The organism is Spiroplasma helicoides, from assembly GCF_001715535.1.
Classification (GTDB): domain Bacteria; phylum Bacillota_I; class Bacilli_A; order Mycoplasmatales; family Mycoplasmataceae; genus Spiroplasma_A; species Spiroplasma_A helicoides.
The window spans coordinates 230,686-461,371 of record NZ_CP017015.1 but is presented as its reverse complement, the minus strand read 5'-3'; the positions used below and the strand labels follow the sequence as shown (position 1 = coordinate 461,371).

The window sequence follows — 230,686 nt, the reverse complement described above, 5'->3', positions numbered from 1 at the left end:
CTTTTAAAGTTATTTTTTTTGTAAATTTTCCGTTATTTTTGAAATCAAATGTATAGTCTCCTGTTAGGTCAAAAGTATAATTACTTTCATCAGAATTATAAATTCAGCCTTCAACATTAACTGCTTTTTCATTAGTATAGTCAATAGAATTTTCGGTTGCAACTCCATTTTTAAAAATTATATTATTTTTATTAATACTTTTTTCAGAGCTTAGTTTTAAATTTTTGATTGATTTATCTAACTGTATGTTACTTTCTTCTCCAACTTTTAGATAATTTGTATTATCTATGTTTTTATTATCAAAAACCTTAATTTGGTTTATTCTTATTAAAACCCTTGTTGCTTTTTTTATACCATCAGCACTTATTGATAAAATAACATCTGTTCTTGGTGAATAAAAATCATTAAGTGTTTCATTAGAAAATCATGCATAAGCAGATACTATACCAGTGTTTTGTTCTACTGACAAACCGCCTAAAAAATTGTATTTTTTATCTAATATTTCTATTTTTACATTTTTATAAAAGTTATAATTATTTATTTGAAAGCTAAATTGTTTTGCTCAGTTTGTATTGATGTATTTATCACTAACACTTAAAAAATCCTTATCTAATGGTTTTATATGCACTCTAATAGTGGTTCTTTCTAAATTTTCAGATCATAATATCAAATCAGATCACGCCTTATCTTCTGCATTAGCAAAACTTTTAAACTTCAAACACAGTATTCCTTTTTCTTTATTTTCTCAATAAAATCCATCATAAGCATCTTTTGTTGCATCATTTACTCACTCCGTAAATAAATTGCTAAACATATTGCTATTAGAAATAAAAAGTTTTACTGTTTCATCTCCTTGAACATATATGTCTTCTTTATCAACTAAAATTTTGTCTTGCTGATAAATTTTGTATTCTATAGCGTCTGAAATTACTTGTCCATTTGGATCAACTTTAAACTGTCCTTGAATTTTATTTATTTCTGAAATTGTTATTTTTACTTTAATATAACTTTTGTTTGTTGAAACATCTTCTAGATTACAATAAAATCCCTTATGGTCGAATACATCATAGTACTTTAAAAAAATTTCATTGTTTCAATGCATAAATGCACCTTCAGCAGAAGAAACAATAGATTCAAAACTCGTTCTGCTTAATGAGGTTGGAACACCTTTCAAAAAAATAGACATTACATCATTTACGGTTAAACTAGTTTTATTTTGTCAATCAGAACATGAAACTATTAAAAAACTGGTTTGAGCTGATAAGGAAAAGGAACTTAAAATTATTAGTAGTTTTTTCATATGCTCTCCTTTTAATTATTTTGTTGTGTATTTTTTGCATTAATGTTCACTTTTATTTCACCAATATAGTCTGTATTATTAGCAGTTACTAAAATTGTGAAAGTCATTGATTTAGTAAAGTCGTTTTTAGCTTTATCTTTAAAAAGAATTTTGTTAGTTATTTTATCAAATGAATAAGTATAATTTTCTTCCAATTCTTCTTCTGGTTTTTCTGGTTTTAAAGTTATATTATCAAATTCATAATAATTTGATATTTGTATTTCAAATTCTTTGTTTCATAGAACATCTATTTCTTTATTCTTAATATCAAAAACTTTAGTGCCTTTTTGCCTCAAAATAACTCTTATAAATGCAAGATCATATTTTTCTTCACTAGACACATAAAACAAATAACATTTATCTTGATTATATGTATTTATTTTAAATTTTACTGTAAAAACACTAGGGTCATCTTTATCTTGTTCATAACCATCATATAATTTATATTCAAATTCATCTAGTGCTTTAAATTTTATTTCCTTTAGTTCTTTGTAATTTAAAATTTTAAATTTAAAACTTGATTCATCGTTAATTTCAAAATTATAATTATCTAAAAATATTTTTTCTTTAAATCCAAGTTCTTTTTGAAAAGTATATTCTTTTTGGCTTGATACATTTTCCTCAATTTTATATTTATTTTTTGCAAAAACTATTCTTTTAATTTCTATGTTGAATTTTGCCTGTCATTGGTTTGAAGAAATAGTGTTTATTTTTAAATAAAAACCTTCTTTTTGTGGTAAATAATTTGAATCAAAAATAACGCTTGTTTCATCTTTAAATGAACTGTATATTATATAATATATTCAATATGCATCACTACTATCCTTTCCATACTTTCCGTGAATTTCATCAATCTTATCTCATATTTTTGCTTCGGTTATATTTGCTTCATTTTTTTGTTCATTTTTATCAGAGCCTTGTTCACAAGCAACCAAATACATACTTGTATTTATTGTTAAACTCGATATTGCCATTAGGCTTAATATTTTTTTCATACTCAATTACCTTACTCATTCTTTATTTTCATTATATCATAGGATAACAACACTTATAATTAATAAAAATTAAATCATTTCCAGTTCAGTATCAACTTATTCATTATCTTGCAAAAGCAGTAACATTACCTTCTATAAAATTACATATAATTTAAACTCTTTATTTTATTTCTCCATTCTTAAAAAACAACTCAATCACATAAGCTAACAACTTCTTATAAAATGTGAGAATAAATTCTTATTGTAGAACCTAACTTTTTGATTTCTTTTATAATTTTTTGAAGTAATTATTGTAAAACTAGTTCTAATAAAGAATTAGGTTCATCAAGTATTTGCTATTCTTGTTTATTTACACATCACAATTTATTGCTACTTTTTGTTTATTTCCTTTTGCTAAATCTTTAATTTTTTTATTAACATCAAGTTCAAGCAACCTAATTAGATAATTTAAAAATAATTCATCACAATTTATTTTTAAAATTTTGTACATTTTAATATATTTTTTACCTTAATGTTTTCACAAAACTTAGTTTCTCCAACTATAAATCCAACTTTTTACATAAACTTATATGATTCTTTTGGTGCATCAATTTTATTTACAAAAGCATCCCCACTATTTATTTTTAAAAACCCTTTATTTGACTTATTAAAGTTGTTTTACCCGATCTATCAGATCCTAATATCAGAAGCGTTTTTCTCTTACTTTTTTGTAAACTTATATTTTTATTTGCATAATATTCATAAAAAATTTTGTTTAAATTATTAATCTTTATCATTTTTTCATTCTTTAAAATTAGCTATTTATAAAATATTAAATCAAATAAAAAGATTAAACTATCAATAATAAAGTATTTAACTAAAAAAAACTAAGTAAATTTTTTAGAAAATGCTTTACTTAGTTTACTTATCTTTTTAAAAAAAATAGTATAAATGTATAAAAACTCTAACTTAACCTAAAATAATCATTTTTATAATCGATTGTATATTCTCCAACAAGAAATTTTGAACCTTCAATCGCTTTAACAGTTACATTATTTAATTTAACAAAAGTTGGGTATTTTTCATTAGGCTTATAATTAAATATTAATTGATAATCTACATCTATTTTTACAGCACCACTATAATATCTATATACAAAATCTGAAACATAATTTTTAAGGTCATTTTGTGTATAAAAAATATGAGATTCAGGAGTTTTATGTGGAAATCATAAATTATCTGTAGATAAATTCAACGCTTTTGTATAAAAGGTTTGTTTTATTTCCCCTTCCATATATTGTGGTGCTTTTTTTAAACTAACTTTAATTTCACTATTTTTAACAACAACACCTTCATAAAAACTTTGTTTATCAATTTCAACATTAAGATCATTTTTAAAAGTAAAATAAAATGTTGATCTTGAAAGTGATTTATCATCTTTTTGTATAGCATAAATTGCTTGATCTCGATAATGATTTAAATCAAATCCACAATCAAAATCATATCTTTTAGCTTGGCTATCAAATTTATGATAACTTGCTTTTAACAATTGACTATTTCCTTTTACATTAATATTGGGATTGATAATTTCAACTTGAAAACCTATATTTGCTTTAATATCATCATATTCATTGACTAAAGTTTTGTAATTATCTATTTTTCAGTCTTTTCCATATTGCAGTAATAATGAAGTGTTGTCATAAATAATTGATTTAATTGAGCTTTCTACTGTAAATCAACTATCTCCAGCTGTTAATTTTAAAGAACTAAAATCCATATCTAGTAAATCATATACTTTTTGATCTTCTTCTTTATTGCTAGAATCACAACTCACAACACTAGATGAAGCAGCTGTAATTAATGAAAATGCTGATAGTATTGATAAAATCTTTTTCATATAGCTTCCTCCTAAATTGAGTTATTTTTATTTGCACCATTAGCTAATTCAAACATATCAACAAAATAATCTACTGTATATTCTCCTATTAAAAATTTTGAATCAGATTTTGCTTTAATGGTTATACTTTTAAGATCATTTATATTTGGGTCATCTTCGTTAGGTACACAATTAAATAAAATTTCATAATCAATATCAATCTGTATAACATATCTATAAAAAAATAATTCTTGTTTTACAAAATTAGTTATTAATTGCCTACTATTTAAATCTTTAAAATGCTTAGATTTAAATGAAAAAAAAGGTCCTTTTTCATCTGATAAATCAATAACTTTTGTACTAAAAGTTGTATTAATTTCTCCTTCAAGATAAAGAGGATTTTTTTTAAATCTAACTGTAAAGTTAGTATTTTTTATTACTCCTTTATTTGAAATGCTATTATTATCAATCCCTATTTCTATATCACTATTTAAAAGATTTTCATTATCGATATTTCAAAGCAGTGAATTTCTTTCTCTTAAATCACTTAGAATTTTTTCTTTATATTCAGACAAAGAAAGTGAACATCAATAATCTATTTGCTTTTTTTGTGTATTTATTTTAAACAATTTAGTTTTAAGAATTTTGCTATACCCTTTAATGCTAATGTTTTCGTTAATAATTTTAATTTGAAATTCAATATTTCCTCTAATAATATCTTTGTTATCAACTAATGATGAAAAATTTGTAATATCTCAATCTTCTTGAAATTCAATGTGGTTTTTATTTGTATTATATTTAATTATAGTGTTTATGCTATTTTTTATATAATCTCATTTGTTTCCAGCAGTTAAGTTTAGTGAACTAAAATCAATGTCAAATAAATCAACTTCTTGTTCTTCTTTATTGCTATAATCACAACTAACAACACTAGATGATATAGCTGCGGTTAATGAAAATGCTGATAATAATGATAAAATCTTTTTCATAAGTATCTCCTTTAGATAATCGTTATAAAATTCTTTTTTTTGTACTTCATTTTTAATATTTAATTTATGTCCTCAGTTTGATCGATATTTACTTTTATTGGTTCACTAGTTCCTCTATAACTTAAATTATTTTCTTTTGGTTTAATTTTTATATAAATATCACTTAATATATAATTTTCATCATCACTTGAATGGTATTTTTTTAAACCTTTTAAAAAGTTTTTTAAATCTTCTTGACTTGCTTGATTATAACTTTTAAATTCTCCATCAACTTTATCACTATAATAAACTTCATTTTTTGCTAAAGCTGTAAAATCTTGATTTTGATTTTTTAAATAATAAAATAAAAACTGTTTTTCTTCTTTACTTTTTTTTAAAGATGAATAAATTTCGCTAAGTAAATTATTATTATTAAATGCATCATTATTATCATTATTATTTAAAAAATCTTTATTTAAAAATTCTGGAGTATAAATAGCAGAATTTATTTTTTGAAAATCTAATGATGATAAATCAAACTTATGATAAAAAGCATCATTTTCTAATATTTTTTGTGCACCAAAATCAACTAAATTATGAACTGATAAAAGTTGCAAATAATTTGGAATCATATTTACACTAGTTAGATATTGATCTTTTAAATAATTTTTAAAATAAGGATAATTAACACCATTTAAACCTGTAGTTTTGTCAAACATTTTGATATCATCTACCATAAACACTTCAAATATTTTTTTTCATTCAAGAGTTTCAAACATGTAATTATACATTTCTTCATCAATAACTTTTTTTAATATATTGATTGTATCTTTAGTTATTTCATTTTGAATAGTGTTTTTTGAAGAACTTAAATCAAAATTTTTCTTATTATAAGCACTTAAAAACTCTTCATCAAGTTTTTTTATCTGAGTGTTATTTAAAGAATAAGTCATTTGTATAGTTAAATGCCCATCAAGATCATATTGATCTTTATAATAATCACTTAAACGTAAGAATATAGTTAAAAATTCTTTATTTGTTTGACTAACTTCAAAACTTTTTATACCAAATTTGTTGGCTTTAGTTTTATCACTTTCATCAACAAAAAAATCTCATAAATTATTTTTATATTTTTTTATAAAATTAGTTATGCTTTCAATATTTGGGATACCAAATTCATCTAATTGATATTTAACATCACTCTCAAATAAAGCAGAATCAAAACTAAAGTCTTGGCGTTTAACATATGAGTAACATCCAACAATTTGACTAACTGGAATTGTTATTAAGCTTGTAGATAACAAAGAAATTAGTAATTTTTTCATACACCTTCTACCTTTAAAAATTTATTCTTTCTTTTATTCTTTCTTTAAACATTTTTTATAATTTGAGTATAACACATTAAAGTTGTAACTTTTTTTTAATATAGCAAATAAATAATTGAAAAAAAAGTTTATTACTAATCAGACTTATTTTCCATTGATAATTATTTATAAAAAAAGTAAAGTATTTAAAACTTTACTTTATGATATAAATTTTATTCTGTATCTGCTTCTCATTTAATTGTTATTTTTATTGGTTGTGTTTCACCTCTAAAACCTAGATTGCTTTCATTAGGCGCAACTTTTATATAAACATCACTTTTAGATTGAGATTTCAAGTTTGCTAAAAACTGAGTTATCTCTTCTTGACTTGCTTTATTATAGCTTTTAAATTCACCATCATTTGTACCACTGTATAAAACTTCATTTTTAGCTAATAAATACATATCACTAAAATATTGTAAATGCTTAAATAAAAAAAACTTGTTGTCATTCTTTTTAAAATATAAATTATCAAAAACACTTTTTAATAAAAAATTTATATCACCAGAATAGCTATCGTTATTATTTAAAAAATCTCTTTCCAATATTTCTTGAGGCTCATTAGCAATCGCTAACTTTTCATAATCTATTGATGAAAAGTTAAATTTAGTGTTGATTTTATCTTCTTCAAAAATTTCTGTGAAACCAAATTCGACTGCATTGTACAATACTTCAACAATAATAGAAGTTGGCATTCACAATTTATTGTTTTTACTATCTTGTGTTAAATAATCTTGAAACTCTGAATATTTCGAGCTTGTTAAGCCAGTAAACATATCAAAAAAAGTTACTTTATTTTTAAGTATTACTTTAAAGGTTTTTTTTCAGTCTAATTTAGTAAACATATAATCATACATTTCTTTATAAATAACTTGTTTTAATGTATCAATAACATCATTGTTCACTTGTTTTTCAAAATCATCATTTGAAATAGTATTATCAAAATCTTTTTTGTTTTTATAAAGATTTGTAAACTCATTTTTCAGTTTTGTACTTTGGTCTTTATTTAATTTATAAGATAACCTTATAATTACTCGGCCATCATTTTGCACAATATACTTTTCTTTATAATAATCACTAGGTTCTAAAAATAAGACAATATCGTGGTTATTATATTCACTAATTTCAAAATCTTTCAAAAAAAACTTATTTTGTTTGTCTCTGTCATTTTGATCATTAGAAAACTCCCATGGACTTTTTTGATGTTTTGTCAAAAAATTAGATATAGTTTGCACACTTGGTATACCAAATTCTTCCATTTGATAAGCTAATTGTGTTTTATCATTTGTGTTATCTATATCTAAAACTTGTCACATACCAAAAGATACTCTGTCTATATGAGTGTATCCACATGAAGTAATTAAACTAACTGGAGATATTGTTAAACTTGAAGCTAATAGAGTTAATAGTAGTTTTTTCATATTTTTAACCTATAAAATTTATTCTTTAAATTTCTCTTTCTTTTATCCTTTAAATTACCTAATAAAAATATCGACATACTAAGTATAACACATAGAGTGCAAAAGTAATTTTTTAGTAACTTTATATAAAAATCATTTTAAAAAAAATAGCTTATTTAAATTAAGCTAATTTCTATACTGGAATAATAGTTCAAAATTTTTAAAATTATCACAAGTAAACAAAAGCGAAAATTCTTTTTTGCTTGCAAAATAATTTTGATCAAAAGATAATTGCAAAGTTGTATAGTCTTTTATTGGATTTTGTTTTTGATATGGAATATTATAGTTTATGTTTTTTTCTTCACCATCTTCAGAATAATCTACAAATGAAATATTACTATTAGACATTCTTAATATATCTGTATCTAAATCTATATCAAATTTGCTTGCATTTGTGTTTATTATTAATTGTTGTTTTTGTTCATTAAACACTGAAGTTAAACTTTGATCACTTTGAGATTTAATTTTAAAATCACTTTCTTTTATAGTGTATTTATTTTTTGATCGATATTCATTTACTATAATATTAAAATCTGCACTAAACTTTTTAGTAATAACTTTATCATCAATTACAAAGTTTAAATCACAAGTTATAGTTGATTTATATTTTTCTTCTTTTACTTTACTTTTTATTCAAGCTGTTAATTTAAAATACTTTTCATTTGTAAAATCAACTGACTTTTGACTTTCTATTCCATTTAAAAAAATTAAATTAGTGTTACTTAAATTATTTTCAAAGTTTATTTTTAAATTTTTTATTTTTTCAGAAATTTTTAATGATTTGAGAGTGTTTGGTAATATTGAAATATTATATGAATGTATTCCTAATGGATTAAATTGTGGTATTTCAGAATCAAGTGTTGTTGAATTGTCAGAATTATTAGCACTAATTACAAAAGAAATTTTAGTTTTTTCCTTACTAAATGTATTTAAAACATCATTGTTAAATAATAAATAAAAACTAATGTTGTCATCTTCTTTTTTAAAATTTATTTTTTCTGATTGACCATTTTCATTTTGAGCTGTTATTGTAAGATTTTCATAAAAATCCATATTTTCAATATACCACTCTACTTTTTCTCCTCAATTGTTGCTATCTTGAACTTTTTTTACATGTAAGTTTTGGGTGTCTAAATAAATTAAATCAACTCTTATTTTAGTAGAACTTAAAGAATTGTCAGCAGTTAAATCAAATCACATATCTAAATTTATTTTATATTCATTTTTTTTAAATTTTAAATATAGTAAACTTGGGTCTTGATCGTCAAAATAAAATTTATCTCATAATTCTTTATTTTTATTCTCGGGATTAACAATGATTTTATTAAATAAGTTTCTATTTAATATTTTAACCTTTACAATTGGATCTTGATTTTGTGTTAAAGAATATACTTGTTTATCAGTTTGAACCAATTCATTGGTTTGACTACTTTTATAACTATAAGTTTTGTTAAATTTTTGAGGTTCATAGCTTTCGCTTTCAGATTCTGCAGCACTTGGAATTTCTTTAATGGTTAAAGCAATAGTAAAATTAAAATCATCAACTTTTTGATAATCAAATTTAATTAAAATTCCACCTTCAGCAGTAACATCATCTTCACTATAATAAATTATTGGTGACAACTTATGATTAGCATCTTCTCTGTTAGAAATGATATCTTTTGCATCATTAATTATTTTTTTATAGTTGTCAAAATAATTATTTTCAATAGACATTAAATAAGTGTCCATAAGAACTATATAGTCATTAGTTGTCAGTTTTTTGTATGACTCTGTAAATTTTGAACAAGAATAAACATAGCTACTTGTTGAAGCTGTTAAGCCCATTAATCCTAAAGTTGCAAATAATTTTTTAAACATAACTCTAACCTCCATTTAACAAATTCTTTACCTTTTATATATTATAATGGTTGCATCTTTAGCACTATCAGCACTAATCGTTACATTGATTAAATATCAATAAAACGATTCTTCATCATTCATATTTTTTAAACTAACATTAATATATGACCTATCAGTATTGTCAAAATCTATACTTTCGATATGACTATCTTTTTCTTGTCTTTCATAAAAACCAACATGAACATTGGTTAGAGATTTATAATTTAAAATGTGAATTTTTCAATTTACACTACCATCATCACTTATTTCATAATTCGAAATATTATAAATATATTTATCAACTAGTATTTCAGGTTCTACATTGTTTTTTGCTTGATATGTCTTATTTCTAGATGCTGAGTCATCAATTACATAAGAATTATTTGTACTTTCAACAATTGGTGACAAAGTAACTTTAAAATTAAAGTACTTTTCAGAATCTTTTAAAAAATCTATTTTAATATAATATCCCTCTTGATTTGGAAGAGCATTTTTATTAAAAGTAAAAGCTTTTCTATTGTTATAACGATCGATTATACGCTTTTCAACTTCTTGGTGATCATTAAATTTATTGTTTTCAATTTCTATTAAAATATAGTGATCTAATCTTTCAAACTCTTCATCAATACTTTGCACAAAATCATCTGCACTACCATATTTACTAGCAGAAAGACATGACAAAACACCCATAGTTAATGGTTGAATCATAACAATTGATGATAGTGCTAAAATTAGTTTTTTCATTTCTTTCTACCTTTTATAGTTACTCGCTTTTTCATTCATTTTTTTAATACTATTTAAAGTATAACATTTTAAAAAGACTACATTGGTTATTTTTAAAGTGTTGTTTTTGAAAATTAAAATTAAATTTATAAGATTTAGTTTGTTACCACTTGGTATAATATTTTATTTTTGGTTTAAAATACTTTGTTCATTATTAACTATGTTAAATCGACAACTTCTTAAGTTATCAAAAATTAGTTCAATTTCATCATTTTGTATTTGAAAAGAATCAATTAGCAATTCAAATTTTCCCATTTTCTTTTGAGTTAATATTAAATTTTTAAATCCCCTATCATTATTTAAAGAATTTACAGTAATTATTGCTTTTTTATAACTGTTTAAAACATAGATATTTATTTTAATTGGCTTATCTTTTTTATTATTATTTAAGTTTATATCATCTGGTTTTATTAAAATTGGTTGTTTTTTATCATAATAAATCAATGAGTCTGGATCATTTATATAGTCTAATAAATTCATTACATAGCGATGTGAATTTATGCAGTCAAAATTATTTTTAAGCAAAATTTTTTTTAATTTAAAATAATAAATTAAAGTTAAGTATCATCCAATCACAAAAGTATAGCTAAATGCTAAGTATTTTTTATACATTTTATATAAACTCATTTCTTCTTTTACTTGTTTGATAAACACTACTGTTTTTTTTATATATATTATTTGAAAGTAATGATTTGAAACCAATAGAAAAAAAGCAATTATTAGACCATTATAGTATTGAACATTACCGTTATTTACCAAAGGAATTGCAATTGATGAAGTTGTAACAACAAAAAATAGAAAAGAAAACAAAAGTGTTCTTAGTTTATGATAATTAAAAACTTGCTCACTTAAAACTTTATTTTCAACATCTCTTTTAGAATAATCAAAATTTTTTAGCAAACCTCTCATTTTGTACCTCTTTTAAATTATTATAATTCTAAAAAAGTGTTATTTTTATTAAATTAAAAAAAGTTTTTGAGTATCAAAATTAATTAACAAATAGACTCAATTCTAATATACAAAAGTACCTTTCTCATATTTAAAATAATCTGCTTATGTTTTGTTATTGCAAATGCATTTTTTGTTTTAAATATAAAATTTTTGTACAAAAAACCAGTTATATATAACTGGTTTAATTATCTTAATTTTGTAATTAAATTAGTAAAAAGATACAGAAAATAAAGTAACTCTTGATTTTGCTTCAACCCATTGTGAACTAAAAGTTGAATAATTGAAAGCATGTAAATATAACCCACTGTGAAATTTTAGTAAATCACGTTCTGATGAATCTCATTCATAACTAATTTCTCATAATGACATTGCTGCTTTATTACCCGATATATCGTCATACATAAATATTCTTGTACTTTTTGAAGAATCGACTAGTGTTTCAACTACTTCTCTATTACCATTTTGATGATAATCACCATTTATTGAGCTATTACTATTTATAAATACACTATATTTTAAATTTTTAAATGCTTTTAAAGTTAAATCTCTATTTTTTGGAAACTTTATACTAAAATCAAATTCTCATTTATTTTGTCTTATATTTCCTGATGATCCTACTGATACAAGATCTGATTTGTTATTTCTATTGTATAGTGCATTAAAATTATATCTAATTATTGCAGTACCTGTAAATTGATTATCTTCTCTATTACTAGCTGTGATTTCTGCAACACTATAATCTATATCTTGATCGCTTAGAACTATATCATTAGTATTTATTAATACACCTTTTAATTTTCAATAATTTAAAAATTCATTTTTTAAATTTTTAACATCCAAGCTTTTTACTGTTCCTAAGTAAGCTGAAAATTTATATAAATCAATTATAGTTTTCTTAGTATAACTCAATTCCACTTTATCTTTAAATTTACTTTCCCCATTTATTTCAACTGGTTCAATAATAAATTTTCCTGTAGTTGGACTTTTTATTGAAATATGTTTACTCTCTATAGAATAATTTTTTTCCAACCATTTTAAAACATCAGAAATACTTGGAATATTTGAATATAAGTTATTTAAATTTGTAATACTTACAAGATCTTTTAAACTTATTTTTAAATTAAAAGATAAATAAACTTCACCATATATTATTTGATCATTAGAAACTACTTTAGCGCTTTTTTCAGATAAAACTTTAATATCAATTTTATCATAGTATTTTTTAATTGATTCTTCGTTTTTAATATACAGTTCATTTAGAATACTTTCTTTATTATTATCATTAATATATCCCAAATTTGTTTGTTTTATAATATCTCCTATAAATTTAGGTTTTTGTTTACAATAAAATCTAACAAATAATTCCAATTCCCCTTCAAACTGAGAGTTATCATCGAGCGCCTCTATTTTTAATACAACTTGTTTTTTTGGGGAATAATCAACTTCCTCATAATTTTTTGGAATATTAGTAAATTTAAATTTATCAGGCATTCTTTTTAATTGTGCGATTAAATGTTTAATCACCTTAATATCTTCTTTTACCATATTTGTTCTTGAAAGAAGTTGTATTAAAACATATTTAACAACTTCATAATCTCCATAGAGATTACTATCTCTTAAAATAGAAAGGTCAATATCAAGAACTTCCCCATTAATAATATAAGATAAATCATCTTTGTCAAAATCATTATTTTGCACTGAATTATTTTTTATAGTTGTTATTTCATTTATATTAATATTTCTTGTGTTATTGTCATTAGCTATAATTGCAGTTGGCGTTGAAATCATAGAAAAAGCCAATAATATTTTATTTAATTTTAAAAATTTATTACTCATTTTTTTCCTCCTTTATTTTATTATATACCAAACTAATCATAATATTGGAATTTTTTTTATAAATGAAGATATTTATGGTAAAAATTACTGTTGTTAATGAAAAAAACTTTCCAAATAATTTTAAACATTGTAAGTTTTTATGGTAAAAGCTTTGAATATAATATAGTTTTTTAGTAAACATATTTATAAGTCTTATTTTAGATTGTAAAAACCTAATTTGAGTTTTTTTTACTTTTTATAAGCACAAAAAAACCTTTATATAATAACTAATTAACTAGAATATTAAAAAGTTACCTTTAAGGTTTTTTGCAATATAGTTTAATATATTTTGCTTTCAATATGTACATTTTGAAAAAATATAATGACCTAATAAGATATATTTATAGTTTTGCTAAATAGAGTTTTACATTCAACAGATTTATCTCCTTTATTTGTAACAGCTTCTACAAAAAATAGTTCAAAGCTTACCGAATCCTTATCTCCTCTAAGGGTAAAGAATCACTCCTCAGTTTCTTTTGTGTCACTATTTATTGAACTAACCGGATAAGTATTAGAATCTTTAAAAAGCAATTTTATTTTTTGTCCAATGCTATCATCAATATATGTACCTTCATGGGAATATGAAACACCATTATTTACTCTACTTAAAGTATCTTTATAATCGTCTTTTAGTTTTTTTTCTATAATAAAATCTGGTGTTAATAATTCAACAACATCAATATCACTTTTTCCTTGCATATAATATTCTTTTTGTTCTTTACATGAAATAGGTAGAATTGATAATGTTGGCAATATATTAATGCTTGATAATAAAATCAATAATTTTTTCATTGTTTTACCTCCATTTAAAATTGATCTTCATCATAAGCCTCAATCTGTTCTTCTATTGTTATAAATCCATGATGATAATTAAAAATTATTTTAACTATACCAGGTTTATTTGCAATTGAACTAGCTCGATAGCTAATATGAAATAAATTTTTATCTTGATTATCTTGTTCTATTTTAAAATTTTCTATATATTTTATACTGTTATTATAATCCACAATTCTATAGTCTAGTGTATTTTCATTATTCCCATTAATAATTCTCATATCATAAGTTAATGTGTCATAGTTATTTATATCAACTCTTGGTAGAGGATTTTTTAATTTTCCTTGTTCATTTATATCAAAACTAGCTCTAGGTAAAGGTGTTTCAAAATCTACTTTATTTCGACCAGTAGGTTTAAATAAATAACTATATTCTGATGCAATTATATCCACAGATCCATAATCACCAAATGGATCTCCAGGATAAAAACTTTCTTCATCAAGTTCATAATCTCAGTCTAATACTGCTCTATCATATTTTCTATAGGCATCTTTTATATCCTTAAATGTAGATTTATTTGGTGTGGTATTAATATGAATGATTGGTAAATCAATTCTTGGGTCATACTTATCAACCAAGATCAAAGCTCTACCCCTAATTAATTTAGAATTTTCTTTAGCCAATATTTCAACTACCCCACCAGAATCTCCTATTTCACCAGAAAACTTATACTCATAATCAACATCTTTTTTTAAACTCATTTTTTCTAATTCAAAAAGTTTTTCTAGTTTTCTTACTGTTATATCTTCAAACTCTTCTAATTTTTTATTATTATGAAATAATTGTAAATATTTACCATATCAATTTTCAGCAGTGCTAAGGTTTACTTTTTCATCATCTTTATCATTATATTTTAAATCAAAAGTAAACTCTCCAACATAAATTTCTTCCAAATCATCTTTTTTTGCAGATATTTTTAATGTTCCCATTTTTTGTTTTGTTGGTGCAATAAATGCACCTTCATTATAATCAATTTCATTATCATTTAAATCAGCACCAAATCCATATAAAAACTTTTTGGCTCCAGTGTAAAAAAACACTTCTTTTCTAGCCTCTTTAACAGCCTCAAAAAATGAGTTATTTTTTGGGTACAATGTTTTTTGCTTTATATCGTTTAAAAATATCCCTGTTAATTGTTCATTACTTATAATACATTTACCAGAACCTTTTAAGTATTTACTATTACTTGTTGCAACAACTTCTACCGAACCTTTTTTTTCTTTTGTTACTTGTTGATAATTTTGAAATATAAAATCTTCATTTTCTTTAACTTCGCTTACTGTATGCGTATTTATATTGTTAATTATCAATTTTTTTATATAATTTTCATCTACAACTTTAGGATAATAAGTTGCTTCTTCACCATTTGGACCATTAAAATTAGACAAATCATAAATATTATCATCATAAGAAGGTTGATCAAACTTACAGCTAATAACCGTAATAGTTGTAAGCGCAGTAAAATTGATTGCTAATAAAAAATTTAATAGTTTTTTCATAATTAATCACTTTCTTTCGCTACTTTTTCATTCATAATTAATAATTGCTTCTAATTAAATAATATCATATAATTTTTTAATTGTATTTGTATAAAAAAATTAAGTTAAAAAGAAGGAAAAACTATTAGTAATGGTAATAAATAAATTATGAAAATACATATTTTCTTTAAAAAGAATTATATTATTAAAGTAACTAATAATTAGCAATATGGACAATATATGATAATCGTATTAAACTTATAAATATTATGTGTTTTGTTAAATGTGTTGCTTTATTGCAAATTGTAGATTAAAAACTAATAATTAAATCAAGTATTTTTAAATTTAAAAAATAATTTAATGAACATAATAAGTATGTTTATCTTTTATTTTGATGATTTACAGAATTTCAATAGTTCTTGATACACGAAAGTTAAAAATTAGTAATAAACTACAATTCATAAAATAATAGTTTATCAATTTATATAGATTTATTAATAAAATAATTACTCTGAATAAATTTATAAAATATCAAAAAAAATATTAAATAAACAAAACAGAAAAAAGAAGTTTTAGAAGTTGCATCAATAAAATATATAATAAAGAAATGAAAAGTAGTGCGATTACAAACATGAAATAAATTTTTGATTAATTTTATTTTTAACTTATTATTAAATTTAAAAATTAAAAAAAATATTTAACTTATAAGTTAAATATTTTTTTCTTGATAATTGAATATGATAGTAAAATATGTACCTTCATCATTGCCTAAATAAAAATCAACTTTAATCGATTTAAATTCTTCTAAATATTTTTTATCATAAGATAATTTGATTGTTGAAGATTTTTGAATTATTTTAGGTTTTTTATAAGATATATCACATTTAACATTAGCTCCTGAACCTTTTGACTCAATTTTTAATTTTGAATTAGAAGCTCTAAATATATCGTTATTTAAATCTATTAAAAACTGATCTTCTTTTGTGTTTACATTTATTATAGCTTTACGATTCCCTATAGTAATTCGTTTATAGTCAAAATCTACTATGTCTTCATTCATTGTTTTAATATTGATATCATCTTTTTCTAAATCTTTTATCTGTTCTGCATCATTGATCAAAAATTCAGAATCGGTACTTATTGATTTAGTTATTTTTGTTTCTCCTAAATAAAAGTTTCAATCAAAATTTATTTTAAAATAATAAACATTTTCCAAATCATCATTGCTAGAAATTCAAGCTTCATAATTTACATATTCTTCATTGGTGAAGTCAACTGTTTTTTCATTTTGAACACCATTGTAAAATATTATATTTATATCATCAACATTTTTTTCAAATACATATTTTAAATTTGTAAAGTTTTCTTTAATTGAAAACATAGTTTCTTCAAAAACATTTGCATATTGTTTTGGAAATGCAAAATATCCAGTTGTATCCAATGGATTAACTATATCCATTGTATAATTTATTTCTTTGGGTTTTACATTTTTATCAGTACTTGATATAACTATACTTAGTTTTGTATCTTTTTCTGAAACTTTGTTGGCTTTGTCATCCTGAAATCATAAATATAAACTTGCAACATCACCATTTCATTCAACTGGTTTATATAATTTATAAAAATTAGCGTCCTTATCCAATTTTACTTGAATGTTAATTTTATTACCGTTGGTATTGTATAATTGAGAGTTTTCCACTTCAATTTGAGTTTTACTTCCTCAATCATAACTACTATAATAAGAATTATTCTTATCTATTCTTTTTGCATGTATTTGTTGTTTGTCAAAATAAATTGACTCAACTCTAAATTCTGTAGTTTTTGGACAATTATTTGCAGATAATTTAAAGTCAATATTTATATTAATTCCATAAGTATTTTTTTTAAATTTTAAAAGTAACTTACTGTTGTCATTTTTATCAAATGAATAACCTTCATATATATCTTTAAGTTGATTTATATCATCAATCATTATATTTTCAAATTGATTACGATTTAAAATTTTTACTTCTACTGTTTGATCACTATCTTGATTTAAAGTATATGTTTTTTTGTCTAATAAAATTTCTTCATCGGATTGTCCTTGTGCCAAGGTATATGTTTTTGAAAAACTTTTTAAATCTTCATCTTCCTTAGGGGTTGTTCCTTTTGCTTTTACATCTCTAACATTGACTGTTAATTCAAATAAAAATTTAGTTTTTTCTTTTTTTTCAAAAGTTACTAGTATTCCATCTCTGTTTGTTATTTCTTCTTCACTGTAATAAATTGTTTGTATATTGGTGGGAGATCCAATATCATTATGAGTCGCTGCATTATCAATTACTTTTTTTAAATTACTTATTATTTTAGTATAACTGTTTGAATAATCATTCTTATATCTTGACAGATAATTATCAACAATTATCATAACTTCAGAAGATATAACATATGGGTGAGCTTTAAAAACCGATTCATTAGCACATGAGTATGTAAAACTACTGCTAGATACAAGTAAACCCATTAAACCAGATGTTAATAATAACTTTTTAAACATATTTTTTTCTCCTTTAAATTTTATTAACTGCATCTTTATTAACAGTTCTTTTGTAAATTAATGCAACTGCAGGTTTACCATATTCACTAGTCACAGTAAATTGAACATTAAGTACATCATCTATATCTGGTAAATTTAAATTTCTAAATTTAATTATAATATATGATTTATCTGACTTATCAAAATCATAATCATCAATAAATGGGGAAGAAGGCCCGTCATTTGCATTTGAACTTATGTAATATGTGTCGTCCTTAGTATAATTTGAGATGTGTAATTTAATCATAGGATTTTTTTCCTCTAATTTTTCATCTGCAATATTATAAATGTATTTATCTAATGCTATTTGATATTTAGTATCATCACTTTTACTAATTTTAAAGTCTCTACTTAATCGTGAGCTCTCATCAATAACTGTTTCATAGTTAAAGTCATCTTCCTCGTTAACTTTTATAATATCTGTTAATGTAACTTTAAAATTATAGTTTTTCATATCATCATCTAAAAATTCAAATTTTACATAATAACCTTTTTGACTAGGTAAAAAATTCTTGTCAAATGTAAAAAACTGATTACGTGTAAAGTATTGATAAACAATCTCTTCAACTTTTTTGCGATCTTTAATACGATTATAAGAACTTATGTAACCTTCTAATGCATTTAACTCTGAGTTTTTATCTCCAATACCATAAGATCATACAGAGCTACCCCCAGAAGAACTACAAGAAACAACCCCAATAGAAGCTGATTGAATTAAGAAAATAGATGATAGTGTTAACAGTAATTTTTTCATATTATTTAACCTTTTCATTTATAAGATAATGTTTTACTTTTTTCAATTATAACATAGATAGATTAAAAGTGTTATTTTAAAACTTTAAATAACAAAAACTCCTATTTTTACTACTTGAATATTAGGAGTTTTTAAATTTTATTTAATTTTTATTATTAATACTTATAAAATGTAAAGATTTAATTTTGTACTGGTTCTCCATATTTGAAATTTATTGTACAACCAACATCTTCAGAATAATAAAATTTTACTTTAACTAATTTATTTTTAATAAAGTAGTCATTGAGAATAACGGAAGTTAAGTAGACCATTTGCAAATATAATAAATGGTCTTTTATATATTAAAATTATATTTTATTTGTTGTAAATTATTGTAAATATTTGAGAACTTCTTAAAATAATAATAAAAATTCTCCTTATTTTCAAATTTATTACCAAAAGTTTTATAAAATTTTTGTTTAATTCATCCATTTAGACTTTCGGTTGGTGCATTATGTTTAAAGCCTTTTTTAGACATAGAATGAACTATAAAATCATTTTCATTTACATAGTTAAAAATAAGCTCATTAGCAAAGGCAGAACCTCTATCAGATTGTATTATCTTTTGATTTGCTTTTTCAATGGCATAGTTATTTGTTTCTTTAAAAACAGATAATGCACTATTTGAATTTTCACTTTTATCAAAACTATAACTAACTATAGTTCTTTTTTCTCAATCATATGATATTAAACAATTAATTTTACTTCTGTTTTTTCCATTATTTAAAAATATCTTAAAGTTTGTTCCATCCATACCAATTATATTTGGTCGACTATAATTCATTTCCACCAAGTCTTCTCTAACATAGATATTATGTTTTTTTGATTCTGATTTCTTAACACTACGTTTCTTTCTACTTGGATTATTTAATATTCATGGATGATCTACTCTAATTTTTCTAATCATTTTTTCAGATACTTTTACGCCTTTATTTACATAAATTCACTTACTTATTAAATTTGCGCCGCTTGCTAAACTATTATTTTTTAGATTATAGTCTATTATTAGTTTTTTGGCTATTGTATATTTAGGACTATTAAAATTTGGTAAATCATTAAAATATAGACCATTTTTAAATATAATTATTGGGTTCTCTAAATTATTTTTTAGTTTAAACTTAGAAAATGTATTTTTATGAATTTTAAAATAACTAATTAATCTATTAGTCCCCATACCATGCTTAGCAATAAAATAATATATTTGACAGCATGCATAATGTTTATAAGCTTTTGTTGCCATTATCATTATCTTGTCCTTCTTGCTCATCTTCAACATGTTCAACATTATAGTTGCTGTGCAAGAAGGTATGGACTTTTCCAAAATTTCTTTACTTGCCATTGCTAATATCTTTTCTTCTTTTTCGAACTTTAATTGTTTTTCTAAAAGTCTAATTTTTTCTTTTAAAACTTTATTTTCTTTTTCTTTTGTTTTTAAATCCTTAGATACAAATTCTTTTTTTAATTTTTTACTCATTATTTCAACTTCTTTGCATGTTTTAATTCTACTATCATAATGAGTAAGTTTACTTTTTTTATCTCAAATTCTTATTAATTGAGAACCAGCCTTAATATTCATTTCTAAAGCGATTTTATCTAAATTTTCTCCTGACCAATACCTTTTTAAGGCATTCTTTTTTAAATCTTCACTATACTTTCTAGGCATATTTTCCTTTCTAATATAAAAACCAGTTGTATATACAACTGGTCTACTTAGCTTCCTTTTTTCTCTTTTTAGATTATATTATTATTTCAAGATTTTTAGTTTATTTACAACTTTTTTTTATTATGATTTATAATCCTATAAATTAAGTTTTATTTTTTTTCTAATGAAAAATAATTATTCTACAATTGCAATATTAAATTTAGTATTAGTCCATACTCTTTTACCATTTTCTGTTCTAATAGAATAATGCAGACCATAATCTATAAATTCCCCAACTTTTATTGGTATTACATAAATATAAAATCAACCCGTTTCTCTGCCATCTTCATCTGGAGTTGAGTCTACTAAAAAATTAGGAGCATCTTCCATATGATATTTTATATCTTCCTCGTCTAATGAATAATAAAAATACTTTACCTTAAAGAATTCCTTTGAAAAATCACCATAGAAAAAACCTCATTCTCAAGGATTTTTTACTTTAATTACAAATCTTTTAGTACCTTCTTGTAGTTTAAAACTTTGGTTTTCAATTTTTTCAAACTCTGGCTCTGTTCTAGTGGGTTTTTTAGAACAAGATAATGAAAATAAGCCTAAACTAATTGTGAAAGCTAAGCTCAAGTTTTTAATAAATTTACTCATAATTTGTCTCCTTATTTATAAAAAATTTACACACTTTTGATTATTCCATCTATATAAATAGTATGACCATAATCTAATTTTCCATTTTCATTAACAAGATAGCGATATCCAGCTTTTATATGACTTTCACCCTTAGCTGTTGCTTTAAATCTTATGGTACCCTTACCTGTTCCGTTATCTAGAAAAAAAGTTTTTGATCAAGCAGGATAATCATCTGGTAGTGCATCTTGCACTTCTTCTGGATAATCTCCTGTAATAAATATAAAATCACTTAAAATATCAGGTTTTTTTGTTACACCATCATCTTCAAGAGCCATATTGTAATGACCTACACCAAAGTAAGCTCAATCTCTAGGTTGAACTATGCTAATGTCAATATATATCATTTCTCCTACTTTAACTGTTTGACTTAAATCTTTTTGAAAAAATTCCGGATATCTTTCTCCTGTATCAGAACATGATTGTATTTTTAAAGGAGCTATAATAACTGGTAAAAAACTTAAAGTTTTAAATATTTTTTTGTACATCACTTTTAAACTTTCCTTTCATAAATATTATAACTCATAAATATTTATTTTTTATATTTGTAAAAATAGTTATAAGAGATAAAGTATTTTTATTAATTTTTTCAATAAAGGCATAATCTTTTTAGAATATCTTTATACTCGTGACTTTAACCGTTTAAAATTTTTTAATTAAATAAAAAATTGTAAAATAAAAAATAATCTTGTACCAAATTTATATATAGAATTTATTAAAACCTTTTTTATTCAAAAAATAAACTCAGTATTTTATTTTGATTTTTAAAAAATTTTATATAAAGACTTTAATGAGCATTGTAAAACTTATTCTATTAAACTACTCAATAATAAATAACAAAACGAAATATATATAATCAATCAAAATAAAAAAAATAAACTAGTTAGTTTATTTTCATTTAAATATTTAAACAACTATAGATCGCTTTGTGTTTTTCTTAAATTTAATAGTATAACCTAATATTTTGCATTCTTTTTCTACATTATAATAACGCACAACATTATAGAAAAAAGCTATAAATATAAAAAAGCAAAATCAGTATTTATGTTTTATATTCTCATTGTATAAATGTACTTTTAATTTATTAATTGAGTTATTAAAAATGAATGTTTGCTGAATAATAATACTTAGAATTGCTGGTATAAAACAATACATTGTTCATTTTAAATAACTATCTGTAGTTAGTTTAAAAAAATCAAATGCTACAAAGACAACAACAATAGTTCATGTTATATATTCGATAATGCTAAAAAATATATAGTTAAAAATTATATTTTTAACTAGTATTTTTTTATCTAAATCCTCTTGATAATAACTTAACCGAGGTCAAAACAAATATAATCACTCTAATAACTCCATTTATCTCCTTAAAAATTTATTAATTAATATAATTATATATTTATAAATTCTTATTTATAATTAATAAAAGTGAAAAAACTTATAATATTATAAACAAATAGTATGATTAAAAAAGTAATAATTTTCTGTGGTTTATTTATATTAAATAAAAAAATAAGCAACTCTAAGTATTATTTTTAATTTAAGTATACCTTTTCAAATGCAAGAAAATAGCTTATATAAATAACTTTAATTAATAAATGTAATACAACAATTTTAAATAATTAAAGTTTAAAAAAATTAATCTAAAACTTCGTTAATGTTAAAAAAAATTAATTATTATTTAATTTAAATATAAAAAAATGTATAAAAAATTTTAAAATACAATTAGAATGTTGGGTGCATTATCTTTAAAATTTATATTTTTAAAGAAAACTTATAGTTTAAAAATTTATAATTAATAGTATAAACTAATATTTATATTTAATTGTAAAAAAATAACAATATTCAATACTCAAAACTGTTAAATATATATAAATGAGTGTAGAGATTTTATCAATTAAATTAGAATGAAATAAAATTAAATGAAAATTTTACTCATTTTAAAAATTATAAAAGATAAATAAACTCAGCTTATTATTTATGCAAAATAAAGTTAAAATGCAAAAATTAACTATAATACTTCAAATCAAATTTAATAAAAAAGGAAATTTATATATCAAATAATAAAATTTTTAAATATATTTAATCTTTTAATCTAATATTCTAAATAATCTTTTAAAGCCATAAATGCAGAGAATACTGCAAATGAAGGAATAATTGATGGTACAGATCATGCAGTCGCTGATAAAGTGCCCAAAAGCACCCCTACTGCAATTGAGCTATATTTATATAAATCATATCCTGCTTTAAGATACTTTCCAAGATTAAGCTCTTTTTTAAAAATATTTTCTTTAGTATCGTATTCAACTAATAATCCGTCTATTATGCCGGTTGCTATTCCAGAAGCTACTGCAACGGCTGTTGCAGCAATAGCGTTAGGAGCAAATCCAAGTCAAGAAATTGATCAATATCCTGCTGCAGCAACTGCAGCAACTGCAGTAATTGTTGTGGTTGCTGCCTTTAAACCTTTTAGTGTTTTTACAAGTTTATAGTTCTTATCAAAAGAATTTGCTGTTATAAAATTAGAAGTTTTATTTTCTAAAAAATTCTTGTTTTTATCTTTATTGTAATAATCATTAATAGAGTCGTTATTGTAATAATCATTAAAATTTGGTAGGTCTGATTTGTTTACCTTAGTTTTAAGATCTTCTATTAAATTTTCTAATTTTATATTTCCATTCTTTAGATCATTTATCAAACTTTTTGTTTTATTTTGAAAAACAGATGCTGCTGATGTAAATTCTGCATTATTTTTAATCTTAGTGCCAAAGTTAAAATTGTTATAAAAACTCTCATTTTCCAAACTTTTACTTATATCATTAATTTTGCTTTCTAATTCATTTCAATCTAAATTTTGTTTATAATTATCTCCAACACCCTTTTTAAAAAAATTTGTGTTATTAAATATATATGTCGAACCAACTACAGAAGATGCAGTAATAGTAGTTGAACCAAGGATTGCTAATAACTTTTTCATAATATCTTCCTTTCTTTTATGATTTAATATTATCATTTTCACAAAGAAAATCAATAACTTTTTAAAAAAATTAAAAAGGTAATGTTAATTCTAAATTAATGATTTTTATTTAAATTATTTTTATAAATTAAAATAACTATTAACTTATTTAAATTCTAATAAATAAACTTTTTGAAAAAGCAATATATTATATAAAAAGTTATTATTTAACTTTTCCAAAAATAAAATATTTTTATTCTTAAGTGATATTATTAAATAATTTAATTTAATTATTTTTATTTTTTTGAAAATTTAAAGTTTTCAATATTTCAAATCAAAATATTAATTTTAGAACTTGTTTATAAAAAAATATATATAGTGTATATATTTTTTAGTTTTAAGTATTATTATATTTATTTAAACTAATTAATAGTTGTTTTCTTTTGCATATTTAAAATTAATTAATAAATATATTTTAAATTATAATATATTATTTGGTTTATTTTATATTACATAGTACTCATCTAAATAATAAATATTAAAATGTTATTTATTTAATATCAAGACTTAAAAACTTATTAATAAAAAATTTTAAATATTTAATTTTGGGCTTATAATATTTTCTTTTTAATAAACTAATTATTTAGGAAATGCATAACGTTTATATACTTTTTTAAACTTTTACCTAATATAAGCTTTTTTATTTATTTTTAAAAATGCATTTTTATTTTTGTGTAGAATTTCCTTTTTAATACTAAAAGCCAATTGTATATGTGACTAATTTACTCATATTTCTCTTTAATAATAACATAAACAATAAGATGTCAAAGTATATTTTTAATTAAAATTTAGATATAATAGTTTTTATAATAAAAGAATTGCCTAAAATAAACAAAAGAAACTTAATTAAAAAAGTTGTTATAAATATTAATGTTTTTATTATTAATAAATTTATAAACAATATGCAGACATTTTTATTATCTGAATTAACATTAATTTTATATATCAAAAAAAAGTTAAAACTTTTAATAAAATTCATTAGTATACTTATAAGGATATAAATATTTCTGTAATGTAAGTTAATGAAGAAAGATTAAAAGATTTATATAATCAGAGTAAAGAATCTACAAAATCAAAAGATTCTATGAAAAGATCAATGATTAATGAAAATTATGAGAAGTATTCAGACATAATTTTTAACTGAACAATGGAATCATAATAAAATAAAAACAACTTTTCAAAAAGTTGTTTTTATTTTATATTATTTTGCTTTAAATACTCTTTTGTATCTATTAATCTTTGATTGCTACTACCTCGATATAAAATTTCAGGATCATATAAATCTTTAATAAATCTTCCATCAACTAATGTGTCAATTTCTTTTAAAATTTCAAATCGAGCTAATGTATCTTCATTATCATTTTTTTGATCTATTAATTCTTCGATAGTAAAACCTGTGTATAGTCAAATGTTTAAATTAGTTTCTTGTTTGATTCTTTTGATTAATGCTAAAATTTCTTTTGCACTAAACATTGGATCTCCCCCACTAAATGTAACTCCATTTAATAATGGATTAGATTTTAAATCATTAATAATTTGATCTTCATACTCTTTATCAAATTCTTTTCCAACTTTAAAACTTCAACTTAATAAATTATGACATCCTGGACAAGCATGTAAGCATCCAGCTACATAAATTGAATATCTTATTCCAGGTCCATCACTAATAGTTTCTTTAAATATTTTAAGTATTTTCATTTCTATTTAACTTTATGTTTAACTCTTTCTGCTTCTTCGGATTGTTTTCCTTGATTTCACCCATCAAGATCTCCAACTAAATAACCTGTAATTCTTCTTGTTCTTGAAATATCACTATTGTTACACATTGGACATTTGAAAGGAATTAAAGAAGTATAGTGACAACTTTTACATCTATCAACTGGATGATTTAAACTTCCATAATTTGTTCCATTTACTCTCATTGCATTAATTACAGATAAAACGGCATGCAGATTTTTTTTAGCTTCTCCATCAAGTTCAATATAACTTATACTTCCCCCAAGTGTAATTGGGTGATATGCAGCTTCTTTTTTAACTTTTTCAATTGCTGAAATATTATAGTAAACTGGAACGTGATTTGAATTTGTAAAGTAATCTCTTGAAGTAACTTCATCAATTGTTCCAAAAGTTTTTCTAGTAATTTTTGCCATTCTTCCTGCAACAGATTCTGCAGGAGTTGCAATAACACCATAATTTAAATGAGTTTTTGCTTTTCAATCATTAGCAACATTATTAATTTCTTGAATAACTTGTAATCCAAATTCTTGAGCTTCATCACTTTCTCCATGATGAACACCTAAAACCGCTTTTAATGCTTCAGCCAATCCAACAAAACCAACTGTTAAAGTTCCTTGTTTAAATACTTCTTCAACAAATTCGTCTTGTTCTAGATTTGCTCCTCCACTTAAAACATTGTTTTTCATTAAAAATGGAAACTCTTTTGCAACAGCACTAACTTGATATTTATAACGATCATATAATTGATCGCATACATCTTCAGAATATTGTTTAATTTTTGTAATGAATTTTTCTTTTAATTGACTAAACTTAGCTTTTTCATAATTGATTTTTTCTTCATTTAATAAACCTTCTTCACTTAACATTTCTAATGCTATGTAAGGTAAGTTTAATGATGTAAAGCTTAAGTTTCCTCTCCCAACACTTGTTTTTTCTCCATTTATATTTTCAAACACTCTTGTTCTACATCCCATTGTTGCTGGTTCATAGTATCAAGAATTTTTATCATTGGCATTTCATTTTTCATGTTGATTGTATGGTTGATCTAAAAACATAAAGTTTGGAAATAATCTTGCACTAGTAGTTCTAATAGCATCTAAGAATAAATCAAAGTTTGGTGTTTTTCAAACTGTTTTTTCTTCAAATCATTTGTCTTGACTTATACTCATTGCTTGTTTGTAACTTTCTTCATCAAAACTAACACCAGTTTTTACTTTAAAAATAACTATTGGAAAAATTGAAGTTTCTCCATTTCCAAGACCATTTCTTAATGCTTTTAATAAAGAACGAGTTACTTGTCTTCCTGCTTTTGAAGTATCAGTTCCTAAGTTAATTGATGAAAATACTACCTGGTTTCCACCTCTTGAATGTTGAGTATTTAGATTGTAGATAAAACCTTCCATTGCTTGATCTGTTTCTCTTTCAACATTGCGAATACTCATTGATCTTATTTTTTCAAAAACCTCTTGGTTAAATTTTGAGCTATTTACATGTCTTTTTACAAGTTCAAATTCAAGGTTTTTAAAAGTAATTTCTTCATCTTTTAAAAGAGCTTTTAATTTTTGACCATCTATTTTTTCATCAATAAATTCAAAGTATTGTTCAATGTTTCTTTTTAAAGCTTTTCTAAAACTTTTATTAACACCTGGTGCTAAAAAATAATCAAATGCTGGAATTGCTTGTCCTCCATGCATTTCATTTTGACAAGTTTGAAAAATAATTGCTGCTAATTCAGCATAAACACCAATTGATTGAGGTTCTCTAATTAAACCATTTCTTGTTTTAAATCCATTTTCAAAAATCTCTTGAATATTGTATTGTACGCAAGTAGCTGATTTTGTTGGATAATAGTCTAAATCATGAATATGAATTAATGATTTTTTATGTAGATCTGAATATACTGAATTTACAAGATTTTCTAAAGCAAAGTCCTTTGCTCCAATTGAAGCAAATTTCATCATTTTACCACTTGCAGTATCTCCACTCATATTAGCATTTTCATTTTTTAAATCATTGCTTTTTGTTGAAATTACTTGACTAAACTCATTCATAATATTGTTATAATTTATTTCTTTTGCACTCATTTTGATATTGCCCTCCATAAGTTAGTGAAATAAAAACTCTCAATATTGAAAATATTGAAGTTTAGATTGATGAATTGCATTAATCGTTGAAAATCGACCTGGAATTATTTTGTTTGATATTTTTAAATCATTAGCCAACCCATCTTTTTTTTATTTCAAAATTATAAAACCACATAAAAGAGAAAAAAACAAGAATAAATTTTAGAAAATTTTATATAAAAAAAATAGTTTATAGAGTTTTTTAATTCTTTTATTAGCATTGTAAAAGCTACTAAAACATATATAAAAAAACTCACTTAGAAAGCGAGTTTTTTTATATTATTAAATTTTAGTAAGTCACTAAGCTTTTAGTATCAAATTCTTTAAATAAATCTGGTTCATGCAAGAATGATAAATCTGCTAGAAAAACAATACCACCAACTTGTGCTTTATCAGCTTGAACAAGATCAACAATTGCTTTCATTGTTCCACCAGTTGCTAAAACATCATCAACAATAACAACTTTATCTTCAGGACTTAAATCGTCTTTATGAATTTGCAGATGTCCAGTTCCGTATTCAAGTGAGTATTCACGATCGTGAACTGCTCTTGGTAATTTTCCTGGTTTTCTTACTAAAACAAATCTAATTTGTGCAGCATATGCAATAGCAGAAGCAAATAGAAAACCTCTTGCTTCAGGTGCAACAACTACTGTTGCCCCTTTTTGCTTAACATATTCTACCATTTGATCCACTGCATATTTAAATGCTTCAAAGTTATTTAATAATGGTGTTATATCTTTAAACATAACTCCTTGTACAGGAAAGTCTTTAACATCCATTATGTATTTTTTTAAATCCATAGTTTGTAGTCCTCCGATTTAATTAATCGTTAATACCTTCAATAATTTGCTCTTCATGGGCAACTTTCAAGTTATTAATAAATCTTTTTCTTGATAAGTGATTTCTAATTCTTGTTTGTTCAAAAATAACTCAAACTGGTAATGCCAAGAACAATGTTATAAAGATTGAACTTACAACTCCAATAACAATACTAATACCAAATCCTGCCAAAGGAACTAAAGACATAGATAGTAATAATGAAACTATTACGTATAAGAATCCTACTAAAATTGAGCGTTTCATTCCATATTTAAATGTTTGAACCATAACTTCTTTTAAGTAGTTATTTTTCTTAGAAACTCTGTTAATTTCAATTTTGTTTGCTTTTTTAACATTTTTAAATTCTAACACTTTTTGTTGTTTGAATTTTTTGTATTCAGCATATAATTCTTTTTTCTGTGGTTTTTCTAAATCTTGTTCTTTGATTTTGATCTTAATTTCAGATTTTTTCATAAACAATTCATTTTTTAAATCTCTTCTAGCATTTTTAATATTTACTAAGAATTCAATTTCTTGTTTAAAGTAGTTATACATACTTTTTTCATCTTTGTTAGCAATTAAACTTCTTGATTTTCCAAATACAATAAACATTGTAAAACAAGAAAATACAATTACAGCAGCGACTGCTATTAATGAACTCATACCAACTGGTAAATATAATCCAACAATTACTCCAACAGTTAATACTGGTGCTAAGAGGATTCCAATTACCATAGCAATATAGTATGTTCATTTAAATCTAATAAAGATATAAATTATTAACGCAAGCACAATTGTTAAGATTCCATATGCCATTTGAATTGACATATCAACAATTGATGATGGTTTAATACGTTTTGAAATAAATCCTCCATTAGCATTTATTTCTTGTTCTTTTGTAAATCCTCCAACCTCAGCAAAAACATTTTTAACTGTAAATGATTGAGTGTTGTCAGTAGTAATTACAGAAAGTGTTACTCATGGAACTTCATCTGCAGCTGCACTAGAAACATAATTGTAATTTGTTCCATAACTTACATAATAGTTATGATTTTGATAACTTCTTGATCCAGCTGAGTTTGTAACTGCATTTACATAATCTGGATTTGAAAATACTATGTCTAAGAATTTATAAACAATGATTGCTGTTTTTTCTCTTTTTTGAGAATCATTCAATGAGCTGTAATCTGCTTGCTCATCACTTACCATTTTTGAAACTTTATCTTTAAGTTCTTGGTTGTCGATTGATTTTGATGAGAATGATTCAATCCCATTATACATAGCTTCTAGTTTTGATCCTCACATTGTGTATTCTGTACGATTACCAAATGTTGAATCATAGTTTGGTTTAAATAATCCCCCCACTAAACCAGAAACTGCTGCAAAAATAAGCATGATGAATAAGATTATGAATGAACCAGTTTTAATTGATTTTTCATATTTTTTAACTTTAACTTTACCTTCAGTTTGTAAAATAATTTCACTTTCTTCAGTAAGAATGTCATCGGTTTTATCTTCTAAAATGTATTTATATTCATTGATTTTTAAATCAATTTTTAAAATTTTGTTTGCTTTTTTAGGATTGCTTGCTAATTTAGTTTTTAATTGTTCAAGTGCATTAATTCTTGCAAGCACTTTTTCTTGATATTTAGCATTTAATTTTGCTTGTTTAATTTCTTCTTTTTCTTCATAAAGCTTAATTTTATTTTGACAAGCTTCTAATTTAGAAATTAAATTACTTACATCAAGACCTTTTGCTTTGTTTTTTTCAATTTTATTTTCTAAGTTTCTAATTTTGTAGTTTAACAATATTTTTCCTTGATTTGCAAAATCAGTGTTTAAAGCAAATAATTTTGGTCGATTGTTAAACATATTTGAAAAGACTGCAAACTTATTCAGAATTGTTGCAAAAATTAGTGATAATACAAACGAGAAGATAACTCCCATTAAAATAATAATTGCAAATGATTGAATTGAGTTTGATGCAATTCAAAACATTGATATTGCAGGAATAACAAGAGCAACTAAAACGTCAACTGCTAATCCGATGTTTTCTTTAATTGAAATATTGTAACTTGTTTTAATACTTCGCTGCTTCAAGTAGAAGTTAAATTTCATATTCTCAAAAATCATCGAAAAGATTTCTAAGTTAATTGAAATAATAATAACTATTGCAATGATTGCTTCTACTCCAAGAGTTAGACCAAATCATGTTGTTGACATCAATGTAAGGGATGCAATCGCTAGGATAACAACAATCATAAATAGTCCTAAAATTCTGTACATAAACATTGCATAAATCAATAATCCAAGAGCAACTACTCCTAAGAAAATTAATGCAAGTGATAACATTAAGCTTGTAATTGAAGGGTTTACTTGTGAGATATTGTTAACTGTAAAAATAAATCCTTTTGTTGAAGCGTTGAAAACTGATGCTCCAATTCTTGCTGTTGATTCTGGTTGATTTGCAAAAATAATTTTTAAACTATTTGTTGTGTTATCTACATATGCATATGATGCATTTGTAACATTTCCATAAACTGTACCTGCATATAAGAAATATGCATTAAGTTTATTTGCCATTTTTTTCTCATTATTTAAAACAGTTACATATTGATTTTTTCAAAATGAACCAATTGAACCATTTAACGCTTTAAAAACATCAGCTAATTTTCCTAATTGAACTGTTGCCCCTTGTCTGTTGTATCCTTCAATTGGACTTGCATATTTTGCATCAGTTCCGTTAAAGTCTTCAGATTTTGAGTTAGGATCATAAACATATTTTGAAGTATCAGATAAGAATTCAAAATGATTTTGAATATATTCTTCAAAGTTTTCTCTGGTTACATCTGGGTTAAGTAAGTTAACAGAGATATATCTTTCATATCCCCCTGTATCAACTGATTTATATCTTCCAGCAAATAAATCGTCAAGTGCTTTTTTTTGAATATCAGTTGTGTTTGAGTCATTATATTTAATTCTTAAAGGTTCAATAATGTTTGTAAAGTAACTATCAACATTTTCTCTATTGTTATCTTTATTTACAGAAGCATAAAAGTTTCTTAAATCATTATAAAATCCATCAGCATCAATCATCAACTCCATGTTGATTGAAGTTTTTTGTTCAGTAAACATTGATGAGAATTTAGACCCATTTAATTTAAATTCAATAGCAGGGTTTTTTGCACTTGCTGTTGTAACTGTTGTTACTTGTGCTCCTGAAAAATAATCATTAATTCCTGAACGAGTAACTTTTCCATCTTTATCAATTTCTAACTGCAAATCTTCATAGTTTTCATTTAGAAGGATAGCTCCACCATTTCTTTGAATTTGATTTCTAAATTGAGTTTGACTATCATATGCATCAATTGGAGATAGAACTTTTAAATAGTTGTCTCCAGCAGTTTCAATAATTATTTGATTTGTCCCCATTGGATTAAGACGTTGTTCTAGAACACTGGCTGCATCTGCTGCTTTACCATTTGGTTGTCCATTAGCAGTTTCTTTTTCATTGGCATTATTTACAGCAACTAAAGCTGAATAATAGCCTTTAATATCACTACCTAAACGATAATTATCCAAGAAATTTTGAGAAGAGAAAAATATCCCTACAAAAAGTGAGGCCAATAATACAAATACAATAAAAACCCTTCAGATTTTTATGCTATCTTGTCTTTTTTTTGGCGATTTATCTTTCACCCTTAATCACTTATCCCTCTAATATTTGTTTTAAATCCATTTCAATTGTACTAGATTCATCTTTGATTGTTTCATAATTTAAATATTCAAATAATTTGTTGATCTTGATATTCATTATATAAAATGACGCGTCATTAACATCCCTTATCCTATTGTTTTTTAAAATAACATTACTAATGTAATTGTAGAGATTTTCAATTGTAACTTGCCTTATTTGAAGTCTAATTTCAAGAAGCTTCAATTCCAGCATTTGATAGATTACTTTTTCTAAATTTACTTCTCTCATACAATCACCGTACTAGAATATTATACAAAAAAAAACCAATAAAACTACTTTTTATTGATTTTTTTTACTTTTTTTTACAATTTTACGTGAACTTTTCTTTTGGTCTTTATTATATCTAACAATAGCAATTTGCCTGATTTTTTCAATTTCGCTTTCATCAGACTTGATTTTGCGCAAGATAATGTCACGTTCATCGTTTTGTTTAACATCATAATTAAACAATCCTTTAACAACTTTAGTTTTAATCACATTGATTTTGACTCCTGGATCAATTAAAAAGATGTCTTTTTCCATTAAGTCTCAATTCAAAATACTCATAGCAACCATTATAACTGAACGATGCAAATAGTTGTGATTGATTCTATTTGTTCCATCTCAAGTAACAATATCATTTTGATACCCTTTATCTAATAAAAGTTTATTTATTTCTTTAGGTTTATTAGTTGTTATTAAGTAAGTTCTCACTTTATATTTTGGATAAAGTGCATTAGTTGTGATTGAAGCTGCTAAAACAAGACCAATTGAAGCAAACAATGATGGACCAAAAATAAATCCAAGTTTTGCTAAAACTTTTAATCCAAGTGGTAATGTTTCTCCATAACCAATTTTACTTACATATTCACATAAATATTTATAAGCTGCATTAACATCAAATGGATATTGCTCTCCTGAAATTGTTTTTGTTTCAAAGTTTTTTAAAATTTGAGTTAATAACTCTTCTCAACGATGATCACCATAATATTGATTCATATTATCATAATTATAAATACCCATATTAGCTGCAAAGACAGAATCAAGTCGACCATTTAAAATAGCCCCTCTGTTATTTGTAAGAGCATAACGTAGCATCGATTCTAATAAACTGTAATTATCACTAGAATAATAACCATTCATTGCTTCATCTAATCCAATATTGTTTAAAATATTGTTTTTAATGTCCGCATTTATCATTTCCATAGGTAAAATTGTTGTGTTTAAAGTGATAACTATTCCTAAAATTACAAAGTTAACATTTCTATTAATACTTCCAATTGATTTGTTTTTTTTCTTTGATCAATACATAGAAATAAAATCAAATCCTCCAGTTGAAGAACCAATTTTATATACCATTGAATAACTAACACCTAGTAAAATTCCTCCAATAACTCCAAAAACAAATAATCATATTCCTGCATTTCATGAATTAGGAATTTGGTGGAGTAATTGATAATTTACAATAAAATGAAATTGAGTTGGATTAATATAAGGGATTACTTGTGCTGTTTGGTCAAAACAAATTTGAATCAAAACAAAGATAAAAGTTGTAATTGTAAATTTTTTTCCTAATTTTAAAAAACCAAAAATGAACAAAGGAATATTAATAATAAAATAATAAATAAAATAAAATGAACTTTGTAAAGCAACATTATCACTAAAAGTTAAGATCGCAAGAAATCTTGCCATTGCTCCAAGTCCAGCAGGAAACAATCCACTTCTCCCTGTCACAGAGATAAAGTAGTCAAAAGCAATTGTAATTATAAAAGCTGCTAAAACTAGTTTACCCATATCTTTTAAAAATTTTGATTTAAAGTATGATTGAACTAATAATTGTTGTTCTCTTTGAGACATTATTTTGTTTTCAAAATGACTAAAGTCTCTACTTTTAGAGGTTTTTTTTGCTGTTTTTATTTCTTCTTTTGTATAATTTTGTTCAACAGAAGACAAAGTTTGGTCTAAATCTTCTAAAAAAGCTTTTTTTTCGTTATTTTCCACTTTGCCCTCCCTATCAATATCAATAATGTATTTTTATTTTAACAAAACATATTTAAAAAAATACAAGTATTTACTTATTTAATTATTATTTATCATAATCATCGCGATTTTTTTTCACACTTGCTAAAAGTGAACCAAAAATGTTTTCAGTTTTTCTTCTTTCTCTTTGACGTTTTAAAATAAGCTCTCTTAATACATCAGAATCATATTCAGACTTTCCTTTTTTTTGAGCATTTTTGATAATTTCTTGTTCAGGTATTTCCTCTGGATCTCTTCACATAACTGATTCCAGTGTTTCAGTTTTTTGTCTTGCTTGAAAAATAATTTGTTGTAAATCTTTTTTTCCTACTTTTTCATTTTCTGACAATCCTACATAACTTTTAATTTTTTCAACCTTTTTTTTCTCTTTTTTGACTGGCTTTACCAATTCAACTTCTGCTAAATCAAGTAGTGTTTCGAAAGCTAATTCTGCAGAAATATCTGCATCAGTTGAGACTAAATCTTTATCTTTTCTACCTCTATTTCTATCATTTTTATTCATTCAATCACCTTCTAGTTGCTTTGATAATAACAAACAAAAATAAAAAAAACCACTTTTCATTGTGGTTTCTTTTATTAATTTTAATCTTCTTTTGCTTTCAAACGTACTGTAACTTTGAATGAACCAACTTTAAGTGGATCGTAGTCATTTCTAACAATATCAACAACAGTAAATTGTTTTTGTGCTCCTGCATTGTAACTATCAAATACAATTGGTGAGTTAACTTTTGATTTTGTTGTAATAAACACAGGAACTTTTACTGCTCCTAATGATGGTAATTTAACAAGAACTACAATTTTTTCAAATGGAGATTCTACCTCTGCTAATGCTTCATTTAAAAATTTAGAGAATTCCCCTGCTACTAGAGCAGCACCTTTTTGTCTATCTTCAACAAATTCATGAGTTGCATTGTTACTGATGTAGAATGTAACTGCTGAGTCACAAGCTACTAGTAAGTGTTTTTTAGCAACTGTTGCACCGTCAAATGCGTATGAAGATTTGTCTTGTGAACGATCAGCAATAACTTTAGCAATATTTTTAGCAACATCTTCGATTGTGTAATGTTTAACTGATTTTACATCGTATTTTGCTGATTTATTTCATAGTAATTCGTCTTCGTTAACGTGAACATTTTGTAAGAATAGAATTTTACGTAATCATTTTTTTGGAGCATTTTTTCACTCGTCTTCTCCTAAAATGATTTTTGAAGGACCTTCGTCTTCAATTTTTGGTTTCATAACTTCAACGATGTCTAATGCTTCAGGTTTTAAGCTTTTTTTGTCAACCATCATAATTGAAGGTCCCATTCCTGAAATCAATGACACAGCATCTTTTTTAAATCTTGAAACTCAAGCGTCATGTTCTAATTCTCATAATTCGTTAATAATTTCTAATTCATCATTTGTGTTTTTTGTAAAGTCAATGATGTATTTTGATGATAGTAAGTTGAATAATCTTCCCACTAAGTATTTTAAAGTGTTTGATGTTTCATAAATTTTGAATTTATGTAGTGGATCATTATCTCATGGTGATAATGCATTGTTGTACATAATTTTTAATGAAACAAAGTTAACTGATGATTTTTTAGCAACTTGAGCAAGTGCTCCTGCTTCTGTATCAATTACGTCAATTGTTTGTCCGTATTTGTCAACCATTTCTTTAAATTGTTTTGAATTATAAATTAACATATCAGCTGTACCAACAATACCATCTGAAACACCTAATTTAAAGTTTTTCATTTGTGTTACAAATTCATTGTTAAATGAAAATGCTTCTGGTCATGCACGATTTGTCCATATTTAATATCTTTGAAAACTGTCAAGTCAGCATCTCTGTAAATGAATTTTGTTGACATTACAGTGTCAGTTGTATCAAACTTATCATTTGTTGATAAAGCTAGGTCAATATTTAAAACTGTTTCTAGAGTTGGATATTCTTCCATTAAGTAAGTGATTGCCATAGCAGCATTTGCTTTTCCATAACCGATTGTAGCAATTATGAAAAATTTACCTTTAAACTTAACGTGTTGAATAACCATATTTCTTCATCAGTATTTTTTTACAGTTTTAATTCCGGGACGGTCTTTAACTGTAAAGTAAGCTGTCGAAATCATTCCGATCATTCTTGTGTCACCTCTTGTTTTTGCTTTCTACCCTTTACTATATGTGAGTACACACTTCATAAAGATTAAATATATTATACTAGAAAAAAATCATTTACTAAATTTTTTTTTTGACTATTTTAAGTATGATTAAAATTTGCAAAAATTAAAAGACCAAAATTTTGGTCTTTGATTTTTTTAGTCAGTTTTTAAAACTTCTAAAAATATGATTGTCTCAACTTCAGCTGTTGCTCGAAAAACTTTTCCCATGTGAATAACATATTCTTGGTCAACAGAATTTATCATTAAGCTGATTTCTCGATTTTCTATTTTTCCAAAAAAGCTTGTTACTGTTAATAATTTTTCTACTAGACTTTTTGTAAAAAATATTGGATCGGCATTTGTCAATACTCCATACTCTAATCGATTGATGTGTCCTGTTCCTGAAATTCTTCCGTCAATGATTGTATACTCACGAGTAGCATTAGTTATTCCTTCAACTATCTCTTCGCCCTTATCAAAATACAACATTAAATATTGACCTTTTTCTCTAACTTCCATTTCTCAATTCCTCTACATTTGACCTGATAAAATTTTTTGTCTTTTTTGTTCAAGCTCTCTTGCCTTTTGTTTTGCTTTTTCCAACTTTTTAGCTTTTGGACTATCAAGGTGTTTTTCTCTAAATCGTTTTTTATCTCTAACAGTATTTAAGTCTTTGATTTGTTCATCACGGTATGCAAGTTCTTCTTCTTTTAATTCTCTTAAATCTCTTAAAGTATCATTTAAAGATTTTACAACTTGTTGAGTTGCATATGGATCGTTGGGATCATAATACATAACATTATCAAAAACATCTTGCGTTTCTAAATTTGGCATAGTTCCAATTACTAGTGAGTGAAAGCGATTGTAGTTATCTTTCAAGTTTGCTATTTTTACTCTAGTGTCATCTGGAAGTGAATCCATCATAAAATCAGATATCATTAAAAGATCTGCTCTTTTAAAATCTTCACTATTCATTTTATCAATCACTTTTTCAAAAGCAGGTTTAGCATTAGTTCTTCCATAAAAAGATTTAGCTAAAAACTCAAGCATCTTTTTAATGTTAACGTGTAATCCATTAATTACAAATTCATCAACATCATTATTAGCAAAATTGAAAAAGACTAAATCTCGACTTTCTTTTAAAGCTACTTTGGCAACTGCTATTGAAAGAGCTTTGGCAATATATTCACCTGCTCCTTCCATTGAACTTGAAGTGTCAATACAAATTATAAACTTACCTTGTTCTAATGGAATGGGTGCTTCATACTCAACTTCTTCAACATCATGTTCAATGACAGTTTCTTTTGATTCAAATAAAAATGATTGTAATTGTGATTCAACATATTTTTTATAAAAGACAATTTCAAGATCATCATCAAATAGATTGGCCAACTCCATTGGCATAAGTCTTTCAATATCTTTTGAAATTGTAACTCCAACCAACTCTTCAGGGTTGATTGGTAATTTTTCTTGAGTTGGGTAAGTGACAATTTGTTCAGTAATATTTACTTCCATCAAATCATCTTCACCATTTAATCTTCCAAGTAATTCTGCAATTCTTAAGATACTTGGGTCTTTATATAAAAATTCTGCAAACCTAGAAATAGATTCAATGTTTTGATTTTTAAGTTCATCATCAACTTCTGCAATTTTTCCAAAAACATCATACATTGTTTTATAGATTTTTGCATACTTACCATAATTTTTTATTAAAGAATAAATTTCAACTAAATAGTTATATCGCAAATCTTCAACTGTTTTTAGACGAAAGTCTAAAATTCTTTTGGTTAACATAAAAGTTCAAGTTTTGAAAAAATCAGTATATCAATCTCGACCTTTAAGTTCAAAATATCCATTGTCAATTTTTCAACTCATTGTATCAATATAAGTTGCGAATGGAGAATCAAACTCCTTCAATTTATTTTTAATCAAGTCTAAGTTTTTTGCAAAATCTACTTCATCAAATTTTTCAGACACATAGTTGTAATAAACAATTTCTTTTCTGATTGGTTCAGGTAAAGTAATTTGTTTGATGGTTGATAAATTTGATGCACTATAAAAATTATTAATTTTGTCATCTAATTGTTCAGCTGCATATTCATGATTCTTTTTAAATAAAAGAAAGTCAATATTATGCTTATCTTTTTGTCTTAATTTTTCAAGCTCACGTTTAATTTCGTTAACCGGTTCGAAATCGTTAAGATCTTTTGCCATAATACTCACCTTCTTTTAAAATATTTAACCTAAGAAATCTGGAAGATCAATTGCTCCAGGTCCATTTTCTGGACTGTCATAATCATCAACTGGTTGTGCTGCTTGACCCATCATCACTGGTTGGTCAAAGTTTTGATCAACTGGTGCGTCATATTCAATTGGTGCATCAACTTCAGGTTGAGAAATAGTTGCTTTCTTTTTAGTTACTGTGTCAAATGCTTCTGCAATTTTTTCATTATAAATATCTTCAAAAAACACACAATTCATTTTTGTATATTTTTTATATTCTTTAAACATTTTGGCACTAACTTCTTTTACTTTTTGTTCAATCTCTTCAACTTGTTTTGCAACACTAACCATTTGATTGTTGAACTCTCCAGGATTGTCATTTTGAATCAAGTACTTTTTATTTTCTTTAACAAATAAAATTTGATCTGACTTGTAAGCTTTTACTTTTGTAGTTTGAGTTCCCCCATACTTGTTAATGTTAGGTCCAAAGTGAAGATCTATATCAAATGCTTCACTTGGTAAATTATTAATTTTGTTTCAATCAGCTGCAGAGATAAAACAAGTTTGATAGTTTGATCCACCATCTGTAAAGTTGATCAAGTAATATGTTCCTTTAAGTTGACCTCTAAATGGAGAATCATAAGGAGTTAATCTCAAGTACTGAGCTTCAACTTGTCCAATTTGAGCATTCATTGAATCTAATTGGTTTAATAAATTTCTTTTTTCATTTCTTCATTCTAATCCAAATTGTTCTAGAAAAGCTTTGTAAAAGATTTTTGTATATTCTTTTTCTTGTTCTTCATCATCTCAAATACAATATGGAATTACAAATAAGTCAGGGATATCAGTTTCTGCTCTACCATTGTAAAATGCACTTGTTTTAATTAACCCAGCAATTTTTTTTCATCTTCTATCAGAAATATAAGCTTCTCCATTTGTATCAAGTTGCATTTTTTTTCTAAAGTAATGAATGAAGTCTAAACAACGACGACTCATTTTGACACTTCTTGATTGTTTTTTTCATGCTTCAAGTTCTTCGATTGAAATTTGTAACTCTGGATCAATATCAACATCAAGTGATGAATCTCCATCTAGTAATTGATCAAAGTTTTTTTCATCTTTTAATCCTTCAGCAATAAATCTAATAATGAAACGGTCAAACAAGGCTTCAAGTCCTTCACCTTCAGCTGGTAATTCGTTTGATGCAGAGATTAATAACTTCAATGGAACTTTAATATCTTTTCCACCATTTCTAAAAATCTTTTCATTAATAATTGTTAGCAAAGTATTTTGAATACTTGGTCCAGCTTTTCAAATCTCATCTAAAAATCCAATGTTAGCTGATGGTAAGTATCCTTCAATAACTCTAATATATTTTCCTTCTTTTAAGTGTCTTAAATCAATTGGACCATAAATTTCTTCTGGAGTTGAGAATTTACTCATCAAGTATTCAAAGTTAGATCCATTTTTGATTGCAAATTTCATCCTACGTGAAATTAGTGATTTAGCAATTCCAGGTTTACCTAGTAAGAAAATTGATTCTTCACCAAGTAAAGCTAACATAGCTAATCTAAAAATAGTCTCTTTTTCATAAACTTGATAACTAATTGCATCAATTAGTTGTTTTATTCTTTCAGTTAGTTGCATAATGTATTACCCCTTTTTATCAACTAAATTAATTATAAACAAAAGCACTGCAAATAACAAAAAGTAAGTGTAAAAATGTCTTAAAAATGTAGTTGTTTAAAAGATATTTTACTTTATTAAAGTGCCTAATCTTTAAATCATATTTTTTACTATAATGGTATTTAAATTACTTTTAAATATTTTTTTCTTCGATTTCTTTAAGAAATCTCTTAAGTTCCTCATAACTAAGCTCATCAATTGTTTTATTTTCAGTAAGTGACATATAAATACGGCTTGATAATTCAATTTTTTTATCAGCGGTATAATAAATTTTTTTGTCACCATTCATTTTTCATTTTTTATCATATTTACCAGAATTATTTAATAGTGTTTTTTCTACATCTTCAACATCTTCAGAATATAAATTATATAAATATGAAAGAGATTCTAATTTACTATTTGAAGATCTTTCAGAAATAAGTTTTTTATAATTTTTTATTTGCTCATTAGTGTCTGGTAAAAGATTTTCAAAATTATTTTTATAGTAAATTTTTGATCATTGCTTTAATTCTAAAACCACTATATTATATTTGTTTTCGGATTTTGTAACCAGCATCAAATCAGGTCTATTTGGTCATTCATCATTACTATCATTTCAAAAAATTTCTTTTTCAAAAATTAACCAAGTATTTTTTCTAAAATTGTTGTTAGATTGGCCATAAAACAAGCTTTTCAAGGGACTAAAATTTGAAAATCATGATTGTTTTTCTTTTATTGAAGAATGAGTTAATTTAGCACAAGCAAGTAAACTTATAACTATCATTCAACCATTGTCTGAGTTGAATTCCTCTAAAGTCATCATAAACTTTGCTTTATTGTTATAACCTTTTTCAACTTTATCTACAACAAACTTCAAAATTCTTTTATGTTCCTCACTTTTTTCAAAGCGTTTTTCTAAAATAGCAAAAAATGAGCTACTTGGTTTATTTACTGTTTCATGATTATTTAAATAATTTTTTATTTCTACACTATCAGAATAAAATAACTCTTTTTTAAGATTTTCACATTGATTTACAAGTTTGCTATTTTCTATTTTTAGCTGTTCGATTTTTGATTTGAAATCGAACGTTTCTTTTTTGTTATTATTTGCTTTTATTCGTGTGTACTTTTTTTGATTAATTTCAGAAGTTATTTTGACTTTTTTATATTGCTTAAGTATCGCAATAATAATAGTTATTAAAATAAACGTAACTATAGCTAAAATGATTATGATTATATGCAGATAATTCATAAATATACTCCTTTTTTATATTATAAGCATTAAATATAAAAAAGTTTTTAAATAACAAAATAAGCTAGTAAATCAAAAAAATAATTAATTTTAAATTAATCATTAAATATTTCTTCTCTACGTTTTTTGTATTTTGCTTTTTTAATCTTTGCAATTGATTCTTTAATGTGTTTTCTTCTAATATCTTTTTTAACTTTCTCAATCTCTGCTTTTCTTTTTTTCTTATATCCTGGCTTAACTGGTTTTGCTTTGTATTTACTAATTATCTTTTTCTCTTCTAAAGCTCCAGGTGAATTAGTATTAATTACTTTAACTTTTTTCTTTTCATAAATATCTACAAGGTTGTTATCGACAAGTTTTTTATTTGAAAACTCAATTCCCAATGATTTTAAAGTATCAATTTGATGTTGATTGTTTGAGTTGAACAACACATAACTTTGACCATCATACTGATTTCGCCCAGTTCTTCCACTTCTGTGAATGTAGTAATCTAAATCTTTTGGTAAATCAACTGAGATTATGTGACTAACTCCATCAATATCAATTCCCCTTGCAGCAACATCACTTGCCACAATTCACTTAAACTCCATATTTTGGATTCTTTTTTGCATATTAGTTCTTTGTCGAGGATCTAAATCTCCATGTAATTCACCAACATTTTTAATCCCAAATTCATTTAATCAATTAATGATTTCTTTAACTTGATCTTTTTTGTTGACAAAAACTATGGCAACATATGGATTGATGGAATTTGTGATAACTTTTAAAACTTCTTTATTTTCTCTATTTCTAGTTCAAATTAAGATATGTTCAATATTTTTACTACTTGGTTTTTTATCAACATTATCAACAAAAACTGCTTGAGATAAATATTTTGTTAAAAATGGTTTTAACCCATTTTTAAAAGTAGCCGAAAATAAGCTAATTTTTGCATTTTTGTTGATTTTTGAAAGCATTAAATCAACATCTTCAATAAAACCTAAGTCAAAAATCATATCACATTCATCAATTACTACATAGTTTGATGTTGTTATTTGTAAAAAGTTTTGCTCGTATAAGGTTTTTAGCCTTGTTGGAGTACCTATAACTATCATTGGTTGCTTAATTTGTAGATTAGTTTGTTGCTTTTCAATATCATCTCCACCCACAAATAAAGCACAAGTAGCTTGTTCATTAAATTGAATTAACTCTTTGACATTGGCAAATATTTGTCTTGCAAGTTCTCTTGTTGGAGTGACCACCAATAATTGTGTTTTTTGTTGACTATAATCTAAATTATTTAAGATTGGTAATAAAAATGCATGTGTTTTTCCTGTTCCAGTATGCGATTGACAGATAACTGACTTTTGTTTTTTTAATAAAGGGATTACTTTTTCTTGGACTTTAGTTGGATTTAAAAATCCAATTTCTTCTAGCGCGTCATTTAAAAATTTTTTAAACCCAAAATCACTAAACTTCATAACTTAACCCCCTTGTCATTAATTATATAGTAAGTTTTATCAATAATTATTTTTCTAAGTAATCTTCGCCTTTTTCGACTTCAACTTTACTCAAATCAAGATAATCTCATTGTCTTAATACTTCATATGTTGCGATACCAACACTATTGGCAATATTTAAGCTTCTGCCGCTTTCAACCATTGGTATTCTAAAACATTTATCTAAGTTTTGTTTTAAAATGTTTTTATCAATTCCAGTTGATTCACGACCAAACATAATATAAATTTCATCATCAATTGCTTTAAAGTTAAAGTCAGAAATTGGTTTTTTCCCATATCTAGTCATATAAAATACATTAGCTTTTGGATTTTGAGCACAAAATTGAGCTCAATCTTCATATCTTACATATTCACAACCCTCAAAGTTATTAGCACTAGTTCTGGCAAAGTTTCTTTTATCAAAAATAAACCCAAAAGGTTCAATCAAGTGCAATTTTGCATTAGTTAAAGCACAAGTTCTCATAATAGCACCAACATTATTAGCAATTTCTGGTTCAAATAAAATAATATTAATTTTTCTCATAAATAAGTTCCATTTCTAAGCAAAATAAAAAGAATGATTGATCATTCTTTTTATTCATCTATATCAATTGTTTCTTCTCTCTTAATATAACCAATTTCATAAAGTCTTTCAACATTACCAACGTTATTTATTACATCCATTAAAGCATATGCTGTCTCTAAATCAATTTTGTCACGATGTTTTAATTGACCAGTTTCTAAATCAACCACATCTGCTTCAAAAAAAATCTTTTTATAGTTTTCAGGACCAAATTCAAAGACATCTTTTAAATACTTGTAGTATTGTTTAAAAACTACTTTTCCATTTGAAAAAGTTTCTAAATGGAAGTAAGAATCTTTATAGGTATCTTTTAAGTATTTTTTTCATCTCATATGAACAGCTCCTTAATCATTGATAATATTATACCATAAAAATATCAATTTTTAAGACCAAGATGCTTGCAAGGGTTTTTGCAAGAATTTGATTTAATTAAAATAATATACATTTTTTAATCTAATTAACCTTTTTTTAAATCTATAAAAACTAACTTACTTATTTTGTTATTTAGTTGTAATTAATTATCTCTACTCAATGCATAAAAATTATTTACTAAAACTGTTTTTAATTGTTCAATATCAATAATCTCATTATTAGAAAATATAGTAACGTCTGCATTAGAGTTAATAATTCTATCAATAAAAGTACTGTGATTTCTAATGTACTTCAAAAAAATTATGTAATTCTTGTAATTGTCTTTTTTATTATTAATATCTTTATTTAATTTTTTCTTAAGTCTATTTTGATGAAACTTAAATAAATTATTATAGGGTGACTTTTTATTGTCTTTAAGAAATAATAAGGTTTTATATTCTTGTTGCTTATTTGAAAGTGAATAATTTAATTCAATTTCTAATTTATTGTAAAATTTATATTCACTTATTTTTTTAATAGATAAACCAATATAATAAATAAATAATGCTAAACAAATTAAAAAAGCTAATGAGTATAAAGATATAAATAAAATATTGTTATTTGAATTAAAAGCAATAAGTATAAGAAATATAAAAAACATAATAATTGCTATTAAAAAGTAAATAAAATATGCAAGAAAAAATGACCATTTTTCATTTTTATATAAAATCATTTTCTCTTTATTGAATAGTAAAAAATTACCAAAAATACTTTCTAATGTTTTTACTTTAAACTTTAATGATTCTAAAAAAATTAAATAACTCCCTATAGACAAAGATAAATTAACAAAGAAATACACAAATAAAATAACTAAATCGTAAAGCATCTTTTTTTCTCCTATTTTTCATTATATTGTTTGTCTAAAAATTTTTTTCTATTTTATAAAAAAAACTACATTTTTAAAAAAATTATGATAACTTTCTTTTAAGAAAGTTTTTTATAACTTTCTTAAAAGAAAGATGGGTGATGATATGAGTAAGAAGAGCACTAGTAAAGTAACTAGTTCTAAAGTTGCTACAAAAGCTTCTGCTGCATTGAAAGATGGAAGAAGTAGCGCAAGAACTAAAAGTATTGCTGGAAGTGCTTTAGCACAAGCTAAAGGTAAAGATAAAAAATAATTTTAAAAAGAGCATATGCTCTTTTTTTATTCATAATCTTTTAAAAAGTTTTTGAGCATTTCTAAAGCTTTAAAACGATGACTTAATTGTTGTTTTTGTTCAAAGCTCATTTGAGCAACTGTTGAGTCATATCCATCAGGAATAAAAATGCGATCATAAGCAAAACCATTATCCCCAATTGGCTCATAGCCAATTTTTCCTGCAAACTGAGCACTAAAAACTTTACTGATATTATTTTTAGTGTCAACTAAAGCCAATGAGCATTGAAAGTATGCTTTTCTTTGATCATCACTATTTGCTTTTTTATCAATCATTTCAATTAACTTATGATTGACTTCATCTCAACTAGTGATCTTTTGACCAAATCAACGTTTTGAATGAATGCCTGGAAAACCATCTAAAATAGACACACAAAGTCCTGAGTCATCAGCAATAACAATACCTTCAACTCTTTTTGCTAAATATTGTGCTTTGATTAAAGCATTTTGTTCAAATGTATCTCCAGTTTCAGGGATATCAAGATTTGTGTCATAATCTTTTAAAGATTTGATAGTAAAGTTTTTTAAGTGATATTCAAATTCTTTGATTTTTTGGTCATTGTTAGTAGCTATTCAGATTGTTTTCATAATGTCTCATTTCTAATTTATTATTATTTAAATATATTTTTGTAATAAACTAAAATTATAATACTACTAAAAGATTAAAAGAGGAAATGATATATGAGTTTTAAAGGATTAACAAATCAAATTGAAGTTAGTGAAGATAAGGTTATTAAAACCTCAACAATTATTAGTGAAGCATATTTAGATAAAAAAAATGAAGCAAGTATTTTAATTGAGTTTGTAAGTTTAGATCAAGATATCATGGTAAAACCACGAACTGTTGAATTTAAAAATGATCGTTTAGTTTCAAGTTTTCGCATTTTAAAAGATTATCAAAGTTTAGAAAGTTTAGCAATTGATGAACATATTCTAGACTTAGTTGTTGAAGGAATTCAAAAAATGCATCAAATAAAAATTCACCCTTTAATTATTAAAAAATTTGATTTTGTAAATTTTTTAGAATTTTTTGTCAATAATGTTAAAAACCATTCGTTTTATTTAAGTGAGAAGATTGAGGTTGTAAAAGAATATGGAGCACATCTACAAAATGCTGAATTTGTAGTAAGCCACAATGATATGGTTCCTGGAAATATCTTAATCCATCAAAACAATGATATTAAGTTTATCGATTATGACTATGTAAAATTAAACAACCCCCTATTTGATATTGCAAGTTTCATAACCGAAACCCTTAATGACAATACAGATATGATTAAAAGTTTTGTTAAAAAAGCGATTGAAAAACAAATTATGAAACAAAGTGATATAGATGATTTAAACAAGTGCATAGCTTATCAAGATGTGTTGTGAACATTATGGGCAAACTATATGTATGAAAAAACCAATGAAGAAATATATTTACAAATTGGTCAAGAAAAGTATGAAAGAACAAAAAATAGAATTAAAATTTAATCCTATTTTTTTTATCTTCTTTTTTCTTCGCTTTTTCTCTTTGTTTTTGTTCTTTTAAATCAAGCTTTTCACTTAAACTTATTTTTTTCATTCTTTCTTTTGCTTTTTCAAGTTCATACTCTTCATCAATTTTGTGTTGTAACAATTCTGCTTTTTGATCTATTAATTTTTGTTTTTCTGCTAATTTATCTAGATATTTTTGATATTTAATTGCCCTATTAATTAATCTTTGTTCTGTTAATGTTCCTTCATTATATGCTTCTAAATTTTGCTCTAACTTCAATTTTCGTCCAAACTCTAATACTCTAAAAATATATGTTAAAAATACCCCTACTGTTATACCTATAATTCCAATAGCTAAAGCTATTACAAACTTAGCAATAATTACAGTTGTGTCATTTCTGTGAAAAATATAGCTTGTTGCAATAACTGATATTAAAATAAAGTTAAATGTTATTGAATAAGTAAAATTGTCTGCTTTATGAAATTTTGCCTTATAAAATAAATAAGTTATTAATATTGTGTAACATAAATATAAAACACAAACCAAACTAACATATCCCCCGGTTGGAGAAGGTAATTTTGTGTTCATAGTAATTAAAAAATCATCACCTAAAAGTACTCAAATAGCTATTCCAGGAATAATTGCTTCTAAAAATACAAATCCAGCACTTTTAAAAAAGTCAGTTCTTTGCTCGTTAAAATTAACCCACATTTGTTTTAGTTTATTTGAATTATTTTCCATAAGTGTATTTTCCTCAAATATATCTATAACTATATACTCTTTTAATAAAAAAAACATCATATATATGTGTTAGATAAAATTTATCTAACAATATTATATGATGTTATTCAATTCTTTTTTTAATATGGAGCGGGTGAAGGGAATCGAACCCTCACAGTCAGCTTGGAAGGCTGAAGTTCTACCATTAAACTACACCCGCAAAACAAATACATTGAGATAATATATCATTTATTTTCTCAATGCAATAGTTTTTTTTAAATTTATTAATTTTATTTACTAATTATAGTTATATTTCAGCTGTATTTTGTTGCATCATCTTTATTATTGTTTGGATATATTTGATTGTCGATAGCGTATTTAATATTTGCAAAGTCAAATACTAAATTACCTGAATAAACATCTTTTAATTTATCTACAATCATTCCACCTCTAGCAAGCAATGATATTCCATGCCCATCATTTGTTTCAAGATGCATTGCACTAAAATCAAATGTTCAACTGTAATTGTCTTGTAAGCCTGTATTTTTAATGTAATTTGCATAGCTACTCAAAGAATCATATTTTAAAGATAAAATATTATTGACCATTGATTGACTACCTTCTGCTGTATTACCATTTGAAATTTTTGGCATTTTTGTTCACATATTCTCTTTAATACCAGTTTCTGAAGCTGGGGTACCATTGAAATTAGCTAATGATTTACCATCAGCCTTAACTCTGTACTTACCACTTCAGTAACTATCGTATTGCAAGTCAGTTGTTTTAAAACCATAAACCTTGTTTCTTGCTAAAATTCCTGTTTCTAAACTATTGTATATTGTATGGAAAAGAGAACTTTGTTTAAAGAAATTTTCATTTAAACTTGACCCACTACTTGCAAGATTATATGATTCAATGTCACTTGATTCAGATTGATTATATGAAGTTAATACTTCAAAGCTAGGTAATAGTTGTTTGTAACCACCAACTTGAATAGCCAAGTTATTTAAAGTTAAGTACCCTAATCTCATACTATTTTGTAAGTTTTTATTAGTTTTTAATTTATCGATTGTATAGTCTTGATAAATTGTATCACCAAAATTTTTTGCATCGGCTTTTATTTTACTTACCTCATTTGTATAAAGATCACTAATATTTAATTTGAATGATTCTTTTGCAATATCATGTATCATATTATTTACTTTAATTACTTTGTTATTAATTGTTACATCTAAATCGTTTAAATTCTCTGGTTGACCACCCTTAAATAAGAATTCATATAATTGTTTAGATGAATAATTTTTACCTTCTAATTTAGCTTCATCTTTTCAAAGGAAACCATTTTTTTGTGTGCTAGGAGTGTATTCTTTATTGGCCTCAAACTTAGCTATGTTTTTATATTCCTCGAAAAAATAATCGCTATTGTTGTATTCAACAAATGTAAAGTTTGTGTTTTTTTCAAATACATCATTTATTTTTTTTATAATTTCATTTTTTCCTGTTTTATTTATATAATCTTCTAATTGAGTTTTGTAACTATTATCTGTATATGGTTTATTTACTTTATCTTCTGATATTTTAAACTTCTCATTGTTAAATGCAAATGTATCACCATATGTTTTATCATCTAAAACACCAGCATACCTTATTGATTTTATAACTTTGTTTACAGCCTCTTCTGTTTGCTTGTTAGAAGTTAAACCATATGTAAAATTATTTATAAAATTAAACTGACTTCTTTGATTATTTGCGTCTTTATAATAAACAACATAATTACAATCAACTTTTACTGTTGCAACTGTATTATCTGATATTTCATTATATGAAGCCATTAATGTGTCAAAATTTAAAGATAATTCAAAATTTTCATCAAAATTTTCAGAATAATTAATTACTTTATACACTTCTTTGTTATATACATCTTTTACAGCTTCTACAATACCAAGTCAATTTATTATGGTTTTTATGTCTGATAATAGTAAAATTTTTTGTTGATTGGTTAATGTGTCTATTTTTTTCATTTTACCATTTTCACTATTTCCAACAATTTTTTTCAATTCTGGTAGATTTAAAATTTTTTCTTTTAATGAAGTCTGTCCATTAACTAACTGATCCAATTTATATAAATTAGATTTTATTTTTAATAGTTGATCTTGAATTACTTTTTGCACTTCTTTTTTTAAAGCATCAACTAAAACAGAAATTGTATTGTTTGTTGTTTGTTGTTCTTCAGTTTTTTCTTCCGGTTTTTCGGCGGCATCATTTTTGTTACATGCAAATACCGCAGTTGATGCAGAAGTTGTTAGTCCAACTGCTGCTAATAAACTTAATAATTTTTTCATTTTTTTCTCTCCTTCTTTTTTAAATTATATATGTAAAATATATGAAAAAAAATTTTAAAAATCATTTTTTTAATAAATGTTCATTTTTCTAAATTTTGAGTATGATAGAAGTAAAAATAATACAGAAAGTCCTAAAAATGTATATAAATAAATGTCTGGATGTATGTAATTGTCATAACTATTCGGGACAATTGAACCATTTTCATTTATTTGTATATTGTATTGTGTATAAGATAAGAATAAATTTTGTTGATCATATAGAAGTATTTTTGAGTCACTGTAAGGTGTGAATCATATATCGTCATAAGAGTATCCAGAATGATAAGTGTAAATGCTTCACAAGCTATAAAAAGGGTTAATTTTTGAATAAATGTTAAAAGTTTTTCTTTCTGATAAATATTTATTTCATTGATCATCATTTGTTACAACGGTTTTATTTATTAGGTTTTTATAAGTTGTAATATAAGAAATAAAATAATTTTCTAATATTCTCATAGCTAGTTCTACTGGGTTATTTAGAGTACTTTTAATGAAAGTTTCAAGGTCTTTGTTTGAATTATCTATAAACACCAAATCATCAGATTTAACTAAATCATTAAAAAAGGAGTTATAAATGGAATTAAAAGCTTTTTGATTTAAACCAATGCTACAAGGCACATCACTAGAACAAAAATTTTCGTCTAAGTTTACACTACTTTTACTGCTTAAAAACGAGAAATCTCCAAAGTAATTATAAAATGATGATTGTACATCAACAAATCTACTTATTAAATAATTAGTAAAATCGAGCAAATCTTGTTTTATATTTTTTAAATTAGTGTCGTTTTCTTTCTCTATATTTTCTTTTAATTCTGCTAAATTTAAGACTTTTTTATCAAACACGACATCTAAAGTGTACTTGTATTTTGGGTTCAATTCATTTGAATCATAAACTCACGCGTTGGGTACGTTGGCATTATTTTTTAAATCCATAGATCTTATTTTCAAATTTGGAATTTTAAATTCATTGTTTAATAATCAATCTTGTGTTAACCCCATACTACTTCAGTAATTTATTCTTAATTTCTTGTTAGCGTCGTTTCCAATGTTACTTTTATCTATGTTATTATCTGGTGAATTTAAAAAATTATTTAAAGATTCTGATAAATACTTAAATTTTATTTTACCTTCCTGAACATATTTTTGAAAATCTAGCGCCTCATATATATCACTTACATTATAAATCTGATCGATGGTATCTGAATTTTTACTTTTAAATCCTATTCTTGTTATTTGTTCATTTGTAACTAAAAATTTATAAGGTAAATTTGCCACAAATGTAAATGCTAATAATATCGAAAGAATTGTCATAGAAATTTGACCATTTATATATAAAAATAAAAAGGTTACAAAATTATTAAGAATAAAAAGGATAACTATCGAGAATCAAAATAAAGTAAATATTTTTGAAAATATTACTTTTTGCATTGAAGAATCAAAATTTCCTGCTTTCAAAACTATAAAAAATGTTAAAAATGATATAAAACTCTGTATAAAAATTACTATTAAATTAATAAATAGTATCGAAAAAAAAAGATTAAATCTAGAGACATGGTTAGAGATAGTCACAAAAATAGTTCTATCTTCAATTTTTTTTATAAATAAAAATTGACAGTTTCTTATAACATTTAAAAACATTAAAACTCCTACATAAAAAAGAGCAAAAAAATCAAAGATCTTTACAAAATTATCGCCAGACTTTATAAAAATTATATATATAGAAAAAATCAAACTATAAAAAAAGGAAACAATATTAAAATATATAAATCCTTTATCAAAAAATAAATTAAAAAATAAAAACTTAGATATTTTAAAAATATTTAAGTTTGCTGCTTTTTTTATGTTATTTAAGTTCAAAATAATCACCCTTTAATAATCAATTAGTAAAATATTTATTTTTTCATTAATCTTGTATTAAATTTATACATTCATATAAACAACAACACTATAAAATTCTTCTTTGCCATTTACATAATTAATATATTTTTTTTGTAAAAAAAATCTCATAAAATCTTTTATCAACAAGTAAATATTTTTTTTGTATAATATTATTATAATACTTTTTTTTCAATTTTTACAATTATAATGAACCTTCTGGTAGGGTGTTTATTTTGATTAAAAATTTTGTAAAAAGTAATGTTTATTTTTAGTTTCTCAATCTAAACATCATCATATAAAAAATAAATAATTTAAATTCACTCAAAAAAATAATTTAATTAAATTTATTTATTTTTTACATTATTAGTAACATCTTTATTTAAGTTATCAAATTCATAACTGTTTATACTTTTGTATGCCAAGTTAGAAGTTCAATTTAAAAATACACCAATAGCTCATGCAACAACTATCAGTGAAATTAATCCAACAACAAATAAAGCCGGTCCCACATTTGTTCAATCCATCTCAGGATAAGGAAATGGATTAAATCCAGGATTTTTACCATTTGAATTACTTCTAACCCCAGGATAATATTCTAATTCAAAGAATGCTCTTATGATTGCATATGTTAGATATGGAATCAGCATTATATATACATAAAAACTATATTTTTTCATATATTCTTTTGTTTTAATAAGTGATTTTGCAAAAACATAAAAATAAATAAATGAAATAATTGGTGTTAACATATGTTCTAAAATTGATTTAATGATGTTATATCAAGTGTTGAAACCAATAAATGGCTTATCAGTGACTTTTGTATAAATTAAATCAACATTATAAACGATAAACTCAATTAAAACCAAAGCCATAATAGAAGTAAAAAAGTTTTTACCTCTAACTCATTGAGGCATTGCGTTTGGTTTAAAAAAGGCAATAATGTTTAAAATACCATATATTGAAGTAAACATTCCCACCCAAACCGATAAATATATGGTTTGACTCATAACTGCAATATCAAAATCTTGTGTTCTTGTACTAAAAGTTCCTTCATTTGGCTCAATAATTGAAAAAATTGTATCAAAAACAATACAAAATATTGGAATTATTGCAAACCAAAAGTAAAAAGTTAACTCTAATTTTTTTGGTAAATTAGGTGCCATTGTATCTTCCCTATTCTATAATCAATAGAATTATTCTAGCATACGAGTAGCAAATTAAAGTTTTTTATAAATTTATTTATTTATTTAATTTTATTTTTATGCAATTTTTGGCGTATTATCAATTTTTTCTGCGATTAATAAAAATAGAGTCAATAAAGCATGTGCTCTGTATTTATAATCACTATTTGCAGAGTAATTAATCATTATTTTATTTCACCCTTCAACATCTGGTGTTTCCGTGATGTGATTGGCAGTTGTTACTAAAAAGACATTTTTAGATATTTTTTCAAGATATTCTAATATTCTAGATAAAGTTAATGTATCTCTTCCTGTCATTAACACAAGGATCAATTGGTCTGTAAAGTCAAAGTGACGAACTATTTCTAAATTAATAGAACTATCCATAACTCTAACATCCACTCCTTGATTTATTAAGATATTTTCAAAGTGCTTCGCTACAGGCATGCTTTGGAATGAAGGTGCAATTCATAATTTTTTATCTTTATTGATTTCACTTGCTAATTTTAAAATAAAATCTGAGCACGTCATAACTCAGTTATTAATGTGTTCTAAATGCTCGGTATCGAGATTATGGTAATCAATTTCAGCATGATTGGGTTTTGCTTTCATTGCATTTTCATGCTCAATTTTCAGTCTAATTATTAGCTCTTTATAACCCTCACAAAGAGCAGCTTTAGAGAATTGTGTAATTGTTGACATAGAAACAAAGCAAGCCTCTGCAAGTTCGTTCTGTGATTTAAATATTCCTTCATTAAAATCATCTAAAATTTTTTTTGCAATTGATTTAAATGTGGTATTTCGATTATCTTTAACAAGATTTTCAATTCTTTCGTAAATAGAAGTCATATAATTACTCCATTCTATATCGTTTGTAATATTATATTATATTTTTGACATAATTTACAATCTCGTTTACGATTTGTTTATAATTAGTATAATTATGCATAAATCATTGTACATTATCGTATTGATTTTTAAATCATGTTATTTGTCTTCTTGCATATCTACGATTATTTCTTTGCATTAAAGCTATCGTTGTATCATAATCATATTCATTTTTTAAGTAACCTATAATTTCAGGCCCACCAATGCATCTTAAAGCTTGGGCTTCATGATTTTTATCATTATCTAATCAAGCCTTTTCAATTTCTTTAAATAGTCCTCTATCGGTTAATGCTAGAACTCTGTTGTTTATTTTTTCATGTAAAGCACTTCTGTCAGGGTTTATGCCAATGATAATAAGGTTATTATAGTAATATTCTTTATTGTTTAAAATTACATCACTTTTTTTGGTTTTGTATAATTCTTGTATTTCTAAAGCCCTTATTATGCGATACCGATTGTTAGGATGTATTTGCTTTGATTGTTCTGGATCTGATTTATTTAATTTTTCTCAAAGTTGAGAATTGTTTAATTGGTCAAATTGTTTCGCAAATCCTTCAATGTGATCACTTGAACCAAAATTGTATTTCATTATCAATGCACTTATATATAATCCAGTACCTCCAACAATAATTGGGGTTTTGTTTCGTTTTAAAATATCTTCAATTATTTCTCGTCCTTCTTTTTGAAATTCAGCTACTGAGTAGCTTTCATTAACTTTTTTAGTTGATAATAAGTGATGAACGATTCCTTCTTTTTCTTCTTCTGTAACTTTATTTGTGGCTATGTCTGTGCCTTGAAAAATTTGAGTTGAATCAGCATTAATACATTCCCCATTAAATTCTTGAGCTAATTTAATTGATAACTCAGTTTTACCTGAAGCTGTTGGTCCTACAATAACAATTATTTTGGGACTCATATAAACCTCCATTTTATTTATTTTTTAAATAAACTATTTGTTAATTCACTTAAAAAATGAATAAAAAAAATATTTCCACCCGCTATAAAATGCATGAGATAGGAAATACCAATTTATAGAGCGGTTTTGGACACTCACGCAAACTTAAAGAATAACATAAATATTCTTGCGTCCCGAAGGACAATATTATTATATTATATTTTTTGTTCTTTAACATTATGTTTTTGCATTTAATAAAAAAATAGTTACCCTAAATCTGGTAACTATTATGATATTACTTACTACTTAAACTTTCCATTAATTTTTTAACCATTTCATCTTTAATGATGCGATTGGCAATTTCACTTACATCTTTATTGTTTAATAATTCTAAACCATTCATATTGTCATCCGTATTAATGCTTGTTTCGTTTTTTTTCATATGTCTCTCCTATTTGACTATTCTAAGTTTATCACTAAATTTTTAGAAATAAAATCATAAATTTTAATTCTAATTTCTTCATCTGTTAACTCTTTTCCTTGGTTTATTTTTATATTATTTACACTATCTTGATAATCTTGATTTTGTTGATGTTCTTGGTTTGTAATTATTTCATGGACAAATATTTCAAATGTATCAATATCTTTAATATCACTATGTTTATTGCCATAAAAGTTCATTGAGAAGTAGTTTACATAAAATAATGTAAATAATACTGCACTTCTCTTATTTCCGTTAGATATAAAGTGACCTCTACAATATCTAAAAAGTAAATCGATTGCTTTATCTATGTGATTAATACTTTCATCTTGTCATTTATATAATAGCATTGAACTAATAGCTGATTTTTGGGCCCCGTTTAAATAATCTGGAACAAAGCTTTCTGGACCAACTTTAGTACTATAACTTGGTAAACTATTCATCATCAATGACATACCTTTGATAAATGTCTCATAAAAGGTTTCTGTTGTTAAAATTTCGCTACTTACATATAGTAAATTTATTTTAATAGTTTTGTTATTAAATTCTGATATTTCAATAGAATTCAAAAGATTATTATTGCTAATATATTTTATATTTTTAGGATTTATCTTATAAAACCTAATTGTGTTAGTTAATAATTTGTCAAATAATTCCCTATCTCTATCATTGAAAACAGAATAAGTAATTTCTAAAAAACCTTTTTTAGACATTTTAAAAACTAGCTTTTCTCCTTCTCGTGAGCATAGGAATAGATCATAATAAACATAATATACCCCTCACTTTTTAATGTATTTATTATATTGTAAAAATTGTCATTATACAAGAGTTTGAACACTAATGAGTTAATTAACTTATATCTTTTAAATGACTTATAATCTCTTTTCTAATCTCTGTTGCACAATTTTTAATATGTAATGAAATAACTTTTAAAATATCACTTTTATCAACTACATAGTTTAATTTATTTTTTTCAAGATTATAGCGATAAATAGGAAATTTGTGATTTAAGTAGAAATCTCCTGGTATCGGTACAATGGAACTTGTTGAAGTTTTTTGCATTGAATAAAAGAACTTAACATCAAAAGAAGATACTTTATCTAAAATTTTATTAGACTTTTGTGTATTTTTATTACTTAATTGAAAGTAAATATATACTTTTTTACCACCAAATTTTTTACCTTCTAAAGTAATTGTTTTTTTATTTTTAAATAAAAATTGTTGTATTCTTAGAAGTTTTTTAAATGTTTTAAACAAAAACCTTCAATCTGATGTTTCATACTCAGATAATATGGTTCTGAAATAAATAAAAAATTCGTATAAATAAAAGTTTTTTTCATAAAAATGAATATCATCTGATTCTACTCAATCAAGTAATAGTTTTTTGTAATCTCTATTTCTAACATCTTCAATCTTCAAAGTTGCTCAAATAGTAACAACAGAAGAAACAACTGCTCCAACAAGAGTTGCTATAAAACTTATGACTATATCTCCCCATGCATCCATAAAACTTAGATAAAACTCCTTTTCTTAAAATAATGTCATTTAAACATTTATGTTAATAATTTTATTCCTTATTAAAGATTTTTACAAATATACTTTAAAATATTAATGTAGAAATATATATGGAGAAAAAATGAAAGCAAGTTTAAAAGAAGAACTAATAAAAGCAAGAAATGGTAAATATGCTGTTCCTGCGTTTAACTTTGATAATTTAGAAATGATGAAAGGAATTATTGAAGCTGCAGAAGAAGAAAAATCACCAGTTATTCTGATGGTAACTGAAAGTGCTGCCAAATATATGGGGTTAGACTATGTATTTTCCTTTGCAATGACAGCAACTCAAAATGCATCTGTTCCAGTAGTATTACATTGAGATCATGGATTTGATATTGAATTAATCAAAAGAGCAGTTGATGCTGGGTTTTCGAGCGTAATGCTAGATTCATCATTAAAACCATTAGATGAAAATGTAAAAGAAACCTTAGAAATTGTAAAGTATGCAAGAAGTAAAGGTGTTGATGTTGAATCAGAAATTGGTCATGTTGGTGGAAAAGAAGACGATAGAAACTCAGCTTCAAATGGTTATACAGATATTAATGAAGCATTAGAGTTTGAAAAACAAACACAAATAGATGCATTAGCAATTGCAATTGGTACTAGTCACGGTTTATTCAAAGGTGAAATCAAATTACAATTTGATTTATTAAAAGAATTAAACGAAAAAATTAAAACCCCTCTTGTGCTTCATGGTTCAAGTCAAGTTCCTCTAGAAGATTTACAAAAAGCTATTAGTCTTGGAATAACAAAAATTAACATTGGAACAGATTTAAAAATAGCTTGTGCACAAGGTATCAAGGATTGATTTGAAAAAAACCCTGGTGGTTATGATGCAAGAAAATATGGAAGAACTGGTGTGGACTTTGTAAAGGTTGAAGCAAAGAAAAAAATCCAAGCTTTTGGTTCAAACAATAGAGCATAAAAAAATTCAGATTTAAAATCTGAATTTTTTATTATTGTTTGTTTGTTTCTACATTAGTACTTAGAGATATCAGATATTCATCATAAATTTTTTGTAATTGAACAGCTACGTGTTCTACATCTGTTCCGACAATTAGTTGTAATCCTTCGGTACCAAGACGTTTAACACCAAAGATACCTAATTTTTTAATTTCTGCATCATCAATACCAGTTTTATTATCTTTTACAGTTAATCTTAATCTAGTACTACAGTTATCAATTTTTACGATGTTATCTAGTTTTACTATATCCCCGATATTTGCAGCTAATTTAGCATATTTTTCATTTTTACTTCCTTTATCTGCTTTTTCTTTTGGACCACCTGGATGAGGACCTGGATGTCCTTCGTGTGCTTCAATTGCATCTCTACCTGGTGTTTTAATATCCATTTTTTTAATTATTATTGTAAATGTGAAGAAGTATGTTGGGAATGCAAGTCCTGCAAGTACAAACATCCACAATGGATTTGAGAATATTCCATACATTGATCCATTTGTTAATCCTTCATATTTACTCATTCCTCATGATGTTGCAAATGAGATTATGTAGTCAATAAATCCACCACTAAATCCAAATCCAATATGCATGTGCATTGCAACCGCTAAAGCTGCAAAAATGGCTGTAAATAAAGCATTTATTACCAATAGTATTGGTCCCACAAATATAAATGAGAATACTAACGGTTCATCAATACCAGTTAAAGCTGCAACTACTGCAACCCCAACTAAGAATGTTGCTGTTTCTTTTCTTCTATTTTTTTCAGCACAATAGATCATAGCAACGGCTGCTCCAGGAAGTCCTCCTCAGAACATTGGGAAGTAACCTGTTTGGAAGTTACCTGATACCATAGATTTTTGGAACGCATTTATATCCCCGAATATTGTAAATGATTGTGCTCCATTGTTAGTTCCTTTTAATAATCCTTCTGGTAATCCACCATCTCTAATATTAAAGAAGTCTCTTCAATTTGAGTCATCTATTATTTGACCACCAAAAATGTTATTAGATATACCTTGAGCAACAGTTCTACCAGTTTCTGTAAGGTTTCCAGATGCATCTAGTAATTGACTAGCAGCATCTGTTCCCATCATTTCGTTAAATAATTGTACGTGTCCATAGAAGTCTACAATATAACCTTCTATAGGCATTTGGAATCACAAGAATGTATTTATAATGTGGTGCAATCCTGTTGGTTGTACCATTCTGTTTATAAATCCATATAAGAAAGCTCCTGGAATTGCTCATGAATCTCCAGAAGATACCAATTTACCAAATGAAATTAAGGCAAATTGGAATCAAGGTCATATTATTGCAAATGCGAATGCTACTGGAATAGAAGCTACCATAATAATCATAGGTACAAATCTTCTACCCCCAAAGAATGATAAAGCCTGAGGAAGTTTTACACTTCTAAATTTATTGTATGATCAAGCTGATAAACAACCTGCAACAATACCTCCAAGCACACCTATGTTTAAGATGTATTTACCACCAATAACCCTTAACTGGCCATCAGCAAGTCCATACTATGGGACATAGAATAAACTTGAGAAGCTTCCTCCCGCTCCATCCTGTCAAATCTTTGAAGAATCTGTTTGTTCAACTTGTCCTCAAGCTGAAAATGTGTTTACTTTGCTATAGAACAATTTAGGCAATCCACCTTCATTTAGCATTGTTACTAAAATCAAGTAGAAAGCCGCTCCAACTAGCGCTGCCTCACCTCTTTGATCTTTTGATAAACCAAACGCTGTTCCTATCGCAAATAACAACGGTAAATTATCAAAAATTGTTGCACCAGGTTTACCTATTATAAACCCAATTCATCATCCTGCATTAGGTGACCCAGCTTGAACTGGGTTTAATTCCATAGCAAGAGAACCAAATCTGTTTAATAGAGCAGCAAAAGGTAACAAAGCAATTGGGTACATAAGTGATTTACCTAAACCTTGTAATTTAACAAGCAAATGACTAAAAAATTTATTTTTTGGTTTTGGATCATTACTTAAGACTTCTTTTTTTTGTTTTTTATCTTTTTTTTCTACTAAAGTCTCCATATTAATTTCCTTTCATAATTTTATTATAGAAAAAAATATGAAAATTTTTTATTTTTTTTGGAAATTTTTTGCATTTATTTGAAATAAATTGCTAAATAATGTCAAATAATGTCAAACTATTTAGTCATTTCAACAATAAACATTGATAGACAAAAAATTGATATTAATGCCAAAGTAAATACTAAAAATACTTTAAACCATTTGCTAAAAAATATAGCCATAAAGCTTTGACCTGAGTTTTTTAAATTAACTGGATTTTTAATCCCAGATTTTGATCATTTAAATAAGTAAAGTAAATATACAACTAGTAAAACTGTGCTAACTAAAAATCCTACCAATAGAGCGATAGTCAATAAGCTCATTACTAAAATTCTCCTTTATAAACTGTAAATTTTTTAACTACTCTATTTACTTCTCCTGTTGGACATGGATTATCAGGTGTGAATCCTTGTTTTTCAGATTGTCTCAAAGCAAATATTTGGAAAAACATTATGTAATGTAATGCTATATAGATATTATTCAATTCATTATTTTCTAGATTTATATATTGAACTCTGTCAAAATTTTTATTATTAGAACTATTTTCTAACACAAATAAATTGTTTACTTTATTTTCATCATATATTTCTTCAATTAAATCTTGTTCGAAATTTCTCATTCTAGATTCACTTGACATCAAAAAGAAAATTAAGGTTTTATCAGACAAGATTGATTTAGGTCCATGTCTAAATCCAAGGAATGTATCATAAAAAGTTGCATAAGTTCCTTGAGTTAATTCTAGAAGCTTTAGACGGGCTTCTTTTGTTAAACCATAAAATTCACAATCTCCTAAAAATACTAATCTATCTATATTTTTTAAATCAATTATATTTGTGAATTCTTCTGCTTTATTTAAAGTATTATTTGCTAGTTCATAAAACTTATTAAATTTATCAAAAGAATCATCTTTTACCATATATGAAAATAGTAATGAAGAAGCTAATAACATTGAGCTAAAGCTAGAAGTCATAGCAAATCCTTTATCATTAGTTTCAGGTGGCAATAAAATTGCATCCATATTTTTTAAAACATCTTTTAATTTATATAATTCCCCTTGTTCATTACAAGTAACTACAATGTGATGTGCATTTTTTGAAACTTGATTTACAAGTTCAACAGCAGCAACCGATTCAGGAGAATTGCCACTTCTAGCATAAGATACTAATAGAACTTTTTCATCTTTTTTAATATATTTTAAAGGGTTAACAACAATACTGGTTGTTGCAATACTATGTATATCCAATCCTTTTTCAATAAAGTAATTATAAATTGTGTCTCCAACAAATTGACTTGTTCCAGCTCCTGTTAAAATTATTTTATAATCTTTGTACTTAGTTGCTAAATTTTGATATTCTCCTTTGTTACTTTCAAACATTTCAAAAACTTGTTTTCACATTTCAGGTTGTTGATAAATTTCTTTTTCTGTATAACTGTTATTGTTCATTTGTTCCTCCAAAAATTACTTTTACATCTCAATTTAAATCTTTGATTATATCCTTAGTTTTATCATCTGTTACAAGATAATCTACTTGTGACATGTTACACATTAAGTTAACTCCATAACTTAAAAATTTGCTAGAATCAGCAAGTAAAACTAATTGTTTTGTTTTTGTCATAACTTCTTGCATCAAGGTTGATTCTGGTTCAAAGTCATCATATAAATTTCCTGCTTCATCAACACTAACACAAGAAAAAAATGCCTTAGAGAATTTTTTGCCTTCAATTCATTTTTTAATGTTATTACTAAAAAACACTTGAGTTTTTTCTCTAAAAAAACCACCCAATAAATATACATCTGCAATATTTTCATTTTTTCATGCTTGTAAAAAAACAGGAAATGAATTAGTGATCAATAATCTTACTCTTTTATCAATTAGTTTTACAAAGTTTTCGATTGATGTTCCTCCTGAACAAAAAATAACTTCATCTTTTTCTAATAATTCAGCAGCTTTGTGACCAATGATTTCTTTTTCAGCTTTATTTTCCCTTGTTTTTTCAACTCTTGTTTTTTCAAATTGATCATATATTTTAGAAGTTACTGAACCAAAAGAAAGAAGAACTTTATTCTCAGATTCAAGTTCTTTTAAGTCTCTTCTTGCGGTTGATTCATTTATACCCTTTGACTCTAAAAGTAATAATAAATTTCTAGTTTCAATAAAACGTTTTTCATTGACAACATCTAGTATTATTTTTTTTCTTTCATGTTTATGCATATTAAAACCTCTTGTAAATATAATAACTTAAAATAAAAAAATATTTTGAAAGTTTTTGAAATAAATTGATTATTTTAGTAAATTTTTCCATTAAAAAAGAGCTTAATCGCTCTTTGTATCACTAACCAGTTCATCAACTTCTTGATTGTTTTTTTGCTTTTTAGCTTTTATGTGATTAGCAAGTATATATCCAATAATTATTAGACTAGCAACAAGTGCGCATGCATTTGCAATATATAATTGCATTTGAGCAATTAATAAACCATAAGCAAATCACAAAACAGCGTTTAAAAATGTTAATATAAACATAATTAATGATAAAGATTTTGTATCTCTAGTTCTCATAACTTTTATAACCTGAGGTAAAAGCATTGTTAAACTAGTTGTAAATCCAAGTCAGCCGATAACGTTACCTATTATATCTAAAGTAGATTGACTCATAATTTGCCTCCTTTACAAAATGTATAATATGATTATACAAAATTCTTAACCGTCAAAGCAAATTATCAAAAGTGTACAATGTTTTTTTAAAATTATTTTGATATATAAAATACTGATTTGTCAAATTTTCCATATTTTAAAATTATTTTATTTTTATTATGGCTTAAAGCATGAATTTTAATTACATAAATTTTGCTATCTTCAAAAAATGTTGATTTTTCAATTTTTAAATCAGTTTTTTTATTGAATTTTATTTTTAGATCTATATTCTCTACTGCATTAAAAACTTTGATTATAAAAATTTCAGAATAAAAAGTAAAACTTTGTAATTGTTGAATTTCAGGTAATTTAGGCAAAGAAGTGTAATGAATATTTTCTTTATAATTATTTGGGTAATTAGTTGCTAACTTTTCAATATCTTTGTTCTTATCCATATTAGCTAATGTTGGTAATAAATACCTGTTTTTTGATTTTATTATAAAACCATGATTTCCCAAAGATTTAGCCAATTTATTATAGTATCGATAAATTATAAATATTTGAAATATCCCTATAAAATAACATCAGATACTATACTTTTTATACAATAATTCTATTTTATAAGAATTAGGAGTATTGTTAAAAAATATTTTAGTTTTGTTGATAAAGTTAATTCCAAAACCTATATTAATAATATAAAGACAAAAAGCTCAAAAACCACTTAAAAAACCTATGCTAAAATTTGTTTCGATATAACCTAATAAAACAAGCATAAATGGTATAAAATCCATAACAAAAAGAAATACTATAAGATAGTAATACACCTTAAAAGTATTAAAAATAAAATTATCAAGAATTTTATTTTTAACATCATCTAAATGATAGTTATAGTAAAAATACATATTCTTAGACTCTTTACTTTCTCTTATATATAACTCTATGGTATTATTTTTTGTACAAATAAAATAAGTTAAAAAATTTTTTATTAAAAAAAAATAAAAAAATCAGCTATTTATTTACAGCTGATTTTTGATCACTAACAAGATTTATAGTACGGTAGTAGACTTTTTCGCTCTTGTGAGCTCCAAATTTAATTGAGTTGATATCTAAATCAAATGTATAGATGTTCAACATAAATGAAGCTTCACCTTTTTTCCCATTTATTGTGGCAAAATATAGTTTTCATTTTGCATTGTAATCTTCATGTGACTGTTCTGCTTTTAAACTTTCTACATCTTCAAAAATATCATTTAAGTCATATCCTAAATAATTGAAATGTTCTTTAGAAGCAAATTGAATTAAGCTTTCATTTATTTTTGCAACATGTAATCCAGTTGCAGCAATATCATCATATGGCTTATCATAATCATCATTTAATTTATTATCTTTGATTATCAATGGTTTTCCATTTGGAAAAATATTAACTTTTTCTTTATTTGTCAATAAATCAATAACATCTTTATCGCTTTTTAAATTTTTATACTTCAATTCAACAGCTTCTTTTATAGTGGTGCATGAGTTTACAGTTGCTGATATTGATGCCATTGAAGCAACCATACTAAAAGAACTTATGATTGCAATTAACTTTTTCATATTATTTAATCTCCTATTTAGACATTAACTTATCAATACACATAAAAAAATTCCTCGCTTATGAGTGATAGTTCACACAAAATTTAAAGCAAAGAATTTATAACCTCGTATTGATTGTTATTTTAATTTTTTTTTGCAATTTTTTGTCCTGGATTAGGAACTTTTCTAATTTCTATATTAATTTTTCTAGGTTCTACAGTTGCTGATTGGAATAAAACAGTTTTTTTAGTTTTATCTAAAGCATCAGCTGGAACTTTTGTTTCTTTCATATAGTTGTAAATTTCACGTGTTTCTCTTGCTCCTGTAACAACAGCAACTCACATTTCTTGGTGTTTACGTTTAACTTTTGCGTTCATTCAATGCATAGCAACAACGTTGTTTACGTCATCATATTCACCATCTGGATCAACTAAAGTATTAACTCAACCAAATTCTGATTCTAATCCATATTCACTATTTTTCATAATAGCACCTGCAACATCTTTTCTAAAAATTGCTGGGTTAGTTGCTGAAACTGGTTCTGCTTTTTCTCAAATAAATTTTGCTTGTCCTTCTGTTAATTTAATATCTTTGTTAACAATTTTATTTGGTTTTGGGTCACTAGCTTTTTTTCTTGTTTGGATGTGTTGTGATCTTTTTGCGTTAGATGCAGCTCTTTTTACAGCTGCTTTATCTGGTCCTTTTGTAGCCATTTTTGTGCACCATCTTTCTAATGTAAAACATATTTAATTTGATTATTGATTTGGAAATTTCCATAATTACTTCCAAAGCATAGATTAATTATACACCAAAATCTTGCATAATTCTATGAAAAGTTATTATTTAACATAAATATTTAATTTAAATATTTACCAATAATATTTTATACTAAATTTTAAAATAAAAATTAACTTTATAAATTTCGAAATACACTAAGCAAATTTTCTAATTATATTTTCGTGAATATCATCCAAATTATTACCGTAGAATTTAAAACAGTCTAAGAAATAATCATATCCTGTTTTTTTAGATTGCCTTTTTATTTCTTTACAACTAATATACTCTTTTTGTTTTTTAGAAGTATTTATGAATAAAAAATCCATATCATTTAAAAAAGTAGCTAGAAAACTTACTAATGCACTATAAAATATTTTTTTTACTTGAGGATATTGATAGTTTTCAAAATTTTTTAATAGATCTAAAAATATATCAGATGGTATAAATTCATAATCGTATTTTAAAGTGCTTCTATTTAAAACTATATAATTAAATTTAATGTTACTTTCTACTATTATATTGAAAGAACATAAAACATCAATATATTGTCTTATAGCAGATTTAGAGACTGGTTCATTTCTAGAAGATGATGGTGTTATATTTTGATCTACACATTTTAACAAAAACTTTTCATTTTGGTTCTCAATTTGAATATTTGTAGATTTGTATTTGTCAGGTAATTTAGAGTAATATAAATAAAAATTATCCATGATTGAAGCAATTTTTGTACCCATTTTTCAAAAAATAAAATTATCTTTTTCTGAAAAAATATTTATAATATCTTGTATTTTATTTAATTTCATATATTTCCTCAATTAAAATATTAGATAATTTGATCGTTCTATTTTTAATAGTATCAAAAGTGAAACTTTTAGTGGTTAAAATTGTTTCTGAATTTGTGTTAAATGGTATAGTTGCTAATATTAAGTTTAGTTTTAAATATTCCTGCTTTTTTCTTTCAAACGGAAAGTTTTTTAAACCTGCATTTGCATTGTTGTCTATCAAAAGCAAATTTCCTAATTTATTAAGATTATTTTTATACAAATCCTCTGCTGCTTCGTCATACTTTTTACCACTATTAATCATCAGCTTTCAATCACTTGTTAATTCTCTTGGCATAATATGTTCAATAGAAGGTTTTCTATAGACAACTCATTGCTCACCTTTTGAATTTAAATTAAAGTAATATTTTTCAATTCTTCTTAAAAAAACTTTAATTATATTAAACTGGGAAAAACAAATTCTACAGTTTTAAATAATAGCGCCGGCAGTAGCTGGCGTTTTTCAATTCAAAATTTTTTGTATTCTTTTATTATTATATCAATCTATATATCAATCTATATGATTATAAATTTCATCAATATTCATTTTGTTTGTATTAATGTGATTTAGATACTCACCTTTTAAACAACTAAAAAAATACTCTATTTCTCTATTATCTAAGGAATTGCCAACTCTGCTCATTGAAGTTTGACAATTCATTTGTTTTACCAATTCTATAACTTCATTACTAGAGTATTGAGAGCCATGATCTGAATGTAATATAAAATTTGATTTATTAATTTTATTTAAAGTATCTATAACTAATTGCGAGTTGTTGTTTTTTGATAAACATCATGATTCAATTTTTTTAGTTTTATGACTAATAGCTGCAGATAAATAGTAATTATTTCCTTCTACCAAACCCGGAATGTAAGAAACATCAGTAGCAATTATATTGTCTATAGTAGGATTATAATTGCGCTTCACTAAATCCTTAAATTTAGTATTAATATTTTTTGATTCTGCTTGTCTTTTTTTAATTCGGGTTTTAATTATAAAACCTCATCTTTTTAGATAGTGCCTTAAAGTTCTATCGTTGATTGACATATGTTTTTCTTTTAATAAAACACTTATTTTTCTGCTACCATATATAAACTTGGACTCCTTTAATATTTCTTCAACTGTGTTTTTTAAATTATTGTATTTATATCTTCTAACTTTTGGTTTTTTGTAAAATGTTGTTCTATGCATTGATATAATTCTTGCTTTCATACTTATGTTTAGAGATTTTATTTTGCTAATCGCATTTCTTTCCTTTTTATCTCTCTGACTTTTTATTCAATCTTCAATTATTTCTCTTTTTTGCTCTTCAGTTAGATCACTAATTATTCCTGGAATATCAGAATCATCTCTTTTTTTGTATCTTCCAGAGCCTTTTTTTCTATTTAAACTTTTCATACCATAATTATCTACTAAATAAGTTTTTTGTTTTATTCTTTTTTTAATAAATTGTGAAAATTTAATCTGTTTTGCTTTAATTATACGATATTCTTGTTCTGCAATTTGAATTCCTTGTTTTTTATATATTTGAATTATTTTCATTCATTCTTCTACAGTTAGGTTTTTTGACATAAAAAATTCTACACCTCTTTCTAGTGTAGAATTTATTTTTCCCAGTTTAATATTGTCATGTTTTAATTCACTATTTTCAATAGATTCTACTATTTGACTCTTTGTTGGTAATTCAAATTCTGAAGTTATCAATAAATTTTCAATTTCTTTATTAGGTTCAATTTTTCCTGCAAACCAATTTTTCATCATCATAGGCAAATCATTTTTAAAATTTTCAAATTTTTCAAATTTTTTCAAATATTTTATAAGTCTTACAAATGTATTTTCTTTAAATGATTGCCCGGTTCCTTTTACCTGCATTAGTAAAACTAGTCATTTCTCTGCTTCAAATAAACAACTTTTTAATTTTTCCACATCGCTAAAATAAAAAGACTGTTCTGAAGGATTTCAAGCGTTACCACTATACACATCAAAGATATAAAATAATAATAAACTAAAATCCTTATGAGCTAAATTGGTTAGCTCTTCTCTAAAAGGATGATATTCGCTATTTTTTTCATTATAAGCCATTGTTAGGTAAATATTTTTATAAATACTAAAATATCGTCCTAATTCGTTACAAACACCTCTATATTCATCTATATTAATTTTTCTTCTATTATTTAATTCTTTAAATACTTTTAAAATACTTTTTTTATTTTTTTGCAATTTGCCTTTAAACAAACCACTTAACGAGTTTTTATAAGTTAAATAATTAAATAAAAATAGTTCATATTTTTTAGATTGCTCTTCTTTTTTACCTTTAAATTTAGATATATTTTCTAAGTTAAAATATTTATTAAATTCTCTAGTTATTAGTTCTGTGTTTTTATTAAAAATTCCATCTTCTACCATATTATAAACGTAATTTTTTATCATATCAAAAGTGTCTAGTTCTTTACCCTTAGAATTTAAATTTTCGAATATTTCCATTTCGTTTGTATTATCATCATCAAAAACTATACAAGAAAGTATAAAACTATTAGAATAATAACTATATATCATAGATAGTGTTTCAATATCATACAGGTTCAATTCTCTTAAAAAAAATCATAATTATCTATAACACCAGCTTTTTTAAAAATATTTAATTGTTCTTGAAAATTTTTTTTATTTTTATAACCTTTTAATACTACATATATTCCATTTTGGCCACTTTCGTTGCCAGCGGTTGAATTAATATACTTTTCTTTAATTTTTTTATCACTATATTCATTATTTTCTTTATACTCAAATAAATTTAATAACTCTAAAGGCATTTTAAAATTTTCTTGAGTTACTTCTTCTACAATTTTTTCCTTAAATAAATCATAAAAAACCTTAAATAAAATAAGAGATGTTGTTACTCTTTGTTGACCATCTATTAATCTAATTTGCTTAGTCATATTTAATTGATCTAAAATATCGTTTTTGGTGTGGTCTTCTGTTAATGAGTGATTATCAATTATTCTACAAGCAAGGGCTCCAAAATAAACTTGTTCTTGTGTTTTGTATTTTGAAATTAGCTGATTTAATAATTCTTGACATTCTTCTTCACCCCATCTATAGTCTCTTTGGTAAGAAGGAATTAAAAAATTGTTATTGTTATTCAAAATAAAATCTCCAACCGCTATTTTTTCTAAACGGATTTGATTGTTTTCATACTTATAAGCTTTTGCATCCTCTAAATATTTATGTTTATTAGCTTTTCTATAATAAATATCGTCCTTAAAATCCTCAATTTCAATATCTTCACCTTTTAAAACATTTATACAAAAATGCAAAATTTTTCTAATACACATTAAATAATTTAATTTGTTTGTAAATGTTTGAGAAGACTTTCCGTAGTCTGGGTCAATATTATCATGAACATTACTATTTCTATCTTTACTAATAAAATTTATAGATGCTCAAATAGAGGTTGGCACTTGCACATCATATTCTTCTTTAAAAAAGATTTGAAAATCATTTTTTAACTTATAAAGTGGTCTTTTAGAATCAATATCATTTATTATTTGTTTAAATAATTTTTCTAATAGTTTTGTTGCTTCAACAGGTATTGTATATTGATCATCTTTAACAATACTATCTTCCATTATGGAAAGCTTTTCATATGTCCAATCAAATTTAATTTTAGTTTCATTTTTTAAGAAATCAAAGTTATTACTTATCATAAAAATACCCTTTCATATTATTTGTTAATAAAAAAATAATAAAAATTAAAAAACACTATTTTAATCTTTATTTGATTTATTAATTTTTATTAATATAAGTCTACTTTATTATTATAACACTTATTTATTTTGTGAGTAGTTTTTTATAATTTACATTTAACTCATAACAATAAAATAAACTATTTATTTATACTAAGTATCAAAATAAATAATCCCCTGTTATTATTTAATTTTGAATTGCATAATATCCTCTACTAGTTAATGTGAAACCATCTCTTATATCATCGTATGTGTAAAAAATCAATTCTAATTTTTTTATATATTCATTTATTTCTTCAAAAGATTCTATTTCTGCAATTTTCATATCTATATTTTTTATAAAGCACAAATAAGAGTTGTCTTTGTTTTCTTCCATATGTCTATATTCATTTTCGGAAATTATAAACCCATTTTTATTTTCATTCCTTATTGTAGATTTAACTTCAAAAAAATAGTTATCTATTTTAAAATCAAATGGGCTAAATTTATTTTGATTACTTTCTCAAAAAATATTTTTAAATGGCACATTTGATATATCTTGCCCTTTAATATTTGATTCAAAAAGGTTTTTGTGCTTAGCAAAGTGCTCAAATATAGATTCGCCGACTATACCAATTGTTTCATTGTCGTACTCTTTTATCTTATTATTTATGTTTGCATAATCTATTCTCAGATTTGAATCCTCAAATAACAACTTTACAAAACCTAATATTTTAAAGTTTATTTTATAATATTGGTGCCAACTTATTACACTAGAGCTTTCTCTTTGTTTATGCAACTCTAAAAAACTTTCTAAGTTATTTTTTTCATCAGACAAAATATCTTCATATTGAAGATAAAAAATATATAAATTAAATAAAATTTTGTACAAATCCTGAAATAAAAATGTTTTTTTGAATTTATTACAAATGATTTTAAAATTTTCTAATAATTTATTTTTATAAACAATTAAAAATGATATTACACTCTCATTTTTAATAAAATCTTCCTTGAATTTTAGTTGTATTTTTGAGTTATACCATTCTTTCAACAAACTAAGTTTGCTAGTAAAATTAAAATCCTCATTAATTTCTATAGCGTTTAATATTATACCTATACTTATATATTGTCCGATAGTATTTAAAGCTTTCGGATTTTTAATTTTTGTCAATTTAATCTTTTCAATTTTTTCAAAATCTACCTTATTTCAATTTTTATCTATACTAAAATTATTATCATCCATAGTTTTAAACATACTTAGTATATAAATAAAACTTGTGTCTACATTTCATCATTTATAATCTCCTGGACAACATAAATCATTTTTTATTAATCAATTTTCAAAATTTTTAATAACTTTTTCATTATTCATTATTTCACATCCTTCAACATATCAAAAATAGCAACTAAAACATTAACAACAATAGAATTTCCAGCTTGTCTATATAGAATTTCTTTTTTTATAATATCATTTTTTAAAGTTTTATCAAAATCATCATCATCAAAACCCATTAATAAAAAGGTTTCTCTTGGAGTAAGAAATCTATAATTTGCTTTACCGCTTAACTTTTCACTTTCCAATGATGTGCCTTTTAAGTCAATGACTCCAGCATTAGGGTGTCTATCTTGTTTAGTTGTTACGGTTCTAGAGTTAGATAAATAAAATCCGTTTTCATACTCCTCATATTTTCTGTTCTTATATTTAAGGACTTCAGATTTTCTTTTTGTAAACAAAACAGGATTTCCGTTATACATACGTTTTCTACTAGGGGTTTTGTTTGGTCTAGCTTCTATGGCTTCCATTCTTTCTAGTTTATCATCATAATTAACTTTTAAAACGTCTTTAATCGTCTTATTAATACCATATTTAGTAGATACATCTTTTGGAATATTACATTTTTCTATTATTGATTTAGTATCTATAAATGTATCTCTAAAATCCTTAGCATTCAAAACACTCAAGGCATAAACTCTTTCTCTAGATTGTGGAATCCCATAATTTAATGAGTTTAATAAATAAGTTTGTGTGTTATATCCTATTGAATGTAAAAAATTTAATCAATCAATATAATCTTCTTTATGCCTTTCGGATATCATATTTTTGACATTTTCTAGAAGCAAAAATTTTGGTAATTTATTTAATTTGTGTAATCCTTTTAATATTCTTTCAATTTCTCAAAGCAAACCACTTCTTGTTCCGCTACCTTTCTTCATGCCTTGATTAAATCCGTGAAAACTGCCTGCAACCGATAGATCTTGACACGGAAATGAATAAGTTAGTATATCAAAATCACCAATGTTTTTTAATAAGTCTTTTGCTTTTATTTCAACTATACTACCTTGGTTGTTTGAATTTTTCATTGATAACTCTAAGTTTTGTAATAGCTTAAATTCCTTATTTTTGAAACTATTAAATGATATGGGTTTTTTAGAGTCCATCGAATGAGTAAACTTACCTAAAAAATCTAATGTATCTTCTAAATCATTGTTTAGATTTGCTAGTTTTTTATTCTCATTATGAATCTTGTCATAGCTTATGTTAGCTCAGACGTCTCATTCACTTGTTCCCGAAACTTCAAAATCAAAACTACCCTTATTATTTTTTTTTATTATAGACAATGCTTTATGTTGTGCCCCAATTCCCGCAAATGTCTCAAAAACTTTTAACTTTTTCATAATACCTCTTTTAAATCTATAATTTTATTAATACTATTAAAATAAATAATCGATAATTAAATAATTAAAATTTTAGTTTACTTTTCAAATCTCTTCTATTTTACATTTTTATAAATTTAATTCTATTATTTTTAAAAGTTTATTTTATTTTTTAATAAAAATGTCACAAACTTTTAAATTTGTGACATTTTTTAATTGAGATTTATTTTCTAATTCCTAGTTTTTCAATAACTGATTTATAACGATTAACATCTTTTTTAAGTAAGAAGTTTAATAAGTGTCTTCTTTGAGCAACTTTTTTAAGTAAGCTTCTTCTTGATGTAATATCTTTTTTATGTTTGTCTAAATGTGATGTTAAGTTTTTAATATCACTTGTTAATAAAGCAATTTGAACTTCTGCTTTACCAGTGTCATTTGGATTATCACCAAATTGTTTAATAATTTCAGTTTTTGTTGATTTTAAAACCATTTGTTTTCTCCCTTTATATAAGTCTTCTTTTTTTGATTGAAAGTGTTTTAACAAAGCATAAAACTTAAAGGGTTAAGATCTAAGCAACGTAAAAACATCAATACATATAGAGTATATATATATCATTGATATGTGTCAATAGAGTTTGGTTATTTCTAAATTTTTATTTAATGAACATATTAAGTTTCAACTTCTTCATTATCAAGCATTTTTATTTTTTCAGCTTTTGTGTCTAAATGTTTTGTTTTTTTTCTGTAATAAAAATAAATTACTAATAAACCAAAAGTTGGTATTTGAGATCAAATCAATCATTTAATGTTAACTTTATTTTTATCATTTAAAAATACATTAGAAAAAGCAATAATTTTTGCTGAAACTAGAGGGTTTAAATAAAAGTAAAGAGGAACCAATAAAGTATTTGCTATAAAATTTGAGCTAAATCTAAACTTATTGTTATCTTCATCTAAAATAATACAAAATGCGATAACTTCAACAAAAATTATTATTAGGGTTGCAGATAATACAACAATTGATGAAATACTTGAGTTGCTTTTTCCATAATATTTTTCACCATTATAGTATTTATCTAATTTTTCTTGATCTTCAAAGTTTTCTTTTTGTAAACTATTTAAATACTTTAAACATAGTAAGTTTAAAAATATTGGTAATACAAATAATGTGTTAACAAAAACATTTGTATAAAAAATAATTTTTGCTTGTTCCAATGAAGATGTTCTTCTTCAAATTTTCAAACTTTCTAAAGTTTGAGTATTTATAGAGCATAAAAAATAATATGCACCAATTAAAAGACCAGCCAAGTAAAATGAAGCATATTTGTCTTGATAATATTGATTTTTTTGAACATAACTATAACTACCATACAATCTACCTTTAATGATACAAATTACCATGGTAGCAATTCCAATTCCTGCTAAAAGTGCTGCATACATTAGAATTAATGTTTTGTAAAGTTTGCAATTTTTAGGCTCTTTTTTGTTAATTGTTATATTTTTATTTTTTTCCATTTTTTTACCTTTTAATCAATTTTCTATTTTTTTATTCATTAATTATTTACTTTATCTAATAAGTTAAATGTATAGTAACCACTATTTATATTTGAATCAAATTCAATATAAATAGTGTTATTTTGAATTTTTGCGTTATAGTTTTTTTTATCAATTTCTAGCAAATATCAACCATCCATTATACTTACAAAACTATCAATTATTTTATATTCATTTTTATCAATTTTTACAACTTGTAACTCATAATTGTGACCCATTTTTTCATTTAACTCTTTTATTTTACCTTGCATAAGTAAATTTTTTAATTGTGTTGATGAATATTCTTGAACTCTTTCAAAAACAAATACATTTTCTTGACCAAATGCTTTTGTTAAGTCTTGAACATTACCTTCACCTTTGAAACCAAAATTAAAGTCACTTCCAACTACCACTTTTGCTACATTTAAATTAGTTTTTAAATAACTTATAAACTCATTTTTGTTAATATGAATGGTATCATTGTTAACTTGAATTTCAAATAAAAAGTCTGGATTATAAACATCTTCAAAAAACTTGTACTTTAAATTTTTTGCTTGTAAATTATTAGGTTTATTTTCTAAAAAATTATTTATTTTTTCTGAAAAAGTTATTATTGATCAACTTAATTTTGATAGCTCAGCTATTTGTTTTGTTTTTTCAATAACTTTTTGGTGCAATTTATGAACCCCATCAAAAAAACCAATACATACTACATTTTTATTATTTATACTAAAAGCTTCATTTTTATCTATAAAGATATTTTTTTTAAGCATAGTTTATACTTCCCTTTCAAAATTAAGCCAAGTTTCACATAATTTATTATACATATTATTAGGGATTGAAAAGCACTTTTACAAGATAAAGAAAAAATGCTTAATTTTAAGCATTTTCAAACTCTTATTAATCAATAAAACCTTGAGGGTTGTTTTGGTTGTTTGGAGTATTTTGATTATTTTGTTGGTTTGGACTTGTTGGTGCATGATAATCTTTTTCATTATTTGTTAACACCAAGATTCCTGCAACAATTCCAAAAATTGATGTAAATAGTAATTGACAAACCCCTAAACCTGTTGCTTTTCTATAATCTGTAATCAATTTTTTTGTTGATAAAGTCATTGGTATTAATCAAGCTAATGGTATTAGCAAGAAAAAGGCTCCAATAATACAACTAATAATCATAAATACATAGGCAACTTGCATGTTGCTGTTTATTTTTCCACCGTTATTCATATTTATCTCCTTTTATTTATATATACAATACTCATATATTTTAGCAAAATTATACACTTTTAGTATATATATATTTATAATTCTCTTTCTGCTTCACTCAAACCTTCAGCTCAATCTTCATCCCAAAGACCTCTTTGACAAGCATATAATTCCTTTGCAACTCATCGATAAACTGCTGTAACATTTTTTTTATCATCTACTAAAAAAATAATCGGTTCTGATCTTCCAATAACTGTGATGGTTTTTCCTTGCATAATATCTTTAATTTTGTGATACTCAATTAAAGTTTGTTTATTTTGCATTAAAGCATCATACATTGATAATAAATCTTTTTCTTCTAAATCTTCTATGTTTTTAGCTTGAGTTAAATCAAATTCTCCTGATTTAGTTCTTTCTAATTTAGAAACAGTAGCTATTGTTCCTAAATCTTTTGCAAAATCGTTTACAAAACTTCTTACATAAGTTCCTTTGCTACATGACATTATAAATGAGATAGTTCCTTGTTTTGTATTAATATCTAATATTTCACAACTACTGATTGTGACAGTTTTTGGAGTTATTTCAACATCCTGATTTTTTCTAGCATATTCATATAACTTTTTACCATTAACTTTAATTGCAGAATAAATTGGTGGGTATTGATCATACATATAACCATTATATTTTTTTGCAACTTCTAAAACTTCTTTTTTTGAAATTTTGCGAAATTCTTCAATTTCAATTTCATTACCAGATATGTCACCACTATCGGTTCTAACAAATAATTGCATTTCAACTTTATAAGTTTTATCAGCATTTAACAAGTAGTTTGAGACTTTTGTTGCTTGATTAACTAAAACAACCATTAGACCAGTTGCTAATGGATCCAATGTTCCTGCATGACCTATTTTTTTTATATTAAATTTAGTCTTAATTTTTTGAATTAAATCATTTGAAGTTATATCTTGGGGTTTATTTACTAGAAAAATACCTGATTTTTTCATTATTAAAAACTCCTTTTTAACAAATATTATTTTAATATATATATAAGAATTATATATATAAATAAGCAAATTTTTTTCAATATTTATATCCATTGACTTATTTGCAAAAAGACCCCATTTTATGCTATAATTAAGTTAATTATTATCTAAATAATTTTTTTGCTAAAAAAGAGGTGTTTAAATGCGTATTAAATCAGATTTTTATAAAGAAATTGAGGCAGAATTTAAAATAATAACCGAGAGAGAACACCTAAATGGTGGAGGAAATCCTGTAAGTAATCTAAGTACAAAAATGTTTTACATTTCAAAACATCAATTTAACTCATTTGATGATTTTGATCAAGCGATTGTGACTGAAATAGCTAATACTCTTCAATCACTAGAAGATATAATAGTGAAAAAAGCACTGCGATTTCAAGAGTTAGCTAGAGAAGCATATGGAAAAAATGTTGATCCTCAAAAATGAGTTGATTATGCCCAAAAAGAAGCTCAAGCACTGAGTTATGAAATGTATGATGATAAAGAAATAAAATATTTAAGACATTTTCATATTGTTTGATTGACATGAGTTTATTGTGATGAGGAATTAAAAAAACTAAGAGTAAAAGCTAGTCGTGATATGTATCATGATTTAGGTAAAGTTGAAAAAGATTACATCAAAAAACGTTCTGAAATATTAAGAAGCAGAGATCATGATGATGATAACTAAAAATCACTAGTTTATAAACTAGTGATTTTTTTAATTAAAGTTTTGATATATTTTTTCTAATGTATAAATTTTAATCCCCTTTTCAACTTTATGATAATAAAATGATTTAATATAATAATCACTTTGTTTGTAATAATTTATTGATCCAATATAGTTGAATTTATCATCAATTTCATTTGTAGTTACAATAGATCCTGTAATAATTGTACAATAAGCTTTATATTTATAAGGATAGACATCTGAATTGTTTTGACGAACTTGTAAACTATAAATTTGATTTTTATCATTTTTATCTTTTCCAGAAGCCGTTACGATAATGTTTTTATTATTATCCATAACTATTTGATCAATTGAACTTGAATAACTCAAACTTGTATTTACAAAAATTTCAGTTGCAAAAAAGTTTTTGATTTCAAATATATATAGTCCTCAATTATTTAATAATATCGAGTTTTTGGTAAATATATAAACATTATCTTGAGTCATGAAAAACTTAAATTTTTCATTAGCAACAAAGTTAGGGTTTTTAATTTTTATTTCTATAACTAAAGCTGCATTTTCATAAGAAGCATAATAAACTGAATTGTCACTATTTGAAAACACCATTCCATAATCTGAAGCCTGAAAGTTTTGCACAAATTTATTTGATTTTGAAATTGTTCTTATGTATAAATTTGTTTCGTTATCAAATAAATATAATACTCCAGCATTGTTAATAACCAATCTTCTTTCAAATAATCCTAATTGAGCATCTGTTATATTTTTAAAACTTGATGGTGCTTTGGCTTCGCCAAAAGATATTGGTACAAAGGTACTTATTGCTCCATTTGTATCAAAATCTACTTTATATAAACCAGATGATGATGCTACCAAAACTTGATTTTCTTTAAGTTTTAAAACTTTATACAAAGTTGCATCCTGAATATTTAAATCTTTTTTAAAATCTACTTCTTTTTGTTGATTATTATTAACATTAAATCAACTATACTTTTTATCAGAACCCTCACTATACTCAATTAGATAACTCATATTAGCTAGATCAAGTCCGATTGTCTGAGATATATCTTGATTTTCAAAGTTATATGTATATGATTTTTGCTCAAATGCTTTTCCATGATCATCACTTGTTAAAGTAAAAGTAAATTCAGATTGTCCAACAACATAATTTTCTTTATTATTTCTATTGACGGCGTCAAAATCTATCAAAATTTTTCCAGATTCTAAAGCTGGAACATTTCCATTGATAACACTTAGTTTACATAATGAAAAATCATAATTGTTAAGTTCAGAAATAACATTACTTAGAGCAGCTTCATTATATGTATTACCCCTCATAACATAAGATTTAGGTAAAATTCCTAGGTATTTTGTATTTATAACTTTATTTACATCCTGAGGACCAGTTAATATACCTTCTGCTGAGTTTTTAAATTTTCTTAAAAAGTCGCTTTGATTTTTAGGTTTAATGCTATATCTTTGTAAAGATTCATCAATTTCAATATTCAATTCATCGTCTATAACATTATTTGTTACAGAAAATTTTTTAGAAATTAAACTAATTATTTGTTCTTTTCAAACTTTTGCATTATCACCAATTATTCCATTATCGTTATGAATAGTTTGATTGTTGATTTGATTTAAATCATATTTTTGATTTTTACTTACATTTACTACTTTATAGCTTCCATAAAATCTAATGTATGATATTTCTAAGCTGTCAGTTGATCTATCATATTCTATTCGAAAATTGTCACTATTTATATTATATTTGTCATATGTTATTTTATAATTTTCTTTTTGACTATAATAACTAAAAATTTCACTTGTAGTAACATCATAACCAACATTATTAAGATCGCTATCAACTAACATATCAATGGTTCTATCTGGAACAAAGCTAAATTTAGCAACTCCATAAAATTTACAAAAATACTTATTTTTAAAATACTTTTGTTGATTCACTGGAGAGTCAAAAAATTTGTCGAAGTTTAAATTCAATCCAATTGGATAATTATAATCATTGTTGGAAATAACTTCTTTGCTAAACCAATCTTCAAACACATCTTTTGATAAATTGTATTTATCATTTAATGTTCTTAATAAATTTTTAATATCATAAAAATCAATCGCTCCTAAATCAGAGTAATTCTCGCTAAATTTTTTTAAGTAACTATCAACATCTTCTGAAATATTGACAAAAAAATTACATTCTAGCTTTTCACCTGTTGCATTTGTTAGAAAAACTATATTAACTTTCTTTGTATATTCATTTAATGTGACTTCTGGTTCTTTAACAAATTTAACATCATAATTTTTTATTACATCATCAACAAATTGGTTAACTGCATCTTTATCAAAACTTTTTAAGTAGATTGTTTGATTATCAAACAATCTAAAAACTTCATAAACAGGAAAATATTCTTCTGGAACTCAACTATATCTAGAATTTGTGTTACCACATGAAACTAATGGGGTTGATAAAGTTGCTGTTAAACCAACCGCAGATAATACAATCAACAATTTTTTCATATCTTTCACCTTCACAAATATTTTATCAAATATAAGTTTTAAAAAATATTTTATTTAACTATATAGTCATTTAAAATTTTAATTAATAGTTGTGAAATATATTCTTTGTTTTTACTTTCTGGATCTAATTCTTTTTCTTTATCAAACACTCACTTTTCAATTTCTTCAACAACTTGTTTACCCTTTTCAGTTAAATATAGCTCATTTTCATTTGCACGTGGTGAAGTTTGTTTAATTACATATTCGTTATCAAGTAATTCTTTAACATTTCTCACCATTGTTGATTTATTAGTTCCTGTAAATTCACATAATTCCATTTGACTTATACCATCAACATGTTTAATAAACATTAGGTGAATAAAAGCATTACTATAGATATCTTTATATTCATTTTCCATTTTCGCTCTTAATTCTTTTGTTAAATTTTCAATAATTACATAGCCTTTTACCAAATTTGCTAAATTTTCAAAATTAAATGCTCTTTTCATTGACAATACTCCTTTTTTGTCTTATACTAAAGTTGTTTTAAATGAAACAAGTTATTTTATTTAAAACTATATACATATAGTAGCATAAAACCTATTATTTTGTAAATAGAAAGAGGGAGAATTATGGTCAATCAAGAATTTAAAATTAAAGGCCCAAGGTTTTTACTAGGTCATACCTTAAAAGCCTTGAAGCGAAAAAAAATAACTTCAATAATAATGATAGCTATAAACTTGGTAATAGCTTTATTATTAATTATCAACATCAAAATTATTGAAGATGTTACAGCTTTATTGGTATCTAAAAGCATATTAGATGCTGGAGCAGATACTAACAAGATTGAAGAAATTCTAAAAAGCATTGGAAAATCACAGCAAGAAATAGATATGTTTATGCAAGCGTTGGGAACAGTTGATCGAGATCAATTGTTAATGGCTATAATAAATGAGTTTTTTTATGATTTTGTGCACTATAGCGATGGTGGACTATATATTGAAGTTCTAGGAATGCAATACAATTTGTTTAGCTTTGCCTTTACTATGATTGGTGACTTAATGATTGTTATTTTACTTTCATATATTGTTTTTGTAATGTCTGGGTGAATTGCTCAAAGTTATGAAACATATATTAGAAGACAAGTCATTAATAAATTAATTGATCAAGACTTACATTATTTTAGTGAAAATAAGACAAATGAGTTAGTAAGCACACTTGTAAAAGATACACGTGTTTTAGCAAGTTTTATTAAAGAAGCACCAGCAACATACATTAGATCAATTTCAACAATTATTGCTTCAGCTGCTGTTATGTTTAGCATTGATTGAAAATTAGCAGCATGTGTGTTTGGATTATTAGTTGTTTGTTTAACTGGGGTTATGGTTTCTGCAAAAATCAGTGCAAGATCTACAAGAAATATTCAAAAATTAACTCAAAGTGCTGAAAATGAAATGAGTGAAAAAGTTTATAGTATTAGATTAATTAAGTCTAGTGGTACTTTTGAAAAAGAAAAAGATTACTTTCAAGATTTAAATAAAGTTGTTGATAAAAAAAATAAGGTAAAGTTATTTATTTCTGAAGTATCATCAGCCTTAATTATTGGGGGTATTGGGAGTTTTTCAATGGCATCAGTTATTTTTGGGGTATTTTTATATCATGACCAATCTCAAACTTTAATTAGTATTATTACCTCTTTCTCTAGTGGTGTTATTGTTATGACTCTACCACTAATTCAATCTAGACAAACTATATCAGAGGCACCAAATGCTAAAATATCTGGAGAAAATATAGTGAAGTTGTTAACAAGTGAAATTTATATTGATAAACATCAAAAACAAGTATTTGACCAAAAAGTTGATTGTATAAATTTCAAAAAAGTCTCATTTAGTTATCCTGATAGTGATAAAAAAATAATAAAAAATCTAAATATTAAATTAGAAAGAGGAAAAAAATATGCTTTTGTTGGTCCAACTGGTAGTGGTAAATCAACAATAGCAAAACTACTTTTAAGATTTTACGACACAACAGAAGGTAGTTTAATAATTAATAACAATATTAATATAAAAGACTTAAATTTAAAATCATGACTTGATAAAGTCGGGTATGTTGATCAAGAACCACAAATTTTAAGTGGTACTATATTCGAAAATATAAAATACGGACTTGAAAATATTAGTGAAGAACAAGTTATAGATGCTGCCAAAAAAGCTAAACTGCATGATTTAATAATGACTTGAGAAGAAGGATATAATACAGTTTTATTTGAAAGGGGTTCTCAACTTTCTGGAGGACAAAAACAAAGACTTGTTATTGCAAGACTTATTTTAAAAAATCCAGAAGTCTTAATTCTAGATGAAGCAACAAGTGCACTAGATAATATTGTAGAAAAAGAAATTCAAGAAGAACTAGAAAAATTAATGGTTGGAAGAACAACTGTTTCAATTGCACATAGACTTTCAACAATAAAAACATTTGATGAAATATTTGTAATAGAGCCAAATGTTGGAGTTGTTCAGTCAGGCAGTTACGAAAAACTTATTAATGAGCAAGGATTATTTAAAGTTCTGTATGAAATATCCAAATAAAAAAAGGTTTATTAATAACCTTTTTTTATATCTAACCTTTTGATTTTGGTTTATATGTGTAAGTTAGTGTTACATTACCTGTATAATGTATTGATGTTGATTTTGCAACTAAAACACATCCTGTTTTTTTATTACTTCCTTCTCATGAAAATTCAGTATAATTTTTTAAGAAATCATATTTTGGATATAATTCATTCAATCTGTTAACAACATCTTTTAACATTGGATTTGGGGTTGTGTATGCTCCATTAACAACACCTAAATTTTTATTTGTAACTACCTTTGAAAGATTGATTTTATCTGGAGCTTTAGAATAATTAATAGTTTCAGTTCCTTCAAATCTTCCTAAACCTTCAATTACTGCTTTTGATTCATTTGCACTTATAAGATTAAAACTTTTTTGTGCAAACACTGGAGATTGACTTGAAGATTTTGAGTTAAGACCTATAATTAGTTCTTCTTTTGTTGGAATTGTAGTTTTCATTGGAATTGGCCCAAGTTCATATGTATCACCCTTGAATAAATCGCTCAGTTTTGTAGTTGATTTAAAGACTGTGAAGTCAGCATTTCCTTTTAACAATTCACTACGTGGGTTTGCACTAACTTTTGCCCATCCATTTTTATAACTACCATCTTCTAAATTATGTTCGTCATAATTTGGTCTAACCTTATCAGAATCAATTTTAAAATCGGTTGTTTCTTTTGCTTCGCTTGATAAAGAGCTTATAATGTTTACAATTAATTGCTTAACATTTTCATCCTCACTTGAATTTTTTGCTTTAATATTAAGTTGATCTTCTTTAAGACTAGATAAATCAAATCGTGATTCAGGTTTAACTGTTAAATTTACATTGACCTGATCTTCACTTTTGCTATTCTCTCCATAAGTAAATCTAATATTTGCAGACCCTTCTGCTTTACCTACACATGTAACAATAAATTTATCTTTATTATTTGGGTCCATTTTAATTTCAGGTAGGTTTATTTTATCACTACCATTTGTAATTTCTACTGAAGGTATAGTAACACCATTAGCATTTTTGACGGTTAATTCAAAATACATACTATTGTCAATAAATGCTGTATAAGTATCCTCGATTTTTTCCATTTCTGCTTTTTCTCTAAAAACCAAACTAAATGAAACATTACCAACAATTTTTTCACTACTACTTGAGGCAATAATTTTTATCGATCCATTTTTTCCTTCTTCAACAGGTAAATTCAAACTTGATTTATCAACACTAAAGTCTTCACCTACTTTAGCATAAATTCCAAGTCTTTCTTTTATTTTTGCTGTTATAACTTCTACTGACCCATTTTCTGAGTTAAACAATGGTTTTATGTAAAAATTAGTCCCTGTAATCGCGCTTAAATCAGTTTTGATAACATTTATATTTATTGTTTTAGAAAAGTTTTTATATTTAATTACAATTTTAGCCAAACCTGCTTTCAAAGCAGTATATCTAACAATAAATTTATTATGATTTGAATTTGTATTATCAACAGTTAAATCCTCAATTATTTTTGAACTATCATCTGCAACCGTTGCTTCTAACTGACTTTTACCATCACCTTCCTGAGTAAGAGATACTGCAAAACTATTGTTAGTTCCGGTTCATCCTGATCTAGATTCATTTTTTATTAAAGATTGAGTTATTACATATTGATATTCAAAAGTAGCTTTTCCTAGAAGTTTATTTGTAGAGCTTTTTGCTTTAATAACTAAGCTACCTTTTTTAAAGTGTGTTGCTTGATTAAACTCTACACTAAAGTCAGTATCTTTTACTACATCGGCGTTATATTTATCATAAAGAGTATCGATGGCTGCCTGTTCAACATCTTCTTGACTATTTGAATCTGGATTTAAAACTAAATCATTTGCAGATATTGCACTTAAATCAAATGTTTGATCTTCATCACTTGAACTATTTTTAGAAGGACAAGCTATAACTGTTGATGCTGAAGTTGCTGTAAGACCTATTGCTCCTAATAATCCTAAAAGTTTTTTCATATATTATCTAGCTCCTCTAATCATTTTTCATTGAAATTGAAGATATGTAACTTTTATCTCCATCATTTCCTAATTTAATGCTAAATTGTAGTTTTTTATCATTAAACGAAACTGTGTATAAAAATTCGCTATCAGAAACAACAACGTATTCAACTTTTATATCTTGTGCCAATTCACCTGCAATTAATTTTAGTTTTGCAAGATCATCATTTAAATCTTGTAAATATGAGTTTATGAAGTTCAGTACTCCAAGTAGCAATGCTCTGTTTTCTTTTAATATTTGTTCAAAGTAGTACATTGGAGAGTCTTTAACAGTTGTGCCGTCAACTTTTAACCCTAAACCACTAAATAAGGAGTTTTTATTGGATCAAGCTATTGCTAAATTATATTTTTTATCTGCATATAATGCTTTAAATAGTGAACTTAGAGTGTCAAAATTTAGTGGTCTCACATCTTTTCCAGATAAGCTATTATCTAAATCTGTTACAATATTTGCTAATGACTTACTTTTTAAGAAAGCCTCAAAATATGAAACAGGTTCATCAAATTTTCCTGATTTATCTTCTTTATTTTGAACATCACTAGATTTAGTTCCTGTTAGTGAACTTCCCAAACCAGATATCATATCCATTAATTCTCCGATAGGTTTATTCATAATTCCTTTAACGCTAAATCCTATTAAGCTTTTTTTATCGTTTCATAGGTACCCAATTCAATCACTTACAAATGAATTTCATTCAGTTCCCCCAGATTCATTTTTTACTCCATTTAATTTATTTATTAAGTCTCCTAAAAATTTAGGCAAAGTATCTGTATAAGATGGAATTAACTCAAGTAGAACTTTAATATCTACAATCAAAATCGATATTTCTATTGATCCCCCACTATTGTATCCAATTCCATAGTTTAGTAATGTTTTTATCAAATTAGCAATATATATTTTGATGTTATTACCTTGAGCATTCATTTCGATAAACTCTTGACCCATCATTTTAATCAGAACATCACCAATTATACGACCATAAATCTCATTTTCATTTTTATATGTACCTTCGCTACCGTCCGTGTTTTTAGCCCCATAAAATGCTGTTTCAGCTTGAGCTCCAACAGTGTCATGAGTACTAAATAAAATATTGATAATATTTTTAAAGATGTTTAGACCTTTTTGATCTTCATCTTTTGACATGATTTTAAGTATTCTTAATCATTTTTGTAAGTCAAAAGAGTTTACTTTTTTACCATCTTTTTCTTCGATTTTTGCTTGCTTAATTTTCAAAACATCATCAACCGTTAATGTTGTGTTTGTAACAGCACTTTCATCAAATTGATCTAAATATAATAAAAGAACTCTAACAAATTTTATTATTCCAGGTAAGTATTTTATAACACTCATATCTAGACTAAATTTGATAGAACCATCCATTAAACCGCCTATATTTTCAGCAATGGCAGTTGATGCGGTATCAAAGTTAGTAATACTTGATACATCTTTACCTGCAATTCCGTTAAAAGATTTTGAAAGACTGATAATGCTATCTTGAATAGCTTTAGAATATGTTGCAGTATTTGCTTCAACTTTAAAAGTAAAGGCATCTTCAAAGTCTTTTAACACTTGACTATCATTATCAGTTAATGACTTTATTATTGGTTCTAAAGTATTTGAAAAACTAGATAGTGAAGACTGTAAACCAACTAATAAAGACAATAGACTTGCTATTCCACTACCATCAGGATTTACAAGATTTTGTGCCAATATTGGTAAAAAAGTATTTACAGTACCAATAAAATCAGGCATTGCCTTTTCGCTATTGATTACCCCACCTTTATATATTGAGTCATCAATAGTTGTATTATCATTTAATAAATTATTATTAAAATACTCACTATATGCAGATTCCATTTTTTCTTCACTTAAATTAGTAAAGTTAGCATCTATACTAGATGAAAAATTTAAATCTTTAATTTGACGTTTTTTAATATTACTAAAGTACTCACTCGGACTATAGTGATAATTATCTATAGTGCTACCATTACCAATATTTAAATCATTTAATGAATATTGATTTAAAAATAATGCCTTTGAGTATTGACTCATTATTTCTGCTTTTGCATTACTTGCAATTGGTGCAAGAGTTTGTGATTCATTTGCATTTTCATTTGTATCGATTTTGTCTTTTGCACATGCTATTGCATATCCTGAACTTGAAGCCACGATGCTAATAGTTGCTAAAAAACTTAAAAGTTTTTTCATTTTCTGCCTCCTTAGTGCTACAAATAAATTTATACTAAAAAAATACGCTTGAAAAGGTTTGCATATTTTGTATTATCTTTTTTAAGGGCATAAAATGGGTGCTTTAAAAAATAAAAATAATTTTATATTTTTAAACTGGGAAAAACAAATTCTACAGTTTTAAATAATAGCGCCGGCAGTAGCTGGCGTTTTTCAATTCAAAATTTTTTGTATTCTTTTATTATTATATCAATCTATATATCAATCTATATGATTATAAATTTCATCAATATTCATTTTGTTTGTATTAATGTGATTTAGATACTCACCTTTTAAACAACTAAAAAAATACTCTATTTCTCTATTATCTAAGGAATTGCCAACTCTGCTCATTGAAGTTTGACAATTCATTTGTTTTACCAATTCTATAACTTCATTACTAGAGTATTGAGAGCCATGATCTGAATGTAATATAAAATTTGATTTATTAATTTTATTTAAAGTATCTATAACTAATTGCGAGTTGTTGTTTTTTGATAAACATCATGATTCAATTTTTTTAGTTTTATGACTAATAGCTGCAGATAAATAGTAATTATTTCCTTCTACCAAACCCGGAATGTAAGAAACATCAGTAGCAATTATATTGTCTATAGTAGGATTATAATTGCGCTTCACTAAATCCTTAAATTTAGTATTAATATTTTTTGATTCTGCTTGTCTTTTTTTAATTCGGGTTTTAATTATAAAACCTCATCTTTTTAGATAGTGCCTTAAAGTTCTATCGTTGATTGACATATGTTTTTCTTTTAATAAAACACTTATTTTTCTGCTACCATATATAAACTTGGACTCCTTTAATATTTCTTCAACTGTGTTTTTTAAATTATTGTATTTATATCTTCTAACTTTTGGTTTTTTGTAAAATGTTGTTCTATGCATTGATATAATTCTTGCTTTCATACTTATGTTTAGAGATTTTATTTTGCTAATCGCATTTCTTTCCTTTTTATCTCTCTGACTTTTTATTCAATCTTCAATTATTTCTCTTTTTTGCTCTTCAGTTAGATCACTAATTATTCCTGGAATATCAGAATCATCTCTTTTTTTGTATCTTCAAGAGCCTTTTTTTCTATTTAAACTTTTCATACCATAATTATCTACTAAATAAGTTTTTTGTTTTATTCTTTTTTTAATAAATTGTGAAAATTTAATCTGTTTTGCTTTAATTATACGATATTCTTGTTCTGCAATTTGAATTCCTTGTTTTTTATATATTTGAATTATTTTCATTCATTCTTCTACAGTTAGGTTTTTTGACATAAAAAATTCTACACCTCTTTCTAGTGTATAATTTATTTTTCCCAGTTTATTTTAAAATAAATATTTTTCAATCATATACTATAAAATGCTTAATTATCATTTTCCAAAAGTCAATCACTTTGTTTTGTTTTATCAACCATCGTTGTAATCATTCTTATTAACACTTTTAAGTCTCTTTCTTTTATTAATGGGTATTTTTTATCAAAATAAGGTTGTAAATACTTTAACTTAGCATAATAGCTTGAAATTCAATTGTGACCGGTCATATTTAAAAATTCCATTGACTCTCTTTGTCGTAAACTGTTCAAATCTTTTTTGATTTCTACAGGAAGAGTTTTAAAAAGACTATTAGATGTAAGAACGTATCACTTCTTAAACATTGCATAATTAAAAGGACCCGAAATTATAAATGGGCTTACAAAATATCTTTTATCTTCATCTCTGGCTTTACTTCAAGCTTTTTTTGAATAACCATACTCTTCTCCACCCATTTCCTGAATCAATCTAACATCTTGATAATTTCTAAGATCAAAAACTTTTATATGCGAAAAGTATGAAAGAGGTAGTTTAAAAAAAGTATTTGTGTTTACAGAATATCTTGTAATACCTTCAAATAATTCTAATGGCTCAAATGAAAGTTCAGGATAATAGTATGTGTTAGTCTCTCCAATTTTAGTAAATATAAAGTAATAGAGATTATTTATATCGATATTATACTTAAATCATTTTTTTAAGTTTTTTATTTTTGTAAAGTTAACAAAATCAAGCTCTTTTTCTTTTTTGTTATATTTATTGTCTAAATATTTATTCAAACTTCTAGAAAAAAACTCGTAAAATCAAGTTATCAGAATAGCATCACAACCATAATTATATTTAAACTGGTCTTTTAAAACATAATTTAATAAACTTTTGACTTTATATAAAGTTCCATTACTAATTTTATTTGCTAAAGAAAAAGATTTTGTTAATTCAAGTGCATAATCTTCTTGCCAAATTCCGTTTCTATTGTAATAATCACAGTATCCTGTTTTAGTTTTTTTTCTTACTAGAAATATAAATCTATAATTAATAATTTTACTTGAAGTTTCTTGGCTAATAGCTATATATCCATCATTTTGTTCTTTTCTTATTTTATAGCCATAAGGTAGATTTTTTAATGTATCTAAAATTTTTTCTAAAAATTCTTTATATTTTACATCTTTTTTGGGGAAGTATTTTACTATTGCCAAATCTAAGTCTATATTTTTGTGTTTTGAATAATAACTTGAGTATTTAAAATCACACAGTTTTTCTAGCTCTAAACCAAATTCATCAAACAGTTTTTTAAAAATTTTGAAAGACATATCTATAATTTCTTTAATATTTTTTTCTATAATTATATTTTGATTTATTGCTGTATTTAGCTCGCTAATTAAATCAGGCTTTTTCATTTACATGCTCCTTATATTAATCTGTTATTGAAAAAATAAAATACTTAAGAAATACCACAAATATTCCAATATCTTTATCACTGGGATAAACTGTTTTTGAAATAATTTTTTCTTCTAAATCATCAAATAATTTCTTATCTTTTTTCATTGTAAAGTTTGAGTCCCCTGATGAGTTTTTTATATAGGGGTTTGTATCATACCAAAATACTATTTCATCTTTTTTGTGTTTTTGTTCTTTAATTCAAACTTCACAGTTATCTAAAAAGTTATCCAAAAAATCTTTTGTTTTAGGATACGTTTTATGAAAAACTCAATGTAAATTTTTTAGTTTTAGAGATGAATAACATTTTGCAAAAAGTTTATGTTTTTTATAATAAAGATTATTAGACTGAAATAATTCATCAATTATTTTTTTATTTGGAAATAAGTAATGAAAAACCGTTGTTGCTCATTCTTGAAAAAACTTATTTCTTGTTAACTGTTCTTGCAATTCACTCATAACCATTATTTTCATCATTAATCTTTGTTCTTTAGTGTACTTTAGTCTGAAGTTTATTCTTATATAAAAAAATAGTATTTCAAGTTTTCTTACAGTCAAATTGTTTAAAGTCTTAAATGTTTTGACATAATCTAGTGCATTGGTTTTGTGATAACTATTTTTCATACATAAAATAGGAGGAAATAAATTATGTGTTAATCCAGTTCTAATTATAATTGAAAATCCTAAAATGTTGTTTTTATAAAAATCCATTTTTATAGAATCGGTGTGCAAATAAAAATCATCACTAAATTTATCATAAAAGTATTTTTTTGTATTTCATTCTACTTTAATTTCGGGATCAAAGCTATACTTTTTTCTAAGTCTTATTAAAATTTCTTCATTAACTTCACAAATTCAACAATCTGAAAAATGTTCCTTACTATCAATTTCATTTTCGTAAGTTTTATACATTTCTCTATTAATGTACTTTAAAGCCAATAAATCAACAACAGGTTCTTCTTCTATTGAATATAGTCCATTAATTGCGAAACTACCAATTTTTCTTATATCCACCAAATCACTCAATAAGCTTTTAAGGTAAATAATAGTTTTTTTGATATAATTTTTTAAGTTTTTATCTAACTCCACAGCTTTCAATTGCTCATTAATTAGCTGAATATCACTAGTCAAAACTTTTGATTCGTTCTTCAAAAACACTTTTATCACCTCTTACTAATGATTATAACATTTTCAAGTTGCTAATTTTTTTCATACATTATTGCACTAATTAAAAATAAACTTGCCGTTTCTGCTCTCAAAATATTTGAGCCAAGGCTAATACATTTATATCCTATACTTTCTAAAAAATCTACTTCTTTTTTTTCTAGACCACCTTCAGGACCAATAACAATATTTACAGATTTATATTCTTTTTGCAAAAAACTTTTTAAATTATTTTCGCAATTTTCTTCTCAAGCTACTAAGTTTAAATCTGCTTTTATATTTTTTAAATCTTCAATATTTTTAATTATGTCTAAAACCTGAGGAATGACAGTTCTTTTAGATTGTTTTGATGCTGTTTCACAAATTTCTTGTCATCTTTTTTTCTTGATTTCTCTTTTTTTATCTTCGATTACAACAACATTTCTTTTAAACTGAACTGGAATAATTTTAGTAACCCCCAATTCGGTTGCTTTTTGCAAAATGTAATCTCACTTTTGTTCTCTTATGATTCCAGCAATCAAATTTATTTCAATAAGACTTTTATTTGCTTCTGTTTTATTTAAAATTTTAGCAGAGCATACTTGATCTAAAAACTCTTTAATTTCACAATTATATTTTTCATTTTCATATATACAATATATTTTTTCCCCGACACTTAACTTGATCACATTTTTTATATGATGTAAATCTTTGTCCTCAATTAAAAAATTATCATCAATTTTTTTACTTACAAAAAAACTATGCATACTTTCCTCTTTTCTCAAATTATTATATAATGAAATAGTCAAGTTATAATTAATTGAATTCCAAACTGTTTTATTATAGATTGGAGAAAAAGCGTGAAAAAGACTGATAAAGAATCTAAATTAAATGTGGTTATAAGCCAAAAAGTTTTAAATGCTTATGACGAACTTGACAACATTGATTTAGATTACGAAATCAGCAAACTATCTAAAACAAACAGACATGCAAGATTTAAGAGCGAAACACTTAATATAACCCTTGTCAGTTTGTTACTAAGTATGTCTACAGCTGTTAGCTTAATAAATGTGGTAATTCCTCTTGGAATTACTGGAATAAACGTTGGTTTTAGTCTAAAATACTTTATTATCGCTATAAGCTTTCAAGTAGTCGGTTTATACTGGGGTATGATTATAGGTTTGTTAGATGGATTATTACAATTTATTATCTATGGACTTAGTCCATTATTTAGATTTACATCATCACTTGGTTTAGTTTTGTGAGTATTTCTATTTTGATTTTTATTTAAAAAGTTATTTAATATATATGAAAAGGAAAGTATAAAAACAAGATCATTTTTATCGTTTGTAGCGGGGGTTATTATATTGATAATTCAGCCGTTTGTATCTTCACTAATGGGTTATTTTAGAACTCTAATTGAATTTGGTGGCGATAAAAGTTATAGTTTTGTTAAATTTATGCAATCATGAATTAGTCTTATGATATTTGACTTATTCGCAATAGTTTTATTTTGTATATTAACATATAGGATTCAATTAATTATTTCAAAAATAAGACACTAAAAAAGTAGCCAGCAGGCTACTTTTTTTATTTTATATCTTTTAAAATTTTTTCAATATTGTTTGCGTTTTCAAGTGAATTGTCATATTCAAATTTAAGCTCAGGTACACTTTTCATTTCTACTTTGCTTGCTAAAATTTTTCTAATTTCTTTAAGATATTCTTCCACTTCTTCTTTAATATCATCAACTGGTGCATCACTATCAAGTGAAGAGTAAAAGACTTTTGCATGACTTAAATCTTTTGAAAGTCTTACTTCTCTAACAGTAAGTGAATTTATATAATCAGTATCTGGAAATTCTCTTTGCAAAATCAAGTTCAACTCTCTTAGAATTGTTGATTGATGACGTTCAAGTTTTATTTCATTTCCCATATTACTTCACCTCTTCTACTTTATACGCCTCTATTATATCATTTTCTTTGATATCATTAAAGTTCTTGATGGTGATTCCACATTCTGCACCTTCTCTAGCTTCTTTTATGTCATCTTTTTTATTTTTCAAAGAAGACATTTCACCTGAATAAATAACTATTCCATCTCTTAAAATATGTACTTTTGAACCTCTTGGAATAACACCAGAAACAATTCTACATCCAGCAATAGTTCCAACCTGAGAGTGTCTAAATATTTGCCTAACTTCTGCTTCGCCAAGACTTTTTTCTTCAAATACAGGGTCAAGCATTCCTGTTGCAGCTTCTGCAATTTCTTCTATTAATTTGTAGATAATATTATGAAGTCTTATGTCAACACCATCTTCTTCTGCTTTTTGTCTAACTTGTGAATTTGGTCTTACATTAAATCCATAAATAAGTGCATTTGAGGCAAGTGCAAGCGAAACATCAGAAATCGATATTGCACCAACAGTTGCACGAATTACGTTAATCTTTACTCCTTCAATACTTATTTTAAGCATTGAGTTACGAACAGCTTCAACTGTTCCTTGAGTATCGGCTTTTAATATTATATTAATTGATTTAAGTTCTCCAGCCTCAATTTGGTTTTTGATTGAATCAAGTGTAAAACTTTGATTTTTTTGTCTTGCTTCGTTAGCTTGTTTTATTGCTTGTGCCTCAGCAATTTCTCTTGCCATTTTTTCTTCAGCAATTACCATAAATTTATCTCCGGCTTTAGGTACTTCATTAAGACCTACAATTACAGCTGGTTGACCTGGAACTACTTTTTTTATTTTTGCTTTATTTTCATTTTCTATGTCTTTAACTGCTCCAAAAGTTCCACCAGCAACAACTATATCTCTAAGATTTAGTGTTCCGTTTTGAACTAAAACAGTAGCAATTGGTCCTCTAGCTTTGTCTAAGTGTGCCTCAATTACAGTTCCTCTAGCAAATTTGTTTGGATTTGCTTTTAAATCTCGCATTTCTGCAATAAACAGTAAGGTTTCTAATAGTGTATCTAGACCAATTTTATTTTTAGCACTTCCCTCAATAAAAGGAACATCCCCTGCATACTCTTCTGCAACAATTCCAAAATTCATTAACTCTAATTTTATTTTGTTGGGATCAGCATTTTCTTTATCTATTTTATTTATAAAAACAACTATTGGAACATCTGCGGCTTTTGCGTGGTCAATTGCTTCTTCTGTTTGAGGCATAACCCCATCATCAGCTGCTACAACCAAAATAACAATATCTGTTACCTCACTACCTCTAGCTCTCATTTCAGTGAATGCTTCATGGCCGGGAGTATCAATAAATGTTAGCTTTTTATTATCTAAATGAACTTGATATGCTCCAATGTGTTGAGTTATTCCTCCGAATTCACCCTCAGTTACGCGAGTGTCGCGAATTGAATCTAGAAGAGTTGTTTTCCCGTGGTCTACATGACCCATAATTGTTACAACGGGTGGTCTAACTTTTAGATCGTCAGGATGATCTACATCATCAAATGTTTCGAAAATATTTTCTTTAGTTATAGAAGTTTCTTTTTTAAAATCATATCCGAACTCTAAGCAAAGTTCTCCCATTTGCTCTTCAGTCAGAATTTGATTTTGAGTTACCATACTTCCATTTGTAAAAAATCATTTTACAATTTCAGCAGGACCTTTATTAAGTTTTTTTGCAAAATCACCTATTGATAATGGTTCGGTATATACAAAAACACCATCTACTAAACCTGTTTGTTTTGTTTCTTTTAGTTTATTTTTTATATTAGCTGTATGAGCTTTGGATTTGGTTTTGGCTTGTTGCTTTTTGTCGTTGATATTTTTTGAATTATTTTGTTTTGCCATTTTATACCACTCCCCTATCTATTTTACTCAATATTAATTTTACAAAATTTGAATCTTCTATTCCAATTGCTTTAATATTTTCTTTTCCTATGGCTTGGTTTAGTTCCTCTGTATCAAATAAACCATTATGTATTTGTATTTTATAAAAAGTGCATTTATCATTGATTTTTTTTAATTGACTAGAACCCATATCACTCACAGTAAAAACTAATTTGACTTGATTTGTTTTGATCTTCTTAAATAAGGTATCTCCAGAAAAAATCTTGCCTGCAGATGATACTAGTCCAAGAACTTGTAATAAGTCTTTCACTAATCTCAGTTTTTTTCTATTTCTTCAATTAATAATTGATATATTTCATCCGCTACCTTAGTTTTCAATCCACGTTCTAATGCTTTATTTTTTTGCACTTTATTAACAGCCTCAATAGTTGGTCTAAGATAAACCCCTCTACCATTGGCTTTTCTTGTTTTATCAATAAAAATCTCTCCATCTTTATTTTTAACAACTCTAATAAGTTCAAGTTTTGGATACATTTTGTTTGAAGAAACATCTTTTCTTAGAACAATGTGTTTATTATTATCCATTTAATTTACCATTATTCTTTGTAATATGCATCATATTCTTCAATATCTATCGTTTCTTCTGGTTCATCTACTGCAATACTACCAAAAGTTTCAGAATATGATTGTATATCTTCAATTGAAGTGTCATTCAAAAAGATAGATTCATCAACTTCTTCGACTGTTTTTTCTTCTTTACTACTTTTTGGAGCTTCAAAGTTTTTTTGAAAGTCTTTTTGTCATGACATAGAGTTATTTTTTCTTTTGTTAGTATTTGAAATAAAGTCTGGACTTAATAATTCTTCTTGAGTTATATTTCCATTTCAAAGATTTTCCACACCTTTTAAATTAGCGTTATCTAATGATAAAATATTAATTTTTGTATTTACTAAGTTTGCAACTAATCTAGCTGCCATTCCTTTTTTACCAATCGCCAATGATAACTGTTCGTTTGGAACTATTATGAAACACTCGTTATTTTCTTCGTTAAAGTCAATACTTATAACTTTAACTGGTGTTAAAGAGTTCATTATAAAAGTTTTTTTATCTGGGTTTCATAAAACAATGTCGATTTTTTCTTCATTTAAAATTCTTGAAACTTCTTTTATTCTACTTCCAGCAGCACCTACACAAGCACCAATTGGATCTATATTTTCATCATGAGATAAAACAGCAATTTTTGCTCTTTTACCTGGTTCTCTTGAAACAGATTTTATTTCTATTACACCATCTCTAATTTCAGGAATGTTCATTTCCATCAATTTCATTAAAAAGTTAGGATGGATTCTTGTTGCCAATACTTGTGAATGCTTATTTTCTTTTGAAACATCTTCAATATAGAAACTAATTATGTCTCCTTCTTCAAAACGTTCACCAGGTATCATTTTTTTATTTCAAATAGAAACAATTGAACCATCAACATCGACTAAATAGGCTGTTTCAGTTATATCTCTAATTGTTCCTCCTACAATTTCATTGTTTTTTGGTAGGAATTCTTCATATAATTTATTTTTTTCTCCTTCACGAATTTTTTGCTTAATGATTTGACCAACTTGCATAACTGCCAATTTAGAAAATTCTTGGTTATAAGCAACTGGTTCATAAACACTATCTCCAATAGTGATATTATCACCATATTTCTCTTTAGCTTCATTAAGACCTATTTCTAACCATTCATCATCTACATGTTGAACTACTTTTAGTTCTTTAAAAACATTAATTTGACCTGTTTGTTGATCTATATCAACTCTAACTATTGCTTCTAAATCAAAAAACTTTTCATATGCTTTTTTAAAACCCTCTGTAATTCCTTCAAAAATAATTTCTTTATCTATTCTTTTTTCATCGACAATTTCGCTTATTGCTTCTAATAATCTTGCACCATCAATCATGGCATTAAAGTCCTCCTTAGTATTTAATCAAACATCAAAATAGTTATTTATACAAAAGGAAAAGAAGACCAAGGCCTCCTTTCCAGATATATATGAAACTTTGACATATATATTTTAATACAAAATTATAATTAATTACAAAAGAATTTAAAAAACTATTTTACTAATTCTTCTAATATTTTTGCTTTAAATCCATGTTTGATAGCATCTTTGTAGGTTGCATCTACACAATATTCGCTAACTAAACCGCAAATTTCTACACTATCTACATTTCTTGCTTTTAATCATTCTTCAAGAGGTTCAACATTAGCTATTTGCTTATTAAAACCAGAATAACTATCTCAATCTTTTTCTACACCTTTTTTTACAATAAAATCTGCAAGATTTTTATCAATAAGTAGTTCTGCTCCTTTTGTATTTTGCACACAGTGTGCTGGCCATTGCGAAAAACTACAATGGTTATTAGGGTGTCAATCCATTGTAAAAACTACTAGAAATTTATTTTTTTTGTATTCTAAAACTTTATTTAAAATACCATCTTTTAATGTTTCTCCACCTTTTCAATATAAACTTCCCTTAGGATTTGCAAAATCATACTGATAATCTACTACTATTAATGCTTTCATAATAATATTATAAATTATTTAAAAAGAAAAAATGTCAGTATAAAAATATATTTCTTTTAAACGATTTTATAATTGAAAGGGGTGATTATATGGCAAAAGATTTCAATACAAATATTTCATTTACAAAAGGAAATGAAATAGAAAAAATAATTAAGGCATTAGATGAAGGTAAAACAATAATTTGAGCCGTAGAATATGGAGAAAAAGTTAGAGATAGTTTAGCAAAAGGAAAAATCGAGTTTTTAGGTAATGCAAATTGTGAACTCAAAGAGCTTAAAGAAGATTGCGGTACTTGTGGATGTGGAAAGCCTGCTAATGCATTAATTTATGTTTGAAGATAAATAAAAATCTTAGAATTAAAAATTCTAAGATTTTTATTTATTCATTCAAAACTAGAGATTGTTGTATTTCTAACATTTGTTCTGTAGATGTAAAGTGATCTACAATTTGTAATCCGAAGTGTAATGCTCCTCCAATTGAACAACCTGTTATAATATTGCCATCTGCAATCGCACGATAGTGTGGCTTTTTGACTGCTTTATCCAGAAATTCATCTGATCCTGGGTAATGAGTGACTTCCACGTTATCAACTAACCCCAGTTTTCCTAATATTTGGGGTGCTGCACAAATAGCTGCCATAACTTTGTCTTTACTTGCTTGCTCTTTTAAGTTTTTCATTAAAACTTCACTCTCCATTAAATTCGGAACTCCCGGAACACCTCCTGGTAAGATGAAACAATCATAATTATCAAAGTTTATTTCAGAAATTGTTTTGTCTGCATTAATTGTTATATTATGTCCTCCGATTACTTGTATTTTATCTGTAATAGAAACTAAATCTACAATAGGAAAAGAACCTTTAAATTTACTTTCCGCTCTTCTTATAACATCAACAGTTGCAACCATTTCAGTTTCTTCAAATCCATTAGCTAAAAATACTGCTACATTTGCCATAAATTACCTCATTTCTCTAATAATTATACTATAATTGTGTTTATAATATTTTTAGGTGATAAAAAAATGGGGTTATTTAAAACATTAAAAAATACTATCGGTTTTCTTTCAAGCAGTAAAGCAAATAAAAATCTTAGAAATGATAAAGACCGTGTTTATCAATTGGTTTTAAACAATCAAATTTTAGATATAAATATCAGAAATGTTAAAACATTTGCTCAAAAACTTAATTCAATTATTTTTAAAGAAAAGATCAATCATGATACTGGTTTTAGGTTTATAAATGCAAAAGCCTTTAATTCATTTGGTTTAAGAGAAAATGTTGATCTAATTTTTTGCAATAGAAGGCATGAAGTTATTGAAACTTATTCAAACTTTCCTCCAAATAAGGCAACAGAACACCACGAAAATGGATCTGTTTTGTTTTTATTGGCAAAAAATACTAATAAATATTTAAAAATTAAATTAAAAGATATTATGAAAATTACAAAATAAAAACTGCTTACGCAGTTTTTTTTATAATGTTGATTTAGTATTACCCATTGATGACATTGCTTCTTGTTTAACTTTATCTCAAAAGTTAACTGCTAAGAACTTATCAACAACACGGCATGAAACGTGTAAACCTTCAAAGTAAAAATGTAAATTATTGTGGGCTATCATTATATGTCCAATTACAAATGCAAGAAAATCATACCCATCATATAAAAGTTCTTGACCTGTTTTATTTTCAAGTTCAGTGAATCCATATTTTTCATACATTAAAACTCTAACTTCTTCAAGTCCTTTTTCTGGTCAACTTTTTAACAGATATTGTCTCAATTGTTCTATTTTTTGATTACCTTCAGGACCTTCTTTTTGTCATTTATTGATTACATGTTCTTCAATTACTACTGCCATGGCTTTTATACCTTTTTCAAGAGAAGGATAAAATAATTGAACTGGTTTTGATTCTTCATCATTTTCTAAATCTATGTGAATTAAAAACCAAGGTTCATCAAAACTAACTACACCAATTTGATCATAAGTTAGCTGATATACTTTTTCACCCATATAATCATTCTCCTTTATACATTTATTATATTATAACATAAAAATAAGCCTTTTTTTAACAAAACCACTATGTGGTTGACTATTGTAATAACTTTATTATATTGATATGTAGTTAATTGAAACCGTGATAGCTACAACAATACCTATAAAACTTATCGGTAATAAGAATCATAGTATTCAAGTTTTTGATTTTCACTTACTTGCATATCCAGTTTTAATTTTTTTATCTGGTTTAACTTTTTTGGGCGGAACTATTTTAATGGGTACTTCTTTTTCTTTATTGCTCAAAGGAGCTCTATTCCATAAGTCATGAGCCTTCATTGGTTCTTTTTCTTCTTTATGTTTTTTTTGACGAACATGTGGCGGTTTTTCTTTTGATTTTTCTAAATTTTCATCTATTAATTGTGGTTTTTCATTTTCTGCCAATAATGGGTCATCAGAGTCTGGTAGAATTTCAATCTCACCATCAGTTTCACCTCTAAGAGTATCTATAAAATGTTTTGCAACATCCGCGTTTGGAGTTGCAAAAGTTATCCCATTACCAAAACTATCGTTTTGCAACGAAACATAGTTCATTCCAGCACTAGTTTTTGCTAATTGAAGTTGAATTTTTTGTATACCGTATTTATCAAATGGCAAATATCCTATTTGATGACTCCCATCAATATCGTCCCCTTCTACAGTAAAAGTTCTTTTGTTTGTTATAAAAACAATCCCTACTTTGGGGCTATCAAATCTTTTAAAACTAGCCCATAAAGCTGACTTTACTTCCTCATTTTCATCAAAGTATGTCTCCATATTAGCTCAAATTCTTTCTAAAATATTTTTATAGTTTGGAAGTCAACTATAACCATTTTTAGCTAAATCATTTTTAATGTCTGTGCTAGTTTTCATCTTTTAAACCTCTAACTTTAATTTTATATTTTTTTCTTGGTAAATCTTTCAAAAATTTCTTTTAATTTCTTCTCATATGCAGAGTGAGGATTAAAATGAAAATATACTTTATCTTTTATTTGATCTGGAAGGTACTGTTGATCAATTCAACCATTATTATAGTCATGTGGGTAAATATATCCCTCTACTCCTAATTTTTTTGCACTTAGGTAATGATTGTCTTTTAAATAATTTGGCATATCGGGTTGAATTCCAGATTTAACATCTTCTATAGCAGAACTAATTGCCAAATAAGAAGAATTGGATTTTTCACTAAGAGCCATTTCTATTACAGCCATCCCAAGAATTTTTATTCCTTCAGGCATACCTATTTCTCTAAATGATTGACAAGCTAATATAACTCTTTGTGCAATCGCTGGATTTGCAAGTCCAATATCTTCATAAGCTATAACCTGCATTCTTCTCATTATGATTTCATAATCACCTATTGCCATTAGTCTTGCCCAATAATGTAAAGAAGCATTTACGTCACTACCTCTAATAGATTTTTGAAAAGCACTTTTTAAGTTATGAAATTCATCACCATCTCCAGTACCCTTAAAATAAGTTTGATTATAAATGTTTTTCACAATATCATCTGTGATTAGATTATCGCTATATAAATTTATTAAAATTTCTAGACCATTTAAAGCAACTCTTAAGTCCCCATTTGAAAATCTGCACATCATTTCTAAGGCATTATTGTCAAACTTTATTTTAAAATTATTTTTTTTGATTATATTTATTATTCCACTTTTCATTTCTTCAACACTTATTTCTTTTAATTGCAAAAGTGTGCATCTACTTCTTATTGCTGGATTTATCACAAAATATGGATTTTCTGTTGTCGTAATAAAAATTATTATTTCTCGCTTTTCTAAAAATTCAAGTAAATAGTCTTGTATATTTCTGTTCATTCTATGTATTTCGTCAATAATTAAAATACATTTTTCTTTTTTATTTTTAATAATTTCGGTAAGCATTTCTTTTTTATCTTTTGAAGCATTAAATTGAAAATACTCTAATTCAAATTCATTTGCAATTGCTATTGCCAAAGATGTCTTTCCAATTCCTGGGGGTCCATAAAATATTAAATTAGCTAAAAATTTTTTTTCTATCATTTTTTGTAATATACCATTATTTGATAATAAGTGTTCTTGCCCCACAATATCACATATTTTTTTAGGTCTAAGCAAAAAACTTAGTGAATCATTCATATTTAATCCCCTGTTCCAATATTATTTTTTATATTATCACTTATCTAATTAAATTATATTTATACTGCTTTTACGTAAATCTCTGCTGTCCCAGATTCTTCGAATAAAGTTGAACTCGCAGAAACATTAATTCATATTTTTACCTCTTTACCATCATTATTGGGCATTATTGAATTTTTACTTAACTGAAAATCTATATTTAACTTAGCATAAGGTTCATGCTTTTGAACAGCAACTTCAATAGATTGTGAAACGCGATTTGCATCATTTTATCCTTTTTGTACTGTTACATGTTTATCTGAACCAATTAACATACTTAGACTTCTTAATTTATGTTTGATTTTGAAAGTGCTTTTACCAACAAAATATTACTATTTGAGGTTGCGTTAACATAAATACTTTCATCGTCACTTGTAGCTGGAATGTAATTTGCAAATACAAAAATCCTTACCCTCTACAGCTTCTTGCTCTATATTATTTTTTATAAATTCAGAACATATTTTTTTATATCACTTTCTACATTTAAAGGAGGTGTAATCAATTCATTTTTTATTTCTTCAGACAAATTTTTTTTCTTATAAATTTCACCATGGTAATTTATAGTAAATGTTGCATCACCTTTTGTTTTTAAGCTATTAGAATATGCACTAACTTTTATTGAACCTTTATTACCAAATTTATTAGGTTTATTATAATCAGTAAATTTTATATCTTGAAGTTCTTTTAGATCAATTAATAAAACTTTTTTAATTTGAGTAAAAACAGCATTTTTAGCTTCTTGTATAGCTATAGCTTTATCTTTTTCAAAAACAGTTAAATTCTCTTTCTTTATATCGTTTAAATTCTTCACACTAAATTCTTCCTGTTTATAATTATAATACACGTTTGTCCTTCCTAAATAATTATTTGATAATTCTTTTGCTTGGATTGTTGCTGAAACTAAGGATGGAGCATCAATAAAATCAACATCATCAATTGTTAGGTTATAATCATCATTCAAATCGTTGATTTTCGCGATAGCTCTCTCAATTATTGGCAATTCTTCAATTTCAGTAATTTCACCTAAATCTTTATTTTTTATATTCATTAAATATTTTTTTTGTTTTTCAATCACCTTAACAGTTTTAAATATAATGCTACCTTTAATTTTGGTACTTTTATCTAGTGAGATAATAGAAATTTGTCCAAACTGATCGTCTAAACCATTTGTAAATTGAAACTCTTCTTTATAGTCTTTCAATTTTATAATATATATATTAAAAAGGTCTTTAATTTTTTTAACAGCCTCTCTTTCTGCTGCTGTTTTTGTATTAATTTCAGGTGTTAAAATTCTATCTTCTTCTCCTATTGTTGATAAATCTGCTTTTTCACTACCATTCATAAAACAAAAAACAAGCACACCTGTATTAAAGGTGGCTAACGAAGTTATCGATAAATATATAAGCAATTTTTTCATTATTCCCTCCTTTAACTCTCTTAATAATTTTATAATATTGAGGAAATAATTTCTTGTAATAATAAAAAAATCTAACTATTATTAGTTAGATTTAGAATTAATGACTAGCAGATTTAGATTTAGGTGTTCCAGTAGATGCTGAACTTGTTGCAATAGGTAGCTCGGTTGTAAATGCTTTTGGTTTTGTTCCAAAAACTTCTTGATACACTTGTTCATATCTTTCAACAGGCACTATTTTTAATTCTTTTCTCACTTCTTCTGGAATGTCTTCGATATCTTTTTGGTTTTTAAATGGAATTATTATTTTACTTAAACCACTTCTACTTGCTGAAATAGACTTTTCTCTTAATCCCCCAATTGGGAAAACTAAACCTCTCAAAGTTATTTCGCCAGTCATACCAATATCCTTAGGTACAGGTTTGTTTGTCAAAGCCGAAATAATTGCGGTTGTGATTGTAACTCCGGCACTTGGACCATCCTTAGGTACCGCTCCTTCTGGAACGTGAATGTGAATATCGTTTTCACTAAACACTTCTTTTGGTATATTAAATGATTTATAGTTTGATTTTACAAAGTCATATGCAATTGTTGCAGATTCTTTCATAACATCTCCCAATTTACCAGTTAGAACCAATCCCCCTTTTCCTGGGAAGTGATTCACCTCAATCGGTAGAATATCTCCACCATATTGTGTGTATGCAAGTCCTGTTACAACACCTACCTGAGCTTCTTTTTCTTTTTCTGTATGTTCAAAAATACGTTTTTTCAAGAATTCATTTACAATTTCAGGTGTAACTGTTAATGAATCCAACTCTTTGTTTAGCATTTTAACTACGAATTTTCTTGTTACTGAAGCTATTCAACGTTCCAATTGTCTAACACCAGCTTCTCTAGTGTAGTGCTTAATTATTTCATTTAAACTTTCAGTTGTGAAAATTAGTTTTTCACTTGAAACTGCATGATCTTCTAATACTTTTGGAACTAAGTATTCTTTTGCAATTTTTAATTTTTCAATTTCTGTATAACTTGAAAGTTCTATAATTTCCATTCTGTCATATAATGCTTCTGGAATATTATCTGGATAGTTTGCTGTTGCAATAAATACAACTTCACTTAAGTCATACTCTTCTTCTAAATAATGATCTGAAAATTTTGAGTTTTGTTCTGGATCTAGAACTTCAAGCATTGCTGAAGCTGGATCTCCTCTATAATCACTTGCCATTTTATCAATTTCATCAAGTAAGAATACAGGGTTTTTAACTCCGGCTTTTTTCATACCTTGAATAATTCTTCCTGGCATAGCACCTATATAAGTTTTTCTATGACCTCTAATTTCAGACTCATCTTTAATTCCACCAAGTGAAATTTTTACAAACTTTCTTCCCATTGATTCAGCGATTGATTTTGCTAAACTGGTTTTTCCTACACCCGGAGGACCAACTAATGTTATTATTTGACCTTTTACCTTATTAGTATTCTGTTTAACAGCCAAATACTCAACTATTCTTTCTTTAACTTTTTCTAAACCATAATGATGTTTATCTAAAATCTTTCTAGCAAATTTCAAATCAGTTTTTTCTTCTGATTTTTGCCATCATGGGGTTTGCATCATTCAATCAATGTAAGTTCTAATTATATTAGCCTCACTTGAAGATGAAGGAAGTCCTTCAAATCGTTCAATTTCCTGAAATATTCTTTTTTTAATGTGTTCTGGGAATGGTTCAGTTTCAAGACGTTTTTTGTATTTCTTAATATCATCGCCTTCTCCATCCATGTCACCAAGTTCTTCTTTAATTGCTTTTAGTTTTTCTCTTAAATAGAACTCTCTTTGTTGTTCGTCAACTCTAGACTTAATTTTTTTACTAATTGAAGTCTCAATATCAGCTGATTGTCTTTTTTCATCTAAGAAATCATTAATTATTGCAATTCTTTTAACAGGATCAATTTCTTCTAAAATTGCTTGTTTCTTTTCGATAGGCATAAAAGGCATTAAGTGTGCCGCACTATCTACTAGATAACTTGCGTCAAGATTAGGTGTTGTATCCTTAATCAACTCTTCCATTTCTGATGGAAATTCGTCTTGACTAGCTATCATGTTACGTACCATTTTTGTTATTTTTTCTACATCTTCTTTGTTATTGCTGTTATTTAGTAATTTTTCTTCATAATCAGCTGAGTAAAAACCGTTTAATTCAATCGCACTAATTGATGCTCTTGAAATAGATTTTATATTAACAGTTAAAGTACCATCTTTTCATTCTTTTTTAATGTTAACTTTCGCTAATACCCCAAAATTAAATAAATCTGTTGGGTTAGGATCATCTTCTAATGGTTTTTTTTGTGAAACAATTAATATCATTCCATCGTTTTTTTCCACTGACTCTTTTACAGCTAAAGTTGTTTTGTCTCGACCTATTTCCAAAACTTGCTCAAATGAAGGATATACATAGCTTCCTCTTGTAACAAGTAAAGGTAGTCTTTTTTGTTTATTCATAAAATTCCTCCTAATTTTGGTACAAATTTATAATATCATATTTTTTAGCACTGTCAAGTGGTAAGTGCTAAAAAATAAAAAAATATGATTTAAATCATATTTTTACTATCCATTATTAGTATACAAGAAATCAACTATCATTTCTCTAACTAATTCTTCTTTTACTTGTGCTTCTGGTAAAATAGATTTTTTTAGATAATCTGCCTCTATACCAAACTGAGCTGATAAACTTTGATATTTTTCTTCCACTTGTTCAGCAGATGGGCTGAATTTTTCATTTTCCCTAACCTTATCAGTTATTAAATAGCTACAAATTTTTCTTTTAGCATCTAGGAACAACTCAGCTCTTATTGATTCATCTGTTAAACCAGTTTTTTTCTTATATTCTTTCATAGTTAACTTTTGACCTGCAACTCTTGCTTCAAACTCTTTATATAAATTATCTATTTCTCTATTTATTGCAGATTTAGGTAGCTCTATTTTAGAATTTTTAATTATTAAGTCAATAACTTTATTTACAAATAGGTTTTTTGAGTTTTGAGTTTTTTGATCTAATATTTGTTTTTTTACAGATGCTTCCAACTCTTTATATGTTTTAATATTTGGTAAATTCAAATCTTTAACAAGTTCATCATCTTTAGCGGGAAGAATACGCTCTTTAATTTCTTTGATATTTACAACAAATTCAGCTTCTTTATTAGAAAGTTCTGGAGTATAGTCTTTTGGAAAAGTTACTTTTATTTTAGATTCTCCTAATTTTTTGCCCACTAAACCATCTTCAAAACCCGGAATCATGTTGCCTGAACCAATTACTAATCTAAAATCTAAACCTTTTCCACCGGGAAATGCTACACCATCAACAAAACCTTCAAAGTCAAATATAACTACATCACCTTTTGCTACAACTTTATTTTCTTTTTCTTTTTCCAAAGCAAATCTTTCTCTATATTGATCGATTGCTTTTTCGATTTCATCTTTTTCTACTTTAATTTCTTCTTTTTTAAGATCTTTATCTTTTATACCTTTGTAATCACTTATTTCTATTTCAGGTTTTAAATCAAAAACAAATTCTAATTCACATGACTTTTCAGAAATTTTTGTAGGTGTTGGTACAGGTGCTGTATAAGGAACTACATCGCTTTTTTGCTCTTTTGCAAATTCGAATGCTTTTTGAACAACAGATTGAACAGCAGCATTTAAATATTTTGCTGGAGTTACATATTGTTCAACCTTTTCTTTTGGTGCTTTTCCAGGTCTAAATCCTGGTATTTGAACATTTTGAGCTACTTTTGCTTTTCCTTTTTTAACAGCTTCTTCTCATTCGTTGCCATCAATTATTACAGTTCAAACACCTTGACCTCTTTCTGCTATTTTTTTAGAACTAAATTTCATACTGTATTGCCTCCTAATGTTTTTATCTTACATACAATTTTTATTATATCAAATTACTAGTATTATTCACCAATTTTATTGTCTAAGTTGTTTTCTAAATTGTTTAAAATTTTTTCAATATCAATAAATTTTTGTTTAATAGAATTCAAAAAAGCTTTATTTTCATCACTATATGATATTGTTTTAAATAACTCGACCATATTATAAATTGATTTATTAATACTTTCACATAGTTCAAACATAGTCAAAAATGTTGATTTAGAAGTATAATTTCTATCCAAGCCTATAACTAAATTTGACATTTCTATATATATTTCTCATTCCTTCAATAAACATCTTATTTTTAAACCAAGTTCCAATTCCATATCATAGGCTAATATTTGAATTTCTTTTTCACCATCTAGTAGTTTTGAGTAATTTTTTAATTTGAGTTTTTCGAATTCTATTGAATTTAGTTCTATATCTTTAAGTTGTTTTTTTAAAACTTTTTTTAAAACTTTTAAGTGTTTATTCTTATTTAAAATGTTATCAATATCTTTTGTCAATGTTTTATAAATCTGACCTTTTAATTCATCATTTTCTCATTTGCTATAAGCACAACATCAACAGCAGACAAAACCAAAACACTCAGACTCATATATTAAACAAGTACAGTTTTCAATATATATAGATTTACATTTACAGCACATTTTAGCTCCTTTAAACATTTTTAATAAAAAAACAACAAATTAATGTTGTTATTATACAAAAAAATTCTTTTCAATTTCATCTTGAACTTTATAGATGTTTTCTATTTCATTTTTTGGTAAATAGTTTTTTAGATCTTCTATTGCTTCTTGAAGACTTTTATTTAAAGGTATATTATAAACTTTAGAAAACTTATAAACCATTTCTCTTAAAAACATTTTTTTAATGTAATACTCAGGTTGTAGCTCTTTAAATAAGTCATCTTTAGACTGATAATCTAAAATCCAGTTCTTACCTTTTAGAGATATTTCCTCATTCATTTCATTTATTATTGAATTATATAGTTCGTTAGTTTCTTTTGCAACCCTTTCAAAAGAACCCTTTATATAATGATATAAATTTTTCTTTGTATTTATTTTGAATTTATCATATTGAGTAGGTTTTAACTCAAGTAAAATTGCATTAGGGATTATATAAAGTGTTAAATAATTTGACAATATTGATCTTAATCCATGTATAAATTTAAAATAATATTTATAGAAAAAGTATTCTGGAGAAGCTGTTTTTTCATTGATAGACTTAGATAATTGTTTAAAAATAGTTTTATATTTTTTTCATCATATATTTTCTAAACAATTGTTATATTTTGTTATTTTATTAATTATTTTGTTCACTTCACTTAGTTCAAAACTATTTTCTAACAAAAGTTTTTTTGTTTTAACAAATTTTGAATTAAAAAACCCTTCTGAAAAATTCTCATAATAATTAAATATAGCTATTTTAAAATCATAATCTTGAGCCTTAAGTCATATCTTTTCTAAGGCTCCATCCTTAGAAACTCATCAGTTTTTATTTTTATTATTTTCATCAATAAAATATGTCTCAACAAAATCAGTATTTGTTTTTTTACTTTTGTTAATTTTTAAAATTATTACATAACTAACAATAGTTATAAGAGATGCAATAAAAATTATTGCAAATAAAGTCACTAAAGAATAGATTGTTGTTGTAGACATAAATTCAGCTCTTTTCTAGTCTTTTAGAGTATTTTTAAATTAATCTTCTGTTGTTTCAATACTGTTGTTGTTTGCTTCTTTTTGACTTGATGGTTTTTGTTTTTGATTAAATTTCATACTGGTTTTATTAACTCTTTTTTCTGCTTTTAAACGTTTTTTAAATATTCATCAGTTAAAGAAATTTGATTTATCTTTTAATCATACAGAAACATTAGAGACTCTATATTTAGTTTTTATACCATTTCAAAACACATACATTTTATTTTTAGGGTCTGTAAGTTCACCTATCGGATAAACTTTTCCATATAAACGAAAATCACTTAGTTGTTCATAACTTATTGAAGGCGTTTTATCAACATTTTTTGGACTTGAAGAAAATGAAGAAGTGGCAGGTCTTTTAGTAGATTCTGTAGCAGTTCTAGATTTACCGTATAATTCTTTTCATAATTTTTCTTTTTCTGCTTGTTCTTTTTCGTAATTGCGTGAAGTTTGAACAGGAGCTTTAACTTCTTCCTTGGTAGTCGTACTTTTTGCTTTTGAACTTACTTGTTTTTCTTTATTAACTGATTTTAAAGATTTTTCCTTAGCTGCTTTTTCTTTAGCAGCTTTTTCTCTTGCTAATTTAGCTTGTATTTTTGCTTCTTCTTTTGCTTTTTTTTCTCTTTCAAGTTCTTCTGCTTTTTCCTTAGCTAATTTTGCTTCTAATTCTTTTTTAGCTTTAGCTTCTGCCTCTAGTCTATCTTCTCTTAACTGAGCTTCTCTTAGCATTTTTTGAAGTTTATTTTCTTTCTCAATTACTACTTCTTTTGCTTTTTTAGCTTCTTTTTTCTCTTCCATTTTTTTTATTTTTGCCTCCTTCTCCATTTGTTTTTGTTCTTTTGCAATTAGAGTCTCTTTTTCTTTTTGTTCTTTAGCAGCTTGTTTTGCCAATTCTTTTTGCTTGTCTTTTACTAGACCTTTTTCGCGTCTTAATTGTTCTGCAAGAGCTTCTTGTTCTCTAATTTGTGCTTCTCTAAGAATTGAATCCATTTTAGAAACTTTTTTTGAAGGTTTTGGTTTTGATGGTAGTTTAGTTTTCAATGAGCTTGCGTTTGCTTCAAATTCCTCAATCGCTTTATTAAGTTCTTTTTGTTTTAAAGTTGGTTCTTCATTTTTAGCAATTTTTGATGCTCTAAGTTGATATGAAGGTTGTTCAGGTAACTCTGGTCTTTTAATTTGTATACCATTTTTTTGTGAGTTCTTTTTAGCTATTGTTCCAATATTGACATTTTTTTTACTTTCCTGAGGTATGTCATAGAACATATTTCTTTCAGGTGGTGTTCATTTTAAAGCCTCTTGTATTTTTTTAATATTTGATTGTTTCTCCATAAAATCAACTTTACGTTTTTCAATTGATAATGAATCTCTGTCATCAATATTTTTATTTTCTACTTCTAAAATTATCTCTTCTTCTTTTTCCAATAGAAAAACAATAAAATCAATTATTTCAGATCTTATTTTAGGTTCATAAGTTTCATATTCTTGTGCAAATAATGCAATTGTTTGTGCAGTTAGTCTTTTTTCAATAAGACCTCTAATTCTTGCTTTTGTTTTCTCCGAAATTATTATAAAGTCTTTTTCTGATTCTTTTCGAACAACTTTTGCCATGTCACACCTCTAATTTTGTATAGCTACACTTTCATCATTTAAAACTTAGTATATTTAATTTTTATAAAAAAACGGGAGAGTAAATTTAAATTGACTCGCCCATTATACTACTTGATATTTTTATTGAATTTTCTACTGATTTTTTCAATTCTATCTTTTCGTTTTCTTTCTTCAAGTTCTTGCATTTGGTCTGCTTTTCTTTCAAGTGCTACAAATTTACTAATTTTTTTTGCAACTCTTAGTGAATCGTCAAATAATTGATCATCATGAACTTTTGTAAAGTAGGCTTTCATTTTTAGTTCTGTACGTTTTATTAATTCTTGCTCATGTCTAATTTGTGAGTCTATAGAAGCTATTTCTGATCTATACTTAGCATCTCTTTCAAGACGTTTTTCTCTCTCAAGTCTTAGAACTGTTGCAACACGTTTTTCTTCAGATCTTTTTAATTGTCTTTCCTTCATTAGTTCAATTAATTTTTGACGTTCTTGAAGTCTTCTCATTCTATCAGCTTTTTCAATAGCTTTTAGATTGATTTCCTCACGTTTTTTTAATCGTTTTAGTTCACGTGCTTCAGCCATTCTTCTTGATCTAGCAACAATATAACTGTTTGCACGTTCAAGTTTCATCATATTAATTCTATGACGACGTTCATTACGTAAATCTCTTAAGAACTCAATTTTTTGAGTCATTTCATCAAGAGCTTTTTCTTCTCTTTGATTGCTTTCTAAAAGATCTTGCATTGAAGGACGTTTTCTATAATCATAAACTATACCATAATTTCCTATTGGTTTAATTTCGTGATATGGTTTTGCATACTCACCAGTTTCAACATCGACATTTGGTTTTATAATTGTTTTTGCATCATCTGATTGCTGGAAAATTTCAAAACCTTCTTTTGATAAAACATTTCTTTTTTCAGGTTTAATTAACTCATCAGCACTTGTGTATACAATTGGTTCTTCTCCCTCGATAACACCATCTACAAGACCATGTCTACCCAATTGTTGTTGAAAAAACTCTGTTCCTAATTCCAACACCGCTAATGCTTGATCATCCTGAGGAGGCGCAAACTCTGCTTGAATATTATTAATTTCATTAAATTGCTCTCTTGACATATACTCATTCCCAATATATGTTCTTGATTGCTGATTTGATAATTCATTTGATGTATTTGTGGTCATTGATTCATTCACGGTTGTTGTATTTGAAGTTGAAATATTAACAGTTGTTGTATTTGAAGTTGAAGTATTATTTGATAAATTACTTTCACTTGAATCAAAAGCAGAAACACCTGAACCAGTAACAAATTCTAATAAATTTGGATCTGGTTTTACTTCCCTTGTCATTAATTCAGTCTCATCATCAAAAGCATTGTTAATATGAGTTGTTTCTTCTTCACTCATCAATCCTTCAGAAGCTCCAGCAGTTCCAAATAAATTAGAGTTATTATTTGATAAAATGCTATCAGGTCTTTGAACTACTTCTGGTGCTTCAGGCATGTCTAATAAACTTTCAATTTCAGCAAGATTTTTACCAGTTCTAGGTTCTGCTGTAAAAGTAAATTGTTCTTGTGTTGGTGTACCTGATTGATAACCAGCTCTTTGAAGAATTTCTTCTTTTGCATTTTTAGTACTAGATGTACCAACACTAAGTCTTGAAAGTAGGTCTTTTCTTTTTGCATCTGGAGTATTAGCAACTTGCTTGATATCTAATCTGTCTTTTCATCCAGAAATACCTGATTCACTTTTTTTAGTTCCTAAAGTATAATTTTCTCAAAAATGTTTAAATAATCTGTTAAACTCTGTTTCTCATAACTCAATTAAATTCGGTCTTCTAGGATCATCTTCAGGCAATGAGTCAATTCTTTCATAAGATGAAATTAATTTTTTATAATTATCATCAGTTTGTAAACTATATTTGTTTATTAAAGCTAGTGATTTTGTACCAAAATTTTGTCATACATATTGTGTACCAGAATTAGCATCTTGTTTTTCATTGCTTCTTGATTTTCCAGATGATTTTTTTTCTGCGGCCATATTACTTCCTCCTAAATTTTACCTATAAGTTAAACTAATTATACACTATTTTTTCCCATTTTTAAAGTGCCTATTACATAAACTACTAAATTGAGATTATACCAAATTATTTAAAAAACATTGCAAATTATTATACTTTAGTATAAGCAAATGCAATATTTTTGGGTTTTATTAAAATTGTACGACTCATTAGTTCATTAATTATATTGGTAAGTCTAACTTCATCAACTGATAAACTTTCTTTATTTTCAAGTTCCATTTTTAAAATAATAAAAAGGGTTTTTTCGTGATGCATGCTAATTGAGGCTGTAACATTTTTTAAACCTTGTGTATTATTTTTAACACTAAGTTCGATTATCTTGTTTAGAACTTTTTCTTCGATTTCTAGATGACCTCTTGTATTTCGTTCAATTGAGATGTACATAGATAACCCCTCTTTTCTATAATGTTTAAATTAGCTCGCTCTTCCAGCGTATTTACCATCAGTTGTGTTGATAACTACTTTTTCGCCTTCTTTTATAAATAATGGAACTTGTATTTCAAGACCAGTTTCTACCTTAGCTTTCTTTTGAGCACCACTTGATGTGTCACCTTTAACAGCTGCTTCTGCTTCTACAACTGTTAATTCCATTTTTTCAGGAATTGTTACACCAAGAATTTCTCCTTCATATTCGGTCATTTTAACCATAGTTCCTTCAACTAAAAACTTCAACTCTCACTCTAATTTTGAAGATTCAATTTCAACTTGATCATATGTTTCGGTATTCATAAGCATGCAATTAGTTCCATCATTATATAAATATTGCATATCTTTTTTTTCAACCATAGCTTTATCTACTTTATCTCCACCAGTAAAAGTCAACTCAACCCTTGCACCACTTCTTAAATTTTTAACTTTAACCGTTACTTTACCTTGTTGTCTTCCTGATTTTGAAAATGAGTAGTCTAAAACTACAAATATATTCCCATCATATAAAAAGGTTGTACCTGGCCTTAAATCATTAACTAACATATTTTTCTCCTTTAAAATAATTTTTAACATATTAATTATATACAAAAAAAATAAATTTTTAAATACCTATCATCCTATATAATGTGTATTTAACTACCTTTTTTTAAGCCAAAAAATGCCCCTGTAAAAAATGGTGAGTTTGGAAAATTAAAAGCTCCAGCACTTACCATTTTTTTACCTTCTCTTTGTAACTCAAGTATCTTTAGTATACCTTGACCACATTGAACTATAATACCTTCTTTATCTAAATTTATAATTTCTCCTGGTTGAAAAATTTTTAAAACCATAATAAAGTTTTCATCTTCTTTAATCAATCTTGCTTTTTTAATTTTTATTCTTTCATTATCTAAAAAAGTAAATGCTATTGGTGAAGGTGATAATGCCCTAATAAAATTTATTATTTCAACATTAGATTTTGTTCAATCAATTTCTTCTTGTTCATTTGATAAATTGTAGGCAAAAGTTACCTTTGTTTCATCCTGTTGTTGACCTTTTATTTTCTCATCAAGTATATTTTTTAAATGTTTAACTATCATATTTTTTCCTAAAGTAGCCATTTTTTCAAATAGAGTTCCAGAATCATCTTCATCCGATATTTCAATTTCTTCTATGACATATACTTCACCAGCATCCATTTTTTTGATCATTTTCATTAAAGAAATTCCTGTTTTTGTATCCCCATTTAAAATCGAGTACTGTATAGGACTTCCTCCTCTATATTTAGGCAAAATTGAGCCATGCACATTTATGGCGTTCTTAAATAAATTTAAAATTGAATCAGGTATGAATTGACCAAAAGCACAAGTAACTAAAAAATCAGCCTTTAAAGATTGTATTTCTTCAAATGCATCTTTTATTTTTACAGGTTGAATAACTTTGTAATTTTTAGTGAGTGCATATTCTTTTACCGGAGAATAAGTGAGCACTTGTTTTCTACCCACCAATTTATCTGGTTGTGTTATTACACCAACTATTTCAACATCTATTTGCTCTAAACCCTTAAGTATTTCTAATGCAATATTAGGTGTTCCACAAAAAATAACTTTATGTTTCATATATTAAACCCTACTTATTTCAGCTTTCTATAACTTCTCTATAATCTGGTTTTACATCTTTGATATATTTAATAACAACTTGTAAAACAACAACCATAGCCAATGTATCTCTATTACAATACAAAAGCATATCATTTTTAAAAATATTATCTCATTGTTCTTGATCGAAAGCTCCATCAACAAAATTTCTAAAAACAGAACTTGCTTGGTCACCTTTTCTAATTCTAAGGTCATTATATGTTAAACTATCATCTAATGCTGGCTGCGTTTTTTTGATCGATGCTGAGCCTTTAAATTTTGGATGATAAATCAATCAATTGTCCTTTGGTAATGTAAAAAAATCCATTAGGTCAATTGTGTTTTGTCATATATATTTTAAAGGTTTTGCAAATTCAGGAAAAGCTATCATCAAATGCTTTATAACCATTCTTTCAAATCCTCGATTATAAGCAACATAAACTCCTGGACCGTGAGAAAAACTATCTTGCAAAAATTTTTTTAAAAACTCTGGTCTTGGATCACTTCTATCACTAGCAATAAAACTATAGTGATCCATAGTTTCTTCAGATTTTTTAAAATCAAATTTATCATCTTTAATTATGTGAATAGAATATTGAAAGGGTATTTGTTGATAACTTTTTGACCTATTAAAGTTTGGAACTGCCCAGTAAGAGGTTTCAAAATCGTACATGTATATTGGATATTTAATATAATCTTTCAAAACATGCAGCAATGATGGTAGTCTTGTTGTATCTACAACACTATTAGAGGAAATGTTCCCATTATTATTATAATATTCATTAGTAACATTTATTAAACGCATTTTAATATCATCAAGATAAGGTTCATCTTTTTCATTCAAAATATCATACTTATCTTTAATTTCTTCAAAATATATTTCGCCTGAATTTCAATGAACTTCTGCTGCTTTTTGTTTGAAGCGAGGCAAATCAAAAAGATTAGGTTCATTTTTGTCAAAATAATAAACTACATGTTGACAGTATGTTTCTTTTTTCTTTATAGTTGCATTTTTGTAATCAAACTTATATGAACCACAAAATTTATTTCTTAAAATTTTATCAGTATCAAAACTTTCTGATATTTCTTCTAAGATTTTTTCAATATTTAATTGCTGACAAATATTTTCAAAAAAAGTAATAAAAGAATTGCTTAGTTTAGCTGAGTGGTAATCATATTGTATTTTAAACAGTGATTCATAATCAATGTCATCTGGTTCACCAGTAGACTTTACTTCTATACCTTTTTCTAAAATAGGTCTTATTTCTGTTTCATAATCTATTTTTTCTTCTAAGTCAGCCAACAGTCTTTCTGTATCGGGTATTACATCATAACCTCTATAGTAATTTTCATTTATAAGACATAAACCTATTCTGTCAATTGTATAACCAAGTCTTTCTAATGTATATCACTGATAAAATAAGTCATAAAAATGTTCTTTTTTTTGACGTGTTGAAGCTTTAACTTCAATTATTTCGATATGTCTATTCCCTTTATTTATTAAAATATCACATCTAACCCTTAACTTTTTATTGTGTGATTCAAATGAAGGTTCAAATAAAACTTTATATTCATCATTTTGTAAAAGTTCTTGTGTTTTTTGAATTGCCTCATCATAACCATAAATACTAAAATCAAAATACTTATAGTTGGTTTTATTTTTTCTGTTTTCTTTATAAAGATCGAAAATGAAATATTCTTTTGAAGCATCTGAAATTGAGTTTCCATCTACAATTGAAGAAGAACTTAAAGGTGATAATTGGAGTCCTTCTATGCTTTCTAATTCTTTTTGTAAAATATCTCTCTGTTTTTGCTCTTCTTCAGTTAAGTCTTCTCCGTTTAACAAGTGTTCATATATATCTAACGGGTCAAAACCAGTTGATGTATCAAATTCTGTTTCATCATTCAATTCCATATTTATAAAAAACTCATATAGCTTTTCTTTTTTGAATTTTATAGATTTTTTAAAATTTACTAGGTCATGAAAAATTCACGCTTGCTTTTGACAAACTGCAAAATACTTTTTAAAATCTTCTTTTTTTACTACATTTTTTAAAGCCACTTTTTTCACCTTCTTCTAAATAAAATTTTATATAAAAATTTGCTGTTTGTAAAAATAAAATAAGTCTCTAACTGTGAGACTTATCAATCAATTATTTATTTCTTTTAGGTACAAATTTAACAGCTGTTGATTTAATAGTTTCATCGATTCTCGCTGATTCAATTGTTTTACCCATGCTTTTTTGTTGAGCTTTTTGTTCTTTAAGTTTTTGTTGTTCTTGTTTTAATTTATCTCTTTGTTCCTTAGCTTTTGTAACTTCTTCAATCTTCAAAACTTTTCTTTCATCTTTGCTTAGCTTAATTTTTTTCTCAGCTATTGCAATTCTTTTTTTAGTTTCATCTAAATCAAGTTCGCCATTAACTTGTCATGCAGTTGTATATGTTTTTTTATCTGCTCTTGTAGTAATACCTTCAACTTCATATGCTGATGTTTGAATCAAATCGTTAGTTTTTGGTTCAAAAATTTGTACAATTACATCAAAAACATCACGATATTTGTATTCTGGACCTTTTCTTGCATATACTTTTTCATACTCAATTTTTATATTTTTTAATTTTTTTTCTGCTGCTAAATACATTTTAATCTCTTCTTTAACAACTTTTTTTCTTTTTGCTTGTTCTTTTTTTTGTGCTTTTTTACTTGTTATCGATGATACAACAATAAATACAATAATTACTAAAACAATAACACCAATTATTACACCAGATGTTGCTCCACCACCAAATAAACTACCTAGACCACCGTCTGCTAAAAACATATTATTCACTCCTTGTACATTAAATAAATTTTAAACTATTTTATAATCATATACCACTATTTTATAACTTTATCAATTACACCGCCACCCAAGCATACTTTATTTAAATAAAGAACAGCCTGTTGTCCTTCTGTAACAGCTCTAATTTGATCGTTATACTCTATTTCAACTAGACTGTTATCCAATAATTTTACATTGACTTTTACATCGGGTTGACGGTATCTAAACTTTGCAGTACAACTGAACTCATTTGAATCAAAATATTTTTTTATATCAGCTATGAAATTGAACTCTTTAACTAAACACTTTGTTGATTCTAAATAGCTTGTATCTGTTAGTTTTGATACATAAAGTATTTTTTTATCTATGTCTTTTTTTGCTACATAATATGGTTCTGGTTGTCCACCAAGATTTAAACCTTTTCTTTGTCCGATTGTATAATACATAACTCCAATATGTTCACCTAAAACTTTTTGTGTAGAGATATCAATTATTTTACCGGGTTGATTCGGAATATAGTTTTGTAAAAACTTTGTAAAATCTCTTTCACCTATAAAACAAATGCCGGTTGAGTCTTTTTTGTTTGCTGTTATAAATCCATACTTAGCTGCGATATCTCTAATTTCACTTTTTTTATATGATTGAAGAGGAAATAATGTTTTTGATAGTTGATATTGATTTAATTGACATAAAAAATATGTTTGATCTTTACTTTCATCAACAGCCCTAATTAACTCAAACTCGTTTATCTCATTATTATATTTTACTCCTGCATAGTGGCCCATAGCAATATAATCCGCACCTAACTTGCTTAGCGCATAATTTAAAAATTTATCAAATTTAATAAACTTATTGCATAAAATATCAGGATTGGGAGTTCTTCCCTTTTTGTATTCTAATACAAAATATTCAAATACATAATCTCAATATTCTTTTATAAAATCAATTCTATGTAATTTAACATTTAATTTTTTCGCAACCTCAACAGCATCCATATAATCTTGCTCCTGAGGACAAATATCTTCTAGTTTATTGCCCAAAAAATCATTGTTAAGATTACTATCTCAATTTCTCATAAATAGACATTCTACTTCATAACCTTGTTCAATTAATAAAGCAGCGGCAACTGATGAATCTACCCCACCACTCAAACCAACTATAACTTTTTTATTTTTCATTTGTTCTACCTTTTGTTTTTACATTTTTTAACATTCTTTTTTTCTCTTTTTTAGCAACTTTCGCCAACTTAGACATTTGTTTTGAATTATTAAACCATGTTTCAAAATCATCGAATTTAGGAACTTGAGCTGTTATTTTTTTAAGTTTTTTTGCTTTAATTGCAATATTTTCAACTAGCTCAGTTGTTTCTCCTGTATGGTTTTCTTTAAAGATATCATCTTTTATGTCTGTTTTTTTACTACTTTCAACTTCACTAATAACTCTATCAAAATCACTTGTTTGATCGCCCAAGGTATAATCCATTGTATTAATGGCAATTGGTATAGAATATTCGTTTGGACTTATTGGTTCTTTTTTAATAGAATCAATTTCTTGATTTGCATCTATTTCATCAGGTATTGTAAAAGAATGAGTGGCATCAAAAACAGATTGCTTTGTTTTAATTTTTTGACTTTGTTCTGTATCCTCTATAGGATCTAAAGTCGGAACCTGTTCATCTTCAATGCTTACCTCTTTTTTTTGCAAATCATTCAATGCCTCTTTTTTTTGAAGATCCAAAACTTCCTGGGGTAAATCAATAATGCCTTTTCTTGTCTTGTTATTGAAATCATTTTCATCAAATTTAAAATCTGTTTGATTTAAAATCTTATCAATAGCTTGATTATTAATAGAATTGAAACCAAAGTTTTCATCAGCTAATTCTTCTGAAAACTTAGTTTCGTTCTGGTCTTTTTCGTTTGTTAATGTATTGTTAAAATCATCTTTTTTTAATGCTACAACATTTTCATCAACTGTTTTTTCAGAAAACTCAATAGTTTCTTTTTCATTTACATTTTCTTTTGTTAATTTATCATTTTCCTCAATGAATGACTTTGGAGATTCAACATTGTTATCAACATTTGGTACTGTTATTGTTCTTTCGGTATTGTAAACCTCACTATCCTCTTCCATATCCAAATCTCAAAAACTTTCTTCGCCAAAAGAACCAATAGTGTTTTTTTTCAAATTTTCTTTGTTTTGAGAATTATTTGATTTGTTTTTAATGTGGTTTTCTATAAAGTTAGCTTTTTCTTTTGTTGTTTCCAAATTTCTTGGTGTGATATATTCTTCTCTTGTCTTCAAATTGTTGATTGGACTTTTTTTAAGTTCTTCAATAGTTCTTCTATCTGCTTCATTGTTTCTTCTATAGAAATCAATTTGTTGATCATTTACTAAACGATAATTTTTAAAGTTATCTCTAAATTTTAAGTTAATATTTAATTTATCAAGCATTTCTTCTTTTAGTTTTTGTTCTTTTAAGTATGTTGATTCTCTCAGCTTTAAAATTTCAGGTGGTAACTGAGATGGTCTCTTTGCAAATCTTCTATCAACTATATTAAGAGACTCAAACTGATTGTTACCAATATCATTTTTTTTAAAGGATATGTCACTTTCATTTTCTGGTCTAAAAAAATGTGAGTTTGCATTTTGAATTAAAGATATTTTAGTATCTCCTTTTCTTTTTACATTAAATGTTTTATCTAGTTCAACAGATACATTAGTTTCACTTGTGTGATCAAATCATACATCCTCAATGGGGTCAAAATTCTTTATATCATTTTCAATTTTAAGGTCATCATTTTTTTTTCTTTGTATTTGTAATACTTTTACTTTATCAGCCATAATTATTTCCCCCATTATTTTATTATACAATAAAACACAATTAAAAAAATAGCCCATAGGCTATTCCTTATAATCATTTTCTACTTTGAAAGTTGTTTCTTTTTGTAATTCTAGTAATTTTTCTTTTTCTTTATTACTTATTTTTGTAGGTAATACAATATTTACTTCTAACAATAAGTCTCCACGATGTGAAGATTTAACACCTTCATACAATCCATGATTTTTCACTTTAATGATATCACCATTTTTTACATCGTTAGGAATGTCGACCTTTACTGTACCATCAAGTGTTTCGACTGAAACTTCTTTTTTAAGTAAAGCATCAATATATGATAAATTTAAAGTTCCTTTTATGTTATATTTGTCAAATATTTGTATTTGACTTTTAGAACTTAGATAAATATCTGCATATATGTGTCCTTTTGAACCACCATTAGTACTATAATTACCAGAATTTTTCAACATAACTCTTTGACCAGGTGTTAAACCTTTTGGTATAGGTATAGTTACTTTTTCTCTTTTATTTACGCAACCATTTCCAGAACATGATTTACATGGATTTTGAATTGACTTACCGCTACCTTTACATTTAGGACATGCTTGTTGTGTTTGAAATTTTGCAATTCCTAAATCTTGAACTACTTGAACTGACCCTATTCCATTACATACATCACAAGTAATTATATCAGATTCACTTTTTGCACCAATTCCATCACAGTCTTCACATTTAGCAATTAAATCTAACTCAACATCTTTGTCAACACCAAATAATAATTCTTTCAATGAAAGTTCTACTTCTAAGACAATATCTTTACCTCTTGAGTTTCCTTGAAATCCTTTATTTCTTGAACCTGATGTTTGACCACCAAAGAAGCTAGAAAAAACATCCGAAAAGAAATCTCCTGCTCCACCCATTCCAGAAAAGAAGTCTCCTCCACCTGAGCCCATGTTACTAAAGAAGTCACTAAAGTCTCCAAATCCACCAAAATTAGATCCCATACCTTGTAAACCATCATGACCATATTGGTCATAAATTTTTCTTTTTTTAGCATCTAACAATATTTCGGCAGCTTCTGTTGCTTCTTTAAATTTTTCTTCTGCGTCATGATTCTTGTTTACATCAGGGTGAAATTGTTTAGCCATTTTTCTATATGCTTTTTTTATTTCATCTTCTGTAGCGGTTTTGCTTACTCCAAGAACTTCATAATAATCTCTTTTCTTAGCCATAAGAAACCTCGCTCTCCACAATAAAACTGATCAAACTATAAATTAATTTATTATTTTTTACCGTCTTTTGAATCATCTTTTTTATCTTCTTCAGGTTTTGCGTCAGCTTGAGATTGTTGCGCTGCCATTTCAGAAGCCATTTTCATAGCTTGTTCTAGTTCAGTCATTTTTTGTTCCAAAGCTTCATAATCTTCTTTTGCAATTAGTTCACGAATAGATTTTGATAATTCCTCAGATTGTTTTTTTTGTTCTGGACTTACTTTATCACCAGATTCTTTCAATGATTCTTCAATAATATTTATATATGATTCAGCTTTATTTTTTAATTCTATATTTTTACGTTTTTTAGTATCAGCTTCAGCATTTTCTTCTGCTTCTCTAACCATTCTTTGAATTTCTTCTTCACTCAAACTTCCTGAATTTGAAATTGTAATTGTTTTTTCTTCATTTGTTTGTTTATCTTTGGCTGTAACAGAAACTATACCATTAACATCAATTTTAAATGTAACTTCAATTTGAGGTACACCTCTTGGTGCAGGTTTAATTCCTGTAAGTTGGAACTGACCTAGCGATTTATTATCAGCTGCCATTGGTCTTTCACCTTGCAGAACATTAATGTCAACTGCTGGTTGGTTATCAGCTGCAGTTGAAAATATTTGTGATTTTTCTGTAGGAATTGTTGTGTTTCTAGTTATTAAAGGAGTCATAACTCCACCCATTGTTTCGATACCCAAAGTCAATGGTGTAACGTCTAGTAGTAAAACATCTGTAACATCTCCAGCTAAAACTCCACCTTGGATAGCCGCTCCCATAGCAACAACCTCATCAGGGTTGATTGTTCTGTTTGGTTCTTTACCTAAAAGTGATTTAACTAATGCTTGAACAGCTGGTATTCTTGTTGAACCCCCAACCAATAAAACTTCATGTATATCAGTTGCTTTAAGTTTAGATTCTTTTAAAGCATCTTCTACAGGTTTTCTAGTTCTTTCTACCAAGTCTTTTGTCATTTTTTCAAATTCACTTCTTGCTAACTTAGAACTGAAGTTAACTGGTCCATTTTCATTCATCGCAATAAATGGTAGATTAATTTCAGTTTCTAGCTGACTTGATAAGTTAATTTTAGCTTTTTCAGCTTCATCTTTAAATCTTTGTAAAGCCATTTTGTCTTTTGATAGATCTAAATTAAATTCTTGTTTAATTTTTTCTCCAATTCAATCCATAATTCTTTGGTCGAAGTCATCTCCACCAAGTTTATTATCTCCTGAAGTAGCAAGAACATCATATGTACCATCAGCTAATTCTAAAACTGAAACGTCAAATGTCCCTCCTCCTAAGTCATAAACTAAAACTTTTAATTCTTTATCTTGTTTATCAATACCATAAGCTAATGCAGCAGCAGTTGGTTCATTAATAATACGTTCAACTTCTAAACCTGCAATAGTACCTGCATCTTTAGTTGCTTTACGTTGAGCATCGTTAAAGTATGCTGGAACTGTAATAACTGCTTTTTTAATTTTTGTTCCTAATTTATCTTCTGCATATTTTTTTAAGTATCTTAAAATTTCAGCAGAGATTTGCTCAGGAGTATAATCTTTTCCTTCTAGATTTGTTTTATGATTTGTACCCATTTCACGTTTGATAGAAATAGCTGTATTTGGATTTGTTACAGCTTGTCTTTTTGCAGCTCCTCCAACAATGATATCGCTATTTTTAAATGCAACTACAGATGCTGTAGTTCTTTGACCCTCAGGGTTTTCAAGAACGATTGGTTGTCCACCTTCTATTACCGCAACAACAGAGTTTGTTGTACCTAAATCTATACCTATAATTTTTTCTTTTGCCATAATAATTACCTACCTTTACTATTAAATTTTTTTTAACTAATAATTATTCGTCGTCTTTTAATATTGACTTCATAACAGCATCATTGATGTGTTCATCCATATTTTTAACAATAGTTTTAACTGCATCTTCTATGTTTTCGTCAATATTATTTACTAAAACATTATTTCCAATTTTTACATTTACAACTTTCTTTTTTTTATCTTCACTTTTCATATCATTATCCTCTAAAACATTACTTTGCAACTTTTACTGCAACGTGTTTTATAACTCTGTCATGAAGTCTATAACCATTTGAAACAACTTCAGCTATTTTTCCACTTTTTAAATGACTATCTTCCACTTGCTCAATTGCATTATGTAATTCAGGATTTAATTCATCTCCAATTTTAGTTTGAATCATAGAAATTCCTGCATTTGAGAGAGCTTGATCAATTTGATTTATTATCATTTGAAATCCCATTAAATAGTTTTTAATTTCTGGGTTATCCGGAGTGGATGCAACAACTGACTTAAACATATCAATTGCAGGGAGTATTTCTGATGCTAGCTTTTCGCCTCCATATTTTTTTACTCTAGAAGTTTCTTCTTGAAATCTTCTAACAGTATTTTGATTATCAGCTATAGCCATTAATTTTGATTCTTCTAATTTTTGAATTTTATCAATTAATGCAACTATCTCCAATTCTAGCTTGTCAATGTTAATTTCCTGAACTTCAGAGTTTTTTTCATTTTTATCAGAATTTTCTTTTTTGAATTTGTTGATTCGCTCACTATGTTTTTTGTCATCATTAGAATCGTTTTCTTTATTATCTTTTTGATTTTGAATGTCTTCTTTTATTTGATCGGCCATATCAGCCAATTCTTTTTTATCAAGATCTAAGCTATTTAAGTTATTTTGATTATCTTCTTTTTTAACAGACTTCAAATCTTCTTTAACTTTATCTAAAATTTCTAAAATTTTTTTTGTGTCTTCTTTATTCATTTTTACTCTCCTCTATTGTATTTTTCCTCGATTTTTTGACCTATTCATTCTAATAAATCTGACACTTTGTCATATTGAATTCTTTTTGGACCTACCAATGCAAGAGTCCCCTGCCCCCCACTTTCTGTGGGGAAGTTAGTACCAACAATTGCTATATCATCATTACCAACTCCTGTTTCAATTCCAATTGCAACAGCTGCTTTATTTTTATTATTCATTTGCGATTTAAATCATGCAAACGGTGATGATGACTCTATAAATTCAACAATACTTTTAATTTTATTAGGATCATTAAATTCAGGATTTTCTAATAAATACTTCATACCACTAGTTTTAGCTTGAGAAGAACCTGTATGTAGAAGTGCACTGACAAATGTTTGTAGTATGAATTCATATTTTTTTACTTGTGATTTTAAAATTGGTAAAATTGCTTTCGATTTAAATTCAATTTCTGATAGTTTTGAATTTACAAGTCGATCATTGAACAAATCAATTGATATTTGTAATTCTTCAATAGGTACAGTTTCTAAATTAATCATTTTATTTTCAACCACACCATTTGATAAAACGAATATAACTATTGCATTTTTTCCAGATAAAGATACAAGTTCAACTTTATTTAGTTCAACTTCTTCAAAACCATCATTAGTTGCAACAACTGTGGCTAGTTTTGTCATCTCACTTAATATTTTAGATGTCTCTTCTAATATTTGATCAATTGTTGCTCCTCTTCTTTTAAAGATTTCTTCAATCTGTGATTTAACATCTTCAATATCATTTGATTTCATTAAATAATCGACATAATATCTATAACCTTTTGTTGAAGGAACTCTACCAGATGAGGTATGAGCTTTTTCTAAAAAACCTTGTTCTTCTAAAAAGGCTGATTCATTTCTTATTGTTGCAGAAGATATTTCAATTGAAATAACTTCTTGTATTCTTTTTGAACCTACAGGAGATGCTGTTTTTATGTATTCTTCTATAATAGTTTTAAGAATTAATTCTTGTCGCTTTTTTAACATAAAAACCTCCTTTAACAATTCTTTTTTAGTTTATCATTTAGCACAATTTATAGTCAAGTGCTAATTTAATTTCTTAGAGGTTGATATGGTGAATCTATCATCAACAACATCAATTACATAATTTCTTCTTGGTTCAATTTCATTTGCAACAATGGCTCTAGCTATAATAGTTTCAAGATTTTTTTCGATATATCTTTTAATTGGTCTTGCACCAAATTCTCTATCATAACCCTCTTTCATAATTTTTTGTACTACTTCACTTGAGAAGTTTATTATATACTCCCCATTTTCCAAAATTCTTTCTTTTAATTCTTGTAGAATTTTTTCAATTATTTCATGAATTACTTCTTTTGATAAAGCATTGAATCGGATTATATTGTCTATTCTATTTAAAAACTCTGGTCTAAAGAATTTTTTTAGGTTTTCCATAATAACTTTTTCATCAACCAATTCAGGTTGTGTTTCCATTAAATAATCAGCTGCAATATTTGAAGTCATGATTATAATTGTATTTTTAAAGTCTATTGTTTTACCAAGAGAATCTGTTATTCTACCATCATCAAGTATTTGTAAAAGTACATTAAATACATCTGGGTGCGCTTTTTCAACTTCGTCAAATAATACAATTGAATATGGATTTCTTCTTACTGCTTCTGTTAATCGTCCACCTTCTTCATAACCAACATAACCTGGGGGAGAACCAATTAATTTAGAAACTGATTGTTTTTCCATATATTCACTCATATCAAGTCTAATCATTTTCTTCTCACTGCTAAAAAGTTGCTTTGCCAGACTTCTAGCCACTTCAGTTTTACCTACTCCGGTTGGTCCTAAAAATAAGAAGCTACCAATTGGTTTTGCAGGATCTTTTATTCCACTTCTACTTCTTAAAATTGCATCAGCTACAATTTTTATAGCTTCGTTTTGACCTTTGACCATTTTTCTTAATGCTGTTTCTAAACTTAATAATCTTTGTTTTTCTGACTCCATTAAGTTTTCCATTGGAATACCAGTTCATCTACCAATAATAGCAGCTATTTCTTTTTCGGTAACTTCTTCTGACATCAAACTATCTTTATCTACATTAATAGCTTTTTGCAATTGTTTATCAATTGCTGGTAATAATGAATATTGAATTTCCCCAGCTCTTTCAAATTTACCTTCTGTTTGTGATTGCTCTAATTCAGTTTTTAATTGATCCATTGTAGAGCGCAGTTTATTAATTTTTTCATGTGCTTTTTTTTCTGTTTCTCATTTTTCATTTAATTGATGTTGTGTTGCTTTAAGTTTTAGCAATTCTTTCTCATTTATAACTAATCTTTCTTTAGACTTTTCATCAGTCTCTTTACTTAAAGCTGCTCTTTCAATTTCTAATTGCATAACTTTTCTATCAATCTGATATAACTCTGTTGGCACAGATGCTAATTCAGTTTTAATAGTTGCACTAGCTTCATCCACTAAATCTATTGCTTTATCTGGCAAAAATCTATCAGAGATATATCTATCACTCAATTGAGCAGCAGCAACTAATGCATTATCATGAATTCTTACTCCATGATAAGTCTCAAATTTTTCTTTTAGACCCCTTAAAATTGATATTGTTTCGTCAACTGTTGGTTCAGAAACATATACTTTTTGGAATCTTCTTTCTAATGCAGCGTCTTTTTCAATGTATTCTCTATACTCTTTAAGAGTTGTAGCTCCGATTGCTTTTAGGCCACCTCTAGCAAGTGCTGGTTTAAGTAGATTAGAAACATCCATTCCTCCACCATTACCAGTTTTACCAGCTCCAACTATTAAATGTAATTCATCAATAAATAAAATGATTTCTCCATTTTCTTTTTGAATTGCATTTACAATACCTTTTATTCTTGCTTCATAATCTCCTAAAAAGCTAGCTCCAGCCATTACGCTACCCATATCAAGTTCAAGAATTCTTTTGTTTTTTAAGACACTCGGAACATCACCTTTGTTAATTCTTTGAGCCAAACCTTCTGCGATAGCTGTTTTACCAACTCCTGGTTCCCCAATTAAAACAGGATTATTTTTAGTTTTTCTACTTAATATTCTAATAACCCTCATTATTTCATCATCTCTACCGATGATTGGATCTATTTTTCCTTCTTTTGCGTCCAATGTTAAATCCCTAGTATATTTTTCAAGTATATTTGGGTCATTCAATGGATCAGTTCTTTGCGTAAAGTCCATATATTTACCTCCTGTTTAGCACTCTTACCTTACATTTGCTAAACATTAATATAATACCTTTTGTTTTAGCAATGTCAAGTACTAAGTGCTAATTTTTTTACTAATTTTAATAAAAAAACTCCTTCCGGAGTCAACATCAATTATTAAACTTATAAGTATTTGTCTAAATTTATTTTTATAAAAATGACAATCATTTGTAAGATTGTTGATAATACAAGCTTGTTAAATTCTTTTAGACTACTTTTTTTTAATTCTACTTTAATAATTTCTTTATTTAAACAAAACATTTTTAGGGGTAAATAATTATTTGTATAAATACCTAGTTTTTGCTCTACTATTTCAGAATCATCATCCAAGTTCAAACTTTCCAAATTTTTAATAATTTTTAATTGATCTAAGTTAATATCGAAAATTGTATTTTTAGTAATTTCATAGTCAATTATCATTGATGGCAAACTTATTATACTTGTCATAACAAAGTTGCTTTTTTCTCTCATAGAATCACTTATAGTGAATCACAAATTAGGGTCAAATCTTATAAAACCGATAAACAACTCGATTAAAAAATTGACTTTACTAATCCTTGCATAAATTTCATGTTTATTAGACTTAATGTAGGATATTAAAATTGCTTCTTTTTTAATTTCATTTAATATAATTTGAAGATATTTAAAATCTTTAAAGTCTTTTAAAATGTGTTTTTCAACATCATCAAACTCTAAAGTTCATATACTGTTTTTTAAAATTTGATAATATTTTTTTAAGATTTTGTAATTAAAAACTTCTCATAAGTTACTTTGTTTCTTAATTAGGTGTTTATTACTAATTAAATTATTTGCAGTATCTTGATTAGTCTCAACCTTTTTTAAAAGTTCTTTACTTATATCAAACATTTTCAGTTACCTCCATTAAATTAATCGATAAAAAAAACAAACTCTTGTACATTTTTATAAAAAATCTACAAGAATTTCGTTCATGATATTAAATCCTTTTTTAGTACACCTTAAAAAGTTATCTACAACTTCTAAAAGTTCTTGATCTATTTTTTTATCAATAATATTTCGATAAAAATTATAAACTGTTTTATTTTTTGTCTTATTCAAGTCAATACCTTTAACCATTCTCAAGCCCATCATTATAACTTGAAAATAATAATCTTCAGTTGAAAGTTTCTCATAGTTTTTTTTGTATGAAGCATAATTACCTTTATTAACAGTTAAAAAATATTGTCCGTCAATTTGCTCAAAACCACTAGCACCTACACCAACACCAGCAAATAAAGAATTATTTCAATATGTTACATTATGGCGCGAATATTTATTGTTTAAACAATAATTTGATACCTCATATCAATCATAGCCTAGTTTTTTGAGACCTTTACTAACAACCTCGTCAAAAAGCTCATCATTACCCGGTAGTTTCAAATTTTTTTTACCTCAAACCGAGTCTTCTTTCATTATTAATGAATATCATGAAATATGGTCTGGTTTTAGTTTTTTAATATGCTCTAAATCAACTTTTATATTGTCTAGTTTTTGATCAAACAAGTTATACATTAAATCAATAGAAATATTTGAAAAACCTACTTCTCTAGCTAACTGATATTTTTCAATAGCAGTTGAGTTATCGTGTATTCTTCCAATTTTTTTCAAGAGATTATTATCAAATGTTTGAACTCCAATACTTAGCCTATTTATCCCAAACTGTTTGTATATTTCAAGTTTTTCTTTTGTTATGGATTCTGGATTTAATTCAATAGAATATTCAAAATCAATAGATTCTTTTTTATAAGAAGAAAGAATTTCACACATTCTAATTGTTTCATTTATTTCTAAGCAACTTGGAGTTCCTCCTCCAATATATATTGATTTGATATCATCAAATTTATTACCATAACTTGCAAGTTCGTCTTGGAGATTATTTAAGTACTTATTAATTGAATTAACATCCTTTGGTTTAATAATTTTTACAAAATCACAATAAAAGCAAATATGTTCACAAAATGGAATGTGAACATATAAGCTTTTAATTTTTCTGTCTACGATGCTACTCTTCTTCATGGGTTAAGTGACTTACCTTTTTTCTTTCTGATAATCAATCAAGGAATAATTATTAAAAATAGTATCAAACAAACTACAACTATAAAAATAATTAAACAACGTTTATTTGCTTTCTTTTTAATTGCAATTATTTCTGTTTGAGGTAATATTTCAAATCCATAGTAACCAATTATGTTATTTTTTCTATTTCTAGAGCTTACGATATTTAGGATATGACCTCCTAAAGTTACAAATAATACTATTATGTTAATTGTTATATCAGTTTGGAATGATTTCATTTTACCAATTTCTCAAAAGAAGAACATAATTTTTTCATCTTTGTGATTATTATAAATAGATTGAAAACCATAAAGAATTCCCAAACTTATTGAACCAACTATATAAGTTGAAAATGCTATTCAATTTATATATATACTTCTAGCTAATAGCGAACGATAATTTCTTGTTATGAAGTACGGGACTTGTTCTTGGCCATTAACAAGACTAATAATATATTTTTTAACATTGGAAACTAATAGCGAGTAATCTGTTATACTTATAAATCAAAAGAATGATGAAATTAGTAAAAAGAATATTGAGAAAAATGGATATAAAACTTGATTTCTCTTAACCCCCATAAATGCTTGATCTTCACTAGAAGTTTTATAATAAATCACTAACATCAATGAAGTTGTAATTATTCCTACAAGACCAAATAGAAACATAATCGCATTTCTTAGTTTTTCTGATCTAATTTCTCTTGCAATTTCTACAGGAATTAAATCTGCTCTTTGTAATCTCTTAGAATATGGTTCTCTTGCATAATTATCATAATTGTTTGCTGTTCCTAAAAAATTGTTTTGACTATTTTGGTTTTGATAACCTTGTCCGAAAAACTGATTATTATCTGAATATTGATCATAACCATAATTAATCATGTTATTTTGATTTATATAATTTTCGTAGCCAAAATTTGTTTGTTGATAATTATTCATTGATTGAGAATAATTGTCTCTATTATATTGGTTCATTTGTTGTTGATTTCAATGATTTTGTTGAGAAGCTCATTGGTTTTGTGGTTGTTGCACTTCATAGTTATAGTTTCCATAATCTATAGCATCAATTCTGTCAAAATCCAAAGCAGGTTGCTCATACATATTGTCATTATAATATTGATTTGGTTTTCTTTGTCTTCTTGGATACACTCTCATTTCTGGTGATTGATAACCTTGTGGATTATAGTTTGGATTTACATAAGGAATTTCATATCCTGCTTGAGATTGCACTCTTTGATTCATTTGAGGTTGATAATTATTATTCATCATTGGTTGAGAATAGTTCATATTATTCACTTGTGGATTATTGTAGTTATTAAAATTTTGATTTTGGTTGTAATTATTTGTTCCCTGGTAGTTTTGATTCATCGGAGAAGAATAACCTTGAGACATATCTTTTTTGCTAATGATATCATTTTGATATTTTGCAACACTATCTTCAAAGCCTAAATTATTGACTGATTGATAATTGATTTGATCATTTTGTTGATTATAATTGATTTGGTTCATATTATTTTGATTAAAATTATCATTATAAATATTTGCATTTTGGGTATTAATTTGGTTTTGAGGATTTATTTGGTTTTGAGAGTTAACGTCAAAAATTTCAGCTTGTTGTGGCTGCTTTTGATTTATTCCAAATATATTTTTTGCGATGTTTTTAATACCACTCATATAAATGCCCCTTTATAATATGAGTAAGATAAATTACTTTTTAGAGTTTCTCATTATTTTTTTGACCTGAGCTATTTCCATTTCAAAATTATTTCTATGTTCTTCGAATTTATCTAATCTTTTAAACTCTTCTTCAGAAACTTCTTCTTTTTCAAAAACAAACTTACGATTTTTTCTAAAAAGTATGAAAAAGTATATTGATAATGTAATCAAACCAACAAGAATAAAAATTACTATTATACCTCATAATGGTAACTGAAAGTTTTTCAATATTTTTAATTCTGGTCAATTTATCAACATGTAAATCACCTTATTTATCTTAATTTAACCCATAATTGCAAATACCCTATCTACAATCATATAAATAATAACATAATTTTTTGCTAATATTTTGAATTATTTTACAAAAAAACAACTTAAATAAGTTGTTTTTTTTACTCTCAACTTGCAACTAATGCATCAATAATATCGTTTTTTCATTCTTCAGTATCTAAATCATTTACAAAAAAGTCAATAAATTGGTCTTTAAATGTAACTATTAGATTTGCTGAAAAATCGCTCACTTCAATTTCAAGTTTTTTTAGTTCATCTAGTAATTCTTGAGGATAACTTGGATTAAAAGCTATGGATTGAACACAATCTTCAGCAAAATTAGATGCATCATCTTCTTCAGTAAGTGCTCCCATTAAAGAACTATATATTTCTTCTTCTCCAATTGCTACTTGTTTAATTAATTGGGCTTTTTCTTCAGTTGTTTTTGATTCATTTTCAGGATCTTCAAAAACCTTTTCTATTTCTTCACCAAATACCCAGATGGCGAAAAATAAACTCATTCCTGCTATTAACTCTTCAAAGATCTTATCAGCTGTTTCATCATCTAATTGATCTATGTAAGCACTTATTTGATCTGCTTGATTTTGTGTCATTATTATTTCTCCTTGTTTTTTTTATTATCTATCAAAATATTGATTTAGTCAAAGAAATAAAATACTTTTTTACAATACTCTTTATATAACTGAAATTTCATTACTTTTTGGTTTTTTATTATTAACTAAAAAGTAAATTAACAATATAATTGGGCCTAATACGGGAATTTGACCAATAATTATTCATTGTTTCTAACTAAATTATTATCATCTAAATAAACATTTGAGCCAATCAATAAATATCATGAAAGTGCGGTTGAGTCAGAAAACAATATTAATATCATAAACAACAAAGAAGATAAGTTTTTTTTGTAATATATTTCAAGGCTATCTCCGTTTGTTAGTCCTCTAATTATTGTAAAAATGAAAAATGCTAAATAAACCAAGGATATAATTGATAATCAAAAAAGTCCCTTTTTGTTTCACAAAACACTTTCAATATGTCTTTTTTTAAGCTCTCGATTTTCTTCATCAGATTTATAAAGTTCTTTTTCATTAAAATGTTTAATTATAAAATAGACACTCAGAATATGGATTACAGATAAACAATAGATAAAAATCATTGTCATATAAATTACCTTTAATTGATAAAATCTATAAACTCTATTCACTCTTTTTTTTATGCAAAGTGACAATGTTTCCAATACCTAAGGCTATCATTAATAGGCCATAAGCTATTAGGAATTGTGGTCATCGTTCGATTTTTAAAAAGACATCCTCTTGATTCACTTGCTCATATAATTTCCCACAAACTATTGCAACAATTATTACCAAAACACCTGCAACCAATCCTAGAATTGAGATATATGTAGCAATAGTTTTATTATTAATTTTACTAGTATTAATTGGTTGATTATTAGTTGAGTCGAGTTTTTCTGAATTATTATTCATAAAAGTCTTCTTTCTATTTTATTATTTTACATTTTTATATCCCAAATGTTAAATGCTATAAAGTATAATAAAATTTTGATAAAAATAAAAAAATTCCTAGGAATTTTTTTATTTTTTATTCGGTTTTGGAGCACTTGATCTTTTATGTTCTGATATTTTATGAAGATAATCAACTCTTTTTTTAACATCTTCTGGCACTGATTTACCAGATATGTAATCATCAATTAAATCATAACTAAAACCAATTTCAGCTTCGTCTGTCTGATTTTCTCACAAACTTGCTGTGGGTGCACGATTTATAATTGAATCTGGCACTCCCAAAATTCTTGCAGCCTCTCTGACTTCTCTTTTTAACAAATGAACTATTGGTAACAAATCAACCCCACCGTCACCAAATTTTGTAAAATATCCTATGTGTCATTCATCTGCATTATCTGTCCCAAGCACAAGATATGAATGTGTTTGTGCCATTGAATATAATGTTGTCATTCTTAATCTTGCCTTTGAATTTGCTAATGCTAAATCAGACTGCTTGATTCCAGAGTTTTCTAAAGATAATTTAAGTGATTCAAAAACTGGTTTTAAATCTACAGAAACATTTTTTAAATTAAAAGTCTTTACTAAGTCTTGTCTACATTTTTCATCCAAATCACTTGATCCACATGGCATTCATACTGCTAAATAATCATTGGGAAATGCTTTTTGAGCAAGTGCTGCAACAACAGCGGAATCAATTCCTCCGCTTATTCCAATAATTACACCTTTTTGATTTGTTTTTTTAACTTCTTCTTTCATTCATTCAACTAAGTAATCTAAATATTCTTTTAGTTCCATAATATTAGTCCATCCATTCTAGCTCAAGGTCAAATATTTTAACTATATCTCCCCTCTTAGCACCTTTTTCTCTTAATATATCATAAGCACCTAAGTTTTTTATTTTTTCATTAAACAATAATAAGTTGTCATGTGTTGTAATTGGAGTTTTTTGATAAACCTTTAAAACATCTTTACCTTCAATGCTTCATCTACCATTACCTAAATTGTTTACTTTTACATCTTTAATATCAGTTTCAAATGTATATAACTTGAAGTCTTTGTCTTCTTCGATGTTGTTATATCACAAAGGTTCATCTTTAACTGTTTCTAATTTATCACCAATCATTAATAATAGTTGATCTATATTTATTTTAGATAAACCCGATACTTCAATTATAGTTTTATCGGGATAGTTTTCTTTAAAATATAAAATATTTATTTTCGCTTCTTCTGTGTCAATTTTATTAGCAACTATAATTTCTGTTCTTTTTTCAAGATTCAAGTTATATTCTAAAAGTTCTTTTCTAATAAGTTCATAATTTTTTGCTACATCTTCAGTACCATAATTTCCTGACATATCAATTACATGACAAATTATTTTACATCTTTCAATATGCCTTAAAAACTCATGCCCTAAACCTTTACCCAAGCTTGCACCTTCAATCAATCCTGGCAGATCAGCAACTGTGAATGTTCTTCCTTTTTTGTCTCTTGATACACCAAGTTGTGGGTTAATAGTTGTAAATGGGTAGTCAGCTACCTCTGGTTTTGAATTTGATATAGCTCTTAGTAAAGTTGATTTACCAGCATTAGGTAATCCAACAAATCCAACATCTGCTAAAACTTTTAATTCCGCTCTTATATTCAAGTTGATACCTGGATCTCCAGCTTCAAAAATTGTTGGCGCTTTATTACGTGAGTTTGCAAATCTAGCATTACCTCTACCACCTTTACCACCAACAGCAATAACTTCTTGTTGCTCATTTTTGGTAAAATCTGCCAAAAGTTCATTGGTTTCATCATTATATAGAATAGTTCCGACAGGCACTTTGATAATTCTGTCTTTACCATTTCTTCCGTGCATATTTTTTATATCACCTTTGTGTCCATCTTCTGCACTATAAAATTTTTGTAATTTTAAATCTAATAATGATGACTTTCCTTCATCAGCAACGAATATAACATCGCCACCTTTTCCTCCATCACCACCATTAGGACCTCCATTAGCTACATATAATTCATGACGAAAAGAGACAGCTCCATCGCCACCTTTTCCTGATTTGATATTAAAAAATGCTAAATCTACAAACTTCATTTTATCTCCTATTATTCTTCGCTATCAATATCTGAAATTTGTATTTCTCCAGCTATTAATTGGTGGTAGCAACTTGCACACACAAATGTTGGCATACCGATCGAAGCATTATAATCATCAACCTCTTGTCAAGCTTGCAATGGTTGTTCTATGATTTTATCTAACTCATCATCAGTTAAATCAGCATTTTCAGCTAATGAGTCACTTGCTATATCACCAATTGGTTTTGGAGCATTTTGTGCAACATAAGTAATTTCATCAATTCCACAAACACTACAACTAATTTCAAATAAGAATTTCATTATATTTTTTTTATCTTCAAATCTTTTGAAGTCTTCTGGACTAAAATTTGTTTTTTTCATAGTTTCCTCCTAAAGAATTTTTTCAAATCTATTTAATAGTTTATCAACATTTCTCTTATTAAACTCAATTTTTTCGCTTATTTGGTCTCAATTAACCTCTAAACCCAATGCTTTTTGTGAATAAACAAGTATGCAAGTTACAATATCATTAATGGTATTTGTTTCAAAATCAAAGTCAGGAAAAGCATTGTAGTAATAACTACTTGTAACATTTTTGCAAATAGTGTATAGACTTGGATCTTTGTCATAAATTAAATTTTCTAACTTTAATTCAATTTCTTTTAATACATTTTGAGAAGCAAATAAATCAAATTTACATGGATTTATATAATATTTAGAATCGAATTTTACAACTTCAAATTCTTCATCTATTTTTTGCTCCATTAGTACAAAAAACATAAAAGTTTTAAACTCATTTTTTATCTCAGGATTTGCCAAATATTGTTTAATATGAGGAATAATTTTTCTAACATTTAGATTTCTTAGAGCATCGATTGCTATCAATTGAGTTTCTAAATTTAAATTATTTTTCATTATTTCTGTGACTTTATCTAAATTTCAATTAATGTTTTTTACAAAATCATTTTGCATTTTACTGCTACTTTCAATAGCTAATTTTTGAAGCTTTTCTTCAAAATCCATTGGAACATAAGGAGCACTTAACTCTTGGTTGATAATTATGTATGCTTCTTCATATTTCTCTTCATCAATCAATTGGTGAATTTTTTTTAAAGTTATATCATAATAATTGTCATTCATATAATCGCTCCTTATACTCTTTGCTATTAATCTAATTTTACATTTAAACAACTATATAATGATAATCTAAATTAATTAATTTTTGAAAAAATTAATAATAAAAAATGATAGCAAAACTGCTATCATAATAAATTATTCTTTTTCTGCTTTTGGTTCAGCTGCTGGTTTAGGAGCTGCTTTTTTGGCGCTTGCTGCTGGTTTTTTGACAGCTGCTTTTTTAGTTGCAAGTTCTTTAGTTTTGCTATTAACAACTTCTTTAATACGTGCTGCTTTACCTGATAATTTTCTAATGTAGTAAATTCTTGCTCTTCTTACACGTCCACGTTTAATTACTTGAATAGAATCAATAATTGGTGAATGAATTGGAAATGTTCTTTCAACAAAAATTCCGTTTGAGTTTTTTCTAACACAAACTGAATAAGAAATACCACTTCCTTGAGTTTTAATAACTACTCCTTCAAAAGCCTGAATACGGTATTTATCTCCCTCTTTAATTTTTACATTAACCTTAATGGTATCTCCTGATGTAAAATGTGGAATATTATTATTCAATTGTTCATCAATTAATGACTTTGTTTTCTTTGTTAACATATTCATAGTTTTACTTTTCCTTCCTATTTTTTATCTCTTCTAAATATTTTAAATCTTTTTCACTTAAATTACTATGTTCTAATAAGTCTGGTCTCTTTGTATAAGTATTTTTAAGTCTACCTTCTTGTCGAAACTTATCTATATTAGCGTGATGTCCACTTAGCAATACTTCAGGAACTTTACTTCCTCTAAAATCAACGGGTTTTGTATATACTGGATGATCCAATAAACTATTTTCAAAGCTATCATTCAAATGAGATTCCTTAGCAATAACACCTTCAATTAGTCTTGTCATTGAATCAAGAATAATCAAACTTGCTATTTCTCCACCGGTTAATACATAGTCGCCAACTGAAATTTCAACATCTACATAGTCTAATATGCGTTCGTCAAACCCTTCATAATGGCCACAAATAATAATCAAATGTTTATACTCTTTTAAATAACTTTTTACATTATGCTGATTTCATGTTTTACCTTGGGGGCTAGTCAATAAAACTAAAGATTCTTCTGTTTTGCAACTTTCGATTGCGTTAACGACTGGTTCTACCATAAGAACCATTCCTTTACCCCCACCAAATTGATAATCATCAACTTGATTGTGTGTGTAATTTGTAAAGTTTCGCAAATCTAAAGTTTCCACTTCAATTTTATTTTTTTCAATAGCTCGCTTAATGATTGATTCTGATATGTATGTATTTATCAAGTTTGGAAATAAAGTTATTATTGAGAATTTCATTTAAAATAATCCTTCGATATTTTGAACAAAGATTTTTTTGTTGTCATCATCATATTCAACTACATACCGATCTACGCATGGAATTCAAAATTCAGTTTTCTCTTCTTTAAGTACCTTAACCAAATCATGTGCCCCGTTAAATAATTCTTCTACAACTTTTCCGATAATATTATTTTCATAAACAACATCATAATTCATCAAAGAGATTTCTTCTTCAACTAAATTGTCGTCTATTTTGAAATAAACATCCATACCAACAAACTTTTCTGCCTGATTGATATCATCAATGTCTTTTAACTTTAAGATTCTTTTGCCCGATATCATTGCCAATCTTTCAACAACTTTAACATCTATATTATTTTTAGAGTCTTTCAAAAAAATTTTTTTATTAGCGAGCTCTTCAACTAAGTGGTAATTTTCTTGCATTCAAAATTTAAACTCACCTTTAATGCCATGGGTTGTCTTTAAACTACCTACTTTTATTAATTGTTTATCTAAATTCATCATACACTTCCACCTCGATTGTTACTTTCTTTTTATATTTTGAAATATCTAAGTTAAATACATCTAATATAGTTGTAACTAAGAGATTTTTTTTAAAAAACTTTAGTTTGCTTAAATCCTCATCAATCAATAATAAGAATTTATACTCAGTATCAAGTTCTCTTTCTTTTTGAAAAACATAGTGTGATTGTTGAGGTAAAACATCTTCTAGAAGTTTTGACAACTCACTATACAATTGATCAAACATTATTCTTCGCTTTTTTCAGCTGCTTTTTTAGGTGCAGCTTTTGAAGCTGTAGATTTAGCTGCAGCGGGTTTTTTAGCTGCAGCGGGTTTTTTAACACTTTTTTCTTTTTTTGGTGCAGCTTTTGAAGCATCTAATTTTGCATTATGCAAATCAGTCATTACACCATTGCTTGATAAAATACTTCTAACAGTATCAGTTGGCTGAGCACCTTGTTGTAATCACTTTAATGCTACTTCTTTTTTAAGGTTGATTTCACCGTTAAGTGGGTTGTATGTTCCAATCAACTCAATATATTGACCATCACGTTTGATACGAGAATCAGCTGCTACTATTCTATAGAATGCAGCTCTTTTTTTACCAGCTCTTTTTAGTCTTAATTTAACCATTTGTTTCCTCCTTTTAATCTATTTTTTGTAACAATTTAATATTATAGAAATAAAAAAGTTTGTCAAGTATTTTAACTTAACAAACTTAACAATTATATAAAAAAACAACCAATAAGGTTGTAATTATCATAAGATGGCGCCCACGAGAAGATTCGAACTTCTGACCCTACGCTTAGAAGGCGCATGCTCTATCCTACTGAGCTACGTGGGCAATGCAAGACAAAAATATAATAGCAAAAAGCATTGTGCTTTTCTAGAATATTTTAATCTTTTTTTTAATTTAATAGTTTTGACGGTAATTCAAGATACTCTTGCATATCTTCATACTCTTTTTTATCATTTACTGAGTTTTTTATTTCATCATAAAGTCTTATAAACTTTTCAAATTTTGTATATAAGTGTTCTATATCATCCGCAACTTGAATGGTTGTTGCGATTGGGTGCGGTCCAAAAACCACAACACAGTACTTGAACAACTCTTTTAAGCAATATTCCATTGATCTTGCTGTGTAATTTTTTAAAGCTAGTCCAAATGACATTATTTTCCCCATAGTTTTAAAGAATTTTTTTGATTTGAATTCTTCAACAGTGTTAAGATCACACTTCAAAACTTCTTCTATTTCATCTGAACCAATAAAGAACAGTTCTTCAGCAAAGTTTTCAAAATCAATTTTACGTCTAAATTTATTTTCTTTAACTTCTTCAAAAATATTTAATAAGTCACAATAAACTTTTTTTTGAATTGCGATTTGGAAATCAACTACTTGTGGTAAATATTCATGAGTTAATAGTAATGTTCTAACTTTTGAAAATACCTTCAAGTAGATATTTGTCACTAATTCTAGCTTTTTTGGATCACATTTAACATGTAAATCACCTTTGGACTCAATATAAGCCAAAAGAATGTCCAAGTTAACGTTTCTTTGAGAAAATGGTGAAAGTATTTTTATTTCAGTATCTTCTTCATTATTTAATAAGTTACCTTTATCATCAACATAACGATCATAATCTATGTAAATTGTTAAATAGTCTTTTAACATATCATAAACTTCTGAACCATCAGAAAGCATTGTAACAGCAGTTATCTCATCTTTCATCAAAATTGTTGTTATTTTTGTTAATTGAAATAAAGCCTTAAATCTTTCTTCAATGTCAAAATTCTCTCATTTTGAAATTGAAAAATTACTCAAAAACATACTTCACTCTTCATCGTTTTTTAAAAGTTCTAAACTTTCTTGAAGATATTCAACTTCTTTTTCTCTTCACTCACGACCTGATTCATATTTTTTAATCAACTTATCTTTTTGATAATTTCTTAAAACCCTGTCATATAGGCCATTTTTATCAAATACTTTGACAAGATTTAGTGTGAATAAAAATGGGTATAATACACTTGTTTTCACTTTTCCATCATCAGATTCATGATTTATATCATATTCATAGTTAATTAATGATTCTCTAATGTAAGCACTATTCAAAGCAAATACTTTTTCTAATTTTTTAAAAGCATATTTATTAATAAATGGTATTAATAGACCTGATATTATGTCTATTGCTAATTCTTCAATTTCAGGGTCTTTTATATTTATTTTTTTAGTTTTTTCTTTTACAAAACGATTTTTTACTTTATATAAAACATCTAGATTTTCAATAATATATTCAACATATTCATTTGTTTCAACTAGTGGAATCTCATCTATCGAGATACCACGATATAAAGTATATTGAATTACTCCAAAGTAAACCAAAGGATATAAATTAGAAATTAACTCTTTTTGAGTAGTAATCCTATATTTTAATTCAGGATTATCCTTTGCTATAATATGGAGTCCATATCAAATAAGACTTTCTTTTTCTACTTGTTTCATTTTAGACCTCTACAACTTTTAAATTGTAGTCTTTTTAAAATTATTTTGCAACAAAACTAAGTAATTTAGTAAATATATTATTAATAAACTTTGTAAAAAACTAAATGTTTATGTATTTTTTCTAAAATGTAAAAATAAAAAAATGCTAATGAAATAGCATTTTTTATAAGCGTATTTATTTTTTTGAATGATCTTTATCACTTTTACAATAGCCACATTCCATGCAATTATCTGTTAATGTGCATGAACAATTACAGTCTTTACAGTTTAATTTGCATTCGCTCATATAATCACTTCCTTTATTGGTGTTATTTTACAATAACTTAATAAAGTTTTCCATTGATTTAAGCGCTGCTTGGCTATAAAGAAATTTTTTTTCATCTTTTTTAACTTTTTTATTTAACTCTATATTATCAACAATACTTCAGTTTGCTTTCATTGGTTGAAAATTTTTGGAACTAGTGCTAATTATATAGTTTTGCAAACCTCCCATAACTGTATTTGTAGGAAATTTTAGCATAGGTTCATTACTTAAATATCTAGCCATATTAATAGCACTAATAATGCCACTACTTGTTGACTCAACATAACCTTCTACCCCAGTTATTTGGCCTGCAAAAAATATATTTGGCTGCAATTTTACTTGGTTGTATGAGTTAAGTAAACTTGGTGAATTTATAAATTTATTTAAATGCATAACACCATATCTAACAAAATCAGCTTGTTCCATCCCTGGAATCAATCTAAAAACACGTTTTTGCTCAGATCAAGTCAAATTGGTTTGAAATCCTACCATGTTATAAAGCTCATCAGAGGCATTATCTTGTCTTAATTGCACAACTGCAAAGTTATTTGTTCCATCTAAATTTCTAAGTCCTGCAGGCTTTAATGGACCATAGGTTAATGTATCAAAACCTCTCTTAGCCATTATTTCAACAGGCATACATCCTTCAAAAACTTTCAACTCTTTTTCTTTATCTAAGTGAGCTTCTGCTGTTTTTGCATTAATTAGTTCATTATAGAATAATGAGTACTGTTCTTTATTCATTGGACAATTTATATAATCTTCAGTATCTCCTTTTTCATATCTATTTTTTCTAAAAGTTTTTGTTGTGTCAATAGAGCTTTTTGTAACAATCGGGGCAACTGCATCATAAAAATAAAAATATTCTTGTCCTATCAAAGATATTATTTGTTTTTGTAAATTTTCACTTGTTAGTGGTCCTGATGCAATAATCGTAGGTGAATCTGGGTTTATAAAGTCAACATCTTTTTCAATAACGGTTATATTTTTATCATTTTTAATTAAATCGGTTATATAATGAGAAAACTTTTCTCTATCAACAGCTAAACTTCCCCCAGCTGGAATTTGCGCATATTCTGCTGCTTTTATAATTAAAGAATCAAACATTCTCATTTCTTCTTTTAAACATCCAACAGCATTTCTTAAGTCAGTTGACCTTAAAGTGTTAGAACAAACTAGTTCTGCAAACGTATTTAGACTTTGCACCTCATTTCGTTTAATTGTTTTTTTTTCGTATAAATTAACTTTGATATTTCTCTTAGAGAGTTGGTAAGCGGCCTCACAACCAGCTAATCCTGCTCCTATTATATTTACTGTCTTTTCCATTGTTTTATTATATCAAAAATATTTTATTCCATAAGTCCAGCTTCAAACAATCTTCTAAAATGACCTGGTTGTTTTTTAAGCTCTTCATACGTACCAACTTGAACTACCCCTTGTTCTCTTCCCAAAACAATTATTTGATCACAGTTAATAATTGTTGATAGTCTATGCGCAATTGAAACTGTTGTTCTGCCCTTCATAAGCTTATCGAGCTCTGCTTGAATTTCTTTTTCAACTATATTATCGAGAGCACTTGTTGCTTCATCTAAAATTAATAGTTGTGGATCTTTTAAAAACATTCTTGCAATTACTAATCTTTGTTTTTGTCCTCCAGATAACATAAATCCTCTTTCCCCTAAAATTGTTTTGTAGTTATCAGGTCAAGTCATTACCAAATCGTGCAAATTTGCTTTTTTTGCTGCATCAATTATTTGTTCCTCTGTTGCGTCACCATTACCATATTTTATATTATCAAAAATGTCTCCATATAAAACTTGTGGTTCTTGTTCTACATATCCAACTTTATCTAAATAACTAGATAAATGAATATCTTTTAGATTTATATTTTCGTTAATAAGAATTATACCTTTTGTTGGATCATAAAATCTTAAAAGAAGTTTAGAAATAGTTGACTTACCAGCACCAGTTTCACCAACAAAAGCATAGCTTTTTCCTTTTTTAAAGGTAAAAGAAAACTTAGGTAGCACTAATTTTGTTGGTTTTTCAGGATATCTAAATTCAACATCCTTAAAAATAATATCTCCTTCTATTTTATCAATATATATCCCTTGATTATCTTTATAGTGAGTATCTATTAAAGGCTTGGCGTTTATAATTTTCATTATTCGTTGAGAACATGAGGATGCTTGAACCAATCCTCCAATTACTTTTGACATTTGCATTAAAGGCCCTGCCATTGTTCCTACACCACTTATAAAAGCTGATAAAGTTACTGCAAGATAAGTTGGGTCATTTTTATAAAAAATAGCTGCGAATATTACTATTACCATTTGAATTGAACTAAGCCCTGCAACCATTACAGTAATTATAATTGATTGAAAAGTAATTAAAGAGATTGATTTTTTATAGTAATCTTTGTGAACACCTATAAAACGTTTAGTTTCAAATTTCTCTGTTCCTGAAGCTTTTATCAATCTTACGGTTGCTATTCTGTCTGTTACATCTCCATTTATATTTGTTAGTGATTTTCTAACACGATTAACTAATTTTTTGATAAATCAAAAAGTACATAATAGCAAAGTTCAAATGAAAATCATCAAAACAACAACAACACCTGTAAGTTTCAAATCAATAGATAATAAAATACCTAATGAACCAAAAAAAGTAAAAATAGATGACAAAATTGTTACTGGAACTTGTTGAGATTGTTCACCAATAATTTGTGTGTCAGATACAAGTTTTGTAAGTAATTCCCCTATTTTTTTGTCAGAGTAATAACTCATATCTTGTTTAACTAATTTTTCTAAGGATTTGTTTCTTAGATCTATTTCTATATTTTTACCCATAGTTCCAGCTACAAGGTTGCTGGTAAAAGAAGTTCCAGCCAAAATACCAAATAAACAAATTTGTAAATAAATTCATTCATGTCAACCCATTTTTAAAGAAAAAAATGTTGTATAGTAATTTGATGAGTCACTTATATATGCTAGTCCTGAAGCACCTGTTAGTATAGTTTCGTTATCTCCCTTTAAAAAAGACCAGCCCTTTAAAAAATAGTTTATTTCTTTAATTGTCATCTCTTGATTGCTAGAATTTTTGAAATAATTGATAGTTTTTGAAGGGGATAAAATATTATTCATTATATTTTGAATTATTTTTGGACTAGAAATAGATGCCATTGCTGAAATTATACTTATAAAAATCAAAAGCATAGCTGACCATTTATGTTTTTTTCAATACTTAAGTACTATTCCAAAAAAAGTTCCTTTTCTTCTTTTTTCTTTAAAAAGGGTTTCGTTTTTCTCTTCTGTGGCATTTATATTTTCTTGTTGCTTTTCATTCATAACATCATCTCACTTAAATTAGTTAACATAATGATAACATAACTGCTTTTAAATATTTATTTTCTAATTTACAAAATAAAAAATTAGACTTTTAATAGTCTAATTTTTCATAAGATTTAAACTAGTTTTATATCTCATTCACAATGTCTTTAACGTTTTCAGCTAATTTAGCTCCCATTTTAATCAACTTATTTGTTTCATTCAAAGATTTAGTTATACAAGGTATAGCAAAAATTTCTTTACCCTCATTTATTGCATAATTAACCAAAGTTGAAAATGCATCTGAAGCTCCATATTGAGTAAATAAAATTCCTTTTGAAAGTCCACATAGCAATCTATTTTTATAAAGCGAATACTTTTGCTCTATGTTTTTATCTTTGTTATAAACTTCACTAAGAACTAAAGCGTTTTTTGAAATTTTACTGTTGATTGTTTTTTCAGCATATTCTCTCATGGTCTCTGTTAAAACTAAAATATGCTCATAGCTTTCATTTTTACATTTACTAATAATTTCTTCATTTAAACCTGAGTTTTGATATGTTACTATAACTCTATTTTCAGCTGCTAAATCTTCTACCATTTTAATAGTTTTTTTCAAACCATAATCATCAAATTTATTTCCACCAACCATTGTAATAGTTCTGTTATATTTAGATAATATTTCAATGTCTCCCTTGTAAAAAATAACAAATGGTGGTTTATGACTTGATTTTAAATAATTTGGATAAAGTGGGCTAATAATAGAAATGTATTCGCAATCTAAGTTTTTAGCAACATTTTCTAAGTCTTCTTGTGAAATTTTTTCTTTGTTATCTAAAGCATTGTAAATTTTGTCTCAATCACCATTATATTTTAATGAGAAGTATAATAAGACTTTTTCCATGTTTTTCCTAGTTAAGTTGAACTATTTTACTTGCAACTAGTTCATTTCCATATGTTGAAGAATCACTTAATCCAAATGAAACCAGTTTTCCTTCAACTCCAACAAAAGATTGATCAAAGTATTCATACTCATCTCCAAGTACATTATTTCAAACTTTGACATTTATGTAATCCTCTGATACTTGTCCATCTTTTGTTTTGTATGAACGTGGTACTTTTAAAACAAACTTGTAAAGTTTTTTATCTCCGTTTTTTGAGTTGTAAATTAATTGAGGTAATTCCTCAATTTGTCCGATAATTGTCACATTATTCATAATTATTTTCCTCCCAATATTAATATCGAGTTAAATAATCAAAAAATGACAATTATTTTAATTTTTTATATTTGAACTTTTTTGTTCTAATAACATCTTTTGAAATTTTTCTTTTGTTTCAGATACATTTTTTTTATAGTTCGATTTAATTAAATCTATTTCATTTTGTAAAACCTTTTTTTGCTCTTGTTTTTGTTCTCTGGATATTTCTTTTGCAAAAATTAAAGTTGATAGCTGTTTATCTTTTACTTTAAGCAATTCTTCTTTTTCCGTTTTTTGTTGATTCAATGTTAATAATCTTTTTTGTTTTATAATACCAACCTGAGTTAGTAAGGGTGAACCATCCTCAATTTGACCTTCAGTTCTTGCCACAATCGTTGCAACCCCTACTCCAGCTAAAACATTAGCTCCTGTTCTTCCCATATCAAATAAACCATCAAGAGGAGCTATAATGTTTAATACAGATTGTGTAAATGCACCAAATCCAAGACCACCAACTACACCAACTGTCACAACAGTTGCTGTTCCTGGAATTCCTGCAATTCCAAGTGAAGAGATAACAGTAACTAACATTCCTAAGAAGAAAAACTGAATAAATCCCATTTGATGCACAACACTATCAGAACCTGTTCCTGTTCATAGAATACTCAAAGCTAAACCTGATTGAATACCTGCACAAGCAATTAGTCCCATATATGTTGAAAGGGGTCCTAAAATACCCGCTACAGTTTCTGAGACTTTAAAATCATTTTTTAAAGTATCCATTGTAGTTGGCAATGTTGCATTAGAGGATTGAGTTGAAAAACCTGATAACAATGGTCTTCAAGCAAATTTTCATCACTTTGAAGTTTTTATTCCTGATAAGAATATTAATAAAGTTACTCAAGCTATTGCAATAAATATTCCTAAGTAACCAACTCCAATAACTTTACCTATAATTGCTAACTGACCAATTGGTCTTGTAATTATTGAATAAGTTATCATTGACATAACTGCTAAAGGCATCAGTTTCATAAAAGTCATTAATATTGACATAGTAATGTCTCAACCTGTTGTCATCGATTTTCTAATAGCGTCCATTTCCACAGATTTTCTTTTTGAAAGAATTCTAACTGATCCTCCAGCAAGTGCTCCTAAAATCATAACAGGAATTACTGAGGTACCTGCCAATGTAGAGAAAAAGTTAGATGGCATAAATCCAGAAATAAGATTGGGTAGTGCAACAGAATTATATCTATCATTAGTTGTACCATCATCTGTAAGCGATTGACCGTCTACTTGGCCTACGTTAAAAAAGTATCCCAAGAAAAAAGTAACTGTGAATGCAAATGCAACATTTATCAGTAGCATTGCAGCACCTTTAAGTGTAATTCTTGTAACATTATTATTTTTTTGAGTTGCTGTAATTTTAAACATTGCTATAAATACTACAGGAATCATTAGTAATGTAACTCCATTAATAAATATTCTTTTGAAAAATTCTACTCATATTGATAGTTGGTAAACTCAATGGTTTTTAACATCTACATTTTTATATCCTTCAAAAGCTTCTTTTTGGGGAAAACCAATAATTGATTGAACAATAATACCAAAAATTAGTCCCACAATTAATCCTGAAATTATTCTATACATGAATTTGATTTTGTACTTTTTAAGCACAAATCAAAAACCTATTTCTACACTAATAAAAATTAATATAGCTACAAAAGATTGTCATGAACTCATAGCTAAAAAATTTTCTAAAACATTCGTATTACTATTACTAGCTAAAATCATAAATACCTCTATTCTATTTTAAAAATTTTGATAATGCTATATGTAAAATATCTGTTGTTTTTGAATATGGAGGTGCGTAAACAAGATCAATTTGTTCTAGTGCTTCATCCACATTTATTTTTGATCATATGATGGTTGCTAAAGTATTTGCTCTCAACATTGCTGAGTTTTGTGCGCAGAGTTGTGAGCCGATAATAGTGTTTGTTTCAGTATCTAAAATTAATTTTAAGTAAATATCTTTTTGTCCTTTTAGATAATGAGTGTGGTCCTTATCTTTAATAAAAACTATTTTAATTTTAAATAAATCTTGTGCTTCTTCTTCAGTAAAGCCAGATCTTGCAAAACCTATATCAAAACATCGAAAGATAGCACTTCTTAAAGAACCTACAAAAACTTTATTTTTTCCACAAAGATTATCAGCTATAACTTTTGCAAACTTATTTGCAACTGTTGCTAATGGTGAATAAATATTTTTTTGTGTCAAAAATTCTTTTGAAGTTGCACAATCTCCCGCTGAATAAACATCTTCTATATTTGTTTTCCCTTGATTATCAACAATAATTGCACCATTTTCAAAAAGTTCCAACTTTGTGTTTGTAAAAATTTCTGTATTTGGTTTAAAACCAATAGAAAAAATTATTGCATCAACTTCTAACTTTTCTGAGTTTGAAAAAATCAATTGCTTTGCTAAGCCATCAACTTCAACAATTTCTTTAAGTTCCGTACTAGTTTTGACAATAATATTGTGTTCTTCTAATTTTGTTGTTATCAATTCACTAAATTCTTTATCAAATGCTTTTTTTGAAACTCTATCTTCTTTTTCAATTAAATAGACTTCTTTATTAATTTCTGTTAGAGCTTCTGTCATTTCTAATCCAATAAATCCAGCTCCTATTACAGCAACTTTTTTTATATTTGGATTTTTATTCATTTCTTCTTTTAATTTAATTCCGTCCTCTAATGTTGTAATAGTAAAACTATTTTTTAAATTCTTTCAACTAGTATTTGGAATAATTGGTTTGGCTCCAATTGCTATTACTAATTTTTCATAAGTGTCTTGCTTGTCATTAAAATAAACAGTCTTACTATCAAAATCAATTGATGAAACTCTTGAGTTAGTTTTAACAACAATTCCTGACTGCTCAAATTGTTCTTTTGTTCTTGCAATTAACATTTCTTTATTGTCAAAGTTATTTGAAACAAAGTAAGGTAGTCCACAAGCTCCTAAAGATACATAGTCTTTATCTTGATAAACAATAACTTCTGCATTTGGATCATTTCTTTTTAATTTTGCAGCAACACCCATCCCTGTAGCACTACCACCAACAATAATAACTTTCATTACATACCTCCAAAAATTTATTAAATTTCTAAAAAATCTTTCAAGCTATTTTTAAGTGACTCGCATTTTGTTTTAGCTTCCTCTTCATCTGTAGCAACTACCACAAAATAAATTTTAACTTTTGGTTCAGTTCCTGATGGTCTTATAGCTATTCAACTACCTTCACTAAAATAAAATTTCATTAAATTTTGACCTGGCATATTAAACAAACCATCAATATAGTCTTCAGCAAACTTTAATTCAAGACCACCCAAACTATCAAAACCTTCTTTTCTCAATTTCTTCATTATTGGTTCAACTTTTGATTTAATTTCTTCAGGTTTAAAGTTTAAATTTTCAGTATAAGTATAGTAATACCCATATTTTTCAAATAACTCATTTAATACATCGATTAAAGTTTTTCCTTGTTTTTTATAATATCAAGCTGCCTCAACTAACATGGTTGCTGCTTGAATTCCATCTTTATCTCTTGTTGAAGAATCAATTACATATCCATAACTTTCTTCATATGCAAAAACAAAATTTAAGTTTCTAGCAGGTTCTTTTAAAATTTCTGAACCCATTCATTTAAAACCAGTTAGTGTTTTTATAACTTTAACTCCATATGTTTCACTTGCTATTCTATCTCCTAAGTCACTAGTAACAAAACTTGAATACATAGCTGGATTTTTTGGCATTTTATTTGCAAGTTTTAATTGACTTAACTTTCATTCAATCAATAGTGGCCCTGTTTGATTTCCATCAATTCTAACTCATTCACCATTGTGATTAATTGCACATCCAATTCTATCAGCGTCTGGATCTTGAATAATCATAATTGAAGCATCTTTATGTTTTTGTCCATATTGCATTGGAATTTCTCAGGCTTTATCAAACTCTGGATTTGGATTACCTACATTTTTAAATGTTTCATCCTCAAAAGAATGTTCCTCAACTTCAATTACTTTATATCCAAAATCTCTAAGTAAAGGTGGCGTAAATTCTGTACCTGTTCCATTAACAGCAGAATATATTAAAGAGAAGTCATCTCTAGGTTGATTTTTGTAAAACTGCAAGTTTGCAATCATATCCTTATATTGAATAATAATTTTTTCATCAACTGTTTCTAGTAAATCATTATCAGTCTTATATGTTCAATCAAGAATATCGTTAATCTCTTCCATATAATTTGCAATGATTTTTGTATCATCATCAATTAATTGACAGCCAAACTCATCATAAATTTTATACCCATTATATATTGCAGGATTATGACTAGCTGTTATAACAATTCCTCCAATTGCATTTAAAGCTTTTGTAGCAAACGAAACAACTGGTGTTGGCTTCATTTCATTATTTTTAAATAGATATGCTTTTATACCAAAACTTGTTAGTATTTCTGCTGCTATTTGAGCAAACTTTTTAGAATTATGTCTATTGTCATGTCCAATAACAACACCTCTTGCTAAATCATTTGGATATTTAGATTGCAAAAGTTTTGCGTAGCTAATTGTCACAAGTTTAATAGTATAAATATTAAATCTTCCAGGACCAGCACCTAAAACCCCTCTAATACCAGCTGTACCAAATTCCAACTTTATACCAAAAGCGGCACTTAATTCTTCATCGTTATAATTATTTAGGATTTCTTTTAATTCTAAATCTAAACTTTTATTATTAATTCATTCTTGGTAAATATTATTCGTTTTTTCAAACATTATTTGATTTCTCCTTAATTTTTGCTATTGGTTTATAACTCATTCTATGTATATCTAGTATCCCCAGAGTTTCAACTCTTTTAATATGGTCCTTAGTACAATAACCTTTGTGACTTGTAAAATTATAACCTTCATATTTTGAGTCATAGTCAATCATAATTCTGTCTCGATATACTTTTGCCAAAATACTTGCAGCCGCTATTGACTGACTTAAATTATCCCCTTTTATAATTTTTAAAAAACTATAGTCATCTAAAAAGACATTTTCTCCATCAATTAAACATAACTCAGGCTTTAACTTTAAATCCTGAATAGTTTCAGTCATTCCAATAATACTTGTTTTTTTGGGATTCAATTTGTCAACAATTTTAGAGTCATAACTTTTTATACTATAACATATGCAGTTGTTGATAATTTCATCATACAAACTTTCTCTTTGCGGTTCACTTAATTTTTTTGAATCTTTAATTAAAGGGTTAAAGTAGTTTTCTTTTAATACGACACTTGCAACAACAATAGGACCAGCCATAGCACCCCTACCAACTTCATCACTACCTGAAATCAACTTAACTTGATATTGCTGTTTTATATTTTTATCAAATATAAATCTACTTTCATCTATCATTCTACTGTTAAGTCACTTTCTACTAGTGTATCTAAATCTCTATCATCAACAGAAGCTTTACTTGTTTGATCAACTTCAATTGGTTTTTCAAAAGAGATTTTGCCAAATTTATTTTGAATTAAATCATTTATAAACAATTGGATGGCTTTTTCAATGTCTATCATATCTTCTAAAATTACATATTTTTTTCTTTTTGCAATTTCTTCAAATAATTTGAACGTATCCTCGTAGTTGATGGGTCTCAACACTTTTTTGTTAATATCATAAATATTTTCAATAAGTGAAGGATAAGTGTTGTAAATGTACTGCATTAGTTTTGTTGCAAATCTTTCTTTAGGTACAACATCGATTCTTATTGAATTTGTTGCTGCACAATTACATGCTATTGTTTCATTTTCAAACTTTGCAGGTAAAATTCCAGGTGTATCAATCAAAGTGATATTATTTGTCATAGAAATTCTTTGCATTCCCCTTGTAACTCCGGGTTTGTTACCTATTTTTAAATGTTTTCCTTTTACTAATCTAGAAATAATTGAAGATTTACCAACATTAGGAATACCTACAACCAAAACATTTATTTGTGAGTTTTCAATTCCTTTTTTCTTATCTTTAAGTTGTTTTTCTTGAGTCATAAAATTTATAGATTTTAAAACTTCTTTATAAATGTCCACATTTTTATCTTTTACTAAAATAGTTTGATCCTTATTTGTTTTGAAATAATCTTGTCAAAGTGTTGTTACTTCATCATCTGCCAAATCACCTTTTGATAAGATAATTAATTTAGGTCTTTTAGACAAAATCTTTCTAAATAATGGATTTTGTGTTGAAAATGGGGCTCTTGCATCTACTATTTCCATAACCAAATCAACAATTTTGATTTTTTCTTCAATTTCTTTAATACTTTTATTCATATGTCCAGGAAATCAGTTAAAATTTGCTTTTGTCATAGCAGGACACCTCTTTTCAATTTAATTGTAATCATTTAATTTAATAAAGCAATTTTTTTAGTATATTTGAAAAATTTTTTATTTATGATAAGGTTCATTTTTTATGATTTTGATTGATCGATAAATTTGTTCTAATAGAATTATTCTGACCAAATTATATGGTAATGTTATTTTTCCAAAACTTAATTTATTATTGTATTTTTGTCTAAATTCTTGACTAAATCCATCACTAGGCCCGATTATAAATGCAATTTTGGCTCCTTTGAAATCCTTATTATTTTCAATCATTTTTGCAAAATCTTCTGAGCTAGATTGACTAGCGCTTATTTCTAGCAAAATATGTTCATAGTCTTTTAAATTATTAAGTTTTTTTGAAATAGCTTCTTCATTTTTATTTTGGATTAATTTTAAATCCCCATTTACAGCTTCATCAATTTCAATAAGTTCCAAAATAACATTATTTTTTAGCTTGTTTAAAAAATAGTTATAAATTTCTTTATATTCTTTGTGCAATTTGTTATAGCACAAAATTTTTATATTCATAACCAATACCTCTACTTTTACAAACTAATCATAAACCATTTTAGTGATAAATTAGCAAAATTATATGGTAAAATATTGTTATCTAAGATTTTGGAGGAATTACAATATGGCAGAAAACAAGCAATTTCAATCTGTATTAGATTTTAGACCCCAGTTTGAAAACATCATGGATGCACTAGTCCCTGATATACAATTTTCTTATTCAGCAATTATGAACAATGCAACAATCCAAACATACTTTAATATGATTTGTATGGAATACTATGGGTATGAATATTTCCAATTATTAAGACTTAATAAATTAGAGTTAAAATTAAGTGAAAGAACATTAAACTTAACAATTCTTGAAATTGTTTACAATATTGTCACTCAAATTGTTGCTAGAAAATGAAGATATTCTGAGTATATTGCATACGATATGTATATTTTACCTTTACGTATCAAAAAATACATTAATGCAATGAACTACAAATTTATTGAAGCAGATATCGCTAATAATAAAAGGGTTTTAAAATTAGTTAGTCAACCTACAAGAATTATTACAGAAGAAATTATTGATGTATATCATGATGACAAAATAAACAACATTATTTATCAATTTAGATCATCTGCAAAAGAAGATTTAGAAAAAAAATTAGCATTATTTAAAAACTTAACTTTATTTGTTCGTGATGCAGAACCTTTAATCAATCAAAAATTAGGTATAGAATTTGGAAAAGCATTTATAAAAGATTTAGATACACTTGATAAATACAATCCAAGTACATTAAATGAAAAAGAAAAAAAACATATTATGAAAGTAATAGATGATTTATTCAATATTAATCTTATAGTTCTATTATATATGTCAGATTCGATGAAAGCTGGAGCATGAGTTAAAATAAGAGAAGCAGAAAACCGTAGACTTGAACTTCAATTGACACAAAAAACAATTGAAGAAGCAAACAGAAGATTGCAAGCTATCAAAAAAGAATCAGAGGAAATCAAAAAAATTGCAACTAGTGCTGCTAATATCAAAAGTAAAAGTAGTTCAAAACCTGCTGCAAAAAGAAAATAATAAGTATAAAACAATATAATTCTCTAGTTTATACAATTAGTATAAAGTAGAGAATTTTTTATATAAAAATGACTTTTTAAAAAAGACTTTTAATTTATATCGCTTGTTTTGTTGATGATAACACAATTTCTTTTAAAGAAACATTTTGTGGTAGTGAGTACGCGTAAAAAATAACGTCTGATACTTCTTTAGCTGTTAAACCTCCTTCTAAAGCACTTTTTCACTCATGATATTTTTCAAGAACATCAGGATTTACTGTTGTAGATAATAATTCTGTATCAACAAGAGCAGGAGCGATAGTCAGAACTCTTACATTAAAAGGTGCTAATTCTTTTCTCGCAGATTCACTAATTGCATGAACAGCAAACTTTGTCCCATTATAAACTACTCTATTTTCACTTGTGTATCTTCCAGCGACACTACTTACGTTTATAATTGTTCCAAAGTTATTTTCTTTCATTTTTGATAAAACAATATTCATTCCATTTAAAACACCTTTTACATTAATATCTACCATATCATGTTGCGTTTTTAAATCCAAATTGTAAATTTTATCAAGTGGCATAATACCTGCATTATTAATTAGACAATCTACATCTCCATATTCTTTTTGTGCTTGATTAACAGCTGTTTGAAATGCATCAAAATCTCTCACATCAACTGATTTACAAATTACATTCGGTAGTTTTAACTCTTCAATTAAATTTACTCTTCTAGCTAAAAGTAATAATGGGTATCCTTCGCCTGAAAACTTGATTGCCAATTCTTTTCCAATACCAGATGAAGCACCTGTAATAACTATTAGTTTTTTCATCACTATCACCTATCTAAAATTCATTCCACCAAAGTTTGGCATTCTTCCTTGTTTAAATTGTTTTGCCATGTCTAAAACTTGCTTTTTCCCTTTGTCAAATTGATTTAATAAATCATTATACTCTTTTTCAGTTCTTCCCGAACCTTTTAAAATTCTTTGTTTTCTTGTAATGGCTTTTAAAATTCTTGGATCTCTTCTTTCTTTTAAAGTCATTGAGTTCATTAAAATTTCAGCCACATAAAGTCTCTGTTGTGCTTGCTCGATTTGTTGCTCTGAGATTCTTCCGTTCATTCCAGGAACTAACTTCATAATCCCACCAAGATTACCCATTTTTGCTAACTGTCCCAGTTGATTTCTTAAATCTTCTAAGTCAAATTGACCAGCAAACATTCTTTTCATTGTTTTTTCCATTGTTCTTTGGTCAACAACATCCGCTGCTTTTTCAAACAATGTATCAACATCACCCATACCAAGAATTCTATCAGCCATTCTTTTTGGGTGAAATTCTGCAAGGGCACTAATACCTTCACCTTCACCAATAAATTTAATTGGTAATCTAGTAATATCAGTAATTGAAAGAGTTGCTCCCCCTCTTGCATCACCATCAAGTTTTGTGACAATTACTCCACTCAATTTAAGTAAGTTATTAAATTCTTGACTAACATTAATAATATCTTGACCTGTCATTCCATCAACTGTCAAAATAATTTCTTGAGGTGAGACTTCTTTTCTAATATTATTTAATTCATCCATTAATTGTTCATCGATTTGTAAACGTCCAGCAGTATCTAAAATAATAACATCATATCCATTTTCTTGTGCAAAATCAACAGCATCTTTTGCTGTTTGAACTGGATTTTGTTTACCTTTTTCAAAAGAGTTTAGACCATTTTTTTGCCCTAATTCCACTAATTGATCAATAGCACCAGGTCTATAGATATCTAATCCTACCATCAGAACTTTTTTCTTATGTTTTTTTTGAATTAAGTGCGCTAGCTTACCTACAGTTGTTGTTTTACCAGCCCCTTGTAACCCAACCATCATTATTATCGAAGGTTTTTTATTGATTTCTAAAGGTGTATTTACTTTCCCTAATATTTCAACAAGTTCATCATGAACTATTTTAACCATTTTTTGATCGGCTCTAACTCCCGATTCAATAAATGTTCCAACTGCTTTTTCTTCAACTTTTTTAATAAATTTTTTAACTACATCAACGTTAACGTCGGCTTCTAATAGTGCTAATCTAATTTCTCTTAAGACATCTTTTATATTATCCTCAGTTAATGTTGTTTTTTTAAGATTTTTTTCAATACTTTTTTTCATTCTACCTGCTAAAAAATCTCCAAATCCCATATTGACATCTCCCATCTCTAAATTCTTTATTTATTATAGCATAATAAAAAAATTGATATTAAAGTTGAGAATTGAAACTAATTTATAAAATTACCATATTCATATTTACCAGTAGATTGCTTGTCAAAAATCACTTTTAAAACTTCTATTGATTTAGTCCCTTTAAATTTTGAAATGGTAAATTTTTTTCCATCAGGAAACTCTAATTCCAAAATTGTTTTATCTAAATAAATTGAAAAATTTTTAGCATTTTTGACATCATAATCGACATCAAATGTTCTTGTTTTATAAAATTCTTCGTTTTTATTAACAAAATAATCTTCAACAGATCTATTAATAATAGCTTGTTTTTTCTCAAAGTCTAAATTAATTTTTATTTTGTAATAATTATCCCCAATTTCAAATACTATGCTGTTATTTTTTAAATTATTTAAATTAATACTAAATTTTTCAAAAGCATTTTTTATAATAATTTCCTTTTGATTAATAAAATCATCACTTTTAATATTTGCGTTTTTTTCAATAAAATCAGTATCTAAAGCTAAAATTTTGTTAGAGCTGCTTGACTTTCTTCTCAATTTTAAAATTCTTGCTAAAGACATATTTCCAACTCTACCATCATTTGGTTGGTAATTCAAATAATTTCAATTACCAATCCATCCCCCACATATCAATTCTTTTAAATTAGTGTTTGAAAAACTTTTTTTAAAATAATTAGCCGCATAAAAATCAGGACCATAATCTAATCTGACAATAGGTTGATCAACATCTTTTTTAAATGTAAAATTTTCATCAATTTCTCCGATAGTATAATATGTTCCACTGGATAAGTCATCTTTATCTACTCCTCAACCACCATTTCCACCATAAAGTAAAACTCACTTTTTAGTTTCTTCACCTTCAACTTTAAGTTGATATAAATTTGGACACTCAAGCATTGGATGACTTGCTTTATAATTTCCTTTTTTTACATACCCTTCGGTAGGATAATCAGATACTCAAACACCAAAAAATTCGTTCTGAGCTATATACATAATATACTTGCCATCTTTTACAAAAAAGAATGGGTCTCTGAAATCACCTCCGTTAACTTCTTGATGAACACTTATTATTGGGGTTTGCTGTATAGGTAAAAAATTATATCCCCCATCAGTTGAATAGTAACCTAAAATGTTTTGCTCGTTTTTTGCAAACGATGAAGCCATTACTATTATTGTGTTTTCTCCATAACCAAAATAATTATTTCTATCTTCATAAACTGTTCCTGATGAAATATCATCATAACTTGTTAGATTATTGTTTAAAGCTACACCAATATAATTAAAATTGACTCAATCCTGTGTTGTTATGTGATATAAAACGGTACCATATTTGTCAAATTGCATACCAAAATGATTATTTGAATATTTAGAGTTATATAGAATATACAGATGCCAAATTCCATCTCTATAAAATCCTCCTTGAATGTCATTCATCAATCCTTTGGTTGGCGTTTGTAAATGAAATGAATTTGTATATCTATCTTCAAACCGGTTTTTATAATTTATAGATTTTATAATTGTTGACCAAAAACAAAATCAAATACTAAAAAAAGAAATTATACATAAAAGTTTTTTCATAATAAACCTTTCTAAATACTTATAAAAAAATCTAACTTGCGTTAGATTTATTATAATTGATAATATTTTAGAATATTACTTGATTGATTTTTAGTTTCTAAGTACATATCTTCAGTATTATCACCGCTTACAAACTTAAGCATTGTGTAAACTTTTCCATCTGGAAGTTTTAACTCCAATATTGTTTTATCTAAATAAATTTCAATATTTAGTTTTTTTGATATTCTTTCTAAATCCAGTTTAAAAGTTCTTGTTTTTTTAAATTCTTCATCACCATTTACAAAAAAATAATCAATAGATCTATTTACAGTTGTAACCTCATTTTCAAAATCTAATTTAACTTCCACTTTGTAATTACTATCACCGATTACAAGATTTATAGGACCTAGTTTTTCATCATTTAATCCCATTTCAAAAACTGCTTTATAATATGTACCATTCAAATGTAAATCTTTAACTAATTTTTGCCCGGATAAATATTTATTATTAAGGGTTTCGTTTTTATTTCCAAAACCTTGGTATGTTGTTATAAATTCATAGTTTGGTTTTTTTGCGTCTCCAAAATTTTTCAATTTTATTTCTCTGACTAGAGACATATTACCAAGTCTCCCATCATTAGGAATTGCAAAGTTGTATGCTCAATTGCTTACTCATGCCGATGTATAAAGAGATTCTAAGTCTGTATTTTTATAACTTTTATTCATAAATTTTGCAGCATAATAATCAGGTCCAAAATCAATTCTTTTTGATTTTTGGTTTTTATCTGGTGTAAAAACGAAATTTTCATCTAACTCGCCGACCTGATAATAGCTTCCAGTAGATAAATCATCTTTATCTACTCCTCAACCCCCATTTCCACCGTAAAGTAAAACTCATTTTTTAGTTTCTTCACCTTCAACTTTAAGTTGGTATAAATTTGGACATTCAAGCATTGGATGACTTGCTTTATAATTTCCGGTTTTTTTGTATCCACTTGTTGGCTTGTCTGAAACTCAAACCCCAAAACTATCATCTTCTGCAATGTATAAAATAAATTTATTATCTTTTACAAAAAAATATGGATCTCTAAAATTTTCATTTTCATTAGCATGTGGATTTCACAAGATTGGTTCAGGTATTATATCTTGAAATTTGTAACCTCCATCAACCGAATAAAACATCATTATGTTTTGCCCTTGATCGCTATATGACGTAGTTATTGCTATAATAGCGTCGCTTCCATATCCAAAATAGTTTTCTTTATCTTCATAAAAAGTCCCTGATGCTTGATCTCCATATGGTGTTGTGTATTTAGGAACAGCAGGACCTTCATAGCTTCAATTAATTCAATCTGTTGTTGTAACATGATATCAAACAGAACCAAATTTTCCGTGATTGTAACCATATTTATCAAATATTCCATCCGCATTTTGTAAAAAATAGACATGTCATTTTCCATCTCTATAAAATCCGCCTTGAATGTCATTCATCATACCAGTAGTAGGGTTCTGTGCATGAAATTTGTTACTGTATTTAATATTATCTATTTCTGGTAATTTATAACGATCCTCTTTCAATGGAGTTGTGCACGAACTTACACTTATAGCTGTAATAGAAGATAAATTTATTGCTAGTAAAAATTTTAATATTTTTTTCATAAACTACTCCTTTTTATAATTGATAGTAATCATATTCCAAACTAATATCAGTTGAAGATTCTAATTTTACTTTTTCAGCTTCTTTTTCACTTGGGAATTTAACCATTGATATAGTAGTTCCATCTGGCATTATTGCTTCGATTGTAGTTTTATCAACTATAAATTGAATTTTTGCACTATCTAAATTATTTAAATTTGCTTGATACTTTCTTAATTGCGTAAACCCACCATTATTTTTAAGAGGTTCAAAAATTGTAGATCTTTGTGTAGAAATAGTATTATTTGCATAATTTATTTGTAACTTGTTCATAAATGAATCATCACCAAAACTTATATTACTAATATTATTTTTAATATTTTTAAAGTTTAAATCTATTTTGTAACTTCCACCTTTTAAATGATTATTTTTTAAATCCTTTTCACTACCTGATGAAGTTTTTTGTAAATTATCTAATCCTAAAAATTGTGACTGAATATAATATTTATCTTCAGTTTCAACAAGTTTTATTTCTCTAGCTAAAGACATATTACCTCATTTGCCTTCATTTGGTACCATTCTATTGTAATCTCAACTACTCATTCAGCCAGTCCCTATTAAATGATCATTTATATCATCTTTGCTACTTTTGTCTTGCCAAAATTTAGCAGCATAAAAATCAGCACCAAAATCAAGTCTTTTAGCTTCCTGTTCTTCTACAAAAACACCTTTATCATCAAGGTGACCAATACTGTAGTATGTACCTGTTCCTAGTTTATCTACTTTATTGGGTTGGTCATTTTCATTGTTTCCATTACCACCATAAATAAAAACTCATTTTTGATTATTTTTATCACCATTAACATTTAATTTATAAAGTAATGGACATTCTACCATTCCATGTAATGGTTTATATTCTCCAATTTTTTTATAATTTCCTAATGGTGTTTCAGATTCATATACACCAAATTTATCTGTTTCTGAAATATACAAATAAAACTTCCCATCTTTTTTCAAGAAAAATGGATCTCTAAAATCTGGATATGTTCCTTCTTCTTTACCATTTTTTAAAATTGGTTCTTTTTGTATCAAATCAAAATCAAAACCATAGTTTTCAGGTTTAGAATAGAACGCCATGATGTTTTGACCTTTTTCTCCACCATATGCGGTTGCAAATGCAACAAAACCGCCTTTTTGATTTTCTCCTTTTAAATTAGAGGGAACTACTGCACCAAAATCTCCATCTACATCTTCATACAAAGTTCCTGCAGCTGCATCTCCTCAGTCATGCCATTTTTTGACAGCTACTCCTTTATATTCTCAATTTATTCAATCTTTTGTCATAACATGATATCACTCAGTACCATTACCACCGACTTGTTCACCTTGTTCATTGTATCTAGCTTCTCAATTATACAAGAAATATACATGTCAATAACCATCTTTAAAATAAGCACCTGATATATCATTTATCATTCCACCTTTGTCTTTTGGTGTTTGAACATGAAATTTATTGCTGAACTTTTCACTAGCAGCAGTCCAATCATTATCATCGATTATGTCTAATTGCTTGGTAACTTCAAAAACTTCTTGTGTTTCAGTTGGTTTTTGACATGATGTTACGGAAGTTAGAGTCGATAAAAACAAGGTAAAACTACCTAACATATTTAATAATTTTTTCATATTTTATTCTCCTATTGTTCAATTGACCATAAAAAAAATATGACCCAAAATTGCAACAAGGTCATTATATATTATTTTTAATAATTAATAAATAAAAATAAAACCTTAAAATTAATATTTTTAAATATACTTTGTCAAGTATACAAAATGTTTTTTATAAGAATGTTTCAACATAGTTTGAAACATTCTTTTTATTTTGTGTCAGATTTAAATAAACATAGGCTGGTGGTGTTTTATGTTTTATCATTATTCTTTCATAATTATAAAATTCTATGTAATTATCAATTGATTTTTCTAAATTTACAAAGTTATTTTGTTTTAGTTTTTGTTTTCATTCTTCTTTTAATGATGAAAAGAAAGTTTCACACATCGCATTATCTATAGAATTACCTGGTCTAGATAACGAAATTATAATATTATTTCTTTTAGCATATCTTTTTGCAAATATAGAAGTATATTGATTGCCATTGTCAGAATGAATTATAAGCTTTTTAGATAAATCTTTTCTGTAAAAAGAAGCCTTTTCAAGCGTTTTTCTATATAGTTCAATATCATTTTTAAGTGATAATTTATGACCAACAATAAAACCAGTATTAGCATCTTTAATAATGCTTAAATAAGCGTACTTTTTATTCAAAGGTATATAAGAAACATCAGTTACTCAACATTCGTTTTTTAAAAATATTGATCAGTTTCTATTGACGTAATTTGGACCATGTGTAATTATTTTAATTTCTTTTGGCTTTCTATACATTTTTTTTACCCTTATAATTGAATATAATTTGAATATTTTCATAATTCTGGCTACTTTGGTTTGACTTACCTCCAAACCTTGATTATTTAGAACAATTCTAATTCTGGGTGACCCATATATTCCATTATTATTTGTAAAAATATTTTTAACTTTAAGAGCTAGATTCATATCAATTTTTAAATCATATTCTGGTTTACCTTTACAGCATCATCTATAATAACTTGCTCTTGTAATTTTAAATAGTTCACATAATGATAAAACAGTGTACTTATTTTTATATTTCTCTATGGTTTTATAGTAATTTATTACTCTTTTTCTGAATCCTCCATTAGTTCATTGAACTTTTTTAAAACTTCATTCTCCATTTCTAGCCATTTTAATTTTTTATTTAATTCTGCTATTTTTTTATCTTTTGGATCTTTTGAATTGATCTTAATTTTACCATTGTGCTTGTTGTGCTTTCCGGTTTTAGAAATAAGTGCAGCTTCTCCATAAATTTCTCAATCTATACACATCCTTCTAGCCGCTGAATAAGAAATATTATATATCACTGATAATTCTTTGTAAGAGATATGCTCATTGAAATGTTTATTCACCAGCTCTTTTTTGGTATTTAAGTCTAAAATTGTTGATTTGTTGCCTTTATGATTTGCCATATAAAAAATTCTCCTTGTATAATTTTATGTTTTTTTTAACATAATGTATACTTAGAGAATTATATTTAAAATTAATATTTTAAGGTTTTATAATTCATCAATTCAAAAACAATCGTATTCATCAAAAAAGCATTTACAATCACAAAGTCCGTTACCGCAAACTCACTTATTACATTCATGGCATTTTTCTGGAATATTTATTAATGGTTTAAAATTTAAATCAATTAGTTTTGCAAAACCTTCATATATTTGGATAAAAAACATATCATTTTTTATTTCTTTATTAACTCCCAATATTTCATTTTTGCAATCATAGCACTTCACAATATTGTTTCCGCCTAATAATTTTTCACTTGAAAAAGAGCGCTTAATTTCAGTTTCTATGCAATTTGGCAAATTAGCTCAGTTTTTACTAATATATTTTTGTGCTTGATATACTTTATTACTTTCCAGAGATGAAATAACTAACTGCAAGTCTTTTTGGTATTCATCTCATACATCCCTTCTCATAAACAAAAGCATCACTTCCTTTATTATTTATATTATATCATAAATCATATTATTATACACTATAAGAGTGCAAAATAAACAAAAAAAATTAAAATTTACTAAATTATACATTTGATAATATATTTGTTATCATAAACCTAGGTATAATAATTATTTAAATTTAATAAATAATTTATTTGATTGATACTTTATTAAAATAGAAAAACTTTTTTAACTAAAAAATTATTTAGTGGCTAAATTTTGTAAAATATAACTACTTAGAAAGAGAAAAAATAAATATGAGCAAAGTAGCAATAATTATTGATTCCGCCTCAGGAGTTAAAGATCTATCAAAATATAAAGATACTTACTTAGTGCCTTTACTAATCGTCAAAGAAAATGGTTCTTCAATTGATGATGATGAAAATTTTGGAGCAGAACAATTTGAACCTTTATTTGAAGAACAAATACTAAAAACTTCACAGTGCATAACTGGTGTTATGCTAGAAAAATGAGATAACTTGTTAAAAGAGTATGATCATATTATTTGTTTATTAATCTCAAAAGGATTATCCGGACAATATAGCACATTCAAGGTTATTTCGCAAAGTGATGAATATGGTTATAAAGGTAGAGTTCATGTGGTTGATACAAATGGTGTAAGTATGATTCTTGAAAGACAAGTGATGTTGGCTCAAAAACTATTAGGAATGGGAAAAACAGTTGAAGAAACTTGTCAAATAATTGAAGATAAATATGCAAATATAAAAGGATATATAATTCCAAGAAAATTAGATCAGTTAGTAAGAGGTGGTCGAATTTCAAAGGCTGCTGCAAAAATGGCTAAGATGCTTAAAATTACACCAATTCTTTCTTATACAGGAGAAATTGATAAAGAAGGAAAAACAAGAACTTTTAAAAAAGCTGTTGCAACGGCTTTAGATAAAGTTTTAACACATTTACCCAAAAACTATGTTTTGGATGTTACATATTCAAAATGTGATTCTGAGCTATTAAATGATGTTATAAAACTTATTGAAGAAAGAAATATTAAAATAGGATTGGCTGTGCCAATGCCTTATACAATTGTGTGTCACACTGGGTATGAAACATTTGGTTTTTTACCAGATGAAGTATATGAAGAAGACTAAAATTTTGTTTTTATAAATAATAAAAAAAGACTAAGTAAAAATGATGTATTTTACTTAGTCTTTTTTAAATTTTTATAGACTCTCTTCTTTCTCTAATTAGAGTTATATAAATATCACCAGGTGTTTTATTTATTTCTCTAATCTTTTCTTTAATTAAGTAAGTCATATTTTTAAGTTGACTATCTTCAATTATATCAGGGTTAACAATAACTCTTATTTGTCTTCCTGATTGGAATACATAAGCCTTTAAAACACCCTCAAATTTTAAGCAAGCTTCTTCAACATCTTTTAATCTTTCAAAAAATTCATCAGCACTATTATTTCTAGCACCAAATCGCGCAGCACTAATTGTATCTGCTATTGCAGTTATTTCAGCATACACTGATTTTTTTTCAACATCTCCATGATGCGCTTCTATACAATTAACTAAAGTTTCATTCATTTTTAAACGTTTCAATAAGTTGGCTCCAAGTTCAACATGACTACCTTCTTGTTCAAAATCCATAGCCTTTCCAATATCATGTAACAAACCCGCTCTTAATGCAATATCTTCATTTAATTCTAGTGAGTGAGCAATAGATTTTGCGATTTTTGCAACTTCTATTGAGTGTTGCAAAACACTTTGCCCATAACTAAAACGATATTTCAACTTACCTATATTTCTAATAATTTCTTCATCAAAATCAAAAATATTTAAATCTTTAGTGACTTCATAACCTGTTTTTAAAAATGTTTCTTCAATTTTTTGCTCTTCTATAATCAAAGTTTCTTCAATTGCAGCTGGTTGTACTCTACCACTTTTTACTAAAGTATCTAAAGTATTATAAGCAATTTCTCTTCGCAATGGATTAAATGAGGATATAACTATTCTTTTGGATACATCATCAACAACTATATCAACACCACCATATTGCTGAAAAGTTTTTATATTTCTGCCATCTCTACCGATTATTCTTCCTTTTCAAGAATCATCCTCTATTTCAAAAATAGTTGTATTTTTTTCCGTTGCTATTTTAACATGAGATTTTTCCATAGCATCCATTAAAATATTTAAAACTATTTCTTTAGATTGTAATCTGGCTTTTTCTTCTTTTTCTTTAATTTCTTTATAAATATCATCTAGGTACGTATTTTCAACAAAAAGCAATAGCTTTTCTTTTGCTTCTTGAGTACTCATCTGCGATATTTTTTCTAAAACATTGACAACATTATCCACATCCACCAACAACTTATTTTTTATCTTGTTATTTTCAAGTTGTTGTTCTGCAACTCTTCTCTCTCTGATTATTAGGTTTTCAAGATCTTCTTGGTACTTTTCTCTTTTTTGATCAAGTATTTTATTTTCAGATTCTATTTCTATTTTCTTTAAAGAGATAGACTCTTCCATTTCTGTCTTTAAATTTGACACTTCTATTTTAGCTTCAGCTAAAACTTTCATTTTTATTTTTTTTGCTTCGTCTTTTGCTTTTTTCAAAACATGACCACGACGCTTGCTTAACAATAAATACCCACTTAAAATCACCAAAGCAATTAAAAGAACTACTAATATTGTTAATATTATAGGCCATGTGCTATTTTCTATACTATTTGTCATTTAAGTTCCTACCTTCAAGTAGGCTATGGTTGTTGATTTATCAACATAGTTATTATATACCTTTGTTAAGTTGCTTACAAGAATAAAAAAACTAAGTCTAGCCTAGTTTTGAGTAATTATCATGTTTTAATTTTATAAAAGCTAAAACTGTGTAGCTTATTAAATTTACAAAAGGAATTGCAATAGTTGCTTTTGCAACTTTACGTACCTTTTGGTCTACTTGTTGGTTTGAGCTTGGTCTATTTAGATAGTTTGATTTATTGTAAAGTATATAAATTGTTAATAAATGGAACAATATTGCATATAGATAAATTAGCATATTATCATAACTATTTAACATTCCAACAAATATTATTTTCATGCTTACCAAAATACCCAAAGCTAGAAATCCTCCAACCAAAGTAATGAAAATAAATGAATGCAATAGTATAGAAATACTAAAACCTTTACTTGATCTTCCGCATATCATATCAATTAAATTTACTCTATCAAATCTAACTGGCTTGTCAACTGTAATTAAACCTTTTTGAATAGATTTTTTCTTTGAGTAATAAAGCAAGAATCAAATTGGTATGTTTAGTAATGGTAATCAAAACAATGAATAACAACTTACTAAAATAGCTTTATCTTTTTTAACATCTTGCGTTTTAACTTTGAAAAAACTTATAATTCTTAAATTATTTGATGTAGTAGAATAAACAAACATCAATCCTCAAACTACCGCTCATGAGTAAGTGAAAAAATCACTACTCCCAGCTGTTTGACCATTATAAAATAAATAACTTAAAAGAAAAACTAAAAAGAATACTCCTGCAATCATTTGATAAACAAGATATTGTTTATACATAAAATTAAATTCAGGAGGAAAATACTTATTATCAGGATTTGGATTTATATCTCTATTAAAACTATTCATTATTACTCCTTTTATATGTAGATTATACCCTTTCTAATTTTAAAAATAATAAAAAAATCAGTTTGCAACTGATTTAATTATTTTAATAATTCTTGTAACTTATTTTGTATTTCTTTAGCTTTATCTGGGTTTTTTTGCATTCAATCTCTCACAGATTCTTTTCCTTGGCCAATTTTTTCTTCATTATATGAATACCAAACCCCTGCTCTTGTTAATACATTGTATAGTGTTGCTAATTCAATGATTTCAAGGTCTTTTTCAATACCTTTGTTATAAGCAATTGTAATTTGGCAACTTTTGAAAGGTGCCGAAACTTTATTTTTTACAACTTTTAATTTAACTCTTGATGCACTAACTTCTCCATTTGTAGTTATATTTTCACCTTTTCTAACTTCAATTCTAAGTGAAGAGTAGAATCTTAATGCTCTACCTCCAGGAGTGGTTTCAGGATTTCCAAAAATAACTCCTACTTTTTCTCTTAACTGATTTATAAATATAACTGTAGTATTGGTTTTAGAAATTATCCCATTTAATTTTCTTAATGCTTTTGACATCAAACGTGCTTGTAATCCGATTTGTTGATCTGACATCTCACCTTCAAGTTCACTTTTTGGAACTAAAGCAGCAACTGAATCAACAACAACAATTTCCATAGTTCCAGATTTAACAAGCATTTCTAATATATCTAAAGCTTGTTCTCCAGAATCTGGTTGTGCTACAATTAAATTTTCGATGTCCACTCCTAAGTTTTTAGCATATCTTGGATCTAATGCATGTTCAGCATCAATAAATGCAGCTCTACCATTTGCTTTTTGTGCTTCTGCAATAGCATGTAGAGAAAGTGTTGTTTTACCACTTGACTCTGGTCCAAAAATTTCTATAATTCTTCCTTTAGGATAACCACCAATTCCAATAGCTCTATCCAATAAAAAACTTCCTGTAGAAATACAATCGACTATTCCATCAATTTTATCTCCAAGTCTCATGATTGAACCTTTTCCAAAAGTTTTTTCTATATCTTTTAGAACAGCTTTAAATGATGGGTCGTCATAAATATTATTATCCATATTTAAAATCGCTCCTTCATTAATGTTTTTTTCCTCTTTTTTTATCATAATTATTTTCCTCCCATTTATAAAATCGTACAAAGAAAATAATTTTGGTCATTTTTTTTAAATTTCTTTAAATTTATTTAATAAAAAATCAATTGCTTTTATTTTGTATTGCTCTCTTGAAATATCTTCTTTAATAACAAATTCGTAACTATATTGTTTATCTTTTATTGCAAAACCAACATAACTAAGTCCAGTTCTAGGATTACTTTTATCTATTGGAGTTGCAAATCCAGTAAAAGCAAAACAAACATCTGTTTTTAAGATATCCTGAGTATTGTTAAGCATCGCTACTAATGTTTCTAATGAAACTTCACTATGATTTTTAATTATTTGTTCATTGATATTCAACTGCTCAATTTTAAATTCATTTGAATAACAAACATAACCACCCTTAAAGTAATTGCTTGCTCCAGAAATATTTGTAAATGAGTGTGCAAATAATCCGCCTGTAAAAGATTCACAACTAGATAGTGTGTAGTTGTTTTTCTTCAAATAATCTAATAAATAATTCATTATAACAAATCCTTAAAAATCATAGTGAAAAATATTTTTATCATAACCCACGTTCTGTTCGCATAAGCGTATCAACCATCTATCTATCACCAAAAAGGTGATCCAAAAGACTAGTTCGTTTCCCAGCCTCTTAGTTCCTCTACCATAATTTGAGTTTCTTGCTTGTGGAGTTTACCCGTTCCATTTCACTATTTCTAGCTAATCGTCTCTGTGGCACTTTAAAGATGTCGCCATATGAAAAATCACTTAGGCTTCATACAAGTCATCACCATAAAATGGTGCCTAGAGTTATTTTATTCCTCTAGCACAATCACTACATTCATCACAGAATGTGCAAGCGTGGAGTTTCCTCTGTATTATTTTGCAAATACAGCGATTGATTCAAAAAATACTTTCACTTACTTATTGTACACTATTATTTATCAAAATTCTTTTTTTCCAGGTTTGATATTCTTTGGAGAATTTGAGCACTGCTCAATCCTTCTCTAGATAAAGCTTCTTGTTGTTCTTTTGTAAGTTTTAAAACACCTCTAGTTTTTGCAAGTTCTTCTTCTAAAACTTCGTTTCTTTTTAATAAAGCAGCTTTTTCTTCTTCAAAATTTTTTTTCATTTCTTCAAATACTTTGTAATCTTCTAAAATAACATCTAAAAAAGCATCAACTTCTTCAACTTTATAGCCCTTGTATTCAATGTCAAAATCTTTGTTTAAAATGTCATTATTTGTCAATTTTATGTAATTTGCCATAATTGAGCCCCCTTAGTTTTAATTATAATGAATAATCATCAAAATACAAACTCATAATTTGTTTAAAATTTTTGACAATAAACTAATTTAGTAAACGATTTTATAATTGAGGTGATTTTATGATTATTAAAAATAAAGGAATGTTTTTAGAAACAATATTGAATAACTCTGTTGATTACTTACTTGAAAGAAAACTCCTTATACAAAAAATACCTATAAACAACTCTTTAATTAGTGTTGAAAACAATGTCATTAAAGCAAAATTAGATAAAAATAATTTTTGTGATTACATCGGTATTTACAAAGGTTCTTACTTAGAGTTTGAAGCTAAAGAAACAAGTTTAGATCACTTTAGTTTTTCAAATATAAAACAAAACCAAATTGATAAGCTAAATCAGATTAAAGAACTTATGGGTATTAGTTTTTTAATCATATATTTTCATAAATATAATGAGTTTTTTGGTATTTCATTAGAAGAGGTTAAAAATTATAAGAGTAAAAAAATACCCTATTCTTGGTTTAAAGAATTTGGGTATAAATTAGAATTTGATAAAATACATTTAAATATTGTTCCTTATATTAATCATTTAATCAGTTGTATCTAGTTAATTTTAAAGTTTTTGTTTTTGCCAGATAATTATCTAATTCTTTTACTAATCCTGTAAAATCTTTAATTTTTTTCTCAGTTATTAATGAAACCATTTTAGTTTTTGAAAGTCCTTTTTTAACATAATCTTCTATTATTGCCACTTCTTCAGCAGACAATTTTATTGACATAAGTTGTTCAACAAAGACAAATTTCTTATCATGACTGAAACTTGCTGATTCTTCTTCTAGTTTAAAAATTAATTTATTGAAAAGTGGTAAAAGATCTAATTGAGTTTTTTTACCAACTTGCTCAATACTAATTAAACCATCAACAAGTAATTTACTAATTTCTTGTTCTATTAAATCTTTTTCTATAGACATATATTTAGCTATCTCTGATGGAGTAAAGTTTTTTTGTTCATCATTTGATAATTCCATTATTATTAATATTATTGCTAATTGATTTTCGTTTATTGAAAGTTTTGAGTAGTTTAAGATTAAAAGAGTTCTTTTGCTAATAATTCCTGCTTTGAATAAATGAAACATTTATTTCTATCAATTTTCCAAAATAAAAGTTGCTCCTGCAACTTTTTATATAAATGTAACTAAATTATTTAGCTACTGCTTCTTTAAGTTGTTTTGCAACTTTAAATTTAGCAACTTTTGTTGCAGGAATTTGAATTTTTGCACCAGTAGATGGATTAACACCTTCACGTGCTGCTCTCTCAGCTGAAACAAATTTTCCAAAACCGGCAATAGCCACTTCTTCTTGTTTAACTAAGCTTTGAGTAATAGTGTCAAATATAAATCCAACCATTTTTTCTGCATCACTTTTTGATGTGTTGAACTCTGATGATAATTTTTCAGATAATTCTTTTTTAGTCATGTTATATCTACCCCTTTAATCTATACTACCTTTGCATTCTTAAAAATATCATTAATAAGTATGCTAGGCTTAGACTTATTATATAGTATTCTATACATTATTTCAAATAAAGGGCAAGAAATTTTATGTTTTTTGATTATTTTATAGGCTATTTCACAAGTTTTGACACCCTCAACTGTATTTTTATGGAACCTAAGAACAGAATTTGCATCATCATTTTCTGCTATTTGAACTCCTAATGAGAAATTTCTTGATTTTATTGAGCTAGCTGTTAGAATTAAATCTCCTAATGTTGCAAAATTCATAAATGTTTCTATTTTTGCACCAAACTCTTTTGCTATAACGAACATTTCTTGATGACCAATTGTGATCAATGAAGCTTTCGCATTATCAGCGGCACTAAATCCAAATAAAATACCACTTGCAATAGCTACGGTGTTTTTTAAAGCGGCCGCAACTTCACAACCAACCACATCAGATGTAGCTCTTACAACAAAATAATCATTTGAAAATAATTCTGCTATATATTTAGCAATTTCAATATCTTCATTACAGCTCATTATGCATGTTGGTTTTCTTAAAAGTACCTCAGAAGCAACTGATGGACCATAAATAGCACCATAGCTTTTCATAACCCCTGAATCTTTAAGTCTATTTTTTATTCTTTCACTTAATAAACCTAGATTTTCAGCGTCTAATCCTTTTGCAACATTGATTATGTGCATCTCTCTTTTACCATATTTGATTATATTATCAATTGCATCATCAATAGCGAAAGTTGGAGTAGATAATATTACAATTTCAGCATTTTCCATAGCTTCACTAAAATCCATGGTCGCTTTGATTGATTCATTTATTAAAAGGTCATGAAAAAACCTCGTATTTAGGTGGTTATTATTAATATCTTTAACTTGCATTTCATCAATTCCAAACATCAAAACATCATGTCCATTGTCTGATAAAACATTTGCTAGAACAGTACCATATGCTCCAGTACCTATTATAGCTATTTTTGCTTTCTTCATATTTAAATCTATTTCCTTTCTCGAAATATAATAGATATTGGAACACCACTAAAATCAAACTGAGCTCTAATTTGGTTTTCTAAAAATCTCTTATAAGAAAAGTGAACATAACTCGGGTTATTTACAAAAAGCACAAAAGTTGGTAAATAAGCTTCTACTTGAGATGCATAATATATTTTCAGCCTACCTCCATTGTGGTTTGGGGCTGGGTTTATTAATTGTGCTCTATTGAAAATTTCATTTAAAATACTTGTTCTAATGCGCTTCTTAATATTAGTTTTAACAAGTTCTACTAGGTCAAAAATTTTATTTATTCTTTTCTTTTCTTTTGCAGAAATAAAAATAATGCTTGCATAACTTAAATACTTAAAGTATGCTTTTATTTCTTCTTCTTTTTTCTTTATCGTATTTGAATCTTTGCTCACAAGATCTCACTTGTTGCCTACTATTATTATAGGTTTATTTTCTTCAAATGCAAACCCACCAATATTTGTATCTTGATCACTTATTGAAACACTTGCATCAAGCATTAACAATACAATATCTGCTTTGTTGATTGAAGTCATTGATCTCAAATAACTATACTTTTCAACAGTTTCATAAATTCTACCTTTTTTTCTCATTCCAGCAGTATCTATTATTACATAGTTTTTTCCATCAACTTTGATCTTGGTATCTACACTGTCAATTGTTGTTCCAGCAATATCAGAAACTATCATTCTTTCTTCATTTACAAGTGCATTTACAAGACTAGATTTACCAACGTTGGGACGACCTACGATTGCAAGTTTAGTCTCTTCATCTAAATTGTTTTCTGCAAACTTTGGAAGTTGCTCTAAGATTTTGTCTAGCAAATCACCAATACCAATTCCATGAGATGATGAAATTAAAAATGGTTCTCCAAATCCTAAAGACATAAAAGCATATGATTCATCAAACTTTTCTTTTTTATCATATTTATTTGCAACCAAAATAACTGGCTTATTAGTTTTATAAAGTATTTTGGCAACCGCCTCATCTTCAATTGTGATACCCTCACGAAAATCAAGTGTAAAAATGATAACATCAGCTTCTTGCATAGCTATCTCAGCTTGCATTCTAATTTGAGCTGAGAATTCAGTGTCTTGAATAGTGATACCTCCTGTATCAACTATTATAAAATTTCTGGTTAGTCACTCAGCTTTACCATACATTCTATCTCGAGTTACACCCGGTTTATCTTCAACAATAGCTTTTTTTTCTTTTATTATTCTGTTAAAAAGAGTAGATTTACCAACGTTTGGCCGTCCTACAATTGCAACAACACCTTTTCTTGCCATAAATTCTACTCCTTTTTATAAATAATTGTTTATTTTATTTTCAATGCTATTGATAACTTCTTCTAGTGTCATATTACTTGTGTCAATAACAATTGCATCTTTAGCAATTTTTAAAGCACCAACAGATCTGCCTTTGTCTGCTAAATCTCTTTTTATAACACCATCTAGAATATCTTCATAAACATTTGGTTCAATATTATTTTTTTGATTTTGCAAAAATCTTCTTTTGGCTCTTACTTCTGGTGAACAGTCAAAATAAAGTTTTATATCTGCTTCAGGTAAAACCACAGTTGTTATATCTCTACCAACCATAATAACTCCACCACATAATGCCATTTGCTTTTGCATTTCGACCATTTTTTCCCTTACTTTTGGAACAACTGAAATATAAGAAATATTTTTAGTGACATCATAATCTGATAGATAAGCTGTGTAATCTTTATTTCGCACAAAAATTTTTTCATCGTCTTTATAAATACAATCAAACTCTTCAAGTTTTTTTAGTATATCATTTGTATTTAAAAAATCAATCTTTTCATTTATACAAAATTTTGTAAATGCTCTATACATTAAACCTGTATCTATAAATTTAAAACCCAGGTTTTTTGCTACTATATTCATAACTGAGCTTTTCCCACTACTAGCAGTACCATCAACAGCTACATTAATTTTTTTGTTCATTTTTATACTCCTCTATATAGCAAAAGGTATTGAAATAGATAAAATCATTAAAATAAACATTGAGAAAAATACTCAAGTTATATTTTTAAATTTCTTTTTTCTATTATAAATTTGTCATCTTTTCAATACTTCTTTTTGACTTTTTTCCATATTTAAGTCTGCTTCACGTATCATTTGAAAAGTATTTCTTTTATCTTTATTTCTAACTTGTTGAATAGTTGTCATTGAAATATCATGTGTTGGATTTTTTCGATTTTGTTGTTTTGATTGAAGCCTTTTAATATTTTCAACAAAAACCTTTTCGTTTTTTACTAAATTATTATAGTATGTAATATACTTTTGACTTTTCAACTCATATTCTTCATTTTCTTTAGTTTCTTTTGAATTTCTCTCTACAACTTTTGGTTTAATTTTTTTTAATTCTTCTATTTCTCTTCTAATATCGTATTTGATATCCTCAGATAATAAACTATTTGATCTATCTTTATCTAAATAAGGTGTATCTAATTCATGTTTTTGATCAAACACTTCAAGTTTTCTTTTAAAAAAGTCAGCATCAATAACTTTTAATCTTTCAAATATTGAAAATATAAGTCTTTTTTCATCTAGGGTTTGCTTTTTATTTGCTATTTCTTCTCTGACTTTATTGTGAAGGTTTTTATTCTTTTCAGTTCTAGTCATTGATTTCATGTTTTCGCCCCTATCAACTTTATTATTATAAATTATTATATATAGAAAATAGAATATTTGTTATCATTATATTGTTAGGAGATAATATAATGAAAAAAACTTGAATAGATAAATCAATGTGCATAGGTTGTGAAGCATGTGTTAGCATTGATGAAGATGATATATTATTTATGGACGAAGATGGATTGGCAGAAGCTAAGGAAAATGATAAAGAATTAATTAATTGCCAAATGGTTTGTCCTACTGGCGCTGTTAAAATTGGAGAAGATAAATAATTGAGAGTTTGTTTAAGCTCTTTTTTTGTTTTAAATAAAAAACCTTTATTAAAAGGTTTAAAATTCTTTGTTACTTTTTTGTTTAAATGATTCTTCTCTTAATTGGTCATAGATATTTTGTTCAAATTTTTTAGTACCATTTATAACTGCCAATAAAGGTTGATCTCCTATTTTTGTTGGTAATTGCATTGTATCTCCAAAGTATTTATCAATACCTTTAATTAATGCTGTACCTCCACATAATGTAATACCATTTCTAAAGATATCTCCGGCTAGTTCAGGAGGAGTTTCTTCTAATACTCTAACAGTTAAATCAATTATTTTTGCTATAGAGATTTTTAAAACTTCTCTTATTTCTTGAGGAGAAATCTCTACTTCACGAGGTAAGCCAGAAACCACATCTCTACCATATATTTTCATAGATCTTTCATCAGGATATTTTGCCAATGAGCCCATTTTCACTTTAACTGTTTCAGCGGTTTTGATTCCAATTTCCATTCCTCTTTGTGATCTTACAAATTTCAAAATTTCTTCATTTAATACATTTCCAGCAATTTTAATTGATTTTGAAATAACAATATCACCAGATGCAATGACAGCAACGTCAGTTGTTCCTCCTCCCATATCAATTATTAATTGTCCAGAAGGTGAATTTATATTAACTCCCCCTCCAAGGGCTGCCATTTTTACTTCTTCTTCAATATAAACTTTTGAAGCCCCTAAACTATAAGCTATTTTTTCTAATGCTTTTTTTTCAAGATCAGTTATTAATGATGGACAAGCCAAAAGCATAACACTTCCTTTTAACAATTGTTGAATTCTTAGTTTTGCAAATATATGGTTTAGTTGTGCTTGTGTAGCTTTTACATCAGTTATTACTCCGTCAACCATTGGTCTAACTATTCTTAAGTTTTTATTTGCTTTACCAATCATTTTATAAGCATCTTCACCGACTGCTACTATTTTATTTTCTTTTATCTTATATGCCACAATTGATGGTTCATTATATACAATACCTTGTTTTGAAACATAAATTAATGTATATGCTGTTCCTAAATCTAATGAGACAAATAATGGTTTTTTTGCCATACTTGATACCCCCTAATTATACGTAATTAAAAAATATGTCATAACTACAAACTCATTTTATCAAAAAAAAGTTCATTCTAATAAGAAAAGATAAATTCTTATTAGAAAAAACTTTTTATCTATATCTATGGTTTAATTTTTTGATTTGTGGTTCAATAATTGCAAAAAATACATAGCACAGTGAAAATCTTAAAATTTCAAAACCAAATATTATTGCTGTTGAAGAAACATAGTGACTTTTAAAATTATCTCAAATATCTTCTGCACCTTCTTCGTGTTCATGAAAGAATATTCCTTTAAGATGAGTTACAAGGTGTTCTACTTCTTCGTGATCTTCTTCTCCATAAACATCGGTTACATAGATTATTAAAACTGTAAATATAGTGTAGAAAATTACAACTATCGGTATGAAAAACACTATTGGCATTCATCTTTTGAATAAATCTTTTTTTCTGTTTGGATCTTTATGAATGTATGAATTTCTAAATACTACGTAATATGAAAATCACATAACTCATACAACTAACAAATAACCAAATGAATCAATAAGCATAGCCATTGCAGTGTGGTCTGAATCCATTAATAAATGAAATCAAGGAATAACTACAGCTAGCAAGCTTGAAAATAGCGGTCCTAAACTACCAATTGACAAACAAATAATCAAAATATCAAAATATCTTATTGATAGATTTACATCATTTATCGGTAATCTAAAAAATTTTTCACCTAACATATCAAAAGCACTACCACAGCTTGCTAATGCTAAAAATACCCCCGTTAATGATATTCTAAATATTAAATTACGCTTACTTGTATAAATACTATTAATGATATCAAAGTCTGAGTCTTTAATATCATCATGATTCCCTTTTGAGTCAATGTGATGCTTGTCATGATAATGATCACCTATTTGATCATTTTCTTTATGATCTGGAACATCGTGGTTGTGACTATCATCTTCAGGAGATTTGAATTTATCGTCTAATTCTTTAATCATTTTATTTTTTCCAATCTATAAAAATTATAATTACTTTATGAGTATACATAATGCATTATAAAAAAACAATACTATTTTATAATTATTATAAATTAATTTAAACTAGTATTTTTTGATATATACTTAACAACATCATAAATACTTATAAACAGCAAGAAGTTTACAGTATATTTCAAAACATTGAAACCCATAAGAATTCCCGCATATCACAAATTTTTATATTCTACATACCCATTAAAACCTGTGTAAGATGCGTATCAATCTAAAATAAATGTAAAGTTATATGCAATATTTATCAAACCCGCAAATACTATTGTTATAAATGCAGATGAGCAATATTTAATGTAAAAGCTTTTTTTTCCTTTAATATGCGCTTTTGTGTTTAATAAAAATGAAATTAATATAAAAACACCTAAAACCGACATATCGCTAATATTCATAACTGTAGAACCAACTGGTTCTGGATTCATTCCTAAATACCTAATTCAAGTACCAGGAGTTACTAGTAATAAAGCATAAAATCCGTTAATCATTTTTCAACAAATTAAATAACTTAAAAAATTCAGCTCCACTCTTAAAAAACCAATAATCGAAAGTGGAGTTAACGCTGCATAACTAATTCAAGATAATAAGTAGTTCATAGCTAAAATCATAGACAAAACCGCAACTCTGTAAGGGTTTAATTTAAAATAACTCTTATAGTTTTTTATTTTATATTTTGAAAGCTCTATTTCTATATCATCATTACTTATTATTTCTGACCCATTATTTGAACTTTCTTCTAAGTTTTTTTCAGGTAAATCAGAATTTCTATTTGTTGTCATATTGATCTCCTTTTTTACTTTTTTTCAAATATAGATTGATTTTACTATAAAATTTAAGTGATAAGGAGATTAGTTAAATTATGAAAAATAATGTAATTGAAATGATAGTTGAAATCCCCAAAGGAAGTTCAAATAAATATGAATACGATATGATTAATGGAACAATTAGTTTAGATAGAGTTCTTTATGGAGCTAATTTTTATCCAGGAGAATATGGTTTCATAGATAATACTCTTGATTGAGATGGTGATCCTCTTGACGTTATAAGTCTTGTGACATACCCAACTATGCCAGGAGTTAGAGTTAAAGTGAGAATACTTGGTACAATTAGAATGATTGATGCTGGGGAAATAGATACAAAATTATTTGGTGTATTTAATGATGACCCAAGATTTAACACATATGAAAAGTTAGAAGATGTTCCTCAACATTTAAAAGACGAAATAGAAAACTTCTTTTTACAATACAAAGCTTTGCAAAAAAAAGAAGTTAGAATCGATGGGTGAGGCGATGCAAAAGAGGCTGAAAAAGAAATCAAAGAGTGCAAAGAAAGATTTGAAGAATACAAAGATAGATACTTGCAACCAGATGGTAAAGAAAAAATTATGGCAGAATGAAAAGAAAAAGGTCTTGGCCAAGCATAATAAAAAACATTCTTATAAAGAATGTTTTTTATTACTTAAATTATTTTTCATACTTTTTGAATTTTTTGAAAGTAAAGCTAAGAATAATATTTTAAAATAATCAATTACAATATATTGTAATAAACAAACAATAAATACAAACACAGCTAAAAAAACCATATAAATATTTACTAAGAAAATATTTATATCAGAAATATCTAATCCTATTAAATCTGAAATAAATTGTATTATATAATTCATTGATAAATATATCCCTAATGTGTATTTAGAAATATAATTTATAATTTCACTTTTCAAATTCAAATTATAAAAAATTGTGAATAAAAAAACATGAAGAATCATAGCGATTATATTATTTTCTTTAAAAAAAAACCTATATCCATTATGTCTTTTGAGCTTAATTTTACAAAAAATATAAAAATATCATTGAATAAAATTAAAGTGATCAGTAGTAAACAGCTCACTCGAAGAAAGTTTTTACTTATGATAACTTTAGATAAATAAGTTTTTGAAAAAGATCCGAATAAAGCCATCAAAAGTATCCAAAAAGTATTATAAGGTATATAAATAATGTCGTTAAAAGAGATTATAATAAGAATTAATGTCAGTACCAAAATATATATTTGTCATTTCACATTGACAAGATATTTTGAAATAAATATGTATATAAAATAAACAAATATCATTCCAAAAGCATATCACCAGGTTTATATTACATCGTGGTTAATATAACCAAAATTATCTACTTTATAATAAAAATGATCAATTAAATATACCATCAATAAAATAAAAAGATAGTAAAAAATTATATTCAACAAATATTTTGTAAATTTTTTTACGCAAGAATATATTTCTTTTCCGACCATAAAAAAACCGGTTATAAAGGCAAAAGTTGAAATGTGCATGATACTGACAGGCAATAAACCTGAGAACACATAGAAAATATTAGTATCATGATTATAGCCTCAAACATGGTTTAAAATAACAAAATAACACAGAATTATTCTTAATAGTTCTAATGATGAATTACGCTTATTCATATTTCTCCTTTATATAATCATTTTAAAATAATTATATAAAGGAAATAAAAATTTATCAAAGTTAAATTTATAAATTTGTAAAAGGTCCTAAAAATTTTAAGTTACTTGTTTTGGAATTAATTTTAAAAAGACTAAAATAAAGTTTCGTGATCTGTAAAGCAAAGATTCTGGCTGTTGCTAAATCACTTTTATAACCAGCCAATTCTTCATCTACAAATTTAATAAGTTTTCTTTCATACATTGATTCTAAATTTAGTTTACTTTTGGCTGCTAAAAATTGAAAACTTATATAAAATAAAAATGCAAATATATCTATTACATCAAGTATATGATAGCTTCAAATCAAATATAAATATGAGCTAGATATGTCTTCTTCTTTTAAAATAAATTCTAAAGTAAAAAACAAACAAAAATTCAAAACTATTACTAACAGGTAAATAAACATAAACATAATTTGCAATTTATATGCTGCTAAATTATATTTTTTTATAAAACTTTCTTTTTTATAAAGACAAGCATTATATCAAATACTTCCTAATAAATAGTCTAATTCATAACCAACACTAGGCATGACTCACTTTGGAATTTCGATAATTTTTTTTCTTGCATTTAGCATATTGCCAACATTGCAATAACTTTCAGTTTCTCCATATTTAATTTGAAGGTCTTCAATATCTAAATATTTTTTGAATTTTTCAATAATTTCACTAATTTTCCCAGTAGATATGTTTATGTCGGCTGAGTTTATTTGTACTATTTTTATATTTGAATAACTAATAATATTAAAAATTTTAATTGTTACTAGTGAGACCAATGTTAAAATACTACCTAAAAAAACAATATTAAACATGTTTTCTCCCCTTTAATTTCTATTATTATATCAAATTATATAGTTCATTATCTTTTGTATTTATCAAAAAGAAACTTAATTTCAGGCTTTAATTCATTCACTTTTTTAACATCATAAACGCTTTGTACATTTCTAACTATGCAATGACTAGACATAAATGCACTCACAAAAAACTTACCATCTTTGTAATTAATCGGCTTTAAAGAACCACCAGCTGTAATTCCAGCTGCAAAAAATCTCGTTCTATTATCTGCCACTAAATCTATATCTTCTAAAATAGTCTCAAAATCAATTTTATGCTTATCAACTCAGGCTTTTTCTTTTTGAAATCTTTGACTAGTTTCTGCTTCATTGGGTCAAATATCTTTATAAGGAACTAATCTACATTGCATTTTACAGCCAGAAGATATGGCAAGTGATGCCATTAAACAACCTTCTGGTGCACCACCTATTCCATACACAAAGTCTGCTTCGCCATTTACAACATCAATTGCTGCTAAAACATCACCGTCTTGTATTGTTCTGACTATTACGCCTAATTCAATAAGATCTTGTATAACTTTTTGGTGTCTTGGTTTGTCAAGGATTATTCCTTTTAGGTCTTTTTTGTTAGCCCAGGTTTGCATAGATTTTATATTTTCTAGTATACCAAGTTTTAAATCTATACAGTTCAAGAAGCTATCGCTAACAAAAAACTTTTCCATGTACATTTCTGGAATTTGTAACATGGTATTTTGCTTAGAAATACTAATAGCCGATACACTACCAGCAAAATTATAAGCCGAAGGGTATGTACCCTCAACAGGGTCTACTGATGCATCGAATGTTGGTGCATCAGGATTATTTGTATCACCTAAGATTTGTCCGACAAATAACATTGGTGCATTGTCGAGTTCTCCTTCACCATTAACAACTCTTAGTTTAAAACCTTTTTCATTTTTTAACATTATTTCAATCGCTTCTACAGCAGCTTGATCTATTTCGTTTTTATCTTTTTTTCCAATATATTTATATGTTGCAATCGCTGCAACCTCAACAGCTCTTAACAATACAGTATCTTTATTCATCTAGTTATCTCCAATATAAAAATTTTATAACAAACAAAAAAAATATGTCTTAATAAACTGGGAAAAATAAATTCTACACTAGAAAGAGGTGTAGAATTTTTTATGTCAAAAAACCTAACTGTAGAAGAATGAATGAAAATAATTCAAATATATAAAAAACAAGGAATTCAAATTGCAGAACAAGAATATCGTATAATTAAAGCAAAACAGATTAAATTTTCACAATTTATTAAAAAAAGAATAAAACAAAAAACTTATTTAGTAGATAATTATGGTATGAAAAGTTTAAATAGAAAAAAAGGCTCTGGAAGATACAAAAAAAGAGATGATTCTGATATTCCAGGAATAATTAGTGATCTAACTGAAGAGCAAAAAAGAGAAATAATTGAAGATTGAATAAAAAGTCAGAGAGATAAAAAGGAAAGAAATGCGATTAGCAAAATAAAATCTCTAAACATAAGTATGAAAGCAAGAATTATATCAATGCATAGAACAACATTTTACAAAAAACCAAAAGTTAGAAGATATAAATACAATAATTTAAAAAACACAGTTGAAGAAATATTAAAGGAGTCCAAGTTTATATATGGTAGCAGAAAAATAAGTGTTTTATTAAAAGAAAAACATATGTCAATCAACGATAGAACTTTAAGGCACTATCTAAAAAGATGAGGTTTTATAATTAAAACCCGAATTAAAAAAAGACAAGCAGAATCAAAAAATATTAATACTAAATTTAAGGATTTAGTGAAGCGCAATTATAATCCTACTATAGACAATATAATTGCTACTGATGTTTCTTACATTCCGGGTTTGGTAGAAGGAAATAATTACTATTTATCTGCAGCTATTAGTCATAAAACTAAAAAAATTGAATCATGATGTTTATCAAAAAACAACAACTCGCAATTAGTTATAGATACTTTAAATAAAATTAATAAATCAAATTTTATATTACATTCAGATCATGGCTCTCAATACTCTAGTAATGAAGTTATAGAATTGGTAAAACAAATGAATTGTCAAACTTCAATGAGCAGAGTTGGCAATTCCTTAGATAATAGAGAAATAGAGTATTTTTTTAGTTGTTTAAAAGGTGAGTATCTAAATCACATTAATACAAACAAAATGAATATTGATGAAATTTATAATCATATAGATTGATATATAGATTGATATAATAATAAAAGAATACAAAAAATTTTGAATTGAAAAACGCCAGCTACTGCCGGCGCTATTATTTAAAACTGTAGAATTTGTTTTTCCCAGTTTATAAAGACATAATGTTTTTAAAAAAAAAATTAAACTACATTATGATAAACGTTTTGAACATCTTCTAATTCATTTAGTTTATCAATTAATTTTTCAAATTTTGCTTTTGCTTCTTCATCAGTTATTTGAATATCTTCATCAGCCAACATTGTTGTTTCAGCCATACTGTAATCTTTTATTCCAGAATTATCAAGTGCTTGCTTAACTTTATTGAATTCATTAAATGGAGCATATACCGTTGTTAAACCTTCTTCTTCAACAACATCGCTTACTTCACAGTCTGTTTCCATTAGTAATTCTAATACTTCTTCGACGCTTTTATCCTCAAAAGCAAACACACTTGTTGCCTGAAATGAGTGAGAAACTGCTCCTGCATTTGCTATTTTTCCACCATTTTTATTAAAGGCATCTCTAATTTCTGCAATTGCTCTATTCACATTAGTTGTTAGAGAATCAACAATTATCATTGAATTTCCAGGACCATAACCTTCATATCTATTAGATACAAAACTTTCAGCATCTCCACCTTCAGCTCTTTTTATAGCTCTTTGTATTACATCTGCAGGAACTTGCTTAGATTTTGCCTTGTCCATTGCGCTTCTTAAAGCTAAATTTGAATCTGGATCTGTACTTCCGTTTTTTGCTGCCATATAGATTTCTTTGGCAGCTCTACCATATATAGCAGACTTCATTGCTGCTGTCTTTGCCATACTTTGTTTTCTGACTTCGTGTGCTCTTCCCATATTAACCTCTTTTTTTATTCTTTAAAATTTTACAACATTATTTTATTTAAGCAAAATAAAAATTTAATTATATTTATTTTTTTAAACTTGGATTCATAGAATAAATTTTGTTCATTATTATTTCCATTTTTTTATTTAAGTCATCATGTTCTGCATCAATAACTAAAAAATTGAACATACTTTTTCGTTTTTCATAGTAATCATCATATCTATTATTAAGAACTTCTCAATATTCTCTTGGTGTTTCTAATTCTTGAACCCTTCCTCTTTCTCGAATTCTCTCTATTGCTTTATCAGTAGATAATTTTAAGTAAATAACTAAATCAAATTCAGATCTATTTCCTAAATTGGGTATAATAACATTTTCATAAAAATCATTATATGTTTTGTAATCTATGTCGCTCATTGTTTTTAAATCATGATTAACAGCTACAAAAATTGGGTCTTCTAATATTGTTCTATCAAAAATTACATTTTCTAATTTTTTTGCTTCTAACAATTGTTTACTTCTTGCAGTAAGCATGAATATTTGCATCTTAAATACATTAGCTTCCATATCTTTGTAATAATCATCAAAATAAGGATTATTATCAATAGGTTCTGGAAAAATTCGATATTTTAATATTTTTGATATCTCTTCACTAATTGTTGATTTTCCCGCTCCAACTGTACCAAATAATGCAATTCTCATAACATTAAATCCCTTTCTTTTTTGGTCCTGATGAGTATAGTCCATAAAATTGCTTAACTTCATGAAACTTCAATGGTCTAAATTTTCCAATTTCTACATCTTTTATTTCTAAAAACTCAATTTGTGTTCTTTTTAATTTTTTTAAATATATATCTGCAGCTATGAGCATTTTTTTTACATGATGCTTTTTACCTTCAGCAATTGTTAACTCTATTATAGATTCATCAAACTTAGGATCATATTTTATTAAATTAGCATATAAAGCCTTAGTTTTATAACTATCATCAATAATAACTCCATTTATTAAATTTTTTATTTGCACTTTAGAGACATTACCTTTACATAAAGCTTGATATGTTTTTCTAAATTCATATCTTGGGTGCATTACAAAGTTTGCAAATTCGCCATCATTTGTCATTAATAACGCTCCACTAACATCATAATCTAATCTCCCAACTGGGAAAAGTCTTATTTTTGAATCTTTAAAGTAGTCGGCCACTGTTGGTCTACCTTTAGGGTCACTCATAGTTGTTAAAACCAATCTTGGTTTATTAAATAGGTAATATACTTTTTCTTCAACTTTTTTAAGTTCCTTATTATTAATTTGAATTTCAACATTAGGATCAAAACTAGACCCCAATTCTTTTATGACTTCTCCATTAACTTTTACTCTTCCTTGAGTAATTAAATTTTCTGCTTGTCTTCTTGAGCAAAATCCTCTAGAAGCGATGATTTTTTGTAATCTTTCCATTTTTTATTCCCGTCCAAAGATGTCTTTATCTTGTTCAAAACTATCTTGTAGTTTTGGCAGATCATCCAAACTATTTAAGTTAAAATACTTTAAAAAGTCTTCTGTTACTTTATATAGTGTTGGCTTTCCTACTTCTTCACTTTTTCCAGCATCAGTGATTAAATTTCTTAATTTCAATTTATAGAATATAGCATCACAACCTACCCCACGAATTGTTTCAACGGCTGCTTTTGTGATTGGTCCTTTATAAGCTATTATCGACAGTGTCTCGATGCTTGCTGTAGATAGCTTCGTTTCTGTTTTCACGTTTGTTAGTCTTGCATAAAAGTCAGCATTTTGTTTTTTTGTTGTCATTCTATATTTTGATTTTGCAAACTTTTGAATATCTAGACCTGATGATTTATCTTTTTCATATTTAGCTATCAAGTCTTCAATAACTTTTTCAACATCATCATCATTTTCTAATTCTAATATAAATTTCAAATCCTCTAAAGAGGTACCTTCATCACCATTGACAAAAAGTAAACCTTCTGCAATGGCCATTTTCTTATCAAAATCCATACTACTTATTCTCCTTTTTCAAGATATTTAACCATAACATCATCATTTTCTTGATATACACTAATAAATTTTTTTGATGCAAGTTCCAATACTGCTAAAAATGTTGCAACCAACATTCTAAGAGAGTAATCTTTTTGTTGTATAAGTTCTTCAAGTTTTATAATTTCAATTTTTCTTAAAGATAAAAATTCTTTAATGTCTTTTGCAATTTCTTCTGGAGATACTTCTTCAGTAGTTAGAATATTTGTCTCAATATTATTAAACTTGGCTTTTTCAATTGCTTTTAGAAAAATTTTAGAAAACTTGTCAATATCAATTGTATTTGGCGCTAAAGGAAGTTTATCGTCGTCTACTTTTGTAATTTTTATAACAGTTTTTGGTTTACTATATACTTTCAAACCCTCAAGTTGTTGAATTTTGAAGAACTCAGTAACTTCTTTTATTTTATGATATTCTATAAGTCTTGTTAGCAATTCTTCTCTTTGTTCAGCTTCATAATTAGAGTCAATTTCGACTTCTTCTTTTGGGATTAGCGTTCTTGACTTAATTTCTAATAAAGTTGTTGCCATTACCAGATATTCACTTGCAATTTCTATGTCATCTTCTACAACTTGTTTTATGTAATCCAAATATTGGTTAGATAAATCAATTAAATTAACTTCCATTATACTTACTTGTTTTTCTTTAATCATATGCAACAACAAGTCTAATGGTCCTGTAAAATTATCAAGTTGAACTTCCCTTCATCTTTCCTTCAAAATGGTTACTCCTTATTTTCTAAACTACCTTCTTTTTTCAAGTCTTTCAAGTTCTTCTCTAATTTCAAGCTCATTTTTTAATGTACTGCTTAATGCTAACATAATTCTACCAATAATTATAAATAACAATTCAATCGAGAAAGTTATATTATATTTTTCAATTGGATCTGTAAAATCATGCTCTAGTGTATTTCTTAATTTTCTAATATAGTGTCATGCTTTCGAATAAGTTATATTTTCAATAACATCACATAATTTTTGAAAATGCGCTACATCTTTTGTTAAAAAAGATATATCCTTAGTAAAATCAGTAAAAAACTTCAATGAAAGTTCACTTACATCTACTTTTTTATGCTTAAGATATTTTTCATTTAAATGTCTTGCTATATATGTAAATTTATCAAAAACTGTATATAAGTACTTAAAAGTTTCATTTTGTTGATGAAATTCAATTGAATTAATACCATACATTGATTGATAATTAGTTAAACTATCATATTTATAACTTTTTTCTAAAAAATATCTAACAATGCTTTTGATTTCAACAAAAATAGAAAAATTAAACATTTCTGGATCACTATATAAGGCTTTTTCTAAAGCTCTTTTGCAATTAGACATATAATCATGCATATTCTTTTTTGTTAAATCTTTTAGAGGTTTATCAACTGTAATATCAATAAATCTATATGACTCTTCACAATAGTGAACTAGTCTTTCAACAATAATATCTTGGCTAAAAAAAGTATCGTCAATGTATTCACCGATAACTTCAAGATAGGTTTGGAGCTCTTTAATTGAGTTATAACCTTTTGTTGCTAATATTTTGTTGATGCCCACAACGTCTTTCAATGTAATCTTTTCAGCCACAAAATCACCCCTACTTTTTTATTATAACTTAAAACCATTATATTTAAAGATTTTAAATCTTATTCAAAATAATTCTAAAAAAACTTTTTCATAGTATTTTACTAATTACTTTTATAGATTTTTATATGTTAATATTGATTATATTAAATATAGTTTATGAGGTAGTAGGAATGGTTCATAGAAAAAAAACAAAAACAGTTTTTGTTGGAAATGTTCAAGTTGGAGGAAACGATAAAGTAGTTATACAATCTATGACAACAACAAAAACCCACAATATAGAAGAAACTCTAAAACAAATTAATCAATTGTATCAAGAGGGTTGTGAAATAGTAAGGGTAGCTGTTTTAGGAATAAATGATGCACAAGCATTAAGTGAAATAGTTGAAAAAAGTCCAATTCCAGTTGTCGCAGATATTCATTTTAATTACAAATTTGCCTTAATAGCTGCAGATGCGGGCTGTGCAAAGATTAGAATCAATCCTGGTAATATTGGTATAGAGGAAAACACTATATCAGTTGTGGAAAAGTGTAAAGAAAAAAAGGTACCTATCAGAATAGGTATTAATTCAGGTAGTTTGCCTAAAAAATTAGTTGAAAAATATGGTTGAACATCAAAATGCATGGTGGAAGCATTGAGAGAACATATAGATATTTTAGAAAAACATAATTTTTACAACATAATATACTCACTAAAATCAACAGACCCACTAATGGCGATACAAGCATACGAAATGGCAAGTGAAATATGAGATTATCCTGCTCACATAGGTATAACTGAGGCTGGTAGCCTTCTAAATGGTGCTATTAAATCTAGTTTTGGACTAGGGTATTTATTGTATAAAGGAATTGGTTCAACTATTAGAATAAGTCTTAGTGAAGATCCAATAATGGAAATAAAAGTTGCAAAAAGACTTTTAAATTCAATGGACTTGTTCGAAAACATGGTTGAAGTAATTGCTTGCCCAACATGTGGTAGATTAGAATTTGGACTAAGTGAAGTAGTAAAAGAAATAGAGGACTTTGTAGAAACTCTTCATTTTCCTCTAAAAGTTGCAATATTGGGATGTGTTGTTAATGGTCCTGGAGAGGCAAGCCAAGCAGATATAGGTATAGCAGGTGGTAGAAATGGTGGAATAATATTTAAAAAAGGAAAAATTTTCAAAACTGTTCAGCAAGAACAGTTAGTACCCGAATTAAAAGAGCTTATAATGGAATACTATGAAATATGAAAACAACAGCAATAGCTGTTGTTTTTAAGCAATTTTACCATTTGAAACATCCACTTTGGTTTTTGCTTTTAACATAATTTGTTTTTTTAGAATTGTTTTTAAATTTTGAGTTGCCAATCTATAATCTGTGAAGTCGGCCATTAATTTTGCATTTGTGTAGAAATAAATTAAAGTTGCAAATAATACTATCACTGAGCAACAAGCAAAAATTATTGTCACTGTGTTTCCGTATGTTTGATCTAACTCATTTAAGTTCAAATTTTCATTATAAGAATCACTTAAATTGGGCATTTTTCCATATAAGGACTTATTTTGTGAAACTAACGGTTGCTCAATAACTTCTACTATGAATTTACCCAAATAAAGTGAACTCCCATAAAAACCCGTTACAGGATTTTTTGGTGCACGATAATTTCAAAACATACATAGAGAAAATAAACTATACATAAGTTGATTAAAACTTATGCCTATAAAAATATTTAAAATAATAAATACATAAGGATTTTTTACAAATGCTAAGATAGTGTATGCAAAGAACAGTAAAAATAGATTTATCATAAATAAATACTTTTGACCAAAATATTTCATCAAATATTTATATATAAAATATGAAACTAAAAGTGACGGTATTACAGTTGCATAACCTGAGATTCTAACTCACAAATTTGCAGCCTCAGAATTTTTATATATTTCCCAAAGTTTTAATGATAAAAAATCTGTAATCAAAATTGAGTTTGCTAATGAATATGATAGTGATAGCAAGAGAACTATTGTGTAAATGGCTAAAAAGTTTCAATTGCTTTTTTTAGGCAATTGATCTATCACATCCGAATCAAACACCCCTGCTAAGTTTTTATTTTCTTTATTTATAACCGAAAAAACCAACAAAATAATACCTACAACTATTGCAAGTGAATTAAAAATAGTAAAATTAAAATTTTTAAATATGACAGTCTGGATATCTCCAAAATATACTCCCAAAATACTGCCAACTCCGATGAATGTATAACAAATTCATGTAACTGGCAATGTGTTAATTCTATAGTAAAATTGCTCATTTAAAAGTAAATTATGAATTGTTGAAGTTGATAAAAGTAGTGAATACAATATTGACAAAATTGTAAATGTATATAAATCAATTTTAACTGTTAATAATATTATAGATGTTAGTATTAATCCCGAATAAGATAAACAAGTTCAGAACTTTCTCATTCTTATGACACCTGTGTAAAACGTTGCTAATGGTTTTAAAAAAATTGTAAATATACTTGAACTTAATAAAATCAATAATATATATGTTGTTGGAGATAAATCAGATGCCATATAATTTAAGCCCTTAGATAATTGATAACCAACAAGACTTGCAAATATTCAAAATACTAAAATACCCAATAAAAAAAATCCTGCGCTATGTTTGATTTTTTCTTTGTATATTACAAAGCCTATAACCGCAAAGCAAGTAATAAATAATATAGGTAGAAGTACCACTATATCTCAATTCTGCATATTTTCTCCTATTTTTCTAAACTTTATTTTATTACAAATAATAAAATTCCACAACTAATGTGGAATATTTATAGACTCTATTTTCTTATCGTTAATACTTGCTTTTTCTGATTTATTTTTTAAAATTTTTATTTCTTTTCTGATTTTTTTAATGTCATTATGAACTTTTAAAAGATATAAGCTAGATTCATTATTATAGTCTTGTATTTGATCCATAACAACTAAATTTTTACCAACTTGATAGTTATAATGAGCTAGTCCCTTATATTGTCTATCATTAACAATCACAATGTATGTAATACAATATATGCTAAAAGTTAAAAATATAACTGGTGATATAAAAACTAATAATATGTCAATTGCAAATAAAATATTTGCATTATTAAGTCCTGATTCTTCAAATAAGTAAATTTTTAAAATTTTTGTGATTTTTTCATTGCCACTTAAATTATTAAAACTATTTTCATTAAATAGAACCACCGATTTTGTAACGAAAGATATCAAAGGTATTAATAAAGATAAAACAAAAAGTATTATTAAAGAAATGGTCATTTTTTTAAATTTTCTATAAACCTTAGAATCTTTTAACTTACTTTGATCAAACCTATTATTTTCTTCAAAGATTGTCATTGTATTTTGGTCTTCATTATCATAATATTTAAAATTTTCTGCAAAATTTTCACTAATTTTTTGTTGTTTATTGTAGTTATCAATCAATTTTTTAGTATTTAAAGCATCATCTTCATTAAGATTTGCATTATTTTCTATCGCTTTATCTGCTCTTTTAGTTAATCCAACTACAACTTTTTGATTGGCGTCTAAAATAAAATCTTTTTCAGCCTTATTTTGAAAATTATTGTTTGAATAAGTTTTTTCAAAATTGATGAATTGAGGGTTTTTGACAAAAGATTTTGAAAGTTTTTCTTGTAATTCTTGTTTTTCCATTAGATGGTCGGCCATTGTCAATTGACCCATATTTTCTTCAGCTATATCTACCTTTTGTTCCTCTTTTTCTACATTTATGTATAATTGGTTTTTATTTTCATCAAATTTATTTTCAATTGTAGGTTCATTATTTGAGTCACTTTTTATATCCTGATTACGTTGAATACTTGTATAATCTTTGTCTACTTTATTTTGGATTTCTTCAAAAGTGCTTTTTAAATTAAATGTTTTTTCATCTTTGTCAAAATTTTTATTTAAAGTTTCTTCAAAAGTTTTGGGGTTATCAAAAGGCTTTGCATTTGTATCTTTATCAATGTCAAAAATTGAGTGATGTGTTTTTTCATCACTAATGTTTTCTTTTTGATCATCTAAAAATATCTCTTCTTTAATATCTTTATTAAAACTAGTGTTTAATGTTTCAGTAGTATTTTGATGTATATTAGTATTTTCCAATATGCTGTTATTAGTTTTTTCAGAATTATCTAAATTATTAGTTTGTATTTCAACATTTTGAGTATTTTCATTATGATTTGTTTCATAATCATATGCGTCTTTTGTGTTAGTTTGATCATCTTTTTCGATAAATTGAGCTTTGTCTAAATTTTCTATTGGCCTTGGTTTAATTATAGTCTTATTGTCAATTGTTTCTTCTTGAAAAATATTAGTTTCGTTCTTTGCCTCTAAATTTTCGTTAAAAATATTAGTATTTTCATCAGGTATTTGAGTTTTTATCTCCCCAATCGGGTTTATATCACTTAATGTTTCATCAACGCGATTATTTACATCATCATACCCAGAAATAAAGTTTCTTCTAGAAGTATAATGAACTTGATGTTCGGGAATTTGAAAGTTTTCAACTATATTTTTGTATACATTTTCTTTTTTAATCAAAACTCTATCATCCTTTGAGCCTATTTCATCTTCATCTATTTTTTCTAATTCAATGTCAATGTCTCTAAAATTTGTTTCTTCAGTTCCCAAACCAAAAAAATTCTCGGTGTCATCATCATCCAAATCATTAAATAATGCATTTATGTATTGTGTATCTTCTAAACTTTCAAGTTCTGCTTCTTTCTCAGCTACTCTTCTTGGTTTAACTTCAACTTCTTTAACTTCACTTGCATTTATATTTATAATTTCTGAAGTTAAAATATTTTTTATTTTAAGAAAAGTCAAATGCCCATTTGAAATTTCTTTTTCTTGCATGTCTATAATTACTCAATTTTCACCATTATAAGACACCAAAACGCCCAATTTAAAACCCATATTAGCACCTCTTATCATTAGTATAAACTAAACAGATATTATTTCAATACCTTTCTTTTTAGCAAAAAAAGCATAAAAAAAGTGGTACCCACTTTTTTATATTTTCATAAGATCTTTTTCTTTTTCTTTTGTTGAATCATCCAACTTAGATATGTATTTATCTGTTAATTTTTGAATTTCAGTTTCTCCATATCCTTTGTCATCTTCTGTCAAATCAGACTTTTTAATTTTTTCGTTAGCATCTCTTCTTAAGTTTCTAACTCTAACTTTATATGTTTCTAATTCTTTGTGAACTTTTTTTACTAAATCTTTTCTGATATCCTCAGTTAGTGCCGGTATTTTAATTCTTATTAAGTCTCCTTCACTAACAGGATTGATACCCAAATCCGCTTTATTAATTCCTGCAACAACGCTTGCTATTTGACTTCTGTCATATGGTTTAACAACCAGTTGTTGTGGTTCGGGTGAAGATATTTGCCCAGTTTGTTCAATTGGTGTTGGTGTACCATAAAAATCTACCATAACACCTTTTAGCATACTTGCATTTGCTCTACCTGTTCTTACTTTTGATAAATATAAACTATATGAATCAATAACCTCAGTCATTTCTAATTCGGTATTTTCTAAAATATTTTTTAACATTATATAATCCCCTTTTTTTATTTAATGTATGTTGCTTCTAGATCACCATGAGCAATTTTTTTTATATTATCTTTTCCATTCATATCAAAAACAACTATTTCTAATTTTCCATCTCTAGCTAAACTAGCAGCTGTTGAATCCATAACTTGCAGTCTTTTTACAACTAAATCATGAAAAGTTAATGATTCTAAAAATTTAGCATCTTTATTTGTATTTGGATCTGAATCATATACACCTTTTGTACCATTTTTGGCCATAAGTAGTGCATCCGCTTGTATTTCTATGCCTCTTATGCAAGCACCAGTATCGGTTGTAAAGTAACTAAATCCTGTACCACCAGCGAATATTACTATATAACCTTCTTCTAGTTTTTCTCTTGCATGTCTATAATTATATGAACTAGTTACTGTTCTAATTTCTAATGATGAATAAACTTTAACTTTTTCAAACCCCATTTTCTTAATTGTTGCTTCAAAAGCTAAAGCATTCATTATTGTCGCAAACATTCCCATATAGTCTGCGTCAATTCTTTGTAATTCAAGAGTTCCTGCAAGTTTACCTCTTCAAATATTTCCTCCACCAACAACTACACCAATTTGTAAACCTTCTCTAGAAAGTTCTATTACTTGTCTTGCCGTGTTTTCTAATTTTTCTTTATCATATATTTCATCGCTATTTCCCTTTAATGCTTCTCCAGAGATTTTTAATAATACTCTTTTAAAATTTAATGCCATATGTACCTCACTAAAAAGATTATAGCAAAATGTTTTTTTATAATACAAAAAAAGTTTATTAAAAGACAAATTTTATTTAGATAAAATAAAAAATAGTTTAAATTTTGCTAAAAATTAAACTATTTCTAAAATAGAAAAAATATTTATTATTAAAAATTTATTATTTAAACTATTTAATAATATTGATATAAGTTTTGTAAAAATTTTATTATCAATAACTAACTTTGAAGTAAGTATAAAACTTAACTATTAATTACTACAATAGTGATTAAAAACGAAATAGGTGCTTAATGATTTTTTTACGCTTTTAAATTTTTATTTATAAATGTTTTTTTACCTTTTTATACTTTATTGCTTTCACTAGTTGAATTTATCTCTTTTTCAACTTCCAATACTACTTCTTCATTTTTTTCTGTGTTTTTGTCAAAATATCTTTCTTTAATAAATTCTAACCCTTTACAAATTGGTGGCACTATTATTTGTAAAGTCACAAAATCTGTAATAGTGTTAAATGAATTATATATTGCAGAATAACCTCACATTCCTTCTCATATAAAAGAGTATCATGGTTCTTCCCCTAATGCTGATGGGTTTAATCAATAAATTACACCTGCTATAATACGAGATATATATAAAATGAATATTGGTGCGCTTACAAATATTACCCAACTAAATATTTCGTAATATTTATTTTTAACTTTTGTGTTTGGTTTAAAGAACCCAGCTACAAAAAAGCTTGTTGTAGGTAGTCAATAATCAAAAAAGTATTGTGGAAATGTATTGATAGCAGTTCCTGGCATAATTACTGTTAAGCTCGCAGCCAAAATGCATAATGTTAGCGAACCTAAAATAGGTAACGAAAATGCTCCAAAAAACAATACAATGTATTTTAAGGAAATGGTGATTCAAAATGGTAGTGTTGGAACTAAACCCGATATAAAATCAATAAGTAAAAATAATGCTAATAATAATCCTATAGCAGTAATGTCAAACACAGTTCAACCTTTTGGTTTATATCCATTAATATTTTTTACATACCAACCTTCTTTTAAACCCAATATAATGGCATAAATGATTCCCTCAGGGCTTAATGATAAAAATGAAAAAGCTAGCAATTTTATTTTATTTTCAGAGTCAAAAATAAAAAATAAAAAAAATGATGCAGTAATTAATAGTAATGCTAAACTTGAAGCTATAAAGGCAAAATAAACAAAACTCTTTTGTGTAACTGACAGCGGAATGATTGAACCATCATCATCATATTGATTTGCATTTAGAACTACTGTCATCAAATAAATAACGCCAGCAACAAAACAAATTATTCTAATCAATGAAATAGAAATGAATGTAATGTTACTATTTAATTTGTTTTTTTTCATGAATTTAACCTCCACGAAAAAAGCAGAATGATCTTTTTAAGGACTTCCTACGCTAGTATTAACTAGATCAGGTTCAAAGAGTATTTCTCAAGCATAAAACGCTACCTCTGCCTTTTTCATATTTATTTTACATTTAAAATTGATAATTTAATATAAAAAAATGCTTTTATTGTTAAAAGCATTTTATATTTATTTATCTTCTTTATTATTCTCAGTTTCTGTTTTTTTATTTACGGGTTTTTCTGCATTATCAGAAACCTTTTTACTTTCAGCTTCAACCGTTTTTTTAGCTTCAGTTCTTTTGATTATGTTTTCTTGAACTTCCAATTTAATCTTTTTGTTCTCTTCTATCAAATAATCTTTTTCATTTCCTTCTTCTACTTGATAGTTCAATTCAGATGCATTTTTTAAAATAAATTCACCCATCAATGTACCTAACTGATAAGAGTATTTTTTAAGTGAACTTCTTCCTTCAATAAAGTTTATATAAATTTTATTTACAGATTTATCAACAATAAATTTTTTTACTTTTAATCTTTTTATTGATCCACCATAAAATAAAATTTGTTCTTCTTCAAAAGATGCTCAAACATGTGGTTGCATATAAATGCTTAAAGCATACCATACTGCTATTAATGCAAAACATATACCTATTAATGTTCAAGCATATGTATTGGCTTGGTCTGGATCATCAAAAATGTTTTCTCCAAAGTATATAACCAATCCGACTGAGCTAAGTATTAAGGATATAATAGGAAGAACTCATAAAATAGAGAAGTTTAACTTATTGACAAGTTTTTTTCCAGGACTTTTTTTATAATTAAATACTAAAAGTACTCCATAAGCAACAGGAATAAATACAATTACTAATTGGACAACAGCAATTAATAACATATTTGTTTGGTCTAAATGACCGCTAGTTCAAGATGCTAATAACATATTAATTCACTAACCTTTCAATTGTGCTGCAACTTCTGAAGCGAAGTCTGTTACAACTTTTTCAATTCCTTCTCCTACTTCGAATCTAAACATTTGTTTCAAAGTAGCTTTTTTAGAAGCAATAAATTTTCCAACAGTTTGTTTTTCATCTTTAACAAAAGGTTGATCTAATAATGTTACCTCAGCAAGTTTTTTATTTAACTTCCCTTGTAATATCCCCTGAGCTATATTTTCAGGTTTTCCAGTTAAATCGGTTGTTTCTTTTATTATATGCATTTCTTGATCTTTAAAATCCTGAGAAATTTCATCACTTGACAAGTATTTTGGCCCCATGGCAGCAACGTGCATACATACATCATATGCGTCCTCGCTTGATATGTCTCCTTCAAATTGTAGTAAAACTGCAATTCTTTTGTTGGCATGATTATATATTGCAATTGTGCCACCTTCGACTGAAGCAACTCTTCTTAATTCAATTTTTTCACCAATGGTTGCTGTAGCACTAATACATGCTTCTTTGATAGAAGAACCTGATGCAAGTTTTAAATCTAATGCACCCTCTAAATCACTAACATTACTGTTTAATAATGCTTCTGATATTTCATCTATTAAAGCCATAAATTTTTCATTTTTTGATACAAAGTCAGTTTCTGAGTTAACTTCAAAAACGATACCTCTTTTACCATTTGTTTTAGCAAAAGACACTCCTTCAGCTGCTACTCTATCAGCTTTTTTAGCTGCTTTTACTAATCCATTTTCTCTTAATCAAACAACTGCTTCTTCAATGTTTCCGTTTGTAGCTTCCAAAGCTTTTTTACAGTCCATCATTCCAGCTGATGTCATTTCTCTTAATTCTTTTATTAATTGTGGTGTTACTGCCATTATTATTTTTCCCCCTAATTATTTGCTTTCTTCACTTGAAGAAGCTGCTGAAGATTTTGCATCAGCATTTTCTTTCTTACTTGATACATCAGCTATTGGTGCTGATTTTGATGAGTCAGCTCTATCAGCTGATCTATTATCTGAATATCTTCCTTCAGCATTTCTTGAATAATTTTGGTTCGGTCTAACTTCATCTTTTTTCTGTGCAACAACTTTTAAATTACTTGGTTGCATTTTGATTCCTGCTGCATCAGCATAAACATCAACTACAAAGTTAACAATAATATTTATTGATTCTTGAATATCATCATTTGCAGGTATAACATAGTCAACCATGTCTGGATCAACATTTGTGTCACAGATTGCAATGACTGGTATTCTTAATTTTCTTGCTTCTTTAACTGCTATTTCATCAGTTTTTGGATCAACTACAAACATTGCTGCAGGTAATTTATGCATTTGTTTAATTCCACCTAAAGTTTTTTCTAATTTAGCTTTTTCTTTTCTTATTAGAATTTGTTCTTTCTTTGGTCTCAAATTAATTTTTCCTGTTTTTTCTTCATTTTCAATATCTCATAGAGCTTTAATTCTTAATGAAATTGTTTTCATATTAGTTAAAGTTCCACCTAATCATCTTGAGTTTACGAAGAAATTACCACTTCTTAATGCAGCTTCTTTTACTGCACTTTTAGCTGATCTTTTTGTACCTACAAAAATAATTTTTTCTTTTTTTTGTCCAATTGAAGTTACTAATTTTTTTACATCTTCTAATCTTCAAATAGTTTGTTGTAAATCAATAACATGATTTTTATTTTTTTCACCATATATATATGGTTTCATTTTTGGATTTCAACGTTTTGTTTGGTGTCCAAATTGAGCTCCAGCTTCTCACAGCTGTTCTCTTGTTAAGTCTTTTGCCATTCTTTTTCCTCTTTCTGTTAAAATTTGTTATTCTTCCAAATGGTTCTAACATTTACCACCTATATGATTAAAATAATAGGCACTGGGTAAATGAATTCCCAAATGTGATTGCATACCCTAAAAAAGTTATATACAACAATATGAGTATAATTAAAAAATAGAACAATATCAAGTAATAACATAATTCAAAAAAAAATTACTTTTTGTTAATTTAGACTAAAATAATAATGAATAGAGGTGCTAAATGAAAAAAATATTAATGGTTGGAACAGGTCATATGGGGGAAGCTATTTTAAAGGTTTGGGCCAAAGAATTGGATAAACTTGAATACAAGTTGATTATATTAAACAGAAATATAGAAAAATCAAAAAAATTGGCTAAAACATATGATTGTAATTATATTGAAAGTATAGAAGATATAAACAAAGTAAATCCCAATATTATAGTTCTTGGATTTAGACCATCAGATGGTCATAATTTTTTATCTTCACTAAATTTAATAAATCAAAAAGATAAACTAATCATTTCTATGTTGAATGCTTTTGAAATAGAAAAAATAAGTAACTATTTTAGTCAAGATATTAACATAATAAGAATAATGCCAAATATGAATGCGGCGCTTAAAAAGTCTACTACCGCTTACATAAAAAAAGGAAAAAATATAAATTTAATAAATTTTGGTATTTGGTTAATATCTCTTTTTGGAAAAGTATACGAGTTAGAAGAAGATAATTTTCCAAGTTTTGTATCATTGACTGGCTCAGCTCCTGCATTTATTTACGAATTTATAAAAGGATTTAAGGAATTTGCTTTAAAAAGCAATTATGATGAAAAAATCTCAAATGATTTTATAAAAGAAACAATTATAGCTTCCACTGAACAAGCACTAAATAATGGTATTCCTTTAGATAAACTAATTGGTGAAATAATTGTTCCTGGTGGTCCAACTGAAGCCGGTCATAATGTGTTAAAAGAAAAAAAATTTAAAGATATTCTTGTAAATTGTTTACAAGAAGCTAAAAAAAGAGGTTAAAAAAATATAAAAAAAATATAATATATATTAATAAATTATATTTTTTATTTATGTGGTGCAAACGGATCTACAACAGCTAATGTGTCAGGGTTTTCGCGTTTCGCCATTTTTTTATCAATTTCATAATGATTTGAATTAGACATATTAATTCAATCTATCAAGTCATGTGTTTCAGAAATTTCTTCATAGAAATCTATTACAAATCACTCATAAAATTTCAAAGTTGTGAAATCTTTAAGTTCTTTTGCATTTAAAGAAAATTCATCAGTCATTTTAGCAAAATGTTTACGGTGTTCAACATATGTTTTCAACACATCGATAATGCTGTTACATTTTACTTCATCTACTTTAATAGACGGTATTTCATAACTTTCATTTCTGTCTAACAAATAGTTCATTATTCTTCTTTGATGCACAAATTCATCTTGTGCTTGTACTTGAAAGAAATGAGTAAAGCCAGGATAACCTAATTCATTACATTTTTTACTTAAACCATAACAAATAAATTGCATTTTTGCGTGTTCTTCAATGTACTTGTTCAAATCAGTTAATATTTGTTTTTCCATATTTATTTACCTCCCAACTACATTCTACTCAATAAAAACAAATAGTCAATTTAAATATTACTTTATAAATTTATTTACTCATTATTATTTTATTTTAGTTAGTTTTACAAGCGATTTTGCATATATTTCCATCATTTTTTTAAGATCTTCAATTTTAACATACTCATTGTATGCGTGCATTGTTGATTCTTCTAGGTCAAATTCTGCACCAAATGCAATCATGTTTGGCATAGACTTTGCAAATGTGCCCCCACCAATTGCAATGGGTTGTGAATCAAAATCTCCAGTTACTTCTTGATAAACTGACATAATATTTTTCACAATATCACCGTCTTTTGAAAAATAAACTCTATCCTCTATTTTTTTTACTGTTAATTCTATATTATATTGTTTTAAAAAATCTTTTAATTTTTGATTTACTTCTTTATCATAGTCTCTTGTACAAGGAATTCTAAAATTAAAAGTGTATAAAAATTTTTCTTTATTTAAGTCGATAATTCCATTACAAGCAGTTAGTCCTCCAGTTTCATCTGTTAAATCGCCAAAAATTTCTTTCATTTCAAAATTATCATGAGAGTATTTAGCAACAAATTGCACTAATGGATGTGTAAAACCAATTTTATTCAAAACATATAATAAAGAGCTAGAGGCGGCAACTCCTTTAAAAGGTAAACTACCATGCGAACTTATTCCTTTAACCCATAAAAGTCCATCTTTTTCAAAAAAATCTATGTTCAATTTTTTTAATTCTACTTTGATTTCTTCTGTTTTTGGTCCTTTATAGCTAACCAAATCATTAACAGCATTATAAACTTCTCCACCTTTAATTTCAAAATCACAGTTGAAATTTCCTGTTAAATCCACATCACTAATTCACTTCTCAGCATACACAACTGGAAAATGTCCATCTGGAACATATCCTAAGTCACATAATCTTTCGTTTTTTACATATGCTTCCATGCACTCTCACGTTGTTTCTTCACTTGTACCAAAAATAAATCTTATTGTATAATCTGGTTCAAAACCATTATCAATTAAATATTTAAATGCAAATAAATTCATCATTGTTGGACCTTTATCATCAAAAGTTCCTCTCCCAAATAATTTTCCATCAATTACTTTGGGTTGAAATGGAGGGTTATGCCACTCACTTATATTTCCAGGTGGAACAACATCTAAATGACAAATAATTCCAAATAGTTTATCTTTTTTTCCATAATCTGCATAACCATATTTATAATCATCAGATATAAAAGTTTCAAAACCTCAGCTTTTACACAATTCAATGCAATGCGAAAGAACCTTTCTTGTATCTTTGTGAACAGGACTTCCAACCGCCAATTCTCTTCTATAAGATGGAATTGAAACTATTTTTTTTGTTTCCTCTACAGCTTCATCAAAATATTGATTCAGCAAAATATCTTTATTAACTTTCATTCTTTTCTCCTTGTCGCTTTATAAAATTATACTTTTTTACAAATAAAAAAGCTCCTATAATGGAACTTTTTTTATTTAGAAATTTCTTGTGGTACAACAATAGCTCTTGTTCTGTTTTTACCAAATCTTTCAAACTTAACAATACCTGAAACTAATGCAAATAAAGTGTCATCTCCACCTCTACCAACATTATTACCAGGATGAATTTTTGTTCCTCTTTGTCTGAAAATTATTGATCCCGCTTTAGCAAATTGACCATCAGCTTTTTTAGCACCTAAACGTTTTGATTCAGAATCTCTTCCGTTTTTAGTTGATCCCACTCCTTTTTTAGAAGCAAAATACTGTAAACCTAATAAAAATCTCATTTAGAACACCTCCTCTATTTTAAAATTTTTTGGATACTGAACTTCTATTGTCTTTAGTTGTATTAACAAAAAACTTATAACATTTTTTACATATTCAGTACTTTTTTTTATTTCAATAGTTACTAAATTTTCTAAAACATTTAGTTCTACTTCATTTTTAAAGATTTGGTCGAAACCATTCAGTGCACCATTAACTATGGCTGTTATACCGGCACAAACTAGATCATTACCATATTTTGCAAAATTAGCATGACCATTAATCTCTATTTTATTAATAGTTTGATCTTTAAAATAAATTTTTGCAAAAACCATTATTTTTCCTCTGGTTTTTTAGGTGTAGCTTTTGGTTTTGGAGCGGCTGTTTTTGGTTCAGCAGGTTTTGCTGCTGGTTTTGGAGCGGCTGTTTTTGGTTCAGCAGGTTTTGCTGCGGCTGTTTTTGTTGATATTGCACCTGCAGAGAAATCATCAATTTTAACTTTTGTATAAGGTTGTCTATGCCCATATACTTTGTTAACATTTTTCTTTGGATGATATCTTACTACACGAAGTTTTTCTTCTTTACCATGCTTAACAACTGTACCTGTTATAACAACACCTTGTACGTATGGTGTTCCTACAACTGATTCTGTAGCCAAAACTTCTTCAAAAGTAACTTTTTGACCTTCTTCAGCAGTCAACTTTTCAATATATATCTCATCTCCAGGTTTAACCATAAGTTGCTTACCACCTGTTTTTATTATTGCGAACATTTTTATTCCTCCAGTCTGGACTCGCCTTGTATGTGAGTTCTTACTTCTTAAAACATACAAAAGAGCGGTTGAAACTGTCAACCTAAATTATTTTACATTAATTTTTCAAATATTTACTAAAAATATTAAAATATCTATAAGATTTATATAAATATGATTATGATAAAACCGGTGGTTCAATATTAACTACATGATTTGAAGTTGCATATGCTATTTCTTTATCCAATTTATTTGTTTGACTATTATCTACTTTGAAACTAAATGAACCTAAATGCATCTCGAATTTATCAGATTTTCTAATAAAATCCTCATTTTTAAATAAATAAACAATACCTGCTATATTAGTTATGGCATTTTCGATAAATGTAAAACCTGATTTTATAATAGATCCTACCTCTTTCAAAGCTGCTGCTGTTATTCCTTGAGTAGCTGCACCACCTATAATTTTGTGTTTTTCCTTTGAACTTAATTCTCTCATAAAAAACCTCCTTCAATAATATAGTCGTATCTTTTTGTAAAAAAATGACATTTATTTATTTTTTATGAAAAAAATCATAAAGTTCATTTTTATTGATACCTAGAGCGGTGGCTATTGTTTTAATAGCTTCTTTTTTCGAAACGCCCTTTTTAATAAGCTCATTTATTTTTATCATAGCTGATTCAATATTTACTTTAACTTCATTTAAACAAGCTTTATTGTCAATAACAACAACAAATTCACCTTTTAGGATGAATTCATCAGAAGAAATAAAATCATTAACCTCAACAATATTACCTATTACTATTTCTTCATTTACCTTAGTTATTTCCCTGGCAACAGCAATTTTTGCGTTTGAATCCAAAATTGTTTTTAGTATACTAATTGTACTTTTAATTCTATGAACAGATTCATAAAACACTACTATTGTTTCTTTGTTATTACTAATTGTACTTTTTATATCTTCTTTTATTTTTTCCACTTTTTTTTCTAAAAAACCTAAAAAAATATGTTTTTGGCTAAAAAATCTGCTCATTATAATTGCATGAACATAAGCCGGACCACAGTTTACAGGACATACAGAAAAATTTATTTCTTTTTCTGATAAAAGACTCAAAAACTTAGCTCCTGGATCAGAAATGCAAGGAACACCAGCATCACTTATTAAAGCAATTTTATTTCTGCTCATTAATTTATTAGCCACTTCATCTACTTTGCTTATCTCATTATATTTATGCAAAGAGATTAAATTGTTTTTAATATTATATTGTTTTAACAATGCCTGGCTTGTTCTTGTATCTTCACAATATATTTCATCTACATTATTTAGCGTATCGATTGCTCTATAAGAGAAGTCACTAAGATTACCTATGGGGGTGCCAACAACATAAATTATAGGACTATCATTTTTAAAAGTTTTTTGTATTTTAATCATTTGTTTTTCTCTAACTCTATTCATTAATAAATATTAAAATCCTACTGTAACGTCATCTCTATCTCAATCTGCGATTTCAAAAAATGCAATATTTTTACATTTTAATGCTGCAGCTGCTTGGTTATTTGGGTATGTGTTAATTTTTTGATTGAATAAACTAACAGATTGATTGTATTCTGTTCTGGTAAATGCGATTGAACTTTCAATTTCTTCTGTGGTTTGCATCAAACCTCTTATAAGTTCATTTGTTTTTAAATTTGGGTAGTTTTCAATCTGTACATTTATATTTTTTTGTAAGCTATTAAGAAAACTTGCATTTTTCATACTTTGTTCAATTCCAGCTCCAGTTCTCATAGCTGTTATTGTAGTTAAAGTTTCTTTTTCAAATTTTATGCTACCTTTAACTTCTTCTATTAATTTAAGCATTGTATCTCTTCTTCTCATTAATTGAGTGTCGATATTTGCTTCTGACTCACTAATTTTTATTTTTAATTTTTTAATTGAGTTGATATTGGCAATGTGTACAAATAAAGGTATTAATATTAAAAAACCTAAATATCAAACCAATATACCCAAAAAATTTCTTTTGGGTTTTTTGCCAGCATCACTATTTATACTTACAGAATCTTGTTTTGGTGCAATCATAATTTTTACTCCTTATATAACTAATTATAAACCAACTAAATAGAACTTATTTAAATTGTTTAGAAATAAAAAAACCTTTGATTTATTAAAGGTTTTCTTTTATAAAGTTAAAGCTCTGTAAAAATATTGCAAAATCTTCAACTAATTTCTGAGCTAATAATAATTTAATTTTTTTTATACTAAACACTCTTTTTTTAAACATTGATGCTACACCCATGATACATTTGGCATAATTATTTGTTGTATAAACATTTTCGGCATAAATACCATTTTTATAACCAATAATACCTATTTTTTTATAATCCAGTTTTATTAATGAATCTACATATTTTGGGTTTAAGAACTTAGGAGCTCTTAAATCAGTGGATTTTAAATTTATATAAAAATGCTCATTGAACTCAACTGATTCGGATTTATAACTTTCACTACCAATAGAGTGTTTTGAAATCACAACTCCATTATATGAATTATCAAATTTTTTACATTCACCAAATACAAGTCATTTAGTTCCAAAAACCATACTGTTTTTAGATTTTCTAGCATATACAGGTGTGTCAATCACAAAGGAAACTCTACTTCCTTTATAAATAAAATTAAGCGAATTTACATTATCAATATAATATATGTCACTGTTAAATTTAATTGATCTTTGGTATTCTGAATAACTTACACTTATTGGTTCTTTAAAATCTTTAACTAAATTTAATGTAAAATCCATAAAATCTTTGTTTGCAAGATACTTGTCAAAATATTTTTTATAAACATTTTCTCAACCGACAGTTTTATCAAATGCTTCAAAAAAATTTGCTTCTTTACCCATATCATTATTATAAAAATTCATTCCCAACGCTACAATAAGTAATGCAAATCCTAATATCAGAAATGTCAATGATATATAAATTGGTTTTATTGTAGTTAATTGAAAATAATCAAACATTGTACATAAATAAAACATCATTGCAAATGATATTGAACCAATACCAAAAGAAATAACTAGCACAAATATAAGTTGAAATAACATTAAGCTTTTAGCTTTTTGCTTAATATTTTTGTTGTTTTCAATAGCTTCGCTAAATAAGTTTTTAGCAAAAGCTATTTTTTCATCTTTATCAATGATTTCATCTTGAATAAGTTTGTACATATAACTTCCTCGATTATTTATTAATAATCTTTTTCTACAATTTAATTATAGACCAACTACATAAAAGTAAATAATAAAAAAATAAAAAACCTCCGATGAGGTTTTTAAAATTTTTATTATATATAGATGTAAAAAACTATTGTCAAATTTCAGTTTGATGAAATTATTATTTTGTCTTTATTTAATTAATTAAAAATCTATTTTAACATCTTGTCTATCTTCTTCAGTTATTTCAAAGAAATATTTAGTTACATATTTAAGTGAACAAGCTGCATTGTTTTTAGGTCAAACATTAATTTCTTGATTAAAAATACTTGCATTAGAATTATAAATTCTTCTAGCTGCAGCAATATTATCTTCAATTTCTTCTGTTGCTGACATTAGTTGCCCTACCAGTGCATTTGATTTTAAATCAGGGTAATTCTCAATTTGAACATTTATACCTTTTTGTATAGCGTCAAGAGTTTTAGTATTTTGGATCATTCCTTCAATACCAACTCCTGTTCTCATTGCAGTTACAGTTGTTAATGTTTCTTTTTCAAATTTGATGCTTCCTTTTACAGCATCCATTAATTTTAGTAATGTATCTCTTCTCTTTTTAAGTTGTACATCAATTCCTGATTCAGCTTCATCAACTTTTACATTTAATTTTTTTAAACTATTTATATAACTAATATGTACAAATAGTGGAATGATAAAAATGAATAAAAAATATCAAAAGAATGCCCCTATTCCACTTCTATTTGGTTTTTTATTAGCATTCTCATTAATGGTTGATTCTATATTTGGTGTTAACATTTTAAATTATTACCTTTCTAAATTATTACACATATATTATATATTCTTTTATCATAAAAAAACACTATACTTAATTTTAGTATAGTGTTTTAATGCATTCAAATAAATGTTCAAATAAATAAAAATCACTTCCAACTTTATCAACAATTTCTTTTTGCAAGGCTTCAACAGAATCAAATTTTGCTAACTCCATACTGCAAACTTCATAATAACAGTCAAATGAATCATGATAGAACCAATCAGCATAAATATCTCTATTAACACCAATTACATTTATATTTGTAACATCAATATTGTTTAAATGATCAATAAACTTAGGAGATAAAAATTTAGGTCCCCTTAAATCTGAGTTTCTAACATTGATAGAAAACTTTTTGTTAAAATCTACAGACTCTGTTTGGTAGGCGTCTTTATTATTTGCTCCATAAGGCCTAACCTTAATACCGTTAAATTCTGGTCCATACTTATCATTCTCTAAATATACGATGGCATTTGAAACATAATCAACAACTTTTCTTGTTACACGTCCACCTTTTGTATCCAAAAAGATAGTTTCATAGTGAGTAAATTTTTTAGGTACTTTTGCAAAAAATAATAGACTTTTACCCTTATATGTAAATTTGAAAGAGTTATCTTCATTTTCATTAATCGCTATAGGTTTACTATTAAAAAAATCTTTAAATGTTGTTCCATAATCTTCATCTCTACTTATTTGAGAAATAACATTTATTGAAAAATTTTTCAAATCTTCATTTTGAATGTATTTAGAAAAGAACTGTCCATATACTTTTTGAAGACCAAAGTCTTTATACAATTCATCAATTATTCTTGTTTTATAACCATTACCATTGATTTGCATTTTAAATGCTATTGCTAATATTATAAACGTAATGTCCAAAGCAAATAGGACGGTAGATAAAACAATATTTATAAGGTTTACACTGCTTGGATCAAGATTAATTTTAAAACTATAAATTCTAAAACCAAAAATTATAATTGTAAATGCACATAAAATTGAGTATGTTAAAGAGATTATTAGCATAATAAAAAATCTCTTTCATAATTTTTTTGTTTTTCTAATGCATTTTAAAATAACTGGATTTGATACTATTAAATTTAAAGCTTTTTCTTCTAAAAATTGTTTTGCTCCCATACATAAATTCTCATACTTTCAATTATTATTTTATATTTATTTATTATTCAACAACATTTATTTCTACTTTGTAAGGCTCTTTCAATTCACGAACTTCCATTGTGTCTCCTACTTTTTTACCAAGTAAAGCTTTTGCCAATGGAGACTCATTTGAAATTTTTCCTTCAAAAGGATCTGCTTCAATTCCACCTACAATTTTAATTTTTAATTGTTTATTAGTTTTTTTGTTAGTAAAAGTAACTGTACTTCCAAGTTTAACTTCCCCTGTTTTTTTGTTTGCATTCGCATCTTCTTCAATGATTTTTGCTTTTGAAATCATTGTTTCAACTTCTTTGATTCTAGCTTCAATTTCTGCTTGTCTATTTCTAGCAGCATCATAATCTGCATTCTCAGATAAGTCCCCTTGTGCACGCGCTTCTACAAGTTCTTCAATTACTTGTGGTCTAACTACATTAATTAAATGATTTAATTCTTCTTGTAATTCTTGTAGTCCTTCGTTGGTTAAAATTATGTCTTTTTCCATACTGTACCCCTTTTTATTTGACTAACTTATTATACATTTTTTATTCTACGATATGAATATATTTTTGTCATTTTCCCTTAGTTCATCTAAAGAAATAAACAACTGATCTCATTAATGGGTCAGCAATTATACCTACATAAATAAATATTAGTCCCCAACCTTCCATTATTCGTAATCCTGAAACAACAATATATGGAAGAGCAACCATCCCAATACCCATTGTTATAAAGGATACAAATATTGGATATCATAAATCTCCAACACTTCACAATGCTCTAAGGAGTGTCATATTTACTGTATCAAATAATATTTTTATTGAGAAAACTGCTAGTAAAATAACTCCTCAAGGTCATGATTTACCTTGTGATCCCAATAATTCTAGTACTGGATAACTAGCTGCCATCATTAAAATGTTGGCAGCTAAAGTCGCATAGATGGCGGCTTTTCAGCAATTTATTGCAATTTCATATGCTCCTTGTTTATCTCTTTCTCCAATTTTTCGTGAAACAAAAACCGCTGTTACAGTACCAATTGCTTGAATAAATGCTTGGGAGTACTGCCCAATACTATTGGCATTTCTGTGTAAAACAATTCATGAGTTGTCTGCGCCCGATGGCACTAATCTTGAAATAGCTGTGGTTGTACCAAAATTACATAAATTTCAAACACCCATTTCAATAGTTATTGGTAAGCCTGTTCTTAAAGTTTCAATAGCAAAGATCTTGCTAATTTGATTTCCTCTATTAATTTTAAAGTTTATGTATTTGAAGTTCATCACCATCATGAAAACAATTTGAAATACCCCTGTACAAAATCAAACTAGAGCACTATATACAGGTGGAATGTTTGTTGCATATAGTATTATAGAAATTAAAACTAAATCTAAAACGTTAGCACAAATTGTTCCAATTGTAACTATTTTACTTTTTTTAAAAGCTTGTAAACCAGCTACAAAAACTTGGAAAACAGACATTGAGACTAAATACATATTTGTAAATCTATAGTATGTTGATACATATGTCAATTCATTGGTTTCTAGTATTTCTCCTGTTGCCAAATCTCTTATAGGTTTACCGTCATTTGCCTCAACAAGTTTTACAATTTGATCACTAAAAATTTCAACAAATGTAAAAATCGTTACCATTATAGCTAGATTAACCAAAAGTCCAGTAACAACAACCTTAGATACTTCATCTTTTCTACCTTGTCCAATCAAGTTACCAGAAACTATTATAGTACCTGTTGCAATTAAGCTTGGTATGAATTGCAGTGTATTATAAGCCAAAATCGCTTTAGCAGAAGCTTCAGCATATGAACCATCTTTATAATGATTTATAGCTACTAAATTAATTTGTGATATCAAAACTGAAAATAAAAGTTGAACAAAAATTGGCACCGCCATTCCAAATATATCTTTTGCTTCATCAACTTTTCAAAAAGGAGTTTTAATTTTTGCAAAAGGTTCTAAAGTATGTAATGCTTTATCAGATTTGCTTTGTTTTTTTGTTTTTTTGTTTACTTTTCCTAAGTTATTTACGCTACTTGATGTTTCTTTTTCGACTTTGTCAATATCTTTATCCATAAACAACCTTCCTTTATTTATTATTATTGTGATTATTATACTCACTAATTTATTAAACTAATTTAATATTTGAAAAATCTTTTATTTTATTTCTTTTAAATATTCTATGACTTTTTTAGTTAAATTTTGATTTTTTATAACTTCTTGAAGTTCTTCAAAACTTGCTTTTTTCATATTTTCAATTGATAAAAATTTGTCATATAAAGATCTAACTTTAACATCACCTAAACCTTTGACTTTTGTTAAAATTTCTTCTTTAAGTAAACCTTTTGACTGACGCCTTCTAAATCCACTTATAGCATAGTTATGTACTCTTAATTGAAAGTTCTCTAAAAGTTTAAATAAATCAGAACTTTTATCTATAGAGACTTTTTCTTCTTCTAAATTTAGAAGATACTCAGTTTTATGTTTATCATTTTTAACCAAACCAATTACCGGAATACTTATATTTAAACTCTCTAAAGCCCTTTTGGCTGCATGAACTTGAATTATGCCCCCATCCATAATTATCAAGTCTGCTCACTTTTCTTTACTATCAATTATTTTTTGATATCTTCTTTTAATCATTTCCATCATTCTTTGATAATCTCCTTCATCATCAATTTCTATGTTATATTTTCTAAAATCGTTTTTACTTACAACACCATTTTTAAATACTACAACAGCTCCTGTAACATATTCATTAGCAATATTTGCAACATCATACATTTCAATTTGATAAGGAAAACTATCTAACTTTATTAGCTCTTGCAATTGAATCAAAATTTCTTCTTTTGTTATTTTAGAATTTTGACTATAATGAATTTTTTGAAATAAAAACTCGGTTGCATTTTCTTTTGCAAGTTTTAAAAGTCTTTCTGAATTTTTTTCTTTTTCATTAATTAATTTATTACCAAATAATAATTCTAAATCAGTTATATCTATTTCACTTGGAATAACTATATAATCGGGAATAATATTTTTTGTGTATATTTGAGTGATATAGCTTTTAAACAACTCACTTAAATCTTGACCCTCATTTTTTAAAATTTCATTATTTTTCAAACTTAGCTTACCAGCCCTATAAAAAAGAGTTGTGAAACAAATATATCCATCCATTTCATAATAACTAAATACATCTCTATTTAAACTATCATTTAAGTCAACATCTTGTTCTGTTGTTGTAAACTCTAAATGTTCTATTATTTCCTTAATCCTTTGCGCTTCTTCAAACTGAAGGTTTTCTGCTGCTTGAAACATTTTTTGCTCTAATTGTTCTTTTACATCGTTAGATTTACCTGCAAAAAAATTATCAATTTTTTGTATTTGTTGATCATAATAAGATTTTTCAACATCTTTGAAACATGCTCCACTACATTGATTGATGTGAAAGTAAATACAAGGTTCACCCAAATTGCCCTTACATCTTCTTAAAGGATAAATTCTTTCTAAGGTTCTCAAAATTTTTCTAGCGCTAGTTCCGTCAGGTAATGGTCCAAATGATAATTTGTTATTTGGATTATAATTTCTTATATAAATATATTGCGGATCTTTCTCATTAGTAACTGCTATATATGGATATTGTTTATCGTCATTTAAAATAACATTGTATCTTGGTTTGTATTTTTTGATAAGATTTTGTTCTAATAAAAGTGATTCTTTTTCATTAGCTGTAATAATTGTTTCTAAACTATCAATATCTCTGACAAGTTTGGTAGTTTTAATATCATGTGCTTTATTAAAATAAGAACTTACTCTTTTTTTTAAATTTTTAGCCTTTCCAACATATATAACTTTTTTATCTTTATTAAAATACAAATAACAACCTGCTTTTTCTGGTAAAGATTTTAACTGACTTTCTACACTCATTTAGATACCTCTTTTTATAAACTTGTTTTATTATATATTTTTTTATATCTTTAATAAATAAAAAAACCTTATATAAGGTTTCTTTATTGATAAAATCCTTCGTTTTTGATGTACACATCTCTTGGTTTTGCACCATTTTGAGGACCAATAACTCCGTAAGCTTCTAATTCATCAATTATTTTTGCGGCTCTATTATAACCGATTGAAAATTTTCTTTGAATTAAACTTGTTGAAGCTTTTTGAACCGATATTACATATGCTTTAATTTCTTCAAACATTGGATCTTTTTGACCTCCAACATTGTTGAAATTATCATTGTATTCATCTTCCATTTTTAAAAACTCTTCATCAAAATCTTGCTGCTGTTGATTAGCGCAATACTTAACTAATCTATCAATCTCTTCGTCACTAATGTAACATCCTTGAGCTCTAGTTGTTATAGAAGTAAGTGGTGGTAAATATAACAAATCACCTTTACCAATTAACTTTTCAGCACCAACAGAATCAAGTATAGTCCTTGAATCGATTGAACTTGCAACTGCAAAACTTATTCTTGAAGGAATGTTTGATTTAATAACTCCTGTAATTACATCTGTTGATGGTCTTTGAGTAGCCACTATCAAATGAATACCAGCCGCTCTAGCCATTTGAGTTATTCTCTTAATTGATTCTTCCACATCTTTTTTGTTTTGTGTACTCATCAAGTCAGCAAGCTCATCGATAATAACTACATAATATGGGAATTTTTTTGCTTGATCATTCATATTGTTATTGTAAGTTTCAATATTTCTAACTCCAGCTTTTTGCATTAATGCATAACGTCTATCCATTTCATTTATAACTTTTTTTAGTGCTGAGTTAGCAAGACTCATATCACTAATTACTGGAGCAAGCAAATGTGGAATAGATGAGTAAGTTGAAAGTTCTACTTTTTTTGGGTCAATCAATAACAACTTAACTTCATGAGGTTTTGCTCTTAAAATTATTGAAGATATTATTCCATTAATCATAACAGATTTACCACTTCCAGTAGAACCAGCAACTAGTAAGTGTGGTGCTTTATCTAATTCTCCAAATAGTAATTCACCTGTAGCTGTCTTACCAATTGCGAACAATAGTTTTGAACCTATTTTTTTTATTGGTGGTTTTTCTATAACAGATCGTAAAGGAACAATTATTGAATGACTATTCGGAATTTCTATTCCAACAGCAGATTTTCCTTGAATAGGAGCTTCTAATCTAACGTTGTTGCTAGCTAAAGCTAATTTTAAATCATTTTCTAAATTTATAATGCTATTAACCTTAGTCCCTGGTCCAGGTTGAACTTCAAATTTTGTAAAACTTGGTCCAATACTTTTATTAACAACCTTAGCATTAACACCAAATTGGTTAAAAACTTTATTAATGTTCAATTCCATTTGCAAAGCTTCTTGATTCAAGTGTTCATATTCTGCTTCACCTGATAAATCTTCATTCAAAATATCTAAAGGTGGTAATACATACCTACTATTAACAATAACAGACTTTTCAACAGCATTATTTGTGTTAAGAGTTATATTGTTTAATGTTGGAGTGTGTCTTGAATATTGAGCATTACCATATATTGATGACCTTGCAATTCCCTCAAGAGGTGAAATATAATTATCTTCTACTACTGGTTTTAAATGTTCTTTTTGGATTAAATCGTTTGTTACAAAATCATCTATTGTACTTTGTATTGCACCGTCATTCTCAACAGTTTCTGTCGCCAAATATTCGCCATCTTTTACAAGTTTTTCTTTTTTTAAGCTTTTTACAAACTCAATTGTTTCGCCCTTTACACCATGTGGTGTAATTTTAGTTTGTTTGTCAAATCTTTTTCTTGCAGCCTCAGTAGTTACATTTTGACCATAAATTGATGACGGAAGGTCAAGATTTGAAACCGTTTTTTCAGTATTAACTATTTGCTGTCTTCTTGGACTAATAATATTTTTTGGTTCTCCTGAAATAAAGTTTTCTTGAAAATTATTTTTTGGATAGTTGTCCTCATTATTGTATCCATTTTGAGAAAAGGCACCCATATCCTGGTAATAATTGTTTTGATTGTTGTTTAAGTGTTGGTCATAATTATCAATAGGACTATTTTGGAATTGATTGTTTTGATATTGTTGTTGATTATTAAAATCATAAGTAGTTGGCTGACTAATGTATCCTCTTCCCCTAATGTTTTGGAAATTGTTTTCAAAGTTATTTGGAACTCTTTGATCTAGAGGCATTTCCGGTGGTAATGAATAATCATCGTTGTAAAATTGCTCGTCAACCTCACTGTAAGGTTTACTTTCAATATTTCTTAAATAGCTTGGCAATTCAATTGTTATATCTGGATGATTTGACGATATTAAAACATTTCTTTCTTCTAAAGTACTTTCTGGATTAACGTTAACAACATTGAAAATACCAAAACCTTTTTTCTTAGATTTAGCATTATTTATTATTTGTCTATCTCTTCTACTTTTTAAAGATAATATTCTCAATCTTTTACCTGTTCTTTTATGTTTAGGTTTGAACAAGAAAAATGGGTCTCCTGTAAATATTCACATCATATTGACAAATAAGAAAAATATGTTAAGTAGCAATGCACCATATATTGTTAAATAACTAGAGACACCCGCTAAGGCTGTTCCAAACATTCCTCCTCCAGCATAATATGTAAAATAACTATCTTTGCTTGAAATTAAAAAGTCTTTTGTTTCTGATCCAAAAAATGAGTGTGCTTTTCAATGATTTCAATATGAATTAATAGAAGAAGTAAATATATCTTTACTTCAATAATGGGAAATTACAAAATCCTTAGACTCAGTTTTATATGCAACTATAAATAGAATTGAAGATATTAATCAACAAAACATTATCCAAGTTATAAAGACCATTGCTAAAAAACGTTTTTTTGCCTTAAATTTTATCCCGAAATAAATTGCAAAATCAACCATAAAAAATATTAAGTATAAAAAATACTTAAATCAGCCAAATGGTAATGTAAAAATTATGTCATCTAATAATTGACCAACAACTGTAATTCTCCCAATAGACATAACATTTAAAAAGAACAACAAAAGAGCAGAAATAATTCATGCTACAGAATCTGGTCTTCTTTTTTTTCTTTGAATATTAAAAGCAGTTGTTCTATCAACTTCACTTGTAACATTCTGATTTTGCCCAAAATCATTAAAATTATTCATAATGAATCACCCTATTTGCCCTTATAGATTAATTTTATAATATTTGCCCTTACTTTTTAATTATTACATTTATAAAGTAATTTTACACTAACTTATTTAATTATAAATAATAAATTTTAATAAAAAAATGATGTGAACATCATTTTTTTATTATTTTGGAGCTCAAAATAAAGTAAATTTTTTTCCAACTAGTTTTTTTGAACTTTCTTTTGTTACAACAAATATATAACCTGAGTTTTTACTACCCGCCGGTTTCAAATCATCATAATAATCATCATTTTCATTAACATCAGGAAAGTACTTCAACACTAATTCAGATGGTAATTTTTTAATCTCTTTTTCACCATTAGTTTTATTACCATTCAAATATCTATCGGGTATATCTGCTAAATTTTTAGTTTTCTTGAATTTATATTGTAGATTAAATTCTATTTGATCTTTTATAAATTTAATTTCTGATTTTGAATTAAATGTCACACTTCCGGGAATATCAATTGAAGTTGCTAAAATAAAATTATCGAAACTAAAATCAACCCCTTTTTTAACATCAACATTTAAAAGAGAATTAACAGCAACTAAAGCTGCTTTTCTAGAAGCTTCACCCGTATTTTCATCAGTATATAATATTAAGTCATTTCCTTTAATATCTGTTAAAGACTGTGTTGATGCTATAACTATAGTACAAACTCACTTTACCTGTAAAATTTTTGGAACTTTCCTTTGCTATGATTGTAGTTTTTGTGTAGTTTGTTCTCCTTCAATTTCAAAATTTAACTACATAAACCAAAACCTGGATTTTGTTCATTGATGGTATTAACTAAGACTTCTAATTAGGGATATGTTAAATTATAAACAATATTTCCTAAATCATAAGATTTAATATCACTTAAAAATTTTTTTTGATCTGTTTTTTATACTTTAGTGAAAAGTGTTGAATCCCGTAATTTTATTACTGTTTTGTACAGCGTTAACTAATAGGGCTCAATCAACTTCATTTGTTGCTGCTGTGTAATCTTTAAAAAAATCAGTTTTTTTGTAACTTCAACTTGATATAGATCTTTTATTTTTTGCACAAAAGTACTCTCAGCTGCAGCTCTAGTATTTGTATCGGGACTTAAAATTAGAGCTTCTTCAGTAAATGCTGATATATCAACCTTATTAGAACTATTTTGTAAGCATTATATTGGAACAAATGATAGAAATGCACTTAAATTTAAAGCGGCTAAATAATAAAATAATTTTTTCATATCTATACACTTCCCTTGTAAAACGGTTATTATTGTTAGAATTATAGACTTATATATTTCACTCTTTAAAATACACATTTACTTTACTTTTCAAAGTAAAGTAAAAAAAACTTTAAAAAAAATTTTCAAAGTTTTCAAATTTTTATATTTAATAATAAGTTTTTTTATCTAGCGTTTTTTTGGTTCGTAAAAGCTATTGATATTTATTTCATTAATAATAACTAAAACAATTGGTTGTTTACCAGTATCTTGTTTTATAGTTCCTCTTATTTTTGAAATAATATCTTTTTTAATATTATTTAAATCATAACTTGTTGGTTTTTGCTTGTATTCATTTTTGTGCTTCTCTAAAATATCAATAATTTGCTTTTGCATTAATTTGAATATTGGGTTATCTTCTTGAATATAAATAACCCCTCTCATTTGTATATCTATTAATGAAACTAATTCTTTTGTTTTTTCATCAATATTTGCTCCAATTATTACAACTCCATCAGTTGCCAACTGTTTTCTTTCATTTAAAACAACAGCCCCAATATCGCCCACACCAATTCCATCAACATACACATCATTTGTTTTGATTGTTTCTGATGCAACTACTAATTTTCCACCTTTTTGGATCTTTAGAACTTGACCATTGTTAATAAGTTGAATATTTTCAGGTTTAACACCAGCTTCAATGGCAGCTCTTTCTGCACACAGAAAATCTTTGTATAAACCTTTTATGGGAATAAAACATTTTGCCTTCATAACTCTTGTCATTAACTTAATATCTTCATAGCTTGCTCTCATTGCTCAAATATTTTTATCGCTTAAAGCAATTAATTTGGCATTTGTTCTTGCTAATTCATCTAATATTTCAGCATGTCTTTTTTCAACCCCAGCAGCAGGAGGTGTTGCTAAAATGATTATGTCTTGCTCTGAAAACTCAATTACATCGTCATTTCCTGCGGCAATTTTAGCAAGTCTTGAATAAAGTAAATCTCCCGCACCTGTCAATATTAAAATTCCATTTTCGGAAGCCATATACTCTTCTAATGAAATAAGGTCAGTATTTTTTAATTTTAATGACTCTTGAATAATTTTTGATTCAACAACTTTTGAAATTGTTTTACCATATATAGCCATTTTTCTACCTTGTTCTTTAGCTTGTTTTATTATTTCAAAAAGTTTGAATACATCTTCTTCAAACATACCTAGAACTAGCCTGTGCTTCATGTCTTTCATCGGTGCTGATATGTATTTATCAATTCTATGATTTGGAACAGTATAACCGATTCTAGATGCATATTCTGAATCACTCAACAGAGCTAAAACACCTTTTTCAGAAATTTTTGATAAGTGATTCATATCTGTTGAAAATCATGATTGCTCATTTCCATCAATTATATAGTCTCCTGCATAAACAATTGTCCCATCCTCTGTATGTAAAGCGAATCCAAAAGTTTCAGGAAAGCTTGATGTTGTTCTAAATACTTCAATACTATTTTTACCAAATTTTATAATTTCTTTGTCATTGATTATTCTAAAATTATTTTCTCTATTTTTTATTCTATACTTTAAGTTTCTATATTTTAAAATAATTGTTGTTAATTCATTACAATAAACAGGAACATCAATATCTCTTAATATATAACTTATTGCTCCAGCATTATTGCTACTTGGATTTGATAGAAAAATTCCTTTTATTTTTTTAGAATTTGCTTTTAAGTAATCAAAATTTGGTATAACAACATCAATACCTAAAATACTTCTTTCTGGAAATTTAATTCCAGCATCAAAAACAAAAAAATCATCATCGACACTAACAACAAAGATGTTTTTGCCTCTTTCATCTTGGCCACCAATAGCCATAAATTTAATATCTGCCATTTTTACTCCTATTCAATTTTATTATTTTTCAAATAATGCCCATATTGGTTATTCTGTGAAAGGTCATAACCATCAGTTAAATTCTTTAATATTATATTGTAAAAAATATCATTAGTATAGGTTTTTATAAAAATTTAAAAAAACTTTTATTTATATATTTTTTTAAAGAATATAATTTAATTGAGGTGATAATTAATGGTAGATATAACTGCAGAGCAATTTAAAGAAATTGAAGATGATCCAAATATAATAATAATTGATGTTAGAACTTCAAATGAGTATGCCACATTATTAAGAGTACCAAATTCAATTAACTGTGAAATAAGTACATTTTTAATTAAATATCGTGAAATTGTTGGGGATGATAAAGATAGATTAATAGTTACAGTTTGCAACGCTGGTAACAGAAGTGGTGAGGCTGCAAGATTTTTAAGAGATCAAGGTTATAATGCAAAAGTGTTACTTGGTGGAGCATATGGATATAACAGAAAATTTAAATAAGGATAATTAATCTTTATTTTTTTTTAGCTGGTTTTCCAATTTTTTATAAAAGTTTTGCATATTAAAATTTTTCATATTTAATATAAAGTACTCATTTGTGTTTTCAACACTTAAACCAAGAGACTTCAAATAAACTTTATTTACAAGACTTGTTGAAAACACAAAAATTTTTTTATCTTCTAAATATGAGATATTTTCTAAACCACCTAAACCTTTGATAATATTGGCATAAGTAAAGGCTTTTGGATCATTTATTAATTTATTTCTTTTGAGTTTAATATTAACTCTTTTAGAAAAAGAGATATAGATATACAAAGCAATACTACATAAAATAACAACTAGCGATATAACAATTGCTGTAACAGACATTTATTTCACACTCTTCTTGTCGATAATAAAAATATCTCTTAATGTGTTTATTTCACTTATTTGCTTTGGATCTCTATGGCTTATAACTCTAACCTTTTTTTCACTAACTTTTATTTCTAGAATGTTATCAAGTATTTTTCTTTCTTGTGTATCACAAATTAAAGTTTCACATAGCGATTCTAATTCTAAACGCAAAACATAATCACTATTTAATATAATGGGAGAATTCAAAGTTCTATAAATATTTGTACTTACTGGAACTAATTCTTGAAGCTGATATAATCCACTATTTTTTGGTAATATCACACTTCCACCGGTTGATTTTATATAACCTGTACTTCCAGTTGGTGTAGAAACAACAATTCCAGTTCCATGAAAAGTCTCTAAATATTCATCATTTATGAACAGTTTTATGTATAGAGGTCTTTTTTCATTCAAAATTTTTACTTCATTTAAAATATAGTGTTTTCTTTTCCCATTCAATAGCTCTAATATTTGATAGTTTATTTGAAAACATTCCTCTTTTTCAATCATTTCAACTAAACTTTTTATTTCATTTAAGTTATTTTTATTTGTGTAATAACCAATTCCACCAAACTTGAAAGGAACAAAATATATTTGATCTAATAAATCTTGATACTTGTGTACCGCTTTTAAAAAAGTTCCATCTCCACCTATTACAAATACATAGACTGGATTCTGTACATTTTTTATAAATCCATTAGCGTTTAAAAACTCTTCAAGTTTAGCTACTTCATTCGCAGTTGATTCATAATCATTTTTTACAATTTCGTAATTTCTCATATAACTTACCTTTTTTATATTATACATTCAATAAACAAATTTTCTAAATTAACTTATCTCAAAAAAATTAGACTACGTTTTTTATTTTATCAAATATATTTTATTACTTTGTATTAATGAGAGAATTTTTAATTTATAATCTTTAAAGTATTTAACTATTTAAAGGTGAATTTATGGAAAAAAAACGAATGATTTCTGGAATAACAACAACTGGAAAAATAACTTTAGGTAATTATATTGGGGCTTTAAAAAACTTTGTGGATTTACAAGATGATTTTGAAATGTATATATTTGTTGCAAATCTACATGGTATTACACTTCCAATTGACAAAGAAACTTTAAGAAAAAATATAAAAGAGACTGTCGCTTTGTATTTTGCATGTGGATTAGATCCTACAAAATCAAATATATTTATTCAAAGCGATATAGCAGAACATGCAGAATTAGCTTGGGTATTAACTTGTAATACAACACTTGGGGAATTACAAAGAATGACACAATTTAAAGATAAATCCAATAAAGTAAAATCGGATAATGGAACTGAGTTTATTCCCACAGGATTACTTATGTATCCTGTGTTAATGGCTGCAGATATTTTACTTTATGATGCTAGTTTTGTACCAGTTGGAAAAGATCAAAAACAACATATAGAATTAGCAAGATCAATTGCTGAAAGAATGAATAATAAATATGGGGAAATGTTTAAAATGCCTGAAGAATATCATCCAAAAGTGGGGGCAAAAATTTTGGATTTACAAGATCCAACTAAAAAAATGTCTAAATCTTCATTGAATTCAAAAAGTTATATTGCACTATTAGATAATATTGAAGAAGTTAAGAAAAAAATAAAATCCGCAGTAACAGATAGTGAAAACCTTATAAAATATGACTTAGAAAATAAACCAGGCGTAAGTAATTTAATAACTATTTGATCTAGTTTAGCTAACTTAGCTATTGAAAAAATTGAAAAAATGTGTGAAGGAAAAGATTATGGATTTTTAAAAGAAAATGTTACAAATGTTGTTGTATCTCTTCTTGAAAAAATACAGAGTAAATATAATGAAATTTATAATTCTGATGATTTAGAAAAATGAATTGAATCAGGAACATTAAACGCTAAAAAGGCTGCATCTAAAAAACTTAGAAAAGTTTACAATTTAACAGGCTTAAATTATAAAAGAAAATAAACCCAATAAACTGGGAAAAACAAATTCTACAGTTTTAAATAATAGCGCCGGCAGTAGCTGGCGTTTTTCAATTCAAAATTTTTTGTATTCTTTTATTATTATATCAATCTATATATCAATCTATATGATTATAAATTTCATCAATATTCATTTTGTTTGTATTAATGTGATTTAGATACTCACCTTTTAAACAACTAAAAAAATACTCTATTTCTCTATTATCTAAGGAATTGCCAACTCTGCTCATTGAAGTTTGACAATTCATTTGTTTTACCAATTCTATAACTTCATTACTAGAGTATTGAGAGCCATGATCTGAATGTAATATAAAATTTGATTTATTAATTTTATTTAAAGTATCTATAACTAATTGCGAGTTGTTGTTTTTTGATAAACATCATGATTCAATTTTTTTAGTTTTATGACTAATAGCTGCAGATAAATAGTAATTATTTCCTTCTACCAAACCCGGAATGTAAGAAACATCAGTAGCAATTATATTGTCTATAGTAGGATTATAATTGCGCTTCACTAAATCCTTAAATTTAGTATTAATATTTTTTGATTCTGCTTGTCTTTTTTTAATTCGGGTTTTAATTATAAAACCTCATCTTTTTAGATAGTGCCTTAAAGTTCTATCGTTGATTGACATATGTTTTTCTTTTAATAAAACACTTATTTTTCTGCTACCATATATAAACTTGGACTCCTTTAATATTTCTTCAACTGTGTTTTTTAAATTATTGTATTTATATCTTCTAACTTTTGGTTTTTTGTAAAATGTTGTTCTATGCATTGATATAATTCTTGCTTTCATACTTATGTTTAGAGATTTTATTTTGCTAATCGCATTTCTTTCCTTTTTATCTCTCTGACTTTTTATTCAATCTTCAATTATTTCTCTTTTTTGCTCTTCAGTTAGATCACTAATTATTCCTGGAATATCAGAATCATCTCTTTTTTTGTATCTTCCAGAGCCTTTTTTTCTATTTAAACTTTTCATACCATAATTATCTACTAAATAAGTTTTTTGTTTTATTCTTTTTTTAATAAATTGTGAAAATTTAATCTGTTTTGCTTTAATTATACGATATTCTTGTTCTGCAATTTGAATTCCTTGTTTTTTATATATTTGAATTATTTTCATTCATTCTTCTACAGTTAGGTTTTTTGACATAAAAAATTCTACACCTCTTTCTAGTGTAGAATTTATTTTTCCCAGTTTACAATTAGGGTTTATTTTTTTATTGACTATAGGCATTTTCGTCAAATGCCCACAATTTCTTTTTAACTTTTTTTACCAAGCTTTTATTATTTGGTTTGGGTTTAAATGTGATACATCTTGGATGAATTGCAATAAAATTATCTTGATCTAATGAAAAGTTTTTAACATCTATTAAATCAACGATTCATCCAAACTCTCCTAAATTATCATTGTCAAACTTTGATTTATCCATGTGAAACTTACATATGTAACACATTCTAAATTCATCTTTATCTTTATTTATCAAAGAAGGAGCGTTTTCTCATGCCGCTTCTAAATCTTCTTTATCAAATTCAACTACTTCTGCATTTAGTATTGCCATATTTATCACCTTATTAATATAATAAACAAAAAACAAGGCAAATACCTTGTTTTGTAAAATTATTTTTTTGCACTTAAAGCTTTTTTTGATGCTTCTACAATGTTTTCAAATTGTTTTGGTTCATTAATTGCTAATTCAGACAACATTTTTCTATTTATTTCAATTCCTGCTAATTTAATACCGTTCATAAATTTTGAATAACTTAATCCTAAAGGTCTAACTGCAGCATTGATACGAATTATTCAAAGTTTTCTAAAGTCACGTTTTTTTAACTTTCTACCAACAAATGCATAATGCATTGAACGAACAACTTGTTCATGTGCTTTTTTAAAGTTTGCTTTTTTAGTTCCGTAGTAACCTTTAGCTCTTTTGATTCAACGTTTTCTTCTTGCTCTTGTTACTTTTCCAAATTTAATTCTTGCCATATTGTTCTACCTACCTTTAACCTTGTAATAATCCTTTTAGACGTTTCATATCTCCAGATGAAACAAATGTTGCTTTTTTAAGATGTCTTTTTTGTTTTGTTGTTTTGTTTTGTGCTAAGTGAGATCTATATGCATGACCTCTTTTTAATTTACCTGTACCATTTTTCTTAACTCTTTTTGCTAAAGAGCTTTTTGTTTTCATTTTTGGCATACTACTGCTCCCTCTATTCTAATTAGCTTTTTTAGGCACTACATACATATCTAAAAACCTAGTATTTAGTTTAGCTTCTTTTTCAATTTTAGCTACATCCTCGATTTTTGTATAAAATTTATTTAAAGTTTCTAGACCCAATTCTTGATAAGTAATCTCTCTTCCCTTAAATTTTAGAGATATTTTTACTCTATCTCCTTCTTCAAGAAATTCTCTTGCTTTTCTAGCTTTAGTATCAAGGTCGTGATCACCAATTCCAACAGTTAATCTAATTTCTTTATTTTCAACTTTAACTTGGTTTTTTTTGTTTTCACGTTGTTTTCTTTTTTGTTCATATTTATATTTTCCATAGTCCAATATTTTGGCAATTGCAACTTGATTATCTTGCATTCCTACTTGAAATAAATCCATACCTTGTTCTTCAGCTAACTTTAAAGCTTCAAACTTATTTAATGGTCCTATTTTGGTACCATCATCATTTATAACTAAAATTTGCCTTGCTCTTATTTCTCTATTAACAAATTCAGTTTTTATGTTTTTGTTTTCTGCCATTCTTCCTCCAAATAAAATAAAATGTGCCTTTAAAAGATAATCGGCACACTCAAAAATTATTTAAAATTTTATAAATTTTATTAAATAAGTTTTTTTGACCGCTTCCAATAAAGTGACGGTGAGCTTGTGCTTCTTCTTTTAAACAAATTTATTATACACTATACTAAATGATTTCAATAACTATTTTAAAATTTTTACATCTCATTAACTACATCAATACCGATCAAGTTGAAAGCATTACTTAAAACTTGATATATTGCTTCAACTAAAATACATCTCTGAGTACTTAACTCCTTATTTTGTTCATCAAAAAACTTAAACTCAGAATAATATGAATGAAACTTTTTAGCTAGATTTTGAATATAATCACAAACTACACTTGGTAGTCTACTAGTTGCAGCATATTCAATAGTTTTATTAAATGAATCAAGCAGCATTATGATTTGTTTTTCTTTTTCATTATCCAATAAATTAAAATTTGTATTATTTAGTGTTAATCCATGCTCCTGAGCTTTTTCTAATATTTTAAAAGCTCTTGCTGTTGCATATTGAGCATAATAAACTGGATTTGCACTATTTTTTGACATTACTAGGTCTAAATCAAAATCCATATGACTTGTTGGTGGTTTTGAAACCAACATATATCTTGTTGAATCCTTCCCTACCATTTCAATAAGATCAATTAGTCAAATTGCAGTACCTCTTCTTTTAGACATTTTAACTTCTTGTCCATCTTTGATTACTCTTACCATTTGATAAATATCAATTTCTAAAATATCTTTTGGATAACCTAATAATGTTAATCCTGCTTTTATTCTTGGAATATAACCATGGTGGTCAGCTCCTCAAAAATTTACATATTTATTAGCATTACTTCTTTGAAAACGAACATTATGGCTAGCTAAATCTCCTGATATGTAGGTAAATTCACCGTTAGCTTTTTTCAAAACTCTGTCTTTGTCGTCACCGAGTTCGGTTGTTTTAATTCATAATGCATCATCTTTTCAATATGTTTTACCTAAATTTTCATACAAACTTAAAGTTTTTTCAACTTCATTTTGTGCATAAATTTGAGCTTCACTACTGAATAAGTCAATTTGAACACCTAGCATTTTTAATTGATTTTTAATTATTTCTAGAAAAAAGCTAATTGATTCTTTTCTAAATATTTTATGGACTTCTTCGTCATCAATTATATTTCCATTTAATCTGTTATCCTTAAACTTATCCCCGTATTTATCTAAAAAGAGTTTAGCAACTTCAACATACATGTCTCCACCATACATTTCTTCAGGTGGTTGAACTTCTATATTTAGTAACTTTAAATATTGATAAAAAAGAGTTGAAGCACTTATATTAATTTGATTTCCAGCATCATTTGTATAATGTTCTGTTTCAACTTGATAACCCAAAAATTTTAACATTCTTGCCACACTGTCACCAATTGAACCATTTCTTGCGTGACCAATATGCAAATACCCTGTAGGGTTCGCTGAAACAATTTCGATATTGTACTTAAAATCTTTTTTATCAGAACTTCCATAATGGTCTTTTTCTTTAATAATCTTATTTAAAACATCTTTCAAAAAATCATTTTTCATGGTCATATTAATAAAACCTGGTCCAGCAATTTCTACTTTTTCAAATAAGTTAGTTTCATTTAACGATTTGACAAGCTGACTCGCTAAATCAAGTGGTTTCATGTTATTTAATTTAGAATTTATCATTGCAAAATTAGTTGAAAAATCTCCATTGCTTTCTTCTCTTGGTTTTTCTATAATTATTCTTCCTTGCAAATTACTTTTTTTAAGTATATTTTCAAATGCATTATTTATTTTTTCAATAAAAATACTCATTTTAGTTTCCTTTCAAAATTTAATGTTTTTGTCTCTTACTTATAAAAGATATCATATTTAAAGATAAAAAAACTAAAATGTAAACATTTTAATTTTTTAAAAATTAAACTAATTTAAATCTAAAGTGCGCTCATGGTTTTATAAAATCAACTAGACGATTTTCGTTTTTATCAATTGTTCCCAAATAATTATATTTTTTAGGTTTATCTTCAAAACCATCTTTTAAAATGATGTGCACCTCAGCCTTATATTTTTTATCACCGTTATTAATAATAACAACATCTCCACGATTATAAACTCCTCGAGTATCTCGCGCTGGTATATCTTCGTTTTTGAATTCTACCCTACTAAATGTTGATCTAATAAAGTAATCAGTAATATCTCCTCTTCTAAAATGTTCAAACTTAAGAACTTTTTTTTCTATATCCGTTACACCTTCAGAGCATTTTAAATCAAATGTTATTTCATATCTATCAATTGCTGCCAACTCTTTTAGTTCTTCTTCTGTAGCATAAGCATTACCAATCAAAACCGTATCTATTTCATTTGTATAAAATAATAGTTTAGCTTGCTGACCAACTGGTAAATATCTTTGTTCTTCAATGGTTGGTACCTCTTTTTGATTTCATGATGTTGACATCTCTCCATTATGACTACCTACAAATGCTGAAGTATTTAATCTATACTTTAAGTACCTTTTGTTAGCTTTTAAAAAATAATCAAATGGAAGTCCTGTATATTCTAATGGATAAAAGTTATGACAACCACTTAATCTATTGGAGATTGGTGCAAAGTCCATAACATTATCAATTAAACTATCATTGTTAGACATATTCAGTTGTATATCAATTTGTGATTTATTGTGTGTAACAGCAGCAATTTCTGCTGGAAGACTTGGTGAGTCTAATCTCAAGCAGTCTATTCCATATTCTAAACACTTTGAAGTATCTTTAACCGATATACCAATTAACTCCATTGATGCATATTCAACATCGGCTATTGTGTAAAAACCTATTTTTTTTGCATATTTGATTGATTTTAAAACTTTTTCAGCTTTTTCTTTTACATTTTCTGAACCTATAAAATGTAAAAAACTAGTAAACACAACTTCGTAACCTAAAGACTTTGCTAAGTCTAAATATTTTTTATCTTCTTCAAAACTTGATTGTTCTGGATAGATTGATAATCCTATTTTTCTTTTCATATAACATCCCTCTTATTTATATTTTATCAAAAAAACAAATCTATTATTTAAGATTTGTTTAAGATTAAAATCTTCGGTTGTTTTCTGTTATTTTACTAAATCCAAGTTTTGGTGGGTCATTACCATCAACTCTATTCTGAATAACCAAGTTTGGTATATCCAAACTTCTATCATTTTGATTGTTATCGGACTTAAATGTATTATTTCCAATTGCAACAAAAGGTAAATAGCAAATTATCAAGATTGACATACATAATAATGCTAATATGGCGCCTCCAATATTACCAGTAGATAAATATCCTCCAACTATTGGAGGTATGATTGTTGATAAAGATTCTGTTGTATAATCAAATATTCCCCAAATAGTAGTTATGTAAGCAAATGTAGCTGCAAGCAATGGCGCTAATATAAATGGTATTAATAAGACTCAGTTAAAAATAAGTGGAAGTGAATATACTAGTGGTTCATTAATACCAAAAATAGCAGGTATTAAAGTTAATTTAGCAATTATTCTTCAATTTAATCTTTTTGACAAAATCAAGATCGCTATAATAAGACCAATGGTTCCTCCAGTACCTCCCATTTGAACAAAATTATTCATAAAAGAATTTGTAAAAACAAACGTTGGTTTCAAACCATTGGCAATTGCTTCTTGATTATGATGCAAACCCATTATTTGTTCACTTCCAACGATAGGTCCCAAAACCCCTTTTGCATATATACCCACAAAAGATAGCAATTGTCACTCAAATAATATTGCAATCATTTTTCCATAACCTTCATGGAAATCCTCTACTGATTTTTGAAACATAATTATAATAACTTCGTTTAGTGAGTTAAAATTTCTTTCGACTCCCGATATAGTAACGGGACCAATTTGGCTTCCTACAACAGCAATAATTAAAGCACTTACTCCAAAAATAGCTAATGTTATTGCAAAAGGAATAAGATTTTTAAAAGATTTCGAAATACCTTCTGGTACTTTACCATAAAATCTAATGCTGAATCTTTCACTTTTTGAAATTTTGGCATATATAACTGTTGATAATGATCCAATTATAAAAGCGCTAAAAATACCACTATTACCAAAGGCTGAAATTTCTGTAAAAATATTAGTATTTAAAATAGCAAATGAACAAACCGCTAATGTGGCGCAACTTCACTTACTCATATTATAAAATCTCGCCAAATGATAAGCGACAGCACCAGCCAGTATGATTGAATAAAATGAGTAAGTAGCATCTTCAATATAATTTCCCACAAGTTTTATACGATTTAGTAACTCAATTGAGTTTACATTTAAATTAAATAGACTAAAAAAACCACCCTTTTCTGATGAAAGCATTATGTTGTTGATAAACATAAATATGGCACCAACTATCATCATCGGTATAAGTGAATAAAAAGCATTTCTTAGAGCAACCATGTATTTTCAACTAGTTACTTTACCAATACCCATTGTTAAAATATTAACTAATGTTTTAAAGGTGATTGGTTCTTCTTTACCTTTGTTGTATAAAATTTCATTTCTTGCATCAAGCAAGAATTTTTTTTGCATATGTATTTTATTAAGGCTTTGAACTTTAATCTCATTTATTTTTAAAACCAGATTGTAAATCTTCTCTTCATTTTCATTTTTAAAAGGCTTTAGTTTGTACATCATAAACTTATATAAAGTAAATTTAAAATGTTCCATATTTGGATTTTCATTCTTAAAATCCTCAATTAAAGTATTTCTTTTGATTTTAAATTCTTTTTTGAATTCTTTTCTTTTAGTTCTATAATTATACTTTCTTCTTTTATATTCTTGCAATAAAATAAGTTCATTTGCTTTTCTATCATCTTCTAGATCTTTTCATTTCACTTTAAAAAGTGATTTAGCTTCTTTTATACTAGCAATTATTGCTTTATTTTTATCAGATATAACTCTATTTGCTGAAATAATGGTATTAATCTCATCTTTTAATTTACTATAACTAAGATCAGCTTTCTTCTTATATTCATCTTTTAGATTAATCAAGTTAGCTTGAAAATTTAAATATAAATATTTAATGTCTGTTTTTTTGTATTTTGAAGCTCTAAGTTCTAATCTAAATCTACTTTTTAATTCTTTTATTCTTACCCTTAAAATTCTTCTAAATTTTCTTTTAACTTTTCTTATTTTGTATTTTTTTTCATATAAAAAAGGTTTTGAGCTTTTTAACTCTAAAATATTTTTTTTATAGTTATCTTTACTTTTTAAAATCTTTTTATAGATATTTTTTATTTCAGGAAATTTTTCGTAACGCTCCATTTGTGATCACCTTTAATATATCAAAATTTAGATAATTAATAACCCATCTACTAACAAAATAAAGTAAAGTAAAGCCGTTCTTGTACATTCAACTATAATGCTAAAAATAGTAAAAAAAATTAATTCATTCCTATTTCATTTATAATTTAAAATATAAATAAATAGCCAATTTATAACTACTTAAAATATATCATATTATAAAGTAAAAACCAAGAAACCTTGGTTTTTACTTTACTTTAAGTTGAATGCTGACTTACCATATTCATAAACTCCCCAGTTCCCAACAAGTCCTCTTAAAGAAGTTTGAACTAAGTTTAATTTTTCATAAAAGTCTGGTAAAACATAATGTTTAAGTTGTTTTCTAATCAACTCCATTAGTGGTTCTCCTAAATTAGATGGTCCACCACCAATAACGATGATTGAAATATCAAAGAAGTGAATCAATACAGAGATAATCTTTGCCAATGGTTCAAGTGCTTTGTAAAAAATATCTATAACTTCTTGATCACCACCCAAAAACAAATCCGCGATATCAATAATATGGAGATCATCTCCCAATTCTTTGTAACGTTTACCTAGTTCACCCTTTGAAACTTTACCTTGTTCTCTTAAAGCTCTTTCAATACCGGTTGCAGATGAAATGGGCTCTACACAACCTTTGAGTCCACACCCACATTCAATCTCATTTTGAAATCCTCCACCATGTCCAGGCTCGCTTGGTAATCCGGTATTATCTCCAAAAACTAAGTCTCTGTCAAAAATAGCTCCTCCTCCGATACCAGTACCGATTGTAAATAAAGCCATTGAGTTAGGTTCTTTGTTTAAACCTCTACTTCATTCACCAAAAGTTGCAGATTTTGCATCATTTAAAACAACAACATTTTTGTTATTGAATAATTCTTGCAGTATTGCTTTAACTGGATAATTTTTTCATCCTAAGTTAGTTGAATAAATTACTGTACCTGTTTTGTTGTCAACAATACCACAAACAGCAATACCAATAAAATCTAAGGTTTTTATATCGATTTTATTTTCATCAGCTTTTTTGAAAGCCTCTTCAACTATTCTTTCTAAAATATTTTTTCTATCAGATGTTGGATATTCAAATTTTAATTGTACTTCATCTTTTTCAAAAAAAGCACATTTTGCGAAAGTCGCCCCTAAATCTACTACAAAAGCTTTAGCCATTGTACACCTCCAATAATAATTATTTAAAATATTATTATTTAACTCCATGTATTTGTTTATACATGTCAATCATTTCTTTAGCTAAAACCATTATCGCTTGTGTGGTTAGTAGTTGATCTTCAGCATGCATAAACAATACTTTAAAATCAATTTTAGTTCCACCTGCTTCTTCTGAAATTACATCCATATGCATTTTTTCAGCATTAATCATTTCTTTTTCAGCTTCTTCTAAAAGTCTCAAAGCTTCATCATAATTTTTTTCTTTTGCTTCTCTAATTGCCATTATTGCATTAGATTTTGCCATACCTACATATGTTATTATCCCGAATGATATTTCTTCTCAATTAAATTCTTTTGCCACTATAATACTCCCATCTATGTTATTTAAATTTAAAAAACTTAATATAAATAACCTTTATCGATTGGATTAGTTTCTTTCGACTAAACCTATTTAAATATTATCATATTATTTGCGCAAATGATATTTAAACCAATGTAAAAAACCCTTAAAATAAAGGGTTTTTTACATTAATTACTATTTCAGTAGACCATAATTGTATAATTTTTGAAACCTTCCCGGGGATGATTTCAACTCTTCAAATGTGCCTATTTGACCAATTCCTTTTTTTCTTTCTAAAACAATTATTTGATCTACATTTTTAATAGTTGAAAGTCTGTGAGCAATAACAATTGTTGTTCTATTTTCCATCAATTCATCTAGCTCAGACTGAATTTCTTTTTCTACAATATTATCTAATGCACTTGTTGCTTCATCTAAAATTAATAATTCTGGGTTCTTCAAAAATAATCTGGCAATAATTAACCTTTGTTTTTGACCACCAGAGAACATAAAACCTCTTTCACCAAGAATAGTATCATATTTATCGGGCAATGATTGAATGAAATCATCTAATTTAGCTTTTTTAGAAGCCTCTATAGCCTCTTCATCAGAAACTTCTTTTGGAATACTGTACTTTAAATTTTCCATCACAGTTCCAAAAAGAATTTGTGGTTCTTGTTCAACATATCCCACATGAGATAGATAGTGAGATAAATTCAAATCTTTTATATTAATATTATTTATCAATAATTGACCACTTGAAACATCATAAAATCTTAACAACATTTTAGCAATAGTAGACTTACCAACTCCAGTTTCACCAACAAAAGCATAACTTTTACCTTTTGTAAATTTAATGTTTATTGGTGGAAGGATTTCAACTGTTGGGGATTCTGGATATCTAAAAGATACATCTTTAAATTCGACTGTTTTAATTGAATTTATTTTAATGGGATTTTCTGAATATTCAATAATACTTTTTTCATTAAAAATATAATTCAGCCTCATTGTACAATTAGACATCCACATAATACCTTGTAAAACTTGTGTAAGCACAGAAAGATTAACCATGAAATTTGCACTTGCTGTGATAAAAGAAATTGTTAAAGTGGAAAAAGCTTCAGGTGACATTTTACCTTGATTTAAAAAAATATTTATAACAAGTAAAATAATTGGTAAAAGTGCAATCATTGTTCCATTAAAAACAACTAAGGATGATTGTAATCTTATTGCAACTTGTTTACTTGTATCATAAGTGTGATGTAATTCTTTGTTTCTTTTTGTTTCTAAATTTTCTGATCCAGTTGCTTTAATTAATCTAATATTTATTAGTCTATCAATTATATCTGCATCAATATGTTGTCTTTTATCAATTGCTATCAAATTTGCCCTTCTGTAGTATATAAAAACTACAGAAATTACAATTAACATGATAAGTAAAAATCCAGTAGCAATTGATGCTAACTCTATATTTATTCCAAAAATTATTATAATAGTTGTTGTTAAACTTACTATCATTCATATAAATGTTAGATAGAACGTATTAAAAGCTTCACCTAAATTTCCACTATCAGTTATAACCCTTGTCATTACCAATCCAAGCTGATTTCTTGAATAATAACTTATGTCAATTTCTACTAAGTGTTGTAGTGCTTTATTTCTTAAATCTATTTCAAGTTTTTTTGAAAAAACTCCTGCAAGAACATTTGTTAAAAACTCAAATATTATAAAAGAAACAAATGCACTCAAACCCATAATTATTCATTGTACTCAACTTAAATTAAAGCCAAAAAGTTCAGCACCTTCTCCATTGTTTTCTAGAAGTGCGGTTGTTAGACCTTTAACAAATACAGTAGAAAATGATCAAGATATTGAATCTAAAATGGTGGCTAGTGTACATAGAAAAAATACTCATGGATGTCTTTTTATACCTCCACCTATCATAATTAAGGCAGCAAAAAGCTTTTTAGCAGAAAAAAACTTATCGGTAACATACTTTTCTTTTTTATTTTTTTTCATCATTTCATCCCTTAAATTTTGTTAAATATATAATATCAAATAAATATTAAGGAAATAAAAAGTATTTTAAACTTATAAGTTATTTTTACCAATATCTTATAAAATTTAAAATACAACTTTTTTAATTTATTAAAATTAAGAGTATTCTTTACTATCAATTTTTTCTTTAAGCATTTTGATGAATTCATCTAACTTTACAGTAACTTGTTCTTCACTACCATATTGTCTGTATGTAATTGTTTTATTTGCTTCTTCAGCTTCACCCAGTACTACTTGATAAGGAATTTTTTTGATTTGTGCATCCCTTATTTTATAACTAAGTCTTTCATCTCTATTATCAATTCCTGCTCTAATATAGTGTTTTCTTAATTCCGCTTTAACTTGTTCGGCATAATCAAATGCTCCTGATTGTTGAACTGGAATTATTTCAACTTGTCTTGGTGAACATCATAAAGGTAATACCCCTTTAGTTTGTTCTAGAAGTACAGAAATAAATCTTTCATAAGTTCCTACCAATCCCCTATGAATCATAATTGGTTTTAGTAAATCACCATTTGGTCCAACATATGATAAATTAAATTTTTGTGGTAATAAGAAATCTAACTGAATAGTTGAGACAGTAATTTCATGTCCCAAAGCAGTTTTGGCTTGAATATCTAATTTAGGTCCATAAAATGCAGCTTCACCAGGCATTTTTTTGTACTCTAATTTTAGTTCTTTAAGCACTTCTTCTAATTGTTTTTCCGCTTCATTTCACATTTTATCATCATCAAAATACTTTTGTTTGTCTTTAGGATCTCTCAACGAAAGAGATAGATAATCAATTTTGATGTTAAAAGTTTCTAGAACTTCTTGAATTAGAGCAAAACATCTTG

The 230,686-nt window shown here is 26.5% G+C and carries 216 protein-coding genes, 2 tRNA genes, 1 other RNA gene, 2 pseudogenes and 1 riboswitch (2 of these 222 running past the window's edge); of the genes and pseudogenes, 18 read left to right on the top strand and 203 right to left on the bottom strand.

What is annotated here, in order from left to right; genetic code table 4:
* The 35 genes and pseudogenes from SHELI_RS02170 to SHELI_RS02000 all read right to left on the bottom strand — a co-directional run.
* Positions 1-1,300 carry the 5' portion of a lipoprotein gene (locus SHELI_RS02170; protein WP_069116251.1) on the bottom strand. Its footprint begins 398 nt before the window's first position, so 1,300 of the gene's 1,698 nt are visible here — the first part of the coding sequence; it begins with the start codon at positions 1,298-1,300; the stop codon falls past the left edge of the window.
* 11 nt (positions 1,301-1,311) lie between these two features.
* Positions 1,312-2,334 (bottom strand): hypothetical protein, encoded by a 1,023-nt coding sequence (locus SHELI_RS02165; protein ID WP_069116249.1) that lies wholly within the window; start codon positions 2,332-2,334, stop codon positions 1,312-1,314.
* 349 nt (positions 2,335-2,683) lie between these two features.
* Positions 2,684-2,824, bottom strand: a complete 141-nt coding sequence (locus SHELI_RS06010; RefSeq protein WP_157087570.1) for a hypothetical protein — start codon at positions 2,822-2,824, stop codon at positions 2,684-2,686.
* A 453-nt stretch (positions 2,825-3,277) separates the two neighbouring features.
* Positions 3,278-4,210 carry a lipoprotein gene (locus SHELI_RS02160; RefSeq protein ID WP_069116247.1) on the bottom strand — a complete coding sequence of 311 codons (933 nt, stop codon included), beginning with the start codon at positions 4,208-4,210 and terminating at the stop codon, positions 3,278-3,280.
* 11 nt (positions 4,211-4,221) lie between these two features.
* Positions 4,222-5,178: a lipoprotein gene (locus SHELI_RS02155; RefSeq protein WP_069116245.1), complete on the bottom strand. Its 957-nt coding sequence runs from the start codon at positions 5,176-5,178 to the stop codon at positions 4,222-4,224.
* A gap of 59 nt (positions 5,179-5,237) precedes the next feature.
* Positions 5,238-6,482, bottom strand: coding sequence for a hypothetical protein (locus tag SHELI_RS02150; protein WP_069116243.1), 1,245 nt, complete (start codon positions 6,480-6,482; stop codon positions 5,238-5,240).
* Positions 6,483-6,694: 212 nt separating this feature from the next.
* Positions 6,695-7,942 carry a hypothetical protein gene (locus SHELI_RS02145; RefSeq protein ID WP_069116241.1) on the bottom strand — a complete coding sequence of 416 codons (1,248 nt, stop codon included), beginning with the start codon at positions 7,940-7,942 and terminating at the stop codon, positions 6,695-6,697.
* Positions 7,943-8,107: 165 nt separating this feature from the next.
* The gene (locus SHELI_RS02140) at positions 8,108-9,841 is read right to left on the bottom strand and encodes a hypothetical protein (protein WP_069116238.1); all 1,734 of its coding nucleotides are present in this window, start codon (positions 9,839-9,841) and stop codon (positions 8,108-8,110) included.
* 27 nt (positions 9,842-9,868) lie between these two features.
* A complete protein-coding gene (locus SHELI_RS02135) occupies positions 9,869-10,606 on the bottom strand; it encodes a hypothetical protein (RefSeq protein WP_069116236.1) in 738 nt (245 codons plus the stop codon).
* 162 nt (positions 10,607-10,768) lie between these two features.
* Positions 10,769-11,554 carry a hypothetical protein gene (locus tag SHELI_RS02130; protein ID WP_069116234.1) on the bottom strand — a complete coding sequence of 262 codons (786 nt, stop codon included), beginning with the start codon at positions 11,552-11,554 and terminating at the stop codon, positions 10,769-10,771.
* 249 nt (positions 11,555-11,803) lie between these two features.
* On the bottom strand, positions 11,804-13,432 hold the full coding sequence (locus SHELI_RS02125) for a hypothetical protein (protein WP_069116232.1): 1,629 nt from the start codon (positions 13,430-13,432) through the stop codon (positions 11,804-11,806).
* 366 nt (positions 13,433-13,798) lie between these two features.
* Positions 13,799-14,263 carry a hypothetical protein gene (locus SHELI_RS02120; protein WP_069116231.1) on the bottom strand — a complete coding sequence of 155 codons (465 nt, stop codon included), beginning with the start codon at positions 14,261-14,263 and terminating at the stop codon, positions 13,799-13,801.
* 14 nt (positions 14,264-14,277) lie between these two features.
* Positions 14,278-15,804: a hypothetical protein gene (locus SHELI_RS02115; RefSeq protein ID WP_069116230.1), complete on the bottom strand. Its 1,527-nt coding sequence runs from the start codon at positions 15,802-15,804 to the stop codon at positions 14,278-14,280.
* Between the two features lie 688 nt (positions 15,805-16,492).
* Positions 16,493-18,316 carry a hypothetical protein gene (locus SHELI_RS02110; protein ID WP_157087569.1) on the bottom strand — a complete coding sequence of 608 codons (1,824 nt, stop codon included), beginning with the start codon at positions 18,314-18,316 and terminating at the stop codon, positions 16,493-16,495.
* Between the two features lie 13 nt (positions 18,317-18,329).
* Positions 18,330-19,109, bottom strand: coding sequence for a hypothetical protein (locus SHELI_RS02105; protein ID WP_069116227.1), 780 nt, complete (start codon positions 19,107-19,109; stop codon positions 18,330-18,332).
* A gap of 334 nt (positions 19,110-19,443) precedes the next feature.
* Positions 19,444-20,811 carry a hypothetical protein gene (locus tag SHELI_RS02100; RefSeq protein WP_069116225.1) on the bottom strand — a complete coding sequence of 456 codons (1,368 nt, stop codon included), beginning with the start codon at positions 20,809-20,811 and terminating at the stop codon, positions 19,444-19,446.
* Positions 20,812-20,985: 174 nt separating this feature from the next.
* Entirely contained in the window at positions 20,986-21,450 is a 465-nt protein-coding gene (locus SHELI_RS02095) for a hypothetical protein (protein WP_069116223.1), read from the bottom strand.
* 26 nt (positions 21,451-21,476) lie between these two features.
* Positions 21,477-21,977, bottom strand: coding sequence for a hypothetical protein (locus SHELI_RS02090; protein ID WP_069116222.1), 501 nt, complete (start codon positions 21,975-21,977; stop codon positions 21,477-21,479).
* A 1,607-nt stretch (positions 21,978-23,584) separates the two neighbouring features.
* Entirely contained in the window at positions 23,585-24,466 is an 882-nt protein-coding gene (locus tag SHELI_RS02080) for a lipoprotein (protein ID WP_069116218.1), read from the bottom strand.
* Positions 24,467-25,696: 1,230 nt separating this feature from the next.
* Complete coding sequence (nrdG, locus tag SHELI_RS02075; protein WP_069116216.1) at positions 25,697-26,203, bottom strand: anaerobic ribonucleoside-triphosphate reductase activating protein; 507 nt, start codon at positions 26,201-26,203, stop codon at positions 25,697-25,699.
* 2 nt (positions 26,204-26,205) lie between these two features.
* On the bottom strand, positions 26,206-28,326 hold the full coding sequence (locus SHELI_RS02070) for an anaerobic ribonucleoside triphosphate reductase (RefSeq protein ID WP_198146106.1): 2,121 nt from the start codon (positions 28,324-28,326) through the stop codon (positions 26,206-26,208).
* A 328-nt stretch (positions 28,327-28,654) separates the two neighbouring features.
* Positions 28,655-29,167, bottom strand: coding sequence for an adenine phosphoribosyltransferase (locus tag SHELI_RS02065; RefSeq protein WP_069116213.1), 513 nt, complete (start codon positions 29,165-29,167; stop codon positions 28,655-28,657).
* A gap of 22 nt (positions 29,168-29,189) precedes the next feature.
* Positions 29,190-32,885 (bottom strand): protein translocase SecDF, variant type, encoded by a 3,696-nt coding sequence (locus tag SHELI_RS02060; protein WP_069116211.1) that lies wholly within the window; start codon positions 32,883-32,885, stop codon positions 29,190-29,192.
* A 10-nt stretch (positions 32,886-32,895) separates the two neighbouring features.
* Entirely contained in the window at positions 32,896-33,171 is a 276-nt protein-coding gene (locus tag SHELI_RS02055) for a hypothetical protein (RefSeq protein ID WP_069116209.1), read from the bottom strand.
* Between the two features lie 51 nt (positions 33,172-33,222).
* The gene (locus SHELI_RS02050; protein ID WP_069116207.1) at positions 33,223-34,923 is read right to left on the bottom strand and encodes a YitT family ABC transporter; all 1,701 of its coding nucleotides are present in this window, start codon (positions 34,921-34,923) and stop codon (positions 33,223-33,225) included.
* 85 nt (positions 34,924-35,008) lie between these two features.
* Complete coding sequence (locus SHELI_RS02045; protein WP_069116206.1) at positions 35,009-35,524, bottom strand: hypothetical protein; 516 nt, start codon at positions 35,522-35,524, stop codon at positions 35,009-35,011.
* 20 nt (positions 35,525-35,544) lie between these two features.
* A pseudogene (fib, locus tag SHELI_RS02040) lies at positions 35,545-37,076 on the bottom strand (cytoskeletal motor fibril protein Fib).
* Positions 37,077-37,262: 186 nt separating this feature from the next.
* On the bottom strand, positions 37,263-37,625 hold the full coding sequence (locus SHELI_RS02035) for a PCC domain-containing protein (RefSeq protein WP_069116205.1): 363 nt from the start codon (positions 37,623-37,625) through the stop codon (positions 37,263-37,265).
* Between the two features lie 12 nt (positions 37,626-37,637).
* Positions 37,638-39,320, bottom strand: coding sequence for a vWA domain-containing protein (locus SHELI_RS02030; protein WP_069116203.1), 1,683 nt, complete (start codon positions 39,318-39,320; stop codon positions 37,638-37,640).
* 24 nt (positions 39,321-39,344) lie between these two features.
* Positions 39,345-40,976, bottom strand: a complete 1,632-nt coding sequence (locus SHELI_RS02025) for an AAA family ATPase (RefSeq protein ID WP_069116201.1) — start codon at positions 40,974-40,976, stop codon at positions 39,345-39,347.
* A 172-nt stretch (positions 40,977-41,148) separates the two neighbouring features.
* Positions 41,149-42,246 carry a hypothetical protein gene (locus SHELI_RS02020; RefSeq protein WP_069116199.1) on the bottom strand — a complete coding sequence of 366 codons (1,098 nt, stop codon included), beginning with the start codon at positions 42,244-42,246 and terminating at the stop codon, positions 41,149-41,151.
* 95 nt (positions 42,247-42,341) lie between these two features.
* A complete protein-coding gene (locus tag SHELI_RS02015; RefSeq protein ID WP_069116197.1) occupies positions 42,342-43,706 on the bottom strand; it encodes a DEAD/DEAH box helicase in 1,365 nt (454 codons plus the stop codon).
* Positions 43,707-43,752: 46 nt separating this feature from the next.
* Positions 43,753-44,274 (bottom strand): tRNA (cytidine(34)-2'-O)-methyltransferase, encoded by a 522-nt coding sequence (locus SHELI_RS02010; protein ID WP_408640713.1) that lies wholly within the window; start codon positions 44,272-44,274, stop codon positions 43,753-43,755.
* A 44-nt stretch (positions 44,275-44,318) separates the two neighbouring features.
* Positions 44,319-44,639: a hypothetical protein gene (locus SHELI_RS02005; protein ID WP_069116193.1), complete on the bottom strand. Its 321-nt coding sequence runs from the start codon at positions 44,637-44,639 to the stop codon at positions 44,319-44,321.
* A 182-nt stretch (positions 44,640-44,821) separates the two neighbouring features.
* Entirely contained in the window at positions 44,822-45,544 is a 723-nt protein-coding gene (locus SHELI_RS02000) for a hypothetical protein (RefSeq protein WP_069116191.1), read from the bottom strand.
* 145 nt (positions 45,545-45,689) lie between these two features.
* On the opposite strand from SHELI_RS02000, the gene SHELI_RS06085 reads away from it, so the two are divergent.
* Positions 45,690-45,836, top strand: coding sequence for a hypothetical protein (locus tag SHELI_RS06085; RefSeq protein WP_198146105.1), 147 nt, complete (start codon positions 45,690-45,692; stop codon positions 45,834-45,836).
* Positions 45,837-45,862: 26 nt separating this feature from the next.
* On the opposite strand, the gene rdgB is transcribed toward SHELI_RS06085, so the two are convergent.
* On the bottom strand, positions 45,863-46,462 hold the full coding sequence (gene rdgB / locus SHELI_RS01995; protein WP_069116189.1) for an RdgB/HAM1 family non-canonical purine NTP pyrophosphatase: 600 nt from the start codon (positions 46,460-46,462) through the stop codon (positions 45,863-45,865).
* Between the two features lie 93 nt (positions 46,463-46,555).
* Between rdgB and SHELI_RS01990 the strand changes: the two genes are divergently transcribed.
* Positions 46,556-47,350, top strand: coding sequence for a phosphotransferase (locus SHELI_RS01990; RefSeq protein ID WP_069116187.1), 795 nt, complete (start codon positions 46,556-46,558; stop codon positions 47,348-47,350).
* On the opposite strand, the gene SHELI_RS01985 is transcribed toward SHELI_RS01990, so the two are convergent.
* The 10 genes from SHELI_RS01985 to SHELI_RS01945 form a co-directional block, all read right to left on the bottom strand.
* On the bottom strand, positions 47,340-48,095 hold the full coding sequence (locus tag SHELI_RS01985; RefSeq protein ID WP_069116185.1) for a DxFTY motif-containing membrane protein: 756 nt from the start codon (positions 48,093-48,095) through the stop codon (positions 47,340-47,342). The genes SHELI_RS01990 and SHELI_RS01985 overlap by 11 nt on opposite strands.
* Before the next feature lie 125 nt (positions 48,096-48,220).
* Positions 48,221-48,294 (bottom strand) — tRNA-Gly (locus tag SHELI_RS01980).
* Between the two features lie 70 nt (positions 48,295-48,364).
* Positions 48,365-50,416, bottom strand: coding sequence for a lipoprotein (locus SHELI_RS01975; RefSeq protein WP_069116183.1), 2,052 nt, complete (start codon positions 50,414-50,416; stop codon positions 48,365-48,367).
* Between the two features lie 69 nt (positions 50,417-50,485).
* Positions 50,486-51,766, bottom strand: coding sequence for a hypothetical protein (locus tag SHELI_RS01970; protein WP_157087567.1), 1,281 nt, complete (start codon positions 51,764-51,766; stop codon positions 50,486-50,488).
* 911 nt (positions 51,767-52,677) lie between these two features.
* Positions 52,678-53,496: a hypothetical protein gene (locus tag SHELI_RS01965; RefSeq protein ID WP_069116179.1), complete on the bottom strand. Its 819-nt coding sequence runs from the start codon at positions 53,494-53,496 to the stop codon at positions 52,678-52,680.
* Between the two features lie 96 nt (positions 53,497-53,592).
* Positions 53,593-54,363 (bottom strand): MurR/RpiR family transcriptional regulator, encoded by a 771-nt coding sequence (locus SHELI_RS01960; RefSeq protein ID WP_069116177.1) that lies wholly within the window; start codon positions 54,361-54,363, stop codon positions 53,593-53,595.
* Between the two features lie 31 nt (positions 54,364-54,394).
* On the bottom strand, positions 54,395-55,318 hold the full coding sequence (gene miaA, locus SHELI_RS01955) for a tRNA (adenosine(37)-N6)-dimethylallyltransferase MiaA (RefSeq protein ID WP_069116176.1): 924 nt from the start codon (positions 55,316-55,318) through the stop codon (positions 54,395-54,397).
* Between the two features lie 274 nt (positions 55,319-55,592).
* Positions 55,593-55,739, bottom strand: a complete 147-nt coding sequence (locus tag SHELI_RS06005) for a hypothetical protein (protein WP_157087566.1) — start codon at positions 55,737-55,739, stop codon at positions 55,593-55,595.
* Positions 55,740-55,756: 17 nt separating this feature from the next.
* Positions 55,757-56,491, bottom strand: coding sequence for a hypothetical protein (locus SHELI_RS01950; protein ID WP_069116175.1), 735 nt, complete (start codon positions 56,489-56,491; stop codon positions 55,757-55,759).
* A 136-nt stretch (positions 56,492-56,627) separates the two neighbouring features.
* Entirely contained in the window at positions 56,628-57,284 is a 657-nt protein-coding gene (locus tag SHELI_RS01945) for a hypothetical protein (RefSeq protein ID WP_069116174.1), read from the bottom strand.
* Between the two features lie 130 nt (positions 57,285-57,414).
* On the opposite strand from SHELI_RS01945, the gene SHELI_RS01940 reads away from it, so the two are divergent.
* Positions 57,415-58,260 (top strand): class II fructose-bisphosphate aldolase, encoded by an 846-nt coding sequence (locus SHELI_RS01940; protein WP_069116172.1) that lies wholly within the window; start codon positions 57,415-57,417, stop codon positions 58,258-58,260.
* Positions 58,261-58,291: 31 nt separating this feature from the next.
* Here the strand turns inward: SHELI_RS01940 and SHELI_RS01935 are convergent, their stop codons facing one another.
* The 20 genes from SHELI_RS01935 to truB all read right to left on the bottom strand — a co-directional run bounded on the left by SHELI_RS01935 (position 58,292) and on the right by truB (position 76,318).
* Positions 58,292-59,794, bottom strand: coding sequence for a PTS transporter subunit EIIC (locus SHELI_RS01935; RefSeq protein WP_269745960.1), 1,503 nt, complete (start codon positions 59,792-59,794; stop codon positions 58,292-58,294).
* A 30-nt stretch (positions 59,795-59,824) separates the two neighbouring features.
* Positions 59,825-60,352, bottom strand: a complete 528-nt coding sequence (locus SHELI_RS01925; protein ID WP_069116166.1) for a PTS transporter subunit EIIC — start codon at positions 60,350-60,352, stop codon at positions 59,825-59,827.
* 116 nt (positions 60,353-60,468) lie between these two features.
* Positions 60,469-60,714: a hypothetical protein gene (locus SHELI_RS01920; protein ID WP_069116165.1), complete on the bottom strand. Its 246-nt coding sequence runs from the start codon at positions 60,712-60,714 to the stop codon at positions 60,469-60,471.
* A 2-nt stretch (positions 60,715-60,716) separates the two neighbouring features.
* On the bottom strand, positions 60,717-61,835 hold the full coding sequence (locus SHELI_RS01915; protein ID WP_069116164.1) for an SIS domain-containing protein: 1,119 nt from the start codon (positions 61,833-61,835) through the stop codon (positions 60,717-60,719).
* Positions 61,825-62,604, bottom strand: a complete 780-nt coding sequence (locus tag SHELI_RS01910; RefSeq protein WP_069116162.1) for a DeoR/GlpR family DNA-binding transcription regulator — start codon at positions 62,602-62,604, stop codon at positions 61,825-61,827. The genes SHELI_RS01915 and SHELI_RS01910 overlap by 11 nt, the downstream gene beginning before the upstream one ends.
* Before the next feature lie 102 nt (positions 62,605-62,706).
* Positions 62,707-63,045, bottom strand: a complete 339-nt coding sequence (locus SHELI_RS01905; RefSeq protein WP_069116160.1) for a SemiSWEET family sugar transporter — start codon at positions 63,043-63,045, stop codon at positions 62,707-62,709.
* A 92-nt stretch (positions 63,046-63,137) separates the two neighbouring features.
* Positions 63,138-63,554, bottom strand: coding sequence for a hypothetical protein (locus SHELI_RS06000; RefSeq protein WP_157087565.1), 417 nt, complete (start codon positions 63,552-63,554; stop codon positions 63,138-63,140).
* A gap of 478 nt (positions 63,555-64,032) precedes the next feature.
* Positions 64,033-64,617: a hypothetical protein gene (locus SHELI_RS01895; RefSeq protein ID WP_069116156.1), complete on the bottom strand. Its 585-nt coding sequence runs from the start codon at positions 64,615-64,617 to the stop codon at positions 64,033-64,035.
* A 122-nt stretch (positions 64,618-64,739) separates the two neighbouring features.
* Entirely contained in the window at positions 64,740-65,309 is a 570-nt protein-coding gene (locus tag SHELI_RS01890) for a hypothetical protein (protein ID WP_069116155.1), read from the bottom strand.
* Between the two features lie 219 nt (positions 65,310-65,528).
* A complete protein-coding gene (locus SHELI_RS01885) occupies positions 65,529-66,176 on the bottom strand; it encodes a hypothetical protein (RefSeq protein WP_069116153.1) in 648 nt (215 codons plus the stop codon).
* On the bottom strand, positions 66,163-66,591 hold the full coding sequence (locus tag SHELI_RS01880) for a GmrSD restriction endonuclease domain-containing protein (RefSeq protein WP_269745959.1): 429 nt from the start codon (positions 66,589-66,591) through the stop codon (positions 66,163-66,165). Before SHELI_RS01880 ends, SHELI_RS01885 begins: the two co-directional genes overlap by 14 nt.
* Positions 66,592-66,624: 33 nt before the next feature.
* Positions 66,625-68,751 carry an IS3 family transposase gene (locus SHELI_RS05920; protein WP_084449231.1) on the bottom strand — a complete coding sequence of 709 codons (2,127 nt, stop codon included), beginning with the start codon at positions 68,749-68,751 and terminating at the stop codon, positions 66,625-66,627.
* Positions 68,752-68,786: 35 nt separating this feature from the next.
* Positions 68,787-69,899 (bottom strand): DUF262 domain-containing protein, encoded by a 1,113-nt coding sequence (locus SHELI_RS01870; RefSeq protein ID WP_069116149.1) that lies wholly within the window; start codon positions 69,897-69,899, stop codon positions 68,787-68,789.
* Positions 69,900-70,125: 226 nt separating this feature from the next.
* The gene (locus SHELI_RS01865) at positions 70,126-71,289 is read right to left on the bottom strand and encodes a protein NO VEIN domain-containing protein (protein ID WP_069116147.1); all 1,164 of its coding nucleotides are present in this window, start codon (positions 71,287-71,289) and stop codon (positions 70,126-70,128) included.
* Positions 71,289-72,593 carry a DNA (cytosine-5-)-methyltransferase gene (gene dcm, locus SHELI_RS01860; RefSeq protein WP_069116145.1) on the bottom strand — a complete coding sequence of 435 codons (1,305 nt, stop codon included), beginning with the start codon at positions 72,591-72,593 and terminating at the stop codon, positions 71,289-71,291. Before dcm ends, SHELI_RS01865 begins: the two co-directional genes overlap by 1 nt.
* A 202-nt stretch (positions 72,594-72,795) precedes the next feature.
* Positions 72,796-73,062, bottom strand: a complete 267-nt coding sequence (gene rpsO, locus SHELI_RS01855) for a 30S ribosomal protein S15 (RefSeq protein ID WP_069116143.1) — start codon at positions 73,060-73,062, stop codon at positions 72,796-72,798.
* Positions 73,063-73,241: 179 nt separating this feature from the next.
* Positions 73,242-74,087 (bottom strand): hypothetical protein, encoded by an 846-nt coding sequence (locus SHELI_RS01850; RefSeq protein WP_157087564.1) that lies wholly within the window; start codon positions 74,085-74,087, stop codon positions 73,242-73,244.
* A 38-nt stretch (positions 74,088-74,125) separates the two neighbouring features.
* A complete protein-coding gene (locus tag SHELI_RS01845; protein ID WP_069116138.1) occupies positions 74,126-74,878 on the bottom strand; it encodes a nucleotidyl transferase family protein in 753 nt (250 codons plus the stop codon).
* Between the two features lie 127 nt (positions 74,879-75,005).
* Positions 75,006-75,335, bottom strand: a complete 330-nt coding sequence (locus tag SHELI_RS01840; protein WP_069116135.1) for a hypothetical protein — start codon at positions 75,333-75,335, stop codon at positions 75,006-75,008.
* A gap of 74 nt (positions 75,336-75,409) precedes the next feature.
* On the bottom strand, positions 75,410-76,318 hold the full coding sequence (gene truB, locus SHELI_RS01835) for a tRNA pseudouridine(55) synthase TruB (protein ID WP_069116129.1): 909 nt from the start codon (positions 76,316-76,318) through the stop codon (positions 75,410-75,412).
* Between the two features lie 181 nt (positions 76,319-76,499).
* On the opposite strand from truB, the gene SHELI_RS01830 reads away from it, so the two are divergent.
* Positions 76,500-77,027 carry a hypothetical protein gene (locus tag SHELI_RS01830; protein ID WP_069116127.1) on the top strand — a complete coding sequence of 176 codons (528 nt, stop codon included), beginning with the start codon at positions 76,500-76,502 and terminating at the stop codon, positions 77,025-77,027.
* A 30-nt stretch (positions 77,028-77,057) separates the two neighbouring features.
* On the opposite strand, the gene SHELI_RS01825 is transcribed toward SHELI_RS01830, so the two are convergent.
* On the bottom strand, positions 77,058-79,556 hold the full coding sequence (locus SHELI_RS01825; protein WP_069116125.1) for a hypothetical protein: 2,499 nt from the start codon (positions 79,554-79,556) through the stop codon (positions 77,058-77,060).
* Positions 79,557-79,606: 50 nt separating this feature from the next.
* A complete protein-coding gene (locus SHELI_RS01820) occupies positions 79,607-80,044 on the bottom strand; it encodes a MarR family winged helix-turn-helix transcriptional regulator (protein ID WP_069116123.1) in 438 nt (145 codons plus the stop codon).
* Between the two features lie 123 nt (positions 80,045-80,167).
* On the opposite strand from SHELI_RS01820, the gene SHELI_RS01815 reads away from it, so the two are divergent.
* The gene (locus SHELI_RS01815) at positions 80,168-82,123 is read left to right on the top strand and encodes an ABC transporter ATP-binding protein (RefSeq protein WP_069116121.1); all 1,956 of its coding nucleotides are present in this window, start codon (positions 80,168-80,170) and stop codon (positions 82,121-82,123) included.
* A 31-nt stretch (positions 82,124-82,154) separates the two neighbouring features.
* On the opposite strand, the gene SHELI_RS01810 is transcribed toward SHELI_RS01815, so the two are convergent.
* The 6 genes from SHELI_RS01810 to SHELI_RS01785 form a co-directional block, all read right to left on the bottom strand.
* Positions 82,155-84,134 carry a lipoprotein gene (locus SHELI_RS01810; RefSeq protein WP_069116120.1) on the bottom strand — a complete coding sequence of 660 codons (1,980 nt, stop codon included), beginning with the start codon at positions 84,132-84,134 and terminating at the stop codon, positions 82,155-82,157.
* A 16-nt stretch (positions 84,135-84,150) separates the two neighbouring features.
* Positions 84,151-86,385 (bottom strand): lipoprotein, encoded by a 2,235-nt coding sequence (locus SHELI_RS01805; protein ID WP_069116116.1) that lies wholly within the window; start codon positions 86,383-86,385, stop codon positions 84,151-84,153.
* Between the two features lie 159 nt (positions 86,386-86,544).
* Positions 86,545-87,687, bottom strand: coding sequence for an IS3 family transposase (locus tag SHELI_RS05915; protein WP_084449230.1), 1,143 nt, complete (start codon positions 87,685-87,687; stop codon positions 86,545-86,547).
* Positions 87,688-87,776: 89 nt separating this feature from the next.
* Positions 87,777-89,117, bottom strand: a complete 1,341-nt coding sequence (locus SHELI_RS01795) for a hypothetical protein (RefSeq protein WP_069116114.1) — start codon at positions 89,115-89,117, stop codon at positions 87,777-87,779.
* Positions 89,118-89,133: 16 nt separating this feature from the next.
* Positions 89,134-90,309, bottom strand: a complete 1,176-nt coding sequence (locus tag SHELI_RS01790) for a hypothetical protein (RefSeq protein WP_157087563.1) — start codon at positions 90,307-90,309, stop codon at positions 89,134-89,136.
* A 47-nt stretch (positions 90,310-90,356) separates the two neighbouring features.
* On the bottom strand, positions 90,357-91,067 hold the full coding sequence (locus SHELI_RS01785) for an RsmE family RNA methyltransferase (protein WP_069116110.1): 711 nt from the start codon (positions 91,065-91,067) through the stop codon (positions 90,357-90,359).
* A gap of 93 nt (positions 91,068-91,160) precedes the next feature.
* Between SHELI_RS01785 and SHELI_RS01780 the strand changes: the two genes are divergently transcribed.
* Entirely contained in the window at positions 91,161-91,865 is a 705-nt protein-coding gene (locus SHELI_RS01780; protein ID WP_069116108.1) for a hypothetical protein, read from the top strand.
* A 25-nt stretch (positions 91,866-91,890) separates the two neighbouring features.
* On the opposite strand, the gene rbfA is transcribed toward SHELI_RS01780, so the two are convergent.
* The 6 genes from rbfA to SHELI_RS01750 form a co-directional block, all read right to left on the bottom strand.
* The gene (gene rbfA, locus SHELI_RS01775; RefSeq protein ID WP_069116106.1) at positions 91,891-92,235 is read right to left on the bottom strand and encodes a 30S ribosome-binding factor RbfA; all 345 of its coding nucleotides are present in this window, start codon (positions 92,233-92,235) and stop codon (positions 91,891-91,893) included.
* A 1-nt stretch (position 92,236) separates the two neighbouring features.
* A complete protein-coding gene (gene infB / locus SHELI_RS01770; RefSeq protein WP_069116104.1) occupies positions 92,237-94,108 on the bottom strand; it encodes a translation initiation factor IF-2 in 1,872 nt (623 codons plus the stop codon).
* Between the two features lies 1 nt (position 94,109).
* Positions 94,110-94,418, bottom strand: coding sequence for a L7Ae/L30e/S12e/Gadd45 family ribosomal protein (locus SHELI_RS01765; RefSeq protein ID WP_069116102.1), 309 nt, complete (start codon positions 94,416-94,418; stop codon positions 94,110-94,112).
* Positions 94,418-94,693: an RNase P modulator RnpM gene (gene rnpM, locus SHELI_RS01760; RefSeq protein ID WP_069116100.1), complete on the bottom strand. Its 276-nt coding sequence runs from the start codon at positions 94,691-94,693 to the stop codon at positions 94,418-94,420. The genes SHELI_RS01765 and rnpM overlap by 1 nt, the downstream gene beginning before the upstream one ends.
* A gap of 11 nt (positions 94,694-94,704) precedes the next feature.
* Complete coding sequence (gene nusA, locus SHELI_RS01755; RefSeq protein WP_069116098.1) at positions 94,705-96,060, bottom strand: transcription termination factor NusA; 1,356 nt, start codon at positions 96,058-96,060, stop codon at positions 94,705-94,707.
* A 155-nt stretch (positions 96,061-96,215) separates the two neighbouring features.
* Positions 96,216-96,686 carry an isochorismatase family protein gene (locus SHELI_RS01750; RefSeq protein ID WP_069116096.1) on the bottom strand — a complete coding sequence of 157 codons (471 nt, stop codon included), beginning with the start codon at positions 96,684-96,686 and terminating at the stop codon, positions 96,216-96,218.
* Positions 96,687-96,775: 89 nt separating this feature from the next.
* On the opposite strand from SHELI_RS01750, the gene SHELI_RS01745 reads away from it, so the two are divergent.
* A complete protein-coding gene (locus tag SHELI_RS01745; RefSeq protein WP_069116094.1) occupies positions 96,776-97,027 on the top strand; it encodes a hypothetical protein in 252 nt (83 codons plus the stop codon).
* A 37-nt stretch (positions 97,028-97,064) separates the two neighbouring features.
* Here the strand turns inward: SHELI_RS01745 and SHELI_RS01740 are convergent, their stop codons facing one another.
* A complete protein-coding gene (locus SHELI_RS01740; RefSeq protein WP_069116092.1) occupies positions 97,065-97,640 on the bottom strand; it encodes a DJ-1 family glyoxalase III in 576 nt (191 codons plus the stop codon).
* Between the two features lie 66 nt (positions 97,641-97,706).
* On the opposite strand from SHELI_RS01740, the gene SHELI_RS01735 reads away from it, so the two are divergent.
* On the top strand, positions 97,707-98,135 hold the full coding sequence (locus SHELI_RS01735; RefSeq protein WP_069116090.1) for a hypothetical protein: 429 nt from the start codon (positions 97,707-97,709) through the stop codon (positions 98,133-98,135).
* Positions 98,136-98,156: 21 nt separating this feature from the next.
* Here the strand turns inward: SHELI_RS01735 and SHELI_RS01730 are convergent, their stop codons facing one another.
* The 51 genes from SHELI_RS01730 to SHELI_RS01485 form a co-directional block, all read right to left on the bottom strand.
* Entirely contained in the window at positions 98,157-98,693 is a 537-nt protein-coding gene (locus tag SHELI_RS01730; RefSeq protein WP_069116089.1) for a hypothetical protein, read from the bottom strand.
* 96 nt (positions 98,694-98,789) lie between these two features.
* Positions 98,790-99,587, bottom strand: coding sequence for a hypothetical protein (locus SHELI_RS01725; protein ID WP_069116087.1), 798 nt, complete (start codon positions 99,585-99,587; stop codon positions 98,790-98,792).
* Positions 99,588-99,610: 23 nt separating this feature from the next.
* Entirely contained in the window at positions 99,611-100,843 is a 1,233-nt protein-coding gene (locus tag SHELI_RS01720) for a replication-associated recombination protein A (protein ID WP_069116085.1), read from the bottom strand.
* Between the two features lie 481 nt (positions 100,844-101,324).
* Positions 101,325-102,299: a hypothetical protein gene (locus SHELI_RS01715; RefSeq protein ID WP_069116083.1), complete on the bottom strand. Its 975-nt coding sequence runs from the start codon at positions 102,297-102,299 to the stop codon at positions 101,325-101,327.
* Positions 102,300-102,396: 97 nt separating this feature from the next.
* Entirely contained in the window at positions 102,397-104,793 is a 2,397-nt protein-coding gene (gene lon / locus SHELI_RS01710; RefSeq protein WP_069116081.1) for an endopeptidase La, read from the bottom strand.
* Between the two features lie 105 nt (positions 104,794-104,898).
* Positions 104,899-106,185 carry a trigger factor gene (gene tig, locus SHELI_RS01705; protein ID WP_069116079.1) on the bottom strand — a complete coding sequence of 429 codons (1,287 nt, stop codon included), beginning with the start codon at positions 106,183-106,185 and terminating at the stop codon, positions 104,899-104,901.
* 62 nt (positions 106,186-106,247) lie between these two features.
* Positions 106,248-106,874: a hypothetical protein gene (locus SHELI_RS01700; protein ID WP_069116077.1), complete on the bottom strand. Its 627-nt coding sequence runs from the start codon at positions 106,872-106,874 to the stop codon at positions 106,248-106,250.
* A 51-nt stretch (positions 106,875-106,925) separates the two neighbouring features.
* Positions 106,926-107,888, bottom strand: a complete 963-nt coding sequence (locus SHELI_RS01695) for a hypothetical protein (protein ID WP_069116075.1) — start codon at positions 107,886-107,888, stop codon at positions 106,926-106,928.
* A 39-nt stretch (positions 107,889-107,927) separates the two neighbouring features.
* Positions 107,928-109,535, bottom strand: coding sequence for a coiled-coil domain-containing protein (locus SHELI_RS05995; protein ID WP_069116073.1), 1,608 nt, complete (start codon positions 109,533-109,535; stop codon positions 107,928-107,930).
* A 107-nt stretch (positions 109,536-109,642) separates the two neighbouring features.
* Positions 109,643-111,571, bottom strand: a complete 1,929-nt coding sequence (locus tag SHELI_RS01685; RefSeq protein ID WP_069116072.1) for a hypothetical protein — start codon at positions 111,569-111,571, stop codon at positions 109,643-109,645.
* 130 nt (positions 111,572-111,701) lie between these two features.
* On the bottom strand, positions 111,702-111,995 hold the full coding sequence (locus SHELI_RS01680) for an MMB_0454 family protein (RefSeq protein ID WP_069116071.1): 294 nt from the start codon (positions 111,993-111,995) through the stop codon (positions 111,702-111,704).
* A 30-nt stretch (positions 111,996-112,025) separates the two neighbouring features.
* Positions 112,026-112,583, bottom strand: coding sequence for an elongation factor P (gene efp / locus SHELI_RS01675; RefSeq protein WP_069116069.1), 558 nt, complete (start codon positions 112,581-112,583; stop codon positions 112,026-112,028).
* Between the two features lie 89 nt (positions 112,584-112,672).
* The gene (gene fmt / locus SHELI_RS01670) at positions 112,673-113,638 is read right to left on the bottom strand and encodes a methionyl-tRNA formyltransferase (protein ID WP_069116068.1); all 966 of its coding nucleotides are present in this window, start codon (positions 113,636-113,638) and stop codon (positions 112,673-112,675) included.
* A gap of 10 nt (positions 113,639-113,648) precedes the next feature.
* Positions 113,649-115,718 carry a DUF2779 domain-containing protein gene (locus SHELI_RS01665; protein WP_069116066.1) on the bottom strand — a complete coding sequence of 690 codons (2,070 nt, stop codon included), beginning with the start codon at positions 115,716-115,718 and terminating at the stop codon, positions 113,649-113,651.
* Positions 115,719-115,809: 91 nt separating this feature from the next.
* Positions 115,810-116,475 (bottom strand): hypothetical protein, encoded by a 666-nt coding sequence (locus SHELI_RS01660; RefSeq protein ID WP_069116064.1) that lies wholly within the window; start codon positions 116,473-116,475, stop codon positions 115,810-115,812.
* A 56-nt stretch (positions 116,476-116,531) separates the two neighbouring features.
* Entirely contained in the window at positions 116,532-117,653 is a 1,122-nt protein-coding gene (gene mnmA / locus SHELI_RS01655) for a tRNA 2-thiouridine(34) synthase MnmA (protein WP_069116063.1), read from the bottom strand.
* Positions 117,643-119,316: a hypothetical protein gene (locus tag SHELI_RS01650; RefSeq protein WP_157087561.1), complete on the bottom strand. Its 1,674-nt coding sequence runs from the start codon at positions 119,314-119,316 to the stop codon at positions 117,643-117,645. Before SHELI_RS01650 ends, mnmA begins: the two co-directional genes overlap by 11 nt.
* A 60-nt stretch (positions 119,317-119,376) precedes the next feature.
* Positions 119,377-120,543, bottom strand: a complete 1,167-nt coding sequence (locus tag SHELI_RS01645; protein ID WP_069116059.1) for a DnaJ C-terminal domain-containing protein — start codon at positions 120,541-120,543, stop codon at positions 119,377-119,379.
* 50 nt (positions 120,544-120,593) lie between these two features.
* Entirely contained in the window at positions 120,594-122,387 is a 1,794-nt protein-coding gene (gene dnaK / locus SHELI_RS01640; RefSeq protein ID WP_069116057.1) for a molecular chaperone DnaK, read from the bottom strand.
* 43 nt (positions 122,388-122,430) lie between these two features.
* A complete protein-coding gene (locus SHELI_RS05990) occupies positions 122,431-122,601 on the bottom strand; it encodes a hypothetical protein (RefSeq protein ID WP_157087560.1) in 171 nt (56 codons plus the stop codon).
* 19 nt (positions 122,602-122,620) lie between these two features.
* Positions 122,621-123,370 carry a nucleotide exchange factor GrpE gene (locus tag SHELI_RS01635; protein ID WP_069116055.1) on the bottom strand — a complete coding sequence of 250 codons (750 nt, stop codon included), beginning with the start codon at positions 123,368-123,370 and terminating at the stop codon, positions 122,621-122,623.
* A 2-nt stretch (positions 123,371-123,372) separates the two neighbouring features.
* Positions 123,373-124,392 carry a heat-inducible transcriptional repressor HrcA gene (gene hrcA / locus SHELI_RS01630; protein ID WP_069116053.1) on the bottom strand — a complete coding sequence of 340 codons (1,020 nt, stop codon included), beginning with the start codon at positions 124,390-124,392 and terminating at the stop codon, positions 123,373-123,375.
* 60 nt (positions 124,393-124,452) lie between these two features.
* A complete protein-coding gene (locus SHELI_RS01625) occupies positions 124,453-126,600 on the bottom strand; it encodes an ATP-dependent Clp protease ATP-binding subunit (RefSeq protein WP_069116051.1) in 2,148 nt (715 codons plus the stop codon).
* 149 nt (positions 126,601-126,749) lie between these two features.
* Entirely contained in the window at positions 126,750-127,493 is a 744-nt protein-coding gene (locus SHELI_RS01620) for a hypothetical protein (RefSeq protein WP_069116049.1), read from the bottom strand.
* 54 nt (positions 127,494-127,547) lie between these two features.
* Entirely contained in the window at positions 127,548-128,660 is a 1,113-nt protein-coding gene (gene hemW / locus SHELI_RS01615; RefSeq protein WP_069116047.1) for a radical SAM family heme chaperone HemW, read from the bottom strand.
* A complete protein-coding gene (locus SHELI_RS01610) occupies positions 128,639-130,369 on the bottom strand; it encodes an MSC_0882 family membrane protein (RefSeq protein ID WP_069116046.1) in 1,731 nt (576 codons plus the stop codon). The genes hemW and SHELI_RS01610 overlap by 22 nt, the downstream gene beginning before the upstream one ends.
* Positions 130,370-130,402: 33 nt before the next feature.
* On the bottom strand, positions 130,403-130,669 hold the full coding sequence (locus tag SHELI_RS01605; protein WP_069116045.1) for a TIGR04561 family membrane protein: 267 nt from the start codon (positions 130,667-130,669) through the stop codon (positions 130,403-130,405).
* A 134-nt stretch (positions 130,670-130,803) separates the two neighbouring features.
* On the bottom strand, positions 130,804-131,295 hold the full coding sequence (locus SHELI_RS01600; protein WP_069116044.1) for a hypothetical protein: 492 nt from the start codon (positions 131,293-131,295) through the stop codon (positions 130,804-130,806).
* Positions 131,296-131,474: 179 nt separating this feature from the next.
* The gene (locus SHELI_RS01595; protein WP_069116043.1) at positions 131,475-131,864 is read right to left on the bottom strand and encodes a hypothetical protein; all 390 of its coding nucleotides are present in this window, start codon (positions 131,862-131,864) and stop codon (positions 131,475-131,477) included.
* Positions 131,865-131,898: 34 nt separating this feature from the next.
* Entirely contained in the window at positions 131,899-132,186 is a 288-nt protein-coding gene (locus SHELI_RS01590; RefSeq protein ID WP_069116042.1) for a hypothetical protein, read from the bottom strand.
* 108 nt (positions 132,187-132,294) lie between these two features.
* A complete protein-coding gene (nadE, locus tag SHELI_RS01585; protein ID WP_069116041.1) occupies positions 132,295-133,020 on the bottom strand; it encodes an NAD(+) synthase in 726 nt (241 codons plus the stop codon).
* A gap of 4 nt (positions 133,021-133,024) precedes the next feature.
* The gene (gene obgE / locus SHELI_RS01580) at positions 133,025-134,317 is read right to left on the bottom strand and encodes a GTPase ObgE (protein WP_069116040.1); all 1,293 of its coding nucleotides are present in this window, start codon (positions 134,315-134,317) and stop codon (positions 133,025-133,027) included.
* A gap of 11 nt (positions 134,318-134,328) precedes the next feature.
* The gene (locus SHELI_RS01575) at positions 134,329-134,679 is read right to left on the bottom strand and encodes a hypothetical protein (protein ID WP_069116039.1); all 351 of its coding nucleotides are present in this window, start codon (positions 134,677-134,679) and stop codon (positions 134,329-134,331) included.
* 9 nt (positions 134,680-134,688) lie between these two features.
* Positions 134,689-135,438, bottom strand: coding sequence for a DUF3196 family protein (locus SHELI_RS01570; RefSeq protein ID WP_069116038.1), 750 nt, complete (start codon positions 135,436-135,438; stop codon positions 134,689-134,691).
* Positions 135,439-135,570: 132 nt separating this feature from the next.
* Complete coding sequence (gene rplS / locus SHELI_RS01565) at positions 135,571-136,035, bottom strand: 50S ribosomal protein L19 (protein WP_198146103.1); 465 nt, start codon at positions 136,033-136,035, stop codon at positions 135,571-135,573.
* 4 nt (positions 136,036-136,039) lie between these two features.
* On the bottom strand, positions 136,040-136,768 hold the full coding sequence (trmD, locus tag SHELI_RS01560) for a tRNA (guanosine(37)-N1)-methyltransferase TrmD (protein WP_069116037.1): 729 nt from the start codon (positions 136,766-136,768) through the stop codon (positions 136,040-136,042).
* Positions 136,769-137,272, bottom strand: a complete 504-nt coding sequence (gene rimM / locus SHELI_RS01555) for a ribosome maturation factor RimM (protein ID WP_198146102.1) — start codon at positions 137,270-137,272, stop codon at positions 136,769-136,771.
* Positions 137,259-137,519, bottom strand: a complete 261-nt coding sequence (locus tag SHELI_RS01550; protein ID WP_069116035.1) for a hypothetical protein — start codon at positions 137,517-137,519, stop codon at positions 137,259-137,261. The genes rimM and SHELI_RS01550 overlap by 14 nt, the downstream gene beginning before the upstream one ends.
* Entirely contained in the window at positions 137,519-137,905 is a 387-nt protein-coding gene (gene rpsP / locus SHELI_RS06265; protein WP_069116034.1) for a 30S ribosomal protein S16, read from the bottom strand. The genes SHELI_RS01550 and rpsP overlap by 1 nt, the downstream gene beginning before the upstream one ends.
* Before the next feature lie 134 nt (positions 137,906-138,039).
* A tRNA-Arg gene (locus SHELI_RS01540) sits at positions 138,040-138,116 on the bottom strand.
* A 64-nt stretch (positions 138,117-138,180) separates the two neighbouring features.
* Positions 138,181-139,773, bottom strand: a complete 1,593-nt coding sequence (locus tag SHELI_RS01535; RefSeq protein WP_069116033.1) for a hypothetical protein — start codon at positions 139,771-139,773, stop codon at positions 138,181-138,183.
* 313 nt (positions 139,774-140,086) lie between these two features.
* Entirely contained in the window at positions 140,087-141,403 is a 1,317-nt protein-coding gene (gene trmFO / locus SHELI_RS01530; RefSeq protein ID WP_069116032.1) for a methylenetetrahydrofolate--tRNA-(uracil(54)-C(5))-methyltransferase (FADH(2)-oxidizing) TrmFO, read from the bottom strand.
* A 23-nt stretch (positions 141,404-141,426) separates the two neighbouring features.
* On the bottom strand, positions 141,427-143,424 hold the full coding sequence (locus SHELI_RS01525) for an ABC transporter ATP-binding protein (RefSeq protein WP_069116031.1): 1,998 nt from the start codon (positions 143,422-143,424) through the stop codon (positions 141,427-141,429).
* Between the two features lie 127 nt (positions 143,425-143,551).
* Positions 143,552-144,307: a DNA-processing protein DprA gene (locus tag SHELI_RS01520; RefSeq protein ID WP_069116030.1), complete on the bottom strand. Its 756-nt coding sequence runs from the start codon at positions 144,305-144,307 to the stop codon at positions 143,552-143,554.
* A 7-nt stretch (positions 144,308-144,314) separates the two neighbouring features.
* On the bottom strand, positions 144,315-144,620 hold the full coding sequence (locus SHELI_RS01515; RefSeq protein ID WP_069116029.1) for a single-stranded DNA-binding protein: 306 nt from the start codon (positions 144,618-144,620) through the stop codon (positions 144,315-144,317).
* A gap of 57 nt (positions 144,621-144,677) precedes the next feature.
* Positions 144,678-146,396 carry a cation:dicarboxylate symporter family transporter gene (locus SHELI_RS01510; protein WP_069116028.1) on the bottom strand — a complete coding sequence of 573 codons (1,719 nt, stop codon included), beginning with the start codon at positions 146,394-146,396 and terminating at the stop codon, positions 144,678-144,680.
* A 13-nt stretch (positions 146,397-146,409) separates the two neighbouring features.
* The gene (locus tag SHELI_RS01505; RefSeq protein WP_069116027.1) at positions 146,410-147,738 is read right to left on the bottom strand and encodes a CoA-disulfide reductase; all 1,329 of its coding nucleotides are present in this window, start codon (positions 147,736-147,738) and stop codon (positions 146,410-146,412) included.
* A gap of 20 nt (positions 147,739-147,758) precedes the next feature.
* Positions 147,759-149,438 carry a phospho-sugar mutase gene (locus tag SHELI_RS01500; protein ID WP_069116026.1) on the bottom strand — a complete coding sequence of 560 codons (1,680 nt, stop codon included), beginning with the start codon at positions 149,436-149,438 and terminating at the stop codon, positions 147,759-147,761.
* Complete coding sequence (locus SHELI_RS01495; RefSeq protein WP_069116025.1) at positions 149,416-150,060, bottom strand: ribonuclease HII; 645 nt, start codon at positions 150,058-150,060, stop codon at positions 149,416-149,418. Before SHELI_RS01495 ends, SHELI_RS01500 begins: the two co-directional genes overlap by 23 nt.
* The gene (ylqF, locus tag SHELI_RS01490; RefSeq protein ID WP_069116024.1) at positions 150,054-151,007 is read right to left on the bottom strand and encodes a ribosome biogenesis GTPase YlqF; all 954 of its coding nucleotides are present in this window, start codon (positions 151,005-151,007) and stop codon (positions 150,054-150,056) included. The genes SHELI_RS01495 and ylqF overlap by 7 nt, the downstream gene beginning before the upstream one ends.
* A 78-nt stretch (positions 151,008-151,085) precedes the next feature.
* Positions 151,086-151,550, bottom strand: coding sequence for a 23S rRNA (pseudouridine(1915)-N(3))-methyltransferase RlmH (locus tag SHELI_RS01485; protein WP_069116023.1), 465 nt, complete (start codon positions 151,548-151,550; stop codon positions 151,086-151,088).
* Between the two features lie 106 nt (positions 151,551-151,656).
* Between SHELI_RS01485 and SHELI_RS01480 the strand changes: the two genes are divergently transcribed.
* Complete coding sequence (locus SHELI_RS01480; RefSeq protein WP_069116022.1) at positions 151,657-152,607, top strand: hypothetical protein; 951 nt, start codon at positions 151,657-151,659, stop codon at positions 152,605-152,607.
* A 94-nt stretch (positions 152,608-152,701) separates the two neighbouring features.
* Here the strand turns inward: SHELI_RS01480 and SHELI_RS01475 are convergent, their stop codons facing one another.
* The 8 genes from SHELI_RS01475 to SHELI_RS01440 all read right to left on the bottom strand — a co-directional run bounded on the left by SHELI_RS01475 (position 152,702) and on the right by SHELI_RS01440 (position 161,619).
* Positions 152,702-153,421, bottom strand: coding sequence for an SDR family oxidoreductase (locus tag SHELI_RS01475; RefSeq protein WP_069116021.1), 720 nt, complete (start codon positions 153,419-153,421; stop codon positions 152,702-152,704).
* A gap of 9 nt (positions 153,422-153,430) precedes the next feature.
* Positions 153,431-154,777 (bottom strand): signal recognition particle protein, encoded by a 1,347-nt coding sequence (gene ffh / locus SHELI_RS01470; RefSeq protein WP_069116020.1) that lies wholly within the window; start codon positions 154,775-154,777, stop codon positions 153,431-153,433.
* 77 nt (positions 154,778-154,854) lie between these two features.
* Positions 154,855-156,396 carry a glycoside hydrolase family 32 protein gene (locus SHELI_RS01465; protein ID WP_069116019.1) on the bottom strand — a complete coding sequence of 514 codons (1,542 nt, stop codon included), beginning with the start codon at positions 156,394-156,396 and terminating at the stop codon, positions 154,855-154,857.
* Positions 156,397-156,446: 50 nt separating this feature from the next.
* Positions 156,447-158,033 (bottom strand): glycoside hydrolase family 32 protein, encoded by a 1,587-nt coding sequence (locus SHELI_RS01460; protein ID WP_069116018.1) that lies wholly within the window; start codon positions 158,031-158,033, stop codon positions 156,447-156,449.
* A gap of 13 nt (positions 158,034-158,046) precedes the next feature.
* Positions 158,047-159,693, bottom strand: coding sequence for a glycoside hydrolase family 32 protein (locus tag SHELI_RS01455; protein WP_069116017.1), 1,647 nt, complete (start codon positions 159,691-159,693; stop codon positions 158,047-158,049).
* Positions 159,694-159,847: 154 nt separating this feature from the next.
* On the bottom strand, positions 159,848-160,822 hold the full coding sequence (locus tag SHELI_RS01450) for an IS3 family transposase (RefSeq protein ID WP_069116016.1): 975 nt from the start codon (positions 160,820-160,822) through the stop codon (positions 159,848-159,850).
* A complete protein-coding gene (locus tag SHELI_RS01445; protein ID WP_069116015.1) occupies positions 160,753-161,103 on the bottom strand; it encodes a helix-turn-helix domain-containing protein in 351 nt (116 codons plus the stop codon). Before SHELI_RS01445 ends, SHELI_RS01450 begins: the two co-directional genes overlap by 70 nt.
* A gap of 87 nt (positions 161,104-161,190) precedes the next feature.
* Positions 161,191-161,619 carry a hypothetical protein gene (locus tag SHELI_RS01440; protein WP_232306385.1) on the bottom strand — a complete coding sequence of 143 codons (429 nt, stop codon included), beginning with the start codon at positions 161,617-161,619 and terminating at the stop codon, positions 161,191-161,193.
* A gap of 272 nt (positions 161,620-161,891) precedes the next feature.
* Here SHELI_RS01440 and SHELI_RS01435 point away from each other — a divergent pair, with 272 nt between their 5' ends.
* Positions 161,892-162,743 (top strand): DegV family protein, encoded by an 852-nt coding sequence (locus SHELI_RS01435; protein WP_069116013.1) that lies wholly within the window; start codon positions 161,892-161,894, stop codon positions 162,741-162,743.
* A 64-nt stretch (positions 162,744-162,807) separates the two neighbouring features.
* Here SHELI_RS01435 and SHELI_RS01430 read toward each other — a convergent pair whose 3' ends face one another.
* From SHELI_RS01430 to SHELI_RS01405, 6 genes are all read right to left on the bottom strand, one after another.
* Complete coding sequence (locus SHELI_RS01430) at positions 162,808-164,337, bottom strand: Rnase Y domain-containing protein (RefSeq protein WP_069116011.1); 1,530 nt, start codon at positions 164,335-164,337, stop codon at positions 162,808-162,810.
* 97 nt (positions 164,338-164,434) lie between these two features.
* On the bottom strand, positions 164,435-165,253 hold the full coding sequence (locus tag SHELI_RS01425; protein WP_069116009.1) for a hypothetical protein: 819 nt from the start codon (positions 165,251-165,253) through the stop codon (positions 164,435-164,437).
* Between the two features lie 77 nt (positions 165,254-165,330).
* On the bottom strand, positions 165,331-166,368 hold the full coding sequence (gene recA / locus SHELI_RS01420) for a recombinase RecA (RefSeq protein WP_084449228.1): 1,038 nt from the start codon (positions 166,366-166,368) through the stop codon (positions 165,331-165,333).
* A gap of 57 nt (positions 166,369-166,425) precedes the next feature.
* On the bottom strand, positions 166,426-166,881 hold the full coding sequence (locus SHELI_RS01415) for a CinA family protein (RefSeq protein WP_069116007.1): 456 nt from the start codon (positions 166,879-166,881) through the stop codon (positions 166,426-166,428).
* Positions 166,882-166,919: 38 nt separating this feature from the next.
* Positions 166,920-167,269: RNase P RNA component class B (gene rnpB / locus SHELI_RS01410), an RNA gene on the bottom strand.
* A 27-nt stretch (positions 167,270-167,296) separates the two neighbouring features.
* Entirely contained in the window at positions 167,297-167,626 is a 330-nt protein-coding gene (locus tag SHELI_RS01405) for a DivIVA domain-containing protein (protein ID WP_069116006.1), read from the bottom strand.
* Between the two features lie 119 nt (positions 167,627-167,745).
* Here SHELI_RS01405 and SHELI_RS01400 point away from each other — a divergent pair, with 119 nt between their 5' ends.
* Positions 167,746-168,231, top strand: a complete 486-nt coding sequence (locus SHELI_RS01400; RefSeq protein ID WP_069116005.1) for a Holliday junction resolvase RecU — start codon at positions 167,746-167,748, stop codon at positions 168,229-168,231.
* Here SHELI_RS01400 and SHELI_RS01395 read toward each other — a convergent pair.
* The 6 genes from SHELI_RS01395 to SHELI_RS01370 all read right to left on the bottom strand — a co-directional run bounded on the left by SHELI_RS01395 (position 168,206) and on the right by SHELI_RS01370 (position 172,815).
* Complete coding sequence (locus SHELI_RS01395) at positions 168,206-168,760, bottom strand: DnaD family protein (RefSeq protein ID WP_069116004.1); 555 nt, start codon at positions 168,758-168,760, stop codon at positions 168,206-168,208. The genes SHELI_RS01400 and SHELI_RS01395 overlap by 26 nt on opposite strands.
* Before the next feature lie 64 nt (positions 168,761-168,824).
* Entirely contained in the window at positions 168,825-169,100 is a 276-nt protein-coding gene (locus SHELI_RS01390) for an HU family DNA-binding protein (RefSeq protein WP_069116002.1), read from the bottom strand.
* Positions 169,101-169,120: 20 nt separating this feature from the next.
* Positions 169,121-170,125 (bottom strand): NAD(P)H-dependent glycerol-3-phosphate dehydrogenase, encoded by a 1,005-nt coding sequence (locus SHELI_RS01385; protein ID WP_069116000.1) that lies wholly within the window; start codon positions 170,123-170,125, stop codon positions 169,121-169,123.
* 8 nt (positions 170,126-170,133) lie between these two features.
* Positions 170,134-171,444: a ribosome biogenesis GTPase Der gene (gene der / locus SHELI_RS01380; RefSeq protein WP_069115998.1), complete on the bottom strand. Its 1,311-nt coding sequence runs from the start codon at positions 171,442-171,444 to the stop codon at positions 170,134-170,136.
* Between the two features lie 15 nt (positions 171,445-171,459).
* Positions 171,460-172,125 (bottom strand): (d)CMP kinase, encoded by a 666-nt coding sequence (gene cmk / locus SHELI_RS01375; RefSeq protein ID WP_069115997.1) that lies wholly within the window; start codon positions 172,123-172,125, stop codon positions 171,460-171,462.
* A 12-nt stretch (positions 172,126-172,137) separates the two neighbouring features.
* Positions 172,138-172,815 carry a hypothetical protein gene (locus SHELI_RS01370; protein ID WP_069115995.1) on the bottom strand — a complete coding sequence of 226 codons (678 nt, stop codon included), beginning with the start codon at positions 172,813-172,815 and terminating at the stop codon, positions 172,138-172,140.
* 89 nt (positions 172,816-172,904) lie between these two features.
* On the opposite strand from SHELI_RS01370, the gene SHELI_RS01365 reads away from it, so the two are divergent.
* Positions 172,905-173,090: a ferredoxin gene (locus SHELI_RS01365; RefSeq protein ID WP_069115994.1), complete on the top strand. Its 186-nt coding sequence runs from the start codon at positions 172,905-172,907 to the stop codon at positions 173,088-173,090.
* Positions 173,091-173,147: 57 nt separating this feature from the next.
* Here SHELI_RS01365 and mreB read toward each other — a convergent pair whose 3' ends face one another.
* The 3 genes from mreB to SHELI_RS01350 all read right to left on the bottom strand — a co-directional run bounded on the left by mreB (position 173,148) and on the right by SHELI_RS01350 (position 176,000).
* Positions 173,148-174,179 (bottom strand): rod shape-determining protein, encoded by a 1,032-nt coding sequence (mreB, locus tag SHELI_RS01360; RefSeq protein ID WP_069115992.1) that lies wholly within the window; start codon positions 174,177-174,179, stop codon positions 173,148-173,150.
* 115 nt (positions 174,180-174,294) lie between these two features.
* The gene (locus tag SHELI_RS01355) at positions 174,295-175,176 is read right to left on the bottom strand and encodes an ECF transporter S component (protein ID WP_069115991.1); all 882 of its coding nucleotides are present in this window, start codon (positions 175,174-175,176) and stop codon (positions 174,295-174,297) included.
* 92 nt (positions 175,177-175,268) lie between these two features.
* Positions 175,269-176,000, bottom strand: a complete 732-nt coding sequence (locus SHELI_RS01350; protein ID WP_069115989.1) for a hypothetical protein — start codon at positions 175,998-176,000, stop codon at positions 175,269-175,271.
* An 80-nt stretch (positions 176,001-176,080) separates the two neighbouring features.
* Between SHELI_RS01350 and SHELI_RS01345 the strand changes: the two genes are divergently transcribed.
* Entirely contained in the window at positions 176,081-176,644 is a 564-nt protein-coding gene (locus tag SHELI_RS01345; RefSeq protein ID WP_084449227.1) for an inorganic diphosphatase, read from the top strand.
* A 12-nt stretch (positions 176,645-176,656) separates the two neighbouring features.
* On the opposite strand, the gene SHELI_RS01340 is transcribed toward SHELI_RS01345, so the two are convergent.
* From SHELI_RS01340 to SHELI_RS01325, 3 genes are all read right to left on the bottom strand, one after another.
* Complete coding sequence (locus SHELI_RS01340; protein ID WP_069115986.1) at positions 176,657-176,884, bottom strand: hypothetical protein; 228 nt, start codon at positions 176,882-176,884, stop codon at positions 176,657-176,659.
* An 867-nt stretch (positions 176,885-177,751) separates the two neighbouring features.
* The gene (locus tag SHELI_RS01330) at positions 177,752-178,534 is read right to left on the bottom strand and encodes a hypothetical protein (protein WP_069115984.1); all 783 of its coding nucleotides are present in this window, start codon (positions 178,532-178,534) and stop codon (positions 177,752-177,754) included.
* A gap of 47 nt (positions 178,535-178,581) precedes the next feature.
* Positions 178,582-179,601 carry a fructose-bisphosphatase class II family protein gene (locus tag SHELI_RS01325; protein ID WP_069115983.1) on the bottom strand — a complete coding sequence of 340 codons (1,020 nt, stop codon included), beginning with the start codon at positions 179,599-179,601 and terminating at the stop codon, positions 178,582-178,584.
* A 102-nt stretch (positions 179,602-179,703) separates the two neighbouring features.
* Between SHELI_RS01325 and SHELI_RS05905 the strand changes: the two genes are divergently transcribed.
* On the top strand, positions 179,704-180,846 hold the full coding sequence (locus tag SHELI_RS05905) for an IS3 family transposase (RefSeq protein WP_084449221.1): 1,143 nt from the start codon (positions 179,704-179,706) through the stop codon (positions 180,844-180,846).
* A gap of 56 nt (positions 180,847-180,902) precedes the next feature.
* On the opposite strand, the gene SHELI_RS01315 is transcribed toward SHELI_RS05905, so the two are convergent.
* The 6 genes from SHELI_RS01315 to SHELI_RS01290 all read right to left on the bottom strand — a co-directional run bounded on the left by SHELI_RS01315 (position 180,903) and on the right by SHELI_RS01290 (position 185,244).
* Complete coding sequence (locus SHELI_RS01315; RefSeq protein WP_069115982.1) at positions 180,903-181,616, bottom strand: YebC/PmpR family DNA-binding transcriptional regulator; 714 nt, start codon at positions 181,614-181,616, stop codon at positions 180,903-180,905.
* Between the two features lie 73 nt (positions 181,617-181,689).
* Positions 181,690-182,307 carry a deoxynucleoside kinase gene (locus SHELI_RS01310; protein WP_069115980.1) on the bottom strand — a complete coding sequence of 206 codons (618 nt, stop codon included), beginning with the start codon at positions 182,305-182,307 and terminating at the stop codon, positions 181,690-181,692.
* Positions 182,308-182,311: 4 nt separating this feature from the next.
* A complete protein-coding gene (locus tag SHELI_RS01305; RefSeq protein ID WP_069115978.1) occupies positions 182,312-183,058 on the bottom strand; it encodes a pseudouridine synthase in 747 nt (248 codons plus the stop codon).
* A 3-nt stretch (positions 183,059-183,061) separates the two neighbouring features.
* Positions 183,062-183,619 carry an SMC-Scp complex subunit ScpB gene (gene scpB, locus SHELI_RS01300; RefSeq protein WP_069115977.1) on the bottom strand — a complete coding sequence of 186 codons (558 nt, stop codon included), beginning with the start codon at positions 183,617-183,619 and terminating at the stop codon, positions 183,062-183,064.
* A gap of 5 nt (positions 183,620-183,624) precedes the next feature.
* Positions 183,625-184,377, bottom strand: a complete 753-nt coding sequence (locus SHELI_RS01295) for a segregation and condensation protein A (protein ID WP_084449226.1) — start codon at positions 184,375-184,377, stop codon at positions 183,625-183,627.
* A 24-nt stretch (positions 184,378-184,401) separates the two neighbouring features.
* Positions 184,402-185,244, bottom strand: a complete 843-nt coding sequence (locus SHELI_RS01290; protein ID WP_069115974.1) for a hypothetical protein — start codon at positions 185,242-185,244, stop codon at positions 184,402-184,404.
* 170 nt (positions 185,245-185,414) lie between these two features.
* Here SHELI_RS01290 and ispG point away from each other — a divergent pair, with 170 nt between their 5' ends.
* Positions 185,415-186,488, top strand: a complete 1,074-nt coding sequence (gene ispG / locus SHELI_RS01285; RefSeq protein WP_069115973.1) for a flavodoxin-dependent (E)-4-hydroxy-3-methylbut-2-enyl-diphosphate synthase — start codon at positions 185,415-185,417, stop codon at positions 186,486-186,488.
* Positions 186,489-186,497: 9 nt separating this feature from the next.
* On the opposite strand, the gene SHELI_RS01280 is transcribed toward ispG, so the two are convergent.
* From SHELI_RS01280 to rpsB, 8 genes are all read right to left on the bottom strand, one after another.
* Positions 186,498-187,979 carry an MFS transporter gene (locus SHELI_RS01280; RefSeq protein ID WP_069115972.1) on the bottom strand — a complete coding sequence of 494 codons (1,482 nt, stop codon included), beginning with the start codon at positions 187,977-187,979 and terminating at the stop codon, positions 186,498-186,500.
* Positions 187,980-188,033: 54 nt separating this feature from the next.
* Positions 188,034-190,190, bottom strand: coding sequence for a hypothetical protein (locus SHELI_RS01275; protein WP_069115970.1), 2,157 nt, complete (start codon positions 190,188-190,190; stop codon positions 188,034-188,036).
* 96 nt (positions 190,191-190,286) lie between these two features.
* A complete protein-coding gene (gene frr / locus SHELI_RS01270) occupies positions 190,287-190,832 on the bottom strand; it encodes a ribosome recycling factor (protein WP_069115969.1) in 546 nt (181 codons plus the stop codon).
* A gap of 17 nt (positions 190,833-190,849) precedes the next feature.
* Positions 190,850-191,566 (bottom strand): UMP kinase, encoded by a 717-nt coding sequence (gene pyrH / locus SHELI_RS01265; RefSeq protein WP_069115968.1) that lies wholly within the window; start codon positions 191,564-191,566, stop codon positions 190,850-190,852.
* A gap of 341 nt (positions 191,567-191,907) precedes the next feature.
* Positions 191,908-192,945 (bottom strand): energy-coupled thiamine transporter ThiT, encoded by a 1,038-nt coding sequence (locus SHELI_RS01260; protein WP_069115967.1) that lies wholly within the window; start codon positions 192,943-192,945, stop codon positions 191,908-191,910.
* A 26-nt stretch (positions 192,946-192,971) separates the two neighbouring features.
* A riboswitch (TPP riboswitch) is annotated at positions 192,972-193,064 on the bottom strand.
* A gap of 70 nt (positions 193,065-193,134) precedes the next feature.
* Positions 193,135-193,884: a hypothetical protein gene (locus tag SHELI_RS01255; RefSeq protein ID WP_069115966.1), complete on the bottom strand. Its 750-nt coding sequence runs from the start codon at positions 193,882-193,884 to the stop codon at positions 193,135-193,137.
* Between the two features lie 9 nt (positions 193,885-193,893).
* On the bottom strand, positions 193,894-194,766 hold the full coding sequence (tsf, locus tag SHELI_RS01250) for a translation elongation factor Ts (protein ID WP_069115965.1): 873 nt from the start codon (positions 194,764-194,766) through the stop codon (positions 193,894-193,896).
* An 18-nt stretch (positions 194,767-194,784) separates the two neighbouring features.
* Positions 194,785-195,687 (bottom strand): 30S ribosomal protein S2, encoded by a 903-nt coding sequence (rpsB, locus tag SHELI_RS01245; protein ID WP_069115963.1) that lies wholly within the window; start codon positions 195,685-195,687, stop codon positions 194,785-194,787.
* Between the two features lie 244 nt (positions 195,688-195,931).
* Here rpsB and SHELI_RS01240 point away from each other — a divergent pair, with 244 nt between their 5' ends.
* The gene (locus SHELI_RS01240; protein WP_069115961.1) at positions 195,932-196,720 is read left to right on the top strand and encodes a pyrroline-5-carboxylate reductase family protein; all 789 of its coding nucleotides are present in this window, start codon (positions 195,932-195,934) and stop codon (positions 196,718-196,720) included.
* Positions 196,721-196,764: 44 nt separating this feature from the next.
* Here the strand turns inward: SHELI_RS01240 and SHELI_RS01235 are convergent, their stop codons facing one another.
* The 17 genes and pseudogenes from SHELI_RS01235 to SHELI_RS01155 all read right to left on the bottom strand — a co-directional run bounded on the left by SHELI_RS01235 (position 196,765) and on the right by SHELI_RS01155 (position 215,276).
* Positions 196,765-197,286 carry a ferritin-like domain-containing protein gene (locus SHELI_RS01235; RefSeq protein WP_069115960.1) on the bottom strand — a complete coding sequence of 174 codons (522 nt, stop codon included), beginning with the start codon at positions 197,284-197,286 and terminating at the stop codon, positions 196,765-196,767.
* An 84-nt stretch (positions 197,287-197,370) separates the two neighbouring features.
* On the bottom strand, positions 197,371-198,723 hold the full coding sequence (locus SHELI_RS01230; RefSeq protein ID WP_069115958.1) for a Sapep family Mn(2+)-dependent dipeptidase: 1,353 nt from the start codon (positions 198,721-198,723) through the stop codon (positions 197,371-197,373).
* 71 nt (positions 198,724-198,794) lie between these two features.
* On the bottom strand, positions 198,795-199,088 hold the full coding sequence (gene rpmA / locus SHELI_RS01225; RefSeq protein ID WP_069115956.1) for a 50S ribosomal protein L27: 294 nt from the start codon (positions 199,086-199,088) through the stop codon (positions 198,795-198,797).
* Positions 199,089-199,400, bottom strand: coding sequence for a ribosomal-processing cysteine protease Prp (locus SHELI_RS01220; RefSeq protein WP_069115955.1), 312 nt, complete (start codon positions 199,398-199,400; stop codon positions 199,089-199,091).
* A 140-nt stretch (positions 199,401-199,540) separates the two neighbouring features.
* A pseudogene (gene rplU, locus SHELI_RS01215) lies at positions 199,541-199,837 on the bottom strand (50S ribosomal protein L21); the annotation flags it as partial.
* 157 nt (positions 199,838-199,994) lie between these two features.
* Positions 199,995-200,315 carry a hypothetical protein gene (locus SHELI_RS01210; RefSeq protein ID WP_069115952.1) on the bottom strand — a complete coding sequence of 107 codons (321 nt, stop codon included), beginning with the start codon at positions 200,313-200,315 and terminating at the stop codon, positions 199,995-199,997.
* A gap of 55 nt (positions 200,316-200,370) precedes the next feature.
* Positions 200,371-201,273 (bottom strand): 16S rRNA (cytidine(1402)-2'-O)-methyltransferase, encoded by a 903-nt coding sequence (gene rsmI, locus SHELI_RS01205; RefSeq protein ID WP_084449225.1) that lies wholly within the window; start codon positions 201,271-201,273, stop codon positions 200,371-200,373.
* A 9-nt stretch (positions 201,274-201,282) separates the two neighbouring features.
* Complete coding sequence (locus SHELI_RS01200) at positions 201,283-201,894, bottom strand: LemA family protein (RefSeq protein WP_069115951.1); 612 nt, start codon at positions 201,892-201,894, stop codon at positions 201,283-201,285.
* An 85-nt stretch (positions 201,895-201,979) separates the two neighbouring features.
* Positions 201,980-203,035 (bottom strand): hypothetical protein, encoded by a 1,056-nt coding sequence (locus SHELI_RS01195; protein WP_069115950.1) that lies wholly within the window; start codon positions 203,033-203,035, stop codon positions 201,980-201,982.
* 189 nt (positions 203,036-203,224) lie between these two features.
* Positions 203,225-203,833, bottom strand: coding sequence for a LemA family protein (locus SHELI_RS01190; protein ID WP_069115949.1), 609 nt, complete (start codon positions 203,831-203,833; stop codon positions 203,225-203,227).
* 76 nt (positions 203,834-203,909) lie between these two features.
* The gene (locus SHELI_RS01185; RefSeq protein WP_069115948.1) at positions 203,910-204,986 is read right to left on the bottom strand and encodes a hypothetical protein; all 1,077 of its coding nucleotides are present in this window, start codon (positions 204,984-204,986) and stop codon (positions 203,910-203,912) included.
* Between the two features lie 43 nt (positions 204,987-205,029).
* The gene (gene greA, locus SHELI_RS01180; RefSeq protein WP_069115947.1) at positions 205,030-205,509 is read right to left on the bottom strand and encodes a transcription elongation factor GreA; all 480 of its coding nucleotides are present in this window, start codon (positions 205,507-205,509) and stop codon (positions 205,030-205,032) included.
* A gap of 40 nt (positions 205,510-205,549) precedes the next feature.
* Positions 205,550-207,091, bottom strand: coding sequence for an MATE family efflux transporter (locus SHELI_RS01175; RefSeq protein ID WP_069115946.1), 1,542 nt, complete (start codon positions 207,089-207,091; stop codon positions 205,550-205,552).
* 81 nt (positions 207,092-207,172) lie between these two features.
* On the bottom strand, positions 207,173-208,939 hold the full coding sequence (gene uvrC, locus SHELI_RS01170) for an excinuclease ABC subunit UvrC (RefSeq protein WP_069115945.1): 1,767 nt from the start codon (positions 208,937-208,939) through the stop codon (positions 207,173-207,175).
* Positions 208,940-209,022: 83 nt separating this feature from the next.
* Positions 209,023-212,157, bottom strand: coding sequence for a DNA translocase FtsK (locus SHELI_RS01165; protein ID WP_069115944.1), 3,135 nt, complete (start codon positions 212,155-212,157; stop codon positions 209,023-209,025).
* Positions 212,158-212,307: 150 nt separating this feature from the next.
* Entirely contained in the window at positions 212,308-212,634 is a 327-nt protein-coding gene (locus tag SHELI_RS01160) for a hypothetical protein (protein WP_069115943.1), read from the bottom strand.
* Between the two features lie 938 nt (positions 212,635-213,572).
* The gene (locus SHELI_RS01155; RefSeq protein WP_069115942.1) at positions 213,573-215,276 is read right to left on the bottom strand and encodes a ribonuclease J; all 1,704 of its coding nucleotides are present in this window, start codon (positions 215,274-215,276) and stop codon (positions 213,573-213,575) included.
* Positions 215,277-215,471: 195 nt separating this feature from the next.
* Between SHELI_RS01155 and SHELI_RS01150 the strand changes: the two genes are divergently transcribed.
* Positions 215,472-215,777: a rhodanese-like domain-containing protein gene (locus SHELI_RS01150; protein ID WP_069115941.1), complete on the top strand. Its 306-nt coding sequence runs from the start codon at positions 215,472-215,474 to the stop codon at positions 215,775-215,777.
* A 6-nt stretch (positions 215,778-215,783) separates the two neighbouring features.
* Here SHELI_RS01150 and SHELI_RS01145 read toward each other — a convergent pair whose 3' ends face one another.
* Complete coding sequence (locus SHELI_RS01145; protein ID WP_069115940.1) at positions 215,784-216,146, bottom strand: hypothetical protein; 363 nt, start codon at positions 216,144-216,146, stop codon at positions 215,784-215,786.
* On the bottom strand, positions 216,147-216,950 hold the full coding sequence (locus tag SHELI_RS01140) for a diacylglycerol kinase catalytic domain-containing protein (RefSeq protein ID WP_069115939.1): 804 nt from the start codon (positions 216,948-216,950) through the stop codon (positions 216,147-216,149). It lies immediately after the preceding gene.
* Positions 216,951-217,123: 173 nt separating this feature from the next.
* On the opposite strand from SHELI_RS01140, the gene trpS reads away from it, so the two are divergent.
* A complete protein-coding gene (gene trpS, locus SHELI_RS01135; protein ID WP_069115938.1) occupies positions 217,124-218,137 on the top strand; it encodes a tryptophan--tRNA ligase in 1,014 nt (337 codons plus the stop codon).
* A gap of 34 nt (positions 218,138-218,171) precedes the next feature.
* Here the strand turns inward: trpS and SHELI_RS05900 are convergent, their stop codons facing one another.
* The 12 genes from SHELI_RS05900 to thrS all read right to left on the bottom strand — a co-directional run.
* Positions 218,172-219,314 carry an IS3 family transposase gene (locus SHELI_RS05900; protein ID WP_084449221.1) on the bottom strand — a complete coding sequence of 381 codons (1,143 nt, stop codon included), beginning with the start codon at positions 219,312-219,314 and terminating at the stop codon, positions 218,172-218,174.
* Positions 219,315-219,381: 67 nt separating this feature from the next.
* Complete coding sequence (locus SHELI_RS01125; protein WP_069115937.1) at positions 219,382-219,723, bottom strand: hypothetical protein; 342 nt, start codon at positions 219,721-219,723, stop codon at positions 219,382-219,384.
* 59 nt (positions 219,724-219,782) lie between these two features.
* The gene (rplT, locus tag SHELI_RS01120) at positions 219,783-220,148 is read right to left on the bottom strand and encodes a 50S ribosomal protein L20 (protein ID WP_069115936.1); all 366 of its coding nucleotides are present in this window, start codon (positions 220,146-220,148) and stop codon (positions 219,783-219,785) included.
* A gap of 16 nt (positions 220,149-220,164) precedes the next feature.
* Entirely contained in the window at positions 220,165-220,359 is a 195-nt protein-coding gene (gene rpmI, locus SHELI_RS01115) for a 50S ribosomal protein L35 (protein ID WP_069115935.1), read from the bottom strand.
* An 18-nt stretch (positions 220,360-220,377) separates the two neighbouring features.
* On the bottom strand, positions 220,378-220,911 hold the full coding sequence (gene infC / locus SHELI_RS01110) for a translation initiation factor IF-3 (protein WP_069115934.1): 534 nt from the start codon (positions 220,909-220,911) through the stop codon (positions 220,378-220,380).
* 194 nt (positions 220,912-221,105) lie between these two features.
* On the bottom strand, positions 221,106-222,767 hold the full coding sequence (gene argS / locus SHELI_RS01105; protein WP_069115933.1) for an arginine--tRNA ligase: 1,662 nt from the start codon (positions 222,765-222,767) through the stop codon (positions 221,106-221,108).
* 103 nt (positions 222,768-222,870) lie between these two features.
* The gene (locus tag SHELI_RS01100) at positions 222,871-223,971 is read right to left on the bottom strand and encodes a DUF871 domain-containing protein (protein ID WP_069115932.1); all 1,101 of its coding nucleotides are present in this window, start codon (positions 223,969-223,971) and stop codon (positions 222,871-222,873) included.
* A gap of 64 nt (positions 223,972-224,035) precedes the next feature.
* On the bottom strand, positions 224,036-226,264 hold the full coding sequence (locus SHELI_RS01095) for a PTS sugar transporter subunit IIC (RefSeq protein WP_069115931.1): 2,229 nt from the start codon (positions 226,262-226,264) through the stop codon (positions 224,036-224,038).
* Between the two features lie 231 nt (positions 226,265-226,495).
* Entirely contained in the window at positions 226,496-227,452 is a 957-nt protein-coding gene (locus SHELI_RS01090) for an ROK family protein (protein WP_069115930.1), read from the bottom strand.
* 34 nt (positions 227,453-227,486) lie between these two features.
* The gene (locus SHELI_RS01085) at positions 227,487-227,813 is read right to left on the bottom strand and encodes a PTS lactose/cellobiose transporter subunit IIA (RefSeq protein WP_232306384.1); all 327 of its coding nucleotides are present in this window, start codon (positions 227,811-227,813) and stop codon (positions 227,487-227,489) included.
* Positions 227,814-227,987: 174 nt separating this feature from the next.
* The gene (locus SHELI_RS01080; protein ID WP_198146099.1) at positions 227,988-229,811 is read right to left on the bottom strand and encodes an ABC transporter ATP-binding protein; all 1,824 of its coding nucleotides are present in this window, start codon (positions 229,809-229,811) and stop codon (positions 227,988-227,990) included.
* Positions 229,812-229,946: 135 nt separating this feature from the next.
* Positions 229,947-230,686, bottom strand: the 3' portion of a protein-coding gene (thrS, locus tag SHELI_RS01075; protein ID WP_069115928.1) for a threonine--tRNA ligase. 1,210 nt of this gene lie beyond the right edge of the window; the window shows 740 of its 1,950 coding nt (coding positions 1,211-1,950); its start codon lies off the right edge, out of view — the gene reads right to left on this strand; its stop codon occupies positions 229,947-229,949.